Source organism: Paenibacillus oryzisoli, from assembly GCF_050467285.1.
Classification (GTDB): Bacteria; Bacillota; Bacilli; order Paenibacillales; family NBRC-103111; genus Paenibacillus_E; species Paenibacillus_E oryzisoli_A.
This window is the reverse complement of record NZ_JBCMUN010000009.1, coordinates 173015-403700: the sequence shown is the minus strand read 5'-3', so window position 1 is coordinate 403700 and position 230686 is coordinate 173015. Positions and strand designations below refer to the sequence as shown.

The following is a 230686-nucleotide window of genomic DNA, read 5'->3' as shown; positions in this document are numbered from 1 at the left end:
GCAGACGTTTATGATTCCGGAAGAAAATATGCGTGTTCTTAAAACTGAATTATAGGCCAGGGTGAGTCTGAATGCTCCGAGGGCNNGGTGAAAGATGCCCCTGAGCGGGTGTTCAGACATGCCCCAACCGCCTCTGCACGCAGCCGTTTTTCCGATTCGATGGCTCGAGCAGGGGTTTTTCTTCATTAACTAAATCGCAGGAACGAGGCGCCGACATGATACTGAACGGCATTGACCGCATCGAACATTATGCCCATCTTTTTAAAGGAAAGCGGCTCGGTCTGATTACCGCACCGACGGGGCTGACGAAAGACTTTGTCTCTACGATTCAAGTGTTGCATGAACGATTCGAGCTGGCTGCCTTATTCTCGCCAGAGCACGGCGTGCGCGGCGATCAAGCGGCTGGAGCCCTTATTGATACGTATCTGGACCCGATCACAGGCGTTCCAGTATACAGTCTGTATCGTAAAGATTCCAAAAGGCTCACACCTGAAATGCTGGATGCTGTGGATATGATTGTGTACGATATTCAGGATGTCGGCACACGGTATTATACGTTTATTTATACGATGCTTTATGCAATTGAAGATTGCGCGAAGGCGGGCAAGCCGTTCGTCGTGCTCGACCGGGTCAATCCGCTGGACGGCATCACGGTAGAGGGCAATGTGTTAAAAGAAGGGTTTCAATCGTTTGTCGGCAACTATCCGCTTGCGGTACGCTACGGCCTGACGGCAGGAGAGTTGGCTGTGATGGCGAACGACCAAATGAAGTGGGGCTGCGACCTGCACATTGTGCCTTGTGAAGGATGGTCCCGCAGCATGCGGTTTCCGGAAACCGGGCGCGAGTGGATCATGCCGTCTTTGGGCTTGCCAAGATATGAAACAGCGCTTATGTATCCGGGGACGTGCGTGTTTGAAGGCACGAACATGTCGGAAGGGCGCGGCACGACGGTGCCGTTTGAAGCGATTGGCGCACCGTACATCGACGGACAACGGCTGGCTGATGAGATGAACACGAAGAAACTGCCAGGCGTCTGGTTCCGACCGGTTCATTTTAAACCGACGACGTCGAAGCATCTCGCTGAAAATTGCAGCGGCGTTCAGATTCACGTTCTTGACAAGCAGGCGGTTCGGCCGTTTGAAACGGGCGTGACACTGTTGTATACGATCAAGAACAACTATGAGGCGTTTGAATTCCTGCCGCCACTCAGGGAAGGTTCACGGCCGTTCATCGATTTGCTGTGCGGTGACAATGTGTATCGCAATGAAGAAGTTGGCCTGGCGGAGCTGTTGGAGAAGTTTCAAGCGGAGAGCACGGCGTTTGCGACGATGAAGGCAGCGTATCATTTATATAAGTAAGACGAGGGCAGGAAAGAGGGGGTAGCGTGAAACGATTTGTAGCGGGATTGGATGGCGGAGGCACGAAAACGGCTGTGAAAATTGCGGATGAGAACGGACTGCTCGTCCACACATTTATCTCCGGAGCCATTAATTACAATGGGCAGGATGAGGAAAGCATTAGGCGCAGCTTTCAGGATATTTTCTCCGGGATTGCGGAAGTATGCGGCGGGCTGGACAATTGCAAACAGGTTGTGATTGGCGCAGCGGGGGTCAGCAATCCTACCGTCAGCGCGCGCTTGGAAGCGAATGCTAGAGCTTGCGGGTATGAAGGCGGGCTGCTCATTACCGGCGATCAGGAAACCGCGCTTTGCGGGGCGCATGACAGCGAAGTCGGGATCATTGTGATTGCAGGAACAGGGTCGATCTGTTTCGGTAAAAATAAAGCGGGCGAATCGGTGCGCTCCGGCGGCTACGGACACCTCATCGACGATGAGGGCAGCGGGTATGCCATCGGACGCGATCTGCTGTCTGCGACGGTCCAGGCTCATGACGGACGAATTCCGGAAACGGTCATCTCCGGCATGGTGTACGAGCAGCTTGGGCTCGCCACCGTTCAAGAGATTGTCGGTTTCGTCTATAGCAAGTCCACGAATAAAAAGGATATTGCGGCGCTTGCCCCGATTTTGAGTAAAGCATGTGAGTTGGGAGATTCGGCTGCGCGGGCGATTGCGGCCAAACATGCGGCGGCACTCGCGTCCATGGCTGTGCCGGTGATCGAGAAGCTGTCCATGCAAACGGGAAGCTTGGCAATGGCTGGCAGCGTGCTGATCAATAATGGGGATATTCGCCGGGCTTTTGCCGAGATTTTGAAGGAACGGTATCCTGAGCTTTCTTGTATCGAAGCGAAAAAAGATGCGGCCAGCGGCGCTGTCCGGATGGCGCTTAACCGGCTGGAAGCCGCGCAAGCATAACGAGTGGAAAGGGGAGCTATACGGCATGAAAAAACTAGAAGAAATGACGCTCCGGGAAAAAATCGGTCAAATGCTGCTCTGCGGCTTTGAAGGCACGGCGTCTACGGATCGTGTGAAGGAGCTCATTCAAGAGCACCATGTGGGCGGCGTCATTTATTTTGCGCGCAATGTGGAGACGACCGAGCAAGTCGCTGCGCTGTCGAACGAGGTGCAGCAGCTGGCAGCAGCGTCGGACACGTGGCCGCTTTGGGTATCGATCGATCAAGAAGGCGGCATGGTCGCGAGGATTACCGAAGGCGTCGCTTTGATGCCAGGGCAGATGGCGCTAGCCGCGGGCGCGCTGGGTGAACAGGAAGGCGATCAAGAGCTGAACCATGAAGCTGCCTATGCGTCGGCTTACATCTCGGGCCGAGAGCTGCGGGCGCTGGGCATCAATCTGAACTTTGCACCAGTGCTGGATGTGAATAATAATTCGCAGAATCCCGTCATCGGTGTCCGTTCGTTCGGAGAATCGGCGGAACTTGTCGCAGATTTCGGCGTGCGCGCGGTGCAAGGGTATCAGGATGCGAACGTCGTCGCGACGGCGAAGCATTTTCCGGGGCATGGCGATACAAGCGTAGACTCGCATCTGGATTTGCCGACAATTGCGCACGACCAGGCGCGGATTCGTTCGCTCGAGCTAGTCCCATTCGTCAAAGCGATCGAACATGGCGTTGATGCGATCATGTCGTCGCATATTTATTTTCCGGCGTTTGAGCCGGAGAAGCGTCCGGCGACGCTGTCGAAAGCGGTGCTCACCGGCTTGCTGCGGGAAGAGCTCGGTTACGACGGCGTGATCATGACGGATTGCATGGAAATGAACGCCATCGCCGTCCATTACGGCACGGTCGCCGCGAGCGTCATGGCGATCGAAGCCGGGGCTGACCTGGTCCTGATCAGCCACCGCATGGATTTGCAGCTCGGCGCGATCGACGCGATCGAGCAGGCGGTAAGGGACGGGCGCATCAGCGAAGCTCGCCTCGATGCGTCGGTGGCGCGGCTGTTGGCGCTGAAGACGCGCCGCGGCTTGGTGGGGGCGCAGCCAGCGAGCGCTGCGTCCGAGTCTGTGGCGACCGAAGCGCATCACGCGGTCGCCCAGCGTCTCAGCGAAGCTTCCATTACGCTCGTCAAGGACGAGCAGGGGTTGCTTCCGCTGAGACGCGCACGGACGCTCGCGATCACCGTCGCGGCGGCCGTATCGTCCGGCGTCGACGAAGCGTACGCCGCGTCGAGCCTGGGCGCGGTGCTGGTAGCGCACGGCCTCGAGGTTGTCGACCGCGTGCTGCCGCTGGCCGCGGTCGCGGATGAGCACACGGCGGTATTGGCGGAAGCCGCCGCCGCGGATGTGGCGCAGATCGTTATCGGGACGTACAACGCAAGGTTCCATGCGCCGCAAGGCGAGCTGCTGCGCGCCCTGCAAGCGCTCGGCAAGCCGCTCGTCGTCGTCGCGCTGCGCGTGCCGTACGACCTGCTTGAGCTGCCTGCGGACGCGTCGACGTTCGTCGCGGCCTACGAGAGCCGGCCGCTTGCGCTGCAAAGCACGGCTCGCTGCCTGCTCGGTGAGCTGCCAATGAAGGGCCGGCTACCGGTGACCTTAAGCGACGCATATCCAGCCGGCTGGCGCTGGGAGGGGAATGCGTAATGCTTCATCAACTGTTGGAGCAAAAAAGTTTGGTTGTCGCCGGCCTCATGTCCGGCACCTCACTCGACGGCATCGATGTCGCCATCGTGCGCATTGACGGCTGCGGCATGAATGCGAAGGTGCAGCCTTTGCATTTTGAAAGCTTCTCCTACGACGAGGAGCTGCGAGAGAAGTTGAAGGCGCTGTGCTCCGTCGAGCATTCGGACGTCGCGCAGGTGTGCGGCATGAACGTCGTCATGGCGGAGAAGTTTGCCGAGGCGGTCCTGCGGACGGCGAAGCTCGCCGGGATGAAGATGGAGGAGATCGATCTGATCTCCTCGCATGGGCAAACCGTGTGGCATATCCCGGTCGCGGATGCCGCGCATGCGTACTTGCCGAAATCGACGCTGCAGATCGGCGATTTGTCCGTGCTTGCCAAACGGACGGGCCGCCCCGTTGTCGGCGATTTCCGAACCGCCGATATGGCGGTCGGCGGGCAGGGGGCGCCGCTTGCTCCTTACGGCGACCTGATCTTGTTCCGGGATGCGGTGAAGGGCCGCATCCTGCAAAACATCGGCGGGATCGGCAACTGCACCGCGATCCCGGCCATGGGCGATACAGCTCGCGTGGAAGACGCCGAACTGATTGCTTTTGACACCGGACCAGGGAACATGGTCCTTGATCAAGTCGTGCACGAGCTGTCCGGTGGACAGCTCGCGTACGATGCCGACGGCGCATGGGCGGCGCGCGGTGAGGTGCAGGCGAATGTGCTTGAGCAGATGCTCGCACATCCGTACTTCGCCCAGCTCCCGCCCAAGACCACGGGGCGGGAGCTGTTCGGCAAAGCCTACACGCTGGTGTGGCTCGCAAGCGTGCAGGCGCAAGGCCTGTCGCCCGACGACATCGTCGCGACAGCCACGGCGTTCACCGCGCATTCGATTGCGCGCGCGTATGAGGCTTTCATCCTTCCGCGGATGGAGATCGCGGAAGTGATCGTGAGCGGCGGCGGCGCGCGCAACCGCACGCTGCTCGCCATGCTGCAGGCGCTGCTGCCGCAGCAGGCGATCACTACGTCCGATGCGTTCGGCATTTCCGGCGACGCAAAGGAAGCAATCCTGTTCGCGTTGCTCGGCAACGACTGGATACACGGCGTGCCGAACAACCTGCCATCGGCCACCGGGGCCGACCGGCCGACGATCATGGGTAAACTGGCGCTGCCGTAAACGGGGGCCAGCATTAAAAGCTTGTACCGTCTTAGAAGACGGTGCAAGCTTTTTTACTTTCAAACAATGGCTCGAACCCTCCAGAAGAGCGGGTGGATAGCCGAGAGCATAAGGAGGTGCCTTCCCACATTCTTTTCCAAAATTTGCTTCAAGGCGTATAATAAGAAGATCACTACAGTGTATTTTCATTGTCGCTTAGGAGGTAAACCAGTGTGCTTACTCTGTTATTAACCGTTCTGCTTGTCATTGTCGTTCTTCCGCCGCTCGTTTTTTTCGGATATATGTATGTGCTGTCCAAACAGCCGAAACATTCGATTATCCGTTCTCACCCGTTTCTCGGGTGGGTGCGCTACTTGCTGGAGAAGTTGGGGCCGGAGTTCCGCCAGTACTGGTTCGATCATGATACGGAAGGTAGGCCGTTCTCGCGGGCGGATTTTGTGGGGCTCGTGTATGCGGCCAAGTATCGGACGGATCTGATCTCGTTTGGAGGGAGACGTGACTATGAAAAGCCGGGGTTTTACTTGTCGAACAGCATGTTCCCCAAGTTAACGAGCGAGCTCCGCGTAGATAACGCCTCCATGCTGGCAGGGAAAAAATACGTCATTACGGACGAGGGGCTTTTTACCCGACAGGAAAAATTCATCGATGACCAGGTCAAACCTTGGCTGCTGCTGGACGAGGATGCGATCATCGTTGGGGAGGCGTGCAAGCATCCTTGGCGGCTGAAAGGCATGTTCGGCGCTTCGGCCACATCGTTCGGCGCCGTTGGCGAGAACTACATTCAATCGACCGGGCACGGAGCCAGAATGGCGGGCGGTTCGTGGATCAACACCGGCGAAGGCGGTGTCGCGGAGGAGCATTTGGCGACTGGCGCCGATATTGTTTCCCAAATCGGGCCAGGACTGTTTGGCTTCCGGGATGACATCGGGCAGTTCTCGATCGAAGCGTTTCGCGCTAAGGCGCTGATTCCGAACATTAAAGCGTTCGAGCTCAAATTTCATCAGGGCGCCAAAATTCGCGGCGGCCATTTGGAAGGCTCAAAGGTGACGGAGAAGGTGGCGGCGACCCGGCTTGTGCCGATCGGCAAAACGGTCAACTCGCCCAACCGGTTCGAATTTCTGACGAATCCCGAGGAAGCGCTTCGCTTCATCCGCATGCTGCAGGAGGAAGGCGGGAAGCCGGTGGGCGTGAAAATCGTCGTCGGCGATCCCAAGCGGTTAGAGCCCTTGTTCCAGGCGATGGTGGATCTCGACATCGTACCGGATTTCATCACAGTTGACGGTTCGGAGGGCGGTTCAGGCGCGACCTTTAAGGCGATGGCCGATGGCATGGGCCTGCCGCTCTACGCAGCCTTAATCATTTTGGACGATACGGCTCGCAAATACGGCGTTCGCGAGAAAATGAAAATTTTCGCTTCCGGGAAACTGATCACGCCGGATAAGGTGGCGATCGCGCTGGCGCTTGGAGCCGATTGCGTCAACTCCGCCCGCGGCTTCATGATGGCGAACGGCTGTATTATGGCGTTGCAGTGCCATACCGGCAAATGCCCGACAGGCATCACCACGACGGACGCCAAGTATCAGGCGGCATTGGCTCCGGAGGAGAAACAGTGGCGGGTGATGAACTATATTTTGCAGCTGAGAGAAGGGCTGTTCTCTCTGGCGGCGGCATGCGGACTGGGAAGTCCGCGGAGGTTGACGCGCGAGCATGTCGTCTTTACGAACAGCAATGGGCAGACGCAGCGCATCATCGATTTGTTTCCTTATCCTGAAACGTAAGTGAAAAGCCGCTGACATGCGGCTTTTTTCTGCATTCTGCAAGAGTCAGGCGTATTTACAAGGCATTGAAGGTATTTCCAGACGGAAATCGAATAATTAGTTGTCATACGAATTTTATAAATAGAGAAAAAGAGCGAGCAAGGATCGGCTCATCGCTTTTTGGGAAGGAATCTTATGCTATTTGAAACCGGCAATCAAATCCCGAACGAATACTGGTCGATTTTCGAAAAATCTCCGGGCGGCGTTTCATTGGCCACTGACCCATATTGTACGAAGATCTTTCACAACGCCAAAGCTTCATCGATGCTGCGCATATCTTCGGGCGGCAATTTCTCGCATTCGGCTAGCGAGCCTCCGAACGTGAAAGTGTATCGGGAAGGCATCGAGCTCGAGCCAGAAGAGATGCCGATGCAACGCTCCGGATCCCAGCAGGTAGAAGTACGCGAGGAAGTGTTGGAATTTGTATGGGAAGACGACCATCGGTTGATTTCCGTCTGGAATGCAAGTCCGATTCGTAATCAAAGGGGTGACGTATGCGGTGTCGTCGCAGCTTCTGAGGATATTACCAAGTATGTCCTGAGGGAACGACAAGTGCGTACGGACAAAACTATTTTAGAGAAGATTATAGATGAAAAGGTGGAAGAGTACGCCCAGCTGCGCAACGAAATAGCACGGCTCGATCGGCTTAGTCTTGTCGCCCAAATGGCGGCAAGCATCAGTCATGAGGTCCGCAATCCGATCACGACTGTGCGGGGCTTCCTGCAGTTGATGCAGCAGAGCAAATCGCCAAACCACCATAACTATTATGACCTCATCATCGGTGAACTGGATCGGGCGAATGAGATTATCGGCAATTTTTTGTCGCTGGCCAAGCATCACAACCCGCACGAAGGCGAAGAGCAGGATTTGCTGGCTACGTTTCAAGCGGTCATGCCCATTTTGGAAGCGGATGCACTGATGATGGGGAAGCGAATCAAGTTTATCCCATCCCAAGTGTCTCGGCTGAGCTTCAATGCGAATGAAATTCAACAAGTCTTGATCAATCTGGTGAGAAACAGCTTGGAAGCTTCGGAGAAAGGCGCATGCGTGACGATTGCCTTGTTTGAGCGTGGAGCGCAGCTTGGTTTTTCTGTAAAAGATGAAGGAAAGGGGATTCCTCCGCACATTCTTGAACAGTTGGGGACACCGTTTTTGACGACGAAAGAGAACGGAACAGGCCTGGGACTGTCGATCTGCTTCGACATTGCTAGGCGTCATGACGCCGAAATCAAGATCCAAAGCGGCGAGCGAGGGTCTACGTTTCATTTTACTTTTTACAAATCGGACAAACCTTGAAACCAAATTTTTCGCCAGGCGTATAGAATGGGATGAAAGTGACAAGACTTTCAATCAATTCTCATACCTGGAGGGTTCAGACACAATGCTGAAGAAAGTAATTACGCTCATCATGGCAAGTATGCTGGTGTTCTCGGTAACGGTGCCGACGATCGTTTCCGCGAAAACGTCGTACAAAGCGCCTAAGAAGAGCTACACGCCAAGCAATCAGCAGAAAGCAACGACAAGCAACACGACGAAAACCGAGACTAACACGAATACCGCGACGAAGACAACCACAGGGGCGACAACAGCGACGAAGAAGCCAGGATTTTTCAGCGGCGGTTTGATGAAAGGTCTCCTGATCGGCGGTATCGCCGGCATGCTGTTCGGCGGTCTGTTCGGGGGCATGGGCTTCCTGGGCAACATCCTGGGACTGATGGTCAATGTTCTGGCGATTATTGTGATTATCATGCTCATTATGCGCATTGTGGCGTACTTTAAGCAGAAGCGCAAACCGAAGCATAATCAGGAGTGGAACTAACGATGCGTTTATCGGAGCAGGACATCGTGAACGCGCTGTGCCTTCATATGGCGCAGCGAAAAGGGCTGAAGCCGACGGACGTGGATGTTGAATTGATGTGGGACGAGGATCTCGGTTTCTCCGCAGAAGTTCATGCCCAAAGCCGCAGTCAAATTTTGACCCAGTCCAATATGTTCGAGGCGATCGTGCAATACTTATACAATGAGTTTCAATTGCGTGTGTTCTGGGATCAGATCCGCTTATCGCTGGAAGAGGAGATCGTCGCAGACATCGCCGTTTAACACTGCTACACTTCAGAGAACCGTTTTCCTACAGGAAAGCGGTTTTTATTTTTTTGTAAATCTGCTCGTTTCTCATGGACTTCTCATGTTCATCGGGTAAACTGCTAATAGTAAGAACTTCGTCAACAAGAACAAGTGCAGAATGAGGTGTGTCCGTTGCAACTATGGGAGAAAGAGCGAAAATGGGTATGGCTGAGTCTCATCCTGACCTTACTGTTAATTGGTTATGGCGCGTGGACGATCTTTCACGACCCATCTGTATCGTGGCAAGATCGCCATTTTAAATCGGTGTTGAAAAATTATGGATCACAGGCCAGAATTTTGTTGTTCGTCGTAATCGGCTATTATATAGGAAAGACGATATTGCAGCGAGGATACGCCAAACGATGGAGCGGCATGAATAAAGGAGTGGGGATCGTTACGCGGTGGCTTCGAAAACTGCATACACCCATTGCTGTTCTTGCGATAGGCGTTATTTTTCTGCATATAACCGCGGCGATCTTATACGGAATGAAATGGGATTTTTCAAATATAACCGGCCTTCTGGCTGCTGTCTCTTTGCTGCCTGTCCCTATCGCGGGCATACTCCGCTACCGCAAGTTGGATCGTAGATGGCATATGCGGTCCGGTCTGGTTTTTACAGCACTTTTTCTTATTCATGCCTTTTTGTAAAAGAAATCCTGCCGAGCGATCCTGATCAGTGATCGGAAAGGAGATAGAATGAAACGCATACTGCTCATTGAAGATGAGAAGAACTTGGTTCGCTTCATTCAACTTGAATTGGAGCATGAAGCTTTTGCCGTGAAGGCCGCTTATGACGGCAAGTCCGGCCTGACGCTCGCGCTGCAAGAGGACTGGGATCTCATCCTGCTCGATATTATGCTGCCGGAGCTGAACGGGCTCGAGGTGTGCAAACGGATTCGGGCGGTCAAGAAGACGCCGATTGTTATGCTCACGGCCAGGGATAACGTGACTGATCGCGTGTCCGGTTTGGATAGCGGGGCGGATGATTACATCCCGAAGCCGTTTGCGATTGAAGAGCTGCTCGCGCGCATTCGAGCGGTATTCAGGCGCATCGAGCTGGAAAACGATGCGGGGCATGCGCAGCTTGCTTTTGGGCATATCAGAGTCGACTTGGATGCCAGGCTCGTTTACCGGGGAGAGGAGCTTGTCGATTTGACGAAAAGGGAGTTCGATCTGCTCGTGATGTTTATGCAAAATCATCATCTGGTACTCACACGCGATATGCTGCTGGATCAAGTCTGGGGCTTCGATTCCATCGTTGAAACGAATGTTGTGGACGTCTATGTCCGCTACTTACGCAATAAACTGGATGTGCCCGGTGAGGCGAGCTGCATCCAGACGGTTCGCGGCATTGGCTATGCGATGCGATGAAGAAAAGGATGCTGACATGGATCAGACAACTTCCAATTAAATGGAAACTAATGCTAGGGGCGGCACTTTTGATTTTCCTATTGTTCGCTACTTACAATTTTGCGCAGTATCATGTGCTCAAGCAGTTGATGATGAAGCAGGAAGAGGACAAGATTCAAGTGGGGATGATGCAGCTCCAGGATTTTCTTCAAAATAAGTCTGCGAGCGATCTTCAACTGCCAGATAGCCGCACTTTTATTGAGAAGCTAACCGGCAAAAATCAATTCACGCGCATTCTTGACGAGAACGGCAAAACGCTGCTGACGATCGCCAATCATTTTAATCCGGAATGGGTGGCGCCGCGGCGAGCGGATGCCCCTCAGCTATATGACACGACGTTTCACGATTTTCATTTGCTTGTCTATCGGAGTCCGCTGAACACAGCCAGTTTCCATGGCACGTTGGAGCTCGGCAGCAACCTGGAAACGTTCGATCATTTCAGCGAGCGGCTGCTCTGGGTCATGCTGATTGGGGGCGTTCTCGCCGTCTTTATCAGCGTGCTCAGCGGGCTGGCTATTGCCAGGACGTTCATGCGTCCGATTCGGGCACTGGCGTCCACGATCCGCAGCGTGAAGAAGAAAGGGCTGACCGAGCGGGTCGACAATATTCAAAATGGGGATGAACTGTCGGGACTCGCGATGATGTTCAACGATTTGATGGGGCAGCTTGAAATTTCGTTCAAGCAGCAAAAGCAGTTTGTCGAGGATGCTTCCCACGAATTGCGAACGCCGATCACGATTCTGGAGGGGCATCTCTCGCTGCTCAATCGATGGGGCAAGTCGGACCCGGCTGTCCTGGATGAATCGCTGGAAGCTTCGCTTTACGAGGTCAGACGTTTGAAAAAGCTCGTCCAGGAGCTGTTAACCCTAACGAAAGCGGAATCGGATCAATATCCCGTCGTCGCTGAACCGATTCTGGCGGTGCCTTCCGTTCGCGAGACGGTGAAGCGCTTCGAGATTCTGAATCCGGACTTTCAATTTATCGATCATCTGTCCACGGTTGAAGATGTCCAACTGCTTGTCAGTCCGATGCACCTGGAACAGATTCTGATGATTGTACTGGATAATGCTGTGAAATATTCCATCAGCCGGAAAACGATTGAGATCGAAGGCGTTCGCTTGAAAAGAACGGTTCAAATTCGCGTGCGAGATCATGGTATCGGCATTCCGGCTGCCGATTTGCCGCATATTTTCGACCGGTTCTACAGGGTGGATAAAGCGCGCAATCAACAAATCGGCGGCACTGGACTAGGTCTCGCAATCGCCAAACAGCTCGTACAGCACTATCAGGGGACGATTGCCATAGAAAGTGAGGAAGGCAAAGGGAGCTGCGTGGAGCTGAATTTTCCGCTGGCCCTTGCTGCTTGGACCGATATACCTATGCGATGAAAGGTGGAATCCCAGTGATGAATGCGAACCCGCGTATATTGATTCTTACAGCCAGCTACGGCAACGGGCATCTTCAGGCGTCCAAGGCGCTGTATCAACAATTTCTCAGCCAAGGGATCGAGCATGTCAGAGTCGTGAATCTGATGAAAGAGGGGCATCCATTTATCCATCTGCTGACGACCAAACTCATAGATACAAGCTTGAAAAGTTCGCGGTTTGGACTTGATTACTATGGATGGTGCTATTATCTGACGCGGGAGAAAAAACAGACGGCGCTGTTTCAGAAATCGATGATCTATTTGGGGCAAAAAAAGCTGCGAGAGCTCATCGAACAGGAACGGCCCGATGTCGTTATTAATACGTTTCCGTTCGGCGCTGCGCCGGAAATTTGCCGTTCCATGGGGATTCAGAACGTGACGATTCTGACTGATTACGCGTTGCATGCGAGCTGGCTTCACGCCAATGTCGATACGTACTATGTGGCGACAGAGGAGCTGAAGCGTCAGCTTGTGTTTCGCGGCGTGAGCCGAGAGCGGGTCAAGGTCAGCGGCATTCCGATTCGCCAGGAATTTGCGCAGAGCAAGCAGGGGCAGGGGGCGGACTCCCCAGCTCGCAAAATGCTGATCATGGCGGCAGATGCCGGTGTGAACAGCTATATGGAAGAGCTGCTGCTGGAACTTTCCGTTATTCCGGGCTGTGAATTGAACGTCGTTTGCGGGTATAATCATAAGCTGCAAAAGCGCCTTGCCGAGCAGTTTTCCGAGCATCCGCGTATCACTGTTCATGGATATGTGGAGACGATGCAGCGGATGATGGCGGAAGCGTGCTGCATCTTGACCAAGGCAGGCGGGCTTACACTAACGGAAGCGTTGGTGTCCAAATTGCCGATTTTCGTCTATAAGCCTCACGCCGGTCAGGAAAAGGAGAATGCCAGATATTTGGTGAGCCGCGGCGTCGCTTCGATTTCCAATTCGCAGGAAGAGCTTGTCGGAAACATCACTTATTACTTCGCGCATCCGGAAATAGCGAGCGACGTGCAGGAGCGTATGGAGGCGCTGCAGCGGAGTCATGCATCGCTTCATATTGTGAGCGACATCTTGTACCGCTGTGTACAGAAAGGGATGTCGATATCCATCTAAAGACGGGAGGATGCAGCCGCTATGGAGTTCACCCTGCTCAGTTTTCATCATGTCAAAACCGTATCGATCTGGATCTTGATCGGTTTGTGCGGCTATTCATTCATCCCGACGGTCATTGTCCGTGTATTCGGGGGAAAGTCATTCTATAAAAGTAACCGCTCGATGGGCATCGCGCTAACGTTTGATGACGGGCCAGATCCGGCATATACACCGCAGCTGCTGGATTTGCTGCGCAAATACCGGATCCAAGCTGCATTCTTCGTGCTCGGGTCGAAAGCGGAGCAGCACCCGGAATTAATTAAACGCATGCAGGACGAGGGGCATTTAATCGGTATTCATAATTATCGTCATTGGTCGAATGCACTGCTGACACCGAAAAAAGTCAGGAAGCAGCTGCAGGATACGGAAAATGTCATTGTCGGGATTACCGGCAGTAAACCGATTCATTACAGGCCGCCATGGGGCGTGATTAATGTGTTTGACTTCCTGCTTGCGCGCAAATATCAATTTGTGCTATGGACGCTGATGGTGAAAGACTGGCGCTGCAGCGGCGGAAAAGAACGCATCAAGCGCAAGCTGCTTGCGGGGCTCAAGCATAACGATATCATCGTGCTGCACGACAGCGGTCAAACGCTGGGCGCCAATCGGTTTGCGCCGCGCTATATGCTGGAAGCGTTGGAGGAATTTTTGGCGGAGTGCAAGCGGAAGGAGCTTGTTTTCCTGCGTGTGGATGACAAAATTCGTTTGGAAGCGAAGCAGGCCGAGTACGTGCAGCACCGCTCACAGAACATAGAGATGTAAGGGAATATGTCTGGTTATAAGACGACCGTCTGGCGAAGAGGCCCGGCGGTTTTAATTTTGTAAGATGGAATTTACAAATTTATTAGTATATATGTTTTTACAATCAAATAAACTTTTGCTTGCAACTTATTTTAAATAAGTTATAATGAGAAATGTAACAAATAATATTACAGAATGAGAGAGTGAGATCATGGCAACTGTTCTTTATATTACGGCAAATCCGAACGACCACCAAGCTTCCTTCAGCATGGCTGTTGGCAAAGAGTTCATTGACGCTTATCGCCAAGCTAACCCTGGCGACGAAATTATTCATCTTGATCTGTTCAAAGAAAACGTACCGCAAATCGACGGCGATGTGCTTAACGGTTGGAACAAACTGCGCTCCGGCGCCGCGTTTGACACGCTGACAGCCGATGAGCAAGCAAAGATTGCCCGTCTTGCGCAAATTGTTGACCAATATGTCGCGGCTGACAAATACGTGTACGTCTCTCCAATGTGGAACTTCTCCTTCCCGCCAGTGCTGAAAGCTTACATCGATGCGATTTGCGCGGTAGGCAAAACATTCAAATACACAGAGCAAGGCCCTGTCGGCTTGCTGAACGACAAAAAAGCGCTGCACATCCAAGCGTCCGGCGGCGTTTACTCGGAAGGCCCGGCTGCAGGCTTCGAAAACGGCCACAGCTATCTGGCGAAAATTATGCAATTCACCGGCGTTCCTAGCTTCGAAGGCATCTTCGTTGAAGGCATGGCGGCTGCACCTGGTGAAGCGGAAACGATTAAAGCGAATGCGATCGTGAAAGCGAAGGAAGCGGCGGCACGCTTCTAAAATAAAAAAGGGAAGAGCTGTGATTCACAGCTCTTTTTTCTGTTTTTCCGGGGGACGGTACCTTGCATTTTCATTGCGATTTCGCTAAGCTTAAGTTGGATGCGCTTACATGATAAGTCAGAAGAATAGGAACATCGGCATTCAAAACCTTATTGGAGGTGAATCCATGTCCGAGCAGGATCGACCTTGGTTTTACGATGGTTCCGGAAGTCTCGTATTCGAGAAGGGGGGCGCGGCAAATACACATGCCGAGCCGCTGAAAGAGCTGAGCAAGAAGGAAGAGTGGCGGAAATTTGTATGCGGCAATCCTTATGAAGGGCTTGATACTCGCCGGGTGTAATATATAAAACACATCGAAAATCGTGTATTCCGATAAAACACATCGGATTATATGATTTTTTTGTTGACGGCAGCAACGTGGGATGGTACGCTATGCATAAGTTCAAACCGAACGCAATTGAATCTTGGGTGACCACCGTTTCAACGGAGACACTTTTTCTCAATCTGAGAAGAGTGTCTCTTTTTTTATTACAAGAAGGAGTTGAGTTATTTGACTGAAGTGCTGCTTACGATCCAGCAATTAAACAAGACGTTTACGTCAAGTAAAGGTGCTGTGCAGGCACTACACGATGTTCAGCTGAATGTGAAAGAAGGAGAGTTCATTACAGTCATTGGCCCCAGCGGATGCGGCAAAAGCACCCTGTTAAAAATTATCGCCGGACTGGATGCTCAGTACACGGGTGTGGTTCAGCTTGGCGGCGAACCGATTAAAGCGCCGGGTATTGACAAAGGTTTTATTTTTCAAGAGCCGCGCTTGTTTCCCTGGCTGACGGTTGAGAAAAACATCGCGGCGGATTTATCGCTCAAACAGGCCGATGTGCGCCGGAAAGTCGACGAGCTGATTGCGCTCGTGCGTCTGGAAGGTTTCCAGAAGGCTTATCCGCGCGAGCTGTCGGGCGGTATGGCCCAACGGGTGGCCATTGCCAGGGCGCTGCTTCGCAGTCCGAAGGTACTGCTGCTTGACGAGCCTTTCGGCGCGCTTGACGCTTTTACCCGCACGCATATGCAGGAAGTGCTGATCGACATTTGGCAGAAAAATAAAACGACGATGATTTTCGTCACGCATGATATTGATGAGGCGATTTATCTCGGCAACCGGGTTGTCATTCTCAGGCCTCGGCCCGGCGCGATCCGTAATATCGTACCGATCGATCTGCCGTTCCCGCGGAAGAAATCAACGACCTCTTTTCAAGAGTTGCGGCTTAAGGTACTTAACGAATTCGAGAAAATCGAGGAGCTTGAATTGGTGGACAGTTCAGGCATTTAAACGAACAGAGAGGGGACGTATACGATGATTACTCCGCAAATTAAGCCGGTCGGGTCAGAAACCGTGCTGGCTAATCGGCCGCGTTGGAGCGGCAGCAGCAGTATCGTTCGCCAGCGTATCCAGCGAATTGGACTCGGCGCTTTGGTACCGGCTGTCGCCCTTGCCGCTTGGCAGATCCTCGGGGATCAAGGCGTTATTTCATCGCTGTTATTTCCGACGCCTTCCAGGATTGTGCAAGCGGGCATTCGCTTGGTGGAGACCGGCGAGCTATGGGGACACATGAAGATCAGCATTGTGCGCGCCTTGATTGGGTTCGCGCTGGGAGGCGCGCTCGGACTGGCTTTTGGCGCACTGGTCGGCCTGTTCCGGCAAACGGAACGAGCGCTTGACCCGACCGTTCAGATGCTGCGGATGGTTCCGCATTTGGCCATTGCTCCGCTCTTTATTCTGTGGTTCGGGATTGGAGAGACGGCGAAAATTTTACTGATTGCCAAGGGCGCTTTTTTTCCGCTGTACATTAATACCTTTCTTGGCATTCGCGGTGTGGACAACAAGCTGTTCGATGTCGCCAAAGTGCTTGGCTTCAGCCGCTGGAAGCAGGCGACTCGGCTTACGATTCCCGCGGCGCTGCCGAATATTTTGCTCGGCGTTCGCATCTCGCTGGGTGTATCGTGGCTGGGCCTTGTCGTAGCGGAGCTGATGGGAGCTACCTCGGGGATCGGCTATATGATGTCCGATGCGCGGCAGTTTTCGAAAACGCCGATCGTATTTGTCGGCATTTTCATCTTCGCTCTGTTCGGCATTGTGGCCGATAGTGCTGTGCGGTATCTCGAACGGAGATGGCTGCGTTGGAAGGACAGTTTCAAGGGGTAGTAACATGAACGCAATTCGGAGACAAAGGAGGCATCTACCATGAGCAATTCAGCAAAAGTTATTCAACAAACCGCTCCCGCGCTTCGTTCGTCCGAGGCGTCGGAGGGGAAAAGCGTCTATCGTTTGCGACGTTTAAAAGAAAAAGCAAACGATGCAGCCGTCGGCGCAATTTTGCCGGCTTTTATACTGATCGTTTGGCAAGCTGCGGGCGATTTAGGCTGGATTTCAACGGGATTTCTGCCGACACCGCTGCGCATCCTCGAGCAATTTCAGTCGCTGCTGGCTTCCGGTGAGCTGACCACGAATTTGGCTGTTTCGCTGAAGCGAGCGTTCATCGGGTTTCTGATCGGCGGTTCGATCGGGCTGGTCTTCGGCTTTTTTGTCGGTTTTATCCAGAAGCTGGAATCGCTGCTCGATCCTTCGTTTCAAATGCTGCGGATGATTCCGCATCTGGCGATTGCGCCGCTCATTATTTTGTGGCTCGGATTCGGCGAAGCGTCGAAAATCTGCATTATCGCGACGGGTTCTTTCTTTCCGATGTACTTATACACGTTTTTGGGGATTCGCGGCGTCGATCAGAAGCTGTTTGAAGTTGCGCAGGTGCTGAGCTTCAGCAAAACGAAGCAGATTTTCCGGCTCATTTTACCTGCTTCGCTTCCGAGCGTTCTGCTGGGTTTGCGGCTCTCTGTCGCGATTTCCTGGCTGGGCCTGGTCGTTGCAGAGCTGATTGGCTCTCAACAGGGCATTGGCTTTCTGATTAATTACGGCAAACAAAATTCAAACGCCGAGCTTATTTTTGTAGGGGTTATTTTATTCGCCGTGATTGGAAAAGCGATTGATTCCTTTGTGCGGTGGCTGGAGAAATCGTGGCTGAGCTGGCGAGACAGCTATCAAGGGTAGTGGACATCCAAGATGAGGGGGATACGTGAAGATGAGTGAGAATCGTGTGAAAAAGGTGAAAGCAGATGTACTCGTCATCGGAGGCGGTCCCGCCGGGGCGTGGGCGGCGTGGAGCGCCGCACAGCAAGGAGCCAAGGTGATCCTGGCCGATAAAGGCTATTTAGGCTCCAGCGGCGCAACCGCTCCTGGGGGCACCAACCTGCTCTATTTGCCGCCGGACCCCGAGCTGCGGGAAAAAGCGGTGCAGCAGCGCTATCAAGAGAGCGGCTATTTGGCGGAGCCGGCCTGGATCCATCGCGTGCTGGATCAGGTCTACGAAAGCTTGCTGCTGGTCGAAAGCTGGGGCTATCCGTTCCGGCGGGACGAGAATGGCGTGCCGCTGCGCGATCATTTGCAAGGGCCGGAATACATGAAAATCATGCGCCGCCAAGTCAGCCGTGCTGGGGTTACGATCCTCGATCAGTCGCCGGCGCTTGAGCTGCTGGGCGATGAACACGGCGTTGGCGGCGCGCGGGGGATTAACCGGCTGACCGGCGAGGATTGGGAAGTGCAGGCGAATGCCGTCGTCCTGGCGACGGGCGGCTGCGCTTTTCTGAGCAAAGGGCTCGGCTGCAATGTGCTGACCGGCGACGGCTATCTCATGGCGGCCGAACTTGGCGCCGAGCTGTCCGGCATGGAGTTCACGCGCCAGTACGCGCCAAGCGCGGCATTCGGTACCGTGACGAGAGGCCGCTTGCTGAATTGGGCCACGTATACGGCTGAGGACGGCACGGTGCTGCAAGGCGGCGGCCCGCGCGCCGGCGATTTTCTGCCGAATATGCTCAGCAAGGGGCCGGTGTATGCGGTTTTGAACCATGCGGATACGGAAGAAAAGCAGCAAATCCTGCGAAAATCGCATGCGATTTTCTTCTTGCCCTTGGATCGAGCTGGCATCAATCCGTTCAAGGAACGGTTCCCGTTGACGCTGCGCTACGAGGGAACCGTCCGGGGCACAGGCGGCATCCGCCTCACCGACGACAGCTGCGCGTCCTCGGTGCCGGGCCTTTATGCCGCCGGCGATGCGGCCACCCGTGAACGTGTCACGGGGGCGAAGTCGGGCGGAGGCGCGTTCAACGCCTCCTGGGCGATCTGCTCCGGCACGTGGGCGGGCGCCGGAGCGGCGAAGCATGCGCTGGCGCTGGGGCGCAGCGCGGCCGGGCGCAACCCGCAGCCCGCGGGGCGCTATGGCGTCGCGGGCATGGCGTCAGCGGCGGCTGCACTGGACGCAGCCGCCTTGGTTGAGGCGGTCCAGCGGGAGGTGTTTCCGCTGGACATCAATTATTTCCGCAGCGAGCCTGTGCTGCGGGAGTCGCTGGCGCGCCTGGATGCGCTGTGGAGCGGCATCCAGGGCGCCGCAGCTCCGCCCACGGTGCAGGGGCGGGTGCGGGCCAGAGAAGCGGCCGCGATGCTCGCGACGGCACGCTGGATGTACGCCGCCGCGCTGGCGCGCAAGGAGTCGCGCGGGCTTCACCGTTTCCTGGAGTATCCGGAAACGGATCCGCTGCAGCAGCATCGGCTGACGGTCTCTGGCTTCGACCATATTCAAGTCCGGCCAGAGGCGCTTCCGCGCCAGGAGGTGACTGTACGATGATCGAAGTGGTAAGCGCAGAGCGCTGCGTATCTTGCAATCAGTGCGTCCGGGTATGCCCGACGAACGTGTTCGATAAGGGCGCGGACGGCATCCCGGTGATCGCCCGTCAGGACGATTGCCAAACGTGCTATATTTGCGAGGTCTACTGCCCAGTAGACGCGCTGTATGTTGCGCCGTTTGCCGATCCGCTGGAGGCGCCGCCATCTGAGAAGGAGCTGGCGGACGGCGGCGTGTTAGGCAGCTGGCGGGAGATCATCGGCTGGGGCAAGGGGCGTACAACACTGGCGGAGCTGGATACGACGCCGTTTATTGACCGGATTTTACCGAAGCGCGGGTCATGAATTGAAGTTTTTGGAACAACTTCAGTACCGGGAGGAACGAAGAAACGTGACCCCATGGCTGGAAAGTTGGTTGAACAAGCGCGCCTATAGACGAAGAGGAAGCTGGAGGCATTAGGATCGGAAGGAGCAGGCATCAAGCCTGCAAAAAAGCAGGAATTTCCCTCTTTCCCTTCCAGTTTCGATGAAATTCCTGCGAGAAAGCAGGCATTTATGGCGATGCCCCTCTTTTGGGGCGAGTTTCAGTTAAAAAACTGCCTATTCGCAGGCATTTTGAGAGAAAGGCTATTCTTGTGATGAAAGCCTGCCTTTATGCAGGAATTAGCTCAAACTCTTCGATCACTGCCTAAGCAGCCAACCATGCCATTGCAGGACACCACAAACGTATGGAATTTACGCGCGTGACCACTCGCAGGGGCTGTTTCTGGAGTCATTATTGAATTTGTCTATTGACGTTATAGAAAATTAGCGATATGATGCGTATATTCCGATTAAACACCTAGGTATTAACGGAAAAGAGAATAAGGCATAAGCAAGTGAAGCCAACCGTACACACGGAGGCATTCCTGACGACAGGGATGCCTCTTTTTGTTGTACCAATTCGAGGGAGGTTATGGGAGATGGCAAAAGTATGGGAAGACAGTGAACTGCGATTGACGGCTGACGTCCTGGTGATTGGCGGGGGACCGGCCGGCACTTGGGCGGCTTTAACGGCTGCAGCGCAAGGGGCCAAGGTGATCTTGGCGGATAAGGGCTATTGCGGAACAAGCGGGGCTACGGCTCCATCAGGCACTGGCGTCTGGTATATCAAGCCGGATGAGAAGCTGAGGGAAGAAGCGAGATTAAGCCGGTTTCAGCTTGGCGGACAGCTGGCCGAAACCCGTTGGATGAACCGTGTGCTGGACCGGACGTACGAGAACATGAACAAGCTTGGCGCGTGGGGCTATCCGTTTCCGAAGGACGATCTCGGCGAGCCTTACAAGCGGGGCCTCCAGGGACCTGAGTATATGAAGCTGATGCGCAAGCTTGTGCAAAAGGCCGGCGTTCAAATTCTGGACCACAGCCCGGTGCTTGAGCTGCTTGCCGATGAGCACGGTGTCGGCGGTGCGACTGGCGTGCGGACGCAAACCGGCCAAACCTGGACAGTGAAGGCAGGAGCCGTCGTCATTGCAACCGGCGGCTGCGCGTTCCTCAGCAAAGCGCTGGGCACGAACGTATTGACCGGCGACGGGTACTTGTTGGCGGCGGAAGCCGGCGCGGATTTCTCCGGCATGGAATTTTCGAATGCCTATGCGATCTGCCCGACGTTCTCCTCAGTTACCAAAACGGCGTATTATCGGTACGCGTCTTTCTACTACGAGGACGGTACGATTGTCGAGGGCGCAGGCTCGCAGCGCGGACGCTCTATCATCGCGCGGAATTTGCAGCAAGGCCGGCAGGTGTACGCTTCGCTGGATCAAGCGCCGAACGATATTCAGCCACTGCTGCGTGTGAACCAGACGAATTTCTTCCTGCCATTTGACCGGTTGGGCATCAACCCATTCAAAGACAAATTCCCGGTTACGCTGCGGCTGGAAGGTACGGTCCGGGGTACGGGCGGCATTCGCATCGTCGACGAGCATTGCGCGACCGCAGTGCCAGGCTTGTACGCAGCGGGTGACGCTGCAACGCGCGAGCTGATCTGCGGCGGCTTCACCGGCGGCGGCAGCCACAATGCCGCCTGGGCGATGTCGTCCGGCTCGTTTGCCGGAGAAGGGGCGGCCCAGTACGCCAAGACGCTTGGCGAAAAACAAGCGAGCCGCGAGTTGAACCGCGTGTCGACAACAGCTTTTGCGGGTGCGGATGCAAGTGCTTCGACAGCCCGCTCACTCCAAGCGACTCGCGCGGTTCAGGCGGAGGTACAGCCGTATGACCGCAATTTGTTCCGGACGCAGGAGGGGCTCAATGATTCTTTAACCAGGCTTGATCACCTCTGGTCGGATTTGCGTGATCGCGTGACAACCCGCGATATTGAAGGGGTTCGCCACCGGGAAGCGATGGCCATGGCGGCAACGGCAAGATGGATGTACAATACCGCGCTTGAGCGGACGGAGACGCGGGGCATGCATAAACGCGACGATTTCCCGCAATTGGATGCGTCGCAGCATTATCGATTGATCACCGGAGGTCTGGATCAGATCTGGACACGACAACAAGAGGTTAACAAGGAGGTCGTTACTTTATGATTGAGCTGGTCAGCGCTGCGAAATGTGTGGAGTGCAACTTATGCGTGTCCGTCTGCCCGACGAACGTATTCGATAAAGGAGAGGATGGCATCCCCGTTATTGCGAGACAAAGCGATTGCCAGACTTGCTTTATGTGCGAATTGTATTGCCCGGCGGATGCGCTGTATGTAGCACCGGATGCCGAGAAGCCGACGGTGATTCAGGAAGAACTGTTGGACGAACAAGGGCTGATTGGCGGTTATCGCGAGAAGGTCGGCTGGGGACGCGGGCGCAGGCCTGTGGCCGAGCATCCCTATATGTACGAATTGGCAAAGAGATCTGCGGTTGGCTCATAAGCTGTCGCTGGACAAGGAGAGGAGCATACTTTCATTATGATTTGGAGCAAACGTAAATCCGGCAGCGGACGATTCCGTACCGTACAATTAGTCGTACTTATGGGCTTGCTGACAGCCTTTGCTTCTGCTTGCGGCAATGGATCGGCAAGCTCGCAGCCAGCAGCAGGGAAAGCCGAGGAAACGGCAGCAGCCGCCAATAAACCGCCGAGCGTGCTCAATTACGGCTATATCGGCACGAACAAGCTGAATTTTCCAGGCGGGGCGGAAGGCTGGGGTTTTTATAAAGGCATTATTCAAGAGGAGTTGAAGAAATACGGCATTACGGAAGTGAAGCTCACGGCGTTCCCGAATGGTCCGGATCAGAGCGAATCGCTGATCAGCGGCAGGCTTGATCTCGGCAGTCTGGGGGATACCCCGGCGCTGCTGGCGCGCTCCACGGGCGCGAAGACGCGGGCGATTACGCAAGGTGCAACGGAAAGCATCGGCTACTTAATCGGCAAAAAAGGCGGCCCAACGTCCATAGCCGATCTGAAAGGCAAGACCGTTGCCATTCAAAAAGGCTCCTTTATGCACCGCTATATTGCAGGGCTCGTGAAAGAGCAAAATGTGCCGGATGTGAAATTTATCCATATGCTTCGCGCGGACGGTGAAGCGGCCTTATCCCGTGGCGAGGTCGATGCCATGACGAACAGCGCGATTTTTGCACTCAAACAAATCGAGCAGGGCTATCCTCTGATTGACGATGCCACGAAGCATCCGAATCTCATCGGAACGAGTATTACAGTGGTGTCGGAGGATTACTTGAAGAAATTCCCGGGATTCCAGAAGGTGTGGAACGAAGCAAGACTTAAAGCCTATAAGGATTTGGTATCCAAGCCGGATGAATACTATCAATTTTTATCGCAATTAAATGGATTTACTCCTGAGCTTAACAAGAAAGTGTCTCCGATTTCCACTATTAAAGACGTGAATTTTACGGACGACGGCGTGAAACTGTTGGAAGGAACGAAGCAATTTTTGGTGGATGAGAAGCTTGCGGAGAAAGATTTTGACCTGAACCAATGGATTTTAAAATAACGCGAGGCTGATCCGCGGTGAGAAAGGACGCTTTTCAATGACAACGGCACAAAATGGACGATTGAATGAAGACTTGCTTCAAGAAGTACAAGAGCACCGTAATGCGGAATATCCCGTACATCCGATTTTTCTAAACCGCTGGTCGTCCCGCGCATTTGCGGACAAAGAGGTATCGCCGGAGACGCTGAACACGATTCTGGAGGCCGCGCGTTGGGCGCCGTCTTCGAGCAATTTGCAGCCTTGGCGCTTTGTCGTAGCAAAGACGGAAGCGGAGAAGGAGCAGTTCCAAAGGTTTATCAAACCGAACAACCGTCAATGGACGGATCATGCGCCAGTGCTTCTTCTGCTGCTGTCGCATAAGCTTCGACAGGATGGCGAACAGAACGGGGCGCATGCCTTCGATACGGGTGCAGCCTGGGCATCCATCGCATTTCAGGCTCATTTGTTAGGACTGGCGACACGTGCGGTCGGCGGCTATGAACGCGACAAAGCACGCGAAGTGTTGAATATTCCTGACGAATACGAGCTGCACGCCGTCATCGCGCTTGGGTATCGCGGTTCGTGCGACACGCTCCCTGAAAGCTTGCGGGAACGCGAGCTGCCGAACGGTCGCCGCCCGCTAAGCGAAAGCCTATTTAATTAAATAGATTCGGATCTAAACCGCTAAAATTAATCGACAATTTTAGCGGTTTTTTGTATACGCGTCCTAGGTCTAATGCTACAATGAACGTAACGGAAAAACTTAGAATCGTTGGTTGCTGAAGCCAGTAGGGGGCTTATTTGTGAGTGAACACGCATCCGCGCAGCGGAGTACGAAAGGCCAGGCACCGCCCGTATTGCAGACAAGCACGACCGAAACGGCGACAACAGGCACGCTCGATGCGCGCCAAATGTCTTCCGCTCGAATTATGCAAATGCAAAGGACAATGGGCAATCGGGCTGTCCAACATATGATCCAGCGGATGGGCACTGGCTCGCCGGTTATTCAGCGGGCGGGCGGCTCCTCGTCGACAGCTTCTCCTCAGCAAGGAAGCGCGCCTGTGAAAACGCCGGCGGAGCAGCGCAAGGAAAGCATGGATGCTGAGCGCGATACGAAGGTGACGCCGCTCGTGAATACGTCTTTTGCCGATATTCGGACAAAGCTCGAAGCGGCTCTGAAAACATACCTTACATCGGACTCCAAAGCTGCAACGATCCGGCAAGGTGTTAAAGACAAGGTCATCGCTGAAATCGAGGCGAGTATGGGAGCCACCGGTACTGCGGAGCAGCGCGCGGATGCGATGAAATTCGCCAAGGAAGGCTCAGAGGGCATTATGCAGGCGAAGTTGACTTCCTATGCAGGGGAAGTGACGGTTAGCCAGTTTGCCGATGAGAAAAAGAGGGATCTGACAGCCGAAGCGAATAAAGCTTATGATTTGGTCACGCCGAGCTTGAACGAGGCCGCATTCGCCAAGCAGAAGACGAAAGCAGCGAAGGACGCGGAGAAGTTGCTAGCTACGCGCTCCAAAATCTTGATCGCAAACGCGCTGGCCACTTCGAAAACGGCGATCGCAACCAAGTTTGCATCGACAGCTTCCGGCGGCGGCGGGGGCTTTGATCGCATCGATGTGAGCACGACCGGGACCGATGAGTTAACGAAGCGTATCGGCCTCGAGAACGAGTTGGTTGACAAAACCGTGGTGAAAACGGAGAAGGATGCAACGGGCAACGATCGTAACGTTTACGATATGGAAAATATTTACCGAACAGCGCTGCATCAACCGATGAAGCAGGCGGTGCTGCTCAAGCTTGGGGTGGGACGCGGTGAGTTCAGACGGAGCAAGGAATTGAATAAGTTCCGCGACGATCTCAAGAAAGCTGCGCGTGAGAAAGTAAATCAGCAGATTGATGCGGAGATTACACGGTCGCAGAATGCGTCAACTTCCGGTGGTGGATCAGGCGGTACGTCAGCTCCGAGCCCAGCATTTACCGCTGCGATGAATGCTCCGATGAAAGCTGAATATATGAAGATGGCGACGAAAGCGATCGCTTATAAAGATTCCAAGCAGCTTGTTGACGATGTCATGGCGGCTGAGGCGGATACGATCATTGAGGCGCTGACGCCGAAGAATGATACGATCACAGCGCTCACGAACATTGGGAAAAGCGCAGCTTACGAGGTCGCGAGAAAATCCGGCTCTACACGGGAGCAAATTCGTGCGGCCAGCGTGAAAGCCGCCACGGCCCAGGCCGAGAAGCTGCTCAAGGAGAAGAAGGATCTTGCCGTCCTGGAAGCCAGAAAAGTGACGAAAGGGACGAAGGCGGTCGGAACGACTGCCGCTACAAGTGCGGATCCCGCCAAGACGCGTCAGGTCATCGCCGATATTCAGAATGATGACAAAACGAAGAAAATGGCCAAAGCGGTCATTAAGAAGTCCGTCGAAGCGCCGGATCTCAACAGCGGTTTTGCCAAAATCGGTAAGCTGATCGATCTTTCTACGCCGAATCCAGGGGATTCTTCCTCGCTGGAGTTTGAACTGAAAATTCCGGTTGCTTCTGCGGCTGGCGGCGGCCATGCGTATTTCTTATTCGGCTTTGGCGGCGAAGCGGAGCGCGAGGTCGAAGACTTAACGGTCAATTCGCAGCTTACTTTCGGCGCTGGGTTTACAACGTTCGGATTTGATGCGAATGCTCGGTTTGGGTTGTTTTTGGAAGGAAAAGGAAAAGATACGGATAGTGTCATGAATTTAATGTCGTACGGTCTGTATCGGGAAATGGCGACGATCAGTTCGGCGGCGGCGGGCCACTTCTGGGGCAGCGGCGGCCGATCGGGCGATTCGAAGCTTGTCGAGGCCGAGAAATGGGCGATGATGGTCGAAGAGCAGCATTTGGTGGACGAATCGGAAATCAACGTCGGCGGCCTCGCCAAGCTGGCGATGGAAGCGAACGTCGGCGTCGCCGAATTCTCGGCGGAAGTGGCGTTCAAGCGGCTTAGCAAGTACAATAGGGAAATTATTGAGAAAAAAGGCAAAGATGCAACCGGGACTCGTATGCTGACTGCAACCGAACGGCTGGCAAACGGGAAGAGCGCCATTGGCAAAGGCGAGCTGAATACGACGGTCGAAGCGGGCACCGAAATCGAGATTGGCTTCGGCAAGGACAAAGTCGCATTCGGTCTGGAAGGGTCGATCACGAAGACCCGGAATGACGCAGGTGAATGGATATTGAAAGAACTGGGCCTCGAGCTTTCTGCGACGATTCCTTCCCAATTCGGGGAAGAAGGCGGCGATTTCACGAATTATGTGTCCAAAATCGTGACAGCCGCCATCGGCGGCGGCAAAAACTTGACGGCGCTGCTCAAGAAAGCGTTCAGCAGCGAGGTTGAAGCGGACAAAGGCAAGCGCGCGACGGGAACGGTGCTGGATGCGGGCAGCGACGCACTGTTCACCGGCAACTATTTTGACGATATTGGTACTAGCTTTGCCGAGAAAATTCAAGGCGACGAGACGGTGAATGACACAATGCGTTCCTGGCTGCCAGGACAAGACGACAGCGCTTCGGAGATTGAAGTAGTGAATAAAATCGGCCTCTCTAATGCGTTGAAGCTGGGTGTAGCCTTCAAGAAGGAATATGAAGGCTGGGATCAGCCGGGTAATTGGGAGATTTCGATTGATGCCAGCCAAGTAAAATCGCTGGAAGTTGATGCAGAAATCGTGAAAGTGGCGGTTGAGAAAGCAAAGCGTCTCGGCAAGCTGGAGTTTGCCAAAGGGAAGACGATGAAGTATGAAGGCCTCGGTTTTGCAGGCGGCGGCCAGGTTCGGCCGGCTCCGACGACGACGCCATAGCGTGAACTGACAATAAGAACGGGAGGCCGAATGGGATGGCAGATGCACAAACAGGAGGAGGGCCTGAGCAATCGAGGCTCGAATTGGAACACCCGATTGCTTTCCTAACCTTAACCGGAGCGAATCTGGAGTCCGAGTTGACCCAGGTTGCGCTCTCCGCTGCCGGCGATGAGACTGTGTGCCGTCTCAGGCTGAGGGTTAGCTGGGACGTTTATCAAGATATCGTGAGGGACGCGTGGATGGGGCTGCACGCTTCTTCGCAACAGCAGGATCAGGAAGCGGCGCTGGAGGCCGGGCGTGATGTGGAGCTCCGGGTGGTGCTACGGCACACGATGCTGGCAACCGCACTGCGCTGCGGTACGGAGGCCGAGCATGTGCTGCAGGCGCTGCTGGAGGACAGTCCCTCGGGGCAGCGGCTCCGGTGCAGTGAATGCTGGCTGATCACCGAGGTGCTTCAGCAGCTTGAGGTGCCGGCAGAACTGGCCGGCGGTACGTTGAAAAAAGGCTACCGCACGCAGTGGGCGTCGGGGGAGCAGGTGCTGCCCTTTGCAGCTAAGCCGTCCCTCCATGAAACGGTGGAGTCGTTTATGGCGCAAGTGGATCTTGATTTTGACTGGGTGGATGACGATATTGGCCGCTGCATGTACAGCGGGAGAAACGGCAGCTGGGCCGTTCTTGTCCGTACGGATGAGGCGCAGCAGCTGTGCCTCGTGTATTCCGTTTATCCTGTCAGCGTACCGGAAGCGCAAAAGGCGGAGCTGGCTGTGTATCTAAACGAGGAGAATTACGATCTTGTTGTCGGCAACTTCGAGCTGGATCCGTCCGACGGGGAACTGCGTTATCGCACGAGCCTTGATGTGGAGCAGGCAGCGTTGACACCGGCCTTGTTCCAGCGATTGTTTGCGACGAACGTGGCGATGATGGATTATTATTTTCAGGAATTGGCGGAGCGGCTGGGAGAGGCGTAATCTCGGACGTCGCAGCTGACATTGAGGGGAATAGGCTGAAGGGAAAAGGATGATTCCTGCGAAAAGGCAGGAATTTTTCATCATAATAGCGATTTTCGCAAAATGCCTGCGTTAAAGCAGTTTTTTGGGCAAACTCACTCCAAAAGAGGGGGACTTACCCAAAATGCCTGTTTTATTGCAGGCATTTGTCGTATCCGGAAGGGAGAGAGGGAAAAGCCTGCTTTATTGCAGGCTTGATGCCCAATCCGACCAACTAATGAATCTGTCGAAATCGATCCGGTGTCAAGCCGACACGCTTGCGAAAGCTCGCGGTGAAATGGCTGAGATCGCGAAACCCGACGCGTCCGGCGACAAGTCGGATCGGCTGCTCTCTGTCGCTCAGAAGTAGTTCCTTGGCTTTCCGTAACCGCAGCATGATGAGGTAGGCATATGGCGACAAACCGAACGCATGCTGAAACAGGGTGTTCAAGTGGCGTGGAGTCACTTGCAGCATAGCGGCCATCTCGCGGATACCCGTATCCGGATTGGCGTAACGCTCCTCCAGCCAATCTATCAGCGGCTGAAGCTGCAGCATGTGATGGCTGACGGAGGTGCGGTTGTTGCGCTGGGCGTACTTTTTAATAGCAATTAAAAAGTGAAAAAGATCCGCCGAGCGATCATACTCCGTATATCCGGCCCGTTCTTCTATCAGCGGTGCGAGCAGGCGGTTGACCGCATGATACAGCGGACTTTCGTCTTCCCAGTTGTACATCGCTGACTCTTGCATGTCGAGCGTGCTGAGGATGGGCTGCGCGCAGTTGCCGCCAAATGTGACATATTGCGTGCACCACGGCTCGGTCACCGCGGCATATGTGTGGGCGACGCCGGGCAGCAGCAGGACGCCGGTGCCGCGCGGTAAGCGGAAGCGGCTGCCGCCGAGTTCGATTTCGCCTTCGCCGGAGAACGTGTGCAGCCAGTGATAGTACGGATAGCCTTCCGGCCGAACTCGCTGTTCTTGATCTTCATGATGACCGATGCTTTCGAGGAATAACGGATAGGGCTGGGCGAGCGACGGCGAAAATATGAATCTTGTATGCTGCATCAACAATCGTCCTGTTCCATTTTTTTATATCGTGATGAATTTATCTTATATATTAACATACTCGCGGATTTTCTATAATGGATTTATTCTTATAGAAATCTAACTAACGAGGTGTATCGAACGATGATTCATACGAAACTGCCCAAAATCTGGTACGGAGGCGACTACAATCCGGAGCAATGGGATTCCGCCGTCATGGAGGAAGATCTGCGCATGTTCAAGCTTGCCGGCATTGATGTCGCGACTATCAACGTTTTCTCCTGGGCGCTGTCGCAGCCGGATGAAGATACGTATCAGTTTGAATGGCTGGATGACGTTATCGAAAAGCTCCACGCGAACGGTACCTACGTCTGTTTGGCGACGAGTACGGGGGCACATCCAGCTTGGATGGCTAGAAAATATCCCGATGTGCTGCGCGTAGACTTTGAAGGCCGCAAGCGGAAGTTCGGCGCCCGTCACAATTCTTGCCCGAATAGCCCGACGTACCGGAAGTACGCCGAACGCATCGCGGATCGTTTAGCCGAGCGCTACAAGGATCACCCGGCGGTTTTGATCTGGCACGTGTCCAACGAATATGGCGGCTATTGCTACTGCGATAACTGTGCGGCTGCGTTCCGGACATGGCTTCAGGCGCGCTATGCTACGCTGGACGAAGTCAACCGGGTGTGGAATACGAAATTTTGGGGACATACGTTCTACGATTGGGAAGAGATCGTGCCGCCGAACGCGCTTTCGGAAGAACCTGGGGAGAATCGCACCTTTTTCCAAGGCATTTCGCTGGATTACCGCCGTTTTATGTCGGACAGTCTGCTCGACTGCTATAAGCTGGAGTACAACGCACTTAAGCGCCACACGCCGTATTTGCCGGTTACGACGAACATGATGGGGCTCTATAAGCCGCTTAACTATTTCAAATGGGCACCTTATCTCGATGTCATCTCCTGGGACAATTATCCTGCATTGGACACGCCGACTAGCCTGACAGCCATGTGCCACGATCTGATGAGAGGGCTGAAAGCCGGTCAGCCGTTCATGCTGATGGAGCAGACCCCAAGCCAACAAAACTGGCAAAAATACAACTCGTTAAAACGCCCCGGCGTTATGCGGCTGTGGAGCTATCAAGCTGTCGCCCGCGGCGCGGATACTGTGATGTTCTTCCAATTGCGGCGCTCGATCGGCGCCTGTGAGAAGTATCATGGCGCGGTCATCGAGCATGTCGGACATGAGCATACGCGAGTATTTCGGGAGTGCGCACAAGTGGGACGGGAGCTCGAGAAGTTGTCCGATCTCCTTCTCGATACGAGGGTAGCTGCACGTGCCGCCATTGTGTTCGATTGGGAAAATTGGTGGGCGATTGAGCTTTCCAGCGGACCGACCGTTGCTCTGAAATATGTGAATGAAGTGCACAAGTATTATGATGCTTTATTCCAGCAAGGCATTGCGGCCGATCTGATCGCACCGGATCACGATGTAAGCGGATATGACATCGTCATCGCACCTGTGATGTATATGGTGAAAGAAGGCTTTGCTGAGAAAGTGGAAGCGTTTGTTCAAAACGGGGGAACGTTCCTGACAACGTTCTTTAGCGGGATTGTCGACGAGAACGATTTGGTCACGCTTGGCGGTTACCCAGGCAAGCTCCGCAAGCTGCTCGGCATTTGGGTTGAAGAGATTGATGCTTTATTCCCGGATCAAAGCAATCAGATTCAGCTTACGCAGCCGTTCGGTGGGTTGCAAGGGTCATACGAATGCGGACTCTTATGCGATTTGCTTCATGCCGAAGGGGCGGAAGTGAAGGCAGTCTATGGCAGTGACTTCTATCAAGGGATGCCGGCCTTGACGGTCAACCGCTTCGGATCAGGACAAGCCTGGTATGTCGCCTCCAGTCCGGAGCCGGCGTTTTTGCAGGAACTACTAGGAGAGTTGTGTCGGGAGAAAGGGATTACGGCGCCTGTTTCGCCTGTTGAAGGGGTAGAAGTGACGGTACGTCATGCGGCAGACGGGGAGGCATTCATCTTCTTGTTGAACCACAATAATCACGAAGCGGCGGTTGCTCTGGATGCCCTTGCGGGAACGGATTTGTTGACAGACGAGCGGTTGGAAGGGGAAGTAAAGCTTGCGCCAAAAGGCGTGATTATCATGAAGAAGGAACGCCTTTCTTGATAGTTAATGGCATTAATTAATGGGGTTAATAAAATTCTCCCGTGAGATTTGGCGTTGTCAGCCGCGGGAGAATTTTTTATTTAACCACATTAATTAGTGGTCTGCATTTTTACATGCGCACCTCTGTACAGCACGGTGATTGCCGCTGCTATAAGGATCATTCCCATCATCGCGGGTGCAGCACGACCAAGGGATACGTAGATTTGCCCGCCAATGATGGGCCCGATCATTCTGGCTAAAGCCTGGATCGATTGGCTGCCTCCTTGAATCCGTCCTTGTTCACTGGCGTCGACAGATTTGGAGAGCATACCATTGAAGGAAGGTCCAAAGATCGAATCGCCAAAGCCGAATATAAACATGCCGACGATAAACAGCGGATAGAAGGAGAGTAGAGCGGACAGCGCAATAAGACTGTAGCCGATCATCTCAGAAGTCATGCCAAGAATGGCGATCTGCTTATCGCTCCATTTTAGCAAAAGCTTGGGCATGATGAAGCCTTGTGAAAGGATGTCCTGGACGCCCATAATTGAAAACATAAGACCGATAAGCGCAGGCTTCCAGCTGAAAGTATCCAAGGTAAATTGAGAGAAAACGGCCTGCAACGACCCGTTGGGAATCCAGAGCAAGAATGCGGAGATCAACAGCCTGTTCAGGTTTTTCATGGAAAGTAAGTTGGCCAGCTGGGTAAATGGATTCAGTCTTCCAGAGGTAATTTTTTTCAATCGAGCCTGCCTGCTAAGGCTTTCCGGCATATAGAAGAGGCCAAAAACAACATTCACTAACGTGATAATTGCGCCAAAGTACATGGGGGCCGCATAACCAAACTTGGCAAGCAGTCCGCCCAGCGTTGGGCCAATGACGGTGCCTGCGCCGACCACTGCAATTACCCATCCAAAGTATTTGGTTCGCTGATGCGGCGGAATGATGTCTGCAAAATATGCGAAGATCGTGCTGATGCTCCCGCCTGTTATCCCTTCAATGATCCGTCCGACAAATAGGACCCACAGCGCTCCGCCAAGTCCAAAAACGAAGTACCCGATTGCGGAACCCAATAGGCAGATTAACAGCAGGGGACGACGGCCATATCTGTCGCTTAAAGCGCCAAGAACGGGGGCCGCAAAAAACACGCAGAAGGCATAAACAGAAGTCAACAGGGTGACCATAATAGCTTGGTCTCCCGGATTGCTTATATAAGGCTGCACTAAGAATGGGACGACAGGCGCGATGATGCTGAAGCCTATTCCGCATAGAAACACAGACATCAGGCCGAATAGTAAAGCCTTTTTATCTATGGTTTGTTCGGTGGTTTGTCCTATGTGTGATTTAGATTTGAACACGTATAATCTCCCCACGTAAGATGATAATTTTGATTCCTAGGAAACATAATCATCGTATCATCATTTTGTTTCCTGGTCAACAAAATAAGGGAGACAAAAAAGGCAGCCTGTTCTTTCATAGAACTTGGCTGCCTTTCGTTTCATTCTATACTTCGAAGTTATTCAGACTGCATATCTGCATCCTGTTTCTTGATTTCTGCATCCAAATGCCGGCTATATGTTTCCATGAAGGTAAGCATAAGATCAAATTGTTCATCGGTTACCTGCTCAAACACGGTTTTATCCCGTTCTCGAAATTCACTGTGCAATTCCTCATGGATATTGAAAATGACTTTCCCTTGCGCTGTAAGCCGATAATAGATTTCCTTTAGATTATCCGGCTTCTGGTAGCTTTCGATCAAGCCTTTGTCAATGAGCTTCTTCGTTATTTTACTGATGGCGCTTCTCGTCATATAAAAAGCTTCCGCAAGTTTGGTCACATTGGAATCTGCATGTTTTTCAATGTATTCGATGCAATGCACTTCAGAGGGCGTATGCCCCTTCAGACTTTCTTCCATCTTCGACTTATTGAGCCAAACCATCTTGTTAAATAAGTCCCTGAAATGCATAATGACTTGATCTTCCTTGTTCATGGTCTGTCCCCCCGCCGTTGGTGCACGAACCTTATCCTACTAACTTTACGTCTCAAAACGCTATTTGTCTACCTGAGGGCCCTTTGGCACGATACTGTCGTTATTATAAGGCAACAGCTGAATCCAACCTTGGCCGACAAAGGAATCGATTTTGTACCAGCGTGTACCGTTCGGCGCCGTCCATGCGCCAAGAGGGTGGATCATCTGCGGGCCGACTTGACCGTTATTCAGCGGCAGGCGCGTATTTGGAAAACGATAGATGCTCGTGGAAGGCCCATTCAATTGGATGGAAGCTGTATCATCTACCGTATTTTCAGGTTCGGCATACGTGGGACTGAACCAGCCTTGGGTTTGCCCGTTTTGGACATGGAACCATTCTTCTTTCTCACCGATGCCAACCTCATTGGAGGTTTTCTCGATCACTTGAAGCTCTCCCGCGGGAAGCACAGCGGAGATTTCGGTGTCTGCATCGGGCTCCGTAAATAACGGACTCGGCGCTGAACGTTTAAGCAGCTGATTGTCCGCCTCGATCGGCATGCCGGCTGCAAACGACCATTTCGGCCCATTGTCTGTTTCAAATTGGTACATATTGATCAGTACGGAGCGGAATTGCGCTGTCTGATGTACGAATAGTTGGGACAAGTACCCGTCGTAATTGAGTGTGATATAATCGACATTCGGCGAATCGTTATAGAACACGCCTTGGTAATAGACGTTGCGATCCAGCGGCTGCAAGCGGCCAATTTGGCTTAGCCGCAAGTGAATCCATTGATCGCCGAGCCATGTCGTGTGAATCTTGATCCAGTGCTGGGGGTTGTAGCTATCCTCGGTTTGCCGGAACCAATTTTTCTCCGCATCTACGATCGTCACTTCCTGCGGGGATAAAGCGGCCGTTGGTCCGCCTGCCTCGGAAGCTTTGCCGTATAACGGGGTTTCCTCCATTAATTGAATGGTAGACGGCGGCGGCACTTCAATTTGCCAGGGAGCGGTTTTGATCCAGCGCTCGCCAATGTCCGTATGGATTTTCCACCAGTTGCCGGTCGTAGCCCAGTGAACTTCCGCTTCGATGACCTCGACATTCTGGGGAGCGAAAGAGCCTTGGGGTTTATTAAGTAGGGCGTTGGGAATGGCGTAGTACGGGGTATTCTCGAGCAGCGTCAGCTGTTTCGGAATAAACACACCGTCAGCCGGCTCAGTTGGCGTATCGGCATATTCGTAGGCCCGGCCATCCGAGGCCAGCAGCGTGAGCTGAATACTCGCGGCGGTCAGGGCAAGCAGTACAACCTTTTTCCACATAGCGCTTACTCCTTTTTCATGGATTGTAAAAACGTTCCTTATCTTTGACGAGCAAACCCGGAAGAAGTTGTGAAGAAGCTTCAAATAAGCAGGAAAATAGGAATGCGTGGTTGAAATGATGGAAAATCTAACAAAATATTCGCACTGTAGCTGGTGTATTGGGGGAAAGCCAAGTTGGAAGTATTTATTATCGTCCTAGTTCTGTTGGTGGTGATCGGCGTCTCGAACGTCATTTATCGCTTCGTGCCGTTCGTGCCGGTACCTCTCATTCAGATCGTGCTAGGCGCCTGCGTTACTGTGATTCCTATGGGAATTCATTTGCCGCTTGAGCCGGAATTGTTCTTTATCCTATTCATCGCCCCGCTGCTGTATAACGACGGGAAGCATACACCGCGGGAGGAGCTGTGGCGGCTTCGTGCGCCGATTCTGGTGTTGGCCGTCGGGCTCGTGTTCGCAACGGTGTTCGTGGTCGGCTACACGATTCATTGGATGATCCCCGCGATTACGCTGCCCGCGGCGTTTGGGCTTGCGGCGATTTTATCGCCAACCGACGCCGTTGCCGTGAGTGCGCTGGCCGGCCGGATTCATCTGCCGAAAAGCCTAATGCGCCTCTTGGAAGGCGAAGCGCTGATGAACGACGCGTCGGGTCTGGTCGCGTTCAAATTCGCCATCGCCGCGGCGGTGACCGGCGTGTTCTCGCTGCACAAGGCGGCGCTCAGCTTCCTTGTCATTGCCATCGGCGGCTTGCTCGTCGGGGCGCTGCTCGCTTTTATCATCATCGGCATTCGTCAACTTCTGCGCCGCGCTGGGCTGGAGGACGAAACGATGCATATGCTGCTGCAATTGCTTACACCGTTCTTGCTGTACCTGATCGCCGAAGAAATCGGTGTCTCGGGCATCTTGGCCGCCGTGGCAGGCGGCATCGTGCATGCGATCGAGAGCGAGCGGCTGGAACGCGACATGCCGAAGCTGAAGTCGGTGTCGACGAATACATGGTCGGTCATTTTGTTTATTTTGAACGGACTCGTCTTTGTCATCTTGGGGACGCAAATTCCAGATGTGACGTCTGTGATTTTTGAAGATCCCGGATTTAACAATGTCGTGGTCTTGGGCTATGCCGTTGTGATCTTCGCGCTGCTGCTCGTGCTTCGCTTCGTCTGGACGCTGCTCTTTACGCGAGGCTGGCGAATCTTCGGCGCATCCAAGAAGGAAGATGCGGACTTCAAGGTGCTCGCCATGACGACGATTTCCGGCGTCCGCGGCGCAGTTACCTTGGCGGGTGCTTTCTCGATCCCATTGTTTCTGCAAAGCGGGGAGTTGTTCCCGCAGCGGGATCTGATTATTTTTCTCGCCGCATGCGTCATTCTGTTGTCGCTGCTAACCGCCAGCATCGTACTGCCGTTGATCGCGAAAAAGCGCGTGCCGGAGGGCAGTGCAGAGAAGGCGAAAGCGGAGCAGGAATGGCAAATTAAAGTGATGAGGGCTGCGATTCGCGAGCTTCAGCAGGAGACGAACGAAGAGAATGAAGCGGCTGTCGCCTCAGTCATTGGCGAGTATCAGCGCATGATTCAGCAGCTTGAGATTAAGGGAGTACCGTTCAAGCACACGGGCAAAATAAATCAGGAAGAACTGGCCGTTCGCATTGAGGCGCTGGCGATTGAGCGAAACTACGTCAAAGAGCGTCTTGAGAAAGGGGCTATCACGGAAAAGCATGCCGAGTTCTATAACAAGATGCTGGATCAGCTCGAATTAATTCTGGCGAACCGTCTTCATCTGTGGGTGATGTTGTTCAAACGGATGAAAGGGCGACTAAAGGAAGTATTGACAGGATCTGCGAATTCCTGGCGTCTGGCGTTCACGGAACAGGACGTCAACGCGATCAGAGGGTTGAAGCTTGAATGCGGACAAGCCGTCATTGAGCAAATGGGGCCGCTCTGTACGAAAGACAAAATGAACGATCCCACCGAATGGGTCGTTGCACACTATCAGCAGGTTGTGAACAGAATAAAAAAGACTTCCATTCAACGCAAAATCAAAGAGCCGGCGTATGATGAGACGCGCAAGGAGCTGCATTGGCTGGCGGTTCAAGCCGAGCGCTACGAGGTGCAGAATTTGTACGAGCAGGGCAAAATCGACCGCGGACAAGCCTCCGAACTGCGCCGCATCATTCGAGATCGCGAGGCGTCGATGTATGAGCAGGATGAATTGGGTTGATCAATTGATATCGCTATATAATGCCATTGAAGAGAAAACCGCGACGAATCGCGGTTTTCTGCATGGTGGGCATCAAAACGCGCAGGATAAGGCTGCGAATGAAGCGGAAAAATGAAGTGAGGAGTAGTTGCCTGATTTCTCGCATTGTGATACACTCTACCTGACGACCGTTCGGAAGGATGATGAACATGACAGCAACCCGGATTAAAGACGTTGCTCTTAAATATTTTGCCAACCATGGCTATGAAGGTGCTTCGCTCGCGGATATTGCCGAGGAGGTCGGCATCAAGAAGCAGTCGATCTATACGCATTTTAAAGGGAAAGACGAGTTGTTTCTGGTGCTGCTGCATGATGCGATAGCCAAAGAGCTTGGCTTTGTGACGAGTTATATGGACCGCCACAAGGCGAGTTCGATTGAGGCTTTGCTGTACGGTTTTTTAAGTGAGTACCAGGCTTGCTATGAAAATAACGATAATACCAAGTTTTACCTGCGCACGGCCTATTTTCCGCCGACTCACTTGTATGAAGAGATCGTTAAAGAAGGCTATCGTTACTTGGATACGGTCGAGGAGCTGCTTGTGACGGTATTGGATCAAGCGAAAGCGTGCGGCAGCATTCATGCCGGGATCAGCAGTGAAACGGCGGCAGCCGCATTCCTCTCCGTGCTAGACGGTTTGTTTGTCGAGTTGCTGTTCGGCGGGTCCGAGCGTGCGAAAAAAAGATTGGAAGCCTCATGGCTCGTCTATTGGCGGGGCATTAGGCAGTAAAACAGCAGGAGGCCTACATCATGAATCGGAATTGGATGTTTATTTTTATTGGCGCTTTTTTTGAAGTTGCGTGGGTGAGCGGGCTGAAGCACGCGGACAGCACGCTAACGTGGGTCGGAACAGTCATTGCGATGTACGTGTCGTTCCACCTCGTCATCAGCGCGTCGACCAGGCTCCCGGTGGGCACGGTGTACGCGGTATTCACGGGACTAGGTACCGCAGGGACCGTTCTGGTGGAGATGCTGGTGTTCGGCGAGCCGTTTTCTTTGCTGAAAATGCTGCTGATTGCGCTCCTCCTGTCCGGTGTGTTCGGTTTGAAAGTGTTGTCGAAAGAGAAGAGCCCGAAAGGAGCTGCTGCGTAATGGGCTGGGTATTTCTGATGTTTGCCGGGATGTTCGAGGTGGTCGGCGTCGTCGGCATGAACCAGATTAATAAATCGAAAAATTGGCGATCGTTCGCCATCTTTATCGTCGGGATTGTGATGAGCTTCGGGTTGCTGAGCCAGGCTATGAAAAGCTTGCCCATGGGCACGTCCTACGCGATCTGGACCGGGATCGGTACGGTCGGCGGCGCGTTGGCCGGAATGCTGTTCTACGGTGAATCCCGCGACTGGAAGCGGCTGATGTTCATGGCGATGGTGCTGGGGGCGGCTGTTGGTTTAAAATTAATTGCTTAAAGATGAAAACCGCAGCTTCTGCGGTTTTTTTGATTTCAGTCATCATTCTCCTGACGATAGTCATCGTTCTCCTCTGGGCGCAGCTGTTCGCATGTGATATGTTCAGGACTACTCGGTTAAATAGGGGGAATCTGAGGATGTCTGAACAAGAGAGCTGGGTCGCGGAAGCCCGCGGAATCTGGTATCGTCCGGTGGAGAAGAACCGGGAGGAAGTCAGCCGCACGCTGGATCGCGTTCAAGCGATGGGGGCCAACGAGCTGTACCTCGAGACCTGGTTCTGGGGGTACACGATCTACCCCAGTGCCGTCCAGGCCGCTCGGGGCTTTGAGCCTCAGCATCCCGCATTCCACGGGTGGGACCCGCTGGAAGCGTTCGTAGCGGAGGCAGGGAGACGCGGCATCGCCGTGCATGCCTGGCTGGACGGGTTCATGGTGGGCGTCGATCCGGCGGGAGGCCCCGTCCTGCGCGTGTATCCGGAATGGGCGGCGCATACGCGCAAACAGGCCGGATCGGCGACGCCGCAGCCACAGCCGGAGACGGGATTTTTTTGGCTGGATGTGACGAACAGCGATGTGAGCGATCATTTCCTCTCGGTGATCCGGGAGATGGCGACGAATTACCGGATTGCGGGGATTAATCTGGATTTTATGCGTCTGCCGTTCGCTGACGCTCCCGAAGATCGCTATTGTTACAGCAATGCGGCACGCAGCGCTTTTGAGCGGGAATACGGGACTGATCCGCTGGAGATTGTCCCGAATGAAGATGAGCCCCTATGGCAGTTGTGGATGGCTTGGATCGCGCGAAGGGAAGACGATTTGATTGCCAAGCTGTATGAAGAAGTGAAGCGTCTTCGGCAGGAGCTCGTCATCTCCGCTGCGCCGGAGCCGGGCATTGAGTCGGATCTCATCGCGAATTGGTCGCAGCATGTCGATATTGTCATTCCACAGGCGTATCATGACCGCTCGGATCGCGTGCGCGAAACGGTTGAGCTGTACCGCAAGCTTCTGCCTCCAAGCAATCTGGTGTATAGCGGCATTTATCCGATGTATGTCGGGCTGGACGTCCCGGAGACGATTGAGCAGGTGCTGGCTGCGCGCGAACGGAGCGAGGGAACGGTGATGTTCGCCCTCGGGCAGGCGACGGATGAGGCGATTCGGGCTTTGCGCCAAGGGCCTTGGCGAACGCCGGCCATTTCGACCGGTCTGTTTCCGCTTCAGGCTGTACAAGCGATCGTTCTGGATGTAAAACTAAAGATAGAGGAGATTTACGTACCGCGTCAGTGGGTCCATGCAGGCACAGCACTGGAAATGAGCCGGCAGCTCGACGTCCTGTTGAGCGGGCTGAAGAGCGAATCGGAGCCTGTGGCCGTCACAGAGCTGGAAGCCCGTGTGGCTGATCTAACTGCCTATCTTCAGGAGCAATCGGAGAGGGAGGCCATTCATTCGGTGGTTTTCAGCCAATTAAGGAGCAGCACCGAGCGTATGCATCAGCTTTTGCAATATGCGCGAATGAAATTACGGATGTAACGCGAAGCGGAGGAGTGGCAGCATGAATTTATTGATCGTCGAGGATGAGGTGCGTCTGCGCAACGCGATTGCGAACAATATTCCCTGGGAGCAGCACGGCATTGAGGTGGTCGGTCAAGCAGGCAGCGGGACGGAAGCGCTTCGTCTCATCGACCTGAAAAAGCCGGAGATTCTGCTGCTGGATCTGCAAATGCCGGAAATGGACGGCCTGACGCTGGCCAAACATCTGAGGGCGTCCGATCCGCTGCTGAAAATGATTATTTTGAGCGGGCACGATGATTTTCGATATGCCCAGGAGGCGCTGGCGCTTGGCGTCATGAAATATTTGCTGAAGCCAGCCGGTGACGCGGAAATATTGGATGCCGTGCTGGATGCGGCGGCGCGCGTGCACAGCGAACTGGAGCAGCGGCATAACGAAGGCGAGCTGCGGATGAAATGGAAGCAGCATTTGCCGCAGCTGGTCAATGAATTTTTGCAGGGCTGGCTGAACGGTCGGTTCGAGCTTTGGGAAATTGAACAGAAGGGCCGCGATTTGCAGCTGGAGATGACAGTCGATGCGATCTACGTTGTGGCTGTCGTGGATATGGACCCGATCCCGGAGGAGGAGACGCGGTTCCGTGCCAGTGATATGTCGCTGCTGCAGTTCTCGCTGAGCAGTATTGTCCGGGAAGCGCTTGTTGGTGTTCCTTGCTGGGTGGCGACCCCGGATACGGGCAGCACGGTTGTCATTTACCAGCTAGCGGGTGAAGCGGATGCGCACATCGGTTTGCAGCGGGTCCATGCTTTGACGGAGAAGCTGCTGTTCACGGTCAAAAGCTGCCTCAAGCTGACCGCAAGCGCGGGCATCAGCGGCATGACCGGCGGCCTGGCGGAGATAAACAAGCTGTATGTGCAAGCTGAGCGGGCGCTTCAGAACCGGATCGTGCTCGGGCACGATTTGGCGATTCCGTATCGGGAGGAGCAGGGCAGCGCGCCGACGTTGACGCTCCAGCCGAACCACGAGAAAGCGCTGGAAATCGCGTTGGAAACCGGTGATCGCGAGAAGGCGGAGGAGACGCTGAAAGCGATGTGGGACACGGGAACGGGGCTGGCGGATACGGTGGAGGACATTCGCGAGCATATTTTGTATTGGGTCTCCCTGATGATTGGCCTCATTCAGAAGCAAGGGTGGCCGGTGCGCGAGGTGGCGGGCGACGATTATGTGATCTTTTTTAACCATACCGAGCTGGTGTCCAAAGAGCAAATTTACAGCTGGCTGCAGCGCTTGACCAGAGCCTACCTGACGTATGCTGGCGAACGGCGGAAATCGACGAGTCACGGGATGATCAAAACCATTCTAACGCTCGTCGACGCCGAGATCGATCAAGAGATGACGCTGCACGCGGTGGCGGATCGGCTGTATGTCAATTCGTCCTATCTGAGCCGGTTGTTCAAACAAGAGACCGGCAAAGCGTTTTCCACTTACGTGCTGGAGCGAAAGATGGAGCGCGCCAAAGCGATTTTGCAGGAGGGATCGCGGGTAACGGATGCGGCGGCCTGTGTCGGGTATCGGGACGTCAGCTATTTTACGCGGGTGTTCCGCAAATATTGGGGCGTGACGCCGGGGGAGGTACGGAATTAGGTTCAGTCAAATAAGCCTTGTGGCAATCTTAAGAAAGTCCGGCTATCCGCAGCTGGGCTTTTTTTGCATGCTGGGAAGGTAATCCCGAAGCTGCAAACTTTCGTTTTATCCCGAGAAGTTATCAAAGTACCAAAACAAGTAATATTCCTCTAATTCGCAAAAAAACGCCGGATGATACACTAATTTCAGAAACATAGTACGAAGGAGGAGGCACCTTGAGAGAAACGACACCATTGGAACAACCGATCCCCACCCCCGGTAAAAATGTTCGAAAGACATATGTGAAGCAGCTCTGGATCGATGTCAGGAAAGATTGGGATTTGTACCTGGCACTCATTCCCGGCATCGCCTTTCTGCTGCTGTTCAAGTACACGCCGATGTACGGCATCATTATTGCGTTCAAGGATTTTAACATTTTTGACGGAATGGCGGCCAGCCCGTGGGTTGGGATGAAGCATTTCGACAAGCTCTTTTCGTCGGACAGCTTCCTGCAAGTTTTTCAGAACACCTTGTTTATCTCCGTGTATAAAATCATGTTCCTGTTCCCGCTGCCGATCATCATCGCGATTCTGTTGAACGAATTGAAAAATGTCGCGTTCAAGCGCAGCGTGCAGACGGTCGTGTACCTGCCTCACTTTCTCTCCTGGGTTATCGTCAGCGGGTTGTTCATCGATCTGCTCTCGACCAATGGAGGCATCGTCAATAAAATCATCGTCGCACTCGGCGGCGAGCCAATCCGCTTTTTCCTCGACAGCAGCATTTTCCGATCCGTGCTGATTTCCACGGCAGGCTGGAAGGAGACCGGTTGGAATACAATCATTTATCTGGCTGCACTCGCCAACATCGATCCCGGATTGTACGAAGCGGCCAAAATCGATGGCGCGAATAAATGGAAGCAAATTGTACATATTACGCTGCCAGGCCTCATTCCCATCATTCTGCTCATGTTCATCCTTCGCTTAGGCTATGTGCTGGAGGCGGGTACCGAACAAATTCTTGTCATGTACAACCCCAGCGTGTATAACGTCGCCGACGTCATCGGTACGTATGTGTACCGGATCGGGCTTGGTGAGCAGGATTACAGCTTCTCGACGGCGGTCGGCGTTTTTGAGTCGGTAGTCGCGTTCATCTTGATATTGACGGGCAATGGGCTGGCTCGAAAGTTTTTCGGCCGGGGGCTGTGGTAAGTAGAGCGGTTAGGAGGGGCATCTATGCGTGATTCACAGGGCGTTCATTCGTCGGGAGTAAGAAGATCCCGCGCAATCCGGGTCTCGACCGGCGAAAGAATATTCACGATTATCAATCATCTGATTTTTATTGGGCTTGGGTTGTCGACGATTTTTCCGTTTATTAATCTGATCGCCAAGTCGCTCAGCAGTGAGGCGGCGGTCGTCTCCGGCATGGTGACGGTGTTTCCGATCGATATGCAATTCGGGACATACAAGTATGTGGCCAGCAACGATCTGTTTCTGCACGCGTTCTTCGTCTCCGTCACCGTGACGGTCGTCGGTTCTCTGTTGGCACTCGCCATGACGACATTGGCAGCGTATCCGCTATCCAAGCCTAGGCTGCGGGGGCGGAAGTTTTTTATCCTGGTATATCTGTTCACGATGCTGTTCAGCGGAGGCTTGATCCCGACTTATCTGCTCATGCACAAGCTGCATTTGATTAATACGATGCCGGTGCTGATTCTGCCATTTCTGATCAATGTCTACAACATGCTGATTGTCAAAAACTACTTTGAAAGTCTGCCCGAAAGCTTGGAAGAATCGGCGAAAATGGACGGTGCCAGCAATCTGACGATTCTGTTCCGCATCATGCTGCCGCTCTCCATGCCCGTGCTCGCTACGATTGGGCTGTTTTATGCCGTGACGTTCTGGAACGACTATTTCACTTCGCTCATCTACATCAATTCGGCGGATTTGAAGCCGCTGCAGCTGTATTTGAAAGAGTTGTTCGTGACGTCGACCGATACGTTCATGCGCACGAATGTCGATGCATCTCTGAATGTATCTCCGCAGTCGATTCAAGCGGCTTCGATCATTTTGGCGACCATTCCGATCATCGTGGTGTACCCGTTTTTGCAAAAATACTTCGTGAAAGGCGTGCTGGTCGGCTCGGTTAAGGGCTGATGCGGCTGCAAGTATTCTTGAGAGGTGGTGGTGAGCAAGATCAACAACGGCTGACATAATCGCGGTTCTATACGGAAACAGATTCACATTCACACAAGGGAAAAAAGGGAGGCTCATCCATGGTCAAAAAAATGTTAACGCTATTAACGATTACATCCTTGGCTGCGACAATCTCGGCTTGCGGCAGCTCCACTTCCAGCTCCGGTTCGACGCCTGACACATCTGCAGCGCCAAGCACGTCGGCTGCCCCTACAGCATCTGTCGATCCGAACAAACCAAAGCCGGAATTCAAGGCGCTGCTGCAGTATGGGCGTTTTGATCCGAATGCCGAGGTGGTGGCGAAGTTTCTGAATGAGAAAACCGGCTACAAAGTGACCTACGATATGCTGCCGGTCGAGAACCCGGACGACAAGTTGAACCTGCTCATGGCGAACAAGGAAAAATATTCGTTCATGCTGCTCAGCTCCACACAATATTCCAAACTAGCCGCTTCCGGCGCACTTGAGCCGATTGACGAGCTCGTCAACAAATATGGCACGAATATGAAAAACGTGATTTCGCAGACATCATGGAATGGCGCCAAACTGAACGGCAAAATTTACGGCATCCCGCAAACGGGTTCTGGTTCCATCGTCAACACCTCGTTGATTGTTCGCCAAGACTGGATGGATGAACTGGGACTCAAAGCACCGACAACGCGCGATGAGCTGTACACGGTGCTCAAAACGCTTAAGGAAAAGAAAAACGTCATCGGTCTCTCCGGCGGGAAAAGCCCGCTTGTCCCGGAAATTTTGCCGACATTCGGCATCACGATGGTGCAGGGCACAGCGACAACCGGCTGGCAGGATGTGAACGGCAAGCTGGTTAATGCCGTGGAAAATCCAAATATGAAGAAGTATTTGGAGTTCATGAAGAAGCTGTACACCGAGAAGCTGATCGATCAGGAATGGTCGCTGAATCAGTCAAACAAAGTGATTGAAAACTTTACAAGCGGTAAAGCGGCGATTATATCTAATGGGTATTTCAATGCGCCAACCGTTCAAAACGCTCTGCTGAAAAATACGCCTAACGCGAAAATCGCGGCGTTTCCTTACTTGAAAGGGGATGATGGCAAAGTTCAAGTCATGGGCACCGCCGGCATCTCCTTCTACGTGGGCATTCCGAAATGGGCAGACAACAAGGAAGACATTATTAAATATCTGGATCTCAAACTGGATAAAGATATTTTCAAGGAAGCGGCCATCGGAAAAGAGGGTGTTCATCACAAATTCGAAAACGGCAATTACTTCCCGATTCTGCCGAAGTTCAATGACGAATACAATAATGCATCTTCCTTCTTGACCGGTGTGGACGAGAAGAACTATCCGATCTACTGGCAAGCCCGCGTTCGCAAAGATCCGATTTTGACCGATGCATTCACGAAAAACCAGGAAGCGGCTAAAGGCAACATTGTGATCGATCCGCTGTCTTTTGCACCGCCGCTTGAGGCGATTGGCAAATATAATCTGAAGCTGCAAAAGCTGATGGAAGACACGTTCTTGAAGTTCATCACCGGCTCGGAGCCGCTGGAGAACTACGATAAATTCGTTGCGCAATGGAAATCCGAAGGCGGCGACGAAATGACGAAAGCGGCCAATGAGTGGTACGCAGCGAACAAGAAGTAAGTTGAACTGGCCCCTGCGGCGATGCCGTGGGGGTTTTAAATTCTCAGAGGGAGTGGAGCAGACATGAAAAAGATCGGTTTCATTGATTATTTCCTGGATGAATGGCATGCGGAGAAATATCCAGCGTGGATCGAGCAAGCGTCGGAGGGACGCATGGGCGTCGCTTATGCCTATGGCATGGCGGATGTCGAAGGGAAATTGAGCAATCGCGAGTGGTGCGCGAAAAAGGGGATTGCCCTGCTGGATGCGATTGAGCAGGTCGTAGAGCAGAGCGACTACTTGGTGGTGTTGTCGCCGGATCATGCGCAGTATCACGAGGAGCTGTCCCGGCTTGCACTGCAGTCTGGCAAGCCGACGTACATTGATAAAACATTCGCACCGGATCGGGCAGCCGCTCTCCGGATGCTGGAGCTGGCCGACATGCACGGCACGCCGATGTATTCGACGTCGGCACTGCGCTTTGCAGCGGAGTATGCGCCGGTGGAGCGACAAGGGATCGAGGCGATTTGCAGTCTCGGCCCAGGCAAGTTCGAGAACTACGCGATCCACCAGGTGGAGCCGATCGTCGCGTTAATGGGCACGGAGGCGAAGCAGGTAATGTGGACGGGCACGGCAGGGGCGCCGTCGCTCCTGATCGGCTTCAGCGACGGCCGGCAAGCCACGATCAACCTGTACGGCTGGGAAAGCCCGTTCAGCATGGCGCTCAGCTATGCGAACGGCGCCTCGAAATACGTGAAGATCGAGTCGAACTTTTTCGGCGCGTTTATCGAGCAGTTGGTCGCGTTCTTCGAGTCGGGCGTATCGCCGGTTCCGCCAGCGGAAACGATTGCCATTGCCTCGATTTTGGAGGCAGGCGAGAGGGCGGCGAGAACGCCGTATCAGTGGATCGCGCTGCCGTAGCGTAGTGGCATGGATGCGGGGACTGAAATGTGGCTAGCACGAGAGCAATATGCACTTCGAGAGTGCTTATTATTCGAATTTCTGCGTTCAGCAGTTCGATAAGCCCTCCAAGAGTGCTTATTGCACGTAAAACACGGCGCAGTGGGTCAATTCGGCAGTAATAAGCACTTCGCGGGTGCTTATTCCCCAAAATTCGCTGCTCGGCGGCGCAATAAGATCTCCACGAGTGCTTATTGAAATTCGTGCGGCTCATCAAAATAGGTTAAACCGATCTTACAGGTTTGGGGTAAACGTGAAGTTTGACAGAAAAAAAACCGGTTCCATCCCATTGGGGAAGGAACCGGTTTTTTCTTATCGAAAAGTTCATGCCAAGACTGACTCCAGAAAGGGGCGCTGAGGGGCGCTGCCGACTAATTATTCTTCGAAGTCTGACTCATTGAGGCTGTCGATGTCGACATTCTTATGATCATTTTTCTCTTTCACATTGGGAAACACCAGAACTTTAAACGAATCCCGCTTGCCTTTATACGTGGCGGTGATCGTAGTCAGCCCTGGCTTCAGCGCGTTCAGCGTGCCGTCAGGCGCGACGGTAACCGCTTTGTCCCGAGAGGAGTCAAAGGTTACACCTTGCGTGAGAAGCGCCTTCGTTCCATCGGAGTAGGTTACGCTGAGCTTCGGCTTGTAGGTGTCGCCTTTTACCATGAGGTGGATCACATCTTCAAAAGCAATGCGGATCACGTTCACGACGGTGACGGTGGATTTCGTAACCTGCCCGTTATAAACGGCTGTAATTTCCGTTGTGCCGGCTTGCTTCGCCGTAATCGTGCCGTCGGCTGCAATGGAAGCTGCGGCGGGGTTGCTCGATGTAAACGAAGCGCCCGTGACCACGCTGCTGGTGCCATCCGAATAGACGGCGGTCGTAACGACTTGCTGCTGATCCCCAGCAATGATTCTGTAAGCGGAAGCGTCCAGTGTAAGCCCTGTCACCGTAGGCGCCGTCCGGGTGATGGTGAAGGTTTTCTCGTTTGTTTTGAAGCCGTCGACGTAGACGGCCATCTGCACGGTGTTGGCGCCGACGGTGAGCGGTACGCTGCTCTCGAAATCGCCGTTGCTGGCGACGACAGCCGGTACGCCGTTCAACCGCGCCTCAGCCGTGCCCGGCCCGAGCACTTCGACGTTGCCTTTGATGTTCACAGTGGCGAGAGGCGTCGTCGTCTGATCATAAGGGAGATATCCGCTCATCACCGCAGAGCGGACGATGTCGCCAGCTTTGTACGTGCTTGCAACAAGCTGCCGTCTGGTCCGTACGCCGGATGCATCCAGCGCCGAAATGACAAAGCCGCCTTGCGGAATGAGACTGTTGTTCGGCGATAGATTCGTCCAGTTCCAGGTAAGCGCCTGCTGTTGGTTCACGACCTTGGTCACTTTGCCGGTGCTGTCGACGATCGCTTCCACACCGTAGGTGCTTGTTGCCGTCGATTGACCGAAGCTGTCTGTATAGACGTTAAGGTTATTCTCGTTGCGGGAGATGTTGTACTGATCGGCTTCAAGGAAGGAGGACGGATTGCCCGGTACGCTGACGCCGACTTGATAATCTTTCACATACGGCACATCATGCAGCGAAGCGCTGACGACGGACCAGTTTACTTGCGATAAGTCAAAAAGCATAAGGCCATTCGAATGCGTTAAGCCGCTTTGGAACACCGTGCGCTGCAAGGCCGGTTCTTGAATATTGGCCAGCGCGATGCTTGCATACATCGGAATTTCACCGTTCGTCACGATGTTGCCGAGTGTGATGTAGTGTTCGATTTCTTTTTGCGTCGTCTGGTAGGTGCCGATCATTAGGAAATCGAGATTGCCCGCGTACCCGGTTTGGGCGTACGTGTCGGTATACAAGGAGCTGTCCGGCAAGTTCAGGCGGCTATCGTAGTGGAAATTCGGGCTGCCCCAATGCACGCCGTTCAGGTAATACGATTCAAACCAGGAGCCGACATAGGCCGATGCCGCTACTTTATGGCCCTTTAGCGCTGTGTAGCGATTGGTGAGGGCACGGACGTCGTCGGTGAATGTTGTGATCGTCTGCGAGCGGAATTCCCACCAGTCGTTGATGAGTGGTCCCGGTGTGCGCACATTGTTGACGTATTTGAAAACATCGTCAGGCCACGTTGTCAGCTGTTTGCCACGGGCGGCAAGGAACGTTTCAAACTTTGCGCGTGCTAAAGAGGAGAAATCGGCAGTCTCGTTGTCGTACCGCGTACGGTCGAGCACGATGCCGTCAACGTCGTAGTTCTTGATCACTTCCTCGATGTTCATGAGCTCGAAAGCGCGCACATCGTCGTTGGCCGGGTTCACGAAGTCGACGAGCGCTTTGCCGGATTTGTAATAATTACTCTCGCGCAGTCTCAAAATTTGGCCGTTATCCTCCGGACGGAATACTTGTTCTTCCCAGTCCAGATGCTGATTCAGCAGCCCATACTCGTTGTGGGCAGGGGAGCCTTCGGCAAAGACGTTAAAAGCCGCATGGATTTTAATGCCTAATTGATGGCCGTAACGAACGAACTCCTCAAGCATATCCAGGTCCGGATTCGCACCCGCACGTGTTGGTGCCGTCATCTCCGAGATATGAGGGCGGTGCGTCAAATCGTTTTTCTTATAGTTGGCGAAGCCTTCCACACCCTTGACATCCAGGGCAATCGCCGTCACGCCGGCTGCTTTGGCTTTCGTCAGCATATCGAGAATATTTTGCGGCGTTTGCAGCTTGAAAATATTCGTGCCCTGATCGACCCAGAGGACGACTTCTTTTGGCGTGTTCGACGGCTTTTTATAAAACACAATCAGCGACTTGCGATCGTTCTCCGTGCCGTTCTTGGAGGCGATGACGTCGAGATAGTTGACGCCTTCCGTCAGTGCAATATCGCTTTGGAACTGCCCGTTCGCTTGCAGCGGTACAGACGTTTGATTAACATGGATTGCGTAGACAGCACCTGTCTCCATGTTGTCCAGCTTGCCGCTGACGAGCACCTTCGGTTCGGTGACCGTTACCCAGTCGTCGTTGTTCAGTTTGAGGCGGGCTTTCAGCCCTTGGCCGCTCATCAACTCGGTGACGGGGATGACTTCGCCGTTTTTGCGGAGCTTGATCGCATCGCCGACTTTGAAGTTTTTCGCCAGATACTGCTTGAACGTTTTATTCGCCCAGCTGTCGTCGTTCGCCACCAGAATAAATCCGCCTGGCGGAAAAGCAAGCGTCGTAGGTCCCGTCCATACCGGCACTCCGCCGTTCACGGAAGGGTTGATCACACGGGTAACATGGTTCGTGCTGTCGACGACAACGCCGACGGACGTCTGGCCGACCGTAATTTGCGTTGCGAATTCCGGTGTAAACAAAGCGACATAATCGGTAATGCCGGTAACGTCCTGATCGACATAATTGATGGGCTTGCGTGGACCTTCGATATCGATGGTGATGTCGATGGGGGCAGCTTCAACTTCAATAAGATCGGTCGGGCTCGTTGCAGCCGAGGCCGGGAAAGACCAGGCCGCAGCGAGCATAGAGAGCAGAATAAGCATAATCAGCGATTTCGACGTTTTCAACGGGTTTCACTATCCTTTCAGAAATGTGATCGGGGTAGTTACGTACCATCTCAATTGAAGTAAGTCGTAGATGCTGGAGCACTAAGCTGACGCTCTGGATGTTTAGAAGCGAATTTCTTCACCTTTTTCACTGGATTCGTAGACACCGCATAAAATTTTCATCATTTCTACGCCGTCCTGCACAGGGGACAACGTTTCCTTGCTGCCTTGGCACACTTCGATGAAATAGTTGATCTCATCTTGGAAGCCGGCAACGAAGTCGAAGGAGAGGTTATTGATTTGCGGCGTCAGATTCAGAATCGTGTCGTATTTCTCTGTGATGATGGAGAGCTGAGGCTCCAACTCGGCGCCACCTTTTTCACCGTACAGCTTCACGGTGAGCTCATCTTCCTTGGCATGCAGCGTAAAGCTGACGTCTACCAGAATGGAAGCGCCGTTCTCAAAACGGATGAGCGCATTCGCCATATCCTCGACCGTATTGTGTGAAGCGTCGTAGTCGGCGGCCTTGTAAAAGGCGAGGTTTTTCACGTTCGCGCGATTGCCGAGCTTCTTGTAGGTGTTGCCGGAGATGGATTTGACCTTTGGTCGGCCCATCAGATACCAGCAAAGGTCAATCACGTGTACGCCGACATCGATCAGCGGACCGCCGCCGGAGCGCTCAATGTCCGAGAACCAGCCGCCAGGGTTGCCGAGACGGCGAATGCAGGAAGCCTTCGCATAATAAATCTCGCCAAGCTCGTTATTGTCGAGGAAAGACTTGATAATGCGCGTGTTCGACGCATACCGGCGGACGAAGCCGACTTGCAGCGTTTTGCCGGAGCGTTTGACCGCTTCTTCGACAGCGAGCGCTTCGCTCACCGTTTTGCAGAGCGGTTTTTCAGTCAGGACGTTTTTCCCGGCTTCGAGCGCTGCGATGGAAATGGGCGCGTGGCTGTTGTTCCACGTACAGATGCTCACAGCGTCAATCGCAGGATCGGCAAGCAATTCTTCATAGTTCGTAAAGACGTGGGGGATGTTGTACTTTTCTGCCTTGGCGCGGGCACGTTCCTCGTTGAGGTCGCAAATCGCATAGAGCTCAGCATTTGGATTGTTCTGATAGGCGCGCAAATGCATTTCGGAAATGGAGCCTGCGCCGATGACGGCAATACGTTGTGTTGACATGTTTAATGCACCTCTTTATATGAAAGTTAGGGTTTAAACCGGATGAACGGACGGCCAAGCCAGCTCAATGCCATAGCTGACAAGCATCCGCTGGAATTCGCTGAGCTCGGATTCATTGGCCCGCAGCTCGCGCGGGGTGAGCCCTTGATCGATGCAGCGGCTGGCGAGGAAGCCTGCGGCTTCGCCGATGTTCCACTCGACCGGATGCAGCCGGTAGCAGCCGTTAGTGATATGGGTGACGCCAAGATTTTTGCAGGCGGGCAGGAGATTGTTCATGCGAACCGGAATCAAGCTGCCGAGCGGAATTTGGAATGGCAGGGACGAAATGTCCAAATAATGCCGATTGCCTGTGCTTGGATGCAGATCGATGCGGTAGCAGCCGATGCCGACAGAATCAGGGAACGTCTCTGCCTTACCATCAGGCCGGCACGCGGTGCTGACGTGCTGCTCGAGCACGGTAAACTCCGCCTTGATCCGGCGGGATTCACGTATGTACGGATACATGGCAAGCCCGTCTTCCGTGCCGACGATGTCCTTGCGCAGCCGCAGCCCCGGATAGCCAAAGCCGCCGTCCGGACGCGGCGCTTCCGTCTGCAGCCAGTAGAGCAGAGAGAGGCTGAGCTGCTTCGCATCCCAGAGATGACGCTCGCGGTCTTCTGGGGAAACATCGATGACAGAGCCGAGCCAGTAGTCATTCTGCGGCCAATTGACCAACGTAATGCTGCCGGGATAGAAGCCATCTTCGAAATTGGAGCGGTCAATGATGCGCCGGTAATAGAAGAGGGAGTACTTCTCTGTGCCCTCGAAAAGCTCATAGGAGACCGGCTCGAGCGTCATCGGGCGCACGCCGGTCCAGCTCAGCAGCCGGTCCGGCCAGAAATCGGCCTTGTACTGCCGCCAGAAGTCATAGCGCTCCGGGCGCGGGATCGTATGATCTTCGCCTTCCAGGTAGTCCATGGCGAAGCAATACGTAAAGCCTTGCATGTCCTGCGGCTCGGCGCCAGCTTCCAAGGCGCTCGGCTCGCCGGTCTGCGCCTTCGATTCCGCGCCGGTCACATATTCGGCGCCGGCGAGCGGGAGCACGTCACCGCATTCCGTGGCGTCGAGGACATAGGCGGCCGTCAGCGTAACGAGCGAATCGTTCGCCAAATTGCGAACGGTCACCGCACGTACGCGATCGCCGTCCACGTCAGCCGACTCGATACGGTGGCGGGTCAGGATCTGCAGGCGGCCGCTGCCCACATAGGGCGCGAGCATCTCTTGCAGCACAGCAAGCGCGGCGCGCGGCTCATGGCATAGGCGAGAGACGCCGCCATTGCCCGGATTCAGGCGCACATTGGCGCGTGCCTCGGCGGTCAGGGGATAGTGGCGCCGGTAATAATCGCGCACGCCGTCACGGAACTGGCGGTACATTCGCGTGCAGCCGAATTGTTCGATCCACGGGTGCTCATCCGGCGGCACGGCCTGGCTCGTTAATTGACCGCCGATCCAATCGGTCTCCTCCGTCATGATGACTTTTTTGCCGGCTCTGGCGGCGGCAAGTGCAGCGGCGCAGCCGCCGACGCCTCCGCCGATCACGACAATATCTGCTTCGTGTTCTAGCTTGTGGGAGTGACCATCTGTATATGGCAACGAAAACTCCCTCCTTTTTCCATAGTTTCCTGCCGCTTTCGCAGGCTATCCCTATTGTATTACTAGCAGGAATCCTGCCACATCGGAGGACGATGACTTCTTTTGGTACTTTAATAACCAGTCCGCTGCGAAAAAAAGGGATTGGCTGCCGAGAGTCGAACTCAGCATAGGAGGTGGTTGGAGGATGAAAAAGAAGACAGCGGCGCTCATGCTCATCACAGCAAGCACATTAACAGCCGGCTGCAGTTCCCATCCGTTAGGGCTAAGCGATGACACCGCGGCGGAGACAGCAAACAACAACGGCATTCGGATCGTCGTCAATTCGTTAGGCATGACCTTCCCGGAAGGCATGGATGAGAACCATAATCCTTATCTGAGTTATATCGAAAAAAACACCGGCGTCAAAGTGAATGTCACTCTGCCTCCGCTGAACGGATACGATGAGAAGCTCAATGTCATCATGGCCTCGGGCGACCCGCCGGATTTGCTCAATACGTCCGACCCTTCATGGTTTATTCATTTCGTCAACCAGAAGGCGCTGACGCCACTGAATGCTTACATTGACAAGTATGGCCCGAATCTGAAAGCCAGAATCCCCAAGGAAGCTTGGGATAACGTCACGGTTGACGGGAATATTTATGCCATACCGAGCCTGAACGAAGTGAAAGGGACGGAAATCGTCTACGCCCGCAAGGACTGGCTGGATAAGCTGGGTCTCAAGCCGCCCAAGACGATCGACGAATTTACGGCGGTCATGCGTGCGTTTGCCGAACAGGATCCTGATGGCGACGGGCAAAAGGATACGTACGGCCTTTCAATCCTCGAGAGGTTGCGGCGGACATCGCCGTTTCTCGGCGCCTTCGGCGTCCAGATGAACGGCTGGTATGAGCGGGACGGCAAGCTGGTGTATGCCGGCATTTTGCCTGAGATGAAGGACGCGCTTCTGTACCTGCGAGGTCTGTATAATGAGGGCATTCTGGACCCGGAATTTCCTTTAAATAAAATCGACGTGCTCGGCGACAAAATCGCCAGCGGACACGTCGGCCTCTATTCCGCCGCCTGGTCGGACACGCGTTCGCACATTGCGGCCAGCATGAAGAACGACCCGAAAGCGGAGTGGATTCCGTTAGATTTTCCGGTCGGACCCAGCGGCAAACACGGCGTCTATCGCACGTCGGTCGTGCGCTCCTACAACGTCGTTCCGGTGAAAAGTCAGCAGGCGGAGGCGGTTGTGAAATTTTTGGATTTCATCGCCGGTCCGGGTCAGATCTCGTTAAAGCTTGGCTTCGAAAATGAGATTTGGACGCGCGTAAACGGCAAGCTTTCGATTAATTTTGCCGAGCATACGAAACATGGCTATCGCGGCATTTACGGCGCGCTGGAGGATATGGCCGATCCCGGCGTGACGAAAGACCGGCTGGAAGGGCTCGGCGAACAGTTCCGGCTTTACGACAACGTGCAGCGGATTGCTGGCAATTTGATGGAAGACAAGTTCACGGGGCCGCCGACGCCGGCGATGGGCAAGCACCAGGTTAAGCTGAACAAGCTCCAGGAGGATACGTTCACCCGAATTATTGCGGGACTGAGTCCGATTGAGGAATTCGATGTCTTTGTGAAAAAGTGGAAGGAAGCCGGCGGCGATGAAATTACCGGTGAAGTCAACGAATGGTGGCGGGAACAACGATGAGAGAACTTTTGCCCAAAATTCGCAAACTGCTGGTCGGTTATATCCAGATTCGGCTTACCTGGTACTTCTTGTTGATTCTGCTTCCGCTCGCAGGCTTCAGTCTGTTTGCCATCGCCAAATCTCAGACGATTCTGGAAGTGCAGACGGGGGAACGAACGCAGGGCGCGCTGCATACGATGACCGACTATCTCGATCAGACGCTGCAAAATATGGAGCAGCTCTCCTCGCTGATCGCTTTTGATACAAACGTGAACGCCACGCTGCAAGGTGTCGGCCAGGAACCGAAGAAACAGGACTTCGTCTATTTCGCGCAGGTGATGGATCAGATTACGAGCATGACGACGGTTAATTTGATCGTCGACCAAATCACGATCATCCATATGCCGTCGCGGACGGTCATTTCCACCAAATTCGGCGGCGGCAAGCTGCCGGACGGCGCCGAGAAGCAGGAATGGTATCAGCGGTTGATGGAGGCGAGCGGGGGAACGATTTTTTTCACGCCGCAAGCGGGAGAATCTTACTTTGATGCGGACAGCGTGCATTTGATTCGTACGATGGACCCGTATAATCGGACACTTATGAATCCGAATCTGCTGATTATCTCGGTGAAAAAGAGTGCGCTTATCGAACAGGCGAAGCCGCTGCTGCCCTCCAGGAATGCCAACATTACGTTGTTCGACAGCGCCGGCAAAACGATTGCCGGAACTAGCGGCACAGACCGCAGCCCTGACTGGAACGAAGAAGATACGATCAAAACGGTTCGGCAGGCTCCGCCTAAGGATCCCGAAATGGTCACAATCAGCGTCAAATCGAAGCTGTCGGGCTGGTCGCTCAAGATGGAGCAGCCGCTGTGGGAAATTCGGCAGCATACCGACGCCTTGAAAGTGTTCTCCTACGGGATTCTGATCGTTAGTCTGGTGCTTGCGCTGTGGATTTCGTGGATCGTCTACCGGGGCATCTCGGCTCCTTTACGTAAGCTGGCCTATGGTATGAAGCAGCTGCGCACGGGGAACTTCACGATTCAGCTGGTGGACTCCCGGGTGGATGAGCTGGGGTATGTCATCGAGTCGTTCAACCGGATGGCAGAAAACCAGAAGACGCTCATTCGCGATCATTATGAGAAGCAGCTTCTGCTATCCAAAATGGAACTCAAATTTTTGCAATCGCAGATCAATCCGCATTTTCTTTACAACACGCTCGATTCGATCTACTGGACGGCCAAAAATTACGACGCCGATGAGATCAGCGAGATGGTGCTGAATTTATCGAAATTTTTCCGATTGAGCTTGAATAAAGGCAATGAAACCTTCACGGTCAAAGAGACGATTGAGCATTTGCAATATTACATTAAAGTGCAGCAGCTGCGGTTTTTGGATCATTTTACTGTGCGGTATGAGATTTCAGAGGAGAGTTCGCCTTATCATGTGCTCAAGCTTCTGCTGCAGCCGCTCGTCGAAAACGCTGTTCTGCATGGACTGGAGAAGCAGAGCGAAGGCGGAGAACTCGTGATTTGCGCTCGTGTTGAGGACAGGGAGCTCGTGCTCGAAGTAAGCGACAACGGAGTTGGCGTCAGCTCGGAGCGGCTTGCGTATATCCGCGGCAAACTGGATGAAGCGGCATGCCTGGCCGACGAAGGAAGGCCCACGGACTGGAAGAAGGAAAAAGACCTGTTCGGTCTGCGCAATGTCGTCATGCGGATGAAGATGTACTACGGGTCCGAGTCGTCGTTTCATTTTGAACGGGGTGAGGAAGGCGGTACGCGCATTACGCTTCGGCTGCCGCTCGAGAGGTGCGGGAACGCACTGGAGGAGAGGTTGGAGGACGTCAACATGAAAATTTAATACTCCGCTTACATTTTGTAAATCTCTGGTTAATACGTTTCCCTTATGATTAAGAAAAAAAGCGCAAGGGAGCCGTAACTATGAATCGATTTCAGAAGCAAGAAGTGGAAAGAATGACCGAGTTTCGCATATGCGACAGTGAATCCGTGCAGTACAAGCTTCTCCACCAAATTCGCACCGGTGCGATGAGCACAAGAGATTTGGACAAGCTTCAAGCGCAATGCACGAAAGAGCTGCACCAACTCCGTTCAGAACTGGATCTGCTGCTGGAGGAATTGCGAGAAATCGTGCGTCAATCGGGCCGATATCCAAAGAGAGAACGCAGCGTTGCCTGAGGGCAGTCGGTGCGTTTTTTTCTTTAGAGGGGCATGAAACAATTCACCACTTCCTTCCTGGCACGTGTATAATAGTTTTTAGACTAAAAGGAGTTGAGGCAGCCATGTCAAGCGTAGAGCTTACGAACATGTGCATGATCTATGATCGCGCGACCGATCGCGTGCTGGTGCAGGAACGGGTGAAGTCGTGGAAGGGCGTTGCGTTCCCAGGCGGGCACATCGAGGACGGCGAAAGCATAATAGATTCTACCATTCGAGAAATTAAGGAAGAAACGGGGCTGACCGTTTCCAATCTGGAATTATGCGGCGTTATCTACTGGTATGACGAAGCAACGAAAGATAAATATTTCGTGTTCAGCTATCGCACTGAGGTATTCTCCGGCGAGCTTTTGGCGGAAACCGATGAGGGCAAGCTGTATTGGGTCAGCAAGGAAGAGTTGGCGTCGCTGCCGTTTGCCAAAGGGTTTGAGGAACGACTGCCGATGTTTTTGGATAAGGCATTCTCGGAAGGATATATCGTAACGGGTCCAGACGGCCGGTCTGAAATCAAGTGGCAATAAGCCAAACATTGGACGGAAGGGGAATACTGCGTGATCAAAGCGTTTATTTTCGATATGGACGGTGTCATCATCGATAGTGAGCCGCTGCATTTTGAGGTTGATCAATGGGTGATGGAGCAGATAGGGGTTCAGATTACCCATAGCGAGCTGGAAGAATACGTCGGCATGACGAATCCTGCCATGTGGTCTCGATTGATTGCCAAGTATAGCTTGCGTGATTCCGCCCAGGACTTGATCAAGCTTCAAATGCAGACCAAGTTGGCCAGACTCCGTGCATCCGATGAACAACCGATTGAAGGGATTCCCGAGCTGCTGTCATTTCTGAAAGCGAATCAAATCGCCATTGGCTTGGCTTCTTCGTCCCCGAGAGTGTTTATTGAGGCAGTTTTGGACAAGTTCAGCTTAACGCCATTTTTCCACTACATACTTAGCGGGGAAGAAGTTCCGCAGGGCAAGCCGGCACCGGATATTTATATCCAAACCGCTGAAATGCTGGGTGTAGACGCAGCCGATTGCATGGTGCTTGAAGATTCGAGGAACGGCATACTTGCGGCCAAAACAGCAGGGATGTCCTGCATCGGATACAGAAATCCGAATTCAGGTGACCAGGATTTGACGCGTGCGGACTTCATTGTGGATCGGATTTCCGATATCAAGCAGTATCTGCTATCTATTCTTTCCATTCGTGAGCGTTAATATGTTGGCGATAAGGTTCGCGGCAGCCGATGTCTCCGTTTTGGATTAAATGGCATGCATGTCGTTCCTCCTTTGGTGAATGCTATGTTTGTATGACACTTTTAAGGAGGAATCGTTCACATGGGGAACAAAACCGTAAAGGACATTATGAGTAAAGACTGTGTAACAGTCACTTTGCAGGATAACATTTATGAAATTGCGGTTAAAATGAAGGAGCACGACATCGGCTTTGTCGCCGTCGTAGACGGCAAGAAGCTGATCGGTGTCGTAACGGACCGAGATCTGGTTGTCCGCGGCTACGCGGAGAAGCACTCCGGCTCGACAGCGGTTGAACAGGTGATTTCCAAAGATGTGGCGACGATTTCGCCGGATACCTCCATCGACGAAGCGGCCAAAATCATGGCCAAAGATCAAATTCGCCGCCTGCCCGTCGTGCAAAATGGCGAGTTGGTAGGCATTGTCGCGATCGGCGACCTTGCTGTACGAGGCAGCTTTGAGGATGAAGCGGGCGAGGCGCTCAGCAAAATTTCGTCCGACAGAACCCCGGTGGGCGTCAGCTAGACAGCATAAACCTGATAAGAAAGCCTGGCGAGCATTCGCCAGGCTTTCTTATCGATTAGGGTACGAAGACAATCCGCTGCCCGTCGACTGGCATGTTCCATGCTTCCTCGACGCGGGAAAGCGGCATCGGGAGCGCTTTGACGCTCAGCTTCCCGGCGGTAATGGCCTCGACAAGTGCGGGAAGCTCGGCGACATAGCCCGCTGTCGTCACCGAGCCTTGGCCGCTGCCGACAAGCTGAAAATTCGCAGAACGAAGCGCTGCCGATGGGACTGAGGCGATTGGGCCCGCGACGGAGCCGATTTGGATCCAAGTGAGCGCGCGGCTCCGATCCAAGCGTTTGGTTAGCAGCGGGACCATCGACAGCTCGGCAGGCTTGCCCCAGAGATAGTCGATGACGACGTCGACTTCTGCTGCGGCTTCGCCAAGTCGATCCGCCGCTTCTTGCGGATCGCCGGCAAGGGAGACGACGGTGTCAGCGCCAAGGGCAGGGAGCATGTTCAGCCGCTCGGGATCGCGGCCAGCGCCGATGACTTCGCTGGCACCAAATAATTTAGCGATTTGCACCGCCATTTGTCCGGAGTTTCCGGTTGCCCCAAGCACTAGGACCTTCTGTTCGGGCTGGAAGGAAATGCGATGGCGAAGCGCGACCCACGACGACATGGCCGAATTCATGCCGGCCGCGATGAGCACGGGATCTGCATAATCAGGCAGCACGACACTGCGGCGCAGGTCGATGACCGTTTGCTCGGCCAACGCCCCATAAAGCGTATCAGGAACGACGAAATACACCAGCCGACCGTCCGGCAGCCTTCCGACGCCGTCGATGCCGGGGATTAACGGCAATTGCTTCCTACTCGTGTAGTGGCTGCCGCTTGCCTGCGCTTTAACGTAGTTGTGCAGTCCTGCAGCAAGCACCTCAACAACCTGTTCATGAGGGCCTGCGGGAATCGGCGGATCGTAAGTTTCATAACGGGGAACCTGATCAAAAGCACGAACGACAGCTGCAAGCATCGTGGAAAGCCTCCTTATGCGCCTTGGCGCATGCATTTAGTTTGTGATACAAACAATATTAGTTTGTTTCACGTACAAAGTCAATGGCATTTGTGATACAATGAGAGCAGGCTAACCAATACTAGCGAAAACCGGAGTGAATGCGTTTGAGTATGGAGGAAACTTTCAGGAACGAGGAACTTACCATTGTTGACAGCTTGGTACAGCTTTCTTTTCAAGTCCAGGCTGTACTTGCCAGGGCGGGAGCCGAACATGATTTGTCGATCATTCAAATTCGGCTGCTTGGCATTTTGCGTGATCGGGAGCCCAGTATGCAGCAGCTTGCCCAGCATCTCCGCCTCGATAAATCCAGCATTACCGGGCTGATCGATCGGGCAGAGCGGCGCGGGTTGGTCGAGCGCGTGGCTTCGCCGCATGACCGGCGCGGATTTCTTGTCAAAGTGACGGCAGAAGGCTGGCGGCTTATTGACACCGTTGGCGGGGAGATCGTGAGGCAGATCGAGGACATGGCGCAAGTGCTCCCGGAGGAAGAACGTCTGCAGTTTGCTAAGATGGCCGCCAAAATGCTAGCTTACTCAGGGCAACAATCGCCAGACGCAAAGATTACATAGAAGGGAGCGCATGCAAATGAAAATTCGCTGTGCTATTTTGGACGATTATCAGCAAGTGGCGCTTCAGTCGGCGGATTGGAGCCGCATCTCGGACCGGGTAGAGGTCACGAGTATCGATCGGCATTTTGATAATACCGAGGAACTGATTGAACGGATCGCCGAGTGCGAGATTGTCGTGATTATGAGAGAGCGGACACCGTTCCGTGCTGAACTGTTGACCCGGCTGCCGCGCCTCAAGTTGCTAGTCACCACAGGCATGCGCAATGCTTCCATCGATCTGACTGCAGCCGCGGCGCAAGGTGTGACGGTATGTGGAACGGGCGGAGCGGGAAATGCAACCGCCGAACTGACGTGGGCGCTCATGTTGGCGCTCGCTCGCAACATCGTGCCGGAGCACAATGCGATTCGCAGCGGCGGATGGCAGAGCACGGTCGGCTCGGATTTGTACGGCAAGACACTCGGCGTACTGGGGCTTGGCAAGCTGGGCAGCAAAATCGCCAAATTCGGGCAAGTGTTTGGCATGAATGTTATCGCCTGGAGCCAGAACTTGACGCAAGAGCGGGCGGATGAAGCAGGTGTGAAACTGGCTTCATCCAAAGAGGAGCTGCTGGCGAGCAGCGATTATGTATCGATTCATCTTGTACTGAGCGATAGGACAAGAGGCTTGATTGGGGCTGCTGATCTCAAGCAAATGAAGCCAACCGCCTACCTGGTCAATACGTCCAGGGGACCGATCGTTGACAGCACCGCGCTCGCCACAGCTTTGCAGGAAGGCTGGATCGCCGGCGCCGCTGTCGACGTGTTCGAGACGGAACCGCTGCCGCAGGACGATCCGTACCGGTCGCTGCCGAACCTGCTGACGACCCCGCATATCGGCTACGTGTCCAAGGCGAATTACGAAGCTTTTTACCGGGACGCGGTGGCAGATATTGAAGCTTATTTGGCCGGCGCGCCGGTGCGTGTGCTCGGATAAATTCAAAAAGGAAGGGCCCGGAAATCTCAGGGCTCTTCCTTTTTTACATTAATGCATCCTTGCATCCAGCCGCTTAAGCAGCACGACGGCTTCGGCTCTCGTTGTCGATGCCTGAGGGAGGAATGCGTTGCCAGCCTGTCCTTGCACAAGCTGCGCTTGAGCTGCGGAGGCGATCCACGCTCGGGCCCAGCCGGCGATTTGCGCGTCATCCGAGAAGGATGTGCCCGTGGTGACGGCTGACAAGCCGGCTGCTTTAGCAATCATGACGGCTGCTTCTGCGCGCGTAATGTTCACGTTTGGACGGAAGGTGCGGTCATCGTAGCCGCTTAAGATACCTGCCTGTGCAGCAGAAGCGATCGCGGTCACCGCCCAATCCGGGATGCTGTCCGCATCCTCGAACGGCAAAGCCAGCGCTGCGGGCAGGTGAAGCACTTTGCTCAGCATGACGGCGAACTCAGCACGCGTGACCGCTTGGTCCGGCAGGAAAGCACCGCTCGGATAGCCGTTCACCCAGCCCAGTGAGGCACTGCTTTGGATATCTTTTTCGGCCCAGTGGCCGGCAATATCGTTGAAAGATGGCTGCGGGATCCCCGGATTCTCCGTCACCGGCAAGACAGCAAATAACGTAAAGTGATCGGTTTCACCGGCGATCGTGGTGTCTGTTGATTTGCCTGGAAGCCGCTTCCACATCTTGACGGTTTCATCATAGTAGTACACGGCTGCGTCAACGCTGGTGCTGCTGCGCGTTAGCGTTAGTGTGAGGGGAGAGGCGAACTTCCCGTCCACATCTTTAGTCAGACGGAATGCATCGCTCAACAGCACTTGATCGGCGCCGAGCAGTTTTTGCGCATCGTCGGTGGCATTTTGAATGGAAATGGTCATCGCTTGCGTGACCGCACCTGCCGGTATGTGCAAGGTCAGACTGCCAAAGTTCAGCGTATAGGCTTGCCCGGGAACCACGGCGAATTGACCGGCTGGGAGCACAGGAGCCGAAGGCGTATAGGGACCGGTATCGGAGTCCGAAGTCGAGTTCGCATCAATCGTTGTGATTTCGATGGAAGCCACTTGTTCATTGCCAACGGTGTCCTTTGCGTACACGGTGATCTTGCCATTTTGCATGACTGGAATTCGATTGGAGGGAGGTACGTCCGTCCCGAATGTCGGATCCGCAAAGCTTCCAGTCGTCAGCTCCCCTGGCGCCCAGCGCAAATCGGCGATTGAATTCCCGGAGACCTCTTCATTTGCTGCAGCTGCTACAGTAATCTCAACCGTCGTCGGGCTTCCGGTTTTCGGCGTATAATCCAGTTCAATGGTTGGCAAGCCGTTTACAATGGTCGAGATTGTGATCGTTTCCACGTGTTGGTTACCCGCCGAATCTTCGGCATAGACGGTATACGTTCCGTTGGCCGACACCTGGAATTCGCCCGCGTTCACAATCGTTCCTCCACTTGCAAAATAGGAGGTAGTCTGAGCACCGACAGCCCACTTCAGTGAACTAATCGCGCTGCCGGTTCCGTCTGCCGTGACTTGGATGGTCAGCGGCCCGTTCGTAGGCGCTGTGGTCGATGGCGACAAACTGATCGCAGGGAGAACACCGTCAACCAGCACGCCGCTAAGGGAAGGCACGCCGGCAAGTGCCAGCGGCACAGCGTCGCCGACGGATGTGACAGTAGCTGGCGTGTCAGCTGTAAGGGCGCTGTCAAGGGCAATTCCGTCCGTATCAAGGTCGCCCGCTTGTATCGTGTAGGTGAACGTCAATTGGGTTGGCTGACCTATCGGATGTCCCGTATAGACAGCGGCAATATCAGAACTGTTCAAGTGAAACGGAAGTTTCGGCGTACCGGTAACGTCGATTGGATGATTGAACGTTACTGTAAAGTTGAGTGCCTGGCCGAGGCGGTAGGTTCCGTTCGGTGGAATTTGCACCGATTGAATTTGCGGTGTCGGCACAGTGAGCGTCAGAAAATACGAACCTTGCGACAGACCGTCCGGTGAAGTGACAAGCACACTGATCGGATTATTTCCCAAATGAAGATTCAAGCTGGCGGAGGCGACGCCGTTCACCGTCACAGTCGATCCAGCGGCAGCCGGCGTCGCAGTGATAACAGCCGTTGTCACCGGTGTGCTTACGGTTGCATTGTAGGTACCTGTATGCGCATCAAAACTACCGAGCGTATGTGTCGCACCTGGTGTGCTTAAGGTCAAACCCGCTAGCGTTACCTGAGCAAAGCTCGCTTGCGGCAGCGGATACCCCGTGCCTTCAATCATATCCCAGTGTTGTCCGCTGCCAATAAGCCATCCGTCGGATGCGTAGGTAGATTTGGTCTGAAGTGCGTTGGTCGTCTTCCCGGTGCCCCCGCCTATGGAGCTTGATTGCTGGCTGGTCTCCGTGTCCCAGAAAGATTGGATGACCGTTCCAGCACTCGCTTCAGCGACGAGACCGCCAGCGATTCCTGAAGGTGAAGCGGACACAAAAGCAGCCGAGTATGCTTTCGTAATCTTGGCCGAGCCGCTTTGACTGCCGACCAGTCCAGCCACCTTGTCGTTGCCGTAAACGGCGCCATGAACGGCTGCGTAGCTGACATCCGTATTGACGGACGTACCGATCAGACCGCCAACGGAATTGCGACCAGTCACGTTCACGTTCGTTACGGCCAGATCGGTAACTTGCGCACCGTCAGTTTTTCCGAAAAGACCGACTTCGTCCTCCAATGGCCGATTCACTTTCAGATTTGCAATGGAATGCTGATTGCCGTTCAATACGCCCGTGAAAGGCGCAGCGCTGCTTCCAATGGGCTGCCAGCCGCTGCCGGCGGCATAACCGGATAAATCGAGATCCGCTTCCAATTGGTAGACATCGCCAAAGCCGTAACCCAAAGCCGCGTTGCCGATGTCGGCAAGTTGGGCCGCCGTCGCAATACGGTGGGGATACATCGCCGTGCCCGCATCACGCGTGACGTTTAGCGTATACTCGGCCGTTAATCCAGCCGCGGAGGTCACCTTAATCGTGATGAGGTTGATTCCGGGATTTAGCGCGACTGTCTCTGAGTAGGTGTTGCCGTTAATGGAAACAGTGGACGTTCCTTGCTTTGCGACACCTGCAATATTAACGTGATCGACTTGGCTCACCACTTGCGCGTTATAGATGCCATAATCACTGGAGAAGGCGCGATCAAGGGGGATGGGGGAGCTGTCGGAAGTATTGGCGACCGACAATGCGTCTAAGGCGATGCTGTCATATTGGCTGGCGCTTAGAGGGGGAGTGCTGCCTTCCACCATGTGCCACGTATTGTCAAAATCCCAACCTTCAAAAGTTGTCTTGCGCTTCATATCCGCAGCAGGATGGCCAAGGCCTCCGCCAGTTGACGTCGAGTGTCCGCTTGTTTCCGTATCCCAATGGGCATTGCTTATATTAGGTGGGCCCTCAATTTTTCCTAGGAGTCCGCCTGAAATTGTGCTGCCATAGACAGCCGCATTCGCGTAGACATTGTGAATACGTCCCCCTAAACCGGTAAAGGACGCATAGCCTGCGATGCCGCCAAAATCATCAGCATCCGGCGCATCTCCGGTTACGCTTCCCGACACATAGCTGTCGCTAATGCCTGACGAGTCACTGCTGCCGACCAAACCTCCTACAGTTTGATGACCTGTGATGGTTCCCGATACCGATGAACCCGAAAGTTGGGATTCGGTGAAATCGCCGACAAGTCCTCCGACATACCGGAATCCACGAACGTTCACATTCATTAAATGCACATTTGTAATGCTGGCGTTTTTCGTTAGTGCAAACAAACCGACGTGGTTATCATCTGGCCGATCGATGTTCAAATTCGAAATCGTGTGTCCTTGGCCGTCGAATTTACCGGTGAAAGGGGAGGTATTGTACACGCCAATCGGGAACCAGTTCGTGGTATACGTCGAAAGATCGATGTCCTGGGTCAGTCTAAAATTGTCAGTGAGATGATTGCGAATGTCATTTAGCTCCGCAGGCGTGCTCACATCAATCCACGTTTCAGCCGCAGCAACTTCCTGCACAACTGCAAATGAGGGGGCCAGCGTCATCGTCAGCAGCAGGAGCGCTGCCATGAGCGAGACGCGCTTCTTTTTCAAATTGTTTCACTCCTTCGCTATCGTATTCAAAAAAAACGCAAACTTATATACATTATCCCTTTGTTCGGAAAATCCTTTATTTTCCTCTAGAAAGTGTGTCCGTACATAAAAAGAAAGGAAAAGTCCGTCAACTGGGCTCTTCCTTTCTTATTCCTTTAAACATATTGGTTCGTTAAGCGAATGATCTCAGCGAGGTTCACCTTCTTGCCGGTTTTCTCGTTAAATAACTGGCCGCCTTGAATGCGGTCAACAAACAGCACGCCGTCCAAATGATCGATCTCATGCTGCATGCATCGCGCCAGATGGTCTTCTCCTTCCATGACGATGCTTTTACCCGCACGATTGAGGAATTTGATTTTTACATGCTTGGCGCGCTTTACATAGCCTGAATAACCTGGGAACGACAAGCACGCTTCTGGGCCGATCTGTTCGCCGTGCGATTCCAATATTTCCGGATTAATAAGCTCAATAAGGCCCTCGCCGCAATCCATGACGACGGCTCGCCGCAATATCCCGATTTGAGGAGCGGCCAGTCCGGCTCTGCCTTCGGCGGCGTAAAGCGTGTCGCCCAGATCATTTAACAATTTGATAATTCTCGGGGTAATCTCCTCGACAGGCTTGGCTTGCTTGCGAAGAATGGATTCTCCGAAAGGAACGATGGTTTTCTCTGCCACAGTCCTCATCACCTCCAACTAAACTTATGCGCCTTCAATCTGCGAGGGCGTATGCACCCATAATTCACCAGGTGTACAGGCCAGCGCTGTACATAAAGCGTCCAGCGTGTCTGCTTTCATCTGCTTCGGCTGTTCCTTGAGCAGCGCGCTGATGGAAGGGGCGGACAATTCATAGCCTGCTTTCTCTTTTAACAGTCGCGCTAAAGCCGCTCCTGTCCAAATGCCGCGTTCTGCCATAATTTTGCGCAGCATCCAAACTAGCATCGTGATCACCCACCATTCGTAAATGATTAAATGGTCCAAAAATTAAGTGCTACCTAATATATTTAAGTAATACCTAATATAACAGATGAACTACGCTAATGGAATAGGCGACCAGGATGAATGATGGAAATTGTTTGAGAAGATTGAGTCGTTAACGGTTACCCTGGAGCCTATTTGGCACCAAACGTCACCTTTCCAAGGCTAACGGTTACAGCGAGACTGTCGATTAATTGTTTGTACTTTGGGAGTCTGCGAGAGAACACAAAATGTATACGAAAAATCATATATAATGTGCTGCATTCACATGAAATCAATCAATTCTATTCGAAATATCANNGATTTTGAATATGTATTCGAAAATTCATACACATTCTCTACGCGTGTCCGTTCACGGATAAAACTGTCCACAATTAATCGAAAGTCTCACAGCGGCGGCTATTTGGGCCAAATCGGCCAGATATCTCTGTTTTTTAGCAAATAAGCACTGCAGCAACCGCTACACATCTTCACCAACTCACTCATCCGAATACAACAAGTCAGAAGCGCTGCCGCCCCGTTCCATTAATGGACATGCGCGCCCGTTTGGCATTCGTCGCATTCAGGGAGACATCGATGGGCAAAAGGCTACTACTTCCTTCAGCGGGTACCCGAAGCCACTGGTACGGAGTGAGTTTCCGGTCTCGCCAAGTACAAAAATGACCATTTTATAAAAAAACGTCATTCTCCGATCGGCGCCCCCACAGGATAGAATTTCACCATTGCTGTAGAAATGAGACATTGAGTTTCTTTTCGCAGCCGTGTTACGGTGGTATCACCCTTTAGAAAGCGTTTCCAAACTAATCAAAGGATGTGACCAGCATCAAACCGGAACGATTGATTTATACGTTTGTCAGTTATGCCGCAGCATTTCAAGGCAGAGGCGTGCCGGTGGAAGGCATCCATCGGATAGCCGAACTGGCTCATCGACACCAGATCCCGGTGACGTGGATCGTGGACAGTGAGACCACGGCGCATGTTCAAGCTTCGATTCGAACTTGGCATGAACAATTCGGCGATAGCGTCATTCTGGCTTGCCCTGCTTATGAAGACGAAGCGAAGCTAAGCAATCGCCTTGCCAGTGAATGGGCGATCGTGGAGGAGGCCTTTCCATGGCTGACAACGAAAGTTCTAGCCACAGGTTTTATCACAAACGAACTTATTCAAGTGATGGAATCGCAGGATTTTCAAGGGTTATGGGGATACTGCTGGCAGCAATCGTGGTGGGACGGAATTTCCCATCGCGGCGTTCCCTGGGGGTTCTGGTATATCGATCCCGCAGGGTATAAACGGCCGCAAGGCAGCCGAATCGTCGCGGTCGAGTGGACAGCGCGGGATCTCAACTTAGCGCTGCATACCGATGACGCGGTCTATTATTCAACAGACCCGAACGACGTGCTGCGGGCAGGTCTCTGCACAGGCGACAATATCGCTTATTGGCAAAAGCTGTTCGACGAGTATCTGAGCAACACGCAGAACAACGAATGGGTGTTCTTCACGCAGCAGCAGGAGTCGCATGAGATGGATGCTTCCCCGGCATTCCTGGTGTGCTCGGAAGCGGATATTAAGGAAAGCGAGCGGATGCTGGAGCATTTCTGGGCGTACATCGCGGCGTATCCGATTCGCAAAATGAATCTGCCGGACGCCATCGCTCTCTATCGCGGCCAGTATCGGCAGACTGCACCTTCCTACATGCTAACGGAAGACTGCGAAATTCGGCCGGAGCTGAATGCGTATACGATGCTGCGGGGCGGGATTCCGCAAGGTCCGTGGCCAGAGACGTTCCTGTATTACGATACGGAATGTCAGCTTGCTTTTATCAAGGGCAAAAGCCGTCCGCATCTCCTGCGCAATTATACGATGCAGAGCGGTATGGAAGGGGATTTTACTGACGCGATCCCGGAAATTTTTGTACATACATTTGAGAAAAGCGAGGCGAGGATCGAAATTGACTATGTGATTGAAACGGACCGCTGTCTCCCTTTCGGTTTGGTGTTTTGGGACGACTTAAGCGGGTATCGCATTCAATCCTGTAAGGAGGTGATCGAAGCCGTCATCATCGAGGACAAATGCGCGTTTATCCGATTCAATCTGAAAGGAGAAAGCAAGTCCGTACACATCATTCTCGAAAAAACGGAGGAAGCTGAATGTTGAATTCCGAACAGGTTCGTTTCTTGAATGTGAAGTGGCTTTGCCTTGCCGTCTTGCTGGTGCTCGTATCGCTTGTGACGTTCCAGCGAAGTGCCAAAGCGGCGGGTCCGTATGAGGTCGGGGCGTTCTATTTTGACAACTGGAATCCGCAATTAAATCCATCCGCCATCTCCAATTACAAAAAGATTTACGGCAGCTCCGCCAATCAGTGGAGCGGGGTCACGGACATGCTCACAGTGCCGGGTTTATGGGGCTTCGGGCCGCTGCCGAACCGGGAACCGCTGCAGGGTTGGTATGACGATCGGAACCAGAGCGTTGTCGATCAGCAGATTTTGCAGGCGGCGAGCCGCGGGCTTGACCATTTCGCCTTCTACTATTACTGGAGCGAAGCAGGGGGCGGGGAACGGCCCGGGCAGCAGTCGATTTACAATTTTATCAACTCGCCTTACAAGGATTTAATGAAGTTTTATATGTATTTCATCGCCGATGGACAGTGGCCCGCGAGCGACTGGAATACGTATATGGTGCCGAAATTAGTGTCGATGATGCAGGATCCTTCCTATAAAAAAACGCCGGACGGCAGGCCGATTGTTGGCTTTTACGGCAATTTTGCCGCCCGATTGGGCGGGGCGACGCAGTGGCAGACAGCGCTGCAAAGCTTACGGACCGCGGCTCAGAACGCCGGCTTACCGAATCCGCTGCTGCTGGACGCCGCGTATCGGACGCTGCAGCCTTCGATTACTGCGGGCATGGATGGCTTTCTGCCGCTGAATTTAGCAGGGATCGGCCTCGATTCGCATCAGTACGTGCCGGAGGATTATGCCACTTCGTATCCGCCGGCGTGGAACGATTTTGTGTATGCGACGTATCCGCCTGGCAGCGGCTATGAGAATTATGAGAACTATTTGCTGATTCCGGGCGGCATCAGCGGCTACGATCCGCGGCCTTGGGGCAAAGGGCACGACAACTACGTCTACGCCGACCCCAGTCCGCTGAAATTCCGGGCGCAATTGACGAATATTAAAAATTACCTGGACTCGCATCCCGGTTCCATGAATATCTCGACCATCTACGCCTGGAACGAGAATGCGGAAGGCGGCGTTATTGAGCCGACCACACTGCATGGCTTCGGCAATCTGAACGCCATTCAGGAAGTGTTCGGGCTCAGCAACAGCGCTTATAAAGCGAAGGTGAGCAGTTTGGGGCTGACCGATCTCGATCCGAATCTGCGCATCGAGATTGCGCCGGAGTACGATACGGTGACCGATGGTCAAACTGTCAAAATCAAAGGCAAAGTAACGAACCATTACGCAAGCAGCATTACCTCGGGCTCGCTTACGCTCAATACGGGCGGCTGGTCGATCGCTTCCTCCACCGGAACGAACCTGACCGGGTTGGCGGCGAACGCCTCGCAAAACTTCGAGTTTCAAGTAACAGTCGGTGCTGAAACGAAATGGATCAAGCACGGATTAACGGCAACGGCTGCTTTCGTCGTCGGAGGCACGAACCAAAACATCTCCGAATCCACCTTTGTCGTCAAGGCAGAAAAGGTGAACGGTGTTATCGAGCCGATCGATCAAGCAGTGTTCGGCGGGGATACGTTCAATCTGATCGCCGATCTCCGTAACTATTCACTCACTGCGCAAAGCGGCAGCTATTCGATTCAGGCGCCTGCAGGCTGGTACGTGTCCGGCAACGGGGAGAGCACGTATTCACTGTCCGCCTACACCGGCGGGGTGCATACGAACCGCAAAACGTCCAAAACGTTCCAGGTCACCGTACCGGATGACACGCCGGCTGGCGTCTATACGTTGAGAATCCGCTATGCCACCGATGGCGGCACATCTGAATCGTCGACGACGGTGCGGGTCGGTAATTACCTCAGCAACGGCAGCTTTGAACTGAATTCGAATGACCCCTTGAAGCCGGATGCCTGGCCGACAAGCGGCAGCATGACACTAAGCCTGTCCACGGATGCCGTGGATGGCACGAAGTCCGCCAAGCTGGTCAGCACGGGATATGGCGCGAACATTCATCAGGAATGGTTTAAGCCAGATCCAACGAAGAGCTATCTCGTCGAAGCCTGGGTGAAAGTGACTTCCGGCAAATTACGCATTTCCGAAGATGAGGCGGATGCGAGCTTTGGTTTCCTCGGCACGAATGCGTACGTCGATGCCAGCGGCTCCACATGGACGAAATATTCGTTCAAATTCAAGCCGCGTCCTAATGCTGCCAACATGAGCATTCGGCTGACGGCTTGGGATACCGGGACAACGACGGCCTACGTCGATAAGGTCGTGTTCAAGCCGGACCCTGACGGCACGATGCTGCAGAACAGCTCTGTTGAGCTTGATGCGGATGCGAATGGGCTCGCCGACCAGTGGGTGAAGTACGGAACACCTACGCTAACGATTGACAGCACAACGTTTGCCGATGGGGCCAAATCGCAGCGGATTGTAGGCACCGGCTACAGCCAAGGCATTGCGCAAGAATGGCTCAGCGTCGATCCGAATCAAAATTATGCGGTGGAATTCTGGGCGAAGGTGGATAGCGGCGCGCTGGCCGTCATTGACGGCGAGGCTAAGTCGGACAGTACCTGGATCGGCGAAAATACGACGTACCAAATTACCGCTGCGGCAAACGGCGGTGTCTGGAAGAAGTATTCGTATGAATTTACGCCGAACACGGCGGCGGCCAAAACGAGCCTGCGGTTGTTTACTTGGGCCAGCGGCGCATCGGATATCCACGTCGATGGCATTACACTGAAGAAAGCGCCTGTCAATTTGGCGCGCAATTATGATTTCGAGTCCAACACCGTCGTCAGCGGTGTGCCGGATCGATGGCTGTCGATGGGCAGCCCGACGCTCTCTAGAGTCACGGATGCAGCGAACGGCGCATACAGCACGCGTATCGTTGCCACAGGCTACAGCAACGGTATCAAGCAGGAGTGGATCGATATGACAGATACCGAGCCCTATCTGATCGAAGCTTGGGTGAAAGTCGCCTCCGGCGCGCTCGCCATTCAAGATGGCGAGGCAACGGGCAGCTTTGCCTGGCTGGGTGAGAATCTGAATGCCGTTGCCACGAACGGCGCATGGACGAAATACAGCTATGTGGTGACGCCGAAGCCGGGCGCGCGAAGAATGAGCATCCGCTTCGTCTCCTGGAGCAGCGGCAGCACGGATGCGTTGGTCGACCACGTGGTCGTCCGTCCGGCTCGCGGAGCCAACCTGCTTGTGAATCCCGGATTCGAGCAGGATGTGAATGCGGATGGCACCGCCGATGTCTGGACGAAGTCCGGCACGGCCACGTTGACGCGAAGCACAGATAAAGCGGCCGGTACGTACTCACAGGAGATCGCAAGCACAGGCACCGGAAATGGACTTCAGCAGCAGTGGATGAATGTCTCGCCGAACACGACGTACCAACTCACCGTAAACACGAAGGTGACCGCCGGATCGCTGAATGTGGCGGTTGGCGAAGCCACTTCCGCATCGGCACTGATCAGCCAAACGACAGTAGAGACGATTGCGGTCAGTGGCTGGCAGACGAAAACGTATTCGATCACGACCGGTGCAACGACGGCCCAACTTTCGATTCGCTTTCTAGGCGGAGCGGCAGGCAGCAATGACGCGCTGGTGGATGAAGTCAATCTGCAAAAGAAAGAGTAGTTAGTCTCAGAACAAGAATCGGTTGCCCGCCTCTTGCTTGGCAGCAGGGGGCGGCAAGTTCTTGCAAGCAGTTGAGAAAGAAAGGAGCTTCCCATGCGATTCCGACAGGTTCACTTGGATTTTCATACATCTGAAGCTATTCCCGAGATAGGCCGACAGTTCTCCAAAGAGCAATTTCAAGCGATGCTGCGGCTCGGTCATGTCGATTCCATCACGGTTTTTGCCAAGTGCCATCATGGCTGGGCATACCATGAAACCCACGTCAATGAACGGCATCCCGGACTGACGTTTGATTTACTGGGGGAGATGATCGAGGCTGCGCATGAGATCGATGTCTTGACGCCGATGTATGTATCGGCGGGACTGGATGAGCGCTTGGCGGAAGCCCATCCGGAATGGCTCGTTCGGGATGCCACGGGCCGAAGTGTCACGAGGCAGGAGTATTTAAAGCCTTTTTACCGGCTGCTTTGCATGAATTCACCGTATTTGGACGTCTTAGTTGCGCAAATTGAGGAAGTCGTGGCGAATTACGACGGGGACGGTTTATTCCTGGACATTGTTGGCGTCAAGGAATGCTACTGCCATCTGTGCATCACTGACCTGCGCCGGGCCGGGAAAGATCCGCGCGACCTCGAAGCGGTGCGGGAGCTGGGCGAGGGGGTGTACGCCAATTACACGCGGCGCGTGAACGAAGCTGTGCACCGGATCAAGCCGCACCTGCCAATTTTCCATAACGGTGGACATATCCGGCGAGGGAGACGCGACTTCATGGCGATGAACACGCATCTGGAACTGGAATCACTGCCGACGGGTGGGTATGGTTATGACCATTTTCCGATCTCGGCAAGGTATGTTCAGGGCCTAAACGTCGATTTCCTGGGCATGACAGGTAAATTTCATACCCATTGGGGCGAGTTTGGCGGCTACAAGCATCCGAACGCTCTGCTCTACGAAACGGCGGTATGCTTGGCGAATGGCGCACGCTGCTCCGTCGGCGACCAACTGCATCCGCAAGGGCAGTTAGATGAAGCGACATACGCACTCATCGGCCAAGCCTACGCGCAAGTAGATCTGAAGGAGCCCTGGTGCCGGGACACCATCAACGTTGCCGACATCGGCGTCCTCTCCTTGGAAGCCGCATCCTCGATGGATACGGGCTTTCACAGCAACCCTTCTGACCTCGGTGTTGTACGTATTTTACAAGAGTGTCACTATCTCTACGATTTCTTGGATCTGGCGTCCGATTTCACGCCGTATCGTGTGTTGATTTTGCCGGATAATGTAGCCATTACGGAGAGTTTGCAAACCAAGCTGGACGCTTACCTCCAGCAAGGCGGGAAGGTGCTCGCCACCGGACGATCCGGCCTCCGCGAAGGGGGGGACGATTTTGCGCTGGATCTCGGTGTTCGCTGGGCAGCGGTTAATCCGTACCAACCGGCCTATATCAAGCCAGCTTTTCCCTTGCAGACCCAGAGGCAATCAGCCTTTGTGTTCTATGCCCAGGCACAAATCGTCACACGAACCGGCGGCCAATCCTGGGGCCACATTGAAAATCCTTACTTTAATCGCGATTTATTTACGTATTGCTCGCATCAGCATTTTCCAAGCGACCAGCAAGCAGCGGCGCCTGGTATCGTAGAAAGCGAAAAGGGCATGTACATCTGCTGGCCGATCTTCGAAGAATATGCGACGGTCGGCAGCTACATCCAGAGGGAGATCGTGCAATTCGCGCTAAACCGGCTGCTGCCGAATTCAACCCTTGAGACGAATCTGCCCTCGCAAGGCATCGTAACGCTGCAGAAGCAAATCCCCCACAATTGCAGCATCGTGCATCTGCTGTACGGCTCGCCGGTCCGCAGGGGGAGAGGCATCGAAGTGATTGAGGATCTCCCGACGATGCCGAACGTTCAGCTCACGGTCCAGTGCACGCAGAAGCCAGCTTCTGTCTATCTTGCACCGCAAATGACCGTCATGCCATTCCATTACGAGGACGGCAAAGTCACCTGTACGGTCCCTGAGCTCACATGCCATCAGATGGTCGTGATCCAACATTAACATAGTCGAGGTGAGAGAAGTATGAACGCATTTCACGGGTTAGATCTGGGGCTCGGCAGCTTAACACGCATCTCCAATGCGGTCACAAGATCGATCAGCGCCGAGAATCCGACTGGGGAAAAAGGGAAGGGCGGCATGGCGACGGAAGGTACCGGAGCCTCATGCGCAAGAGAGCTGGGCCAGGGCTGGAAAGTATCCCCCTCGGTCGACGTCCCGCCAGGCAGCATGCTCACGCTGGCTGACGTTCAAGGCCCCGGCGCCATCCAGCACATCTGGATGACATGCCATCCCAAGGGCTGGCGCAATCTCATCCTGCGCATGCACTGGGATGACGAAGCGCAGCCTTCGGTGGAGGTTCCCCTCGGCGATTTCTTCTGCAACGGCTGGTGCGAGCGCAGCAATGTAAGCTCGCTGCCGGTAGCCGTTAATCCGGCCGGCGGCTTCAACAGCTACTGGGTCATGCCGTTTCGCCAAAAGGCCCGCATCACGGTAGAGAATCGTTCGCTGGAGCCGATTACGTTATTTTATCAGTTCACGTATACCTTAACGGAAATTCCCGAGAATGCCGCGTATTTCCACGCGCAGTGGCGCCGCAGCAACCCGCTGCCCTACAAGACGGTGCACACCATTCTCGACGGCGTCTCCGGCGCCGGTCATTATGTCGGCACCTATCTCGCCTGGCAAGTCAACAACACCGGTTGGTGGGGAGAAGGGGAGATCAAATTCTATCTCGACGGCGACGAGGAGTTCCCGACCATTTGCGGGACCGGGACGGAGGACTATTTTGGCGGCGCCTGGAATTTCGAGCATCCAACGGGGCAATACGGGATCTATTCGACGCCGTTTCTCGGGATGCATCAGGTCATCAAGCCGGACGGTTTGTACCGAAGCCAGATGAGATTCGGCATGTACCGCTGGCATATCCTCGACCCGATTCGCTTCCAGCAGGATCTCAAAGTGACGATCCAGGCGTTAGGCTGGCGCTCGGAAGGCAGGTACTTGCCGCTTCAGGACGATATCGCTTCAGTCGCGTTCTGGTATCAGACGAAGCCGCATCAACCGTTCCCGGTGCTGCCAGGCAAGGATGAGCTCGAGGTCATCTAACCTTAAAAAACGACCACTTTATAAGAAATCGCCATTTTAAACGAAACCGAATATCTGTGTTGATTTCCGCCATCTCAATAGAAATGAGTCATTGAGAAAGTCCTCCTAGCCATGTATTGTGGGGGACGTGGAGTAAGAAAGCGTTTTCCAAATGAAAAGGGAAAGGAGTGGTGCACGTTGCTGAGGCGCTATTATGCCAACCGTTATTTTTTTCTCATGCTGCTGCCCGTGATCGTGTACTTTGCGGTGTTTCATTACACCCCGATCTACGGTGTGCTTATGGCCTTTCAAGATTACAAGATTCTGAAAGGCATCTCCGGCAGCACCTTTGTCGGCTTTAAATATTTTCGCGAACTGTTCTCCGGTCTCTACTTTGTTCCCGTGCTGAAGAACACGCTGATCATCAATGCCTACAAGCTTATCTTCGGTTTCCCGGCGCCCATCGTGCTCGCGCTGCTCATTAATGAAGTCATGAGACCGGCCTTTAAGAAGCTCGTGCAGACGATCAGTTATTTGCCTTATTTTCTGTCGTGGATCGTGCTGTCCGGCATTTTTATCGAGATTTTGTCGCCGAGCCGGGGGATGATCAACATTATGCTGATGCAGCTGGGGTTCAAGCCGATCTTCTTTCTGGCCAGCACGGATTGGTTCCGAACGGTGCTCGTCTCCACCGAAATCTGGAAGGGCATCGGGTTCTCCGCCATCATCTATTTGGCCGCTATCGCCGGCATCAATCCCGATATGTATGAAGCAGGGGACGTGGACGGCATCTCCCGCTTGCAAAAGATTTGGTACATCACCCTGCCCTCGATTTCACCGGTCATCGTCATCATGATCATTTTGACGTCGGGGTCGATCATCAATGACGATTTCGATCAAATTTTTAACCTGCTGAATCCGAACGTCTCCAGCGTTGGCGAAGTGATCTCTACGTATACGTACGTCGAGGGGATTTCCAAAATGAATTACAGCTACGCCGCAGCAGTCGGACTGTTCAAAAACGTCGTCGCCCTCATCATGGTGATTACGGCGAACTTTATCGCCCGCAAATTCAGCGACCACACGATTTTTTAGAAAGGAGGATGCCCCTTGAAGTCACGACGCTTATCGGATCGCATCTTTAGCTTCGTTGTTTATTTACTATTAATTGGCCTGTGCGTATCGATCCTTCTGCCCGTTATGCAGGTCGTGACGATTTCGATGAGTCCGGTCGAGGTCATCAACCGATACGGCTTTCATATTATCCCGACAAAATTTGATTGGAGCGGCTACCAGCAAGTTTTTCATAAAAAAATGATCTGGATTTCCTATTGGAACACGATTGTTCGAACTTTGCTGGGAACGGCGCTCACTATTGTACTGACGTTTCTTGGCGCGTATCCGCTGTCGAAGAAGCAGCTGCCGCACCGTCCGTTCTGGACCGGTATCATCGTTTTCACGATGTTTTTCTCGGGAGGACTGATTCCCAGCTACATTCTGATCAAAAATCTCGGACTCATGAATTCCGTCTGGGCCCTGGTGCTGCCGGGGGCTGTCAGCGCTTTCCTGCTTCTGCTTGTGCGCAATTTCATTATTGCTTTGCCCGAGAGCTTGGAAGAATCCGCGAAAATCGACGGAGCGAACGATCTGTATATTCTTTGGAAAATCGTCGTTCCTTTGTCGATGCCGGTTCTGGCAACCGTCGCTTTATATACGGCCATCGGCCATTGGAATGCTTGGTTTGATTCCTTACTCTATATCCAGAACGAGAAGAAACAAGTGCTTCAGCTCATTTTACGCAAAATTATTATTGACGGCACCGCCGATCCGTCCATGACGGGCGTCACCGAAATGATGAACCAGCCGACGAATACGCAGGCGATTAAGATGGCAACCCTGGTCGTTTCCATCATTCCAATCATTTGCGTCTACCCTTTTTTGCAAAAATATTTCGTCAAAGGGACCTTGCTGGGCTCTGTGAAAGGTTAGTCCTCGGAAATTTCCGAGTTAACGCATATAATAAACTTAAGGAGGAGTTCACATGTCACTCAAAAAGAAGAGATACGTGGCAGGGATGGTCGCACTTTCGGTATTCACGATTCTGGGGGCGGCTTGTTCGAAAGACGATGCGAAGGAGGCTGCCGCCACCGAAGCGGCGAAGTCCACAGCAGCGGCAACAGACGCAGCGAAAAAAGCGGAGGCGCCTGTCACCATCGACTGGCTCGCGTACAACTCGTACGGTGAACCTGACCCGCAAACCGACCTCTTCAAGATGGTCGAGCAAAAGTTCAACGCCAAATTCAATGTCTGGTACGTCGACAGCCAGAAATGGAAAGATCAACTGAACGTCAAATTTGCCGCAGGCGAAATGCCGGATGTGCTGCAAATCCGCGATCAAATTCCGAAATACGTCGATAACGGCATCCTGGCTCCGATTCCGGAAGATACAATCCGCAAATTGGCGCCGACCTATGCAGCGACGATTGACAAATATGATAAAAACCTGTGGAACTCGGTGAAATACAATGGCAAACTGTACGGCTTGCCGAGCATCAATCTTAGCGGGGATTATCCGACCGTTGTGCTGTGGCGTCAAGATTGGCTCGACAACGTAGGGATTACGAAGATACCGGAGACGCTCGATGAGTTTGAAGCGGCGCTGCTAAAATTCCGCAATAACGATCCGGATAAGAACGGGAAGAAGGATACCTACGGGCTTTCCAATTTCTCCATTCCGTTCGTTCTCGGCGCCTACGGCTACCCGGGCTATAACGCGAACTATATTATCAAAGACGGCAAAGTGACATTCGCCGCCACTCAGCCGGAAATGAAGGAAGCGCTTACGCTGCTGAATAAATGGTACAAAGAAGAATTAATCGATCCCGAGTTCTTGACCGGCGAGAATACAGGCGGTTACTGGGCGGATTCCCAGGCGTTCTATAACAACCGCATCGGCTTGACGGGGAACGGCATGTTCTATCAATGGCGCAACGAGTTGTTCGGCGGCGACGATAAAGGCGGCAGCCAATATCAGAATTTCCTGAAATCGCAGCCTAACGGTAAAATCGTATTCGGCAAGCCGCCCGTCGGGCCAACCGGCAAATCGGGTACGCCGGCATGGGGCGTTAACAGCACGGCTGTCGGCATTTCCACCAAGGCGGCGAAAGATCCGCGCAAGGTCGAAACCGTTTTGAAAATGCTCGAAACTTCCTTTACGGACTATGACTACTATTTAACAGTGCTCCGAGGCAAAGAAGGTCAGGATTGGAAGAAAGTTGATGCAAGCGGTAAAGTACAAATTCTGAATCAAGCGGCCAGCACAGCGGATATTTCCAAGCAAGGCATTCAAGTATTTAACATCATGAACAATCCGGATTTTGACAAGAAAGCGGACTCCGATCTGTACCGTTTTGCCGATTCCAAGAAAACAACAGGCTATCCGCCAGTCATCGTGCCGGCCGTCGACAGTTACTCCCAGCATGTGGGCGACTTGTATAAGCTCGCTACCGAAACGTACTACAAAATTATTCTTGGCGAGCTCCCGGTTTCCAGCTTCGACGATTTCGTTGCGAAATTTAAAGCGAACGGCGGCGACCAGATCGAGAAGGATGTGAATGCCGAGTATCAGAAAATGCTGGGCAAATAACCAGGCAATGCTGTTATAATCAAGGGTACAACAGTTTCCAACATCAAGGAGGACGAGAATGCAACGACCAAATTGGAAGAGCACACCTTTTTTTACACGCATGCTTGTTTTTAATTTGATGCTCATTCTCGTCCTCGGCATTATCCCGCTTGTTGTTCTCTTTCAATATGTAATGTCGGCCTATAACCAGGAACTGAAGAACTTTAACTTTCAAGCGGTCAAGCAGATTCGAAGTACGATCGACGAACAGTTTCTGAAGCCGACCGTTCAGATTGCGAACCGCAATCTAACGGAAACGACATCCGGCGAGCCGCCGTTGTTCTATCCGATGACGCATAATATCCGCAATGAATATTCAAGTCTTACGAATATCGTGACGATCCTTTCCTCGATTGAAGGGGAGCTTACGTTTGCCAATTCGGTAGATATGTATTACCGCAATAACAATGTGTTTTTTTACGGCACCAAGTTCTTCTGCTTTCTGAGTGAGTCGGACTGCAAGCTGGGCTTCCGCAGCGAATGGCTTAGGGAGTTTCAGCAAACGGAAACGCAGATCGGCTGGTATACGATTGAGGCCGAGGACAATGAAGATCATGAGAAGCTGATCAGTTACGTCCGCAGCTATCCTTATTTCGCGACACTGGAGAACCGCAAAGCGGTGTTTGCCATCAATTTGAAGGAAAGCGCCATCCGCAAAAAATTGACTCAATCGCTGGATCAAGTGAAGGGCCTTACCTTTATCCTCGATGATCAAGGACATTTGGTCTCCAGCAACGGCAGCGGGGAGGAAGAGCAAGCGTTTCTCGCCCTGAGGGAACATTGGAGCCAGATGACGGAGGAGAAGCCGATTCTGAATACCGAGTGGAACGGTAAAGAGGCCGTGGCCGCCCTGACGAAATCGGAGATCAACAAATGGCGTTATGTCACGATCGTCGAGAAAAGTGTGTTTTATAAAAGAGCCACCGATTTGCGTAATTTTATGTATGTGCTGGGCGGCGCGCTGCTCGCGATCGGCATTTTGCTTGTCTATATGCTGACTAAAAAAGCGCATCAACCCATCGGCCATGCCTTGATGGCATATTCGATGCAGATTCACGACCTGCACGATCAATTATCCAAAAACGAACCCGTCATCAAGTATCACTACATTATGAACTTGCTGACGGGAACCGGTGAACCGGACCTAGATCGGCCAGTCTCCGATATGCAGCGGTTTCTGGATGTGCAGCTGCTTGAAGAGCATTTCGTCTGCTTCAATGTGAAGCCGATGGACGGCCTGGACGGCAACAGCCGGCACGATGTGGCTGCCGCCTACCGCATTATCGAGCGCCTGGAGCAGCCGCACGACCCGGCCTATCGCATTTGGGCGATTGTCTCGGAGGATCGGCATATTTACGGCATTGTTAATAGCTCTGTTATTGCATCGGAGCGCTTGGAACCAAATCTGCTCGAACAGATTCGCCAGGCGACCGACCAGATGTACTGTCTATGTATGGGCAGCTCTTACAAGGTGGCGGAGACGCCGCTGTCGGTCTCGCATCGGGAAGCTTGCGAAGCGGCGAGGTATGCGTATTTTTATCCTGACCGGGCTGTGCTTCGCTATGCAGATCTGCATACGGCTTCGCGCAAAGCCAGTGACGGGACGCTTAAAGCACTGGACGATTTGGCTGACGCGCTGCGCGCTGCGGATCAGGCCAAAGTGCAGCAGACGCTGCAGTTGATTCTCCAGGATACGCTGTCGGAAACCTATACGGAGGAATACGGTCAAAATGTTTTGACTGAGCTTGTTTTTACGATCCGAAAAACGTTGAAATCGATGGGCATCAGCCTCACGGAGCTGTTTGGCTACGACATTCGCGATCATGCGAAAAGCTTTCCGAACATCAAGTTGTTCTCCACATGGTTGGATCAAGTCGTGACGACCTCGCTTCAATATATAGAAGAGAAACGACGCAGTCCTGACCAAGATTTGGATATTCGTGTCAAGACGTTTATTGAAGAGCATCTGTTCGGCGAGCTGAGCCTGGATATTGTAGCCGAGCATATCGGCGTTACCCCGAACTACTTAAGCAGACTGTTCAAGCAGAGCGCCGGCGTCACGTTTATTGAATATGTCACGAGGCGCAAGCTGGAGACTGCAGCCAAACTGCTTAGCGAGAACAACCATTCGGTCAATGAGATCGCAGCGATGCTGGGCTATCAGTCCACGAATCATTTTATACGCATTTTTAAGGAAAAATATGGCCAGACGCCAAAGCAGTATCAGAAATTGGAGGCCTAGGAGTGGTTGTCGATGATTGCATTTCATCAGCTGAGAGAAGCGATTCTGGCTGTTATGCACAGGCCAACTAACTTGGCTGGCGGGGAGCTGTCCCCGGATAGATGCCGCATGCTGCTAGAGGCGCCTCATCTTGCTTCGTTGATAAAGGAAATCAAAGCGGAAGCGGAGCGGGATAGGCGAGAGCCGGTTCCGTCACTAAGCTTCGCGATCTTTCAACGCTTTAGCGCAACGGGAAATCGGAAAGAGTTCGAGAAGCTGTATTTTGAACGGCGGGGCCGCTTGCTTGCCCTGACCTTGGCGACGGTGCTGGAAGCCGATAATCGCCGATATACGGAGACGCTGGAGAATTTGGTGTGGGACATTTGCGACGAGTATGCCTGGGCACTGCCTGCCCATCTCCCCGATACGATGGAGGGAGTGGTCACCTCACAAGTTCCGATTCATCAAACAGTGGATTTGTTTGCTGCGGAAACCGCCCATGCGTTAGCGGAGATGCTGTATCTGGTCGGTGATCGCTTGAACCCGTGGGTCGCTTATCGCGTGCGGGAGGAGATTGAACATCGGGTCTTTCAGCCTGTGTTCGAACGGTCTACGTCGTTCGGCTGGCTGTCTTGGCGCAATAATTGGTCCGCTGTATGCGGCGGGGCTGTTGGTATGGCGGCTTTGCTTCTGATCGATGACCGCGAACGGTTAGCCGGCATGCAGGACCGCGTGGGACGCGCGATGGACAGCTTTCTTTCCGGCTATGGCGAAGATGGCTGCTGTCCGGAAGGCGTCGGCTACTGGAATTACGGCTTCGGGTACTTTGTCTATTGGGCTGAAATGCTGTACGCGTATACAGGCGGCTCGATCGATGTTTTGCAGGGGGAGAAGATCCGAAAGATCGCTCGATTCCCCGGCATTGTGGCTTTATCGGAGCATGCCTGCATTAATTACTCGGACTGCGACGCGACGTATCAACCGCATACGGGGCTCTTCAGTCGATTATGCAATCGGCTTCATCTGGCGCCTCCGGAAATGACGAGCGTTCCGTCCTTCCACGCCGATCACTGCTACCGCTGGCCTCATCAGGTAAGGAATGTGCTGTGGACGGATCCGGGCTTGCTGCATGCCGCTGTGGAGGAGGGGAACTTTTACTTTCCCGATACAAGCTGGCTGATCTCGAAGCGGCAAACTCCGCAGGGCTTGATCGCATTCTCGGCCAAGGGCGGAAACAATTACGAGCCGCATAATCATAATGACCTCGGTCATTTCATCCTCCATGTGGGTGGAGAAACGCTGCTCGCCGATTTGGGCGGCGGGGAGTATACGCGCGAATATTTTGGCGAGGCGAGGTACCGGCATCTGCACAACGGTTCGGCAGGCCATTCGGTGCCAGTCGTGAACGGCTGCGAACAAGCGGAAGGCGCAGCATATAGCGCTGTGGTAAAGCGCTGCGAAACGAGCAGCGATGACGTTCTGTTTGACCTGGATTTGACTCGTGCGTATAAGCCGGAGACGGGGCTTCAGCAGTTCACCAGAACATTTGAGTGGGGATGCACGGTGGAAGACGCTTCCGGACATTTAGTGTTAACGGATCATTTTACTTTTGGCGATGAGGTGGAACCTTCCGAACGGAATGTGACGGAACATTTCATCAGCTATCATAAGCCTGTTGTCCACAGCGGGAAAGCGACCTGGACGGGGCGCAAGGGGAGTGTGACGCTGGCTTTTGATGCAGCAGGCTTTGCAGCCGAAGTCGAAGAGATTGCGACGAAGATGCATAGCGGATTGCCGGTAACGGTGTACCGATTGCGGCTGCACGCACCTCAAGTACCGAGCGAGTATCGCTGTCGGTTTGTGTTCACCTGCCGTTTGAATAGGAGGTAGGCGGGGGCCGAGAGCAACGTTTGAATAACGATGAATGAAAGCGCTGTCATTTAAGCGAATGTGTCTAGCGCAAATGAAAGGGAGATTGAGCATGAGCATTGTGGATCAAGAAGGAATCATGAAACGATTGGAAGCCAAAGTCGATCGGATGATGGCGCAATTAGGGAGTCGATGCCCGCATTATGCTCGGCAAGACGGTAAATATGACGATACGTCGACGGATTTTTGGACTTCCGGCTTTTGGCCGGGCATTCTCTGGATACTCCATGATCTGACCGACAAAGCGCATTACAAGGAAGCCGCGTGGCGCTGGGACGAAGAGCTGGAAACGTGGTTTGTGCGGCCGACCGACCAACTAAACCACGATGTCGGCTTTCAATTTCTGCCGACGGCGGTCATCAAGTATCTCATTACCGGCGATGAAGACGCCAAACGCCGGGGACTGGCCGCAGCCAACTTCCTGGCGGGCCGCTTTAATCCCGTCGGGCAATTCATCCGCGCCTGGAACGGTGATCGGCATCAATGGTCGATCATCGATGCAATGATGAACATATCGCTTTTGTTTTGGGCCAGCGAAGAGACTGGCGACCGCAGGTACGCGCATATTGCCTCCATGCACGCGATAACAACGATGAAACACGGCATACGCGAGGACGGTTCGTCGAATCATATCATTTCATTCCACCCGGAGACTGGTGAATTCGTGGAAGCCATGGGCGGCCAAGGCTTAGCGCCTGATTCGACCTGGAGCCGCGGCAACGCTTGGGCGCTGTACGGCTTTGCGAATACGTATCGCTATACGCGCAATCCTGTCTTTTTGGATACGGCCAAGCGTGTCGCTCATTACTTTATTGCGGCGCTGCCGGAAGATCATGTCCCTTACTGGGACTTCCGCCTGCCTTCGCTGGAAGGTATGTCGAGGGACAGCTCCGCAGCCGCGATCGCCGCTTCCGGCTTGCTTGAAATCGCCGAGCTTGTGCCAGTCGGGGAGCAGCGGCTCTATCGGGACGCGGCCGAGCGCATCCTGCAATCGTTGACCGAACAGTATGCAACCTGGGATCAGCCCGAGCATGAAGCGATCCTGCGTCATGCGACAGGAAGCGGCACCGCGCTCATCGACGTGTCCCTCATTTACGGAGATTACTATTATGTTGAAGCTATTGCCAAATTGTGCGGCTGGCAGCATCGCATTTATTAAGATTATAATAGAATGGATAAAGTTTCCGAGAGGAGCTGGAACAATGACGACCAAGCATCGTCTGGCAGAGCGGTTAACGCCGCTTTTGAAAACATTTTTGGAGAAAGGCCCCGCGGGCTGCGCTTGTATAGTAGTGCACAAGGGAGATATCCTTTATCAGGAAACCCTGGGCTATGCCGATGTGGAATCCAAGAAAGAAATTGCGGCCGACACGATCTATCGCATTTATTCCATGACCAAAGTTGTTACTTGCGTTGCTGCGCTCAAGCTTTACGAAAAGGGACTTTTTCTTTTGAACGATCCGCTAGGGGACTATTTAACCGAGTTTCAATCGCCGCAAGTTTACAGCTACAATGAGCTGGGCGCGAAAACGACCGCTTCGGCCGTGCGTCCGATACGAATTAAGGATTTATTCACAATGACCTCCGGTTTGACGTATGGCGGGGACAATACGGAGACGGAACGGCAAACGCGTGCCATCATGGAAAACGCGGCGGAAACCAAGGATACGCGAACAGCTGTGAAGGCACTTGCAACGGTACCTCTAGCGTTTGAACCAGGTACGCGATGGAAGTACGGCTTGAGTCATGATGTGCTTGCCGCATTGATTGAAGCGCTTTCCGGGCAAACGTTCGGGGAATATGTGCAGAAGGAAATTTTTGATCCGCTCGGGATGAAAGATACATCCTTCCGCTTAAAGGAAGACATGCGGGATCGTCTTTGCACGATGTATAATCGTTCAGCAGACGGTATCATGACCCCTACAAGCCGCTTGGATACGTGTTACCAACCGGATTGCAAACTGGAGAGCGGTGGAGCGGGGCTTCTCTCTACAATCGGAGATTACAGCTTTTTTGCTCAAATGCTCTCGAACGGCGGCAAGTGGAACGGTACGCAAATTCTCAGCCCGAAAACGATCCAGCTGATGTCCGCAAACCATCTGAACCCACAGCAGCTTCGGGACTTTGATTGGCAGCAAATGAGTGGTTACGGCTATGGATTGGGTGTGCGGGTTTTGCTGGATCCTGCAGCCGGCGGAAATAATGGTTCCATCGGCGAATTCGGCTGGGCGGGCATGGCCGGCTCTTATGTATTGATCGATCCGAAGGAAGAGCTTACGATTGTCTATATGCAGCAATTGCTGCCAAGCCAGGAGCCGTTCATTCATCCGCGAATCCGGTCCGTCGTGTATGGGGCGCTGGCTTAAATCAATATCTTCGACGACAGATCGCAGTGGCATTCAAACGAGGTCCCCCTGTTACGGGGGACTTTTTTTATGCGTGAATATGGTAAAATGGAGGTCATAACTCAACTAGGGGGAAACGAAGTGGCGCGTGTCTTATTTATCAATGCAGGCTCCGAAGGACATATCAATCCAACAATTGGTGTTGTGCAAGAGCTCGTTTCGCGCGGAGAAGAGGTTGTGTACTTTTGTATTGAGGCGTTTCGCGAGCGCTTGGAGCAGGCGGGGGCTTTCGTCCGGACTTTTGACGATCAGAAATTCATCAAAGCGTTTATCTCAGGCGGCAGAAATTATGTGCTTGAAAGAGTCAACGGTCTTTTGCTCACGGCTGACATTGTGATCCCGAGCGTCCTTGAACAGATCGAAGGTGAGCATTTTGATTATATCATTCATGATGCCATGTTTGGCTGCGGATGGTTGCTGGCTCAAATCCTGAAGCTTCCTGCCATTAATTCTTGTACGTCGTTTGCACAGACGGAGGCATCCTTCGATCAGATGCTGGCATCGTTTTATACACAGGTTCCAGCAGACATCGTCAAACCGATTACCGATACTTTTTACAGCTTGACGACCATGGTAAAAGAGAAATACGATGTGGAGATTCGCTCTCCGTACGAGGTGTTTTGCAATCCTGCGCCGTTTACCATCGTGTATACGACAAAAGCTTTTCAACCGGATGGCGAGACATTCGACGCTTCCTATCACTTTGTAGGTCCATCTCTCTCGCCGCGCTTGGCGGCAGGAGCTTTCGACTTTACGGCCATTGAAGGAAAACACCCTATTTACATTTCACTCGGGACCGTCTTTAACTATGCCCTTGATTTTTATAAGCTTTGTTTCGAGGCCTTTGGGAACACGGATCATACGGTTGTCATGTCCATCGGCAATAAAATTCGCCTTGCTGATGTAGGGGACATTCCCGAGAACTTCATCGTCCATCATTATGTTCCGCAAATTGATGTCCTGCATGACGCCAAATTATTTATTACGCATGGCGGCATGAACAGCACTCATGAAGGCCTCAATTACGGTGTTCCGCTTCTTGTCCTCCCGCAAAGTGCGGACCAGCCGGTGATTGCGCAGCAAGTCGCCGATCTTGGCGCAGGTATCGTCTTACAGATGAACGGCTTAACCGCGAATCAACTCCGCGAAGCTGCAGACTATGTGCTGGGCCGGGCCAGTTTCGAGCAAGCCGCCTCCAGGCTGCAAGCGTCCTTTCAACAATCAGGCGGTGCCCGTCAAGCCGTTGATGAAATTTTCGAGTTTTGTAAATCAGACAAATAAAGCGAGGGCGCCCGGCATGAAGAAAGAAACCGGATTTAACGAAATTATTAGAAAGGTTCGCAAAGATTTATTCGGGAAAGGTCCGGAACGCATCCATACGACTTTTGTAAACAATATGGCCATCACCATTTTACATGGCAATCTGACGCCTACCGAAAAGTTTTTGGCCCTTGAAGAAGAGGGCAGGAATATGGTACATGCCGCCCGGACGAAAATGGTGCAGAAAGTGTACCCGACGCATTTTAAAAAGGATTTGGAAGCTTATATGAATTCGAAACTTCTCCATCTTTTTTCGGATATTAACGTTGAAGATGACATTGCGATGTCCGTATTCCTTTTCGAAGATAAAATATCGAATTAAAACTCAAATCATTTGACGAGCCCCTGATTATCCTGTATGTTCGAATAGAGTTACCTATCAAGTAAGATCAATCAGGAGGAATCACGCATGGATAGGGCCTATATCATTAAAATCAACGAATATTTGCAGATTGATCCATATAATTTGGATTTGATTCTCCGATGCTTTGACGAGATTCAGAACTCGGAGTTTTTGAAAGAGCAGCTGGCCATTGCGCGGCATCAAATTTTTGTAGAGAACCTTCATGATTTATCCGATGAAGTGAAAGCCAATGTGGCGAGTCACTTGCAAGGAGCCAACTTTTTCCCGCTGATCGTACTGTTGGACAGATTCGATGACGTTCTCGCGTTTTACAAGAAACATCAGCTGCCAAGGGAGATCCTGGTTCATACGTTCCTCGACGTGAACTTGTGGATTCGCGGGTATAAAGATCGGAACCACAAAGATGGATTTGAAGAGCTTCGCTGGTTGAAAATCCATTTCAAAAATGAAATTTTCAGAGTAGGGCGTTTGCAATTTATTTATAAGAGAAATTATTTGAAAGCTCGCGTGTATACGCATAAATTAACCGGTGAAACGGTCATTATCCCGAATGATTTCTCGGAATTTGACGAGGAAGGGTTTGCCGCTTCATCCGGCACAGCGCAGTTTACGGCCCACGTAAAGGAAACAGACGAGGCCATCCTTTCAAATTGCGTGCTGCAAGACGGTGTGATGATCAAGCAAGATGTGACGATTGCCAAATCGGATTACGAACTCTTTTTGGATGAAAACGATTATGTTCTGGATGTACATATACCGGGCTACGAACCGTTGGACGTGGAGAAATGCAAGGAGTCGTTCGAACAGGCTTTGACGTTCTATCAAACCTATTTCAGCGATTATACGTACAAGGCTTTCATCTGCGATTCATGGCTGCTCGCCCCGCAATTCAAAGAAATGTTGAGTGCCGACAGCAATATCAATAAATTTGCTTCCCTGTTTACACTCGTCACCGGGGCCGTAAGAAGTACATCTTTCTTGTTCTTTGTATTCAGAACGACGGACCCTGATTTGGAGAAATTGCCGCGAAAAAGCAGCCTCCAAGAATCGGTGTATCAGTATCTCAAGAATAACAAAAGTCTATCTGTCATGAATGGATATATTCCGATCCGCCCATCCAAATAGACGGCCAAATATTCCTTGACTTCCGCAAAACGACCTGTTAGCATGAACATGTAATCGCGAGATAAGCGCTTACATAATGCCATTAACTGAATACGATGTGACGGTTGGAGTCCATGAGATCACCCGAACAATGTGATGCGCTCGCTTGCGAGCCTGTCCCTTTGTTCGGGTTTTTATTTTGTTCACATGGACGCTTCCGGCATAGGAGGGAGGCGCCGGCTCGGCTGAAAGGCCAGCAGCAAGGAACGTATTGAATCAAGATGAACATCTTTGCATGACAAAGGAGGAATCGATATGGTTCAAATTCCAGCATTGCGCAGCTTTAGGAGAAAACAATTGCAATGGCTCGCATCCGTTTCCCTTGCGCTTCTCCTGTTTCTGATCGCAGCTTTGCCTGCATTGGCGGCAACGCCTGAGAAGACGGTGAATGCATCTGCAACGCTCGCCTACAACCTCAAAGGGCTCAATCACAACGTCGCCGTTCAGAAAGCGTACATTGCCTCCACATATGTGTACGTCACCCAGCGATCTGGGGGAACGTGCTATCTGTCGAGATTGCTGATCAACGGGAGCGATGCAACCTATGTTGACGAGATGAAGATCACCAATGCCGGCCATTGCCAAACGCTCGATATGTACACGTACAATGGCGTCAATTATTTTTATTTTAGCTCAAAAGCGGATGACACAACGCCCTATTACTGGTCTCTTCAAGTGGCAAGGCTTCAATACTCGGCTGGTGCGACCTATGATTATACAGATCTACATAGGTTCACCTACCTGAACTATGCGAACAAGACCGGCACAAGCTTAGGGAAGACATACCGTGTCGATGGCGGCGGCAACAGTGACTATACCATTTTCCGTGTACAGACCGAAGAGGGCACGGTTACCTGGTCCATTTACGATACGGTTGCTTTGAACCAACTGCTTGACAGTAACGAGCTGGTTCAGCTGAACAGTACAGCGGCCAAAAGCGCATGTGTCTACACCTTCACACAGTCCGGCACCGATATTATCAGGCCGAACAGTTCGTTCCAAGGGCTCGATATGCTCAGCAGTACGAAAATCTACACGTCCGGCGGTGCGGAAGGCGATACGCCGCAGATTGCCAAAATGTCCAACACGGGAGCTTATAAAACCCTTGTCAGTATTACGAATGTTGGGACACATGAGATTGAAGGCGTTCAGACTAAAAACAGTAACGTTTACTTTACCATTGTGACAGACCCCGAGAATAAAACGAATACGCAAAAGATTTATTATGTACCGGACAGCGTGTTTGAATAAAGAGGATAAAAGATAAGCTTGTCTCTGAACGTGGCTGGCTTTACAATAAGGAGATCATAAAGCCAGACATCAAGGAGAACACAAGGAAATGTTAGATCGAAGTGTTATGTTGAAATTATGGGGCGTCTCCTTACTCTGGGGAGGCAACTATGTGGCGAGCGCATATATGCTGCGCGATTTCTCGCCGATTTTTCTTTCTTTTGCGCGATTGGTTGTGATGTCGCTCTTTCTTATTACGGTAGCGGTAATCAATAAGTCGATGAGATGGCCTAAGAAACGAGAGTGGGGCCTGCTGTTGATGGCCGGCATTACCGGCACACTGATCAACCAGTTGTTTTATTTTACCGGTCTGAAGGAGTCGACCGCAGGCAACGCGGCATTAATTATTGCCCTGGCGCCGATCGCGACGACACTCCTTTCACGGATCTTCCTCAAGGAGATCATTACGGGGCAGAAGCTGGTCGGTGCGATCGTGGCGCTTATCGGCGTCATCTGTATTGTGCTGTACGGCGGCAAAAAGTTGGGCATTTCCCACGGCGACGTCTACTTGCTTGCCGCAATGCTCGGCATGTCGATCAGTCTGCTGTTCATTCGGAAGCTGACAGCGGCGATGACATCGTACGAGGTGACCATCTACTCTACCGTAATTGGCACCTTGCTCATGTCGCCAGCCGTCGCGGTTGAAGCGCTGAATGGCGATCTGCATGCCAGTCATCGGCTGTTCACATGGGTGCTCCTCATCTGTGTGGCTGTCATCGGTCAGGGACTTGCCGGCTTCTGGTGGAATCAAGGTATCGCCGTCGCCGGGGCATCCATGAGCGCCATGTTTATGAACATTCCGCCTTTCATTGCCATTATCGTCAGCCATTTTGTACTTGGCGACCCGATCCTGCTGGCGCAGCTTGGCGGGGGTATTCTAATCCTTGCAGGCGTTGCGATTACCAATATGAAGCGGCGGCTGCCGCATGAACCGAAAGCTGGGCTCGATGTCAAGGGCGCTTGATGCAAGGGAAGCACAAGGCAAGCGGATCGGCACTGCATAGACAGCGATGTCTATGCAGTTTTTTTGTTTTTTGAATGGTTTGGAATCGTCCTTGAACACGCGCAACCTTTCCGCTCAATCTTGCGTTCAACATGATGGATAGTCATTTATCATGACGGGAGATGCGTGCTGAACATGAAAAAGAAACGAATGCTTGTGATAACGCTGGCACTAGGCGTAGGAACGTTAGGCTGGGGCGAACGCCCTTCCTTTGCCATGTCGACGGATGCGAACACGGTAAAAGCCAATACGATTACAATTTTTGAAGACACACCATTGCTCGGCGATGACGGGACTACGGTCGGAATACTTGGCCCCCAAACAGTTGAGATCCTTAAGACAAGCAAAAGAAGAGTAGGGCATGGGGAAGGATATGTTGTCCCGATTTATCAGATCTCTTCATGGCTTGGCAACGTGTGGATAATGCCATTCAATGCAGCCCTGGGGGAGCCTGCTGCTGCACAATCAAATCTGGAATTAATCGGAGTGGAGCCATTATATTACGATCCGGGGCTTACAAAGCCAACCTGGATTCAATTAGCTCCACAAACCGTCAAAGTGAAGTCAACATGGGGGAACCGTTATTTAATTGATACACCGAACGGCGACAGGTGGATCGCTCCGCGATACGAAGCTCTATATGGCGTAAAGGAAGTGAAGTTAGAGGTACAGCTCCAAAGTGAGACGAAATTGCTTCGTTCACCTTCGGGTCTAGAAACGGGCGCTTCGTTGAGTCCTCAAAAAGTAAATGTAAATGAGGTATGGCAGGACTGGTATCGCGTCGATTCGTGGCTCGGGCCCGTCTGGTTCAAGCTTTCTTCGTCGGATACGATTATCAAGCAGTCATAATAACGACGGTATACGCCTGCACGCACATGAATGCTATAATGGCAATAGAATAAGCAAATTTTAACACTTTCGGAAGGATGTTAAGCATGAGCGAATCGAATCAGGCGTATATCGTCATCTCGGGTGCGCGGGAGAACAATCTCAAGAACGTTTCCCTACGCATTCCCAAGCGAAAGATCACGATCTTCACCGGGGTATCCGGATCCGGCAAATCATCGATCGTCTTCGATACGATCGCCGCAGAATCCACCCGATTGCTGAATGAGAATTTCAGTATGTTCGTCCGCAATTTCCTGCCTCGCTATCCGCAGCCGGATACGGACGCGATTGAGAACTTGAGCATGGCCGTCATTGTTGATCAGAAGCGGCTGGGCGGCGGTTCCCATTCCACGATGGGGACGATTACCGATATTTCTCCGATTCTCCGACTTCTCTTTTCCCGCGTAGGTCAGCCTGCGATCGGCGGTGCCAACATGTTCTCATTTAACGATCCGCAGGGGATGTGTCCTGAATGCAGCGGGCTCGGCCGCAGGCTGGGCGTCGACATGAGCAAGGCGGTGGACAAGTCCAAGTCGTTGAATGAAGGCGCGATTATGCTGCCGGATTATGCCGTGAGCAGCTTCGATTGGACAATGATTGTGCAGTCGGGTTCCTTCGATCCCGATAAGAAGCTGAGCAATTATTCGGATGAGGAACTGGAGCAGCTGCTGTATGGCAAGGCGAGGAAAGTAGAGGTGGAATTCGCCGGGAAGCCCATCAATATAACGGTGGAAGGCATCATCGAGAAGTTCACGAACAAATATATCAAGCGGGATGTGAAGACGATGTCGGAGCGCACGCAGCGAGCTGTTGCCCCGTACATCACCGAAGGGCCTTGCTCCAGCTGCCGCGGGGCAAGACTTAGCAGGGCTGCGCTCAATTGCAGGATCCAGGGACGCAACATTGCGGAGCTGTCCTCCATGGAGGTCGGCGAGCTCATCCGCGTCGTACGGGAAATTGACGACCCGATCGCAGCGCCGATTGTGAAGGCACTGACAGAGCGGCTGCAGCATCTGGTAGATATCGGTCTTGACTATTTGACGCTGGACCGTGAGACGGATACGTTGTCAGGGGGCGAGTCGCAGCGCGTCAAGATGGTGAAACACCTGAGCGGCAGTCTGGTGGATGTCACTTACATTTTCGATGAGCCCAGCGTTGGCCTCCACCCCCGCGATGTACACCGGTTGAATGAATTGCTGCAAAAGCTGCGCGACAAGGGCAATACCGTCATTGTCGTCGAGCATGATCCCGATGTGATCAAGGTGGCGGATCATATCGTGGATGTCGGACCTTACGCCGGCAGCCGCGGCGGTACGATCGTGTACGAGGGAAGCTTCCAAGGTTTGCTGGAGGCGGGAACACTGACTGGCACTCATATGAAGCGGCCGCTTCAGCTGAAGCCTGATTGCAGACAGCCATCTGGCAAGCTGTCCATCAAGGATGCCCAGCTTCATAATCTGCGGAACGTGAGTGTCGATATTCCGACCGGGGTGCTGACCGTCGTAACAGGCGTCGCCGGCTCTGGCAAAAGTACGCTGATTAACGAAGTGTTCCTCAGCCAGCATGCAGATGCAATCGTCATTGATCAATCCGCGATAGGCGTATCTACTCGCTCGAATCCCGCAACCTACACGGGCATTATGGATGATGTGCGCAAGGCGTTTGCTGCCGCGAATAAGGTAAGCCCGGGCTTGTTCAGCTTCAACTCCAAGGGAGCTTGCGACAACTGCCAGGGACTTGGTGTTGTCTATGCCGACCTTGCTTTCCTCGACAGCGTAAAGCTGCCATGCGAAGTATGCGGAGGCAGACGGTTCAAGGAAGAGGTGCTCGCGTACAAGCTGAACGGCAAGTCGATTGCCGAAGTGTTGGAGATGACGGTGGAGCAGGCGTTGGAATTTTTTGAGCTGAAAGAGGTTGTACGCAAGCTCCAGGCGATGAGCGATGTGGGGTTGAACTATATTACACTCGGCCAGCCGCTCAGCACACTCTCTGGCGGGGAATGTCAGCGCATTAAGCTGGCCAGCGAGCTGCACAAGAAGGGCAGCATCTACGTGATGGACGAGCCGACGACCGGTCTGCATATGTCCGACATCGGTCATCTTCTTGAAATCATGAACCGCCTTGTGGATGCCGGCAACACGGTGATCGTCATTGAGCACAACCTTGAGGTGATCAGCCACGCGGATTGGATCATCGATATGGGACCGGACGGAGGCAGCAAGGGCGGGCAAGTCGTTTTCGAGGGCACACCTTCGCAGATCATTCATGCAGAGCTTTCGATCACAGGGAAATATTTGAGGTAATGACAGAGAGGAGTTCAGGATGACAGCGAGTAAAACGAGCCCTAAGGTTGATGGCTTTCTAAACAAAGCCAAAACCTGGAAGGTCGAATACGAGAAGCTGCGGAGCATCGTGCTTGACTGCGAGTTGACCGAAGACTTCAAATGGATGCATCCTTGTTACACATTCGAGAATAAAAACATTGTGCTCATCCATGGATTTAAAGAATACTGCGCGCTTTTGTTCCACAAAGGCGCCTTGCTGCGCGATCCCCACGGCATTCTGATTCAGCAAACAGAGAATGTGCAGGCGGCGCGCCAAATCCGGTTTACCAACGTGCAGGAAATCATCGCGATGGAGCCTATTTTGAAAGATTATATTCATGAAGCGATTGAAGTTGAAAAAGCCGGTCTGGAAGTGAATTTCAAAAAGAGTACAGAATTCACGGTATCGGAAGAGTTTCAACAGAAGCTGGATGAAATGCCTGCCTTGAAGACTGCTTTTGAAGCATTGACGCCAGGCCGGCAGAGAGCGTATCTGCTGTATTTCGCTGAACCCAAGCAATCGAAAACCCGCGTGTCAAGAGTTGAAAAATATATGCAGCACATTCTCGAGGGGAAAGGACTGCAGGATTAGTTTCATTGAGGATGCTTGACTACCCGCAGCCCACACCTAGTGAAAGGATGTGGGCTGCGCTATGCTGACGTCTATGCAAGTGATTTTTCATATAAAATGACATCGAAGCCGTCAATAACTGCCGGACCCTTTTGCTGATAACCGTTTTTGGCAAATAGGCTTTGGGCGCCGAACTGATTGTTGAGCGTATCCAGAATGAGATGACTGATGCCAAGTTCTTTGGCTTTCCCTTCTAAGCTCGTTAGAATTTGCTGGCCATAGCCTTTCTTTTGATAGCTTGGATGTACGCGAAGCCGCTTAATCTCCGCTCTGCCCCCTTCAAGAAGCTTTAATCCTCCCATCGCAAGGATGACGCCTTGATTGTCCATGCCAACGAGGAATTCTCCGCCTTGCTTCAAATACTGTTCAGGGATGTGGAGGATGTCGTGATAATGTTGGTGGGTGGGCTCGACATTCGCTTCGGCAATGACGAGTAGATGAATTCTCCATAAATCATCCGTATCCAGTGTAGAGTATCGACGAATTGTAATCATAAGAATCCCTCCATATTCTGAATGCTCAATCAGATTTACTTTCTATATGTAATATAATTTAACATTAAAAAGAAAACAAATAACGATTTCTTATGGATTTCTAAATAATTATATATAAGTAGATCGTATTACGATATAAACTCTTAGAAATTCATTGATATATGTCATTTAATATATCATGTTGCGTCAAGTGTTTTGAATGGAGGTGCTTAGTCTGTGACGCGAGGAGGCAATTGGAACGTCCTTGCTATCCTAATGTCCGACCTGCTTGGCTGCCTTCCGGTAATCGAGCGGATTTGTTTTGGCGATTTCCTTGAAAACACGCCCGAAATGGCCGATGTTCTCGTAACCGACGCGTTCGGCGATCAGAGTAACCTTCCAGTCGGTCTCCCGGAGCAGTCGCTGCGCTTCATTAATCCGAATGCTGTTGACATATTCGACAAAGGAGAAACCGGTAACGCGCTTGAACATGCGGCTGAGATGATAGGGGGAGATGTAATGCTGCTTGGCGACGAATTCCAAGGATAGAGGCTCGCTGAAGCTGCCGTTGATGTCGGCGACGATGTCGGCGATTTTTTTATGGGCAGGGCTCTCGTGTTCGAAGTCGGTGCCGCTTCCGCGGTTCAACCGGCGTGCGCACCAGATGAGCAGTCTGGCCAACTGCGCTTGCATTGCCGTGTCGGAACCTGGCTGCGGATCGCTCGCTTCCTTCAGCATCTCAAATAACTGCGATTGTACCCATTCCCGATCTTGAGGGGGGACGGTGATCAGCCTGATTTTCATCCGGAACGGCTCATATAGCAGCGGCTGGTTGAAATGGCGCAGGAAGCCGTCGGCGAAATTAATCAGCACACGCTCGTGATTGGGAAGACGCGTATCGCCCGTTTTGTGAAGCTCGTATTTATCGATGAAAACAAGGTCGCCTTCGCGAATTCGGTAAGTTAAATCTTTTATAAAATAGGTCCGTTCCCCTTTGATCAGGTAATAGATCTCATATTGTTCGTGAAAGTGATATTTTTGCATCGTGTAGAAGCCGTTCCGTTGATGATGGTGGATGAACATATCTTTCCGCATACGATCGCCCCTTCCTTTTCCTAACTATAGCACGATCCTCTTTACAAGTGCGCAAGAAATGCGAAGAAACTGCCATACATTCGCAAATATTCAGCAGAAAGGGGGCATTTATTGCGTTACAATGAAAGCGTTACATCAAGTGAAAAGGAGAAGAGGCCATGAGGAAGAAAAAGTATGCACTGGTCGGTACCGGCGGACGAGCCGAATTTTTCTATGGAGCTCTCGCTAGCGGATTTCGCGATCGTACCGAGCTTGTCGCCTTCTGCGACATCAACGCTGTCCGATTATCGTATGCGAATCGGCTGCTTAGAGAGAAATACGCCCATCCTGAAATCCCTGTCTACGGCGTGGACGAATTCGATACGATGGTAGAGAAGGAGAAGCCCGACACCATTATCGTCACGACCATTGACAGAGCGCATCACACGTATATTATTCGTGCCATGGAGCTTGGCTGCGATGTCATCAGCGAGAAGCCGATGACCGTTGACGAGGCCAAGTGCCAGGAAATCCTCGATGCCGTGAAGCGGACCGGGCGCAGCCTGCGGGTCACCTTTAACTACCGCTATGCGCCGCATAACTCGCGAGTGAGGGAGCTCATACAGGATGGCGTGATCGGCGATGTGCATTCGGTTCATTTCGAATGGCTGCTCAGCACAGAGCATGGCGCCGATTACTTCCGCCGCTGGCACAGGGATAAACGCAACAGCGGAGGGCTGCTCGTCCACAAGTCGACGCATCATTTCGATCTGGTCAATTTCTGGCTGGGCACCCGCCCGCAATCGGTATTTGCCCTAGGCGGTTTGATGTTCTACGGTCGCGAAAATGCAGAACGCAGGGGCGTCACGCAGTTTTACCAACGGGCGCACGGCAGTGAAGCGGCGAAGAACGACCCGTTCGCGCTTCATCTGGAGAGTAACGCTCATTTGAAGTCGCTGTATCTGGATGCGGAGGTCGCAGACGGCTACCAGCGGGACCAAAGCGTCTTTGGCGATGGGATTAGTATCGAAGATACGCTGGGCGTCCTGGTCCGTTACGAGAATCAGGCGATACTCACGTATTCGCTTAACGCCTATCAGCCGTGGGAAGGATTTCAAGTCGTCTTTAACGGCAGTAAAGGGCGAATGGAGTTGAAGGTGGTGGAACGCTCCTATATCAACTCGGCAGGGGAGAAGGAAGACGAAGGTGCACTTTCCTACAAGCAGTTGACCGTTCAGCCCATGTTCCAGAAGGCGTATGAGGTCGAGATTGAGGAAAGCAGCGGTGGTCATGGCGGTGGAGATCCGATTCTGTTAAATGATCTGTTCGGAGAACCGGAGCCTGATCGCTTGAACCGTGCTGCTTCCCATGTCGACGGAGCCTTATCGATCTTGACGGGAATCGCCGGCAATGTCTCCCTGCGAACCGGAAGCCAAATCGGCATCAAGGATTTAGTTAAATTTTAACTTTTTTCTGGCATTGTATTCCTATTTACGAACACGTGTAATATACTTAGAGAAAGAATAGACATGTGTAGGTTGAAAGGAAGCCGCAATCCATGAAAGTAACCATTAAGGATATTGCTCGTGCAGCCGGCGTGAGCCATCCCACCGTATCGAAGGCGCTCAACGGCTCACCGGGCGTCAGTCATGCCGTGCGTCAAAGAATTCTCAGTATTGCCGAACAGATGAACTATATTCCGAATCAAGCTGCGAGAAGATTGGCCGACAAGCAAACCCAGACCATCGGGCTGTTGTGGCCGAAGTCGGAAGCGCTGTTCTTTCATCATCTCAGCCTGCAGATTCAGCAGGAAGCTGCAAGACGGGGGCTTGACGTGATGATTTCGCTAGCCGATCCGCCACGAGGATTGCGGGCATTTAATGAGCATTTTGTCGATCGGATTATTTTCTGGAGTCCCCCGGGGTGGCAGCCGGACCTGCCCTTCATCCAGCAGAAGGAGCTTTTTCACGGACGCATGTTGCTGATGGGCGGCGGCGCGCTTAAGGGCACGCACCGGATCAGCGTGGACCGCAGCGGGGCGATGTATGAAGCCGTGTGCTATCTGGCGGCGAATGGGCACCGCAGAATCACCTTCATCGGAGACTCGCACGAGAAGCAGCTAGGCTTTACCAAAGGCATCCTGGAACAGCGGATGGAATACCATGAGCATTACGTGATTGCCGTGAAAGAGGGGGAATCGTTTCCCGAACAGCGGGTTGCGGCACTGCTGGATAGTCCGAATAGACCGACGGCATTCATTGTCGATAACCAATCCTTTGCCTTCGGACTGCTCAAGCTGTTCAGAGACCGGGAGCTTCGGATGCCGGACGATTATTCGTTAATCGTCTATGACGAAATTCCGGAGATGCAGCGGTTGGAGATCCCCGTTACGACGGTCGGCCCGCCGATCGGAAAGCTGGCTGCGCTTGCTTTGAGCATCATCGCCGGCAAAGAGCCGCAAGGGCAGGACGACATGGCGAACATTGAGATCAAATGCGAGCTCCATGTGCGCAAGTCAACGGGACGCCTTTAAGCACGCGTAATTACGAACACGTGTAACACGATCAAGATTACCTTATTTCATTCGACCAATCACAAGGGAGGTTCTTGTATGAAAAGGTTCAAACTTGTTTCCACCATCGTTTTGATCGCTTTTTCCGCTGCCGCCTGTTCCTCGAAAACGGCAACGGATGCCCCTTCGTCCAACCCATCTAACCCATCTAGCCCGACTGCTGCGACAGCGGCCCCCGCGAAAGAAGTCACACTTAGAATCGGCTTGCCCGGCAGCTATGATATCACAAGCAAAAAAATCATCGACGGCTTCCAGGCGAAATATCCCAATATCAAGCTGCAGATTGAAGAAGCGCCCTGGGCTGATTTTACAACGAAAATCGTAACGAATATCGCCGGTAATAACGCCCCAGACATCTGGCTCCAAGAGAATGCCGTGATTATCGGTTACGGGATGCGGGGAGTTGCCGAAAATCTCGAGCCTTACATCAAGCGGGATTTGAAGACGGAGGATTATATCGAATCCTTGCTGTCCGCCAAAACGCCGGACGGCAAAATTTACGGCATTCCGCACGGCGTCAATCCGAACGCGCTTGTCTATAACAAGAAAATTTTCCAGCAGAACAATGTTCCTTTCCCCACAGACAACTGGACCTATCAAGATATGCTCGATGCCGCTAAAAAGCTGACGAAGGACACGGACGGCGACGGAAAGATCGATGTCTATGGTTTCCAAACGGCGAGTTCGATTGCGCAAGGGTGGTTCCCTTGGATCAAATCGACCGGAGGCTCTGCACTTGATGCGGGACTGACGAAGGCCACCTTTACCGACCCCAAAACCATCGAAGGATTGACGCGCTGGGCCGACACGATTCAGAAGGATAAAATCAGCCCGTCTCGCGAGATGCAGACGAACCAGAACTATTTTCAAAATGAAAAAACAGCGATGACGTTCCTGCAGTATTCTGGTCAGGTCAACTTAAACAAAAACAAGCCCGATCTCGACTGGGACGTCGTTAAGGTTCCTATTGGCTTTGACGGCAAGCGATTCGTGCCAACGGTCGTCAATCAATGGCTGATTTACTCCAAGGCGAAGCCGGAAGCCAAGGAAGCTGCTTGGACATTCCTCAAATATTATTTAAGCGACGAAGCGCAAACATTCTTATCTGAAAGCGGGGCCAGCTTACCTGTGAAGAAAACGGTGCTGGCAGCGCTCGAGAAGTCGACCAGCAAACCGGCTAATAAGCAAGCTTTTACAAAAGGCGTTGAAGAAGCCGGAGGCACGCTGGATGAGAATCCGTCCTGGAATCAGTGGCGTGCAGCGGCAACTCCGATTTTGAATGACATCCTTGACGGAAAGAAATCACCGGCGGATGGCGCGAAGGAAATTCAGCAAAAAGTGCAGTCTGTTTTGGACGAGAATAAATAAGCACGGACCATCGGTGGTCCGATCGAATGAGGTGTTTCGATGCGCAAACAAGGCTGGTGGGGCTTCGGCTTCACCCTTCCTTTTCTCCTGCAGTTGGCCGTCTTCTTCCTGTTTCCGTTTATCTTCTCGTTCTACCTGACGTTCACGAAATGGGACCTGTTCAACGCGCCGCATTGGATCGGACTGAAGAATTGGTCGTCAATGGTGCAGAACGACGTATTTTGGTTATCCCTGCGTAACGTGTTCTACTTTGCTCTGTTATTCGTGCCGGGCCAGACCTTAGTCGCCTTAATACTGGCATATATGCTCAATCTGCAGATTCGCGGAAAAACCATTTTTCGAATGATCTACTTCTTGCCGGTCATTACGCCGTGGGTCGCCGGAGGCTTGGTATGGCTCTGGATTTATAATAACGAATTCGGGATTCTGAATTGGGTGCTGGAATCGCTAGGAATGGACAGAGTGAATTGGATTCGCAGCGAAAAATGGTGGCTTGTGATCGGTTCGATCGCGATCGTGAATATTTGGAAGGGAGCCGGCTCTTCCATGGTCCTGCTGCTTGCGGGGATGCAAAACATTTCCAAAGATATTATGGAAGCCGCCCGAATCGACGGCGCCAACGGCTGGAAATATTTCACGAAAATTACGATACCGATCGTATCTCCCATGGTGTATATGGTCATGATTCTGTCGACGATAACAGCGTTCCACGCATTCGACGTGTTTCTGGTCATGCTGGGCGAGAAGGGCGACATTAACTCGATCCACGACAGGAATATGGTGCCGAACATTCTCATCTACCGGGATGCGTTCCTGAACGCGAAGATGGGCGCCGCATCCGCATGGGCCTGGGGATTATTCGCAATCATTCTGATCGTCACGTTATTCCAGAAAAAAATGGAGAAAAGGTGGGTCCACTATGAATAAACCGTCCGTTGGTCTACAGTGGACCGCTTATGTCGTCTTGATTGGCGGCATGCTGTTTATGTTAGTGCCGTTTCTGCAGATGATCTCCACCTCACTCATGAAGCCGGGCGATGAACTGACGCTGCCGCCGAAATTATGGCCTAATCCGATCGAGTGGAACAATTACTACAAGGTTTGGGTTGAGGTGAACTTCGTTCGATATACGATGAACAGCGTGCTCGTCACTGTGCTGGATATGGTAGGGATGGTCGCCTCATGCGCTTTGGTCGCATATGGGCTTGCCTTCTTTGAATTCAAAGGGCGCAGCCTTATCATTCTGGCGATGCTGGGAACGATGATGCTGCCATCGCAAGTGACGATGATTCCGACCTACTTTATCTGGAAAGAATTTGGCCTGCTGAATACCTTATATCCGCTTTATTTGCGCAGCTTTTTGGGCGGCGCCTTCGGCATCTTTCTGATGCACCAGTTTTTCAAAACGCTGCCGAGAGAGCTGTACGATGCGGCTTGGGTGGACGGCGCAAATCCCTGGACCATCTTTTACAAAATCTATTTGCCGCTGACCAAACCTGCCTTATCGGCTCTGGCCGTGTTTACCTTCATCAGTTCGTGGAACAGTACCCTGGAGCCGCTTATTTATTTACAGGACAAAAAGCTGTATACGCTGCCGCTCGGACTTTTGTTCCTGCGCAATGAAGTGGATAACAAGACGACGATGATTATGGCCGGCTCTGTGATTACACTGTTTCCGGTTTTGATTGTGTTTCTCTTCGCCCAGAAGCAGTTCGTGCAAGGCGTCGCGTCAGCGGGACTAAAAGGATAAGTGAAAGGAGGCTATGAAAATGAAAGCTGACTTACGGACATCCAGCAGGACGACGATGCCCGATATATGGGGAGAGGGCGCGCTGTTTGCCTTTTCCGGTCTTGACGGGGAAACCGACACACAGTCGCAATTCGTCGCTTCCGCAGGGGCGGAGGGTTACGATTTGCTGATTCACACGCCGACCCGCCGGCTGCTGAAGCTTCGGCCAGCCGATCTCGGCAACGTGCGGATTGCCACAGGGGATGTGCTTCTTGCCGATACGACCAGGGGCGAGATGTTGATGACGTATGCAGCCTGGCATACGCTGATCGGTCATCTGCCCGAGGATAGCGAAGCGTCCGTGGAATTCGTGGACGATGGCGCAGCTCATACGGCCGAGCTGATTGTGCGGATTGAGCCTTGCTCCGACGGAAGCAGGCTGACGATCACGGAGGATTGCATAAATGGGGATGTCATCGCGTTGCTGATCGCTGCGGATGAGCGATCCTGGGCGTTGGCCTATGGGACGCATGAAGCTGAAGCGACGGATCGTGTCATCAGCGCCAGCAAGCTTGATCGACAGCAGGTGATGGAGGATCGGCTTTCCGTTTACGACGAGCTGCCAGAGCTAAGCGATCCAGCTAGAGCCAGATTGTTAAAAAAATGCTTGAGCGTCATGAAAGTGAACACGTTGTCTGCCGAAGGATCAATCGGCCAGTTGTGGTCGACGCCGGATCGGGTACCGCACAGAGCGATGTGGTTATGGGATTCCGTCTTTCATTCCTTTGCTATGAACCGGATAGACCCCACTAGCGCTTGGCTATTCCTTCGGAGCGTGCTTGAGACCCAGCGCAGCGACGGCATGATTCCGCATATGAGCAAAGTTGACGGCACGATTTCTCCTATTACCCAGCCGCCGATTCTGGCTTGGGGCGTTTGGGAGAATTATCGCTATACGCAGCAGCGGGCCGATTTGGCGTATGCGCTGCCCCGTCTGGAGCGATATATGACGTGGGTACTGGCGCACCGGGACAGCAATCAGAACGGACTTCTGGAGTGGATGATCGAGGGCAACCCGCTCTGTCGGTCCGGCGAATCCGGGATGGATAATTCTCCGCGCTTCGATGAGGCGGCGCTGCTGGATGCCGTAGACTTCTCCTCCTACGCAGCCGCCGATATGACGTACATGTCCCTAATTGCGGATGAGCTGGGAGACAAGGAGCGCTCGTTGCGGTGGTCCCGGCAATCGACTGCTATGTCGGCAGCGATTCATCATCAACTATGGGATGAGGAAGACGGGTTTTATTATGATCTTGCTATGGATGGAAGCCGATCGAAGGTGAAAGCGGTAAGCGGTTTCATGCCAATGCTGCTGGAAAGTATGACGGCAGCGAGGACGGAGCGGCTGCTCGCGCTGCTGCACGATCCGCAGCATTTTGGCACGCCGCTGCCTGTTCCTAGCACAGCCGTCTCCGAGTCTGCTTTCTCCACGGATATGTGGCGCGGACCGGTGTGGATCAGCACAAATTACCTGGTGATTACAGGTCTGCGCAAGCAGGGGAAGGAGATGGAAGCGAACAAGCTGGCGGAGAGAACCATATCTGCCGTGCAGGGCTGGTATGAGCGCTATGGCGTGATCTTTGAATATTTCGATGCCGAAGACAAGACGCCGCCGACTGCCTGCTGCCGGAAGGGGCAGCCCTTGGAGCATTACAATGTTCGCCGGAAGATCGACACGATCCGTGATTTTCACTGGTCGGCCGCATTGGTCGCCTGTTTGCTCCTGGATTTTCAATCAGCTATGAATCGCACCGCGTATATCCGCAATTCTACCATGTAGGAGGGATAATGATGAGGGATTCTGAGCTCCATGATGACAAGTTTCATGAGTTGGATAGGCAGCAGCAGCTTGAAAAGAACGTGCAAGATGATGAAAACGGCCAGTCCCGTACGATGACTCGCAGAAATTTGCTCGCTGTGTTGGGCGCAGCGGGACTAACGGCAGCAGCCGGCGGGACGCTCATGAGCTTCATGGGCGTACCTGCAGCAGCGGCAGGAAAATCGGTGAACGCCAATGTATACGGACATCAAGGGCTTACTCTGTTGACGGCAAGCGACCCAGGCTGGGTCAATGTGCTGGACTACGGTGCCGCCGGTGATGGGACGACGGATGACACCGCCGCTTTTCAAACTGCTGCTGCCGCCGGTAAGCCGATAATCGTGCCTAGGACGGCGTCTTTTTATAAACTGACCGGCTCCGTGTCATTGACGGACTCCATCATCGGAATTGGCATGCCGGAGCTTCGTATGGACGCTCCCGACGGAACTGATCTGAAACGCATGCTGCTGATTCAGGGCTACCAAGGTGGCGGGCTGCATGTAACAGGGTTGAACTTGAACGGCGGGTATACGACCGGCACAGCGAATGAGCAGTCACATTTGGTCAGAATCGCCAATTCAGTCAATGTCTTTATTCATCATAATGTTCTGCATGCTCCTTATGGGGATTGCGTTTACGTGGGTTCTGACTATCTAGCACCCAGCGAGAATGTGCATATCCTCGACAATGTGCTCAGTAATCCAAGGCGATGTGCAGTTGCGGTCGTTTCCGGGCGAAAAGTCTGGATTGAAGGCAATGTGATCAAGGATCCGTTCCCGTATGTGGCCACGATTGATTTGGAACCGAATAGCTCTTCGACGGGTTCGGATCTCGTGGAAGATATCTGGATTACGAACAATGAGTTTTACAGCGAAATTTATTTCATTAATTCCTACAATCCGAATACCGCTTATTCCAATAAACGGATCACCATTGCCGGTAATAAAGGGAAAGCAAGATATTTCTTCCGCTGCAATAGCGCCCCGGCCATCACTGAGCAGGTGACGTTGAAGGGGAATGAATTTTACGGGTCTGTCTCCGATGCCCGCATGATCCAATGCACCAATGTTACGAAAGGGCTCGAAATCAGCGAGAACCGCGATTATGCAACAGGTGCCGCAGGCTGGAATATTGCGAACACGGAAGCCCCGGTCATCACCGGCAACCGGGTCGAATCGTCGCGCGCCATTGCCGTATCGTTTACCAACTGTTCGTCCGTCCAATTCACAAATAACTTGATTAAGGATATCAATTCTTCCAACGGGGCGGTTCGGTTTGCAGGGCCGCAGGCGACGGGCCGTCATCTCATCGCGGGCAACCATCTGGTCAATATCGGCAGCGTCGGCTTCTGGTTCGGAGGTGTGGTTACGGAGACGCTATTCCACGGCAATGTGACCGAATGTGCTGGAAAATGCGTGCAAATCGATACGGCGGCTGCAGGCTCGGACCTTCGCATTACCACTTCCAACGTCTTCGCAGGCGCAGGAACGCCCGTGTTCGGAGGCGCGAATCTCAAGGCGTGGATGTCACCTGAAATTCAGACGAAGGATGCTTTCATAGGATGGGCGGCAGCTTTGCCTGTCGCGGGCACATGGAAACGCGGCACTATCCTGTGGAACGTTCAGCCTTCTGCACTGTCTCCGGTCGGTTGGGTATGCGTTGCTGATGGAACGCCAGGTACATGGGAGCCGATTGGATCGGCGGGAGCGCTCAACGCATCGTCATTGAAATTGAAATCTCCAAATGGCAGCCTATTTAACGTGGCTGTAACCGATGCTGGTCAATTAACCGTCACGCCGGCTTAAGAAACAGGAGCGAAATCAACATATTTCTGGGAGGGTTTAGGGTATGCGAAACCAACAGACGAATCCGAAGGATGAATTTGCAGAAGTATCCGACAAAGACCTAGCAGGATCAGGCGTGAAGATTAACCGCAGAAAGCTGCTTGCTTCTCTTGGAGCGGCGGGGGTAACCTTCGTCACAGGAAGCCTGCTGAGCTCGAAATTCCAAGGTGTAGCGGAAGCGAAGTCCGTGACAGAAAACGTGTACGGTTTACAGGGCGATAAATTAAAGCTGCCTGATTTGCTCAATCTGGATTTGTGCATATCCGTGTCGATAAACGAGCTGCGAACCACCGCAGATCTGTTCCCGGAAGCGGGTTATTTCGTCAAGGATGCAGGAAAAGAAGGCTGGTTTCTGCTCGACAGCGCAGATACAACTTCGCCGGATAACGCAGGAACGGTCATCTTGACGACACAGAGTCGTCGATTCAAACGGGTATACGGCGAAACTGTTGTATTGTCTTGGTTCGGCGCTGTCGGAGACGGTACGGCTGCAGAAACACAAGCACTGCAAAATGCGTTAAATGCCGCTGCCGGCAAGCGGCTGTATATCCCGAAGCAGCGAGGCCTCTATTATTTGTCCGGACAATTGTCTGTGCCGAGCAACATTGTTATCGAATTCGAGCCCGGCACGATCATTCAAGCCATTGACACCTTAAATAAAAAGTCACCTTACGAGCGGCTAATTCGTATTAAAAATGTGAAACAGGTCCGCATCATCGGCAACGGAGCTACCCTCCAGATGAACAAAGCTGCCTATAGTTCAGGAGAACAAGCGCATATTTTCGATATCAGCGGATCGGAAAACGTCGTCATCGAAGGCATTCATGCGAATGACAGCGGCGGGGACGGTTTTTATATCGGCAATTATGAAGCGACGCAGCCCCTCTGCAAGGATATTGTGCTCAGGCAGTGCACAGCGAACAACAACCGCAGACAAGGACTTTCCGTTATTAGCGTCGACGGTTTGCTGGTCGAGAGCTGCAGATTTACGAATACGACGGGCACCGCTCCAAAAAGCGGCGTCGATATTGAGCCAAACAACAATTCAGGCCAAGACGTTCTGAAAAAAATCCGGTTCGTCGATTGCGTAGCCGAGGGCAATGTCGGGAGAGGCTTTCTCGTGACTCTTCACCGGATGACGGCCGCGAATGAGCGGATCGACATTACCTTCGAGCGCTGCCGCACGAAAGGCAATTCCTTTGGCAGCTCGGTCAATTACGGCGGAGAAGGTTCGCAAGCCGTCAAGGGAGAGGTCACGTTTATCGATTGCATAGCGGAAAATGAACAGTACGCCGGGTTTTCGGTCTTATCCAACTCCCCGGAAAGTGTGAAAGTGATCTACGTGCGCTGCAAGGCGGTCAATTGCAATACGGTGAATGCGCCGGTTGATCCGTACGGTTACGGCTCGTCATTTATTGTAACGACGGTGCCGCAGTTCCCACGATCAGCCATCGGCAACGTCGAATTTGTAGAATGTGCTTCGATCGATGAGCGGTCAGTCCCCTTGATCGCACGAGGATTTTCGGTGAAAAAAAATAGCGCAGAAGCGATTCGAAACATCCGATTTGTGAATTGTACGGCGAGAGGAGGGACGCAGCGTTTGCTGTATGTAGATCCGGCCGCAGACCTGGTGTTCGCAGACCTGTCCCCGCAGCCCGAGCTGCCTTTGGCGTCTGCTGCAGCGATTGATCCGGGTGCCAACGGGCATCTGATCACGAATACAGGCGCTTTCGGCGCTTTAGCCTACGCGCTGCCGACGTCCAGGAAGGGACAGCAATTCACGGTTGCGGTCGAAGCGCCGTACTCGGTTAAGCTGACGCCGCAGAGCGGCTCGTCAATCAGGACGCCTGCCGGTCTCAAGGCAGAACTCGTATCCGCGAATCTTGGTGATTCGATCACCTTAAAAGGGCGATCGGATGGAAACTGGGATATCGCTTGGTTTGTCGGTGGATGGTTTTGATGCTGCTAGGCAGCGCGAAGGTTGGCATCATTCAGCAAGAGATAGAGACCATGCGAGAAGGAGATAAGTAAAAGATGGCTGATTTCAGTAAGTTAATGTATTACGCACCGCAAGCCCCGGCAGATGTACCCGAGCATATCGAAGCGGACCTTTGCATCTACGGTGCTACGCCTGCCGGAATCGCCGCCGCCGTTCAAGCAAGCCGGATGGGGCTCCGTTCTGTCATTGCAGAATTCGGCACGCATATTGGCGGGATGACCGCGAGCGGGCTGGGCAGGACAGATGCAGGAAGCAAGGAGGCCATCGGCGGCATTTCCCGTGAATTTTACCGGACACTCGGCAGGCATTACGGAAGCGATGAGCCGGACGGAGCCGCCTGGGCCTTTGAGCCGCATATCGCAGAGACGATTTTTCAAGAATGGTTAGAACGTGCGCAAACGCCTGTTTATTACAATCAGCATTTGGAATCGGTCGATATGAAGAACGGCCGCATCATCCACATGCGAATGGAAAACGGCAATACCTTTGCAGCCTCCATATTCATTGACGCTACGTACGAAGGAGATCTGCTGGCACAGGCAGGCGTGTCCTATCATGTAGGCCGTGAGTCAAACGCAGTTTATAAGGAGACATTAAACGGCATCCATTTCGGGCATCCGAAGCATAATTTTTATGCCTGGATTGATCCATACCGCATCGAAGGGAAGCCGGACAGCGGATTGCTTCCAGGCATCAGCGATGAAGCACCGGGCTTTCAGGGGCAGGGCGACCGCAGCGTACAGGCTTACAATTTCCGAATTTGCTTGACGAATGTTCCGGACAATCGAATCGCTTTTCCTGAACCGCCGAATTACAACCCCGACCGGTTCAAACTGCTGTCCCGCTATATACGTGCCGGGGTATGGGACGCTATGCAGTTGAACAAGATCATGCCGAGAGGCAAGTCCGACCTGAACAACCGAGGCGCCATCTCCACCGATCATATCGGCGCCAACTACAACTGGTCGGAGGGGAGTTATGCCGTACGTGAAGCGATCTTTCAGGATCATGTGAACTACAATCTGGGCATGCTCTATTTTCTCGCCAATGATGAGTCGCTTCCGGCCAAAGTCCGTGCGGACGCGCGGCAATGGGGACTGCCTGCCGACGAGTTCGTCCAGACCGGCGGTTGGCCGCACCAGCTCTATATCCGTGAAGGGCGCCGAATGATCGCCGACGTCGTGATGACCGAGCATCACTGCCGGAAGTATGCCGTGGCGCAGGACTCCGTCGGTCTGGCCACGTACACGATGGATTCCCATAACTGCCGAAGAATTGTGCTCGACGGTCGATGCATCAATGAAGGCAATGTGGAAATCAGCCCGACCGGTCCTTATCCGATTTCCTATCGCGCGATCGTCCCCAAGGGGGAGGAATGTACGAATCTGATCGTGCCGGTTTGTTTGTCCTCCTCGCACATCGCGTATGGTTCGATCCGTATGGAGCCCGTCTTCATGATTCTAGGGCAATCTGCGGCGACAGCCGCAGCGCTTGCCTTGGAAGCCGGCTGCGCTGTGCAGGAGATCGACTACTTCAAACTCCGCGAACGACTTGTGTTGGACGGTCAGGTGCTGCACGCCTAGCTCTACGTCACGAGCAAGCTGCCTGACGCTTGATCATCGTCAGACTTTTCATGCTGGAAGAAGGAGGCGGTTATCATAACTCAACCGCTCGATATTGCCGAGCTGGAGACGCCAGCTGTGCTGATCGATTTGGATGTGCTTGAACGAAATTTGAAGAAGACGGCGGAGCTGGCCCAGGGTGCCGGCGTAAAGCTGAGGCCGCACTTCAAAACACACAAAAGCGTATGGATTGCACGCAAACAGATCGCATACGGCGCTTGCGGCTTGACGGTCGCCAAGCTTGGTGAAGCAGAAGTGCTTGCCGATGCCGGATTCATGGATCTATTGATTGCCTTTCCGCTTGTCGGCGAAGCCAAGCTCGGCAGGCTGCGGGCGTTGATCGAGCGCGGAATCAAGGTGACCGTATCCACGGATGACGTGGCCGTCGCTGCCGGTATCTCCCAAGTCGGCGAATCCCTGAATAGCCGACTTCCGCTGTATGTCGATGTGAATACCGGCTTGAACCGCTGCGGGAGAGAGCCGGGCGAGGAGACTGCGGCTTTGGTCCGGCACATCGCAGCGATGCGTGGTGTCAAGGTGCGCGGCCTGATGACCCATGCCGGGCATGCCTACGGCGCTAAACAGCTGAGCGAGCTTCGGAAAGTGGCTGCCGACGAGGTTAAGGGCCTTGCCCAAACGAAAGCGCTTCTTGAACAGTCAGGCATTCCGATCCCTGAAATAAGTGTAGGATCAACGCCGACCTCCAAGTTTATCGCGAAGCAAACGGGCGCGACGGAGACAAGGCCGGGCGCTTACGTTTTCGGCGATATTTCCCAGCTGGAAATCGGTTCCATCTCCGTGGATGAGCTCGCGATGAGTATCTTAGCCACCGTTGTCAGCACGCCTCGACCCGGCACTGTCATCATCGACGCCGGTTCCAAAACGTTCAGCACCGACGTCAATCCGCATCGTCCAGGATATGGCTTTTTGAAAAGCAATCCATCTGTCTACATCGAACGCCTTAGCGAAGAGCACGGCATCGTCAAGGTTCCCGAAGGTGTGCGTTATGAGATCGGCGAGCTTTTGGAATTCATTCCCAATCATTGCTGCACCGTTACGAATTTGCACGATAGTTTGCACGGCATACGCAATGGGAAAGTTGAGATGATGATTACCGTCGATGCACGCGGGCGTATTCAATAACTTTTTTGCAGAGAGGCTGGTTTCTATGTCGAAAGCGATTCACGTTTCTCAAGCTCCGCAATTCCCGCTTCCTTTCTCTCACGCCGTTCAGGCTGGAGATTTCGTCTACGTATCCGGTCAGGTTGGCGTGGATCCTGCTACCCGTGAGGTAGCCGCACCGACGATTGAAGCGCAAACCCGCCAGTGTCTGAGGAATATCGAAATCATCTTGGAGCAGGTGGGCCTTACATTGGATCATGTTATAAAATCGAACGCTTACGTCAGTAAAACGGAGGACTTTCCCGCCTATAACCGAACCTATGCCGAAGTATTCCGGCAGCCTTATCCCGCAAGAACAACCGCGCCGGTCGATCTAGGCGCCTATCTGGTCGAAATCGACGTCATTGCCTACGCTCCGCGTAAAAGAACGCAAGATTAAATCGATCGCATGGGAGGGAGATGCGGCATGGAACGCGATCAATGGTCGGAAGCGATCCGCCGATGGGTGGAAGCGCATCGGGAGGAGGCTGTCGAGCTGGCAGCTTCACTCGTCCGAATACCGAGCGTCAATCACCCGCCGCATGGGGATGAAGTGGATATGCAGCGTTTTGTGGCCCAATGGCTGCAAGAGGCCGGGGCTTCTGTCGATATGTACCTGCTTGACGATGTCCCCGGCTTGAAGGAGCATCCCGCTTATATGGCTGGTAGGGAGTATAAGAACCGCCCCAATGTATCAGGGAGCTTTTGGGACGGAGAAGGACCATCGCTGCTTTTTTCCGGGCATGCGGATACAGTGTATGAAGGCCATGAGGCGTGGACATACCCGCCTTTTGGCGGTGAAGTGCATGACGGCTATCTGTACGGCCGTGGCGCTTACGATATGAAGGGCGGCATGGCGGCCGCGATGATGGCGGTGAAATGTTTGCTCTCACTGAACGCTCCGATTGCGGGGATGGTGCATATCGAAAGCGTCGTCGATGAAGAACACGGGGGCGCGAACGGTTCGCTAGCCGGAAGACTGCGGGGACTGGAAGCCGATATGGCGATCATTCCTGAGCCGTCCAATATGCGGATATACACGGCCCATCTAGGCGGAGGCATTTGGAAGGCGACTTTCGAGGGCAAAAGCGGGATCGGCTTCTCGGGCGAGGAGCTCGTGAGCGCTCTGGATGCAGCGGTAGAGTTCGCCGCCATGCTGAAAGCATTTCGCGAATACCGCTGCGGCAGAATGGCCGTTCATCCTTTATGGGAGGGCAAGCGAAAGCCCGAGGTCACGCTGCTCAGCCTGCACGCTGGCGATGGGAGCCGAGAGTTGCAAGAGAAGCTTCCCGCAACGGGCGAGCTGAATTTCTGGATTGAAAGCTATCCCGACGTGTCCGGCGAGGAAGTTTTGGCTGAATTGTGGGCGTATTTCGATGCGCAATTGCTTCATTATCCCACACTTGCCCAATGCCGCCCGCAGATCAAGCCGTTGATTCGCTATTTAAGCGGCAGTGAAATGCGCAGGGATAGCCGCACAGAGGACTTTCTGCGGATCGCCGCCAGTACCGGTGAGCGGGTGCTTGATGCTCCCGCCGCCCCGCCGCAGGGGTCACCGTTCGCCTGTGACGGCTTTATGTTTAATTTATACAGCCATACGCCTGCTTTAATCTTAGGTCCGAGCGGAGCGAATGCCCACGCAGCGGATGAATGCCTCGACCTCGAATCCTACCATCGGTTAATTCGCTGGTATGCGGAAATCATGATGGACTGGTGCGGGATGACTCCCGTGAAAGGATGAGTGGAATGAAAATTGCAGTAATCGGCCTCTTTCATGAAACGAATACTTTTGCACCTGGCCTAACCGAGTTAGAGGCGTTCCGCGCTGAATGGGTGCTCGGCAACGAAGCTTTTCTTAGGCGATACAGGGGCACGCGCACTTCGATGGGCGGCGCCATCGATGCGATTGACGGTGAGGACATAGAGCTCGCCTGCGGCTTATACACCGGAGCAACGCCAAACGGGATGGTTGCAGCGGAAGCGGCTGAGCACCTGATCGCTGCGGTCGCAGGTTCGGTGGACACGACGTCGGACGGAGTGCTGGTTATTTTGCATGGCGCGATGGCCGCAGTGGGTTTTCCGGATGTGGAAGGTGAATTATTGCAGCGGGTGAGAGTCCGGATCGGTCCGGAGAAGCCCATTGCCGCCACGCTAGATCTGCATGCGAACATCAGCCGGGATATGGCACGCTTCGCGAATCTTCTTGTGGGCTTCGATACGTATCCGCACATCGATGCGTACGAGCGAGCGGTTGAAGCAGCCCTGCTGCTGTGCCAGACGATTAAAGGCCATATCACTCCTACGCTTGCGCTCGCTAAGCCTGGCATGCTGATTGTTCCTCAAAAGATGCTGACGCAGGAGGAAGGGCCGATGAAAGCGCTGATGGAACGCGCATTTGCCATGGAGTTAGAGCCGAAAGTGCTGAATGTCACCGTGGCAGGCGGATTCCCCTACAGCGATGTGCCGGAGGCAGGGGTAGCCTTCGTCGTGACAACCGATCACGATCCTGCATTAGCGAAGCGTTATGCCGATGAGCTGAAACAAATGGCCTGGGCATACAGAGAATTGTTCGCTTATGCGGATTTGCCAGTGGAGGCGGCGGTGGCGCAAGCGATGGCGATCGCGGAAGGTCCGGTCATCCTGGTGGAAGGCTCGGATAATGTCGGGGGCGGAGCACCCGCAGATGCCACGCATACGCTGGTTCATTTGACCCATCCTCCGAAAAGGACTCTTATCGTCATGCGCGATGAAGAAGCCGCTGCAGCAGCGCACACTCTCGGGGTTGGCGCCGTTTACGATGGCAATATCGGTGGCCGAAGCGATCGCCTGCACGGCGAACCCGTTCCCATACAGGGCATCGTTCGGACGCTGTTCGATGGCAAGTATACGCATGTCGGTCCGTATATGACCGGTCAACGGGCGGATATGGGAAAGACGGCGATCATCGAGGCCGGTTTGCTTACCGTCGTTGTCACGGAGAAGCGTACTCCCCCTTGGGACCCGGGCCATATCCTTTCGGTGGGGCTGCGAGCCGAAGATTATCACATCATTGTCGTCAAATCGGCCGTTGCCTGGAAGACGGCCTTCGGCACGATAGCCAAAGCTGTCGTCTCTATCGATACGCCAGGCTGCTGCAGCGCCAATCTATCCCATTTTGAGTATCAACATCTCCATCGTCCTATCTTTCCATTGGATTCATCCACCTAGGGAGGTACATCTTATGTTCACCTTTGAACGTTCCAAAATCAGCTATGAGAGAGCGAAGCAGCATCTTGCCGGGGGCGTCGCCAGCTCGCTTCGCGCTTCGATGAAGCCGTTTCCTTTATATGTAGATTCGGCCAAAGGCTCCCGCCTGCAGGATGTCGACTATCATACCTACATCGACTATTTACTTGCTTATGGACCGCTTATTCTCGGGCATGCGCATGACGGACTAACGGAGTCCATTTTGTCTTCGATGCGCAAAGGGTATACGTATGGCCTGCAGCACGAGGGCGAGATCGAGCTTGCGGACCTGCTGGTGGACGTGCTTCCCTGCGCGGACAAGGTCGCCTTCAGCGGTTCCGGCACCGAAGCGGTCATGCTGGCGCTGCGACTCGCCCGTGCCCATACGGGGAAAAGCAAGGTCGTCCGCTTCCATGGACACTATCACGGCTGGTCTGATGGGATTTTCACCTCCTTCCCGGGAGCGGGATTAAGCGTTGCAGATGGTGATGGAGAAGCTGCTGCCGTTTCTCCAGGGACGGGCGGGCAGAGCGCCAACAGCCTGGACGATATCATTCTGCTTCCATGGAACGATCCTGACGTTTTGGAATCAACGCTTCGGAGCCGGTCCGGCGAGATTGCCGCCGTGATTTCAGAACCGGTGATGTGCAATTCAGGCTGTCTTCAGCCCAAACCCGGTTATCTGGAAGCGATTCGACAGTTGACGAAAGAGCTGGGAATCGTCTTTATTTTGGATGAAGTCATTACGGGTTTCCGGTTAGGGCTCGGCGGTGCGCATGGCCGGTTCGGCATTAAGCCGGATCTGGTTACCATCGGCAAAGCGATGGGCGGCGGCATTGCGATCAGCGCAGTTGCCGGCTCCAGCGAGCTGATGAAGCTGATCGACACTTCGGCGGTCAATCATTTGGGCACATTGAACGGGAACGGTGTCGCCATGACCGCTGCGCTGACGACCATCCGAGAGCTGGCCCGGCAGGACGGGGCGGCCTTCCAACGGATGGAGGAGCTGTTTGCCACCTTATCGGATGGTATTCGCGGGCTGCTAAACAAGCATGGGATTCCAGGCGTGGTCAACCTATGCGGTCCGGTTTTTCATATGATGTTTATCGATGAACCCGAGGTTACAGATTTTGACACGTTCAATAAGCGAGATGCGGGCAAGTATGCCCGTTTTGCCGAACTCATGCTCAGCGAGGGCGTGCTGCTCCGGCCGAACGGCTTATGGTATATTTCTACGGCCCATAGCTTGCCGGATATTGAAGAAACATTGCTTGCCGTGGATCGGGCTTTAAGCCGACTGGATTAAGTGGAGGGAGCAGGTACATGCGGCTCAAACATAAAGTCGCCTTAGTGACAGGGGGAGCGCAAGGCATCGGCCGTGCCATCTCCCTGCGTTTTGCCCGGGAAGGCGCGAAGGTGATGCTCGCAGACGTCGATCCGAAGGCGCTGGAGAAAGTCAGTGAGTTGATGCGCGCAGAAGGTGCAGAGGTGCTGGGGGTTGTTGCCGACGTTCAACAAAAATCCGAGGTTGACGCCATGATCGAGAAAGCGATCGCCCGATGGGGCGGGCTCGATATTGTTGTCAATAGCGCAGGCATTTGCAGGCCGGCGCCTTTTCTTGAGATGACAGAGGCAGATTGGGAGCTTCATCTGAGCGTGAATCTGAAGGGCGCCTTCCTCGTTTCGCAACGTGCGGCGAGGGAGATGGTGCGGCAGGGAACAGGGGGATCTATCATTCAGATGTCCAGTGTGAACGGCCTCGCTGCTGAATCGTATCAAGCTCACTATAACGCTTCCAAAGGCGGCCTGAATCTGCTCACGATGTCCATGGCGCTGGAGCTGGCGGAGCATGGCATCCGCGTCAATGCGCTGTGCCCTGGATTTATCGAAACGCGGCTGACAAAGCCATTGATTGACAATCCGCAGTTGATAGAGGCGTACGTGAAAACGATTCCCCTGCAAAAGGTTGGCCAGCCCGAAGATATCGCCGATGCCGCGTTGTTCATGGCGAGTGACGAGTCCCGTTACATGACGGGACATTGCATGGTGATCGACGGCGGGCAGATTATTAAATTGTCCTAGCTTTTCCGCTCAAAACGAGATAGCGGAACTACACGACGCTAATTCAAGTAAGATCATACATGTCAACCAAGAAGCGGAGCGAGGCGACCTTATTCGTGTTCCGAGCCGACCATTTCGCTTAAAATGATGTAAATAACGGCTGCTCATTCCCTTACCGACAAAAATAAGTCGTATTTTTGAAAATAGCGTCATTACGTTCCGCTTCCTAAGGATGAACGCGTGAGCGCTTTCGGAAGAGATCTCTTGTCGTTACTTTAGTACCTTTAACGGCTCAAAATTCGGATAGACATAAGGTGAGCTGGGGGCCGTGATTTTCTCGACTCTGCTCGCCTGAATCTTGAACAAATCGTTCCCTTTGTAAGTAACATTTTGGATCGTGCCCGTTACTTTCACCCACATATCCTTGGGGAACGTGCTGGCGGTAGGGAAGTCGATCATAACGCCGTACGGCGTGGCATCGGCCGAGCAGCAGGAGACGGCGAACCGGCCGACGACAAATTGGCTGTCGGTCATTTGGTCTTCGCGGTAGACGAAGCCGGTTAATTCGATTTTTTTGCCAATAAAGTTATCTTTGTACAAGTCAATCGACGACAGAATTTCCATATAGATGTCCGGATTGACGGTAATCATATCTTTTTTGTACAAAATCATTCCGATCTTGGAAAAGTCCTCTTCCCACTCATTATCGGCTTTAAACATCGCTTGAAGATCCGCATCGGAAGGTGCGGTTTTTGGCGTTGCAAGATTTGCATCCGAGGCTGGACCTTGGCTGGCGGCAGATGGGCTTGCTGATGGTGCGGCCGTTGGCGCAGTGGTTACCGGCGTTGGCGCAGCGCTCGGTGCGCTTAACGAACCGGCATTATTCACCGTAGGCTCCGCGGTTTTCTTCATTAAGGAGGCTGGAGCAGATAGGTTCATCCCCTTGGACGCGGCCATTGCACTGCTTAGCGCCGTATCCGGCAGCAGAAACCCGACAAGCAGCGGCAGGAGCAGAAGTCCGTACGCAATCGTGTTCCGGAAGACGGAGGGGGAAATCTCCTGCTCACAGTCACAGGTCACCGGCCTTCCCCAATAGGCGCGAAGCGCTAAATAGCCTTGAAAGCAGGCAATCACGTAGAGAAGCACAGAAGCGAGCTTCACGTAGATCATCATCCGCGGCGCGATGTAATACTGGAGCGCATCCGATTTGGACAAGAGGACAATATAGCTGGAGAAGGCGAGCAGAATGAGTGTACGAAAGAAATAATGATAGCTGAGGCTGCGTGCGGTTAACATCTTATTTTCCCCCTAAATGAATTGGTTTTTACATGAGACGTTCTAAGAGCAAGGAGCAGCCGAGTACGGTTACAATAATGAGGCAGGATAGCATGAGCACGAATCTGGACTTGAAGACGGATAGCAGCATCAAGGTGCTTTTGAAATCCAGCATAGGGCCAAATACCAAGAAGGTGAGCAGTGAACCTGTCGTGAACGAGTTCTGGAATGAGGATGCCACGAAAGCATCTGACGTCGAGCAAAGCGAGAGAATATAAGCGAAACCCATCATGAACACATGCGAGCTGAGCGGTCCCTGGCCAATCGCCAGCAGGCTTTCCCGCTGCATAAAGACTTGAATCAAGGCAGTAAGCAGGGCGCCGAATACGAGATATTTTCCCATTTCAAAAAATTCATCCGACGCATGGGCAAAAAGCGTATTCACTTTCCTCCCCAATCCCCCACCTGAATGATCGTGATTCCCTGCACTGCTCGCTTCGAGGAAGCCCGAGCGGCTGTTTCGGAGTTGATTCCCCCGAATAAAACGGTACAGAAGAAGGCCGACAATGACGGAGACAGCCAAAGCCAGTCCGATTCTGGCGTAGGCGATGGCAGGATGATTGCGAAACGCCATGAAAGTGGCCGCGAACACAATCGGATTAATAATCGGCCCCGAGATAATAAACACAACGGCGACATAGACAGGCATTCCTTTGGAAATGAGCTTTCGCACAACTGGAATCATGCCGCATTCGCACATGGGAAACAGGAGGCCAAGAAGACAGGCAAAGCCAATGGCGAGAAGCGGATGCTTGGGCGTAAACCGGCGAATAGTCTGTTCGGAAACAAAGGTCTGGATCAGCGAAGAGAGCAGGACGCCTAGTAAAATAAACGGAAGCGCTTCAAGTAAAATACTAATAAAGACGGTTTTAAACGTTTGTAACTGTTCGGTTTGGGTCAACGGGGTCAGCGAGAAATCTTGACGAAAGGCGATCAGGATGACCAAAGTGCAACAAACGGCAATAAGGAAGATTAGACTGAGTCTGAAAAAGGTTGAAGGCATTGGCGGTAAGGCTCCTTAGTCGTTGTTATAGGCTCAGTGGTATGGCCTCGCGGAATGGCTGTCGATCAACTGCTGCCAATTTCGCTCGGCGAGTGCTTCGTCCAGATCCAGGCCGATCAGAACCAGATAGGGCCGATCCTGCCAGGCGGAGGGCTGCCAATTCATCCTTTTGCCGGCATATTGCATTAAAAAAGGCTTGCGATCCGGCCCTATGTATAGGTGGCCCTTGCTCCTGAGCAAGGAAGCGCCGAAGCTTGCCAGAAACTGCTCCAGCTTCCGCTGTTGAAACAGGACTTCTTCCTCCACGGATAAGAAGACGGTTTGGATGCGGGTGAACGAAGGCGGAGCAGGATCGTGTCTCTTCTCTCGCCGGACGATGGCTAGCCCGCGTCGCTGAATGGAATTTTGAACGACAGGCGCATCATCCTGCATAGCTTGCTCACGCAGCGAGTGAAAGAGGGGGCCCATATCAAACTCGCTTTGTACAGCGCGCAGGATGGGGGAGCGCGCATTATGTTTGCGGACGGTTTTCTCGATCGTGCTGAGTTGTTTGTCTGTCACCAGATCAATCTTATTGAGAATGATGAGGTCTGCAACCTCAATTTGCCGGCGCAACGTATGTACGAGCTCTTTGTCCGAGGCAAAGATGCTGTTATATTCGAGCACATGCTCCGCATCCAGCACCGTCAGGATGGTATGCAATTTGACGCGCAGGAGAAGCTCACGCTCCGTCAGCGCATCGACAATTTCCTCGGGATTTGCAACACCGGTCAGCTCAATAAAAATGACATCCGGTTTCTGCGCCAGAAGCTGAAGAAGCGATGCGCTGATGTCGCTCTTTTTGCTGCAGCAGATGCAGCCATCCAGCAATTTGGCCAAATGAAGATCAGGCGTCGACGCTTGAAGCAGGTAGCCGTCCACATCTTGCTTGCCGATTTCGTTCATCAGAACACCAGGCCGCAGCTCGTATCGGCTGGCGTCACATAGCATGCGTAAGAGGAGGGTGGATTTACCGCTGCCCAGAAAGCCGCTTAAGAGGATCACAGGAACTTTTTTCAACATGTTTTCTCTCCTTCAAATTAGTCTTATGTAAATATTACGAATTATAAATGTAATTATTACGAATTAAATTGTATAATAATCCTCCTGAACCTGCAAGAATTACAAAAAAGCTGAGGGGGATTAAAAGTAAATTTTACGATTAGGTTGACAGAGCGAATAGAAAAAGTTATAGTACATTTTGTAAATCGTAAAATTTACACTTAGGAGTGAAGATCCCTTGCTTATTGCCTCTTTACATGACGTCGAATTCGGCTATCGGGACGTTCCTTGCATTCAACAGGCCAGTCTAGAAATTCAGTCTGGGGAGTTTGTGGCCGTAACCGGGCCTAACGGCGCGGCAAAATCCACACTGCTTAAGCTCATGCTGGGGCTGCTCAAACCGTGGCAAGGCGAGGTGTTTCTCTCCAGCCTCAATGAGCGAGGAGAGCGGTTAAGCGTCAGCTATGTGTCCCAACAGCTCGCAGGCTTTAACAGCGGGTTTCCGAGTACGGTCTATGAATTTGTCCGTTCGGGGCGCTATAGAACCGGATCTTGGCTACGAAGGCTGTGTAAAGCCGATGATGAGGTGACGGAGCAAGCCATCCGGCAGGTTGGCCTGTGGGAACTTCGGAAACGCCGAATCGGCGAGCTCTCCGGCGGGCAGAAGCAGCGCCTGTGTCTGGCAAGAGCGCTTGTGCAAGACCCTGATCTGCTTGTGCTGGATGAACCTACGACAGGGATGGATGCCGGCAACCGGGGCGGATTTTATGCCTTAATGGTCGATCAGATCAAAAACCACGGGCGAACCGTTGTGATGGTCACGCACCATCTGACGGAAGCCGCACCGCATCTGGATCGGATCATTGAGCTGCAACGAAAGGAGGATGGCGGATGGAAATGCTGCACTACGACTTCATGCAGCGGGCATTTTGTGCCGGTGGGCTAATCGGCATCATCGCCTCTGTGCTCGGCGTTTATCTGAGCTTGCGCCGGCAAGCGCTGATGGCCGACATGTTATCGCACGTCTCGCTGGCCGGCGTTTCAGCCGGGGCCTATCTTCATGTCAATCCGTCGATAACCGGATTTGTGGTCGCCACGCTCGGCGCGATTGCCGTGGAATATGTGAGAAGATCCTATAAGTCCTACAGCGAGATTGCCGTCGCCATCATTATGGTCGGCGGACTGTCTACGGCTGTGATCTTGATGAGCATGAATCAAAGTATTAATAAAGGATTCTCCGCTTATTTATTTGGATCGGTGGTTGCGGTTAATAGCACGGAATTGTGGCTGATGACCGGCGTCGCCGTGATCGGCGGGCTCTTCTTTTATCTATTCCGGCGTCCGCTGTATCAGATTACCTTTGATGAAGATACGGCCAAGACAAGCGGCCTTTCTGTGGGCTGGATTTCTCTCGGATTCAGCGTACTGACCGGGATGATCGTATCGGCCGCGATGCCAATCGTAGGCGTGCTGCTGGTTTCCGCTTTAATCGTGTTGCCAGCCGCGTTGGCGATCCGTATTGGCACAACGTTTGCTTCAACGCTTTTCCTAGCCATGGGCATCTCCCTGCTTGGCGTTTTTTCCGGGCTTACGGCCTCTTACCACTTGAGTACGCCGCCCGGAGGCACGATTGCCTTTCTTCTGTTCCTCGTCCTGGCAGTTGGCCTTGGCATCAAGAAAGGCGTCCTAACGTGGAGCAAGGCGCAGCAGAAAAAGAATACCCCGTTGGAAGAAGCTACATTTAGTCAACCTAGCCCTCGTTCACAACCATTATAAGGAGGATGATGTATGGAAATGAAAAAAACATGGTTACCCCAAACAATAGCGTTTGCTGCACTCACAACCGGGATTTTATCGGGATGCTCAGCTAGCCCGGCTTCCAGCGATGGAAAGCTGAATGTTGTGACCACCTTTTATCCGATGTATGAATTTACCAAGCAGGTTGCCGGGGAGCATGCCAATGTGATCGCGTTGATTCCGGCGGGCGCAGAGCCGCATGACTGGGAGCCAAGCGCCAAGGATATGAAAAAGATCAAAGAAGCGAACGTTTTCGTCTACAACGGGATTGTGGAAGGTTGGGTTGACAAGGCGCTGCAAAGTGCAGGGAATGATCAGAGGGTCGTGGTTGAGGCTTCCAATGGTATTACGTTAATGGAAGGTCTGCCGGAGGAAGAAGAGGAAGAAGGCCACAAGGACGAAGCGGCTCACAAAGAAGCGGAAGGCGGCAAAGTGCTGGATCCGCACGTTTGGCTGGACCCTGTCTTGGCACAGAAAGAAGTCGATACGATCGCAGCGGGATTAGCGCAAGCAGATCCGGCGCATAAAGACGATTATCGTAAAAATGCTGACGCTTATATTGCGAAGCTGCAAGCGCTGGACACTTCCTTCCGAACAAGCCTTGCCAGCGTGAAGCACAAAGAATTTATTACCCAGCACGCCGCTTTCGGTTATTTAGCGAAGGAATATGGGTTAACGCAAGTGCCTATCGCGGGCTTATCCCCGGAGGAAGAGCCGGCTCCTGATAAAATGGCCGACATTATCCAATTTGCCAAGCAGAATCAGGTGAAAACGATCTTTTTCGAGACGTTAGTCGATCCTAAGGTGGCTACAACGATCGCCAAGGAGATCAATGCGAAGACCGATGTGCTGAATCCGATTGAAGGGTTAACGGACAAGGAGATGAAGAACAATCTCGACTACTTGGCGGTGATGACCAGCAATCTGGAAGCTTTAAAGAAAGCTTTAAATGAATAGATAGAACGTCAAGCAAACCACGGGTTTGCTTTCTTCTCGAAGTTAGATCGTAATATTTACTATAAAAAGGAGAATTCATGAATGTCAGATACTAAACTGCCTGTCACCGTCTTAAGCGGATACCTTGGCGCTGGAAAAACAACACTGTTAAATCATATCCTCCACAACCGGGACGGCTTGAAAGTGGCCGTGATCGTCAATGACCTTAGCTCTGTCAATATGGATGCGGATTGGATTCGGGAAGGCGGCGGCTTGTCCCATACGAACGAGAGTCTGGTCGAAATGTCGAACGGATGCATCTGCTGCACGCTGCGGGAAGATCTTCTGAAAGAAGTCGAACGAATTGCAAAACAGAATAAATTCGATTATATCCTGATTGAATCGACAGGCGTAGGGGAGCCGCTGCCTGTTGCGCAAACGTTCAGTTATCGCGATGAAGAACAAGGCATCGATCTCACGCAATGGTGCAGGCTCGACACGATGGTGACGGTCGTCGACGCCTATCGGTTCTGGACGGACTATTCTTCCGGAGAGACGCTGCTGGACCGGAGTCAGGCGGTCGGCGAAGATGACACGAGGGAAGTCGTGGATCTGCTCATTGATCAAATTGAGTTCTGCGATGTGCTGATTCTTAACAAGTGTGACATGCTGGAGAAAGAGGAGCTTGCGGAGCTGGAGAGGGTGCTGCGGACACTGCAGCCAACGGCCAAATTTATCCGCTCCGTTCACGGCAACGTGGCGCCTTCGGAGATTCTGAACACGGGGTTGTTCGATTTTGATGAGGCCAGCACATCCGCAGGATGGATGAAGGAGATGGAAAAAGACGTGCATACACCGGAAACGGAAGAATACGGTATTTCCTCCTTCGTCTATGAACGGACTCGTCCTTTCGAGCCGGCCAGGCTGCTCCAGTGGATGGAAGATTGGCCCGCTGAAATCGTGAGATCCAAAGGCATCATGTGGTTGGCGACACGTCACGAACATGCGCAGAACCTCAGTCAAGCGGGGCCTTCCATTCGCTTTGGCCCTGCGGGGTATTGGGTCGCCGCGCTGCCGGAATCGGAGCGAGACAGCGTGCTGCAAGAGGAAGCGGATCTTATTAAGCATTGGGATGAAACCTACGGGGACCGGATGAATAAAGTCGTGTTTATCGGCGTCGACATGGATCGAACGGCGATTGAGTTGACGCTGGATGCCTGCTTGCTGACGGATGAGGAGATGGCAGGGGATTGGCATCTTTTTCACGATAGCTTGCCTAATTCGATCATGGAGCTGGAAGAGGCTTGCCCGCTGCCGCAATAGGCCCGCAGGTGTGCTCAATTTTGTGACAAGGGAGGTGAATGCGTTGCGAGTTGTCATTACATTAGCTTGTACAGAAACCGGAGATCGGAATTACACAACGACAAAAAACAAGAGAAACAACCCTGAGCGCCTGGAGCTCAAGAAATACTGCCCTCGCCTCAAACGGGTGACGCTTCACCGCGAAACTAGATAAAACAGAATCTCCAACTTGATTCCATTGATGGAATGAACGGCAATCATGAAGCGGAAGGAGCCTTGATGCATGAAGACGCATGCAGCCGATCCCGAGAATCACGCGGCGAGCTTGATGTTACAGTTAAGTAAATTTACCGAGCATCGCCTGCGTTTGACGGAACAACGGAAAGCGATGATTGAACTGGTTCTGCATTCCCACAAGCCTTTGACGGCTTTGGATATGCATCATATTTTGGAGCAGCGCTTTCCTGGTCTCAGTTACGCAACGGTGTATCAAAATATTAAGCTGTTTATCGAGCTGCAGATTTTCGAATCCTTCATTCTTGTCGATGAGGTCAGATTCCGGATCTGCACAGACCAGGAACATCCCAGGTACCATCTGATTTGTATGGATTGCGAGAAGACCGTTTCCCTGGATGTGAATACAGAACGCATGCGCCTTCCGATCAAAAGCAAGAACTTCCAGCCGATCAGCTATAAATTCGATGTGTACGGCTATTGTACAGATTGCCGTGCGCTTCATCCCTAAAACGAAATCCGGAGAAGGTTGACACAGATTTGTTTCGGGATGGCGGCGGTCCGGAGAGGAAAGATTAGCGCATTGAAGCGGGGCTGATTGAGCTGGTGGCATCTTCGTGGTAACTTCGTTCCTATTAGCACAGCCGTTCATTCTTTCTTATAAAAGTCAGGGAGGTTCACCCGATGCTGCAGTCAGTACCTATTCATATTTTTTCTGGATTTCTTGGCAGCGGTAAGACGACCTTGCTCAAGAAAACTTTGGATTATTATACGGAATCCGGCAAGAAGCCTGTTGTCATTATGAATGAAATTGGGGAAATCAATCTCGATGGCATGATCATCGGAGAAGAAGTGCCGATGGCAGAAATGCTGAGCGGCTGCATCTGCTGCACGATTCGCGGTGATCTCAGTATGGCGATAAAAAATTTGTACACGGAACATCAACCCGATGTAATTTTCATTGAATCCACAGGGATCGCGAATCCGATGGAGATTATGGAAGGCGTCACGGACGCTTCTCTGCTCATGCCGGTGGTGTTAAAGTCGATCGTTACCGTCGTGGATGCACCGCATCTGTTGAGTTTAAGCCAGAAGCCGCGCCGCAAAACGTCGGCCTTAATGAAGGAACAAATTCGCTGTGCCTCGCTTGTTATTTTGAATAAAGCGGATAAGGTATCGACTGAGGAACTGGACGAGCTGGATCGACTGATCCGGGCGTGGAACCCTTTTGCACTTATTGAAATCACGGTCTACTGCCAGCTGGACTTGCAAATACTGGAATCGCTGAATGACCTGCCTGCGGGGCGAACTGTAGAGGAAAAATGCAAGGCGGCATGCGGCAGCGAACAGGGGCAGGCTTGCGATCACCGTCATGCCGCCCCAGATGACAAGGCACACCACCATCACCATACGCATGATCACGTCATTGCATATACGCATTATTTTAACCGGCCGATTGATCTGGATAAGTTCGAGGAAGTCATTCGCAGCCTGCCACAGCAAGTGTATCGCGCCAAAGGCATTGTGCAAACAACAGACGGAGAGTCCACCATGCACCATTTGTTTCAGTACGCCTATCGGGAGCTCGAATTCATGAATCTCCGCATCAAGCCCAAAGTCGCGGTGCAAAACGTAGCGGTCTTCATCGGTGAGAATTTTTCCAAAGATGACGTGATCCAAGCTTTAGATAAAATATGAGCAAATAAGGGAGGTCGCACGTAGAGACCTCCCTATTGAAGTTGCAGCGCAATGCATCTAGAGAACTGCTCGTAGAACCATCCCTCATCCAGATCCCGGCCAATAGGATTACTACAAATTGTACTAGAAAGGAGAACCTGAATGCTCTGGTATGAACAAAGCTTCGGCGTTGATTATTTAACCGTATATAATCACCGAAATGGGGAGCAGGCAGCGAGGGAAGTGGCGCAAATGCTGAAATGGTTAAGGCTTCCACAGCAAGCTAAGGTTCTTGATTTATGCTGCGGGATGGGAAGGCATTCGCTCAATTTGGCTGCACTCGGTTTCGATGTGACAGGTCTAGACTTATCTGAGGCACTCTTAAAAGAAGCTAGAGCAAGCGACACCTTCTCACAAGTACATTGGATACATGGAGATATGCGCTGCATCCCGTCAACTTCGCTGACCTTTGATGCTGTTGTCAATTTATTTACGTCATTTGGGTACTTTGAGCAAGATGAGGAGAATCGCAAGGTACTTTTAGAAATGGATAGAGTGTTGAAGCCGCGTACCAAATGGATTATTGATTACTTGAATCCGGATGTGGTAGTTTCCGGATTGGTTCCCCTTTCTGAGCGGAAGTCAAATGGTCTTATGATTCATGAAACACGATTGGTGGAAGGCGGTATGGTGAAGAAAAAAATTGCTGTATACGAAGAGGAAAGCGCACCCCGTCATTACATTGAAAAAGTGAAATTATACACGCTGGCGGATTTTCAACGAATGCTTCGGGGGACGTCTCTGGTCATTGATCAGGTCTTTGGCGATTATACCGGTTCTACGTATGTTACATCAGTATCCCCGCGTATGATTCTGGTTGGTAACAAATTGTAAAACTTAAAACAAGCTTCAGAGCATCTCAAGATGGGTTGGCTCGAAACCATTGGATGAAGAGAATCCGTCCCGGATGCATAGAATCTCAAATATGGCTAAAAATACATGGAAAGAAATGAATGGAAAACAAAAACCTGAAATGACTATGGCTTACAGATGGGAGGCAAATGGGGATGGCGATTTGGAGTTGGTATAAGCTGCGGTCAAGACAAGGAGCCCGAAGTCAACAGCCTCAGATGGCCCCCCGAAAGGTACCGCCTGCTCATCAATTATTAGAAGCAAATGAAGAGGCAAGTATTAACACCCAACTTGAAGAAACGTTGGCATTTGTTCAGAAAATACTTGGTGAAAGTGACGATTTCATTATACGGCGAATGTGCATGTTTGACGATCAACCGGCTGTCGTGATGTATTTCCCTGATTTGATTGATAAACAGTATGTGAATGATCACATTTTAAAGCCTTTGATGTTAACGTCCTTGCACGATTATACGAAAGCAGTAAGCCGCTCGATGAAGGCGTTTCTTTTGGACGATATCCTGTATGCCTGTGAAGGAAGAACGGAAACACAGCTGCATGAAATTATTCAAGCCATTGTAGAAGGAAATACAGTTCTCCTAGTTGACGGAGTCGCAGATGCGTTTATTTTTAGTACACGCCATGTAGAAAAGCGGTCGATCACACAGCCGGAAACGGAACAAGTCATTCGCGGAGCCCGGGAAGGCTTTATCGAAATGTTGGGTACCAATTTGGCTTTGCTTCGCTATCGCCTTCCTACGCCGGAATTAAAGGTAAAAACGATTCGGATCGGTCGAATCACCAAATCCAAGGTGGCGCTTTGCTATATTGACGGCGTTGTCAATCCAGCTCTCGTAGAGGAAGTATTCCGACGTCTATCCTTAATTGATATTGATGGCGTCCTGGATGCCGGGTATTTGGAACAGTTTATCGAGGACAACCATTTATCCCCATTTCCACAAATTCAGAACACGGAACGACCGGATAAAGCGGTCGCCAATCTTCTGGAGGGCAGGGTTGTCCTGCTCGTAGACGGATCCCCGTTTGCGCTCATCTTGCCTACGGTGTTCAGTCAATTTTACCAAACGGTCGAGGACTACTCCGAAAGGTATCTTCTCGTCAGTTTCATCCGGTTGGCACGTTTTGTTGCGTTGATTTTCTCGCTGATTTTCCCATCATTATATGTGGCCTTGATTTCATTCAATCCCGAGCTTATCCCTACCGAGTTTGCCGTAGCCGTAGCAGGGGGAAGAGCAGGCGTACCTTTTCCTTCCGTCATCGAAGTTTTGATTATGGAGATCTCCATGGAAGTACTGAGGGAAGCGACACTTCGGCTGCCGCAGCAAGTCGGCGGGGCACTCTCCATTGTTGGCGTACTTGTCGTTGGACAGGCAGCGGTCGCAGCAGGATTTATTTCACCGATCACGGTCGTTATCATCGCCTTAACGACGATCGGTTCTTTCGCCACACCAGCGTACAATGCGGCCCTTGCACTCAGGTTGCTGCGCTTCCCACTTGTGATTTTATCAGGCATATTCGGCTTATATGGGGTGATGATTGGATTAATTCTGATCGCCAACCATATGCTGTCCTTAAAATCATTCGGAATTCCTTACTTGAGTCCGGTAGTCCCAGGGAATTTTCAAGGGATGAAGGATACGTTAGTACGGCTGCCGCTGTGGTTCATGCCCAAGAGACCCTCATTATTACAACCCCCGAATGACACTCGGCTTGGGGATGTAACACAAGACAGCATTAAAAATGTGCCAATCAACACATTAGATCCCTCGAAAGCCAGAACTTCAAGGAGGCATGGAACGGATGGAACATCCTCGCCAGATCACAGTCATTCAAGCGGCGATCATACTGATTAGCACAATTATTGGCGTGGGGGTACTCGCCCTCTCGCTATTTGCAGTCCGAGCTGCGGATTCCGGAGCTCCACTCGTAACCTTGATGGGTTTTCTCTTAGGGCTATCAGGCCTTTGGCTTTTAACGAAGCTTGGTATGCGTTTTCCAACGCAATCCATTATTGAATACAGCGAGGAATTAATTGGTAAATGGGTGGCACGCGGATTTAGTGTTTTGATTATCATGTTTTTTTGCTTGCTCACTGCGTTGGCTTCACGTGAATTTGGAGAAGTTGTTGTTACTTCTGTACTAACCAAAACACCGCTTGAGGTCACGGTCATCGTCATGCTGCTGCTTGCGGCAATTTCCTCTCGCGTAGATATAACGACCTTTACGTATTTTCACCATTTTTATTTCCCCATCATCGTATTCCCGGGGCTCTTAATTGTCGTGCTTTCCCTGAAGAATGCACACTTAATCAACCTCCTACCCCTGTGGGGCAATGAACACAGCGGCTTGTCCGGCGGGATTCTCACCATGGCGGCCTTATTTCAAGGCTCATTTATCATGACCATCGTAATCCCTTCCATGCGCCGGCCCGAAAGAGCCATGATTGCGGGGTATGTGGGGATGGCTATAGCAGGAGCGTTGTATATCCTCATCGTGATTGCGACGGTTGGTGTATTCGGAGCAGAGGAAATAAAGAAATTAGTTTGGCCTACTTTAGAATTAGCCAAGACGACTTCACTGCCCGCCAATATCCTGGAGCGTTTAGACGGTGCATTTCTTGCTGTGTGGGTTACCGCGGTATTTACGACGTTGTTGTCCACTTATTATGTAGCTATATATTTTTCTACACAGCTGTTGCGACTCCGAGACCATAAAATGTTCGCTTTTTTTCTAATTCCTTTTATCTATGTAACGGCAATGCTTTCACAAAATTTGATGCAGATGTATGAAATTATCCAAATTGTCGGTCGTTGCGGGTTAGTCTTCACTATAGCGTATCCATTTGTTTTATTTGTTGTAGCCATGATTCGGAAGAAAAAAGGCCGGGGTGATCAGCTTGTGGCAAAATCTGATTAAACAGATTCTTGTTTGCGTGTTGATTGTTCCTATACTTACAGGCTGCTGGGATCGCCTGGAGATCGAAGATCGGGCCGTCGTTCTGGCGATTGGCATTGATAATGCGAAACCGGAGGATGAGAAGGAAAGCGGCAATTCTACGCATATTCTCAAGCCGGATACCGCGAGTAGTAAGGGACTCATCCGCATCACTGTTCAAATTGCTGTCCCTGGCCGTATTCCGTTAGGGACTGGGGATGGCTCCGGCGGACCTGCCGGGGCAAAACCGGTTTGGGTGCTATCCAGCGTCGGTTACACCGTAGAGGATGCTTTAACGAATCTTCAACAGCAGCTTGCAGATAAGTTGTTTTTTGGTCATTTACGGGTCATTGTCATCTCGGAAGACGTCGCAAAAAAAGGAATTGAGAATGAAAACGACTTCTTTCGCAGGCAACCGCAGGTCAGAAGAACCGTTTGGATGGTCGTTAGTAAAGGCAGTGCGGCTGATATCATGAAAGCCACACCGCAGTTGGAGCGCGTTCCGACGTTATATTTACTTGCCACCTTAGAACATGCCAGAGAGATGGGGAAGCTTCCCAACATTTTTATGGGCGTCTTTTTCAGTGCCAGTTCGGCCAAAGGGCAGGAAGGGATGCTTCCTTATTTGGAATTAAAGAAGGCATCCAACATTGAAATTGTCGGGACGGCTTATTTTAAGAACGATATCATGGTCGGCACCACAACAGCCTTGCAAATCGGCCATTATATGGCGATCAAACAAATCAACCCAGGGGGGTATAAGGTTCTGTTGGAAATGCCAGACTCCAACACGATGGTAATCTTCAAATCTACACATCGGAAGGCAAAAATAACAACAACCATCCAAAACGGCAAAGTACATACCAACATAAAATGTCAAATCGAGGGTGATTTAGCCGAAAAATCGAATGAGAATGTACTCATTACAAAGGAAAATTTAAAGAAATTGGAGGAAAAAATTCAATCAGACGGAACGATCGGTTTTAAAAAATTCGTCCAGCAGACGCAGAAGAGCGGCAGCGATATATTCGGTTTCGGTGAATATGTGCGCGCGACACAGCCTACCTACTGGAACAAGGAAGTTAAAACGAAGGAAGCGTGGGAGGAGCAATATAAGGAAATGACCCTTGATATCACAGTAGAGATTAAAATTAGACGAATTGGAACGAAAACCAATTAAGGAGGATCCGGCCAATGATTACCTTTAATAATTACACCATTTTACTGCTCCTGATCACGGGGCTGCTTATTCTGGTTTTCGATGTGAAAAATTATGCGAAAGCCAATATGCTCAAAGAGAAAAAAGGAGCTGTCATTGCCGGATGTTTGAATATCTCCTTGGGCGTAATTTCGTTCCTTGGTTACATGGCGTATGAGAAGTGGTTTTGGAAATAAATCGATTCGGTGCCAAAAGTTTTATTTGCTGTATCGCAACCATGTTTACGAAATTAGCGTCAAATAAATAAAAAGATTGAGGAGCACAGATCTTTTTATGAAAAGGGGAATGCTGATGAAACGATGGACGTTCTCGTTCCTATCCTCGTTGCTGCTGGCGTATAGCATGTTAGCAGGGTTTTCTGTTACAGCGATAGCAGAGCAAGAGACACCCATTACAGAGGCTTACTACAATAATGTTGTGCTAACTGGCGAAGAGCAATTGTACGAAGAACCTCTCAATAAAGGCAAAAGTCTAGGAACCGTATCGCCTCAAACGGTGCGGGCGATTTATAGCGCAAATGGGGATTACCTCATTGAAACGTGGCTTGGTAACAAATGGATTCATCCCACCCATCCCGTATACGAGCATGCGCATGTCTATTATGGGCCGGTTGGGGTATCGATTTCCACGACGACGCCGATGTTTGCCTTGCCGGATGAAGAGGGAGCGGTTATGGGATGGCTGTCGCCTCAGGAGTTATTAAGTTCACTTAGTGTAAACGATGAATGGTACTATGTGGATTCATGGCAGGGGCCGCGCTGGGTGAATATCAACCTGGGTTATCCGAAGGATCTAAAAACAGAGGCAACTAAGCTTAAACTAACTCTAGATACACCGGTATATGAGCATCCAGATCATCGTGCAAGAGTGCTTGGCACTTTATCCCCACAAACGGTCGACGTATTTGAACGTGGGAGCGGCTGGCAGCATATTCACAGCCAGTGGCTGGGAGACGCATGGATTTACGCGGCGGACGCTGAACTAGATCCGGCATTATATGAAGCTCCGGCCCACGTAGAAGCAAAACCAATTTCTTCGAAATGGACTGAACATAAGTATGAGTTTGGAGCAGGATGGCGCGGCTCTCCGTTTGCAACGGAAGTTTATGTCAGCAGCGGCGTCATGAATCAACCTTTCGGTTTGATTGGGGCCGGAGATCCTATTGATATTTCATTCAAAGTAGCCAATGTAAGCGAGGATGATCTTACCCTCGTTGAAAGATCACCTTTTGAAATTCAGATTTGGCAAATGGATCGTACGGTTCCGAATGGAGCCGGTACGCTTGTATGGTCCGGCAAACTTCCTGTCATCAATGAATTCTTCCCCAAAGTGGGAGAGGAAGTTTACAGTCAGGAGTTGTCGTTTACATGGGATCAGAAAGACGCGAATGGGAAGCAGGTTCCCTTTGGCGATTACCAGGTGATCTTAAAGAAACCTACCGTGATTCCCTATAAGAAAGCAAATTCAGACGTTCATCTTGAACAAAAGGAAGAAGGTCACATGCGATCGCGTATGCCGTTTACGATTGCAGCTCCATAATCCTTGGTTATGAACGAGGTTTGCTCACAGGATGAAAAAACGGTAACATAAAGAAATGGCGGTCAGAGAGTTCATCTCGTGCCCGCCATTTTTCTTTTATGGCCGCCTTCTTCGGCAGTCTAAAAACAGGGGAGGTTCAAACGATGGCAAAGGCAAAGATCCCCAAGCGACCAACTCGCGATGAGTTTGTATTAGAGGAGCTTGGAAATCAAATAACGGAAGCATACAACGAGAAATCACAAGTGGAATTAACGATCTGGGCTTGGGAAAAACCGCTGCGGGGGGAAATTGTTCACTTGGATTCAAGGACAGGCAAAGTTCATGTTCAAAAGGCAGCCGAACTAATAAAAGTCCCCTTTATGGACATTATGGCACTAAATTACCCGCGGGATTAATATAGGCCGGCTCATTCCTATTGGAATGGGCTGGCCTTTTTGTCATGCTCGCATTTGGCATGATATGTGTGATTATGGGGATATTATCATAAAATGGAATCGAAATAAGAGGGAAATCATTTATGATGCGAAACGTCAAAATATCCGTTAACCAATTTGCCGTCATTGTGATGATTTTTACGATTGGTACAACCATTCTGGTCATCCCGTCAGGCCTTGCAGCGGCGGCCAAGCAAGATGCGTGGATAGGCGCGCTGCTGGGCGTTTGTCTGAATGTGGGAATCGTCTGCTTATACAACAAAGTGGGCAGTTGTTTCCCGAATATGACATTAACGGCCTATAACGAGCAATTGTTTGGCAAATGGCTGGGGAAGCTGTTTTCGTTGGGATTTATTTTTTTCTCCTTTGTCGGAGCCACGACGGTCTTGTTTTATATGGGTAATTTCGTTACGACCCAAGTGATGCCCGATACACCGATTCAAGCGATCAATGTGCTGTTTGCTCTTGTCGTCGTCATGGGGGTGCGGCTGGGTCTCGAAACGATCGCCCGTGCGGCAGAGATTTTTTTTCCATGGATCATCATTCTATTTACAGTGTTAGTGGCGTGTCTGCTGCCGGAGGTACAGGCCGAGAAACTTCAGCCTGTGTTCTCTTCTGGAGTAGGCGGGTTGGTGAAAGCGGCTTTGGAAGTCGCAGGTACCTCCTCACTGCCTTTTATCGTCCTATTCATGATCTTTCCCGTTCATGTCAACCAAGATCCCAAAGCCAAGAAAGCCTACCTGCTTGCTACTATTTTCGGAGGACTATGCTTCACTGTGATCACGTTCCTGTGTGTAGCAGTGTTAGGCGCCACATTGACCGAAAGACTTATGTATCCGAGCTATGTGCTTGCCAAGGAGATAAATATCGGCAACTTCTTCGAACGTGTGGAAATTCTTATCGCAGGGATCTGGTTTCTAACCGTATACTTCAAAACAACCTTTTACTTCTACGGCTTCGTAGTGGGGCTGGCCCAGCTATTAAAAATCGAAGATTATCGGCCCCTGACGATGCCGCTGGGCATGATTCTGGTTGTGTATTCGCTGGTTGTATATCCGAACGTTGCGTATATGTCCAAATTCGACTCCGAACCGTTCATCCCGTATGCGCTGACTGCCGGAGGGCTATATCCGCTGCTCATTCTGATCACCGCGCGCATTCGGAAGAAGACGGTCCGGGTGAAAGGTTGAAAAGGAGGAGGAAACTATGGTTTTCTTCAAAAGGCTATTTCAGCACAGCAGCTACCACGCTGTGGAAGCAAGTCTGCATCCGCCCGATCCGACGAAGCCGCTTGATTCGCTTACAGATTCCATTGTTCTCAATTTCGAAAGGGTTAGGGACACCTTCGGCAACAGCGGTGATATCGTGATGCAGACGATTCACTGGGATGCGGAAGAGCCGGTTGACCTCGGTTTTATCTACATTCAAGGGCTCGTTAGCGGGGCGTTGATTCAAAACTTGCTGGTGGAACAGCTGAAAACGGATTCGGCCGGCTTCACGCTGAACACGATCCGCAATGCCATCAGCACGCTAGGTCAAGCGCGTGAAATTTCCGACTTCGAAGCGTTGTTTCAGTCCATTTTAACCGGACAAACGATTATTCTAGTGAATGGCTTCGCGCTAGGGTTGGCGGCGCAAACCCAAGGCGGGGAGCACCGCACTGTGGAAGAACCGACAACGCAATCCGTCGTTCGAGGACCGCGGGAAGGCTTCACGGAGCAGATCAGCACGAACACGGCGCTGATCAGGCGCAAAATCAAAGATCCGAATCTATGGATGGAGCCGATGACTGTCGGCCGAGTGAGCCGTACGGAAGTCGCTATGATGTACATGAACGGCATTGCCAACGAGAAGCTGGTCACGGAAGCGAGGATGCGGCTTCAGCGGATCGACATCGACGCCATTTTCGAAAGCGGCAATATCGAAGAGCTGATTCAGGACGATTCCTACTCGCCTTTCCCGACGTTATACAACACGGAACGCCCGGATGTCGTTGCCGCGGGCCTAATGGAAGGCCGGGTCGCCATTCTTGTCGACGGTACGCCTTTTGTTCTGATGGCGCCGGCGTTGTTCATCCAATTTTATCAATCGGCTGAAGATTATTACCAGCGCGCAGACTTTGCGACATTGCTGAGACTCCTTCGGTATGTTTGCATATTCATCTCGCTGCTTGCTCCGTCGCTCTATATCGGCATCACGACCTTTCATCAAGAGCTTTTACCAGCTTCCTTGCTGATCAGTCTTGCCGCGCAGCGCGAAGGAATTCCTTTCCCGGCGTTTATCGAAGCGGTCGTCATGGAAGTCACCTTCGAGATTCTTCGCGAGGCTGGCGTGCGATTACCGAAAACCGTCGGACAAGCCGTTTCCATCGTTGGCGCCCTGGTTATCGGCCAAGCAGCGGTTGAAGCAGGGCTTGTATCTCCCGCGATGGTGATTATCGTAGCCATCACGGCGATCGCCAACTTCGCCATCCCTTCCTTCAATATGGGCATCTCGCTCCGGATTTTGAGGTTTCTGCTAATGTTATTTGCCGCGTCTTTCGGTTTGTTCGGTGTAACGGTCGGACTTATCGCCATCGTGCTGCATCTGTGCAGTCTAAGGTCGTTCGGCGTTCCGTATATGTCGCCGATGGCTCCTTTTATTATGAGTGATCAGAAAGATACGATCTTTCGGTTCCCTTTGTGGGCGTTAGTCACAAGACCAAGACTTCTCAGTCAGAAAAACATCACCCGGGAGGACAACGCTCCCTCGAACAAGCAGAAAACTTGAGCTTACAGAAAGGAGCCGCGGCAATGCGCAAGCAAGTCATGCTGTTCACCGTTTGTTTCATGATGATGATCGTCCTGTCAGGCTGCTGGAGCCGGCATGAATTGAATGATCTGGCCATCGCCGTCGGTATGGGGTTTGACAAAAAAGAGGACGGTATCCAAGTTACGGTGCAAATTGTCAATCCTGGCGAAGTCGCTTCCAAGCGGGGGGCACCGGGCTTTACGACGCCTGTAAGCTCCTTCAAGACAACGTCAAGAACCATCTTCGAGGCGCTGAGGAAATTAACGACTCAAAGTCCGCGCAAAATTTATTCGTCCCATCTTCGGGTTCTTGTGATTAGTGAAGAACTGGCTAGAGACGGCATCATGCCGATCCTGGACGGGATCTCGCGGAATCACGAAATGCGAGCAGACTTTTATATTATGGTGGCCAGAGAGGCGACCGCTGAGAACGTTTTGAATACGTTAACCTCTATTGAGAAAATTCCCGCCAATAAGTTGTTCTCGACCTTGGAAATGTCGGCCAAAGTATGGGCGCCAACCGTAGAGGTCAGACTCGCTAAGCTGATTAACGATCTGCAAACGGAAGGCAAAGATCCTGTCTTATCGGGGGTCGTGATTAAAGGGGATCCGAGCAAAGGCGTTAAGAAAAGCAATGTAAGCCGAATTGCTGCAGCAACGGTTTTGGAGAATTCGGGACTTGCCGTTTTCAAGAATGATAAACTGATCGGCTGGCTGAACGAGAGAGAAAGTAAGGGCTACAACTACGTGATCGATAATGTCGTAAGAACGGCAGGGGAGATTTCTTGTCCATCTGGAGGTGTTATCGCGATTGAAGTGGTACGAACGAAAACGAAGATGAGGGGCGTTGTGGTCAATAATGAACCGCGAATCTTGCTCGACGTCTTTCTGGATGAGAATGTGGGGGAGGTTCAATGCAAAATCGATCTTATGGAACCGCAAACGATCGCTGAGTTGGAGCAAATTGCGGAGCGCGAGGTGAACAATATCATCGAGTCTGTTCTCCAAAAAGCCAGAACGTTTAAAGTAGACATTTTCGGATTCGGCGATGCGATTTATCGTGCCAATCCCAAATATTGGAATGAGCATCATCAAAGCTGGCAAGAGCAATTTTTCAATTTGCCGGTCGATGTGCATACAAAGGTCAAAATTCGCCGCGTCGGCACCGTGACTGATCCCTTGGTCCAACGGGCAAAGGAATGATGGAACATGTGGACAATTGCAGCGATACTCGCCGCTTCTACGCTGATTGGCATGGTCGAAATTCCGGCACTCTGGAAGAAAAAACAGCGCAAGGATTTCATGGTCTTCTGCTTTTTGCTGCTGCTCGGTTCCTTGCTGGGCATCGCACAGAGCTTACGGTGGAAGCTGCCCAATCCGTTGGATCTCATTTCTTTCGTTTTTCAACCGATCAGCAAAATCTTGTTCAGTTGGATTGCGTGATATCCAAATAAAAACGTACAGTTCCATAATAGAGAAAAGTGCGGATCGTACACTTTTCTCTATTTGCATTCCTGTTAATATTTGATGTATGGCCCCACACGTCAATGAGTTAGTATGGATAGTTCGAAAAAGTATATTTTTTTACATTGATTGTTGCTAGAAAAGTTCGACATTGTTACGTTATTTGCGATTTACGGTTAGTCTGAGCGGGTGCTATTCTGTGACTATGTTAGGAGGAATAACGATGAAGAAGTTAAGAAATAACACCGCTTTACTGATGATGACATTGCCTGGTCTGCTGTTACTGATCGCTTTTCATTATTTGCCAATTGGCGGAATATTGATCGCTTTCAAAGATTTCAGCTATTCGGGAGGTACTTTTTTAAAAAATTTCGAGAACAGCCCGTGGGTCGGTTTAAAAAATTTCGAATTTTTTATCAACACGCCCGATGCTTACATCATCACACGGAACACCATTCTGTATAATCTCGTTTTTATCGTACTCGGGACCGCTGTGGCCGTAGCTCTCGCTATTGCATTGAAAGAACTGAGAAACCAACGATCGGCCAAAGTATACCAGACCTTCATCTTGCTGCCATATTTCCTGTCATGGATTGCGGTAAGCTACTTGTTTTTCGGTTTCCTTAGCGCCGACAAAGGGCTTATCAACAATTTGATCATGGAGCCTTTGGGGTTTCATCCCATAGAGTGGTACAGCGTCAAGGCTTACTGGCCTTACATTTTAATTTTTGCTAATTTATGGAAATATGCAGGTTACAACTGTATTGTGTATTTGGCCACAATTACAGGTATTGATCCGGATTATTACGAAGCTGCGTCGCTCGATGGTGCTACCAAATGGCAGCAAATACGCCATATTACGATTCCGTCCATTTCAACGGTCATTACACTTTTGGTGTTGCTCGGTATTGGACGCATGTTTTTCGCTGACTTTGGCTTGTTCTATCAGGTACCGCTCAATTCCGGGGCCGTTTTCGAAGTCACAAATGTCATTGACACTTACGTATTCCGCGCTTTAATGAACAGCGGCGATATTGGAATGTCCGCGGCTGCGAGCACATTTCAGGCGTTCGTAGGGTTCATTCTCGTGTTGTTGTCCAATTTTATCGTGAGAAAAATCGATAAAGAGAAGGCCATTTTCTAAGCCAATGCTTACGGTGCCAGTTTTTCCGGCGAAAACCTTTTAGGGGGAAACGAATGAAATCCATACAGAATATCAACGCCATTTCGGTGAAGGCTAATGCTGTCATCCATTTCATATTTATTTTACTTAGTTTCGTTTGCATTATCCCGCTTCTGCTGGTTGCCGTTGTGTCCATTTCAGCTGAAAGCAGCGTATCCTTAAACGGATATCGGTTTATTCCGGATCAATTCTCCTTCGAGGCCTATCAGTACTTATGGCAGCAAGGGCGGGTGATCGCGAATGCGTACGGGGTCACTATCTTTGTTGCTGTCGTAGGCACGCTGTCTAGTCTGCTCATCATCTCGTTATTCGCCTATCCGTTATCGCGAAAAGATTTTGCCTACCGGAAACTGTTCACTTTTCTGGTTGTGATAACTTTATTATTCCACGGCGGAATTGTTCCTTGGTATATGGTGACGACACAAATCCTTCATTTAAAAAACAATATATGGGCGCTCATCATTCCTTATTTGTTTAACGGCTGGTATGTCATGATCATGAGAACGTATTTCATGACAACGATTCCGGAAGCCATCATTGAATCTGCCAAAATCGATGGGGCGAGTGAATACCGAATCTTCTTTTCCATTATTCTGAGGCTTTCTCTTCCAGGTTTGGCGACCGTCGGATTGTTCAGCGCCATCGTATATTGGAACGACTGGTGGCTGCCGCTCATGCTGATCAATGACGACAAAATATTGAATATGCAGTATTTGATGTACAAGGCGCAAAGTGTGGCGGATTTTCTATCCTCCTCGAACGCTCTGAACTATGGTGCCGCGACTTCAGTCTCCCCGCCTTCGTTAACGATGCGAATGGCGCTAGCTGTGATCGGAATCGGTCCCATTGTACTGGCCTATCCGTTCTTCCAAAAGTATTTTGTCCACGGTTTAACCATTGGCGCTGTGAAAGGCTAGTCCCAGGAAACTGGTTAGCATATATCTATCCAAATTTGGGGAGGTTTTCGTAAATGTTAAAGGGGCATAAAGTGATGCTGTTCTCGGTGTCAGCGATGCTGCTGATGTCCGTGGTTACAGCAGGCTGCAGCAGTTCAAGCAAGCAAGGAAGCGAAACAAGCACGTCAAGTACGAGCGTAGATGCAGGGAAGAAAGAGCTTGCTCCGTATCAAATCGATTGGTATATTATCGGGCCGGGTCCACAACCGGACGGTGAACTGGTAGAGGCCGAAATTAATAAAATTACACAGCCTAAAATTAACGCTACGGTTAAAATGCACATTATACCGTTTGCTGACTATGATGCCAAAATGACTGCGCTTCTCGCGACTGGTGAGAAGGTCGACCTGATGTTCACCTCCAACGGAAATATGAACTACAATACGCTTGTCGGCAAAGGAGGCTTAGTGGACATCACGGACAAACTTGATCAACTTGCTCCAGACGCAAAGAAACTTTTGTCCGATGGATTTTTGCAAGCGAGCACGATCAAAGGACGCAATTACACGATGGCTGCGATCAAAGAGAAGGGCGCGTGGCTCGGCTTTCTAGCTAATAAACCAATGATAGAAAAATATAAAATCGATATTAACCAAATCAACAGCTTAGAAGATATGGAGCCGGCGCTCAAAACGATTAAAGATAACGAACCCGGCGCTATCCCGCTGCTTGCCATTGGCGCAAGCCGTATACCGAATTACGTCAATCGAAACCTATGGAACGTCTCGCCGGTCCAATCGATTGTGTTGAAAAAAGATGCGAGTGGCTATACGCTTGAATTAGATGAGCCGGAATATATGAAAACGCTTAAGACTTTGAATAAATTCTACCAAGCGGGCTATATTTCGAAGGATGCCCCCGTCATGAAAGCAACAAACGCCGATCGTGCCAAGTCCGGTTTCATCTTCGGCCAACTGAAGCCGTATGTGGATGTGCAGGTTTCGAACGCATATGGAGCGCCATTCACTTACCACAACTTCGGAAAGCCAATTACAACGACGAATGACCTGGTAGGCTCCATGATGGGCATTCCGACAAACTCCAAAGATGTGGATCGGGTGCTGATGTTCTACAATATGATGTATACCGATAAGCAGTTGATCAATTTGGTAGGCCGTGGCATTGAAGGCAAGCATTATGTCAAAGTGGGAGAAAATCGGATCGAATATGCACCGGCGACGGAAGCCGGAAAGAAATCCGGCTACAATCCGGCTGAGACTTGGGCGTACGGGAATCAGTTTCTGACTTATCTGATGCCAGGCGAACCAGACGACATTTGGGATCAATTCAAAAAATTCAACAGCGACTCCGAAATTATGCCCGATTTGGGATTCAACTTCGACAGCAACGCTTTAAAAACAGAGGTTGGCGCTATTAAAAACGTCGAAAACGAGTTCCGTCCGATTTTGGAAACCGGTTCTGTCGATCCGGAAGTTACGGTTCCTAAATTCAAGGAAAAATTAAAAGCAGCAGGTATTGATAAAGTGCTTGAAGAAATGAATAAACAATACGCGGAATGGAAAGCCGCAAACAAGAAATAATTGTGTTGATGACCAATAGGAGTCCGGCCAATTGTCTGTCCGGGCTCCACTTCATAAGGATGGGGGAAATAATGAAACTGTCCAAACGTATGCCGGAAAGCCGTTATTTCTCCAGCTTGTTCGTGTACTCTTCAACCTTGACAGCTGTCATCGTACTTGCCGTTTCTTACATTTTATATGTCAACTTCGTCAATATCGAACAGAAGAAAATCTTTTCCTTCTCCGAAGAATCGCTGTCGCAAATTAGCTCAACGGCAGATTCCATGCAGGAGAATGTAAAAATGACGATTTCCCAGATTTTGAACGATCGAGAAATATACAAAGTTTTTTATCAGTCCGACACGGATCCCATAGAGACGAAAACGATTACGGATCGGATCAATTTAATCGGATCCTTGCCGTTCCTCCAATCCGTATATGTGTATAGCAATAAGCTGGATTTGTATTATACGGGCACAGCCGGCTCACAGAAAAGCGCCTATTTCCCTGACCAGGGGATCGTCGACATCCTAAAAACGTATAAACCCGAAATGAATCTGAAACCGATTACACGGACCATTAAAAATGCAGGGAATGACGGCAACATCGATTATAACGTTTATACATACATCTATTACGATCCGTCGTTTGACGGGAGCATCATTCTTAATATTACCGACTCCTGGATGAAAAAGGCGATCGCCACGATCGACAAAAGTCAGAGCGGCGGCATCATTATACTAGACTCGGCAGGTGTATTAGTCAGCAGTATCTATAATGATCAAATTCTCAGCGATTTATCATCGCAGGAATTCGTCCAAGACATTCTTCATTCCCGTGAAGAGTCGGGCCATTTTATCGGGAATGTGGACGGGGTCAAATCTCTGGTTACGTACGCTTCTTCCGATGCGCTTGACTGGAAATTCGTTAGATATACGCCATATGGTGTTGCGTTTAAAGAAGTGGATAAGATGAGGACTCGAACACTTCTGCTATGCTTGCTGCTTATCTTGGTAGGGCTCTCGCTCTCCTATGTGACTTCGCGAAGATTAAATCGTCCCGTTGCCGATATGCTGAAAAAGATGGGTGTGCAGGACCGAACCATAAGGGAAAACTCTTATAAAGCCAAGCAGGATTTCTTAAGACAGTTGATGATGGAAGACGGTTCCTTTCCGCCGAACATCCTAGTGAAGCGGTTTGCGGAGCACAGTATCAAGCTGAATTTACATGATGAAATTCAAGTTCTTATTTTGAAAATTGATCGTTACAAGGCGTTTTGCCGACAATACGAATTCAAGGATCGAAGCTTACTCCGATTTGGCATCATGAACATCGCCTCAGAAATTTTTTCTGAATATGCCCCATGCGAAGCCGTCGACTCTGGCGACGATCACACGGTCATCCTTTTTCACGGTCGCAACGTAGAGGAGCTTGATAATCGGATCGTTCGGATTCAGCAGGAAATCAAGGAATATCTCAAATTATCCGTCACCGCAGCGGTGAGCCTGCTGGGAACGGATGCATCCGAATGCCGCAGTTGTTATATGGACGCTCTCGAAACTTCCCGGTATAGGGTCTTTTCTGGATGGGAAGCTCATTTATTTGCGGAGCAAACGGCTGAACAACAGAAGCGTCCCTATCGGTATCCGATTCAAAAGGAAGAGCTGCTTACTGATGCGCTGATGCTTGGCAAAATGGACGAAGTAAAAAACCTCTGTTCCATGATTTTGGAATCAACGGTGGACCATTCGTACAAAGACTTGAATTTAACCGTGTTTCGGCTGTTTTTTGCCGTCAATATGGTGGTGGATACATTGGAGAAAGCTTCCGGTTTCAGCTATGCCATTCAGTTCAACGAAATGTTCGCGCATTTGGCTGAGATGGAACGATTGAGCGATATAAGCGATAGTTTCTTGGATATATTCCGGCAAATCGAGGAGAAGCTCGGAGAAAAGAAAAGTGCGAAGTACGAAGAATTGATCCGTAAAATTAATACCATCATTGAGAACGATTATATGAAGCAAGAGTTAGGTTTGGACAGTATAGCGGATGTTTTGAATATGTCTCCCGTTTATCTTGGCAGATTAATCAAAAAACAAACGTCCAAATCCATTACGGATTATATTAACGAAATAAGAATTGGGAAAGCGGCAGAACTGCTCAGCGCTACGGATCGATTGATTTCTGAAATCTCGATCGATACGGGATTTGCCAGCACAAGCTATTTCGGGAGGGTGTTCAAAAAAATCAACGGGATCACTCCGAACGAATATAGGCAAAAATGGAGAGGCGAAACAGGACACGTATAAGCAGCTGTAGAATGGAGGACGCATATAGGATGACTAAGGAAGCAAAGACAGGCGGCGAAATGGTCAAGACGGCACTTGTGACGGGGGGCAGCCGGGGGATCGGTCGCGGGATCGCTCTGATTCTGGCGGAGTGCGGCTATGATTTAGCGATCAGTCATTGGAACGATGAAGAGAATGCTAAAGTAACGGCAGCTATGATCCAACGTAGTTTCGGACGTCGTTGCGAGGTGTTTGAGGGGAACCTGGAGGCAGAAAAGGAGCCCGGGAGGCTGGCTGAGGACGTTATTCGTGCTTTTGGACGTATCGATGTCTTGGTCAACAATGCCGGGATTACCATTTTCGGATCGATAGAACATATAGACATAGCCCAAACGAATCGACTGCTTCATCTTGATTTCCGCGCTCCGCTGTTGCTTATGCAAGCATTCAGCAAACACATGATTGAACAAGGCGTCCGAGGTAGTATCGTCAATATTACTTCCGTGCGTGCAGAGCGGGCGTATCCGGGCGATGCCATTTACGGCGGTGTCAAAGCCGCTTTGGCGAGAGCAACGGCATCGATTGCGCTGGATCTTTCCGCCCATGGGATTCGCGTAAATTGCGTCGCCCCAGGAGCGATTAAAGCCAACGATACAGGGGCGGAGAATTTCAATCTGATCAACCCCGGAGTACCGCTTAACCGTTCGGGGACACCAGAGGATATCGGCAGGGCTGTCGCTTGGCTGGTATCGGACGCAGCCTCCTACATTACCGGTACGACGCTGCGGGTCGATGGTGGGCTCATTCTGCCCGGAACGCCGCATTAAATAAACAATTCATGGGAGATGAAACGAGGATGTCAGAATTAAAAATCCGCGACATTCGTGCGATCTTAACCGCACCGGACGGCATTAATCTTGTTGTCGTCAAAATTGAAACGACCGAACCTGGCTTGTATGGCATCGGCTGCGCGACCTTCACACAGCGACATTTGACCGTTGCGAACACGGTTGAGCAGTATATGAAGCCGTTTCTTGTTGGGAAAGATCCACGGCGAATTGAGGACATTTGGCAAACTGCGATGGTCAGCTCCTATTGGCGCAATGGACCGGTGTTGAATAACGCCATATCTGGTATCGACATGGCGCTTTGGGACATTAAGGGCAAGCTTGCGAACATGCCCGTATACGATCTGCTTGGCGGCAAATGCCGCGAAGCGGCAGCTGTCTACCGTCATGCCGATGGACGTGACCCGCAGGAGGTGGAAGATTGTGTGCGTAAATACATAGATCAAGGATATCGTTACCTGCGCTGCCAGATGGGCGGGTATGGCGGACGAGACCACACGCTTCACTCGCCGGAGAATGCTCTCGCTGGCGCATACTTTGACCCGGATGCATATGCGCGCAGCGTGCCCCGCCTGTTCGAGCATTTGCGCAGCCGGCTCGGCGGCGAGATCGAGTTGCTCCATGACATCCACGAGCGTCTCGCGCCGATCGAGGCCGTTCGTCTTGCGAAGCAGCTCGAGCCGTACCGACTCTTCTTCCTGGAAGATGCGCTGCCGCCCGAGCAGCTCGAATGGTTCGAGACCATTCGGAGCCAATGCGCCACGCCGCTTGCGATGGGGGAGCTATTTGTACACTCCGCCGAATGGATGCCGCTGATTACCCGGCGCTTGATCGATTTCATCCGTTGCCATATCAGCGCAATTGGTGGCCTGACTCCGGCGGAGAAGCTGGCGACGCTTTGCGAAGCATTCGGTGTGAGAACCGCCTGGCACGGACCAGGGGATCTTTCGCCGGTCGGTGCGGCAGCCAACATTCACCTCGATCTGAGCAGTCCGAATTTCGGCATTCAGGAATGGAGCGAATATTCGGAGAAAGCAAGAGAAGTGTTTCCAGGCTGTCCAGAGGTTCGGAACGGTTATGTTTACGTCAGCGATAAGCCTGGGCTCGGCGTCGATTTGGACGAAAGCAAAGCAGCGCTGTATCCGTGCCATAACAAGCTGCCGGCATGGACCCTGGCGCGGATTCCCGACGGAACGGCCATTCGGCCGTAGCTAGTATACGAGGAGAGAGCTAACTGATGATAGAAATGAAGCCACTCTATGTCTGCGCACACATGGAAATCGACAGTTTTCCGTCCTTTGACGATGAGCTATGGGAGCGATTGTCGTCCATAAATCTTCGTGATACGGTATCCGGCGGCAAGCCGAGGCTGTCGACTACGGTCGAGTCATTTTGGAATCGGGAACGCGCAGCCATTTATTTTCGGTTTTCTTGCGAAGATGATCATCTTGTATCTACGATGACGAATCACGATGATTCGATCTATGAAGAAGATGTTGTTGAGGTGTTTATCTGCGAGACTGGGGATTTGGCATGGTACAAGGAATTCGAGGTTAGCCCGACAAACGTGAAGTTTGACGCCATCATTCACAACGATCCTTTACATCCTCCGATTCAAGTAGGGAGAGATTGGCACGCGGATGGCTGGAAGACCGCGACCCGATACGTACACGGACGATATATGTCGATCTGGGAAATTCCATTCTGCAATTTCACGGGCGGCATCCCCTCTGCCGGAGATGTATGGAGAATGAACTGTTACCGAATCGACCGGGGGAACGGCCATCCGGATGAATATACGGCGTGGTCGCCGACCGAAATTCTTCAGTTCCATACTCCGAATAAATTCGGGTATTTACAGTTTGCATAATATTTACGCAACAAAATGGAGCAGGTTGCCAGCGGCAGCCGCTCCATTTTGATTTGAACGAACTGGGACGGGAGTCATGTTAGCAGATTACTTTACTGTATACCGGAGAAGCCTTTGTCGAAGCATTTTGCCGCTCTTTCAATTAGAAACTTTTCTCAATTTTTCGCGTAAAAGGTAATGGTCGTATTTATTTTCCAAAAAACGGATATGAGGAGTGTATGGATTGAAAAAAATGAAACGAACGCTGAACACAATTGGCAAGTCCATGCTTTTAACCATTGTAGGAGCCAGTATGCTTGCTTCAGGCGCACTTGCCGCGGATGCCGGCACGGCGACTGCAATCACATCAGTTTCAGCCGCCTCAGCGTTAAATCCTGCTGATGCCAAAATCTCAAAAGATCAAGCCGTCGAAAGGACAAGAGAGCTGTTCCCTACTTTAAAAGACGCGAATGTACAATCTGTTGAATTCGGCGATCCGTATACATACCCTCCACGGAATGAAAAGATTTGGACCATTCAGTGGGAAATAAAAACTGAAAATGGGGGGACGGGTTTCAACAGTAGAATAGATGCCCTGAATGGCGACTTACTGCAAATGTATCTTCCCAGCCTCCATGATCCGAAAGGCGTCAGCCATTTTCCGCCCAAACTGACGAGAGGAGAAGCCGAGCAGCTTGCTAAAGCCTTTATTGTAAAAGCTGCCCCTTCGATCAAATCAGAAAGCTTGCAACTAGACGAAGATAATGCACAGTTTAATGGGCAGACTTCTTTGTTTGGACCTGTTCGCTATGCATTCAGTTATCATCTTATTGTTCAGGGTGTGAAATTAAATGATAGCGGAATTCAGGTCACGTTGGACGACGAAGGAAACGTCTTACAATACAACAAAGCGATTCAGATGAGCAGTTTACCCTCTACACAGCCCAAGATAACGGAGGAACAAGCAACCGCATTGGCCAAGGAGCACCAGGACGCAGAATTACAATACATCCCGATACGCAAAGCGGGCAATAAAATCCAAGCCTGGTGGTTGGGCTATGTGCCTAGTCTGCTGCCTATTGATGCACAGACGGGAGAATTTGTCGCATCAGACATGGCAGTCAATCATCAAGGGACAACTTATGGGGCTGTTCCTCGAAAAGAGAACGCCTTTACTCCGGTTCCAGCAAACGGTGAGTTGACAGCCGAACAAGCGGCACAAATTGTAGAGGAAGCTTTCCCTAAATTAAAAGAAAAGAAGCTGCTGCAAAAATCCCTCAGCGACGGTTGGATGGGAGATCAGCATAAAGTTTGGTCGTTAAATTGGGGAAATGATGATGCAAGAATGGGGCCTTTTGGCATGCTTAGAGCTAACGTAGACGCTCAAACCGGCGTTATCATCAGTTACTCTACAGATATCTACAGCACTTTCCCACCTGGTGCTGCAAGCCCAGCGTCAACGGAAGCTTCCATCACGAAAGAAGCCGCCCTACAGCGCGCGGAAGAACTGATTAATCTTACTTATCCCAATGCCAGCGAAGAGTTAAAACGGGTCGATACCGGCAACAGTCAGGAGCTTTCGTCTAAAGTGCAAAATTATTCCTTTACATTCCAACGATTTTATAAAGGAATCGCAGTCAATGGGGATAATGTTAATGTAACACTCGACTTACAAGGCAATGTGAGCAACTACTATGCGAGCAGGAATGTTCTGGATGACCAAGTGATGGGGGCTATCCAACTGAACTTATCTAAACAGCAAGCGTTATCCAAAATTTGGGAATCAACAAAACTAGAATTGCAATTGAGTTCTTTTGGCGGGTACACGCCCGGCACTACCTATGAGCAGCCAGTAGCAAAATTAGTGTACAATCCATCTTTGACAAACGGCAACTTGTTCGCCAAAGCCTTGGATGCTACTGACGGCACTTGGAAACCTGTATGGTCAGATCTGACAGCATCCTCATCGTCTTCCGTGGAGCCAACGGATATTGATGGCCACTGGGCACAAAGCGAACTTGAGACCATGATCCAATATCAAGTCCTCGCTGCGGATAGTTCCGGGAAATTAAACCCAGACCAACCCATTACGTATGGAGATTGGTTGACCATGATGGCAACAGCTTTGACACCTCAATACAAAAATTATTACAGTGGCAACCGAAGCGATAAACCGCTCTTTGCCGATATCACGGAAAGCAGTCCCTACTTTGATGCCGTCCGCATATTCATCCAGCAAAAATGGCTCGAAGCGTATGCGAATGGGAAATTAAACGCCGAGCAAGCGTTAACCCGTGAAGCCTTAGCCTCCTCGTTGATTCATATTCTTAAATACAATAAACTGTCGAGCTTGTTGGCTCCGAAATGGAATGAACTTTCTTTCACCGACAGCGATGCGATTACGAACAAATCCGATGTTGCCTTAGCAGTTGAACTGGGCCTTATGGAAGGGACCGACAGTGCATTTGAGCCATTAGCGAAAGTAAGCAAAGCTCAGGCTGCGGTTGTCATGATGCGATTAGTCCATCTGCAAGGCAAATTGGATCAAGTCATCGGTCAATAGCGTCAAGCGCATCAAAAAAGGGATGACCCAAGATGGTCATCTCTTTTTGTTGTGAATGTGAAAATCCAGTAAGATGCCTTTCTATCTGTATAAACTTCATGTACACTTATGGGTAGAAAGCACCTTACTTATGGAGAAGAAAGGGAAGGTTAGAATCTGATGAACATGAGCGGCAATACGGTTCTGATTACAGGCGGGTCATCTGGTATTGGCTTTGAATTTGCAAGTCAACTGTTGAAGCTGGGGAATACCGTGATTATCACGGGGCGGGATCAAGCGAGACTGGATGCGGCTAAGAAAAAGCTGCCTACGGTACATACGTTTCAGAGTGATGCGGGAGACCCTCAAGCGATTACGGATTTGTATGCGGCGGTGGTGAAACAATTTCCCAAACTCAATGTCTTGATCAATAACGCAGGGGTTATGCGAAGAATCAATCTTCATACAGCGAGTAACGACCTGGCGGATTTGAATAGCGAGATCGTAACGAACCTCAGTGGTCCGATCTGGATGGTGCAGCAATTTTTATCGCATCTAAAAGCGCAAGAGTCGGCTGCGATCATCAACGTTTCATCCGGCCTTGCGTTCGTGCCTCTTCCGATTTCGCCCATTTATTGCGCAGCGAAGGCCGGCATGCATTCCTATACGCTTTCGCTCAGAGCACAGCTGAAAAACACCAAGGTCAAAGTATTCGAGCTGGCTCCGCCGTTGACAGAAACGCCACTGGTGGATACATTCGATTCGGCAGATATGGCAGGCTCAAAGGCGATGCCCGTATCTGACATGGTGAGTTTTGCCATCAAAAGCATGAAGAGTGACCATTACGAAATCCGGCCCGGGCAGAGCAACGCTTTAAAAATGATGAGCCGGATCGCGCCGAATTTTATTTTTAGCCAGCTCAGTAAATCAGTGGATCGAATGTTGGGCCAGGCCAAACAGTAAGTCAAGTCAACCTATCCGAAGGCCGAGGGAAGAACATGCAACTCATCGACAAAACCAAAGTCCAGCTATTGATTGAAAGCCTTATCGATCAAGACTTATACATCCATCTTGAGATGACGACGGGAGCTTACGCCGCGCATCTGGATCATACGAAACATCCAGCCGCGACCTTCATTTCAAACGCTGTTATTCGTTATACGCACGGTTCGATTTCCGGGGACGGACCTTATCGCGTAGGCTTGAAAACCGGGCAAGGCTGGGTGTATTCCGAGGGACTTACCCACTATGAAGAGACAGAGTCCGAAAGGCTTATCCTTGCGGGGCACGATACGGCGGGGAAACTCATTGTGGCTTTACAGTTAGGCCGAGAGCCGTTCTAGCGTAAAGGGGGATTTGAACAAATATGGAACGACATATCCTAGTTGTGCTTCCGCATCCGGACGATGAAGCATTCAGCGCGTCCGGAACGCTTGCTATGCACCTTAAGCAAGGAACAGAAGTTACTTACGCTTGTTTGACTTTAGGAGAAATGGGCCGCAACATGGGGATCCCACCTTTTGCCAACCGTGTTACATTACCCGCTATACGTAAGCAGGAACTGGAAACCTCTTGCCGTGCCATCGGCATCCGGGATCTCAGAATGCTCGGATTTCACGATAAGATGATCGAGTTCGAGAATAAAGCGCAGTTAGATGGAAGCATCGAAGCACTTCTAAAAGAGTTGAATCCTTCGTTAGTCATCACGTTCCATCCGACGCTAAGCGTTCATCCTGATCATAACGCATGCGGGGCAGCGGTTATCCGAACGATTGGTAGAATACCGGCCGACCGAAGGCCAATCGTGCATTGCATGGCGTTCGCTAACAACCACGAACAAGAGATCGGTAAACCTGACATTATTAATGATGTTAAGGATTTTCTTGAACAGAAGATGGCGTCGATTCAAGCCCATAAGTCCCAGTTCCAAGCCGCCGAATTGTTAGGCAGCAAGCAATTATCCGATCTGGAAATCCAGACGCGCTTCGGGACAGAACGATTTTGGACATATCGATTCAAATGAGGAATCAGAGGAAATAAGGATCTGCCGGGAATTACAGCTAATTTATGTATGGAGAAGCTGAGGCTTTAATAGCCTCAGCTTTCTTGTCGTTGTATGTCTATATGAATGATTGATTGTTTCTGAACTCCCGAGAGGATTGATTATACTGAGAGCCAACTTGATAATTTGGTGTCATTTGCGTTTGGGCATTGGAAAGTTGGTTGCATAAATTCGAAATTTGTTGCAGCTGTTGAATCGCTGTTTGATGTCCTTGAAGTGCCGTTTGAATAATTTGAGCCGCTTGCTGCTCACGTTGAGCAAGCTGCTCAAGTTGTGCAGCATTCGCTTGTTCTTGTCTCATTAAATTTTGATATTGCATGGATGCTTGCTGTGTTTGTTGTGTTAATTGCTGAACTAGACTTTCACACTGAGACACAATTTGTTGAGGGGACGATCCGTAATAATTTTGCTGCATAGGGTCAAGACCTCCTTTGAATTTAAAAGCCTTTGCTAGTATTCTGACATTTCTATATCCTTATGCAACATAACTAAAACATGCCAGTTGCTTGAATGTTCAGAATCCGTTCAAAGCTCGTTGATATACTTATCAGGAAATATTAAATCGTATATCAACATGAGGGGCTGACGAAATGGGAAAGCGTTCGTTGATAGGAAAGTTATTGCTTTGTATGACAGTCTTGCTACTAATTGTTCCTGTGTTCACGCCTGAAATTGGACGGGCAGCCACCGTTACGTATGGCACCACCAAACTGGCAGGTACGGGAACTGCGGGATATGGCGGGGACGGAGGAGCGGCAACGGCGGCAAAATTGAACGGCCCTTCAGGGATTTGGCGTGACATGGACAGCGGGGTGATGTATATCGCGGATACCCAAAATCACCGAATTCGCAAAATTGCGGCTAATGGTAATATCAGTACGATCGCGGGTACGGGAACATCCGGTTTCTCCGGCGACGGAGGCGACGCCACTTCGGCCAAGCTGAATCAGCCGACCGATGTCATAATGGATGGCGACGGAAACCTGTATATCGCAGACAGTTACAATCAGCGAATCCGTAAGGTGAGTGCAGACGGGAAAATCAGTACAGTCGCAGGCACGGGGCACGCAGGCTATAACAGTGATGGAATAGCTGCCACAGCGGCCGAGTTAAACCACCCTTACGGTGTTGCATTGGATAAAGACGGAAATTTGTTGATTGCGGATACCTCAAACTCGCGAGTCCGTCAAGTGATCAACAACACGGGCATCATCAGCACCATTGTCGGCACAGGCGTTGACGGGAATTCTGGAGACGGCGGAGCGGCGACTGCCGCTCAAATCAGTCAGCCCCTGCAACTGGCAGTGGATGTTGATGGGACGCTGTACCTTGTGGATGGCAGTAACCAGAATGCCCGCAAAGTGGATTCGGATGGTAAGATAAGCACACTCAAAGGAAAAAATCCTATATTTCCAAACATGCAAGCGCAAAACCTGCAACTTAGCTATCCACAAGGAATAGCTGTAGACGGGAAAGGGAATGTGTACGTCCCAGATTCGCTTAATCTTGCTGTCCGAAAACTTGCCAGCGACGGATTCGTTTACGACATTCAAACGGACAACAAGTACGTGCATGGATTGAAAGTCGACGGCAATGGCACGATTTATTCTGCGGATATGAATAACAATGGGATTTATCAAATGACGATTCTGTCACAAGATGCCGGATTGACCAGCGTGGCAGGCCAGACGGACATGGCACCAGCAGGCGGCAGTGGCGGTAACGCAGGCAATGCAGTGACTTGGTCCGTGAGCGTTCCGAATAGCATATCTACCATTGGCGTAGCAGATGTCGTTCCGGCAACAGCCGCCAAAGCCAAATTGTATAGGGACAATGTCTTCTCGTCCGAGGTGACGGGAAGTGGAACAATCTCCCTGAACGAAGGCGGGGCAACAGCATTCTATGTGAAGGTAACGGCGGAGGATGCCATTACCGTAAAGTACTACGAGGTAACGATCAACCGGGCTTCCGCGATTAGCAACGACGCCGGTCTGACCAGCGTGGCGAACAAAACGGACAGTGCGCCCGGAGGCGGGACCGGCATGACGGCAGAGAGCGCGATAGCATGGACGCTCCATGTGCCCGACAGCCAGTCCACTGTGGGACTGGCGGATGTTGTTCCAGCCGCCAACGCTACCTTCAAGCTATATACGGACGAAAGTTTAACTAACGAAGTGACGGGCATGGACGTAATCCCGTTGGCATCGGGAGAAACGACAACGATGTATATCGTCGTGACAGCGCAAGATACGACGACAGTGAAATACTATGCGGTGGCCGTGCACCGCGCAGCTCCGCCTAGCACGAACGCTGGCATGATTAGTCTTGCCGGCAAGACGGATACCGCGCCCGGCGGCGACAGCGGTGGGACGACGAACAGTACGGTCGCGTGGTCCGTATACGTGCCCTACGGAAAATTGGCCATAGGCCGGGCAGACATCGTGGTTGAAACCGGCGCGACCTTCCAGCTTTATTCGGATAGCAGCTTCACCGAAGAGGTAAGCGGGGGCGCAGTGATTCCCTTGACTGAAGCTGGAGAAACCGTCGTCTATGTGAAAGTAACGGCGGAAGATGCGGTTACGGTGAAGTATTATGCAGCTACGATTACCCGAGCCGCAGCGCCCAGCAGCGACGCGGGTCTGACGAGCGTGGCGGGCAAGACGGACACCGCAGCTGCAGGCGGCAATGGAGGTACGCCAGCGGACTCCGTGACGTGGTCGGTCTATGTCGCCAACGACAAATCGTCCTTAAACCAGGCGGATATTGTGCCAGCCGCCGGGGCAACCTTCAAACTGTCTACGGACGATAGCTTCTCTTCTGAAGTGACGGGAACCGAAACGATTCCGCTAACGGCTGGCGGGACGAAAGTGATCTATCTGGCTGTAACCGCAGAGAACGAAACAGCAGTTAAATATTACAAGGTGAGCGTAACACGCGCTCCTGACTCCGATTCAAATCCCAATACAGGAGCGGGGGGACCGCCACCTGCAGAACCCCAAGGCGTTGAAGTCTATGTGAACGGTAAGGCAGAAAAGATCGGGACCTTAACTACAACGAAGGTCAATGATCGGACAGTAGCCACCTTGGCGCTGGATCAGCAGAAAATCTCCGATAAGCTCGCTGCGGAAGGCAGCAACGCCCTAGTAACCTTAGTCCTGAACAAGGAATCCGATGTAGCTATTGCCAAATTAACCAGCGAAAACATTGGAAAGCTGAGGGAATATGGAGCGACGCTGGAGATGAAAACGGCGAAGTCCACCTACAAACTTCCGTCCAGTGAGTTGGATTTGACCAAACTGGCAGCCGAATTCGGAATCGGTTCAGACCTTCAGCATGCAGAGGTGCAAATCGAGATTGCGGACAGCGGAGCGGATAAGGTTAAGCTGGCTGAGGATGCGGCACGGGCAGGAGATTTCACGCTCGTCGTACAGCCAGTGGGTTTTACGGTTAAGGTGACGCATCTGGGAAAGTCTTATGAGATTTCACGCTATTCCACCTATGTGGAAAGAACCATCGCCCTGCCAGACGATATTGATGCTAGCAAGATCACAACAGGTCTCGTCATTGAACCGGATGGTACAATACGGCACGTTCCCACTAAGATTGAAAAGATCGATGGTATCTATTATGCAAAAATCAACAGCCTGACAAACAGCAGCTACTCGGTTGTCTGGCATCCTCTGACATTCGCGGACATGGCACAGCATTGGGCGAAAGATGCGGTGAATGACATGGGCTCTCGTTTCGTCATTCAAGGCGTAGATGACAAGACTTTCCTGCCGAACTCAGACATCACGCGAGTAGAGTTTGCAGCGATCATCCTACGAGGACTGGGATTGAAGCTTGACGATAGCGGTACCACCTTCAGTGATGTTCCAGCTGGTGCCTGGTATGAAAGTGCCATTCGCACAGCTAATGCCTACGGCTTGATTGAGGGCTTCGAGGACGGCACTTTCCGCCCGAACGACAAGATCACACGCGAACAAGCCATGGCGATCATCGCTAAAGCCATGAAAATCAGCGGTTTGAAGGACAAGCTGCCGAAACAGGACGCTAGTGCGTTGCTCAGCCAATTTGCGGACGCAGATACAGTAGCCGCGTGGGCCAAGGAGAGCGTGTCCGATACGCTGCTTGCGGGCATTGTAACCGGTAGGGATGGCAGGATATTGGCTCCTCAAGCCTTTGTTACCCGCGCCGAAGTCGCCTTGATGGTCAAGAGTTTGCTTGCGAAGTCTGAATTGATTTAAATTGTTGCTTGAAGAAGCTGTCCCGGGTGCCAAGTTTCCTGGCTCTGGGACAGCTTCTTTATCATTCTTTCTTATAGAAAAAGCGAGAAAGCAAAACGCCAATTCCTCCAAGTCCAATGAAGAGTACAGCTTTGATGACGACGGAAACAGTGGGGAGGTCGAAAAAGATGGCCTTCATTAGAGTTAAAAACAATAAGGCTAGACCGGCAAGCCGGACTTGTTTGATCCCTTTTGTCAGACCATAGGCTAAAACGGCGATCGCATAGCCCACCCAAGCAGATGAAATGAGTAAGTGCTGCGTATTTTTGCTTACTTTAATCGTTAAAGCAGTCGTTACATCGGTGATAAAGAATAAGAGTAACACGCCTAGTCCGTAGTAAAGCAGTTTCTTGATTGCTTGGGTTTGTTCTCCAATAGGGTACCGCTTTAAAAGTACTATAATGCCTGCTAAGGTAATCAGCAAAACAATCCAAGTAAACGTATTCGTTGAAGCGAGAGATGTCATCCCTTTTGCCAGCTGGGTTAATCCAACTAGACAGCTTAAAAGGTAAATGAGCAGGCCATTAATCTTCTGAAATACCGATCGAATGACAAGTCCAAGAGCAAGAGCGACAAAGCCTTCAACCATAAAAAGACCAATCGCCACATCGCTTTTAACAACATTCATCGTAAAGAAAAGTAAGGCATACGAAGCAATTGCAAGGGAGAAGGGCAGTGTCTCTCGAGCATCCTTTTTCCAGAAGTAAACAGATAACCCACTATAGATAAGCGAAAAAGCTAACAAGATTGCATTAATTTCTGAGGAATCCAAGTCAAGCTTAAACCAGAGTGCTGTCAGGACGAAGCTGGCTGCCAAGATACGTAATTGATGGCTCAGAATTCCTTGTCTAAGCAAGACCGCACCTAATAGCATGACATGTTGGATCAGTACGCCATAGGCCAGCCATCGTTCAGTTGAAGCCGCGCCTACGTTATAAATCAAAAAGGCCGGATGCATCAAAACAAATGACGTGTAGAACAAAATGACGAAGCGCTGTTTCATTGCAAATAGCATAAAGCTGACATACAGCAGGACTTCATACGCTACGAAGTAAGCAGTTGAAGAATTCTCGCTGTTCACTAAGAATGGCGTGAGAACACCAGCAATACTTGCTATAACGCCTAAAGCTTGTGATTTGTATCGATAGGAGAACCACAGGCCCAGCGCCGTCCAAAGGACGTTGAGCATAAAAGCTAGCGGCGTATTGATAATGTCATACAAGTAGTTAGCCGCGAAAGTCGTTAACATGAAAATGCCAATAGAACCTCCCAAAAGAACTTGGGATAATAAAGGTCGTTTGTGCTTGTATTGTCGTCTGCCGAGATAAATGAAAGCACCGCCTGCAAGTAGGCCGAGGATACATCTCATTTTTTCTGTGATAAAACCGCCGTCAACCGCAGCTTTAAATCCCCAGATCAGACCGATTAAAAGAACGAACATGAACACGCGGGGGAGCCATACCCTTGCAATGAGATGCTCCCAATCGGTTTCTTTTTTCTCGCTAACGCTTGTTGTCTCCCGACGTGGGGTGATCTCCCCGACCCTTGGGTGAGAGTTTGCAGCGGTATCTATCCTTTTGGACGGTCTGTTCGTTTTTAATTCGTTTACTTCCTTTTCCAGTTCCGCAATTCGCATTTCTAAATGATCTAGACGCTCGTCATGATTCAAGGGGCAACGCTCCCTTCCTAATTTTGGGTTTATCACGATGTTGTTACAAATTATACAAGGCAAAAGCCGGATTAAGGAAGTACTAGTTTTATGTAGTACTGCGATTGGAGGAAGAGCGCCCTTCCCATTTCTCAATAGGAATGAAATAATAGAAAGAGAAGCAAAGACAACCCGTCGGAAACAAGGAGAAAGATACCATGACCAAGAAGACAATCGGCTTGTTCGCGCATGTGGATGCAGGCAAAACCACATTCGCCGAGCAGCTGCTGTACCATACGCAGAGCATTCGGGAAAAGGGAAGAGTTGACCATAAGGATGCATTCCTCGACAGCCACGACATTGAACGGCAGCGGGGCATTACGGTGTTCGCCGACCAGGCTGTCCTCTCGTATAAAGGGGCGACCTATTATTTGATCGATACGCCAGGACACGTCGATTTCTCGCCGGAGATGGAGCGGGCCTTGCGGGTGATGGATTACGCAATTCTCATCATCAGCGCAGTGGAGGGCGTCCAAGGGCATACCGAGACGGTCTGGGAGCTGCTTCATAAGCACCGCATCCCAACGTTCTTTTTTATTAACAAGACGGACCGAAGCGGAGCGAATACCGCTGAAGTGCTTCTTGACATTCGGAAGCAGTTGACGGGCGATGTGTGCGAGATCACTGGTCTCCTGACAGATGGATCCATCGGGGAGGCACTGCTGGAAAGCATGGCGGAGCGGGACGAGCGGCTGCTGGAGGTGTTCATGACGAACACGGGGGATCAGGCGTTCTGGCTTCAGGAGCTGCAAGCGATGATTCGCGGCCGAGAGCTGTTTCCGTGCGCTTGGGGTGCAGCACTTCAAGATGAAGGCGTGCTTGAGTTCTTTGATCAATTGCATCGACTAACGACGACGGATTACAAGGCGCGGGCGGAAGCTTCTTTCGGAGGACACGTGTATAAAATTCGTCACGATGGAAGCGGGACTAGGCTGACTTTTATGAAGGCACAAAGCGGCAAGCTGAAGGTGAGGGACGAACTCCAATATCACGTTGGGGGCGAGCCAATCAGTGAGAAGATTACACGGCTGTTCCTCGTTAGTGGGACGAAAATGCAGCCAGTCGATCAGGTTGCGGCGGGTGATCTGTTTGCGGTAACTGGTCTTTCCGCTGCCGAGGCCGGCCAGGGGCTGGGCGACTGCAGCGGTAAGCTGGATTACGACATGGTGCCGACGCTGAAGTCCAAGGTGATATTCGCCGCAACGCTGGGCGTGAAGGATGTGTTGAGAGCGTTCCGGATCCTGAACGCGGAGGATCCGTCTTTGAATGTTGTCTGGGAAGAAAGCTTGCAGCAAATCCACATTAATGTCATGGGCCTTATTCAACTGGAGGTGCTGGAGCAGCTGGTGAAAGAGCGTTTCAATCTCGACATCGCCTTCGGTAGTCCGGAGATTTTATATAAGGAAACGATTCGATCCGCTGTAACCGGCTACGGGCACTTTGAACCGCTCCGGCACTATGCCGAAGTGCATTTGCGTTTGGAGCCCGGGGAGCGAGGCAGCGGCTTTACATTCCAGAGCATCTGCCATCTCGAGGATTTAAGTCAAGGCAACCAAAATCTGATCAAGATGCATCTCTTCGAACGAGATCACCATGGTCTCTTAACAGGTATGCCGATTACCGACCTTACTATTACACTTTTGAGGGGCCGTGCTCATAACGAGCATACGCATGGCGGCGATTTCCGGGAAGCGACGTTTCGTGCGCTTAGGCAAGGGCTGGAGAAGAGTGACAATGTGCTCTTGGAGCCTTATTACGAAGTGAAGATCAAAGTCGAGCTGGACGATTTGGGCAGGGTGCTGTCCGATATGCAGAAGGCTCACGGCCGGTTCGATCCACCGCAAACGATGGACACGCATGCCGTCATTACAGGCAGGGTACCGGTCGCGACGTTTATGAATTATAGTACGGAGCTCGCTTCTTTTACGCATGGGCGGGGCAGCCTGCATATGACGTTCGGCGGCTACGATCTATGTCATAATACGGAAGAAGTGATCGAGCGAATCGGCTACAGGAAGGACGCGGACCCGCTCTACACCTCGTCTTCGATCTTTTGCGCCAAAGGGAGCGGGTATTCGGTGGCGTGGGATGAGGCCGAGGCGAAAATGCATTTATTATAAAATGGATGAATCGTCTGCATCGCCGCGTGTAACGCGGCTTTTTTTGTTGGAGCTAACGAAAAACTGTTTAGGGGAGCTGACAGTCTAATATAAGAAGGGACGTGGTAGGGGAGTGTCTACAGAAGAACAGGTAATTGCGGCTCAACGCGGTGACCATGAAGCATTTCACCATTTGATCAGCTCAAAAAAGGCGAAGCTTTACTCCATCGCTTTTGCATATCTTAAAGACGAAACGGATGCGCTAGAGGTCATTCAGGAAATGACATACCGGGCTTATACCCAGCTTTCAAAATTAAAAGAGCCCAAATATTTTCAGACATGGTTAACACGCATCCTGATCCGAATCTGCATTGATGAGCAAAAAAGAAAGCGTAAAGTCATGCCGTTATTTCAGCTGCCTGAGCAGCTTGCGACAGATCTGAAACTGGACGATAAAATTCTTCTCGAGGTGGCTGTTGATTTACTTCCACCTAAACTACGACACATAATCATCCTAAAATATTACGAGGATATGACACTGTCTGAAATCGCTAACCTGTTGGAAAAGCCGGAAGGCACAGTGAAAACATGGTTGAACAAAGCCTTAATTGAACTTCGGATCGCATTGAGAAAGGGGAGTGAACATGTACAACACATCTGAGCAAGAAACAGCTGCCGAACTTTCTGATCGTATTGAGATGGCCATTGTGGCTGGTATTCAACAGGGACAAAATGAGATCAATCGTCGGAGAAAACAATTCAGAAGAAGAATTGGCGCTGCGATTGCCATCGTTCTATTATTCCTTTCCTGCATTTTTACAATTAAGGTCTCTCCTGTATTTGCCTCTATGATTCGAGATATCCCGGGACTTGAAAAGTTCGTTGATCTGATCAACAGCTCTTATGATAAAGGAATAAAGCTGGCTGTGAACAATGAATTTATCCAACCTATAGGCATATCGGAGGAACAGGATGGAATGAAGTTCACGGTTCAAGGCGTCATCGCGGATGACGCTCGGTTAGTTGTATTCTACGAAATTCAATTGTCTGACAAGCATGAACACGTTCAGCTTAATCGTGCTAGTCTGCAGGACAGTACAGGCAAACTCATGCAGGCCTCAGTCAGTTTCAATTACCCAGAAGAAGCGAAGCAAGCGAGTAAGAAAACGGGGATTCAACGCGGAACAGCAGATTTTCAACTGTCTCCGGGATCTTCGCTTACGGATGAGTTGGTGCTGCAAGTGACGCTTACAAAGTCAGAATCTCCCAATTCATCAAAAGACGGCACGGATTTCGACGTTAGATTTCCGATTGATCGAACACAGTTTGTTGGACTTCAACATGCGTACACGCTGGGGCAGTCCATCCAGGTCGAAGGGCAAAGTATCACTTTTACCAAAGCAGTCATTACCCCCTTGCAAGTTTCATTATATTTAGACTATGACGAGACCAATTCAAAACAGATTTTCGGACCAGGCGATATACGACTGGTAGATGATAAAGGCATCGTATGGGCCAATACTTCCGCGAGTTTGGTGAAAGATCATCCGGTTTATCATTTTGAAAGTCCGTATTTTAATTCACCTAAGTCTCTGACAATCGTGGGAAGTTGGTTTCGTGCACTTGACAAAAATCAGATGTCGATCGTCATCGATACGGAGACAGAGCAACTGCTCCAAGCACCTGACAAGAAACTTCGTTTGTATGCGATGACGAAAAGCGATAGTTACATGAAACTTGATTTTGTCCTAAACGGTCTCGATAGTGCCGACAGGATGATGTATTCACTAGCTGATGGCGAATTCCGCGATGCGGCAGGCAACCTCTATAAGGAGCCCGATCTTCATGAAATTACACGCGGGTATGTGGATGGATCAAAACCAGGTGAGCAACATGCTTTCTACTATATAGCGAATCAATCCTATAAGCAGCCGCTGACACTAACTCTAAACGATTATCCATCCTATATTCGGCAGCCATATCAAATTCGTATTAAGTGAGCTGAGTATTGTCCGTAAATGTCCGGCGACAACATATAGGTGCTTTCACATCCCCGTCATTCGTGAAAAAAACAGGGAAGGTATTCGTCCTTTTCTGTAGAATTGGTTGATGTGAAAGCTACTATTATTCTACATTCGGAGGCCCAAATGAACGAATTTTTAAAGGGGCATACAGTTGAACTTCAGTTATTTGACAGCTTAAAGCCAGAGTTAACATCGTTCTGTTATCGAATGTTAGGATCGATCGATGACGCAGACGATGCCGTTCAAGAGACCTTTATTCGCGCCTGGGAAAATTGGAACTCATTTAGGCAGGAGTCCTCTTATAAAACGTGGGTTTATCGCATTGCATCCAACTTATGTCTGGACAAGCTAAGACAAGCGAAACGCCGCACTCGTCCCGTTGACTTTTCCGATCAAGCGACATCTATTATCGTCCCCAGCGAAACGTTGCCTGACTCGTCCTGGGTCTGGCCTACCCCCGCCTTATCGGACAATCCGGAAGATATCCTCATTCGCAAGGATACGCTTCAATTGTGTTTTATTACGCTCTTGCAAGCCTTGCCTCCGCGTCAACGTGCTGTTCTCCTTTTGAAGGATGTATTCGAGTGGCCCTCTAAGCAGATTGCAGAAACGTTGAGCATGTCACCGGCAGCCGTTAACAGCGCTTTGCAAAGGGCCAGGGAGACGATGGAGCGTTCAAAACATCATTCTGAAGAATATCGTTTAATGAATTTCGAGCCTGATCAAGAATTGCTCTCACGATATGTGGAAGCGTTTGAACAATTTGATATCCATGCACTTGTCGCCTTGTTTCATGAAGAAGGCCAAATGTCCATGCCGCCTTTCCCAATGTGGATATGCGGTAAGGAGGATTTGTTCCAGTTTTTTACACTTACGCGTTGGCATTGCGACGGATCACGGTTTTTGCCGACTACGGTGAATGGCGGTTATCCTGCTCTCGCTCAATATATGCCGAGCAGCGACAAAACCTGCTTGGTCCCCTGGGGTATTCACGTCCTTGTCATGAAAGACAAGAAGATCTTCCACATCCAAAATTTCATTAACACAAAATTATTTTCCCGATTTGGACTTCCTGAACATTTAGACCGATGAATCTTGCAATCGAATTCCGTCTAAAGCGGCTGCCCATACTTTTCTTAGTACTGGGCTGCCGCTGTTTCTGCCTTTTAAGAATAAATTCTTCTACTCCTCCGACTCCAGACTTTCGTGAGGGACAGGGCTGCGAAGTAGCCAAGCAATGAGATACCGATGGAACCGAGGGTGTTCCACAGCATTCCAAGGTCAAAGCCATCCAGGTACCAGATCGCCCACTGCCCGAAAAGGACCATGCCAATCATAGAGAAAGTGACTCTCACATAGGGGCGAATATCCAAATAGAACCCGATGCTGCCGGAGATTGAGTAAAAGTTGAGCAGCGTGATGAGTACAATGCTCAAGCCGAGCGCAAAAGCAATGCCTACAATGCCAAAATGGCTGCCGAGTGTGTAGATCGCTGCAATCTTGAACACCGTGGTAATGATGTAATTCCATAGAGTGGCATTTGCGCGGCCGAGTCCCAGCAGTATGGCATATAGCGGCGCATCGAAGTAATGCAGGAAAAACATCGGAGCCAAAATCTTCAGCAGCAAGCCGGCTTCGGGTGCGGCATAGATGAGGGTGGTCAGCGGTGTGGACCAAACGTACAGGATGACGGTAGCCGGCGCCCCGATAAAAAGGCCCAAGCGCAAAGCCTGTTCCATTCTTTCATGCATCAACAGACTGTTCTTGTTGGCAGCTGCTTCGCTGATGGCTGGAATGAGAGCGGTGGAAAGGGATTGAGTGATGAAGCTGGGCATGAAGAGAAGTGGGAAAGCATATCCGGCGATCATGCCAAACTGTTTGGTGGCCATTGCTGTACCGATGCCTGCAGCTGCCAAGCTTGTCGTAATGAGCAGTGGCTGGAAGGCGCCGTAGAGCGAGTGGACCACGCCATTGCCGGTAGTCGGCAAGCCAATCCGAAGCAGCTCCGCGAGGGTCGATTTGCCATTCCGAAGATGGGCAGCCCATGTCTCGCCCGGCAGTTTGACTTCACCGCGCATCTTGTAACTGGCAAGAAGAAACAGCAGACTGCTGATCTCACTGACCACTGAGGCGGCCATAGCACCAGCGGCGGCATAGTGAACGCCATAGGGCAGCAAGATGTGTACTAAGGCGAGTACGCATGCAATCTGCACGGTGTTCTCCAATACATCCGATGCGGCGATGGTGTGCATCCGCTGCTTCCCCCGGTAATACCCCTTCAGAACCGCTGAGACAGCAACGATCGGCGCAATGGGTGTAATTGCGAGCATGGCGTAATAAGCACGTTGATCGCTGAGCAGGATGGATGCGATCCATTCCGAGCCGAGCAGGGAGAGGGTCGTCAGTGTGACACTCAGGAAGCCGGTGATGAACAAGGAGACGTGTAGAATCTGTCTCACCTTGGCCCGATCTCCACGAGCATCAGCCTCAGCGACAAGTTTGGAGATTGCGACCGGCAGGCCTAGCTCTGTAATCGTGATGACCAGCGGAACTAGGGGATGCGCCATCATCAACAGGCCGATTCCATCCGCACCCAGCACCCTGGCTACGAACATCCCGCTAATGAAGCCGAGGATGCGGTTAATAAATGCGGAAACGGATAAGAATAACGTACCTCTCATGAATGTTTGTGACGGTTGTGACATTGGGCATCATGTCCTCCTGTTGATCAAATACTTCCATTGTATTTCATCAATCGGAAAAAAATGTGAACATGCTGATATCGTAAGCCCAAATGCCTCCGATTTGCTCATACTTCTTTAACATGCTCAAGTTATAATCATGGGTAAAGCTCAAGGGCTATGTCAAACGAAGTGGAGCGTGGCCGCAATGTCCAAAAATTACAGAGTGCATAAAGATCAATTTCAAAATATCAAGAACAGTGAACAATTAATTGACCATTTAAATAAAAGATATGAAGAGTTTGAGTTAGTTCAAAAAATATCCAACGTAGGATATTGGGAATATGACTTTCAAAAGGACACGACTACATGGTCTAATCAACTATTTGTTATACATGGAATAGAAGATGACTTTTCTATGAGTTTAGACCAATTTTTTACACTGATACATCCGGATGACCGTGCACGAACATTCGAAAGGTTTAACGCAGCTCTTGATGAAAAAGCGGGATACGAAATTGAATTTAGAATCGTCCATCCTAATGGGGAAATACGGAACGTGGTTCAAGTTACCGAGTTTTTAGTAAATGAGCAGAATGAGTTAACCCGAATCATTGGTTTCGTTCAGGATACGACTGTGCAGAAGAAGCTTCAGCTCAGCTTGGTAAGGGAAGAGCAGAACTATAAATCCCTCTTTGAGAATAATCCTGAATTGGTATTTTCGTTTGATCTTCAAGGGAATTTTTTGTCTTGTAACCCTGCTTTTTTAGAAACGTTTGGCTTGAGTGAAGAAGAGATTTTACATGAGAATTATCAAGCATTGGTGGGACCAGATTCTAGCGAACTGACAAATCATTTCTTTATGGAAACGATACGGACCCGCATTCCACAGTATTACGAAACGACAGGTATACATAAAGACGGGTCCATTCTTGATTTTAACGTGACCAATATCCCCATCATCATTCATAATGAATTAGTAGGGGTTTACGGAATAGCTAAAAATATTACTGCTCAAAAAGAAATGGAACGTTCATTAATAGATGCAGAGACAAAATATCGCAGTTTGGTTGAACAGTCAATCGTTGGGGTGTTTATTGCCGTGGAGGGAACCTTCATCTATTCGAATCCACACTTAAATAAGATGATGGGATATGATACGATAACAGGTCTTAAGGTTCTGAGCCTTATACACCCTGAAGATCAACAAAAAGTGATCGATGAGATATCATGCTTGGCTGAAGGTGAATCCATACAAAATTTTTGCCATAGAGGCATTAAACAGGATAAATCTATCGTAATCCTTGAGGTTCATTATAAGAAAGTTCTTCATCAGGGCAAGTCGGCAACAATGGGTACCGTTCTAGATGTAACAAAACGAAAGCAAACAGAGGAGTTAAATCAATTTTTAGCGTATCATGATTATTTGACAACACTTCCTAATCGGAGAAAATTCGAGGAACAATTGGAACAATGCTTGATTAATAGTCGAATTAACAACAAAATGGTCGTTGTCATGTTAATCGATTTGGATCGGTTTAAATATGTCAATGATACACTCGGTCATTCCATTGGTGATGTATTACTAAAGCACTTTGCCCGGAGACTGCAGGAATGTTTACGGGTAGGTCAAACTGTGTATCGTCTTGGTGGCGACGAGTTTTGCATCGTTTTATCTGAAGTGAACCATCATAATGAAATTAGTCGCCTTACGGACAAGCTGACTCAGCTAACTAAAGAAGATTTTATTATAGAAGGTTATGAACTTCATGTCACAATCAGTATAGGCATCAGTATGTCGCCTGAAGATGGAAGTACAGTAGTGACTTTATTCAAAAATGCGGATACGGCCTTATATGTGGCCAAATCTCAAGGGCGAGACCAGATTCAATATTACTCCGCCGCTTTAAATTTACAATCCTTCAAGCATTTTAATTTAAGTAACGATCTTCGAAAAGCCCTGGACAAGAAGGAATTTTTCATCATGTACATGCCTCGAGTCGATACGCAAACAACGGAAATTGTTGGGGTGGAAGCTTTAATTAGATGGAAGCATCCTGAATGGGGCCTGATTTCTCCAGCTGAGTTCATACCGATTGCTGAGGAAACGGGACTCATTGTTCCAATAGGCGAGTGGGTACTACGTGAAGCTTGCAGGGAAAATAAACGATGGCAAGATCAAGGCTTTACACCCATTACAACTTCGGTCAACTTTTCCGTGAAACAATTAATCAAGCCCAACATTTTGGAAACTATTGATAACGTTATAGCTGAAACGGGTATAGCCGCGGGAAAGTTGGAAATTGAGATTACGGAAAGTTCATTCATCAGTAATGAAATCGAAGTGACTCAACTACTGACCGAATTGAAAAAAAGGAATATTAAAGTCTCCTTAGACGACTTTGGAACCGGATATTCTTCTTTGTATCTATTGAAGCAGCTTACCTTGGATACACTGAAAATAGACAAATCTTTTGTAGAGGAGATCCTTACGGATTCAGTGAATCGAAGCATCATTCAATGCATGTTGACTTTAGCTAAAGAGCTGCATATGAACGTTGTGGCTGAGGGTGTAGAGACCGCTGAGCAATACACGCTGTTGAAGGAGCTGCAATGCGATGAGATTCAAGGCTACTATTTCAGCCGTCCTCTGCATGTTGAGGTAGTTACCAAGCTGTTGAGAGATAATAACATTACAACAATAGCATCACATGAAACATCGAGTGCCGGCCATGATACGGGATTGGAAGAGGACAAGAACACATACGCATAGGAAGCCGCGGATTACGCGGTTTTTTTATTATGGATGCAACGGCCATTTGAATCAGTTAAAATATAACTGCAATCGAGGGATACCATAAATCGACATAATCTGATAGAATACGTTGTGCAGGCATATATCGGTAAATCAACTTTTATCGAGGAGAATGCCTATTAAAAAAGTCACGGTTTTACTGCTTGCAATCGCATTGTTCATGTCTTTTTCGCTTATTTCGTAAGATATAACTTACGATAAATTGAAGTGGGAAGCCCATCTCAAGGTGCTTCAGACGATGTACTGCGATGAATACGGGAATTACGTTTATCACACGTTGCCTACGTTCATGCAGTACGAGAGCAACTGTGCGACCAATCAGCGCCGCGCATACTACTAGGGGGATCGAGAAGCATGAGCAACGTATTTTTGATTTTGGTATTGGTAAGCATCGTGGGTATTTGTAGTCCAACATTATTGAGTAAAGTCATTCAAAAGAAAATTAAGCGCCGTTATTACGTCTTATCAGTTATCGTATTTTTTGTAGCATTTGGATTGACTAGCGACCGTGAAGAAGCTAAGCCGACCACATTCGCAACAACAGCATCCAAGCCGACTACAACGCCTGCAGTCGCTACTACTGCGCCAACAACAGCACCGACAGTGGCACAGACCGTCGCTCCAACGCCTACACCTACGCCGGCTCCACCGAAGAACAAACCTTCGATGAGCAAAGCTGAGTTCGATCAGATTCAGAACGGTATGACATACGCTCAAGTAACCGAAATCATCGGAGGCCCAGGAGAGATCATGTCCGAAGTCGGCGAGAAGGGTAGCGAGTTTTACACAGTCATGTATATGTATGATGGTGAGGGGTCGCTAGGCGCCAATGCGAATTTAATGTTCCAAGGGGGTAAACTGAACTCTAAAGCGCAGTTTGGGCTTAAATAGCATCTCTCGCAGAATATAGAATTAATACCTAGGATGGGAAGTTAGGCTTTGTGCCGTTCATTATTGATGCTTAAAAACCAGGGAGTAGGCCGCGTGATCGGTTCCTACTCCCTGTATTTGTGCTAAAGTAAGTATAAAGCGACCGACATTAGTTATTAAGAACTATATCCGAAAGCGATTTGTAGGTTTTATTCCCTAAACAAGCAGGATTTTGTAAGAAAATGTTGAAATTATGCAATAGGCTATTGTCCTGGACCTGTGTCTCCAGACTATTTTGTAAGATAAATGGCACGCACTTGCATGAACAGGCATCTCTTTACAGAATGGAAAAGTTAGGAGTCGGATAAGCGTTGAGTAAGCACAGTTTGTTTTATTATCAAGCATGTCGTCATCATCTTTCGGATTTGGACATTAGAAAGGCGAAGGATGAATGGCGGCGCAGTTACTACATATGCCTGTATGCGCTGTTAAAAAATCAGGTTCCGGACGATCCCTGCTTCCTAGAGGCGATGAGCTGGTATGCCGTTTTGCTGGGAATTCCACAGGATGAACAGGATTCCATTCAAGCCAATATTCAGAGCAGTAATGCGATCGATAAAAAGCAGCTCAAGAACATCGGCAGAAGCTATATTCAATTTGCCAATCTCTTGCCGCAGATCAGGACTTACAAGTATTTGTTCTTCGCCAATGTGCTCATGCTTTTACCGGATCCGAAGCCATTTCTGCAAAGCGCTGCAGGACTACAGACAGTGAAAGAGCTGAGGCTTCAGAAGAAAACGGTCGAGAACATTACGGAGTTCGTCACCGCGATTCGCGAAGGACGGTTCGATGCGCAGAAAGAATGGCTGAGTAAAAAAAGCTATCGCAGCCTTCGGGCGTTCCTGCAGCAGCAGCAGGATATCCGCGCCGCCGACCAGCGGAGATTCCGGCGGATCGCCTTGGTTGCACCGATGAGCGCGGGGAAATCCTCTTTCATTAACGCCCTTGTGGGCGAGGAGCTGCTGCCTGTCAGGAATGAAGCCTGCACGGCTAAAATTACGGAAATTTCCCACAATCCTTCGCTCGACCGCTTTATCGGGATCGTGGAAGGAACAGGGAATCCGCTTGCGGCCTGCCTGACCAGGTCCAGGGTGGACGAATGGAACCGGTGCGCAGAGGGCAAGGTTGTTCGCATTGAAGGGAACCTGGGTTTGGGAACGGACGACACTTCCGTGACTCTGATCGATACGCCCGGACCGAACAGCTCGACGTACGAAGAGCATGAGAAGATCACGTTTGATTTCCTTGAACAAGGACATTTCGACGCCGTCTTGTATCTGATTAATGCTACGCAGGTTGCGACGAATGACGATAAGCAATTGCTCCAAGGCGTGCTGCGCAAACTGGGAACGGGTAAGAAGATTATTTTTATCGTCAACAAGGCCGATCAGATTGACATCGATAGCAACGAGAGTCTGGGAGGGCTGCTCGATACGGTATTCCGATACTTGCAAAATGTCGGCGTAGAGAAGCCTACGGTCATTCCTTCATCCGCATACGCAGCGCATTTGCTTCAATCCGTGATGAATAAGAAGCCGATGACCCGCAAGGAAAAGTCGGACGTGGATTGGATATACGCCACCTTCGCAGATCACAGGTACGATTTGAACACTTATACGCTTCACGCCGACGATTTGCTTACTGAAGCGGTATCTGAAGCTGCGGGGAAGAGCAGCATTGCGCCTGAATTGAAAAACAGCAGTCCTGACGATATTTCAATCGCCTTCCACCGCACCGGCATTCCGCTCGTCAGAAGGCTGTTTCAGTCGCTTTAAATTTTTGATGTTGACCAGGAGGTTTATGAATGACAGAAATCTATATCCACTACAACCCTTTCAAGCTGGAAACCGAAATTCTGATAGACAACCAGCCTCTTAAAGATCACAGCAATTTAAGCAGATACAGAAATGAGAGACTGCAGCTTTGGGTAGATCAGGCGATTCCTATGTTGGTTGAAGAATTGAACGAAGATCAATTATCGATTCGTTTCTACGGAACGACGCACGATTTCGAGGATATGAAAGCAATGTGCGAGCTTTACAACCGGAAAGAGAATGCGAGCGTCCGAATCGAGCACTTGAAGGCAAAGGAAACCTACGATAAGTTCCAGGAGCTGTCGGAGCTTGTCGAATACATGCAACAAGGCCCGTTTGAAGATCTCAGGACGGAGCGGGTGAAACGCAACTTTGAAAGCGCGTTGAATTCAGAATTTGAGATAAGCGTGATCGCAACGATGAGCTCGGGCAAGTCCACGTTGATCAACGCGATGCTCGGCAAAGAAGTCATGCCTTTTAAAAACGAGGCCTGCACGGCGAAGATCGTGAATATTAAAGATATGGAGAATATCGACGTGGAACGCGCAAGATGCGTGGATGAGGACGGCAATGAAATCGTGCCGATGCTGCCGGTCGATCCTGACAGGATGGCTTCGTACAATGAGGATGAGCGAATAGCGCGTATTTATATGGAGGCCGAGCTTCCGGAAATCAAATCTCATCAGATTAACTTGGTTCTTGTGGACACGCCAGGGCCGAACAACTCCGCCAGCCAGAAGCATCAGGACTACACCTTCGGCGTGTTGAAGGATGAAGACAAGCCTATGATTCTGTACGTCCTCAATGCTACGCAGCTGCAGACGGATGACGATAACCAGCTTCTGTCCGTTGTCGCCGATCAGATGAAGGTGGGTGGCAAACAGTCCAAGGACCGCTTCATTTTCGCTGTGAATAAGGTGGACGCTTTCGATCCCGAGAAGGGCGAGGACGTGGAGTCAATGCTGCAGAATGTGACCAATTACTTGAAGAAACACGACATTGAAGAACCGAATATTTACCCTATTTCATCGGAAATGGCCAAGCTGATCCGCATGGAGAAGAACGGAAAGCCGTTGACGCGGACTCAGCGCAATAAGCTGAACGGTCACAATTTGTTTACTGAGGAACCGAGTATGCATATGACGCAGTACACGCCTCTGAGTAAGCAGCGGAAGGACGAGTTGAACACGTGCATCCGGCAAGCGCAGGCGAAGGGCGATACGCTGCTGGAGGCACTCTATCATTCGGGTCTGCCGGCCATCGAATCGGCCATTAACGAATATTTGGAGAAATATGCGGTCACTTCGAAAATTACGAATGCCGTCAATTCCTTCCGCAAAATATTGGAAAAGCAGCAAATGATGCAGAACCTACATCAAAAAATGCTGCAAGACGAACAAAAACGGGCAGACATCCATCACGAGATGGAACGGATCGAACGAGACATTACCGAAGGACAGAAGGCAAAGGCGTTCAAATCGCGTATTCAAAATCTAGATTTCAACGAACAAGCGCACATCGAAGCGATCGATAGAAAGATTGAAACTAAATTCATTACGCTGGCTCAAAAGTTCAGCGATGAGAAAATTACCGCAACGAAAGCCGGAGCGATCATCCGCAAGCTGACCGGAGAAATTGAGGCTTTACAGAGCGATATCATGACGGACTTGGAGAAAATGGTAAAACGCTCGATGAAGCAGCAGGCCGAGTCGTACCTGGAAGAATACAAGACATACGTCAAGAACATCGTGAGAGACGCCAATTCGACGAAACTGCAGTGGAGCGACGTTAGTTTCATGGTTTCCGATCTGCCGGATGCTGACGAACTGCTGGAACGGCATACATTTAACGAAGACGTGAAGGTCGGCGAGAAATGGGTCGAGAATACTTCGAAGAAATGGTACAAGCCTTGGACGTGGGGGCAGTCTAAAGGCCACTACAAGGATGTTTATGAAAATCAGCAGTTCGTCAATGTAAATGAGCTTAGAGGATCTTTTATTCAACCGCTTCGCAGCAGTTTGTCTGAAAATATGAACGCTGCATTAAAGCATGTGGCAGCTGAAAAAAACAAACTGAAAGCATTCTTTATCGCCGAGATTGAAAAATTGGAAAAACTTCTGCTGGATAAAGTGCAGGAGGTCAAACGCCTTTCCTCGGATGCAGCGCTTCTGGAGCAGCAGATCCTCGAAAATGAGGAGAAAAAGCAGTGGCTCGACCAATTCGTCCGGAAGCTTGACGCTATATTGGATATTTAAAACGAAAAGGGGGATCGCAAGGATGACAAAATCAGTGGATCGATTCATAGTGGAAGCCGTAAACGGAGGCGATCTGGGGCAAATCCGCATCACCCTAAGCTCGCTGATGATTGCTTCCCCGGGAGCCGAACAGGAGATTCGCGCAGCAGTCGCTTATATTGAGGCCAGCGTAACCAAGCTGTGGGACGAGCATGACGGAAGGGAGTTCGCGCCCGAGGAACAGTGGAACAACGATTATTTGGGGCTTCTTCACTCCCAATTCAAGTTCAACTTCTCCCGCGAGCGTTTTGAGAAGATGCTGGCAGTCGGTAAAAAGCTGCATGCGAAGAACACGTACACGGCTCCACGCGTATCGAGCGCGCCGGCCGAGCCCCGGGCGACGCGGGAGACTGAGCGCAGAGAGCCGCTGCGTAAGCCCGAAGCGAGTCCGCGAGTCCATACGCGGCCTTCGGTCAGCGTACGCCCTTCGGCGAGAGGAGCGGCAGGATGGAGCAGCTCAGGAAAAAAGTCGCTGGGGAGGTCGACGGGCTGGGAACGCTGGCTCGGGGTCCTCTTGATCGTGGCCGCGATTATTTTGGTAGTGGCCAAGTGCGCGAGCGACAATTAGACGCAGCGGCATCTTTCGCAGAGAAGCAGCAGGAACAGAACCTGCAGTTGTATAAACGGGAACAGCGATTACATCAGAAGAAAGGTGCAGTGCCGAATGAACCCGATGCATGAACTAGACGTCCGCGAGGAGAACGAGCTCGACCAGGCGCTTATGCGGTCGCAGGAGTTTGTTGAGAAAAATTATTTGAGCCGTTTATCCGACTATGAAATTATCCCTGTTCCTGAGCAGATCAGCCAGCTGACGGCCCGGGATCATTTTCGCATTTTCCATGTGAACAAGCTTGTATACGACAAGAACGAAAATCTTCTAGACAAGCTGACCTCCGTGTACAGTGCAATCGGCGATATGGGCAGCAGCATTCTGCTTCTGCTGCACAGCGACGGGGCGCAGACGAATCTGTACGTGGGCGTCAAAGCGACCCACCCCAAGTCGCATGCGTCTTCGGCGAAAGAAGCGCTGGAGAAGAGCTTCGAAGGGCATTTCCCCGGAAGCGAGCTGCTGCCGTTAAGAAATCAGCAGTTGGAGACGATGCTCGAGCAGATGGTGAAAACGCCGGACAGCCGCAATCATAAGGTGATCAGCTCGGTATCAGGCATCCCTTCACTGAAGGATGAGGATAAAACAAAGTTTGTGCAAGGACTGGAGAAGTTCATCGACGCGATGAAGGGCGAAGCGTATTCCGCTTTCTTCATTGCGGACCCGGTGTCGCACAGGGATTTGCTCAACATTCGGCAGGGGTATGAAACATTATACTCGGCGATGCTTCCCTTCGCCAAATCGACCGTGACGCTTTCCGCCAATGACACCCAGAGCGTCACGGAAGGCATCAGTAAAGGGATGACTCACACGATTAACGAGAGCCTGGCGCAAACGCAGAGCCATACGAGCGGAACAGCGGTTACGAATTCCGAGTCGCTGAATAAGTCCACTTCCGCCAATGGCGGGTTCAGCTTCATTTTGTCCGCGGGCAGAACACATTCGACCAGCCGCAGCAACAGCAGCTCCGAGGCTGTGAACAGCTCGTCTTCGGAAGGCTCGAGCAGCACTAGAGGCACATCGGATGCGGAGTCCTCCACCGAGAATCTTTCCGATACCGTGACGACAGGCAGAGGCCGCACGCTCCAATTGCAAATGGAGAACAAGGCGCTGGGAGGCTTGCTGGAGAAGATCGATCAGCAGTTGGAGCGAATGAAAAGTTCGGAAGATTTCGGCATGTGGAACTGCGCTTGCTATTTCTTATCGGACAATATTCAGACGTCCAAAGTGGCGGCAAGCACGTATAAAGGCATTATGCGCGGCGAGCAGTCGGCTATCGAGAATTCCTACATAAATACATGGGATTACGCAGATACGCGTTCCGTAGAGGAATTAGCGGGATATTTGAAAAAATTGAGCCATCCATATTTCAATATTGAAGCTAATGTCGGACTTTCGTTGCCTCATGTAACGCCGGGTTCCATGCTTAGCGGGAAAGAATTGGCCATCCAGCTGGGACTGCCGCGCAAGTCCGTCAGCGGACTGCCGGTGTTGGAAACGGCTGAATTCGGCCGGGATGTCATCACCCACGACACCGGGGCTGGGGAGCGGGCGACCCTTCCACTGGGTCAAATCTTTCATATGGGCCGGATGGAAAGCACGCCTGTCCGCATTGACGTGAACAGCTTGACGATGCACACCTTCGTTACAGGCTCCACGGGATCGGGCAAATCCAACACAATTTACGCACTCTTGTCGGAGCTGTACCAGAAGAAAATTCCGTTCCTTGTCATTGAACCGGCCAAAGGGGAGTATAAAGAAGTCTTCGGCGGGCGGGACGATGTCCACGTATTCGGGACAAACCCTGCGGTGACGCCAATCTTTAAACTGAATCCGTTCCGCTTCCCCGAGCAGATTCACGTATTGGAGCATATTGACCGATTAGTCGATATTTTCAATGCCTGTTGGCCTCTGTACGCGGCAATGCCCGCGATATTGAAAGATGCGATTGAGCAGACATACGAGGATATCGGTTGGGATTTGGAACTGTCCGAAAATATGCTGCATCCGGACAGATATCCGTCAGTTCAAGATCTGCTGCGCGTGCTGCCCAAAGTAATCGAGGACTCCGCCTATGCCGCCGAGCTGAAAAGCAATTATACCGGCGCCTTGGTCACAAGGGTGAAATCGCTCAGCAACGGGCTGATCGGCAAGCTGTTCTCGGATCAGGAGACCGATAACGGGCAGTTGTTCACCGGCAACTGCATCATTGATTTGAGCCGCATCGGTTCGGCCGAGACGAAGTCTCTGCTCATGGGCATCCTGTTCATGCGTCTGCAAGAGGACCGCATGTCGAAGCCGCTGGCGATGAATAGCGAGCTGAGGCACGTCACCGTGCTGGAGGAGGCGCACCATCTGCTGCGCCGCACCTCGATGGAGCAGTCATCCGAAGGGTCTAACGTGAGAGGCAAATCGATCGAAATGATCACGAACGCGATCGCTGAGATGAGAACGTTCGGAGAGGGCTTCATTATCGCCGACCAAGCGCCGAATATGCTAGACAATTCCGTCATTCGAAATACGAATACAAAAATCATTTTGCGCTTGCCTGACGGTTCGGACCGCGAGGAAGTTGGCAGAGCTGCGGCGCTGAATGAGGATCAGATGAACGAGATTCCGAAGCTGAAAACCGGCGTCGCGGTGGTCTACCAGAACAATTGGCTGCAGCCGGTGCTGTGCCAAATCCAGGAGTTCGACCGTTCTTTGGCGAAAAGCTATCACTATAGCGCCGATCCGCATGCGGAGCTGGCGAAGGAACGGCAAATGAAAGGGAATCTCCTTATGCTGCTGCTCAGCCAGCGGGTAAGCGAGGGTCGCAGAGTCGATCTGCAGCAGATCGATCCGGAGCCGCTGCTGGGTTGGCTTCACCAAAGCGGTATGGATGAGAAAGCCAGATGGCAGCTGGAGAACAATATCCGGCATTATCGGGACGCAGGAGAAATGGAGCTTTGGCGAGAAGAAAGGTTCGATGACCTGTCCAAGATCGTGTATCACTTATCAGGTGGGGCTAAAGCGATCAAAGCGATTCGCGAGGCGAAAGATCTCAGACACTGCAGCGAGCTGATGTGCCATTTCTTGCGCCGCTACGCGAATTTGCAGCAAATCGTGGAATATGAGCAGGCGGTGGTGCAGTGCTTGTTCTATGAAAAGTCCAGGCAGGACGAAGGCTTCAAAGATTTTTACTTTGCGTGGGTTGAACACGAGAGGAAGGAAAGCGGTGCTTGGCTATGATCAATGCTTTTATCGATGCCGTGCAGGAGGCTGCAAAGGAAACAAAGGATAAGGGCGGCTCCGATGTCCCTTATTTCGCAGAAGGTGTGAAGCCGGAAACCGTGAAGGATTATGAAACGGCGAACAAGCCCTTTCATCAGGTTTCTGAGCAAGGTTCAATTGAGAAAATCAAGACGATACTGGAAGATATGGAAGGCAAGCGCAACGATGTCGGCGTGTTGTATGAAAGAAGCACCGTAGAACTGCCGGACCGCACCATTGAAGGGGTATTCCCGGTATTCGAGCCTGTTGCGGAGGCGACGCTGCCCGTAGACCAGTACTTGTCCTCCAACGTCCGCCAGTTCCGGACATGCAATCTAGAAGTAGCGGCGCAAATCGAGCGGAATCCCGAGTTGGCGAAGAAATTTACCCCCGAGCAATTAGAGCAATTGAAAATGGGCGAGACCCCGGACGGGTACACCTGGCATCATCATGAACAGCCGGGCAAAATGCAGCTCGTAGATACGCAAGTCCATTTGGCTTCGAAGCATACAGGCGGCCGTTCCCTGTGGGGCGGCGGATATTAGGAAAGGGAGTGCACCGACGGATGGAATGGTTATTTTGTAAAGCATTAAAGGACCCTGAAGCGATTGAACAAGCTGAGAAGGCGTTTAACGTCGTATTTCCAAGCGATTTCAAGGCGCATGTGTTAACCTATAATGGGGGGAGACCCCGGCCTAATTGCTTTGATCTGGGACATGCGAAGGAGCTTGCGGTCAAGACACTGCTCTCCTTTAACAAAGACGATGTAGAAACGATCTATGGTGCCTATCAGGGGCTCTTGAGGGAAACCTCACAGCCTGTCGTCCCTTTCATGAGCGATCCGGCGGGGAACTATATTTGTTTCGCTTTTCAAGGCGAATCCGATCCCGCCGTTGTGTTCTGGGATCATGAACAAGCAGGTTCGGAGCGTGACCTCACTTTCATTTGCGAGTCGTTTACCGCGTTTGTGAACCGCCTGTATGCGATCGACTGAAGAGGCTGAAAAATCAATCTGAAAGTTTCAAGCGAGAATGACATCTGATCCGCGTATTTACAGACAAATACGCGGACACACCTGCGATTGTGCTTTGGCGATGCTTAAGAAGATTCCTAATAGGATTGGAGGTAATTATGGGAGTAGCGAAAGCACTAGAGAAAGTAAAGAATAAGGCGAGAGAGATAAAACGAAATGTTTTCGTTCTATTCTTGGCCTATAAGGATCCAAGAGTCCCGTGGTATGCCAAGTTGGTTACGGCTTTAGTGGTCGCCTATGCTTTCAGTCCGATTGATTTAATACCGGATTTTATCCCCGTTTTGGGTTATCTCGACGATTTAATCATCATTCCATTAGGAATTACGCTCGCTCTCAGATTGATTCCACAGCCTATCATTGAAGAGTGTAGGCATAAAGCGGAGGAAATCAGGAAGAATGGAAAGCCGAAAAACTGGGTGACGGGTGCATTCTTCATTTTAATCTGGATCGTACTAGCAATTTGGCTTGGAAGTATCTGCTATAAACTTTTCACATAGGGTTACTGCTTTGCGGGTGGTTTAGTATTAACTGTTAATGATCACGCCACCGTTAACATGAAGGAATTGACCTGAGACATAAGAGGAATCTTCCGATGCTAAATAGACATAGGACGGAGCGACTTCGTATGGCTGACCTGCGCGCTTCAATGGTGTTTTAGCTCCCCAATTCGCAACTTGGTCTGCCGGGAAAGATGCAGGGATTAGCGGCGTCCAAATCGTTCCAGGCACGACGCCATTGACGCGGATTCCTTTGCTGTGCAGCGATTTGGAAAGAGAACGTGTGAATGCGACGATGGCGCCTTTAGTGGCGGAATAATCCATCAACTGTTCGTTGCCTTCATACGCTGTCAAAGAAGCTGCATTTATGATCGTGCTACCGGACTTCATATGTGGCAATGCTGCCTTACTTAAATAAAAAATAGAGAAAAAGTTTGTTCGAAACGTTCGCTCCATCTGTTCAGATGAAATATTCGCCAGATCCTCTTGCACATGCTGCTCCGCGGCATTATTGACTAATATATCCAGCTTACCAAAATGCTCAACGGTCTGAGCGACCACCTGATTACAAAACGATTCGTCCCCGATATCACCCGCCATCGTTAAACAGTTTCGACCTTTCTGCTCAACGATCATCTTCGTTTCCTTCGCGTCCTCATGCTCATCCAAATACACGATAGTGACATGCGCACCTTCTTTAGCGAAAGCAATCGCAATTGCTCTGCCTTGTCCGCTGTCACCTCCAGTGATAATCGCCACTTTGTCCTTAAGTTTGCCGCTGCCAATATAGTTAGGGTTATCGAAGACAGGTCTTGGATTCATCTCTGATTCGATGCCAGGCTGCCGATTCTGATGTTGTGCCGGATAGGGGGGAGAAGGGGTACGAGTTAATGTCATCTGTATGAGCTCCTTTATTTAATTTGAAAATCTGGGTATGGGACGCGCGCAGTTGTCACTTCAAGCAATAGCGGATGGCTGATGCTTCGGATTTGCGACAAAGCATCTTCCAACTGCTCGGGAGTCGTAATTCGTCTTGCATGCCAGCCGCAAGCTTCAGCGATCTCCGCGAAATTAGGATTCGTGATCTCTGTTCCTTTCAAGCGGAGCCCTTGTTCAACCATTTTATCCTTCTCCATCTGCAAGCTGTCGTTACGGAAAACGATGATGCAAATGGCTAATCCATATCGTGCCGCGGTCAACAAGTCGGCCATGACCATGCCAAGTCCACCGTCGCCAGTGATGCACACAACCTGCTTGTCAGGCCAGCAAAGCTTTGCTGCCATAGCTGCGGGTAAACCGAAACCCATGGTCCGAAAATGATTGGAGAGTAAGACTTGTTGAAGGCGTGCACGAAAATTACGTAGAAACCATAAGGTAGAATCCCCTTCGTCGAGTGCAATAACAGCATCATCATCAATGGCATGCTCGATTGCTCTTATGATGCGAGATGGATGGAGAGGCACCTCATTAGTGCTTGTTTCTCTTTCAACCTGCCTGAGCCAGGTTTCCTTGTTAATCTGAATCTGTTGTTTCCATGAAGGGCTGGCGTTATAACCTTTCAAGCGATCAATGAACTGCGAGATAACGATGGAGCGCGATCCCACAATCGCAACATCCGCTGGACGTGTGATACCAAGAAGCTCTGGGTGTGAGGCTACTCGGATCACCCGGGCAGCTAGCGGGACACTCGATTCGGGCCACCAATCGGATTCCAGGACGAGTACTGTATCGGCTTGCATGAACAACTCATCAAGGTACGGATTGCCGCCTTCCCCAAGGCCGTTCAACAGCAGGGGATAATCATCTTGCATAATGCCGATCACGCCATAGCTCAGTGCAATGCCGCAACCCCACAATTCCGCCAGTCTTGCAAGCAATTCCCTTTCATGTCGAAACCCGCCACCTAGGAGAATCATAGGTCTTGCGGCAGAACGCATCAACTCGACCGCTTGCTCCAACGAGGCTGTGTCAGGATGTATTTCAGTCTTTCCTGGTGGTCGTTTGGGTATAATTGTCGTGTTCAGCTGGAACACATCGGAAGGGATGGACAAGTGGGATACTGTGTGATTCGTGAGTGATTGATGCATGGCTTCTGTCAATCCTTCCATAGCTGCATCGGGATGCGTGACCAATTGGCTGTATCCGGAAATCGCCTGCATCAATTGCTGCTGATTGATAAGTTGTTTGTAGGGTGTCCCTATCTTGGAAAGGGGCGCTTGTCCGGTAATCGCGAGAACCTTGACTTTGTCCATATAGGCATCACCAAGACCGACCATCAAATTCGCCAATCCTGGTCCTGTCTGCGCGATGCATACAGCGAGACCGCCTGTCAACTTGGCTTCAGCGGAAGCCATTAGCGCCGCAACCGATTCATGCTTGACTTGGATGAAGGTGATTTGCTCTTGCTTCGCAATTGTGTCCATGAATCCAAAAATGGCATCCCCCGTAACGCCATAGATCCGTTTCACACCCCAGAGTCGCAGCTGTTCAAGGACGGCTTCAGCGACGGTAAAGCCAGACATATCATCCGCTCCTTCAATTTACTTGGATACTTATTCATAACTGCTTCCGTCCCACAGATAATAGGAGAGCAGTTCTTGATCAATTTCTAATCCGATTCCAGCTCCGTAGGGTAGCGTGATTTCGCTGTTTGATGGTTGAATAGGGATCAGCTGAGTAAACGGATTATCCATCACATCCCATTCAACAGGCTCAATGGTCTCCGGTTTCATTTTGCTGAAAGGTTCCAAACATGCTTGTGCGAACAGGGCATAGAGGCGAGTCAATGCCCCATCGTATGTGTGTGGTGTTGCACGAATACCGAAAGCACGGGCCATGCTTAAAGTCTCCCTGTACTCATCGATTCCAGCTACATGCAGCGGATCTGGCGTAATGTAATCGACTGAGCGCTGTGTAAGCAAAGGGATATAATCCGCAAAAGATTCAATATTCTCTCCGCCAGCGAGTGGAACTGGCAAGCGCTGCCTAAGCATCCCATATTCGGCGGCATACTTGATCTGCAACGGTTCTTCTAGCCATAAAAAACCTGACTGCTTCTCCATAATTGACCGCCATAGAGATGCTGCAGCCAGGTCATAGCTCTGATTCGCATCGAGCGCCAAAAACATATGATCAGATAAAGCATCCTGAATAGCGTTGATATGACGGATATCCTCTTGGAATGATTTCCCGCCGATTTTGACTTTGAATGCATTGAACCCTGAAGCGGCAGCTTTCTTCACAGCTAGAACGGATTGTTTCTGCCAATCATGCTCCTCGGAATAGGACTGAAATGAAGCGTATATCGGTACATTATCGCGGTATCGTCCACCCCATAAATCGGTTATATGTACACCCGCATAAGAAGCTGTTATTTCGGCAAGCGCCATACTCACTGCAGAAGCGGACCGGGAATGAATCTTTTTTACGGTCTGGGCTAGCTTACGTCTATCCGCGACAGGCTTCCCGATCAGAAAAGGGATAATCCTCTCGCGAAAGGTAATTTGCAGTGTACCCAGGGAATCAACACACTCGCCCCATCCGCATTCGCCAGAGTCCGCTTCGATTTTGATCAAATAACTGGCTCGAAATCTTTTCATACCGTTAGCATCGCCATAGGGCTTTGGGAGACGATACAAGAGCGGAAACGTATCTACTTTTCGAATCTTCAATCTAAACGGCGCCTCCCACAACGTAATGCCATTAGTATGTCAGTGATCTTGCCAATTATGTAGGATACTGGATAATTTTCATCATCAAAGGGGACGATAGCAGCATGTAAAATTTTATTGAAATGAGGATGGAGCATGAATTGGGATCATTGGTCGCTGGATAGAGTGTTAATATTGTTCGTCAGCCTGGCCTTTCTCTTAATCGGCATTCAGGTGACGCTGTTCCACTACCGCCAAAACTTCCATAATAAGGCGATGTGGATGCCTGTTATCGGTTCCCCGATATTTTTTATCGTGGGGGTTATTTTCGTCTGGTATAACGTTTCTTGGCTGCATACGACGTTTATTGTGTTGATGTGGATTGGCGCCGTCGCAGGTCTCATCGGCTTATATTTCCACATTCGCGGGGTAGGGATTCGGGTTGGCGGCTTTGCGCTGCGTAATTTCATGATTGGACCACCTGTTGTACTACCACTCGTGTTTACATCAATCGCCGTTCTCGGCCTCATCTCTGCCTATTGGGAGGGGATGTAACCCATGGCGCTGAAAACTCACTATCCTTCATTTAATGTCATGGATGAAGAAGACGAATGGGACGATCATACGCAGTTCATCGTAAATAACCGAATATCGGCATCCCCGCTCCATCAGACACTAAGCGATCATGAAGCGGATATGCTCTCTGTCATTTGTGCTATTCTCATGAATGATAATAAGCCTGCTGTGATTAGGTACGTGCTCCATCATATCGACCATACCCTTCAATCCTCTCCAGGTGAAGGGCAGCGCAAGGTTGGCGTTCCAGAAGAGAAGACCCTGATTCGCCAAGGCTTAAATTCCATGGATCAGTGTGCAAGAGATTTGAATGCGACATCCTTCCTGAAGCTTAGTCCCGAAGACCAACGTAAGCTTATTGAGGCTATAAGCATGGGAACCGCAACGCCTCATACTGCCTGGGAAAACGTTCCACAGCAGCCGTTCTTTCAGAAACTGATGAATATGACGATCGAATCCTATTGTTCGCATCCAGAAGTGTGGTCAGAAATTGGATATGCCGGTCCCGCGTATCCGCGGGGATACGTACGAACGCAGATAGGGATACTCGATCCGTGGGAGGCGAAGACGGAGGAATGAACAGAAAATACGCGAATGAAGAAGTCGATGCGGTAATCGTCGGTGCTGGAGCGGCGGGAGGTGTATTGGCCAAAGAACTCAGCGAAGCCGGCATGCGCGTAGTCGTTTTAGATGCAGGCCCTTTTCGGGATCCGCAGAAGGATTTCGCGAGTGACGAGCTCAAAATGCAGTCTCTCGGCTGGCAGGATACACGAATTGTAGACGGCCATGATCCGCTTACGATGGGACATAATAACTCGGGCCGTGGAATTGGAGGAGGGACGGTGCATTTTACCGGTGTCTTCCTCCGGTTTCACGATGTCGACTTCAAAGGAAAGACGATAGAGGGTACAGGGGAAGATTGGCCCATAGCCTATGACGATCTAGAGCCTTACTATAATCGGATTGAGAAAGAAATTGCCGTTTCCGGACCGAAGCACTTTCCCTGGGGTAACTATCACGGGCCATATCCGTATCCTGAGAGAGAGCCGCTAAGCCCAAACGCATATTTGTTCATGAACGGCTGCGATAAGCTCGGTATTCAGTCCTCCGTGGCCCCGCTTGCCATTTTGTCAGCCCCATTCGAAGGTCGGCCGCCTTGCATCAATCGGGGATTTTGCAATCAAGGCTGTATGCCGAATGCCAAATTCAGCACCTTGATCGTTCATATTCCAAAAGCAATCCAAGCCGGTGCGGAAGTATTGCCCGACTGCATGGTTACACAAGTCATTATGGGCAGCGATGGAAGGGCAAAAGGTGTGAATTTCGTTCATGATGGCATCGAGTACAAGCAGATGGCAAAGCTTGTTATACTCAGTGCATACGTTGTGGAAACACCAAGACTTTTATTGAATTCCGCAACATCCGCATATCCTGACGGACTCGCGAACAGCAGCGGAATGGTCGGAAGATCCATCATGGTCCACAGCAGCAACGACGTTTATGCCCGGTTTGATAAGGAAGTCCGGTTGTATAAGGGAACGCCAGTGCTCGCAACAACGCAGGACTTTTATCGGACCGATCCGAAACGTCCCTTCGTCAGAGGCTACACGCTACATGCACACGGAGCAAGACCGGTTGAATTTGCGAAAGGCATTTCGAAAACGCAGAGCGGTCCCATATGGGGAGAGCAGTTCCGTCAAGCTCTTCTGAATTATAATTATTATGGTCGTGTGACTTTAGTCGGTGAGGTGTTACCGAATGCAGATAATCGTGTATCTCTAGACAATGAGAGGGACGAATACGGTCTTCCGCGAGCGAAGGTGACCTTTAGTTATGGGGATAATGATAAGAAACTGATCGACCACGCCGTCCAGACGATGCGCTCCATTCTGGAGGCTGAGGGCGGTAAGCCGGAATTCGTCGTTCCGGATACAGCACATATGATGGGAGGCTGCCGGATGGGGAATGATCCCTCAACTTCAGTGGTCAACTCCTACGGACAGACCCATGATATCGAAAATTTATTCATCTGTGACGCAAGCACATTCGTGACTTCTGGCGGAGGGAATCCCACCAACACAGTGATGTCGCTCGCGCTGCGAACAGCGGATTATATCATCGAGAAAGCAAGAAAAAGAGAACTGCAGGCAAGCCGGGCTTAACCGGTCGGCCTGCAGTTTTTTGTTAGCATTTCGTATGCGTACCGGTCAGCCTTCTCTTCGAAAGTAAGGTCTCTATACGAGGATGAAGCTTTTGAGGCTAAATCTCTATTCTCTGCAATCGCCCATTTCAGTCCTTCAAGATCTCGTTTTTCAATATATGGCATCATTTCAAGCAGATGAGCGGCTTCGTGATAGAAAATAAAATACGGAAGGAGCGTTTCTTTGATCGAATACTGGTTAAGAACCTGCTTCTCATTAGCACTTAAATATCCATCGTATGGAATTTGTATCATGATTTTCGCGGAGCGAAGACGGCGATCGACAATGATGCTCCCTCCGTAAAACTGTCCCCAGTACACGACACTGGAACAATCCATTAGAGGATTCAATTCAGAACGAATATAGTGTAAATGTTTCTCAATACGCCGGTTCCATACACGAAGCTTAAGACGTCTTAATTTCCATTTGGAAAAGAACTGTTGCAACTCTATCACCTCTATTTCACTTTACTAGTTCAATAGACAGCATTCAACAGGTGAAAGTTGGAGGTGGTGTGCTAAGAATAATGTTAAATTGTATGGGTAATATTAACATAAGTTCTATCATTCCTAATTGCACGGGAGATTTGGTGAAATCTAAAGGGAGGCCGATTATTCATGGATTTATCCTGGCATTTAGTCTGGAAGTGTATATTTGTTGTGTTAACAGGTATCATTTTACTGCGCTTATCTGGCAGAAAATCAATCGCGCAAATGAATGTAGCTTCGACTGTCATTATGATCTCCATTGGTGAGCTGCTTGCTCAAGGAGTTATCGAGAAGACGATATGGCGGGCCATTGTCGCTGTCGCTTTGTTTCTGGTGGTTTTGGTCATACTCGAACTTTTAGAAATTAAATTTGGCAAGCTGCAAAAGTTGATCACGGGAGAGGCAGTCGTCGTCATTAGTGAGGGCCAACTGGATATGCAAATGTTAAGGAAGCTTCGCATTACCGTTACTCAACTTGAGATGAGGCTTCGCCAACTTGGTATCACCAACATAGCAGATATTAAGAGAGGAGTTATTGAAATGAACGGTGAGCTAGGCTATGAACTTCAAGAATCTGCAAAGCCAATAACCAAGTCTGATCTGGATGCATTTCTAAGTCGGATCGTTGAAGAGAACACCAAGCATTAAAAGATGTAAAAACAACAGAGGGCTGTAGAGTTATCTAGTAAATCTTCCGTGATTTCGTGCTAATCGCAATGCTCTTCGATACATTTTCTTATTTTTAAGCTGATTGAAGATAAAGGGATCAGGCGCTGTATTGACTTCGATAATCCACGGCTTAAACTTCGTATCAATACCAATATCGACGCCAATTTCTTTGAAACCGGGATGTTGTCTTTGGAATTGCTTAGCGATTCGCAGTCCGAGTAGTTTTAATTTATTTATATAAGATTGGGTATTCGTTGGACTTAAGTAGGCACCGATCAGTAGTTCAAGTGCTTTGGGTTTACCGCTATTGTGGTAGTTAGTCACAATTTTCTTCGGATGTGCGACTCGACCGATATAGCCCGTAACTTCCCACTCATCTTTCATATTTTTTTGGACCATAACTCGAACATCGAAAATCCGATTCTGATTCGTCAATAGCTGAATACCTTTCTGAATTAAGTAGGCTCGATTTAGTTTCGAGTTGCTCAAAGATTGAAACATAGTGTTGTATGTTCCAAATCTCCGCTTCACTTTATCTACTTTGTAAATAAAGGCACCACTTCCGGTCCGCTCCACACGGATCACGCCTTGCCCAGAGGTTCCTCGAACAGGCTTGACATAAACCATCCTGTGCTTCTTCAGCATCATGAACAGATTGGCTGAATTCAATAATTTTGTCTCTGGGACATAGGCGCTAACTTCCTTGCTGCGAAGTAAGATTTTTGTCTTGAGCCACTTACTGCTCACCGTGCGTGAACTTCGTATTTTTATCATCAGTTGCACCTCATCTTCCGTAGTGGGAGGCATAAATGCTTGTTAAGTGTAGCACTGTTTTTTTAGCTAAATTTCCGCAGCACATCATGCCGCGCTTGTTAAGCGAGCCGCTTAGCTTGGTTTTATTATGGGTAATCTGATAGATGCTGTGCTCCACAGATCCACCAACAGCAGGTGGGACCGGAATTTGTTCGGGAGCGATAATTAAAATACGCAAAATATATAACCTGCCTTTCTTATTTTCGAGCATTCAACTGCATCGTATTCGGAAAGAACAAAGTATTCTTGGAGATTAGTCTAAATAGGGAAAAAAAGCTGTCCCAAACGTCATCAAATGACGACTTGGGGACAGCTATCTTCATGCTACATCGCGATTTCTTCTTGCGGTTTCGCCATCGCCAGTCAGCTCAACTCGCTCCAGCGTGCGATATCCGGAATGATGGTAGCGATTGCTGCTAAATTTTTTTGAATATTAAATCAAACCTTGTGGCTTGTTCATTTATGCTCGCCTTCGTTTGGATGCTAACCATTCCACGCAAACACCAAGTGAAGTTAGTAAAGTCATCAGCAGGACAACCCATCCTAAGAAAGGAACGTTGATAGCTGCTACAATCAGCATAGCCCCAATCATTACTTTAAACCAATCTGGCTTATAGGATGTGGAGCGGAATTGCTCACCAATACGATGACTCATTACTGTCAGTCCTACAAAAAAGGTCACGATAAGTAACAGAATGATTAAAATCAAAATCGGAATACCGATAATCGTAATGAGCAATAGTGAACTAATTGCTATAAGAACCATGCCGCACAAAAAACCCATATACAGCAACCGGCCCCATGAAATTTGAGAAAAGCGGTCAATGAAAGCTTGTGCTTTTTTCTTTCCTATCAAGCTAATTAGCGCAGGGAGGAGGACAAGCAGTAAGGCCGCCCCCAGCTGTACAACCCATAATCCGATAATAAGCCCTCCGCTGAGCAGCAAGCTATTCTGTGTTTGGCCATCTAAAGAAAGATTGTACACATCGTCGCGAAAAACAGCTCCTGGAGCCTGATCTACTTTCCCACCAACAACGACAATCATACCATCTATTTTCGCGGTATTTTCCGCATGTAGATCACCATTAATTACAACAATGATGCCTTTAACATGCCCTTGAATTTCAGCATCTCCGCCAATAACATATACATCATCAACGGCTTGGCCAGCAGGTACCACCGTACGTTGATGTTCGAAAATACTAGCCGCAGAAGCTTGAGTCGGAATTATGAGCAGACATAGCAGAAGGATGCAGCTTAATACATAGGCACCTCTCTTCATCAAGTGGTCACCCCCTCTCCAGTGACGTGATCTGCAGCGCCCTTTGAAGTGAATAAATGGATGCAATTAAAACCAATACAGATAAAGCGATAACTGTAAAATAGACAAGGGGAACACTCGACATAAAGTGTGTTGCCATATATAAGATGGCTACGAATAATCTCGCGAAGCCATGGATGAACTTCAAAAACATGGCAACTGTCGTTATTCCGATTACACATACAAGCATAATCGCGATTAACGGAAATGCTAGCCAACGCTCACCGCTGGTGCGCTGTTGATTTTTCTCAATTGTCTGCATGATGATTTCCTCAAATGCAGGAGGGGCTTGTTTAGATTGAAAGATGTTGTGCACGTTAACTTGAAGAGCCAACCATTCGTCTAAAAGCGCTTGGCAAGACTCGCAACTTTCGAGATGCGTTTCGACGGCCTGCTTCTCTTCTGCACTTAACTCATCATCCAAATAGGCTGACAACTGATCTTCAGGGTGATGAATCATGAAAGTTCCTCCTTTCTCAATTCTTTACGCAATGCCGTTCGCGCCGCGAATAGACGTGATTTGACAGTTCCAAGAGGTATGTTGGTTATCTGTGCAATCTCTTCATAACGGTACCCCTGTACATCATGCAGTAGAATGACCTCGCGATGCTCCAGAGAAAGTTGAGCAAGTGCTTCTTCGATTGAAAGCCTCTCTGATGGATCTAATGGACCTCTATCTATCATTGAATCATTCGCATCCTCACGGTAGTCATGCTCCCTAATCCGTTTTTTCAATCGATTCTTAGCAAGGTTTGACACAATTTGAAACAACCAAGCGGAAAAGGCAAATTCACTTTCAAGACCTGACAAAGAATAATATGCCTTAACAAAGGCTTCTTGTGCAACATCTTCTGCATCCTGTCGATCGTTTAGCATACCTAGGGCATAACGGTAGACAGGATCTTTGAAATCCCTGACGAGTTGGGCATACGCTTCCTTTTCTCCGTGTTTAGCGCGGCGAATTATTTGATGTAACTCCTCGTCCACTCGTCTTCAACCCCTACAATAAAGATAAGTTCATAGGATCTCCTTGGCCGAAGCTCTAAGCTTTATGCGCAGTTTGATTCTTTTTACCTTGCATCCATTCGTAAATAATTGGGATAACAATAAAGCTGTTTAATGTCGAAGTAATCATCCCGCCGATCACAACAATACCAAGCACCTGAGAAATGACAGTGTCCGTATTGTGCGTCAAAGCCAGCGGAATGATCGTTAACACTGTTGTACCAGCAGTCATGAAGATCGGTCTTACCCGCGACAAGCTACCAGAGAGAACTGCGTCGCGTAAAGGCATTCCCTCTTTACGGTTTCGTTCAATTTTATCAATGAGTACAATCCCATTGGTTACGACAATGCCGGTAAGCATTAGAACACCGATTAATGCGGCAAGATTCCACTGCCCTTGGATAGCGTAAAGGGCAATCACAACACCAGATAATGCGAGTGGAATACTAATCAACACAGCGAGAGGCGCTTTCCAGCCTTTAAACACGAAGCTTGTAATCATCAGGACGAGCAGAATGGATACAACAACTGCGATTGTCATTTCGATAATCATTTGTTTAATTTGCGTCGTGATACCGCCCGTAGAGTAGGATACACCACTTGGAAACTGAGTCCCAGCTAAAGCCACATCCACCGCTTTTGAAACTTGACTCATATTTGACGACGTAATCTGCGCTGTTACAATCGAGACAGGTTTGCCATCCTGCTCCACGATGGAAGAAGGTGCACTACTTGCTTTGATGGAGGCAACTTGATCCAGACGAACTGTCTGATTATCCTTACCCGTCAATGTTTCCGCCGATAGAGCATCAAGTACCTGCTGAGTCGAGTACACAGGCATTCCTGTATCAGCATTGACTCCTTGAGCAATTGGATCCAGGTACACATCCACAGGAATACTGCCGTTACCAGTAGAAACTGGAAGATCAAAGTCTTTTCCTTTAGAAAGATAACGAGCCAGTATTTTATTAATGTCCGAAGGTTGAATGCCTGCAGCCTTCACTTTCGCTTGATCGATCTGAACATCGAATTTAGGAATCCCATTCGTCAAATCCGTTTTACCGGCAACCGCAAGACCCGAAATATCGGCAAGCTTCGTGCGAAGAAGTTGGGCGGATTGATCCAATGTTTGTTGATCAGATCCGGATAGCATGATAGTAATCAGGGAGTCATCGCCTGCAAGGCTCTGATTTGTAACCGTAATAGTCGATTGTTTAGCGAGTGTTGAGAGTTCAGATTGTAAATCTGTAATCGCCGTATCCACCGATTTCTTGTCTTTAAGCACCACCGAGAGATTGGCAACATTCGGTTGCTGAATGTAACCGCCACCCTGGTCAAATACATCATCTGCAGTTGGTGTGAAAGAGGATCCGAAAGTTGCCGAATAGGAACTGACTTTAGGATCCTGATGAAGGACTGCTTCGACCTCTTTTACTTTACTATCGACGACAGAGAGTGCTGCACCTTTGGGCAGTTCAACCTGTATGGCAACTTGCCCACTAGCAGAGCTAGGTAACAAGCTAAAGGGCAGGCGTGTTGCAAAAATAGCTGCAATTATAAACAGAATTAGCGATACACTAATAACCGTCTTCTTACGGGCAAGCGCCGCGGTCAGCATTGGTTTCATTAAAGGCTCAAGTGTAACTGCTTTGCCTTTAGGCATTTTCCAGCCCATGAATGCAAACGTTGGGATAACCACCATGGCAACAAGAAACGATACGATAAGCGCAATGACAACGGACCATGCAAAACCAGCATACGATGCGCCAATAATGCCGCCGACTAAGGCAATCGGTACGTAAACGGCAACTGTTGTTGCCGTCGAAGCAAAAATTGCAGGCAGCATCTCAATTACTGCAGAAGCAAGCACAGGAAGAATTGCTTTTCCTTTGTTCTCCTGTACCCTATTATACATGTTGTCTAGAATTACGATTGCGTCATCTACAATACGTCCCATTGCGACAATTAGACCCGATACAGTCAAAATGTTTAGTGTAACTCCCATGGATTTCAGAACTGCTGTTGTAGCCAACAATGAGATTGGCAACGAAATAGCAATTAACAGTGTAGAGCGAACATTACGGAAGAAAAACAAGACGCACAGCATCGAGAAAAGACAGCCAAGTAAACCCTCACGAACAAGCCCCATCAGTGAATCATTGAGATCTTGTGCCCGATCGGTGAGTAACTGCATATCTACCTCATGGTTTTGAATAGCAGGAATCGCATCTACGCGTGCTTTCACCTGTTTCGCCACATCTGTAATCGTAGCTGAAGGCGTTTTTAAAACATTAATTTGTACACTTGCTTTGCCGTTCGTACGAGAGACGGTCTTTACATCCGTCAGCGATGGGGACACGGTTGCTACATCGTGAAGCGAAACCGTAAGATTATCTTTATTTTTGATATGAATAAGATTCAGATCTTGCTCGCTTAGTTCCCAACCATCAATTTTAATTGGGAAAGAAGACTTCACATTGGCTACATTTCCTTGCAATGTTGGAATAGCTACTGCGATCGACTTGTTAAAATCGTCAAGCGTAACGCCTTTGGCCGTTAGATCCTTCATCCGCACAAGGACAACATAACCTTTATTCGCGCCTCCGACTGTCTGCACATCTGATACACCTGGCACAGATTTAATTTGATTGACAATTTCAGATTGTGTCGTGGATTGCAAAGTTAGATCGTCAATGTTTTTACTTGCTGAGCTCAAACTGTAGCTCAGAACCGGGAAGGTGCTTGATGTCAGTCGAGTCACAGCCGGCTTGCTGATGCCATCAGGAAGCGCAGCTTCGTTAAGCGCCTGCTTAATAGCGTTCTCGGCTTGATCCATGTTGTAATCCATTGGATAGGCCAGATTCAATAGCACGCCGCCGTCATAGGAGGTTTCTTGTATACTCGTCAAACCGTTCGTTTTGCGTATAGCTTCCTCCAACGGTGTTGTAATATCTCGCTTTATCTGATCAGCTTGATAGGATGATGCTCGCAGTGAAACCATCAAAGTCGTGTTATTAATGCCCGGCAGATAGTCGCGTTGCATTTGAAACGCTGAAACTCCGCCCCATGCCAGAATTAGCACGACACAGATCATTATGATAGCAGAGCGCTGCATGATTGCTTCGATTATTCTTTTCATTTTTTAATCTCCTCTCGTTTTATAATTGAAAGGACAACAGAGAAGTTCAAAATGTTCATTTAGCAATCAAAAAAAATTTGATGACAAAGTTCACTTAAAATGGCTGTGTTTTATATAGGGACACATTAATCATTCCTATCCTTGTGTAATAGTTCTGCCAAGACTTCGAAATTTTCGAAGAATCTCTAACAGCATTACATTCAAGCTAACCCAAACTCCGCCAAATACATAACCGGCGACGACGTCACTTGGATATTGGGCCGAAAAATAAATTCGACTAATACCAATCATCAGGCAAACGGAAACAACACCAATAATAATTGAAGTCTTAACGTAAGAGGATTTGTAGTAGCGTAATAAGTAAAATGCCATAAATCCACATATCGTAAACGAAATAAGGGTCTCTTCGCTTGGAAAAGTATTCACTAGCTGTACGTCTGCCGCAACGGGCCCAGGTCGATGGAAAAGCAAACGCATCGTTTCATCGATGAATTCTCCGCCTACAACTACCCATACAAGAAAAGTGAGATCAAGCAAACGCTCTTTGCTATGAATCACAATCCAAACGGCTGTGAAGGCAATTACCGGACCATATAGGTAAATCGTCCCCAGCTTTGTAAAGGCATGCATCCATGCATTCCATTCTGGATAGAAAATTGCCCCAACCAAAAAAGCAGCGATCTCGTCGAATTGCCCAAATTCATGGGCTAGAAAATCCTGAATCATGCCGATCATCAATGAGAAAAATAAAACGAAGCCACCGAAAGCTGCCAAAAGCAGAAATCTTACTTTACCAAATGAATTAAAGTGACGTACCCCTTGTGTCAGTAGGGTCATAATAGTTGTAACAACTTGTTGTTTGTGCTTGCGGTATATATAAATAATAGCGGTTAACAAGACCGATGCGATACCAAAGATGATCATGTACCTATTAACGGACGCATGATACTGCTCCCATTTGGGACCAAGGACCTTACCCAAAGATATGAATAAGCTGGCCCAGAAAATAGCGCCAGTATAGGCAAATCGTGCATATCTTCGGAATGGCATGCGTGTAACGCCGCAAAAATACCCGGTGATATGCCGGACTCCTGGTATGAAGTAAGCCACGAAGAGCAGCTTATCGCCATATTTTTCAAACCAATGGGTCAATTTATTCAATCGTTCTTCCGTAAAATGAATCACTTTTCCGTGACGCACAATAAATGGCCTTCCAAGCCGAAATCCAATCCAATACGAGAGTGTCACTCCAATTAAAACGCCTACGCTGGCAGATGCTATGCTGAAAAACCAGTTTAATTTTTGTTCATATACAAAGAGGCCAATGTAGCCCATCATCATCTCACCGGGAAGAGGTAATGCTAACATTTCAAGGAGTAGGAAAAGAAGGATTAACCAATACCCATAGTGTTCTAATAAATTTGTCAAAAGTTCCATAAGTTCTATCTCCCCTGTACTTCATAAATGACATTGAAACGGCATTCCCGAATTTTGGAAATCAATTTATTATTTCCTACAACCGGATTGATAATACGACACAGTTTGAAACAAGTGTTTCTATTCTCATAACTAAAAAGACAATAGGTATAATAAATTTGTTCATCTACATAAAAATATTTAATATTTCCAAACCAATGACTATGGGGATGAGGAAAGGAAGGATTCTACGTGGCACGAAGCAAAGAATTCGACATGAACCTGGTTCTGCATAAAGCGATGGAAGTGTTCGGTCATTATGGGTCATTGCTCAAATTATTCGCTATTGCCGACAGATAAATAACTCGCAGTTTCAACTAATGGGTAGACACCGTGATCAATTCATTAAGATTGAATATGTTGTTTTGTAAGAATCCATTTGGAACGAGGATGAGTCAGCATGAAACAAAGGATCGGCATTCTTTTAGATCGCGCTACTTTCAACGGAATTCCTTGGCAAAAGACTGGTTATGAAAGTCTACACATGTACAACAAAGCGGCGAATGAACTTATGTTAAAGCCCTTTTATATGACATTGAACAATATTAGGAGAAAGACAGCAATTGGATACACTTATAATGGACATCGGTATAGACTTGAAAGACTAAGAATACCTAGCGTAACGCATAACCGAGATATTACGCTTTCAAAGCTGTATAAATCTAAGCTTTACCAATTATCTAAATCCACGGTTTTATTTAACCGGGTCAATAGGTTTAGTAAGCATCGCATCCATCGTATTCTACTAACAAATCCTGAGCTTAAAAAGCTTCTACCACATACAGTTAAATATTCAAAATTGAATTTAGAAAGTTTCATGATTAAATTCTCTTCATTATTCATCAAGCCAACAAACGGTAGTGTCGGTAATGGAATTATACAGATATCTAAGAGTAGTAATGGATCGTGGAGAATAAATCTAAAGAAAGGAAAACCACTCTACAAATCAAAGACGCGAACGCAGGCATTCCTCAGCAATTTTATTGGAAATAAGAAATACATTATCCAAGAAGCCATACCACTCGCCTTATATAAAACGAGACCATACGACTTGCGTGTTTCAGTTCAAAGAGGAGCGGATGGGAACTGGAAGTTGACAGGTATTGTAGGGAAGGTCGCAGCAAAAGGTCGTCATGTAACGAATGTTGCAAAAGGAGGAAAAGTGAGGCGCTGCGAAGAGCTTTTCCAGGAAAGTGGATTTTCAGTCGTAGAGGTAAAAGAAACTATTCGGAAAACAGCCTTACAAATAGCTCAATTTTTAGGTGAGAAGATTCCTCATTTGGCGGACATTGGACTTGATATGGGGATAGATAAGGATGGGGAATTGAAGTTTATTGAAATGAATGCCAGGGATCAACGAATTACCTTTAAAAAGGCAAAATTAAATCACATATTTTATAAAACGTATCTAACGCCACTTCAATATGGAAAGTATCTCATTGAAAGAAGGAATAAAATATTCTCATGAATTTCTAATTACTAAAAAAGACTTTGTCTATTACGACGACAAAGTCTTTTTCTTGTTGAAAATCTATCTTCAGTAAATCCTAAGGAAACTCTCATGATCAATTCAGACAGTGGGTGCATACTGAATCTATTCAATTAGAATATACGGGTACCATGAAAAACGGCGCTCAGTAGGAGGAATTTACATGAAACAATCCAAATGGTTTAAATGGCAGGTTGGTCTTATTGCTTCGGCAGCTGCTGCTTTTCTTTTCCATGAAGTTAAAGCTAGTCCATCGTTTGACCAAGCGACGTTAGCTGTTAATAGCAGTACCGCAGATAAAAAGATCTCAACTGTGGACACATCTCAAGATTATATGGATCGTTGGGCTAATCAAATATCGTCTGGCAATGATGATGCAACAGGAACCTCCAGTTCTACCAGTTCAAGCTCAAGAAATAGCCAAAGTCAAGCAACAAACAGCAAGAGTAGTAGTTCAGAAACGTTCTCCCACTCAAAGACAGGAAGATCATAATGGTTGATCTAATAGCCTTGTAGAAACGAGTGATACATGATGAAAACCATACTAGACAAACAAAGACATATACCGAGCCCCTATGAAATTCGTTTCCGTGCTATGAATACGTGGATCGAATTTAAGTTTTATGCTGCGGAAAGCCAGGCAGAGGAATACATTGTTCTCGTGAAAAACTGGTTTGAAACCATCGAACATCGGTTCACCAGATTTCAGGCGGATAGCGAGTTGAGCTACTTAAACCGACTGAGCGGTGAGACTTGCATCGTATCAGATCCCATGTTAGAGGTGTTGCAACTCGCAGAGCTGTACCGTATTAAGACGAACGACACGTTTAATCCCTTTGTATTGAAGGCATTAATAAGGGCGGGCTACAGTAAATCGTACGAAGCTCTACCGAGAAACAGTCTTGAAACGAATTTGATCGGTGAGAGCTGCCAGAACCCTTTTTTTCCATTAGCACTTAATGTCAGGATGAAATCTGTACAACTGCCGTCAGATACACATTTAGACTTGGGTGGTATTGTCAAGAGCTGGGCAGTCAAACGCATCGCTACTTTCCTCCACGACAAGCACTGTGTAGAAAGAGGGCTTATCAATGCGGGAGGCGATCTTCTTGCATGGAGTACGGAAGCAGAGAAGCAGTGGATGATAGGTGTTGAAGATCCGTGGAACCCTGAAAAAGAGCTTGGTTATATAGCTTGTAACGAGTTAGCAGTCGCTACATCCAGTACATTAGGCAGACGGTGGGAGAACCAACATGGCGTTCAGCATCATCTCATTGATCCGCGCACAATGCGTCCAAGTGAGAGCGATATTGTGCAATGTACGATCATCGGCAAAGATCCAATTGAATGTGAAATTTGGTCAAAGACCCTATGCATTCTAGGCCTAGAGGAAGGAACTAAATTGTTTTTAGAACGCGCTCCGGGAAATGAAGCACTTGTATTCACAAAGGACCGGAAAAGTCATTTCTACGGGAAACAAGCGTCTATGGGAACTATTTGGAAGTCAATTGATATTGATGAATATCATTATTTAATCTGATGAACTGGACAGGGGGAGCCGCGATGTTACAAACAATCATTAACTTGCCAATGTGGCAATTCATTCGCTCATTTGGTATCGTATCCTATTTATTTCTCACAATTGGAATTTGTCTCGGAATCTCTTACAGTATGCCAATCCTGCCTGGTACTTGGAAAAAGCATATGTATAAGCTTCATAACTTTTTTACTCTCGCAGGCACAGGAATCGGCTTATTACACGGGATTATCACAGTGATCGATACCTATATGCCCTATACATGGAGTGAAGTTTTGATTCCTTTTACATCAAAATCCCATCCGGTATTGAATGGGTTTGGAACCTTATCGGGATACCTCATGCTTCTCGTAATTTTCACTACAGACCTTCGTAATAAGCTGAAAAAGTCCGTATGGTTTGTTCTTCATCTTATGGCTTATCCAGCATTTTTCATGGCCTTTATTCACGGTTATTACTTGGGAACGGACACCAACCATCCAGCGGTTCATACCATGTATCTAGTTACAATCGCTGCAGTACTTAGTGTTTCTGTGCTTCGCGGATTCGTCCGCGGTAAAGTAAGTTCTCCTAAATCATCCATGATTCAGAATCAAAGATAAAACAACTCGGTGCGCGTGATTATGATCGACGCACTGTTTTTTTGCGATTTGATAACTACTCTCATATAGATTATTCTTTTTCTGTTAAAATAATTCTATAAACTAAATTGGCATGAGGTGTTGGGCTTGAAGTTATTGATCGTAGAAGATGATCTCGACTTACTAAAAGCGATCCTAGAGATATTTGAAAACGAGTCATTTGAAACTACAGGAGTTTCAACGGGAGATGAAGGTTACTTCCTTGCGGAGCAAGGAGGTTATGATCTCATTATCTTGGATGTTATGTTGCCCGTTCTAAACGGACTTGAAATTGTCAAGCGGTTAAGAAAGCAGCAAGTGTTAACGCCAGTGATCATGCTAACTGCAAAAGACAGTGTAGAAGATTGTGTTAGCGGATTGGATGCAGGTGCTGATGATTATGTAACCAAACCATTTTCGACTTCTATTCTACTAGCACGAGCTAGAGCGGCATTAAGACGACGAGGTAGCGGTGATTTGGATGGCAACTTGACGTGTGGGTCAATTGTCCTCGTAGTTAGTCTCAGAGATGCTTTCGTAGACGAGCAATCTTTGAAATTAACACCAAAGGAATATGAACTCTTTGAATTTTTTCTTCGAAATAAGGATCAAATTTTGTCAAGGGATCAGATTTTTGAGCGGATATGGGGATTCGATTCAGATTCTGCTTCATCCGCCGTTGATGTTTATGTTCATCATTTGCGCAAGAAGCTTGCTCCGTATGGAGGAGACCTCTTTTTAAAGACCATTCGCGGCGTAGGTTATTTGCTAAAAGGAGAGCCTCATGTTCAGTAAAACGCGGCGCCAATTAGTTTTATTAAATTCGGTAGTGTTGATGCTTTTCTTAGTTATTTTCGGCATTATCCTATATGTGCATATGGAGTATCGATTGTTGCATCAAGCGGATGAAGCAATCTCGAATACGGTAAAAGCCATGCAACTAAGCTCCATTGATCAAATGCTCCAGACGGATCATCCTGAGCCTGATGCTGATCGAAATACATCTTATTTGTTCTGGGATGAAAATGGCCATCTCCTCAATGCATATCCAAAGCATATGTTCTCTGAAAAGGAAGCGGTGGATCTCAAGAACAGAAGTCAGGATGGTTCTTTGCATGGTGTGACCGTGGGGAAAAGAACTTATCGTATGCTAGGATTTAACAATGTTAGGTCTGATGAGCTATCTGGATCAATCCCACACGTCTCGTATGTTGTAGTCCTTAGAAGCTTAGAAGATGCCAACAGAATGCTTCAAACCCTTCGAACTGACCTTTTAATCGGTTGTTCTATTGGGATTCTTTTCTCGATTCTCATGGGGTTTTATTTGGCAGGTCGCTCACTCATTCCGATTCGCAGGTCATGGGATAAGCAACAGCAATTTGTCGCGGATGCATCTCACGAGCTGCGTACGCCAATTGCCGTGATTCAGACTCGGTCTGAGCTTATGTTCAAACATCCACAGCATACGGTTGAAGAAGAAAGTAAGAATATAGCCCTTATTCTGAAGGAGAGCAAACGGTTGGGGCATCTTGTGGAAGATTTGTTGACGTTGGCTAGAACCGACTCGAATCAAATGCAAATTCATAAAACGGAGGTGCCTGTGCATCAACTTCTTCAGGAGATCACAGAACAATTCACGCTATTGGCAGAAACGAAGTTTGTTCATATTCATTCTAGCATTGAACCATGTATAATATGGGGGGACGAGCAACGTCTTCGACAACTATTTATTATTTTATTGGATAATGCGTTAAAATTCACACCACCTGAAGGATTAATTGAAATCAGTTGCCATAACGTATCCAATTCCATTCGGATTGTAATTAAGGATAGTGGAAGCGGAATCAGTGAAGAGGACCTGCCGAGAATTTTTGAACGTTTTTATCGAGGAGATAAGAGTCGCAGTCGTTCTGAAGGTGGAACTGGTCTAGGACTTTCAATTGCTGAATGGATTGTAGCGGCTCACAAAGGAACAATTGGTGTTCACTCTCAAATAGCTATGGGAACTGAATTTCTTATTGTATTACCCAAAAAACAATAAACTACTCCCGTACGCCATACATTTTAAGAAAATTTAAATGTTAACCTCCTATAATCATCATACAGATGATCTCTGTGATAGGAGGTTTTTTCATGGCAAAAATGGATACAAAATGGGTCTTGTTATGTACAACAGCGATAGGAGCAATATACGCAGCTGGATATTATTCCACCGAAACGCAAGGGAATTTACAAGCTCCTTCAACTGTAAATCAAAATCATGTGGAGAGTACAAGCGACATTCAAATCAAAAGTAAATATAAAAATGGGACTTTCTATGGAACGGGATCCAATCGTCGAGGGGAGATTCAAGTTGCAGTAACCTTGAAGAACGATAAGATCATCGATGTGGAGATAAGCAACTTTGGCATGCATTATTCGGAAAGAGATGTCGTTGATTTACCGCAAGAGGTCGTCCATCTCCAAAGTGCACAAGTTACAAATGTATCAGGAGCAACCTACAGTACACAAGCATTTAAAGATGCCGTGCAAAATGCACTTGCGCAGGCGCTTAACAGTTAGTGGTGGAAATATGGTGAAGAAAACGAAGTTATTTATGGATACCGTCGTTGATATACAGGTCGTTAGTGATAAGTCTCAAAATGAAATAGCTGAAACCGCTATTGATCGAGCGTTTGATGCATTTCGAAAAATGGAGCAAGCCTGCAGCCGCTTTAGCCGAGACAGTGAAGTTATGCAGGCGACGAAAGAGATTCAGACGGCTGTAAAGATTAGTCCCTATTTATTTGAGCCACTAAAATTTGCATTAGAGCTAGCCAAAGTTACGAATGGCTTGTTCGATCCAACGATAGGTAAAGCGATGGAGGATTACGGTTTCAATCAACATTATTTATCAGCGGAGATTGTGGATAGCGTTGCAACAAGTTCTGTCACTTATCAAGACATCACACTCGACGATGAACAGCGCACAGTATACGTCAATAAACCTCTGGTTATCGATTTAGGAGCCGTTGCCAAGGGATTTGCAATTGATTTAGCAGCAAATGAATTGAAAGAGTTCGCAGGATTTATTGTGAACGCAGGCGGAGACCTTTTTGCCGGGGGATTAGATGAAAGAGGGGAAAAGTGGAAGATCGGGATTCAACATCCAATATATAAAGATCAATTTATAGAAGTGGTTGAAGTATCAAATGAGGCTGTATGTACGACGGGTAGTTATGAGCGTAGAAGTCCTCTATATCCTGATATCCATCACATCATTACCCCGAATAGCAAACGTTCCCCTGCTGAATGGGTTAGCAGCAGTGTTATCGCTAGATACGCATTGATGGCCGATGCATTTTCTACAGCAGTATTTTTAATGGATAAGATACAAGGAAAAGCATTATTAGAACAAGTGAATCTAAAAGGGATTCTAATAGATCAAAAATTGCAATTGAATCGAATAGGGGGAGACTAAGTGTCCAGTAATCCATGGCTCCGAACTCCGAAAAGATACGTCATGATCATCTTGATAGCCTTTCTTTGTATAGCCGCTGTTTATTCATTGAATTTCAGAGGAATTTTAAATATTGTCATTGCAGTTGGTTTTTCCTTCACCGCTGACTACTTATATTCTATTGTAGATAAAAAGAAAAAGAAAAGGGTTTTTCCTGATGGTGCAATCATAACCGGATTGATTATCGCATTGATTTTGAGCACAAGCACTTCGTGGTATATTGTATCAGCGACAGCCCTTATCGCAATTACATCCAAATACTTGCTTACGTATAAGATGAAACCCATATTTAATCCAGCTGCTTTTGGATTACTAGCCTCAATTCTTTTATTTCAAACAGGACAAAGCTGGTGGGGCGCTTTTGGGGATCTTCCTGCTTGGACAACCATCTTGCTATTAATCGGTGGATATATAACTGTGAACCGTGTGAATAAATTCCCTATGGTCTTTTCTTATCTTGGCACCACTTTTTTGCTTCTTTTGGTAATGGGATTCCTTCATATTGGAGATGCTAGTGATGCTTTACGCTCGCCATTTATAAATGCAACCCTATTCTTTGCGCTCTTCATGCTCACGGATCCGCCAACAACACCTGCGAAAGACAAAGATCAATACATTTTTGGCCTCATATGCTCAGTAATCGGAGTAGTCATATATGGCATTTTCGGCGGCTTGATGTATTTATTTATCGGATTGCTTGTTGGAAATCTATTTTATGTGTTAAGACGAAAAGCAGCTCCTCTTAAAGCAACCAGTAAAAGTAGTTAGGACAAAAGTTTTGAAACAATGAAGTTTAGACATCTATGGAAATATTCGTATTCTGATGGAGGCAAACATATTGAATAGAATGGAAAAAGAAGTTCGAAGGTCTAGACGGGAATGGATACCTAAAAAAGAGCAAATCGGGGTAATCATAGCGCTTGTAGTCGCCGTTTTATTCTTATTTTGGCAGCTAAAAGGGTTAGTACAAACTCCTACTGCAACAATTCATAGTAAACATTTTGAGCATACATTTAAAGATTTCGGTTCTTATGCAAGAGTTGCTTTATTTGTTGTATTAGCTTATTACGTTCTTCTATTTGTTATAAGACAGCGTATATGGGGCAATTTAAGTAATGTGAAAAAATGGCTTTCCGCTTTACTGCGACTTGCTCGGAGGCTACACACACCTCTAGCGATCATCGCAATAGCATTTATCGTTCTGCATGCAGTTGCTGTTTTTATGTATGGTTTTAAGTTAGATTTTAATAATATTAGCGGGTTACTTGCCTTGCTCGTACTTCTTCCGGTTCCAGTCTCAGGTTTGCTCAGGTATCAAAGACTTGATCGGAAGTGGCATTTAAGATCAGGACTTGCGTTTGCTGTTCTCTTTTTAATACATGCCTTTTTATAAAATCAAAGAGAAGAACAGAACCCGGTGCATTACATGCACCGGGTTGACTTTGTTCATGCTACATTGCTATTTCTTCTTGCGGTTTCTCGTTAGACGGCGAGGACCAGCTTTTGCTGCGACTGCCGTCCAGCATCATCCCGGTGCCCATCGCTGTGCACTCTAGCGGATGATCGGCAATATGTACCGCAACACCAGTTTCCATACGGATGCGCTCGTCGATTCCTTCAATTAAGGCACCGCCGCCGCAGAGCAAGATACCTTGCTCAATGACATCGCCCGCCAGCTCAGGGGGAACTCGCTCCAGCGTCGCTCGAATCGCTTCAATCAGGGTTTCCAAGAAATCATTGATAACTGTGAAAATCTCACTCGACTTGAGGCGGATGGATCGCGGCAAGCCGTCAACCAAATCCCGTCCGCGAATGTCCAGCGTTCGCACTACGCTTGAATCGGTTGCTGTTCCGATTTCCATCTTAATGTGCTCCGCGGTGCGTTCCCCGATTTCCAGATTATAGGTTCGTTTCACGTAATCGCGAATATCCCGATCAATTGACAAACCGGCACGATTAATCGTGTGGCTGGCAACAACGCCTCCCAATGATAGAATCGCAACTTGCGAAGTGCCTCCACCGATATCAAGCACCAAGTGTCCGATCGGCTCGTCCAGGCGAAGACCCGCGCCAAGGGCAGCAGCGATCGGTTCCTCAACCGCAATCGCTTTTCGAGCTCCTTTATGGACAATGGTTTCTTCAATTGCCCGTTTTTGAACATTGGTGATGCCGCACGGCACCGATATGTAAATCTGAGAGCTTCGTAAAAAAGAGGGTCTGCCTTGAATTTTTTTAATAAAATATTGCAGCATGACACTCGTCCTATCAAAATTGGCGATAACACCATTTTGCAGTGGGTACGTAATATCTACATATTCCGGAGAACGGCCGATCATGGCTTGCGCCTCAAAGCCTGCAGCGAGCAATTCTGACGTCCCTTGGTGGAAGGCGATTACGGAAGGCTCATTAAGCACAATTCCTTTGCCTCGTTCGTAAATGACGGTGTTTGATGTGCCCAAATCGATGCCAAAAAACTTATCAAACTGTTTAAACATAGTTCATTTCCTCCTTTATTGTAAGAAAGGGTCCGGCATGGAGGCGGAAGACGGGTCCCCATAGTATTCTTCGGGTACACCTGTTTTCAGGGGGCTGTAGAAATAAAGAAGCATACATTAGTGTCGCAGCTAAGCGTCACCAACGTATGCTTCTACGCCATTTTAAGACTAGACTACCAGTGCATTACAAAACGAGTGGTATCTTTTTTTGCAAGTTCTTCTCCCATTTGCACTTCCATTAACTGAAGAGGAGTAACTGCCTTAATCCCATGTTTGATTCCAATTGGAATCTGTAAAGCTTCGCCGGCTTGAAGCTTGTGAAGCCTATCCTCTATGAGGATTTCCGCACTTCCTGACAAAATGGTCACGATTTCTTGGCATTTGTGATGTTGATGATAGCTTGTATTGTTTCCTTGTGTAAGCGTCACTTTCTTAATCATAATCTCCATGCCATCTTCATTTTTCCAATAATCGATGACTCGAATGGAACCCCATCTTTTCTCTTCATACATGGGCATCTGAGTTGTTGAGCCAAGTATTTCCTTGATTCGATCAGCTTTATCCTTATTGGAGATTAGAATTCCGTCAGAGTTAGCAGCTACAATAAGATCTGGAACGCCTATTATTTCAATAGGATAAGGAAGTTCGTTGATTAGATGGGAATTACCAGCATCGTCAGCTATTCGTCCTGAGCCGATCACTTGATCCTCGAAACGACTGCTGAGCGATGCCCAACTCCCCAGATCACTCCAGAAACCTTCAAAGTCCATGACAACAATTGGCTGTGTATGCTCGACGACTTCTCGATCGAAGCTTAGAACTGCAAGTTCTTCGTATTTAGCGAGCCATGGTTCAACTTGGGTAGGATATCCATTGTTTTTCAAATAAGTAAGCATGAACTTTAAGGGAAATGCAAAAATACCGCAATTCCACAAAGCGTGTTGCTCAAGTAAACGACTGGCTGTTTGAACATTAGGTTTTTCAATAAACTGACTGACGAAAGCATACTCAGGATGCGCCTTCGGTAGAATTGGAACAATATAACCAAACTGATCAGAGGGGGTATTAGGTTTCGTTCCCAGGAGGGCGAGGTCTGCATGAGATCGAGATAGAACTTCGGGAAATTGGTGGAGGAGACGAAAAAAAGCGGTATCTACGTAGGTGTCTACGGGAAGAATGCAAACCGTTTCTTCTGGATCCATCTGTATGTTTTCATTAAGATAACTGACAGCTAATGCGACAGCAGTGAATGTTCCTCGTTTATAAGGTTCCGCAATAATTGGAATGTGTTCTCCTACATAGGTACGTGTTATTTCCACTTGAGTGTGATGAGTGACTATATAGGTGGATTGCAACAGTCCGACCTCTTCCAGTTGTCTGCATATCCGCTCCATCATGGATTCGATGACCCCATCTTCGGATTTCAAAAGCTTAAGAAATACCTTGGAGCGTATCTCATTGGATAATGGCCATAGCCTTTTTCCAGAGCCCCCGCACAATAGTACAATACGCAAGTTACATACTCCTCCTCGGGGAACCTCACCCTATTTCTTAGATCTAATTACGGTGAATCTTCTTGATGGTTTTAACGTAACCTTTCCGTTTGTGAAAAGAAATAGACCTATATTGTTTTTTCAAGGCAGACATTTTGAGCGGAGATACATAGGGACCGCTCATATTCAAGCTCTTATTCAATGCAGGTCTTAAGATCATCTTCTCAGGCCTTGTTGAATAAAGAAAATTGCCATATGTCTCAAATTCCGAGAAGGCAAATTGCTTGGAAGTATTCATGCTTTTGATAATTGCTGAATACCAGCTTCTGTTATGTCTAAGCTCAATTTCTTGCTTCAACTGTTTAATTTTCGATTTTTCAAATAACATGTAGTGAGTCACGAAAGACAAGCGAGACGAGCGGCTTTTTCCCATTAATTTTTTATACGTATGGAAGTATTCGCCTTGACTCCAGTTTCTACAGTAAAACACCGTCTTGTTCCCTATTTTAAAGACGTGCGGTCGGATGAGTATCGTGTCAGCATCAATGACCAAATAGTACTTTGAACTGCCTAATGTATCGCCGTTCATTTTTAGCAGCTGTTGATAAAGCCATCCAGACCGATTCCATGTTTTTCCTTGATAATGAATATTTTTCTTCGTTATAGGCAGCACGGTATCTTCGTGAACGAATCTACACTTCTTTCGTGAACAAAGATCAAGCATACGCCCGGTCCGCGGAGCCACGATAATGATTTCTCGGATTGGGTGCTTCACAAATTTTCTAACGGCATCAATAACATGGGGAAGGGTACCTAAATCTTTCTCAATCGCGGGGATTATCACGTCAATGGGGGTTGTCATTCTCTCATCTCTCCATAATCAAATTGTCTGATTTATGATATGTAGCGATAAAGAAATGGGGTGGGTAAATTGACGTGGAATCCATGTATTTAACAATATTAATAATTTTCTTATAGCAGAAATGAGGGCGCTCATCTTATTAATTCTCATGTGCTTCTCATCTTCACCTTGTAAAGTACATGTGAATGCTCGTTTAGGAGCATTCACATTAACGAAAAGGATGATGAGGATGAGCTTCACTGAGGTAGACTATCGTGTGTTTCAACTGATTAACGATTTAGGAAATAACATTTCCATATTAAATCCACTCATGAAGATCCTGGCTTCAAAAGCAGAGTATGTATTTTATGTCGGTGTTGTTGTGTACTGGTTTACAAGACAAGAAAAGCATCGTCGTATGGTTGCACAATCATTATTATCCGCATCCATCGCGTTAGCAGTCAGCGGTGTATTGGGTGTTTTTTTCTATAGAGATCGCCCCTTTGTTACACATTCTGTTTTGCAATTGATTCCACATCCAGCGAATGCTTCATTCCCAAGTGATCATGCAACCGCAGCCTTTGTTATCGCCGCATCAATATGGATCTTCCGAAGGAAAGCTGGTTATGTATGGCTCATTCTAGCTGCGTGTATTGCTTTCTCGAGAATTTGGACTGGCGTACACTATCCATCTGATGTCATCGGTGGTGCAGGGATTGGCATCATAACCGCTATACTTGTAAATCAGTTATTCTTACGTTCTACAAAGGCGCTGAAATATTTGAACTTGTTTATTCACGGATATGAAGTCGTCGAATCGAAAGTCTGGCGCAGGAAAACAAGTCCATGAAAGCATCTGCTTCAAACAGAGATCGTCACTCCAAAGCAGTCTCCCGCGTCGAGTTCGGAAGTAGCACGGTAATGCGGGCTTACCAAGAGATGGAACGGGAGGGGTTGACGGAGGCATTGGACGAAAACGAGAAGGTGTGGAATCTCTCGAAGGGGATGCGAGCTAGCAAGACGGTCCGGTCAAAAAAGGAAAAGTAGCAGTATCTGACTTAGCACAATTATTCAAGAAGATGGGCTTGAATCTAAAGTATTAGCTACTCTAATAAGGAGATTTGCTACCTGTTCCATTTCGCTTACCTGAAACTCTTATTGCTGGTGCCATCATAAAGTTTATCCAAAATATAGATTTGCAACCATGTTCCCAAAATCCATGTAGTAGAAAACACACCAAACCCCCACCAATACTTAAAGACGTTTAAATTAAATATATATAACAGATAATGTTGCAAGAAGAGAAAACCTGATACAATAATATACCACCACCACTTAGGCTTTAAAAAATATGTGGTCATTGCAGTAATTCCCTGTAAAAATGTTAAACCGGCATACATCGAAGCTGCATTGGCGGAAGGGGTCGAAAACCAATTGGCTGTTAACGTCTGAACTCCAAACAAATACATGAACCAGCCAGGTGATGTGAACCAATTTATACCCAATAATCCAAACAAAATATAAATAAAATTCAAAACTCGGCCGTTTCCTTTTAGGCTTTTCATATATATTAATTTTGTTAAACCAAAAAGAATGATAAGACCAACAAATGTCATCCATGTCCGGTACCAATTATGACTATAAATACCTAAAAATAAAAACAACTCTTCTACTAGGCAGTATAGAATGGTACTAATTACATACCAATAAAACTTTAGATTACGAGCTGCTAGCAAAATAGCTGTTGCTGATACAGACACCTGTGAAAAATAATTACCAATAATCGATTCATTGTGCCAATAATATTCAGCATGAGGAAGCTTAAAATGTTGCCATGATTCTGGTAAAATCTTTGGGTAGTATGAATAAGACTTAAAGTCAGCCATGATAATGATTTCACACATAACAGTTGCTCCCACAATACTAATAAACAAACCCAATAAAATCTTTTTTCTTTTGTTGTTAATTATCCCAAAAGTTAGTTCAATAATAGAGACAATTCCTAAAATTATATACCAAATTGTATTGGTCCAGAAATATTTCATTCTATGCTCCTTCTTTTGATCACAATATCAACTTAATAGTATAGTATTCAACAAAAAAATACATTTCATACTGAAATGAGCATTTTTCATAAACCTGAGCCCCTGTTTCGCCCTTCCACATCATCGGAAGTGGTATTCCATAAGGATGATATTTATGACGCTTCAGCAAATGTTATCCAAGAACATAGTCCTAGGAATAAATTACTTTCATTAATGCCGCGTAAATCGCGGTTTTTTTTATTTTATAGGATCAAGTTCTTGTCAAAACCTAATGACAAGAACTTGATCCCATTCCCGACAGAATCATATTCAAGCGTTATTTGTGAAATTCAGGATTGACAATCTGAGAAAATAGAAATATTCTAACAGTACACTAGTTCACTAGTGTACTGTTTTGCGGTGCAGAGGAGGGTAGGACCGTGCAGCTTAATTTTAACAGCCCGAAACCGATTTACTTGCAGATGGTCGATGAGGTCAAGAAAGCGCTAGCCAGAGGCGAGCTAAAGCCTGGGGACAAAATTCCATCTCACAAGGAACAAGCGCAACTTTTACAAGTGAATCCGAACACGGTAATGCGGGCTTACCAAGAGATGGAACGAGAAGGATTGACGGAGACATTGCGAGGACAGGGTACTTTTATCAAGAATGATCCTGCAATCTTGCAATCAATTCGTTCCGAAATGGCGCAAGCCGCGGTTCAGCAATTTATTGAAGACATGCGCGGTCTGGGCATTGAGCCGGAAGAAATGGCGCATATGCTCCGTGATACGTTAAACAAGGAGGGATAAATCGTGTCCAATTCAGAGAATCCGTATATGATCGAATTGAAGGCTATACATAAGAAATATTTATTAAAACAAGCCGTAAGAGGGATTGATCTTCAGATCCGAAAGGGCACGATTGTTGGCTTGCTGGGGCCAAATGGCAGCGGCAAATCAACCTTGCTCAAGATGCTGGCCGGTTTAATTTATCCGACTTCAGGCAGCATTCTCATAGGCGGCAGAAAGCCTGATGTGCACAATAAGCAGCATGTGGCATACTTACCTGAAATTGACCATCTCTACGGGTGGATGACGGTGAAGGAAACATTGCGTTTTATCGCTGGATTTTATACCGATTGGGAGGAAGAGAAGGCAGTAGCATTGCTTCTTAAGATGGAGTTGGACGAAAACCAGAAGGTTCGAAATCTCTCGAAGGGGATGCGAGCTAGGTTAAAGCTGATCGCTGCTTTGTCTCGTAAGGTTCCGCTTGTGCTGCTAGACGAGCCGTTCTCCGGCATTGATCCTTCGTCACGGGCAAAAATCATTCGTTCCATTATTAGCGAGTTCCAGTCCGAGGAGCAGACGATCGTACTGTCTACCCATTCGGTGAATGAATCGGAACCGATGTTTGACGATGTCATTTTTCTACAGAATGGCCAGATTACGATATTTGACTCCACTGAAAATTTGCGCGCGACATACGGTTGTTCGTTAGAAAACATATGGGAGAAGGTGTACGGGTAGATGGCCGCTTGGAATCTATTTAGAAAAGAAGTAAAGAGTATACTCCCCCTATATGGCATTTTTGCGGTGGCAGTTCTACTTATGCATCTGATTGTTCTCTTTAAAAGTGCCGTCATCGACATGGATGTCACCATGGTGCTAGCACTCATGATGCCCTATCTATTTCTAGCTGCGATAGCTTTGGGTACGGGCTACTATCAACTCTATACGGAGTGGAAATCGAACTCCATTTATCTTCTCCTTTCGTTGCCGATTCGAGGGTGGAAGGTGCTGACAGTAAAGCTGGCGGCGGTTATGACGCTGCTTATTCTATCCTGTGTATGGATCGCGGCTAGCTATGCCATTCTGCTGCTCCGGACCCAGTGGGGAGAGTTAACCGTAAGCGAGGATTGGTCTTCGATTATGCCTAACCTGCTTACTATTGCGGGGAACTTCTTTTGGATGGGACTTCTAACCCTCCTGTTGCTGCTAATCTTGGTGCAGTTTACCTATCTATGCGGCCAGCTTGTCGCTAAATTTAAATGGATTGTGATGCTAATCGCATTTCTCGGTATCCTATGGCTAGTTCTGCGGATTAGCCCTTTGCTAGCTGCTCTTCTGGCTTGGATGCCAGAAATGGGGATTGGCGGACAGGCATCATCTGATGTGGTTTTCTTACACTCGGGTGCAATTATAGGAATTTCTCTGCTTTGCGTTGGTTTAACGGCGCTAAATGGGTTTATTTTTGAGAAAGAAGTGGAGGTGTGAGGATGTTTGTCAGCCAAAAAAGGAGTGTTCTTCTCGCCTCGGTTGCGTTTCTATTCTTGCTCTCCGTCTTTGATATTACGTTCTTCGAGGAAGACATCTTTGAACGCTTTGGTAAGCAATTTGTGAATGAACAAAAGATGAAAGAGATTAGCGGGGCTAATCGCGCCTTTACCGTAACCGCTCAGCTTCAATCGGAGATCGCGAAGAAAGACATCCAAGAAGTGCTGCTTGCGAGTCGTAGAGGCAAAGTAACGCTGATGCGTTCAGATTCCTCCAACATCCGGTTGGACTATACGATAACCGCAACAGGGGCGAATTCAGAGGCAGCTAATCGCCGACGAGAAGCGGTCAAAGTAGAAGAGAACATTCAGAATGGACAACTTTCCCTTATGACGAAGGCGAATGGCAAGTCTATCGATCCAGATTATGTATCCGTTGATTATGTGCTCTCTCTGCCTGATGGTATGAAAGCGGTGATTCAGAATGAAGATGGGACTGTACGAATCAGCGGCGTGAGTGGGAATGTGTCGGCTTCCTCCGTAAGCGGCCTTATGGAAATCGTGGATGTAAAGGGAGAGCTATCGGTGAAATCCACATACGGCACCCTTTATATCGCCGATATCACGGGCAATGTGGATCTAGTTAGCCGCTCTAGTAAAGTGAATATGGACCATACCCAAGGGAATTTGGTGTTGGATAACCAATCGAGTACTACGTATTTAACGGACATTACGGGTAAAGTTACTGGGAAAACGCAATATGGATCGGTTTATTTCCGGGAAATAAAGGGCTTCGTGGATGTGAATGGTCGCGGTACCGATATGCAATTCGATCATATGCAGGGAGATACCCAAATTGTGTCGAAAGCAGGCGGCAATATGACCTTCATTTTACCGAAGGATGAGGGGTATACGCTGGATGCTGCGGTAAGTGGGGGACGCATTCAGACACTGCTTCCGCTGCCCATTCAAAATGTGAAGGACAGCGAATATGAAACCCACATGAGCGGCATCGTGGGCAAAGGAACAAGAAAAGTAGACATCAGGATGAAGTCAGGCGACTTGATCGTTCAAGGCAAATAATGAACAAATGGGAAAAGGAGAAGACGTATGAGTAATGAGCCTATCGTAAGTCTGCGCGGTGTTACGAAGCGAATTGGCCGTACCAAAGTCATTGATAATTTGACTTTCGACGTGCCGAAAGGCGAAATATTCGGATTCCTGGGGCCTAACGGCGCTGGAAAGACGACAACCATCCGCATAATGGTTGGCTTAATGTCTATTACACAGGGTGAAATTGTAATTAAAGGAAAGAACATTTCAAATGAATTCGAGCAGGCTATTCGCCATGTTGGTGCCATTGTCGAGAACCCTGAGATGTACAAGTACTTGAGCGGTTATCACAACTTAGTTCATTATGCACGCATGGTGCCAGGGGTGACGAAGGAGCGGATCGACGAAGTCGTCAAGTTGGTAAGGCTGGAGAAGCGGATTCATGACAAAGTGAAGAAGTACTCGCTGGGTATGCGTCAGCGATTGGGTGTGGCGCAAGCGTTGCTCCACAGGCCGTCACTGCTCATTTTGGATGAGCCTACGAATGGTTTGGACCCTGCGGGGATTCGTGAACTCCGCGATTACTTGCGGTATTTGACGCGAACTGAAGGCATCACGGTGATCGTGTCCAGCCATTTGCTGAGCGAAATGGAGCTAATGTGTGACCGCGTGGCGATCCTTCAGCAGGGGAAACTTGTCGATGTGAAGACGATCCAAGATTTCATGCAAGAATCGAAGGATGGAACGCAAACGTATCTGATCGAAGCTTCGCCGTCTGAACGGGCTCATGCAGCTATCGCGGGGATGACTGGCATAAAAGAGGTGAAAGTCGTTCCGGAGGGTGTGGAACTCGTGACCGAGCGGGATTATATACCTGACATTCTAGCTCATCTCATGCGTCAGGATGTGCGCATCTTTGGGGTTCAAGTGGTTCGACAATCGCTGGAAGATCGGTTCTTGGAAATGACGGGAGGTGAACAAGTTGGTTAATTTAATTCTGAACGAAAATATGAAGCTATATCGGCGAGTACGTACATGGCTCATGGTCGCCATTATGATTGCAATTGTATTCCTTGGCAGTTTCATGGATTGGTATTACGATGATAAATCGGGAGAAACGGATGCATGGCGGAATCACGTGGTTGAGCAGAAACAGGAGCTCACCGAAAGGCTAAATGAGCCGAAACTGAGTGAGGAGAATCGAGCGTACATTCAAGAGAGATTAGCCATATTCGATTACCACCTGGAACATAATATTCACCCGGAAGGCGGGACGATGTGGAACGGTATTGATACTTCGGCGGAGTTAATTATCTTAATCACGTTGTTCACCGTCATCGTAGCGGGGGATAGCTTGGCTGGGGAATTCACGACGGGGACGATCAAGCTGCTGCTGATAAGGCCTGCGAACCGTACTAAAATTTTAGTATCGAAATATTTATCGATGATTATATTTGGTTTGCTCCTGCTCGTCATCCTATTTATCGTTTCCGTTCTATTGAACGGGCTGCTCTATCAGTTTGAGCACTGGAACATGCCGCTGGTAAGCATGAATGATGCTGGCATCATCGTTGAGAGTAATATGTTTGGGAACCTATGGAAGACATATCTGCTGAACTGCGTATCGACCGTCATTTTTGTCACGATGGCCTTCATGATCTCCACAGCTTTCCGCAGCAGCATTATGGCGATTGGCTTCTCGATCTTCGCTCTCTTCGCGGGCATGATCTTTATGGAGCTTCTGCAGCCTTACGCGTGGAGTAAATACGTGCTGTTCGCCAATATTGACTTATCGCAATATCTTAATGGACGTCCGTTTCAGCAGGGGATGACGATGAATTTTTCAATTCTCATGTTGAGCATTTATTTCATTCTATTCAATCTAACCGCGTGGCTTGTGTTTACGAAGAGAGACGTAGCTGCGTAACATTCTAGCATGCAATACGGGAAGGGCATAAGAATTAATGTTAATACTTCTTCAGATATAGTGGATGGAAAGTTGAGCTATAAAATTTGGATAACACCATACAGCGAGTAATTTAGAAATCAGTTGTTATAATTTGAATGTAAAAGCGGAGATCAAAAATCTCCGCTTTAAATTTGGCGACGATAGCATAACAAAAAAGGAGCAGACATCACTGTGCTGCTCCCTGTCTTAATACGAACTGAATTGGTTGCCTGTTGATTCGTGTCACAAAATTGAATTGGGTGAACTGTTCGGGATAAATCTGTTTTTGGTAGTTGTACCTGATACGGTATGAGTGTGCCCGTTTGCTTCTGTAAATACTATCGTGAAGCGGTGAAAGTGATTCGGACCGCCACCATGTGGACCAACACCGTTGATGGACAGGCCTGTTCGACCAGAGTACGTATGCCGATGTCCATTTTGCGTTGTAGTCACCCCGTGAAACGTGTGAAAGTGCGAACCGGGAACTAGCACGACGACGTCTGAAGAGTTCAGGAACAGATGTCGATGTCCCCGATTGGCAGACGTAACACCGGACATAATGTGGCGAACACGATTGACAGTTGGACTACTGCTACTCTTCAATCTGCTACACTTCAATGATCATCAACCACCTTCATATAAAGTAATACAGTAGCATATTTTGCGTTTGTAGAACTTGACACAGGCATTTGAAACAGTTTAATAGACCAAATCTAGTGAAAACGCATCCAAGTAAGTAGTGCGGCGGCGAAGGAAACTAACTTTACCACAAAACTATGAGAAGCGAATAATTTTTTGGTACAATAATACTAATCTAATAGCGTACACAAAGGAGATTAGTAAGTATGCCGCCGATTCTGAAAAGCTTTCTTAAACTGGCTCTCGTCATTATTGTAATTGTCATTGGATTTAAGGTGAATTGGCTCGTGGGGGTTGCTGCGATTGTGGCGATTCTAGGTTATTTTATTTATGCAAATCGATCTGGCTTCTATGCGCAGAGGGGCAATTTGGCCTATATGAAGGGTGATCGTGAGAAGGCGCTCATATGGATGGAAAAGGCATATGTCTCGAAAGCTTTTTTGCCGAAGCATCAGATTGGATATGGCTATTTGCTAATGAAGACAGGCGATCTTTCCAAGGCTGAGCAAATGTTCGATGAGGTTCTGCAATCCGCCAAAACAACGGAGATCCGTATGCAGGCGAAGCTCAATCTGGCAACGGTATATTGGCTGCAAGGTAAAAGAGACGAAGCTCTGCAAATTTTGCAAGAACAAGCGAACGAGGTTAACAATACGCTGGTATTTGGGAATTATGGGTATTTTCAAATTTTGCATGGAGACTTAGAAGCAGCGCTTGCCTACAATTTAGAGGCGTATAGTTATAACGATAGTGATCTAACTATTATGGATAATTTGGCGCAGAATTACTACATGCTTGGACGTCTTGAGGAAGCAGCGGAGATGTATGCCAAAGTGGTTGCAAAAACGCCTAAACACGCGGAGTCCTATTATTTCTACGCACAAACGCTTCAAAAGTTGGGTCGGACACAAGAGGCTCGTGAGCAGCTAGAAACAGCGAAGGAGAAGGAACTTGCGCTCGTGACTCCTTTAAGTAAGGAGGATATTCGTGCACTCGAGAGTCAATTGAGTAAAGCTGAGCCCATCACCCTATTGCCACTAAGATAAGCATGACATGATGAATAGGATGTAGCCTGCTCCCGCCATCTTGGTGGTAAGCAGGCTGTTGTTGTTGAGATCAGGATTATTCTTACTGTTGATGGACATTAATTCCCCGGAAACAAAAGAAGCAGTCGAAATTATGATGCGGAGTTATGCGTAACTTCCAGGGAATGTAAACGTCTAAATAAAGTAAGGAACGAGGAGGCAGACTTTTCATGGGAGGAACGAATGTATGGGATGCGGAGTGGGAGGTTAACGAAGAGCAGGCGCGGACGCTGATCGGCAGACAATTCCCTCAGCTGTCATCGAAGCAAGTGAAGCGACTGGGCTGGGGCTGGGACAATACGGTTTTTCTCATCGGTGACGAGTACGTGTTCCGGTTTCCAAGAAGAACGATTGCAGTTGGCTCGATTCGTATGGAAGGGAAGCTGCTACCGAAGCTGGAGGCATATATGACCATTCCCTATCCGAAACCGTTGTTCTATGGCGAAGCAAGTGACGAATACCCGGCACCATTTCTTGGCTATGCCTACTTGCCAGGAGATTTCCCCATCGGTTTGACGGAAGAACGCCGGGCTTTATCGGCAGAGACGCTGGCGAAATTTTTGCGGAGATTGCATGAGTTTCCGGTGCAGGCGGCGCTGAAGTGCGGAGTTCAGCAAGATCATCGAAGCTTGACGGACATAGCATCGCGCAAAGTGAAACTGGAGGGCTTTCTATCGAAGGTGGTTGAACACCTGTCGCCGGAGGAGTCCGGTGTGATCGAAGCGTATATTAGCAGGCTGCAAACGGACCGTGTCGAAGCGGTGAATGCACTGCTACATGGCGATCTTCATTTCAAAAATATGCTTGTGAATGAGAACGGGATCGTTTCCGGCATCATTGATTGGGGCGATCTGAGCGTAGGCCATCCGGCTTGCGATTTGAGCGTTGCTTACAGCTTTTTACCACCTTACGCTCGTGGCGAGTTTTTTGAAACTTACGGAGGAGCGGACGAAGAAACGAAGCTGCTGGCGCGGTTGATCGCGGTTTACATCCCCGTACTGATCTTGATGCAAGCGGTCGATGACGGGAATGAAGCGATTGCGGCAGAGGCGAAATCCAACATCATGCGAGCACTGTCGGATTAGGCTCATTATTTCGTTGCAGCTATGGGGCTATGGCTATCGGCACCATTTTGTCGTTTAAAGGCCGCGATAAGGTACGATTCGCCTTCTCTGATGCCGCTTTATGTTGAGGAACACGAAATTCAACAGAGTAAGTCGTTGCGCTAACGAGGAACGATAGTTCAACAATCAGGGAGTAGATCGCCGCGGCCGGCAGCTGCTCCCTTTTTCATTCAAGTAACGGGAGTGCGATACCAAGATATGGTAATAATATTAAAACTCACCCATTTGAGAGAAATTATGGGTGAGGTGAGTAAATGAAAAGAATATTGATGTTCATTCTAATTCTTTCCATTGGGATAATAGTATCCATTCAATCAGCAAATGCTTCTAAACCAAATATAACCATTGATGATGTAAAAGGGAAAATGCCTTTTGAAGTATTAGTTCCACAAATTTCGGATAAAGATTGGAAGCTAATTGTAAATCCGTATTCGAAGAATAGTGAAAATGACCCTCAGGTTCTCGGAATCCACTATGTAAAAAATGAGGATATAATGTTATCGATTCTTGAATCAAATTCACTCGTCGATGGAATTGGTGGTATAGAATCTGATGAGGCAATGATCGTCGACATTAATGGGAATAAAGGTTACTTCGCAAAATGGGCTTCTCCTGCGAAAGATCAAGAAGGTGGCAGTCTTGTGTGGATACAAGGTAACACCATTTGTAGAATGGTAGCGTTTAAATTAGATGAAGTTGAGATGATAAAATACGCCAAAAGTATGAGATCAATCAACCGATGATAATTCGGAAAAACTTCCAGTACATAGTTCTTTTAGTGAGCAAAGACAGCGGTAGCCGGCCAAAAGATAGGCTGCTTTTTCATTTAGCGGAATATTGAAATAATCGTGAAGGAAGAAAAAATCTGCGAAATTACACAACTTAGTATTTGATCAAGAAAAGATATTGCGATAAAATCAATTTTTTTTGATCAATATATTGACACCACTTTTTATTAGTGGTAAATTTAGGTTGCAAATTAAATCAAAAAAACTTGATTAAATGGACGGGAGGAATTACAATGAATTTGAACATTTACTCGATGGAAAGCGAGATGCTTCAGCGTAAAGAAGAAATCGAAAAAGCTGCAGCTGTTGCATGGCAAGAAAATTGTGGAAGGGATCAGATTCAATTATTCAAGACTATGATTTCAAAGTTTAAAGCTGTAGTTAATACTACTTCAACACATATACAAACTCAAGCAGTTTGCTGCGACTGCTGCTAAAGTATGAAGAAGGGTGGAGACCCAATGATTAAAGAAATACCACTTAAGCAAGTCAATGAGCCAAACGTATCCTTAAAAGAGTATGAGTCCAAATTTAAAGCACTTGCTGATGAAAAGCGATTGCAGATCATGTATGAGCTTACGCAACGTGGAAACACCTGCGTCTGCGACCTTACAGAGATCGTCGATATGCCACAGTCTAAACTCTCATATCATTTGAAAATTCTGTTGGATGCAGGAATGATTACGAAGGAAACGCGCGGCACCTGGAGCTATTACGAGATTAATCAAACAGAAGTAAGTAGAATCCTATCTGAGCAGTTGTGCTGCATTTTTAAACCTGCCCGGAATGATAGTAGCGATTGCTGCTAAATTTTTTTGAACTATAAATCAAAATTATTTGATTTATACTAGGAGTGAAAATGAAGAAGAGGTTACTTGCAGAATTTATTGGTACTTATTTTTTGGTCTTTGCCGGCCCAGGTGCAATCATTATTGACGACATCACTAAGAGCATTACGCATGTTGGGGTTGCCATGACCTTTGGATTGGTCGTTATGGCTCTCATATATACGTTTGGGCATATTTCAGGTGCTCATTTTAATCCCGCGGTAACAATCGGTTTTATGGTGCGTGGTGATATGACGGCACGAAATAGCCTATATTATATCGCCATACAGTTTACCGCAGCGACTGCCGCGAGTTACACACTTCGTTTGCTATTTGGCAATATTGCGAATCTAGGTGCAACGTTGCCAAATTCAACAGAAGGACAATCGTTTATTCTTGAGTTCATTCTAACGTATGTTCTAATGATGGTCATTTTAGGATCGGCCGTACACGGTAAAGCAGTCAAAAGCTTTGCTGGTATTGCAATTGGAGGTACAGTTGGACTCATGGCAATGTTTGCTGGTCCCATAAGCGGAGCCTCCATGAATCCAGCACGGTCGTTGGGACCGGCTATCATTTCAGGCGTAACGCAACATTTATGGGTGTATTTAGTGGCAACTGTTTTTGGTGCTATTGCTGCTTCACTGACATATAAACAATTACATGAATAGGAGAATTGATAGCAAATGGAAAAGAAACTGGTGTATTTTCTTTGTACAGGAAACTCCTGCAGAAGCCAAATGGCAGACGGGTTTCTGAAAGCGTTGGGTAGTGACAAATATGAAGTAAAAAGTGCAGGACTGGAAGCACATGGACTTAACCCTCGAGCAGTGCAAGTTATGGATGAGGCTGACGTTGATATTACAAATCACACATCAGATGTAATCGACCCTGAAATCCTTCAAGAAGCCGATTACATCATTACGCTTTGCGGCCATGCAAACGATAATTGCCCGGTCGTACGTAATGATAAAGCAGAGCGGTGGCACTGGGGATTTGAAGATCCGGCAAAAGCAACGGGTACAGAATTAGAAGTAATGGCTAAATTTCGTGAAGTTAGAGATTCCATTAAAAACCGTATAGCGCGGTTTGTGAAAGAGGGAAACTGACCATGATAAAAAGAATGCATGTAGCAGTAAACTGTAGTGATCTCCAGAAATCCCTGGATTTTTATAAAGCTTTTTTCGGAACAGAGCCGACTAAAATTAAAGAGAATTATGCCAAGTTTGAACTTGAAGATCCAGCGTTACACTTTTCTTTAAATGTTCGTTCATTTGAAAAAAATGGGGTTCTTAACCATTTGGGGTTTCAAGTGAATGATACTAAAGATGTACTAGCGATTGGAGAGAGGCTCCGCCAATCAGGTTTGCTTCTAATTGATGAAATGAACACAACATGTTGTTATGCCGTGCAAGACAAAGTTTGGGTTTATGATCCTGATGGGAATGCATGGGAAATCTTTTATACAAAAGAAGATTCGGAATTTGAAAGCGCAGGACCACGTGACGATATTTCACTTTGTTGTGTTCCAACTGAAACTACATCAGCAGCAACAGCTGAATCTTCATGCTGCACAACAGGTCCAACAGGTCCGACCACCATTAAATTAGAATCATTCAAGAATGAGAAAACTTGTTGCAATTAAAGAAGAGGTATATGGTGTATTGTCGGGAGACAAGAACATAGTAACATTAAATGCCGCATAAATTGCGGCTTTTTTGTTTTTTGTTTTAGGCTACATCAAGATGATGGATTGCTAATTAAATAAAGGATGGGTGACGGTTTAGATAAAAGTAAAGTTGATGAGATTTGTGCAGTATTATTCAAGTTAGCCATCGAGTGGGAAAATGATGATAAGATATCGAAAGAGGCAGTAGATTACTTTATTCATATAGATCCCGTTATAAATGCAACCTTGAGTCGATATCCGAGAAACAAGCAAGCAGAAATTTTAATAGTGCTTGATACAATAATGGACAAAGTGAGACATTGTTTATAATAACTACGTTACGCTAACGATGAACCATAGCTAAATAGACGAAAAAAACATGGCTGCCGGTGAATCCGTGGCTTTTTTAAGGGTGGAACTATGGAAAAAGATGTTACAATCAGAGCTATAAACAAAAATGAATTACCCAAGTTATTGGAGCTATATAAACATTTAAACAAAGATGACCGATTTAAATATGCACTATATGCTTGACACAAAATTGTTTTCATTAAAGAATTCGAAAAAGCTTGAGCAAACAAGCTTTTTTTATTTTATGTGGCAAGCCTTATTAAGCTAACGGACACGATAGCTGAATAAAGACACCGCGGCAGCCGTCCATGATGATCGGCTGCCTTTTCCACGATAACGGGAGGTTTGTTGAATTTGAAAGCGTATATATTTGTGTCGCCGAACACGACGACAGCAATAAAATAATAAAATAATGTCGGAGGACAAGAACATGTGCGCTTAGCCGAAATGGACAAGAACATATAGCCATACTCGAATTAAAAGCGGTTTTACGGATGGATGATGATGATGGATGGCCACCGATCATGCATCTCGGGTAAGTAGCTATAGCCGTATGTATAAAATACAAGAGAAAGCCACCCCGTGTGGTAGCGGCGGCTCTCGAACGATTATTGGAAGAGGCCTTTGCGTTTTAGCGTTAGAGAGAGAATATTTCAAAGAGACTTCTTTAATCCGTATCATAAGGGCAATACGGAGTTCCAATATAATGAGCAACTTAACTACTTTATTGTCTCAGTGCTTTGGAGAATTGCTATTAGCGGAATAAATCATAGTGTTCCTCAAGGCAGTAACGCTTATGAAAAACTTCAACAACTGAAGGAAGAGTGGCGTAACTTGCTCTATAGTAACGGTACAACTACGATTACTAGTTCGCAACATGTATACTTGGCTGACGATCTAGAGAAAGTATTTGTTAAAGCGAAAAAGGAGAAAAGGCGTTTGTATTCATATTTTATGCGCATTCTTGACATATGTGTACTTTCTGATGGTGATAACTTAATAATATACGCAAAGTTACCAGGCATTTTACTATTGTCTTACGTAGTTCTCTCGTGCATGACGGGTAGCAAAGCTGTGACGCAGATTATGTACAGAGAGTGATGGTCGACCGACTGGAAGCAAGAGATGAAATAATTTTGGGATTACTTGGCTTGCAAAAAGGCTCATCCGGGAGGCGCTCTTGTCAATATTGCCTGTCCAAAGAGATTACATATACAAAGCAAACGAGATTAGAATATACCCAGATCTTAAGAATGGAATATCGCCTGAAGAATTAAATATTGCCAGATGAAGGATTGTAGATCCCCTGAACAATTATAAATTTACAAGAACCCCCTAGGTTTGTAGACTTTAAATTAAATTCCACATAGAGAGGTGAGATCTTGAAAAGTGCAGTTTCAGTGCTTGTTAAACACAAGTACGTATATTTAATGCTGCTTCCGGTACTTGCATACTACTTTCTATTTCATTATGTTCCCATGGCTGGCGCAGTAATAGCTTTCAAGAATTATACTCCCGGTCGGGGGATTCTGGATAGTCCGTGGATAGGCTTAGCTAACTTTAGGGACTTTTTCCAAAGTGTGTATTTATGGCGGCTCGTAAGGAACACCTTAACCATTAATTTATATGAGCTGCTGATCGGGTTTCCCGCCCCCATTATCCTTGCGCTTATGCTCAATGAAGTCCGAGGTCGGATCTTCAAGCGGTCTGTACAGACGATCACCTATTTGCCACATTTCATTTCTGTGGTCGTTACAGTAGGCATTGTGCTGGACTTTTTTTCCTCGGATGGCATTATTAACGCACTGGTTACGGTTTTCGGTGGAAAGCCGGTCTCCTTCATGACAGAGCCTAATTTATTTTATTCCATCTTTGTCGGCTCTAACGTATGGCAGCAGTTGGGGTGGAGAAGCATCATCTATCTGGCTGCACTAAGTGCCATCAATCCAACTTTGTACGAAGCGGCGAACGTGGATGGGGCAGGCAGGTGGGCTAAATTAAAGCACATCACCTTGCCGGGTATTATGCCGATCATCGTCATCATGCTGATCCTGCAAATTGGCAATATGATGAGTGTGGGATTTGAGAAAGTCATGCTTATGTACAATCCGTCTATTTACGAAAAAGCAGATGTCATTTCCACTTTTGTATACCGCAAAGGATTGCAAGATATGAACTACAGCTACAGCACAGCGGTCGGTTTGTTCAATTCGGCAATCAACTTTATGTTGCTGATTCTGGCAAACACGATCAGCCGCAAAGTAAGTGAAAATAGCTTATGGTAGGAGGTGGCAGTTAAACGATGATTCCACGGCATGAATCTATTCCCAGTCGGATCTTTGACATGATCAATATGATACTGCTTCTATTGCTGGTGGTCGTGACGGCGTACCCATGCATGTACGTGTTATTTGCTTCCTTCTCTGACGGTGTACTGCTGAATGCCGGAAATAAACTTCTGTTCTGGCCCAGAGGCTTCCAGTTGGAATCGTATACCAGGGTATTTGTTAACCCCATGCTGTGGGTTGGCTATCGCAACACCCTTATTTACGTGGTGCTTGGCACCGCATTGAATTTGTTGCTTACTTGTTTTGCAGCCTACGGGTTGTCCCGTCCGTACTTGCCTGGCAGAAAAATTATGATGAAGCTCATCATCTTTACGATGTTTTTTTCGGGGGGAATGATTCCGTCCTATCTTCTCGTAATGAAATTAGGTCTGATCAACACGATTTTTGCAATGATCGTTCCCGGGGCAATCAGCACCTGGAATTTGATCATCCTGCGAACCGCATTTATGGCATTGCCTCCGAGCTTAGAGGAGTCCGCTAAGATGGATGGAGCTAATGATTTTCTGATATTGTTCCGCATTATCATTCCATTGACCTTGCCAGCTTTATCGGTAATTCTGTTGTATTATGCCGTTGGGCATTGGAATGCCTTCTTTGACGCTCTCATTTATCTTAGAAAACGGGAGATGTTCCCTATCCAACTGGTTTTGCGCGAAATTCTGATCCTGAACGACTCCTCTATGCTAGTAGGTGTAACAGATAGTGTGGACCGTATGCAGGAAACAATACCGCTTAAATACGCAACCATCATTATGTCATCGTTGCCGGTCCTGTTTCTATATCCGTTCATGCAGAAGTACTTTGTGCAAGGCATGATGATCGGCGCGATAAAGGAATAAAGGCGAACGTCCCCATGGGATGCCAAAAATACTTTCTTTCAGGAGGTCCGAATGAAAAAACTATTCCGTAAAAAATTGATTAAACGCTCCTTGCCCGTGCTGATGAGCTTGAGTGTTTTATCCGCTTGCACATCTCCTGCCCTAGAGAAATCTGCTGAAGACGCTCAGGGTGAATCGGCTAAAAACATGAAAACAATGAAGGTGTTTGCAGAGATGGGCCCATGGGCAGCACAATCCACCAAAAATTTCGGAGAAAATCTCGTGTTTCAGGAAATGGAGAAAAAAACCGGGGTAAAGGTTGACTGGGTTCATCCTCCGGCAGGCCAAGCCAAAGAGCAGTTTAACTTGATGATCGCCTCCAACGATTTGCCGGATGTTATCGTATACGATTGGTTTAGTGTACCTGGCGGGATGAAGAAATATGTGGATGATGGGGTAATCGTTGACTTAACACCTTATGTGAGCAAAAATGCACCGAATTTTACAAAATTAATGAACGAAAATCCGGAAGCCAAGAAGCAGAGCATGGACGATGCAAGCAAGTTTTATTGTATGCCTATGCTGCGCCTCAAGGATTCTCTTCGGGTAGTTAATGGACCTCAAGTCCGAATGGATTGGCTGGAGAAGCTGAATTTAAAGAAGCCAACGACAATTGACGACTGGTACAACATGCTTAAGGCCTTTAAGGCTCAAAACCCGAGCGGGTGGCCGATGACGGGACAGAAATTTGTAGGAAGCAACGGGATTGGCAATCTAGTCGAGGCCTGGGGAACATCCTATGATTTCTATGTGGACGGTGGCACGATCAAGTACGGACCGCTGAATCCCCAATTTAAAGACGCTCTGTCGTTTATCAATAAGCTGTTCAGCGAGGGACTCATCGATCCGGATTATATGCTTAACAACCGTGAGAAACAGGATGCAAAGGTGATCAGTGGGGCATCCGGGGCGCTATTTGGGGTGCAACCGAGCAATTTTATGAGAACCATGGTGGAATCCGGGCGTGACCTGAAGTTTCGGATAGATGGCGTTTCCTGGCCGATTGGCCCAGCGGGCAAACCTTACTCCCTTGACAGCTCGTACACCTATGAAGTGGTGTCGCCGTGCGCAGCCGTAACTAAGAATGCTAAATATCCGGAGGAAATTGTAGCTTGGCTGGATTATGCATACGGACAAGAAGGTAACTTATTGTTCAATCTGGGCTTAGAGAACATGACCTACACGATGAAAGACGGCAATGCAGAAAATACTGAGCTTATCACGAAAAATAAAGACGGGTTGTCCTCGTCGGCTGCCATGGGAAAATATACGATGGCCCTGAATGGGTGGGCGATGTCGCAGGATGTCCAATACCATCGGCAGCTCATGATGCCTTATGGTTATCCTGCAGCCGATAATTGGCGCACCGCTGACGTAAGCCTAGTTGTTCCTCGCCTGACCTTTACGGCAGAGGAAACCCAACAGGTGGCTCGCATTAAAACCGAAATTGATACGTATGCCCAGGAGATGTTCGATAAGTTTACGACGGGCAAAGAGCCTCTCGCCAACTATGATAAATTTACCCAACGTCTAGAGGATATGGGGATTGGTCAATTAACAAAGACCTACCAAGCTGCCTATGACCGTTATCAGCAACGGGGAAAATAGTCGAATAAGGGCAGTTGCCTTTCGAATAATGGAAGAGAAAGCGAGGTAAAGCAATGAATAAACGTTTATCCGAAAATCCATTATTGCCAAATCCGCTTATTGGGGACGCGGGAGATATGATTCTGACAGCGGAGCAGTGGCAAAAAAAGCGACATCCAGAAATTCTTGAGCAGTTCCGGCAGCATGTATATGGAAGAGCACCGCTAGGTAGCCCGCATAGCCTGCGCTTTGAATTGGTGGATCAGAGCAGCGGATGGATGGATGGAAAAGCATTAAGGAAAAAAGTAGATATTACATTTGATGGTCCTCGGGGAACGGGAATCATTCATCTTTATCTATTTACTCCTGTCAACGGGGGAGAAAAGGTTCCGGCTTTCCTGCTGATCTGCAATCGGGATAAGGAGAATATGGATCCAGAGCGCAAGGTGAAGAGCCCCTTTTGGCCAGCGGAAAACATCGTCTCGCGTGGGTATGCGGCGGCGGTGTTCCATGTAGAAGATGCGGATCCGGATTTCGATGACGGGTTTCACAACGGCGTGCACGGCATATTCGACCCACTAGGGATTCCTAGGCCCGTCGATGCTTGGGGAACGATAGCCGCATGGGCTTGGGGCGCAAGCAGGGTCATGGACTATTTCGAAACGGACCCGGATATCGATGAAGCACGGGTTGCTGTCGTTGGCCATTCCCGTGGTGGGAAAACGTCTCTTTGGTGCGGCGCGCAGGATGATCGTTTTGCGCTCGTCGTAAGCAACGACTCTGGTTGCACAGGGGCCGCCATTACCCGGGGGAAGAAGGGGGAAACCATTAAAGATATCAATCAGCGATTTCCTCACTGGTTTTGTGAAAATTACAAAGGCTACAACGGCAGAGACGAAGCATTGCCGATCGATCAACATATGCTGCTTGCCCTAATGGCTCCCCGGCTGCTCTATGTTTCAAGTGCGACAGAAGACACATGGGCTGATCCTGAATCGGAATTCCTTGCGTGTATTCATGCCGACCCGGTCTACAGGCTCTTCGGAGTACCAGGGCTCGAAGCAGATAGTTACCCGTCGCCGGAGTTTCCGCTGCATCAAGGTCGCATAGGGTATCATTTAAGGACGGGAAAGCATGATTTGACCCCGTACGACTGGAATTGTTTTATAGACTTTGCAGACCTCCATATGAAAGGGTAAACAGATAACATAGGTTATGATATAGTAAAAAGTAGAAAAGCATTGCTCCATAATATAATATAAGAAAGGGTGATCAGGGTGAGGGTTTGGAATTCCATCATCAGTTGGAAGAAAGGAAAGCTGTTCTTATGGTTTTTTATGTCCTATACCCTTATCCTCATCATCCCTATCGGCATCATTTCCTACATTGTTTTTGGAAAGCTTCTGGGCACCTTAGAAGAGGAGACAATTAAATCCAATATAACGATTATTAATCAAGCCCGCGACACCATCGATATGAATTTGAAGCAATTGGATCAGATTGCTTTTGAACTATCCAATAATACGAGTATCTACGAATTTACATCCAGTCGTGAGACGGACGTGGTGGAAGCGAATATCAAGTTGAAGAGTATTATTCGGGATATTAATATATCTAGCGCCAATGTGACCAAAAGCTTATCCGAAACGATTGTGATCTACTCCTTAAAAAATGACATTTTTGTATCCAACGCTACCAAGTATGAACCGGAATTTTTTTACGATACCTACATGAGAAACGTGAGCCTTCCTTATCCCGACTGGATTTCGCAGGTGAAGAGTGTCTCCGGGCGTCAGTTCTGGCCGTCTGTTAATACCGTGGGCGCAAGCAAGATGGGGCAAAAGATTATTACGTATTTGCAACCGCTTACTCAATACGGGATAAGCAATCATGCGATACTCATTTCTTTACTGCCGGAAGATAAGATATGGAATTTCTTCGGTAGGGGAGAGATGGATGCCAAGAGCTATCGGGCCATTCTTGATAAGGACAATAAGCTAATTTCTTCAGCTCCCGATTCTACTGAACCGGTTAAAGTCAACTACGCCGAAATTTTCCAAAGCGGACGAGATCACATGTTTTTCAAGTACAATGGAAAAAAATACATTGCGATCTCCACGGTTTCTCAGGTTTTTGGATGGAAATATGTAACCATCCTGCCTGTTATTGTGTTGATGGAAAAAATCTCCTATCTCAATATATTATTTTCCATAGCTCTATTGATCTGCATTTTACTGGGGCTCTCCTTGTCTTATGTGTTTTCCGTGCAAAACTACAAACCGATCAGCAGTACCCTTCAATGGATTATGATAAATCGGAAAGATCGGACCGTAAAACAAAGAGGCGAATATGAAACCATTCTCAGTAATATTCAAGGGATGCATACGGAAAATCATAGGCTGGAAGACCAGCTACACAAGCAACTTCCCGTATTAAAGGTACATTTCTTGCTTAGACTGATGAAGAATAACACGATAGATACGGGTGAATTGAACGAGCTCCTAGCGTTTTACACCATCAGCTTCCCTTACGCGTCTTATATGGTGGCGGTTGTAAGTATCGATGATTTCAGCGGGTTTGTTGGCAAGGAAACGGTGGCGGGTAAAAGCAGGGCGCGCTTTGTGGTTTGTAATGTCGGCGAGGACATGGTCAACTGGGCCGGACGCGGATTTGCCTTGGAGATCGAGGAAGATAAAGTGGCACTGCTAATCAATAGAGATGCCGATTCGGAAATTCCAGAGGACCATACCTTGGACGGTATGCTGCGAAAGCTGCGAGATTTCTTGAGCACTAAATTCAATATTGAGATCAGCATCGGCGTTGGGAACCGCTACTCCAACTTGGAAATGATTCATCAATCCTACAATGAAGCCATGATCGCTTTAAATGACGGGCTGATCCGAGGGAGAAGTGTAATTAATCATTTTGAACAAACCCGAAGGAATTCCAACCAATTCAATTATCCTCCGGAAAAGGAGAATCAATTGATCGTTTGCGTGAAGACAGGAGATTCTGCCGCGGTGGAAAGCCTGCTCACCCAGATTTATGTTATAAACTTCGTCGAGCGGAAACTTTCTACCGAGATGGTTAACTGTCTTCTTTACAGCATAGTGAGTACTTCCTTCCGAATATTGGAAGAGATTCAACTGGACTACCGGGATATTTTCGACGAAGAAACGGATGTTTTCCAGGAAATCAACCATAGTAAGGATGTTGAAGCTATTTTTACCAAGATCCAGTTGGTGTTCGGTAGGCTCTGCGGTCTAATCAATGCGAAAAAGGCCAAAGGCAACGTTCAAATGCGGGAAAGTCTCATCCAATACATGCTCGGCTACTACTCCGATAAAGAGCTATCTCTGGCGAAAACGGCCGATTACTTTAGTATGTCTCCTCCGTACCTCAGCACCTTCTTTAAACAGCAAACCGGTTATAATTTCACCGATTATTTGAACCGTCTGCGCATTCAACAGGCAAAAGAGCTGCTAGCGGACGAGAAGCATACCATTCAGGAGATCGCACACCGGATCGGCTATAATAGCGCCAATACATTTATAAGGATATTTAAAAAATATGAATCCGTCACTCCCGGACAATACAAGGAGAGTTGTCGCGTGGGTGTCGCCTCGGAAACCTCGGAAACTTTCAGTGCGGGTTAGGTTCAACCAATTGGGTCGAATAATTTAGATATTTTCAGGATGAATTGAATTAGCCCTTTGCGAATCCGCGAGGGGCTTTTTCTTCCGTTTTGTTTAAGGAGCGGGTTCTTTATTATTTATCCGCGTCCAATAAGCCGGCTTTCTTCTCAGCATCCCCGACCGGCTATCCCGGGGGGCTGGCGCCGACGATGAGAAAGGCCAGGGATGCAATGTTCGGCGGCGGCAGCGCGCTCTTTATGTAAATGGGCAGCAGTCATGCTGCAGGCGTTGAAACCGCCGCCGCTGACGCAGCGCGGCGTGTGTGATGGCGCCGGAGCTGGTTGAATAGGGAAAATACACTTTGAAGAGAGGCCGACCGATCACCCCGCGGATCTGGCACCGGATTGGGAATGACGGCCAAGAATTCAACTTTCAACGGCGGAGAGACGACCAGGGATCCAGGGATGCCCTGTAAGGCGATGGGAGTAGTAGCGGCGAAGCGTCGCCGGCTTGGAATAGGGACGACAGCAGGCGAGTTGCAACTGGTGTGCGTTGAACTACCGCAGACTTAGGCAGTGCGGCATTTCGGCGGGTGCCGGAAGCAGGATGGAGCTGGAAGTTCTGGCAACATTTAATAAATGAGAGATGACGGCCCGGTCGTGAGTAGGGTTACGGCAGCCCGCTTGGGTTAGCGGGCTCCGGCGCGACGGACGTTCCGGTAAAAACACTTTGATAGAGAGCGCTAACCGGACAGCCCGTGACAACCTTACGTTGTGGTCATTTTATTCATACCTGGTGAGATGTTTTATTCTTCTGCTCGCATATCTTCAAACTCCACACAGGTTTGCAAAGTCCCATCTTTTGAAAGAGTGATATGCAATGTAACTAATTGCGAATTGTCATATGTCATAATGGAAAGTGAGGTAGGTGTCGCCGATACACTAACAACTTCACGTCCTTCTGCGATCAACTCCGAAGCATTCAACTCGTTGTTAGTTACGGGAGTAAAACCTGTAGGGGGCATCGAGTACTATTTGGATAAATCTGAATGCAGCAAGTAGAAAAAAACAGATTCAACGAATGCAATGATAAACCAAGTGAGGAAAACAAAGAATTAAAGCGATATGTAGACCGGTACATTCAGAATTTTAGTTTTTAAACGATCGGTCGCTATATAGGCACTCCCAATGATCACCTTCGCCGGTCTCATTGGAGTGCTTTTTATTTTGAATGATGGCTGCATAATGGTTGCCGCGGCCAAACTTAACAGGACTTAACAGGAGGGAAGATCACAGTAATCACAAGTAAGGATATATGTTCTTGTCTTTTAAGGATATATGTTCTTGTCCTGTCGGATGACAAGAACATTGTCCGAATGAAGTCCGCGTTAACCGTGGACTTTTTTTAGTTATCGGATCAAGTTCTTGTCATTTTGCGATGACAAGAACTTGATCCGATTCCCGATTAGTGACAAGAACATTGTCCGATTGCCGACAACCAGTAGACTGAGTGAAGGTGGCACAAGAACTGCCAGCTTCTCAACTAACGGGCAGGAGAACGTGGTAGTACTTTCAGAAATAAAAAGGAAATTAATAGTATTCCACGAATAATTGTTTGATTGGTATTCAATAAACGCATTAAGCCTCTGCTACTTTTGCTCAATCGAACTATGGTTTACTTTAGGGGTGATACAATGGAAAAAGACTTAGTAAAAAATCTTGGAGATTTACTTTTACATGAAGATGACGGGTTACTTATTAAATTAAGAATGGGTGACGGTCTTGATAGAAGTAGAGTTGATGAGATTTGTGCAGTATTAGGTCAATTAGCTATCGAGTGGAAAAACGATGATAAGATATCGAGAGAGGCAGTTGATTACTTTATCCATATAGATCCTGTTATGAATGCAACCTTGAGTCTATATTCCGAGAAGCAGCAAGAAGAAATCTTATATGCGCTTGATACTATAATGAATAGTGTTAGACATTGTTTATAATAATTTCTATGTAACGGAGAACGATACTTCACTAATACGTCAGTTGAAACCACCATGCACTATCAGTCTTGAACTGGATGGTTTAAATGTAATTGATTCTAATCAATATGAGGATCTCTTGGGGGAGAACAATGGACTTTGACTTAATGAGTTTCCTGGGCAAACAGATTGATGAATTGATGGAGCCCGTTCTTGAACAGAACGCTGATTGGTATAAGCTCATGTATGAACTAAATCAATTTGCAAATAATCTTCGATTCCGTATGGCAATCAACCAAGATAACGTGGCAGAAGTAGTTTCTGCCGCTTTACTTATTAAAGCAACAAACACCTTCCAATCTGTAATATTATTGAGCAGAAAAGGGCTGGCGGCGGATTGCGGGACATTAACACGCTCATTAATGGAAACAGTAATTCCACTCAAGTTAATTTCCCAAAAACAGGGTTTTGCTTGGGACTTTGTTAGGTATGAGAAGCGTAAACGACAAAAATTAATAAACGTAATTCTCAAAGATAGCGATACATTTGGAGAAATAGCGAATCAAGTGAGTGAGGGAATAAGGGATAGTCTTAAAAAGGAGATTGAAGAAGAGGATATTCCTGAATTAAAGATCGAGGACCTAGCTAAAAAAGCGGGTATGACAACTTTTTATCAACTCGCCTATAGGCAACTCAGTGAGGATGCACACACGACTATATGGTCATTAAATAGATACTTAAATACTGACCAAGAAGGTAATGTAACTGAGTTAGATAATGGACCACAGATTTTTGGTGCGGCCGACTTCAGGACCGCAGCTTATTGTATTTTAATCGCGTTGGACAGTGTAAATGAGATTTTTAAACTTGAATCGGATTCAGAACTTAAGGGTTTTGAGACAAGGTTGCTTGCAATACAGTTGTGACCTAGCTCAATTGGGTAATCTAAACTCAATTACACGAGAATGACGGCAAAGTAAGTGTTTAAATAATAAGTCACTAAGCTATAGAGGAACGATAGTTCAACCGTAACAGGGAGCAGACCGCGCGGTGCTACTCCCTGTCTTATTCATAAGTATGGGGCAGGATAGTTATAGGTAAAAGGTGAATATTTCTAACTGTTTGGATACTATTTAAAGGGGGAAGCATTATGCTAAGTAAATTAGAGCAAGACATTATTACTACGGCAGAGAGCTTCGTAAATAATTTTTCTGATAAAGGAAATTTTGATTATAGTGTGCAAAGTCTACGAAAACTTGACGACATTCTAGAAGAATTAAGTGAGTATCAAATAGATGATGATGCATTAGATTCTGTTTCTTCTATGGCTGGAAGCTACATTTTTGAAGTGGCAAGAAGGAATTATGGTGGACAGTACATTTGGGTACAAGAACGAGATCAACCTGTGTTAGTTACTGGAGAGCCTGAATATTCAATTTCTATAGTTGCATTTGATAAAGTTAGAGGCAGAATTCGGAATGGTAAAGAAGATGATATACCATATTATTTCGATGGCTATATCGAGGCAGTTGAAAAAGGAAGGAATACAGGGTACATAGCCACAATTGTTTAAAGTAGCTTAGGGGATTCAACTAACGGGAAACGATAGCGTATTAAGCAGGGAGCAACTCGCCACGCGGCAGTTGCTCCCTAGTTTCGTTTAAAGCAACAGGAGGATTATACAACGTATTATCGAATCCTAACATTTACCGAATAGAGAAATTAAGTGGGTGAATGTGGTTGTCAGTTGAAAGAGATAAAATGCTAAACTCACTAAAAAACATCGTTATTCCCAGCTTGCTCGAGCGTGGATTCAAGGGTACATTTCCGCATTTTCGAAGAGTAACCGAAAAGAAGATAGACCACCTAACTTTTCAATTCGATAAGTATGGTGGTGGTTTTATCATCGAAGTAGCCGTTTGTCCTCCAGCGGGTCATATTCATCATCTGGGAGAAAAAATCCCGCCGAACAAAGTAACCCCTTATGATTTGAATCTTAAAAATAGAAAAAGGATTGGGGATAAAGACAATTGGTTTAGGTATGACAAATTAAACTTGTTCGGTAATATCTACGATAAAGTTGCATTCAAAGTGTTAAAAAATCTAAGTGAAGCTGATGAATATTGGGCCGTAACTGATTACCAACCGTAATTGGAGAACTATAGATTAGAGCTGCATAGACCACTGAATGGAGACGATACCATGCCAGACCACGTATATATAATAACTGGAGCTTCAAGTGGGCTCGGTGCCGAACTCTCAAAGCAACTATTACATGAAGATAACTATGTGCTGTGCTTATCTCGAACTGAAAATGACGATGTCAGAAGACAAGCCGCAGGACACAATTATAGTTTTCACTCCATTGATCTTAGTCATATGGAGGGCTTAAATGATATTATGCAGGACATTTTTGCAAAAATTGAGCTGAGTGATATTGAATCTATAACTCTCATCAATAATGCCGCTTCGGTATCCCCCATCAAGGATATACAGGATTGCACACAAGAAGAAATCATGGCAAATATACAACTGAACTTAACGACACCTATTATGCTTACATCAAACTTTATAAGGAGAACATCCGAATGGAATGTGAATCGAAGGATTGTAAGCATTTCTTCTGGATCGGCTCATTATCCAGCGCAGGGTATGAGTCTCTACTGTTCCACTAAATCAGCACTGAATATGTTTTCCCAATGTGTTGGACTTGAGCAAGAAAGAAGTACAAACGAAGTTCAAGTATTTGTAATTGATCCTGGAATGATGGATACAGCCATGCAAAAAATAGCACGGAATTCCGATTTCGAACTATCAGCATTCTTTTCAAAACAGAAATCAGAGGGCAACCTTTCCGACCCCGCAAATGTAGCAACAAAGATAATATCCATAATAAATTCCCCTTTAATAAAGAATGGCGATATTCATCGTGTGTAATAAACTAAACAGCGCTTAACTATTGTAGGAACGATAGTTCAGGAATTAAAAATGAGGCTGCCGCGAAATTGATCGGGTAGCCTCATTAAGCTATTGGGCTCTAACGGAGAACGTTAGTTCAACATTCAGGGAGCAGATCGCCGCGGCAGGAAACTGCTCCCTTTTTTCGTTGAACTAATGGGTAGGATAATGGGAATTTCTGGAGAGGAGATTATGGTATGTAGATGTGATAAATAGACGTATTTAGCCGGCAGATCAATGTGACTCGAGAGGGTATTCATGTATCAGTCCACACATAGGGAATTTTTCATAAATGGGAGAGAATTCGATGAGCGAACGTGTGCCGTGCCAAAACTCCGGTTGTTCAGCAACCATCCTTCCTACAACTGCTTTAAAGACAGGCGGGACTTGTATGCCATGCCATCAGAAAAAGCTTGCATTGGAGAAGGAGGCATATATCTTACAAAATCGGAAAGATGTTGATCGGTATAAAAGTATAATTGATCCAGTTGAGATTCTAAAAATCATGCATACACCTCGGAAATACAACCCGCTTGAGAGAGACCTTCCATACCATAAAAGCGCGCAGGAACTATATCATCAACTGACTAAAGGCGATCGCGAGCGATTGGAAACATACGCGATTTCGTTGATTGATCAAGGAGACTTTGACCAAGCCGAAACCATTCTGCTGTCACTGGTGTGTTTTACAGATGCCCAAATCGAAAGAGGATTAAATGCCCTCTATCACAAAGGCAAGTATTATCCTGGCATCCTCTATAAGAAAGCGTGGCCAGCTATTCGCGATGAATTAATAAATCTGGTGGAACGAGATCCAGCAAACCGTAATCATCTGTTGCTGGCCCTGGCTTGGATTGGTGATGAAGTGGTTGTACGATTGTTCGCGGAATGGAAGGAAAATCCCCCCGTATGGGCATCAAATCTTTATGTCCCTCCAGAGAATTATGCTCATGAAGCTGGTTGGGAATTGGATCAAGATAGTCAGAAACGGCTACTATTCCACCACGAGAGCTTTACTTTTGAAGTGTATGGGGAAAAGATTACTGGATCAGAGTCTGTAAAGGCAGCGGTAGTGGGCCTGCAACCGGATGACCAATGTTGTCCATGGTGTCATGGTAAACTAATGGTGTTGATTGATTTTAATTTAC

The 230686-nt window shown here is 49.5% G+C and carries 199 protein-coding genes (2 of these 199 cut by a window edge); 165 read left to right on the top strand and 34 right to left on the bottom strand.

Annotated features, from left to right (window positions below; translation table 11 throughout):
* The 27 genes from ABE504_RS17135 to ABE504_RS17005 form a co-directional block, all read left to right on the top strand.
* Positions 1-55, top strand: partial view of a PIG-L deacetylase family protein gene (locus tag ABE504_RS17135; RefSeq protein ID WP_430090910.1) — the 3' end only. Its footprint begins 653 nt before the window's first position; 55 of the gene's 708 nt are visible here — the last part of the coding sequence; its start codon lies beyond the left edge, outside the window; its stop codon occupies positions 53-55.
* Between the two features lie 160 nt (positions 56-215).
* The gene (locus tag ABE504_RS17130) at positions 216-1358 is read left to right on the top strand and encodes an exo-beta-N-acetylmuramidase NamZ family protein (protein WP_430090908.1); all 1143 of its coding nucleotides are present in this window, start codon (positions 216-218) and stop codon (positions 1356-1358) included.
* Positions 1359-1384: 26 nt separating this feature from the next.
* Complete coding sequence (locus tag ABE504_RS17125; RefSeq protein ID WP_430090906.1) at positions 1385-2311, top strand: N-acetylglucosamine kinase; 927 nt, start codon at positions 1385-1387, stop codon at positions 2309-2311.
* 25 nt (positions 2312-2336) lie between these two features.
* On the top strand, positions 2337-3992 hold the full coding sequence (gene nagZ / locus ABE504_RS17120) for a beta-N-acetylhexosaminidase (protein WP_430090905.1): 1656 nt from the start codon (positions 2337-2339) through the stop codon (positions 3990-3992).
* Positions 3992-5194: an anhydro-N-acetylmuramic acid kinase gene (locus ABE504_RS17115; RefSeq protein WP_430090903.1), complete on the top strand. Its 1203-nt coding sequence runs from the start codon at positions 3992-3994 to the stop codon at positions 5192-5194. Before nagZ ends, ABE504_RS17115 begins: the two co-directional genes overlap by 1 nt.
* 212 nt (positions 5195-5406) lie before the next feature.
* Positions 5407-6972, top strand: coding sequence for a glutamate synthase-related protein (locus tag ABE504_RS17110; RefSeq protein WP_430090901.1), 1566 nt, complete (start codon positions 5407-5409; stop codon positions 6970-6972).
* A gap of 174 nt (positions 6973-7146) precedes the next feature.
* Entirely contained in the window at positions 7147-8307 is a 1161-nt protein-coding gene (locus tag ABE504_RS17105; protein WP_430090899.1) for an ATP-binding protein, read from the top strand.
* An 85-nt stretch (positions 8308-8392) separates the two neighbouring features.
* Positions 8393-8830, top strand: a complete 438-nt coding sequence (locus ABE504_RS17100; RefSeq protein WP_430090898.1) for a hypothetical protein — start codon at positions 8393-8395, stop codon at positions 8828-8830.
* 2 nt (positions 8831-8832) lie between these two features.
* Entirely contained in the window at positions 8833-9111 is a 279-nt protein-coding gene (locus ABE504_RS17095) for a YxcD family protein (protein WP_430090896.1), read from the top strand.
* A gap of 156 nt (positions 9112-9267) precedes the next feature.
* A complete protein-coding gene (locus tag ABE504_RS17090) occupies positions 9268-9783 on the top strand; it encodes a hypothetical protein (protein ID WP_430090894.1) in 516 nt (171 codons plus the stop codon).
* Positions 9784-9831: 48 nt separating this feature from the next.
* Positions 9832-10506 (top strand): response regulator transcription factor, encoded by a 675-nt coding sequence (locus tag ABE504_RS17085; RefSeq protein WP_430090892.1) that lies wholly within the window; start codon positions 9832-9834, stop codon positions 10504-10506.
* A 68-nt stretch (positions 10507-10574) separates the two neighbouring features.
* Positions 10575-11933, top strand: coding sequence for a HAMP domain-containing sensor histidine kinase (locus ABE504_RS17080; protein ID WP_430090890.1), 1359 nt, complete (start codon positions 10575-10577; stop codon positions 11931-11933).
* A gap of 17 nt (positions 11934-11950) precedes the next feature.
* A complete protein-coding gene (locus tag ABE504_RS17075; RefSeq protein WP_430090889.1) occupies positions 11951-13072 on the top strand; it encodes an MGDG synthase family glycosyltransferase in 1122 nt (373 codons plus the stop codon).
* Positions 13073-13093: 21 nt separating this feature from the next.
* Positions 13094-13873 carry a polysaccharide deacetylase family protein gene (locus ABE504_RS17070; protein WP_430090887.1) on the top strand — a complete coding sequence of 260 codons (780 nt, stop codon included), beginning with the start codon at positions 13094-13096 and terminating at the stop codon, positions 13871-13873.
* 190 nt (positions 13874-14063) lie between these two features.
* Positions 14064-14699: an FMN-dependent NADH-azoreductase gene (locus ABE504_RS17065; RefSeq protein WP_430090885.1), complete on the top strand. Its 636-nt coding sequence runs from the start codon at positions 14064-14066 to the stop codon at positions 14697-14699.
* Positions 14700-14865: 166 nt separating this feature from the next.
* Positions 14866-15039: a hypothetical protein gene (locus ABE504_RS17060; protein ID WP_430090883.1), complete on the top strand. Its 174-nt coding sequence runs from the start codon at positions 14866-14868 to the stop codon at positions 15037-15039.
* Between the two features lie 210 nt (positions 15040-15249).
* Positions 15250-16026, top strand: coding sequence for an ABC transporter ATP-binding protein (locus ABE504_RS17055; RefSeq protein ID WP_430090881.1), 777 nt, complete (start codon positions 15250-15252; stop codon positions 16024-16026).
* A gap of 24 nt (positions 16027-16050) precedes the next feature.
* Positions 16051-16899 carry an ABC transporter permease gene (locus ABE504_RS17050; RefSeq protein ID WP_430090879.1) on the top strand — a complete coding sequence of 283 codons (849 nt, stop codon included), beginning with the start codon at positions 16051-16053 and terminating at the stop codon, positions 16897-16899.
* 39 nt (positions 16900-16938) lie between these two features.
* Entirely contained in the window at positions 16939-17799 is an 861-nt protein-coding gene (locus ABE504_RS17045) for an ABC transporter permease (protein WP_430090878.1), read from the top strand.
* Positions 17800-17830: 31 nt separating this feature from the next.
* The gene (locus ABE504_RS17040) at positions 17831-19429 is read left to right on the top strand and encodes an FAD-dependent oxidoreductase (RefSeq protein WP_430090876.1); all 1599 of its coding nucleotides are present in this window, start codon (positions 17831-17833) and stop codon (positions 19427-19429) included.
* Positions 19426-19770, top strand: coding sequence for a 4Fe-4S binding protein (locus ABE504_RS17035; protein WP_430090874.1), 345 nt, complete (start codon positions 19426-19428; stop codon positions 19768-19770). The genes ABE504_RS17040 and ABE504_RS17035 overlap by 4 nt, the downstream gene beginning before the upstream one ends.
* Before the next feature lie 617 nt (positions 19771-20387).
* A complete protein-coding gene (locus tag ABE504_RS17030) occupies positions 20388-21992 on the top strand; it encodes an FAD-dependent oxidoreductase (protein WP_430090872.1) in 1605 nt (534 codons plus the stop codon).
* Positions 21989-22327, top strand: a complete 339-nt coding sequence (locus tag ABE504_RS17025) for a 4Fe-4S dicluster domain-containing protein (protein WP_430090870.1) — start codon at positions 21989-21991, stop codon at positions 22325-22327. Before ABE504_RS17030 ends, ABE504_RS17025 begins: the two co-directional genes overlap by 4 nt.
* Before the next feature lie 36 nt (positions 22328-22363).
* Positions 22364-23404, top strand: coding sequence for an ABC transporter substrate-binding protein (locus tag ABE504_RS17020; RefSeq protein ID WP_430090869.1), 1041 nt, complete (start codon positions 22364-22366; stop codon positions 23402-23404).
* Positions 23405-23441: 37 nt separating this feature from the next.
* Positions 23442-24047: a nitroreductase family protein gene (locus ABE504_RS17015; protein WP_430090868.1), complete on the top strand. Its 606-nt coding sequence runs from the start codon at positions 23442-23444 to the stop codon at positions 24045-24047.
* 139 nt (positions 24048-24186) lie between these two features.
* Positions 24187-27228, top strand: a complete 3042-nt coding sequence (locus tag ABE504_RS17010) for a hypothetical protein (protein ID WP_430090867.1) — start codon at positions 24187-24189, stop codon at positions 27226-27228.
* Between the two features lie 35 nt (positions 27229-27263).
* Positions 27264-28196 (top strand): YbjN domain-containing protein, encoded by a 933-nt coding sequence (locus ABE504_RS17005; protein ID WP_430090865.1) that lies wholly within the window; start codon positions 27264-27266, stop codon positions 28194-28196.
* A gap of 253 nt (positions 28197-28449) precedes the next feature.
* On the opposite strand, the gene ABE504_RS17000 is transcribed toward ABE504_RS17005, so the two are convergent.
* Complete coding sequence (locus tag ABE504_RS17000) at positions 28450-29277, bottom strand: helix-turn-helix domain-containing protein (RefSeq protein ID WP_430090864.1); 828 nt, start codon at positions 29275-29277, stop codon at positions 28450-28452.
* 123 nt (positions 29278-29400) lie between these two features.
* On the opposite strand from ABE504_RS17000, the gene ABE504_RS16995 reads away from it, so the two are divergent.
* Positions 29401-31440 (top strand): beta-galactosidase, encoded by a 2040-nt coding sequence (locus tag ABE504_RS16995; RefSeq protein WP_430090862.1) that lies wholly within the window; start codon positions 29401-29403, stop codon positions 31438-31440.
* A gap of 89 nt (positions 31441-31529) precedes the next feature.
* Here ABE504_RS16995 and ABE504_RS16990 read toward each other — a convergent pair whose 3' ends face one another.
* From ABE504_RS16990 to ABE504_RS16980, 3 genes are all read right to left on the bottom strand, one after another.
* Positions 31530-32777, bottom strand: coding sequence for an MFS transporter (locus ABE504_RS16990; RefSeq protein ID WP_430090860.1), 1248 nt, complete (start codon positions 32775-32777; stop codon positions 31530-31532).
* A gap of 158 nt (positions 32778-32935) precedes the next feature.
* Positions 32936-33409: a MarR family transcriptional regulator gene (locus ABE504_RS16985; RefSeq protein ID WP_430090858.1), complete on the bottom strand. Its 474-nt coding sequence runs from the start codon at positions 33407-33409 to the stop codon at positions 32936-32938.
* Between the two features lie 60 nt (positions 33410-33469).
* Positions 33470-34705 (bottom strand): hypothetical protein, encoded by a 1236-nt coding sequence (locus ABE504_RS16980; protein WP_430090856.1) that lies wholly within the window; start codon positions 34703-34705, stop codon positions 33470-33472.
* Between the two features lie 174 nt (positions 34706-34879).
* Here ABE504_RS16980 and ABE504_RS16975 point away from each other — a divergent pair, with 174 nt between their 5' ends.
* The 10 genes from ABE504_RS16975 (at position 34880) to ABE504_RS16930 (ending at position 46205) form a co-directional block, all read left to right on the top strand.
* On the top strand, positions 34880-36919 hold the full coding sequence (locus ABE504_RS16975; protein ID WP_430090854.1) for a Na+/H+ antiporter: 2040 nt from the start codon (positions 34880-34882) through the stop codon (positions 36917-36919).
* A gap of 188 nt (positions 36920-37107) precedes the next feature.
* On the top strand, positions 37108-37686 hold the full coding sequence (locus tag ABE504_RS16970; protein WP_430090852.1) for a TetR/AcrR family transcriptional regulator: 579 nt from the start codon (positions 37108-37110) through the stop codon (positions 37684-37686).
* Positions 37687-37706: 20 nt separating this feature from the next.
* On the top strand, positions 37707-38048 hold the full coding sequence (locus ABE504_RS16965; RefSeq protein WP_430090851.1) for a DMT family transporter: 342 nt from the start codon (positions 37707-37709) through the stop codon (positions 38046-38048).
* Positions 38048-38362, top strand: coding sequence for a DMT family transporter (locus ABE504_RS16960; protein WP_430090849.1), 315 nt, complete (start codon positions 38048-38050; stop codon positions 38360-38362). Before ABE504_RS16965 ends, ABE504_RS16960 begins: the two co-directional genes overlap by 1 nt.
* 137 nt (positions 38363-38499) lie before the next feature.
* Positions 38500-39888, top strand: a complete 1389-nt coding sequence (locus ABE504_RS16955) for a glycoside hydrolase family 10 protein (RefSeq protein WP_430090847.1) — start codon at positions 38500-38502, stop codon at positions 39886-39888.
* 22 nt (positions 39889-39910) lie between these two features.
* Positions 39911-41509 carry a response regulator gene (locus ABE504_RS16950; protein ID WP_430090845.1) on the top strand — a complete coding sequence of 533 codons (1599 nt, stop codon included), beginning with the start codon at positions 39911-39913 and terminating at the stop codon, positions 41507-41509.
* Positions 41510-41754: 245 nt separating this feature from the next.
* Positions 41755-42696: an ABC transporter permease gene (locus ABE504_RS16945; RefSeq protein ID WP_430091370.1), complete on the top strand. Its 942-nt coding sequence runs from the start codon at positions 41755-41757 to the stop codon at positions 42694-42696.
* 24 nt (positions 42697-42720) lie between these two features.
* On the top strand, positions 42721-43641 hold the full coding sequence (locus ABE504_RS16940; RefSeq protein ID WP_430090843.1) for a carbohydrate ABC transporter permease: 921 nt from the start codon (positions 42721-42723) through the stop codon (positions 43639-43641).
* 119 nt (positions 43642-43760) lie between these two features.
* The gene (locus ABE504_RS16935) at positions 43761-45305 is read left to right on the top strand and encodes an extracellular solute-binding protein (protein WP_430090842.1); all 1545 of its coding nucleotides are present in this window, start codon (positions 43761-43763) and stop codon (positions 45303-45305) included.
* A 63-nt stretch (positions 45306-45368) separates the two neighbouring features.
* Positions 45369-46205 carry a hypothetical protein gene (locus ABE504_RS16930; RefSeq protein WP_430090841.1) on the top strand — a complete coding sequence of 279 codons (837 nt, stop codon included), beginning with the start codon at positions 45369-45371 and terminating at the stop codon, positions 46203-46205.
* A 414-nt stretch (positions 46206-46619) separates the two neighbouring features.
* On the opposite strand, the gene ABE504_RS16925 is transcribed toward ABE504_RS16930, so the two are convergent.
* The 3 genes from ABE504_RS16925 to ABE504_RS16915 form a co-directional block, all read right to left on the bottom strand.
* Positions 46620-49796: a hypothetical protein gene (locus ABE504_RS16925; protein ID WP_430090840.1), complete on the bottom strand. Its 3177-nt coding sequence runs from the start codon at positions 49794-49796 to the stop codon at positions 46620-46622.
* Between the two features lie 102 nt (positions 49797-49898).
* The gene (locus ABE504_RS16920) at positions 49899-50957 is read right to left on the bottom strand and encodes a Gfo/Idh/MocA family protein (RefSeq protein WP_430090837.1); all 1059 of its coding nucleotides are present in this window, start codon (positions 50955-50957) and stop codon (positions 49899-49901) included.
* Between the two features lie 33 nt (positions 50958-50990).
* On the bottom strand, positions 50991-52589 hold the full coding sequence (locus ABE504_RS16915; protein ID WP_430090834.1) for an FAD-dependent oxidoreductase: 1599 nt from the start codon (positions 52587-52589) through the stop codon (positions 50991-50993).
* Between the two features lie 184 nt (positions 52590-52773).
* Here ABE504_RS16915 and ABE504_RS16910 point away from each other — a divergent pair, with 184 nt between their 5' ends.
* The 6 genes from ABE504_RS16910 to ABE504_RS16885 all read left to right on the top strand — a co-directional run bounded on the left by ABE504_RS16910 (position 52774) and on the right by ABE504_RS16885 (position 58269).
* Positions 52774-54276: an extracellular solute-binding protein gene (locus ABE504_RS16910; protein WP_430090831.1), complete on the top strand. Its 1503-nt coding sequence runs from the start codon at positions 52774-52776 to the stop codon at positions 54274-54276.
* A complete protein-coding gene (locus tag ABE504_RS16905; protein WP_430090829.1) occupies positions 54273-56117 on the top strand; it encodes a cache domain-containing sensor histidine kinase in 1845 nt (614 codons plus the stop codon). Before ABE504_RS16910 ends, ABE504_RS16905 begins: the two co-directional genes overlap by 4 nt.
* An 80-nt stretch (positions 56118-56197) precedes the next feature.
* Positions 56198-56452 (top strand): hypothetical protein, encoded by a 255-nt coding sequence (locus tag ABE504_RS16900; RefSeq protein WP_430090826.1) that lies wholly within the window; start codon positions 56198-56200, stop codon positions 56450-56452.
* Between the two features lie 104 nt (positions 56453-56556).
* On the top strand, positions 56557-57012 hold the full coding sequence (locus ABE504_RS16895; RefSeq protein WP_430090823.1) for an 8-oxo-dGTP diphosphatase: 456 nt from the start codon (positions 56557-56559) through the stop codon (positions 57010-57012).
* A 30-nt stretch (positions 57013-57042) separates the two neighbouring features.
* A complete protein-coding gene (locus ABE504_RS16890; protein WP_430090821.1) occupies positions 57043-57708 on the top strand; it encodes an HAD family hydrolase in 666 nt (221 codons plus the stop codon).
* 120 nt (positions 57709-57828) lie between these two features.
* The gene (locus ABE504_RS16885) at positions 57829-58269 is read left to right on the top strand and encodes a CBS domain-containing protein (protein ID WP_430090818.1); all 441 of its coding nucleotides are present in this window, start codon (positions 57829-57831) and stop codon (positions 58267-58269) included.
* Positions 58270-58324: 55 nt separating this feature from the next.
* On the opposite strand, the gene ABE504_RS16880 is transcribed toward ABE504_RS16885, so the two are convergent.
* Positions 58325-59281 carry a zinc-binding dehydrogenase gene (locus ABE504_RS16880; RefSeq protein ID WP_430090816.1) on the bottom strand — a complete coding sequence of 319 codons (957 nt, stop codon included), beginning with the start codon at positions 59279-59281 and terminating at the stop codon, positions 58325-58327.
* A gap of 152 nt (positions 59282-59433) precedes the next feature.
* On the opposite strand from ABE504_RS16880, the gene ABE504_RS16875 reads away from it, so the two are divergent.
* Positions 59434-59892 (top strand): MarR family winged helix-turn-helix transcriptional regulator, encoded by a 459-nt coding sequence (locus tag ABE504_RS16875; protein WP_430091368.1) that lies wholly within the window; start codon positions 59434-59436, stop codon positions 59890-59892.
* 16 nt (positions 59893-59908) lie between these two features.
* Positions 59909-60865: a D-2-hydroxyacid dehydrogenase family protein gene (locus ABE504_RS16870; RefSeq protein WP_430090813.1), complete on the top strand. Its 957-nt coding sequence runs from the start codon at positions 59909-59911 to the stop codon at positions 60863-60865.
* A gap of 48 nt (positions 60866-60913) precedes the next feature.
* Here ABE504_RS16870 and ABE504_RS16865 read toward each other — a convergent pair whose 3' ends face one another.
* The 3 genes from ABE504_RS16865 to ABE504_RS16855 all read right to left on the bottom strand — a co-directional run bounded on the left by ABE504_RS16865 (position 60914) and on the right by ABE504_RS16855 (position 65913).
* On the bottom strand, positions 60914-64975 hold the full coding sequence (locus ABE504_RS16865; RefSeq protein WP_430090810.1) for an S-layer homology domain-containing protein: 4062 nt from the start codon (positions 64973-64975) through the stop codon (positions 60914-60916).
* A gap of 155 nt (positions 64976-65130) precedes the next feature.
* Complete coding sequence (gene def, locus ABE504_RS16860) at positions 65131-65649, bottom strand: peptide deformylase (protein ID WP_430090807.1); 519 nt, start codon at positions 65647-65649, stop codon at positions 65131-65133.
* A 24-nt stretch (positions 65650-65673) separates the two neighbouring features.
* A complete protein-coding gene (locus ABE504_RS16855; protein WP_430091367.1) occupies positions 65674-65913 on the bottom strand; it encodes a helix-turn-helix domain-containing protein in 240 nt (79 codons plus the stop codon).
* Positions 65914-66762: 849 nt separating this feature from the next.
* On the opposite strand from ABE504_RS16855, the gene ABE504_RS16850 reads away from it, so the two are divergent.
* The 19 genes from ABE504_RS16850 to ABE504_RS16760 all read left to right on the top strand — a co-directional run bounded on the left by ABE504_RS16850 (position 66763) and on the right by ABE504_RS16760 (position 94094).
* Positions 66763-68103 (top strand): hypothetical protein, encoded by a 1341-nt coding sequence (locus ABE504_RS16850; RefSeq protein WP_430090804.1) that lies wholly within the window; start codon positions 66763-66765, stop codon positions 68101-68103.
* Positions 68097-71771, top strand: a complete 3675-nt coding sequence (locus ABE504_RS16845) for a carbohydrate binding domain-containing protein (RefSeq protein ID WP_430090801.1) — start codon at positions 68097-68099, stop codon at positions 71769-71771. Before ABE504_RS16850 ends, ABE504_RS16845 begins: the two co-directional genes overlap by 7 nt.
* A gap of 93 nt (positions 71772-71864) precedes the next feature.
* Positions 71865-73826, top strand: coding sequence for a beta-galactosidase trimerization domain-containing protein (locus tag ABE504_RS16840; protein WP_430090799.1), 1962 nt, complete (start codon positions 71865-71867; stop codon positions 73824-73826).
* Positions 73827-73847: 21 nt separating this feature from the next.
* On the top strand, positions 73848-74930 hold the full coding sequence (locus tag ABE504_RS16835) for a glycoside hydrolase family 172 protein (RefSeq protein WP_430090796.1): 1083 nt from the start codon (positions 73848-73850) through the stop codon (positions 74928-74930).
* Between the two features lie 177 nt (positions 74931-75107).
* Positions 75108-76004 carry an ABC transporter permease gene (locus ABE504_RS16830; protein ID WP_430090793.1) on the top strand — a complete coding sequence of 299 codons (897 nt, stop codon included), beginning with the start codon at positions 75108-75110 and terminating at the stop codon, positions 76002-76004.
* Positions 76005-76019: 15 nt separating this feature from the next.
* On the top strand, positions 76020-76898 hold the full coding sequence (locus ABE504_RS16825; RefSeq protein WP_430090790.1) for a carbohydrate ABC transporter permease: 879 nt from the start codon (positions 76020-76022) through the stop codon (positions 76896-76898).
* Positions 76899-76950: 52 nt separating this feature from the next.
* Entirely contained in the window at positions 76951-78555 is a 1605-nt protein-coding gene (locus tag ABE504_RS16820) for an extracellular solute-binding protein (RefSeq protein WP_430090787.1), read from the top strand.
* A gap of 58 nt (positions 78556-78613) precedes the next feature.
* Complete coding sequence (locus ABE504_RS16815) at positions 78614-80836, top strand: AraC family transcriptional regulator (RefSeq protein ID WP_430090784.1); 2223 nt, start codon at positions 78614-78616, stop codon at positions 80834-80836.
* A gap of 12 nt (positions 80837-80848) precedes the next feature.
* Positions 80849-82705, top strand: coding sequence for a heparinase II/III domain-containing protein (locus tag ABE504_RS16810; RefSeq protein ID WP_430090781.1), 1857 nt, complete (start codon positions 80849-80851; stop codon positions 82703-82705).
* Between the two features lie 91 nt (positions 82706-82796).
* Positions 82797-83903, top strand: a complete 1107-nt coding sequence (locus tag ABE504_RS16805) for a glycoside hydrolase family 88 protein (protein WP_430090778.1) — start codon at positions 82797-82799, stop codon at positions 83901-83903.
* A gap of 43 nt (positions 83904-83946) precedes the next feature.
* Positions 83947-85110, top strand: a complete 1164-nt coding sequence (locus ABE504_RS16800; RefSeq protein ID WP_430090774.1) for a serine hydrolase domain-containing protein — start codon at positions 83947-83949, stop codon at positions 85108-85110.
* A gap of 120 nt (positions 85111-85230) precedes the next feature.
* Positions 85231-86430, top strand: a complete 1200-nt coding sequence (locus ABE504_RS16795; RefSeq protein ID WP_430090771.1) for a macrolide family glycosyltransferase — start codon at positions 85231-85233, stop codon at positions 86428-86430.
* 16 nt (positions 86431-86446) lie between these two features.
* On the top strand, positions 86447-86791 hold the full coding sequence (locus tag ABE504_RS16790; protein WP_430090768.1) for a DUF2294 domain-containing protein: 345 nt from the start codon (positions 86447-86449) through the stop codon (positions 86789-86791).
* Between the two features lie 87 nt (positions 86792-86878).
* Positions 86879-87958, top strand: coding sequence for an acyltransferase domain-containing protein (locus ABE504_RS16785; RefSeq protein WP_430090765.1), 1080 nt, complete (start codon positions 86879-86881; stop codon positions 87956-87958).
* A gap of 294 nt (positions 87959-88252) precedes the next feature.
* Positions 88253-89248, top strand: coding sequence for a hypothetical protein (locus ABE504_RS16780; protein ID WP_430090763.1), 996 nt, complete (start codon positions 88253-88255; stop codon positions 89246-89248).
* A gap of 88 nt (positions 89249-89336) precedes the next feature.
* Positions 89337-90251, top strand: a complete 915-nt coding sequence (locus ABE504_RS16775; RefSeq protein ID WP_430090760.1) for a DMT family transporter — start codon at positions 89337-89339, stop codon at positions 90249-90251.
* 174 nt (positions 90252-90425) lie between these two features.
* Positions 90426-91139, top strand: coding sequence for a hypothetical protein (locus ABE504_RS16770; RefSeq protein WP_430090758.1), 714 nt, complete (start codon positions 90426-90428; stop codon positions 91137-91139).
* Positions 91140-91225: 86 nt separating this feature from the next.
* Positions 91226-93481 (top strand): ATP-binding cassette domain-containing protein, encoded by a 2256-nt coding sequence (locus tag ABE504_RS16765; RefSeq protein WP_430090756.1) that lies wholly within the window; start codon positions 91226-91228, stop codon positions 93479-93481.
* Positions 93482-93500: 19 nt separating this feature from the next.
* On the top strand, positions 93501-94094 hold the full coding sequence (locus ABE504_RS16760) for a YdeI/OmpD-associated family protein (protein WP_430090754.1): 594 nt from the start codon (positions 93501-93503) through the stop codon (positions 94092-94094).
* 71 nt (positions 94095-94165) lie between these two features.
* On the opposite strand, the gene ABE504_RS16755 is transcribed toward ABE504_RS16760, so the two are convergent.
* Positions 94166-94627 carry a GNAT family N-acetyltransferase gene (locus tag ABE504_RS16755; RefSeq protein ID WP_430090751.1) on the bottom strand — a complete coding sequence of 154 codons (462 nt, stop codon included), beginning with the start codon at positions 94625-94627 and terminating at the stop codon, positions 94166-94168.
* 252 nt (positions 94628-94879) lie between these two features.
* Positions 94880-95701, bottom strand: coding sequence for an AraC family transcriptional regulator (locus ABE504_RS16750; RefSeq protein ID WP_430090749.1), 822 nt, complete (start codon positions 95699-95701; stop codon positions 94880-94882).
* Between the two features lie 158 nt (positions 95702-95859).
* Here ABE504_RS16750 and ABE504_RS16745 point away from each other — a divergent pair, with 158 nt between their 5' ends.
* From ABE504_RS16745 to ABE504_RS16675, 15 genes are all read left to right on the top strand, one after another.
* Positions 95860-97146: a Gfo/Idh/MocA family protein gene (locus ABE504_RS16745; RefSeq protein ID WP_430090746.1), complete on the top strand. Its 1287-nt coding sequence runs from the start codon at positions 95860-95862 to the stop codon at positions 97144-97146.
* 92 nt (positions 97147-97238) lie between these two features.
* Positions 97239-98213, top strand: a complete 975-nt coding sequence (locus ABE504_RS16740; RefSeq protein ID WP_430090744.1) for a LacI family DNA-binding transcriptional regulator — start codon at positions 97239-97241, stop codon at positions 98211-98213.
* A gap of 78 nt (positions 98214-98291) precedes the next feature.
* Positions 98292-99620 carry an ABC transporter substrate-binding protein gene (locus tag ABE504_RS16735; RefSeq protein ID WP_430090741.1) on the top strand — a complete coding sequence of 443 codons (1329 nt, stop codon included), beginning with the start codon at positions 98292-98294 and terminating at the stop codon, positions 99618-99620.
* Positions 99621-99659: 39 nt separating this feature from the next.
* The gene (locus tag ABE504_RS16730; RefSeq protein WP_430090737.1) at positions 99660-100547 is read left to right on the top strand and encodes a carbohydrate ABC transporter permease; all 888 of its coding nucleotides are present in this window, start codon (positions 99660-99662) and stop codon (positions 100545-100547) included.
* A complete protein-coding gene (locus ABE504_RS16725; RefSeq protein ID WP_430090734.1) occupies positions 100540-101370 on the top strand; it encodes a carbohydrate ABC transporter permease in 831 nt (276 codons plus the stop codon). Before ABE504_RS16730 ends, ABE504_RS16725 begins: the two co-directional genes overlap by 8 nt.
* Before the next feature lie 19 nt (positions 101371-101389).
* Complete coding sequence (locus ABE504_RS16720) at positions 101390-103189, top strand: amylo-alpha-1,6-glucosidase (protein ID WP_430090731.1); 1800 nt, start codon at positions 101390-101392, stop codon at positions 103187-103189.
* Between the two features lie 11 nt (positions 103190-103200).
* Positions 103201-105033, top strand: coding sequence for a right-handed parallel beta-helix repeat-containing protein (locus tag ABE504_RS16715; RefSeq protein WP_430090729.1), 1833 nt, complete (start codon positions 103201-103203; stop codon positions 105031-105033).
* Positions 105034-105076: 43 nt separating this feature from the next.
* Positions 105077-107032 carry a right-handed parallel beta-helix repeat-containing protein gene (locus ABE504_RS16710; protein ID WP_430090726.1) on the top strand — a complete coding sequence of 652 codons (1956 nt, stop codon included), beginning with the start codon at positions 105077-105079 and terminating at the stop codon, positions 107030-107032.
* A gap of 74 nt (positions 107033-107106) precedes the next feature.
* Positions 107107-108654 (top strand): FAD-dependent oxidoreductase, encoded by a 1548-nt coding sequence (locus ABE504_RS16705; protein WP_430090724.1) that lies wholly within the window; start codon positions 107107-107109, stop codon positions 108652-108654.
* Positions 108655-108771: 117 nt separating this feature from the next.
* Complete coding sequence (locus tag ABE504_RS16700; protein ID WP_430090722.1) at positions 108772-109836, top strand: alanine racemase; 1065 nt, start codon at positions 108772-108774, stop codon at positions 109834-109836.
* A 25-nt stretch (positions 109837-109861) separates the two neighbouring features.
* Positions 109862-110254: a RidA family protein gene (locus ABE504_RS16695; protein WP_430090719.1), complete on the top strand. Its 393-nt coding sequence runs from the start codon at positions 109862-109864 to the stop codon at positions 110252-110254.
* Between the two features lie 27 nt (positions 110255-110281).
* Entirely contained in the window at positions 110282-111595 is a 1314-nt protein-coding gene (locus ABE504_RS16690) for a M20 family metallopeptidase (RefSeq protein WP_430090716.1), read from the top strand.
* Between the two features lie 5 nt (positions 111596-111600).
* Positions 111601-113061 carry a M81 family metallopeptidase gene (locus ABE504_RS16685; RefSeq protein WP_430090713.1) on the top strand — a complete coding sequence of 487 codons (1461 nt, stop codon included), beginning with the start codon at positions 111601-111603 and terminating at the stop codon, positions 113059-113061.
* A gap of 13 nt (positions 113062-113074) precedes the next feature.
* Complete coding sequence (locus ABE504_RS16680) at positions 113075-114385, top strand: aspartate aminotransferase family protein (RefSeq protein ID WP_430090710.1); 1311 nt, start codon at positions 113075-113077, stop codon at positions 114383-114385.
* Positions 114386-114402: 17 nt separating this feature from the next.
* Positions 114403-115161 (top strand): SDR family NAD(P)-dependent oxidoreductase, encoded by a 759-nt coding sequence (locus tag ABE504_RS16675; protein ID WP_430090707.1) that lies wholly within the window; start codon positions 114403-114405, stop codon positions 115159-115161.
* A 249-nt stretch (positions 115162-115410) separates the two neighbouring features.
* Here the strand turns inward: ABE504_RS16675 and ABE504_RS16670 are convergent, their stop codons facing one another.
* Genes ABE504_RS16670 through ABE504_RS16660 form a run of 3 tightly spaced genes read right to left on the bottom strand, consistent with a single transcriptional unit; the run spans position 115411 to position 118540 of the window.
* Entirely contained in the window at positions 115411-116436 is a 1026-nt protein-coding gene (locus ABE504_RS16670) for a TIGR03943 family putative permease subunit (protein ID WP_430090704.1), read from the bottom strand.
* A 28-nt stretch (positions 116437-116464) separates the two neighbouring features.
* Positions 116465-117478: a permease gene (locus ABE504_RS16665; protein ID WP_430090701.1), complete on the bottom strand. Its 1014-nt coding sequence runs from the start codon at positions 117476-117478 to the stop codon at positions 116465-116467.
* Positions 117479-117511: 33 nt separating this feature from the next.
* Positions 117512-118540 carry a CobW family GTP-binding protein gene (locus tag ABE504_RS16660; protein ID WP_430090698.1) on the bottom strand — a complete coding sequence of 343 codons (1029 nt, stop codon included), beginning with the start codon at positions 118538-118540 and terminating at the stop codon, positions 117512-117514.
* Between the two features lie 217 nt (positions 118541-118757).
* Here ABE504_RS16660 and ABE504_RS16655 point away from each other — a divergent pair, with 217 nt between their 5' ends.
* The 29 genes from ABE504_RS16655 to bshB2 all read left to right on the top strand — a co-directional run bounded on the left by ABE504_RS16655 (position 118758) and on the right by bshB2 (position 148986).
* Positions 118758-119465, top strand: a complete 708-nt coding sequence (locus ABE504_RS16655; RefSeq protein WP_430090695.1) for a metal ABC transporter ATP-binding protein — start codon at positions 118758-118760, stop codon at positions 119463-119465.
* A complete protein-coding gene (locus ABE504_RS16650) occupies positions 119411-120295 on the top strand; it encodes a metal ABC transporter permease (protein WP_430090692.1) in 885 nt (294 codons plus the stop codon). Before ABE504_RS16655 ends, ABE504_RS16650 begins: the two co-directional genes overlap by 55 nt.
* Before the next feature lie 18 nt (positions 120296-120313).
* Positions 120314-121273, top strand: a complete 960-nt coding sequence (locus tag ABE504_RS16645) for a metal ABC transporter substrate-binding protein (protein WP_430091366.1) — start codon at positions 120314-120316, stop codon at positions 121271-121273.
* An 81-nt stretch (positions 121274-121354) separates the two neighbouring features.
* Positions 121355-122575: a GTP-binding protein gene (locus ABE504_RS16640; protein WP_430090689.1), complete on the top strand. Its 1221-nt coding sequence runs from the start codon at positions 121355-121357 to the stop codon at positions 122573-122575.
* A gap of 43 nt (positions 122576-122618) precedes the next feature.
* Positions 122619-122768 (top strand): 50S ribosomal protein L33, encoded by a 150-nt coding sequence (gene rpmG / locus ABE504_RS16635; protein ID WP_171683453.1) that lies wholly within the window; start codon positions 122619-122621, stop codon positions 122766-122768.
* Positions 122769-122837: 69 nt separating this feature from the next.
* The gene (locus ABE504_RS16630; RefSeq protein WP_430090686.1) at positions 122838-123299 is read left to right on the top strand and encodes a Fur family transcriptional regulator; all 462 of its coding nucleotides are present in this window, start codon (positions 122838-122840) and stop codon (positions 123297-123299) included.
* 173 nt (positions 123300-123472) lie between these two features.
* The gene (locus ABE504_RS16625; RefSeq protein WP_430090683.1) at positions 123473-124486 is read left to right on the top strand and encodes a CobW family GTP-binding protein; all 1014 of its coding nucleotides are present in this window, start codon (positions 123473-123475) and stop codon (positions 124484-124486) included.
* 141 nt (positions 124487-124627) lie between these two features.
* Positions 124628-125359: a class I SAM-dependent methyltransferase gene (locus tag ABE504_RS16620; RefSeq protein ID WP_430090681.1), complete on the top strand. Its 732-nt coding sequence runs from the start codon at positions 124628-124630 to the stop codon at positions 125357-125359.
* 173 nt (positions 125360-125532) lie between these two features.
* The gene (locus tag ABE504_RS16615; protein WP_430091364.1) at positions 125533-127251 is read left to right on the top strand and encodes a spore germination protein; all 1719 of its coding nucleotides are present in this window, start codon (positions 125533-125535) and stop codon (positions 127249-127251) included.
* Positions 127199-128314: a GerAB/ArcD/ProY family transporter gene (locus ABE504_RS16610; RefSeq protein ID WP_430090679.1), complete on the top strand. Its 1116-nt coding sequence runs from the start codon at positions 127199-127201 to the stop codon at positions 128312-128314. Before ABE504_RS16615 ends, ABE504_RS16610 begins: the two co-directional genes overlap by 53 nt.
* Positions 128295-129512 (top strand): Ger(x)C family spore germination protein, encoded by a 1218-nt coding sequence (locus ABE504_RS16605; RefSeq protein ID WP_430090677.1) that lies wholly within the window; start codon positions 128295-128297, stop codon positions 129510-129512. The genes ABE504_RS16610 and ABE504_RS16605 overlap by 20 nt, the downstream gene beginning before the upstream one ends.
* 14 nt (positions 129513-129526) lie before the next feature.
* A complete protein-coding gene (locus tag ABE504_RS16600; protein ID WP_430090675.1) occupies positions 129527-129727 on the top strand; it encodes a CLC_0170 family protein in 201 nt (66 codons plus the stop codon).
* Between the two features lie 115 nt (positions 129728-129842).
* A complete protein-coding gene (locus ABE504_RS16595) occupies positions 129843-131090 on the top strand; it encodes a hypothetical protein (protein ID WP_430090672.1) in 1248 nt (415 codons plus the stop codon).
* A gap of 143 nt (positions 131091-131233) precedes the next feature.
* Positions 131234-131485, top strand: coding sequence for a YolD-like family protein (locus ABE504_RS16590; protein ID WP_430090669.1), 252 nt, complete (start codon positions 131234-131236; stop codon positions 131483-131485).
* A gap of 122 nt (positions 131486-131607) precedes the next feature.
* Entirely contained in the window at positions 131608-132714 is a 1107-nt protein-coding gene (locus ABE504_RS16585) for a GerAB/ArcD/ProY family transporter (protein ID WP_430090666.1), read from the top strand.
* A 16-nt stretch (positions 132715-132730) separates the two neighbouring features.
* Positions 132731-134293 (top strand): spore germination protein, encoded by a 1563-nt coding sequence (locus ABE504_RS16580; protein WP_430090663.1) that lies wholly within the window; start codon positions 132731-132733, stop codon positions 134291-134293.
* Between the two features lie 23 nt (positions 134294-134316).
* Entirely contained in the window at positions 134317-135516 is a 1200-nt protein-coding gene (locus ABE504_RS16575) for a Ger(x)C family spore germination protein (RefSeq protein ID WP_430090660.1), read from the top strand.
* 6 nt (positions 135517-135522) lie between these two features.
* Positions 135523-135756, top strand: a complete 234-nt coding sequence (locus ABE504_RS16570) for a hypothetical protein (protein ID WP_430090658.1) — start codon at positions 135523-135525, stop codon at positions 135754-135756.
* Positions 135757-136000: 244 nt separating this feature from the next.
* Positions 136001-136921, top strand: a complete 921-nt coding sequence (locus ABE504_RS16565) for an ABC transporter permease (RefSeq protein WP_430090655.1) — start codon at positions 136001-136003, stop codon at positions 136919-136921.
* Between the two features lie 53 nt (positions 136922-136974).
* Complete coding sequence (locus tag ABE504_RS16560) at positions 136975-137877, top strand: carbohydrate ABC transporter permease (protein WP_430090652.1); 903 nt, start codon at positions 136975-136977, stop codon at positions 137875-137877.
* Between the two features lie 53 nt (positions 137878-137930).
* On the top strand, positions 137931-139457 hold the full coding sequence (locus ABE504_RS16555; protein ID WP_430090650.1) for an ABC transporter substrate-binding protein: 1527 nt from the start codon (positions 137931-137933) through the stop codon (positions 139455-139457).
* Between the two features lie 71 nt (positions 139458-139528).
* Complete coding sequence (locus tag ABE504_RS16550) at positions 139529-141745, top strand: AraC family transcriptional regulator (protein ID WP_430090647.1); 2217 nt, start codon at positions 139529-139531, stop codon at positions 141743-141745.
* Between the two features lie 29 nt (positions 141746-141774).
* On the top strand, positions 141775-142551 hold the full coding sequence (locus ABE504_RS16545) for an SDR family NAD(P)-dependent oxidoreductase (RefSeq protein WP_430090644.1): 777 nt from the start codon (positions 141775-141777) through the stop codon (positions 142549-142551).
* A gap of 29 nt (positions 142552-142580) precedes the next feature.
* The gene (locus tag ABE504_RS16540; RefSeq protein WP_430090641.1) at positions 142581-143783 is read left to right on the top strand and encodes an enolase C-terminal domain-like protein; all 1203 of its coding nucleotides are present in this window, start codon (positions 142581-142583) and stop codon (positions 143781-143783) included.
* Between the two features lie 26 nt (positions 143784-143809).
* Positions 143810-144442 (top strand): carbohydrate-binding family 9-like protein, encoded by a 633-nt coding sequence (locus ABE504_RS16535; protein WP_430090639.1) that lies wholly within the window; start codon positions 143810-143812, stop codon positions 144440-144442.
* A gap of 232 nt (positions 144443-144674) precedes the next feature.
* Complete coding sequence (locus ABE504_RS16530) at positions 144675-146984, top strand: YcdB/YcdC domain-containing protein (RefSeq protein WP_430091362.1); 2310 nt, start codon at positions 144675-144677, stop codon at positions 146982-146984.
* A gap of 159 nt (positions 146985-147143) precedes the next feature.
* Positions 147144-147926, top strand: coding sequence for an SDR family oxidoreductase (locus ABE504_RS16525; protein WP_430090636.1), 783 nt, complete (start codon positions 147144-147146; stop codon positions 147924-147926).
* 35 nt (positions 147927-147961) lie between these two features.
* Positions 147962-148306 carry a YojF family protein gene (locus tag ABE504_RS16520; RefSeq protein WP_430090634.1) on the top strand — a complete coding sequence of 115 codons (345 nt, stop codon included), beginning with the start codon at positions 147962-147964 and terminating at the stop codon, positions 148304-148306.
* A 23-nt stretch (positions 148307-148329) separates the two neighbouring features.
* The gene (gene bshB2 / locus ABE504_RS16515) at positions 148330-148986 is read left to right on the top strand and encodes a bacillithiol biosynthesis deacetylase BshB2 (protein WP_430090631.1); all 657 of its coding nucleotides are present in this window, start codon (positions 148330-148332) and stop codon (positions 148984-148986) included.
* Between the two features lie 97 nt (positions 148987-149083).
* On the opposite strand, the gene ABE504_RS16510 is transcribed toward bshB2, so the two are convergent.
* Positions 149084-149440 (bottom strand): hypothetical protein, encoded by a 357-nt coding sequence (locus ABE504_RS16510; RefSeq protein ID WP_430090629.1) that lies wholly within the window; start codon positions 149438-149440, stop codon positions 149084-149086.
* A 214-nt stretch (positions 149441-149654) separates the two neighbouring features.
* Between ABE504_RS16510 and ABE504_RS16505 the strand changes: the two genes are divergently transcribed.
* On the top strand, positions 149655-153272 hold the full coding sequence (locus ABE504_RS16505) for an S-layer homology domain-containing protein (protein ID WP_430090627.1): 3618 nt from the start codon (positions 149655-149657) through the stop codon (positions 153270-153272).
* A 61-nt stretch (positions 153273-153333) separates the two neighbouring features.
* On the opposite strand, the gene ABE504_RS16500 is transcribed toward ABE504_RS16505, so the two are convergent.
* Positions 153334-154980 carry a DUF2339 domain-containing protein gene (locus ABE504_RS16500; protein WP_430090625.1) on the bottom strand — a complete coding sequence of 549 codons (1647 nt, stop codon included), beginning with the start codon at positions 154978-154980 and terminating at the stop codon, positions 153334-153336.
* 197 nt (positions 154981-155177) lie between these two features.
* Here ABE504_RS16500 and ABE504_RS16495 point away from each other — a divergent pair, with 197 nt between their 5' ends.
* From ABE504_RS16495 to ABE504_RS16480, 4 genes are all read left to right on the top strand, one after another.
* Positions 155178-157139 carry a GTP-binding protein gene (locus ABE504_RS16495; protein ID WP_430090622.1) on the top strand — a complete coding sequence of 654 codons (1962 nt, stop codon included), beginning with the start codon at positions 155178-155180 and terminating at the stop codon, positions 157137-157139.
* A 112-nt stretch (positions 157140-157251) separates the two neighbouring features.
* Complete coding sequence (locus ABE504_RS16490; protein ID WP_430090620.1) at positions 157252-157779, top strand: sigma-70 family RNA polymerase sigma factor; 528 nt, start codon at positions 157252-157254, stop codon at positions 157777-157779.
* Positions 157763-159118: a DUF4179 domain-containing protein gene (locus tag ABE504_RS16485; RefSeq protein WP_430090618.1), complete on the top strand. Its 1356-nt coding sequence runs from the start codon at positions 157763-157765 to the stop codon at positions 159116-159118. The genes ABE504_RS16490 and ABE504_RS16485 overlap by 17 nt, the downstream gene beginning before the upstream one ends.
* Before the next feature lie 147 nt (positions 159119-159265).
* Complete coding sequence (locus ABE504_RS16480; protein WP_430090616.1) at positions 159266-160234, top strand: sigma-70 family RNA polymerase sigma factor; 969 nt, start codon at positions 159266-159268, stop codon at positions 160232-160234.
* A 74-nt stretch (positions 160235-160308) separates the two neighbouring features.
* Here the strand turns inward: ABE504_RS16480 and spoVB are convergent, their stop codons facing one another.
* Entirely contained in the window at positions 160309-161847 is a 1539-nt protein-coding gene (spoVB, locus tag ABE504_RS16475; RefSeq protein WP_430090613.1) for a stage V sporulation protein B, read from the bottom strand.
* A 184-nt stretch (positions 161848-162031) separates the two neighbouring features.
* On the opposite strand from spoVB, the gene ABE504_RS16470 reads away from it, so the two are divergent.
* From ABE504_RS16470 to ABE504_RS16430, 9 genes are all read left to right on the top strand, one after another.
* Complete coding sequence (locus ABE504_RS16470) at positions 162032-164596, top strand: EAL domain-containing protein (protein WP_430090610.1); 2565 nt, start codon at positions 162032-162034, stop codon at positions 164594-164596.
* A gap of 396 nt (positions 164597-164992) precedes the next feature.
* A complete protein-coding gene (locus tag ABE504_RS16465; protein WP_430090607.1) occupies positions 164993-165529 on the top strand; it encodes a DUF3862 domain-containing protein in 537 nt (178 codons plus the stop codon).
* Positions 165530-165879: 350 nt separating this feature from the next.
* Positions 165880-167343, top strand: a complete 1464-nt coding sequence (locus ABE504_RS16460) for a dynamin family protein (protein WP_430090604.1) — start codon at positions 165880-165882, stop codon at positions 167341-167343.
* A gap of 29 nt (positions 167344-167372) precedes the next feature.
* A complete protein-coding gene (locus ABE504_RS16455; RefSeq protein ID WP_430090601.1) occupies positions 167373-169637 on the top strand; it encodes a dynamin family protein in 2265 nt (754 codons plus the stop codon).
* Positions 169638-169659: 22 nt separating this feature from the next.
* Positions 169660-170244: a hypothetical protein gene (locus tag ABE504_RS16450; RefSeq protein WP_430090599.1), complete on the top strand. Its 585-nt coding sequence runs from the start codon at positions 169660-169662 to the stop codon at positions 170242-170244.
* Between the two features lie 96 nt (positions 170245-170340).
* Positions 170341-173514: a helicase HerA domain-containing protein gene (locus ABE504_RS16445; RefSeq protein ID WP_430090597.1), complete on the top strand. Its 3174-nt coding sequence runs from the start codon at positions 170341-170343 to the stop codon at positions 173512-173514.
* Positions 173511-174080 (top strand): HNH endonuclease, encoded by a 570-nt coding sequence (locus ABE504_RS16440; protein WP_430091360.1) that lies wholly within the window; start codon positions 173511-173513, stop codon positions 174078-174080. Before ABE504_RS16445 ends, ABE504_RS16440 begins: the two co-directional genes overlap by 4 nt.
* A 20-nt stretch (positions 174081-174100) precedes the next feature.
* Positions 174101-174529 (top strand): SMI1/KNR4 family protein, encoded by a 429-nt coding sequence (locus tag ABE504_RS16435; protein ID WP_430090594.1) that lies wholly within the window; start codon positions 174101-174103, stop codon positions 174527-174529.
* 137 nt (positions 174530-174666) lie between these two features.
* A complete protein-coding gene (locus ABE504_RS16430; protein ID WP_430090591.1) occupies positions 174667-175065 on the top strand; it encodes a YkvA family protein in 399 nt (132 codons plus the stop codon).
* A 27-nt stretch (positions 175066-175092) separates the two neighbouring features.
* Here ABE504_RS16430 and ABE504_RS16425 read toward each other — a convergent pair whose 3' ends face one another.
* From ABE504_RS16425 to ABE504_RS16415, 3 genes are read right to left on the bottom strand one after another with little or no spacing between them, the layout of a single operon-like run.
* A complete protein-coding gene (locus ABE504_RS16425) occupies positions 175093-175962 on the bottom strand; it encodes an SDR family oxidoreductase (RefSeq protein WP_430090588.1) in 870 nt (289 codons plus the stop codon).
* Positions 175963-175976: 14 nt separating this feature from the next.
* The gene (locus ABE504_RS16420) at positions 175977-177587 is read right to left on the bottom strand and encodes a thiamine pyrophosphate-binding protein (RefSeq protein WP_430090585.1); all 1611 of its coding nucleotides are present in this window, start codon (positions 177585-177587) and stop codon (positions 175977-175979) included.
* Positions 177588-177617: 30 nt separating this feature from the next.
* Positions 177618-178736: a mandelate racemase/muconate lactonizing enzyme family protein gene (locus tag ABE504_RS16415; protein ID WP_430090584.1), complete on the bottom strand. Its 1119-nt coding sequence runs from the start codon at positions 178734-178736 to the stop codon at positions 177618-177620.
* 135 nt (positions 178737-178871) lie between these two features.
* On the opposite strand from ABE504_RS16415, the gene ABE504_RS16410 reads away from it, so the two are divergent.
* The 3 genes from ABE504_RS16410 to ABE504_RS16400 are packed head-to-tail and all read left to right on the top strand — an operon-like array spanning position 178872 to position 181453.
* A complete protein-coding gene (locus ABE504_RS16410; protein WP_430090581.1) occupies positions 178872-179270 on the top strand; it encodes a hypothetical protein in 399 nt (132 codons plus the stop codon).
* A gap of 3 nt (positions 179271-179273) precedes the next feature.
* A complete protein-coding gene (locus tag ABE504_RS16405) occupies positions 179274-179870 on the top strand; it encodes a gluconate 2-dehydrogenase subunit 3 family protein (RefSeq protein WP_430090578.1) in 597 nt (198 codons plus the stop codon).
* Positions 179867-181453, top strand: coding sequence for a GMC family oxidoreductase (locus ABE504_RS16400; protein WP_430090575.1), 1587 nt, complete (start codon positions 179867-179869; stop codon positions 181451-181453). Before ABE504_RS16405 ends, ABE504_RS16400 begins: the two co-directional genes overlap by 4 nt.
* On the opposite strand, the gene ABE504_RS16395 is transcribed toward ABE504_RS16400, so the two are convergent.
* Positions 181450-181938: a hypothetical protein gene (locus tag ABE504_RS16395; RefSeq protein WP_430090573.1), complete on the bottom strand. Its 489-nt coding sequence runs from the start codon at positions 181936-181938 to the stop codon at positions 181450-181452. The genes ABE504_RS16400 and ABE504_RS16395 overlap by 4 nt on opposite strands.
* A gap of 171 nt (positions 181939-182109) precedes the next feature.
* On the opposite strand from ABE504_RS16395, the gene ABE504_RS16390 reads away from it, so the two are divergent.
* Positions 182110-182628: a DUF421 domain-containing protein gene (locus ABE504_RS16390; protein WP_430090570.1), complete on the top strand. Its 519-nt coding sequence runs from the start codon at positions 182110-182112 to the stop codon at positions 182626-182628.
* A gap of 30 nt (positions 182629-182658) precedes the next feature.
* On the opposite strand, the gene ABE504_RS16385 is transcribed toward ABE504_RS16390, so the two are convergent.
* Both ABE504_RS16385 and ABE504_RS16380 read right to left on the bottom strand, forming a co-directional pair.
* Positions 182659-183423 carry a YheC/YheD family protein gene (locus tag ABE504_RS16385; protein ID WP_430090568.1) on the bottom strand — a complete coding sequence of 255 codons (765 nt, stop codon included), beginning with the start codon at positions 183421-183423 and terminating at the stop codon, positions 182659-182661.
* A 10-nt stretch (positions 183424-183433) separates the two neighbouring features.
* On the bottom strand, positions 183434-183673 hold the full coding sequence (locus ABE504_RS16380) for a hypothetical protein (protein WP_430090566.1): 240 nt from the start codon (positions 183671-183673) through the stop codon (positions 183434-183436).
* Here ABE504_RS16380 and ABE504_RS16375 point away from each other — a divergent pair.
* Positions 183646-183882: a hypothetical protein gene (locus tag ABE504_RS16375; RefSeq protein WP_430091358.1), complete on the top strand. Its 237-nt coding sequence runs from the start codon at positions 183646-183648 to the stop codon at positions 183880-183882. The genes ABE504_RS16380 and ABE504_RS16375 overlap by 28 nt on opposite strands.
* 40 nt (positions 183883-183922) lie before the next feature.
* Here ABE504_RS16375 and ABE504_RS16370 read toward each other — a convergent pair whose 3' ends face one another.
* From ABE504_RS16370 to ABE504_RS16350, 5 genes are all read right to left on the bottom strand, one after another.
* Positions 183923-184744: a hypothetical protein gene (locus ABE504_RS16370; protein WP_430090563.1), complete on the bottom strand. Its 822-nt coding sequence runs from the start codon at positions 184742-184744 to the stop codon at positions 183923-183925.
* A 7-nt stretch (positions 184745-184751) separates the two neighbouring features.
* Positions 184752-185243: an anti-sigma factor family protein gene (locus ABE504_RS16365; protein WP_430090561.1), complete on the bottom strand. Its 492-nt coding sequence runs from the start codon at positions 185241-185243 to the stop codon at positions 184752-184754.
* Complete coding sequence (locus ABE504_RS16360) at positions 185240-185770, bottom strand: RNA polymerase sigma factor (RefSeq protein WP_430090558.1); 531 nt, start codon at positions 185768-185770, stop codon at positions 185240-185242. The genes ABE504_RS16365 and ABE504_RS16360 overlap by 4 nt, the downstream gene beginning before the upstream one ends.
* A 55-nt stretch (positions 185771-185825) precedes the next feature.
* Positions 185826-188927 carry an efflux RND transporter permease subunit gene (locus ABE504_RS16355; RefSeq protein WP_430090555.1) on the bottom strand — a complete coding sequence of 1034 codons (3102 nt, stop codon included), beginning with the start codon at positions 188925-188927 and terminating at the stop codon, positions 185826-185828.
* A 135-nt stretch (positions 188928-189062) separates the two neighbouring features.
* Positions 189063-190364: a bifunctional DedA family/phosphatase PAP2 family protein gene (locus ABE504_RS16350; RefSeq protein WP_430090553.1), complete on the bottom strand. Its 1302-nt coding sequence runs from the start codon at positions 190362-190364 to the stop codon at positions 189063-189065.
* Positions 190365-190803: 439 nt separating this feature from the next.
* Between ABE504_RS16350 and ABE504_RS16345 the strand changes: the two genes are divergently transcribed.
* The 10 genes from ABE504_RS16345 (at position 190804) to ABE504_RS16300 (ending at position 198941) form a co-directional block, all read left to right on the top strand.
* Entirely contained in the window at positions 190804-191871 is a 1068-nt protein-coding gene (locus ABE504_RS16345) for a YheC/YheD family protein (RefSeq protein WP_430090550.1), read from the top strand.
* Between the two features lie 184 nt (positions 191872-192055).
* A complete protein-coding gene (locus ABE504_RS16340) occupies positions 192056-192385 on the top strand; it encodes a hypothetical protein (RefSeq protein WP_430090547.1) in 330 nt (109 codons plus the stop codon).
* Between the two features lie 39 nt (positions 192386-192424).
* Positions 192425-193432: an FAD:protein FMN transferase gene (locus ABE504_RS16335; RefSeq protein WP_430090544.1), complete on the top strand. Its 1008-nt coding sequence runs from the start codon at positions 192425-192427 to the stop codon at positions 193430-193432.
* Between the two features lie 23 nt (positions 193433-193455).
* On the top strand, positions 193456-194031 hold the full coding sequence (locus tag ABE504_RS16330; protein ID WP_430090542.1) for a ferric reductase-like transmembrane domain-containing protein: 576 nt from the start codon (positions 193456-193458) through the stop codon (positions 194029-194031).
* A gap of 126 nt (positions 194032-194157) precedes the next feature.
* Positions 194158-194844: a response regulator transcription factor gene (locus ABE504_RS16325; RefSeq protein WP_430090540.1), complete on the top strand. Its 687-nt coding sequence runs from the start codon at positions 194158-194160 to the stop codon at positions 194842-194844.
* Complete coding sequence (locus tag ABE504_RS16320; protein ID WP_430090537.1) at positions 194834-196090, top strand: sensor histidine kinase; 1257 nt, start codon at positions 194834-194836, stop codon at positions 196088-196090. The genes ABE504_RS16325 and ABE504_RS16320 overlap by 11 nt, the downstream gene beginning before the upstream one ends.
* Before the next feature lie 92 nt (positions 196091-196182).
* A complete protein-coding gene (locus tag ABE504_RS16315) occupies positions 196183-196611 on the top strand; it encodes an FMN-binding protein (protein WP_430090535.1) in 429 nt (142 codons plus the stop codon).
* Between the two features lie 13 nt (positions 196612-196624).
* A complete protein-coding gene (locus ABE504_RS16310) occupies positions 196625-197509 on the top strand; it encodes an FAD:protein FMN transferase (protein WP_430090533.1) in 885 nt (294 codons plus the stop codon).
* Complete coding sequence (locus ABE504_RS16305) at positions 197510-198316, top strand: RnfABCDGE type electron transport complex subunit D (RefSeq protein ID WP_430090531.1); 807 nt, start codon at positions 197510-197512, stop codon at positions 198314-198316.
* A gap of 70 nt (positions 198317-198386) precedes the next feature.
* On the top strand, positions 198387-198941 hold the full coding sequence (locus ABE504_RS16300; protein WP_430090528.1) for a hypothetical protein: 555 nt from the start codon (positions 198387-198389) through the stop codon (positions 198939-198941).
* Positions 198942-198999: 58 nt separating this feature from the next.
* On the opposite strand, the gene ABE504_RS16295 is transcribed toward ABE504_RS16300, so the two are convergent.
* From ABE504_RS16295 to ABE504_RS16285, 3 genes are all read right to left on the bottom strand, one after another.
* Positions 199000-200043, bottom strand: a complete 1044-nt coding sequence (locus tag ABE504_RS16295) for a rod shape-determining protein (protein ID WP_430090525.1) — start codon at positions 200041-200043, stop codon at positions 199000-199002.
* Positions 200044-200216: 173 nt separating this feature from the next.
* Entirely contained in the window at positions 200217-201557 is a 1341-nt protein-coding gene (locus ABE504_RS16290) for a sugar phosphate nucleotidyltransferase (protein WP_430090523.1), read from the bottom strand.
* Positions 201558-201600: 43 nt separating this feature from the next.
* The gene (locus ABE504_RS16285; RefSeq protein ID WP_430090521.1) at positions 201601-202398 is read right to left on the bottom strand and encodes a DUF6492 family protein; all 798 of its coding nucleotides are present in this window, start codon (positions 202396-202398) and stop codon (positions 201601-201603) included.
* Between the two features lie 229 nt (positions 202399-202627).
* Between ABE504_RS16285 and ABE504_RS16280 the strand changes: the two genes are divergently transcribed.
* Positions 202628-203227, top strand: coding sequence for an undecaprenyl-diphosphatase (locus ABE504_RS16280; RefSeq protein ID WP_430090519.1), 600 nt, complete (start codon positions 202628-202630; stop codon positions 203225-203227).
* 292 nt (positions 203228-203519) lie between these two features.
* Here ABE504_RS16280 and ABE504_RS16275 read toward each other — a convergent pair whose 3' ends face one another.
* Positions 203520-204422, bottom strand: a complete 903-nt coding sequence (locus ABE504_RS16275; protein WP_430090517.1) for a hypothetical protein — start codon at positions 204420-204422, stop codon at positions 203520-203522.
* Between the two features lie 419 nt (positions 204423-204841).
* Here ABE504_RS16275 and ABE504_RS16270 point away from each other — a divergent pair, with 419 nt between their 5' ends.
* The 26 genes from ABE504_RS16270 to ABE504_RS16145 all read left to right on the top strand — a co-directional run.
* On the top strand, positions 204842-205210 hold the full coding sequence (locus tag ABE504_RS16270) for a GntR family transcriptional regulator (protein ID WP_430090515.1): 369 nt from the start codon (positions 204842-204844) through the stop codon (positions 205208-205210).
* Positions 205211-205213: 3 nt separating this feature from the next.
* The gene (locus ABE504_RS16265) at positions 205214-205927 is read left to right on the top strand and encodes an ABC transporter ATP-binding protein (protein ID WP_430090512.1); all 714 of its coding nucleotides are present in this window, start codon (positions 205214-205216) and stop codon (positions 205925-205927) included.
* On the top strand, positions 205928-206674 hold the full coding sequence (locus ABE504_RS16260; protein ID WP_430090509.1) for a hypothetical protein: 747 nt from the start codon (positions 205928-205930) through the stop codon (positions 206672-206674).
* 2 nt (positions 206675-206676) lie between these two features.
* Complete coding sequence (locus tag ABE504_RS16255; protein ID WP_430090507.1) at positions 206677-207756, top strand: hypothetical protein; 1080 nt, start codon at positions 206677-206679, stop codon at positions 207754-207756.
* 27 nt (positions 207757-207783) lie between these two features.
* On the top strand, positions 207784-208716 hold the full coding sequence (locus tag ABE504_RS16250; RefSeq protein ID WP_430090504.1) for an ATP-binding cassette domain-containing protein: 933 nt from the start codon (positions 207784-207786) through the stop codon (positions 208714-208716).
* Entirely contained in the window at positions 208709-209653 is a 945-nt protein-coding gene (locus tag ABE504_RS16245; protein WP_430090501.1) for an ABC transporter permease, read from the top strand. Before ABE504_RS16250 ends, ABE504_RS16245 begins: the two co-directional genes overlap by 8 nt.
* A gap of 947 nt (positions 209654-210600) precedes the next feature.
* Positions 210601-211359: a tetratricopeptide repeat protein gene (locus tag ABE504_RS16240; RefSeq protein WP_430090498.1), complete on the top strand. Its 759-nt coding sequence runs from the start codon at positions 210601-210603 to the stop codon at positions 211357-211359.
* A 209-nt stretch (positions 211360-211568) separates the two neighbouring features.
* Positions 211569-212483, top strand: a complete 915-nt coding sequence (locus tag ABE504_RS16235) for a phosphotransferase (protein ID WP_430090495.1) — start codon at positions 211569-211571, stop codon at positions 212481-212483.
* Between the two features lie 293 nt (positions 212484-212776).
* A complete protein-coding gene (locus ABE504_RS16230; RefSeq protein ID WP_430090493.1) occupies positions 212777-213265 on the top strand; it encodes a hypothetical protein in 489 nt (162 codons plus the stop codon).
* A 278-nt stretch (positions 213266-213543) separates the two neighbouring features.
* Positions 213544-213747, top strand: a complete 204-nt coding sequence (locus ABE504_RS16225; protein WP_430090490.1) for a hypothetical protein — start codon at positions 213544-213546, stop codon at positions 213745-213747.
* A 24-nt stretch (positions 213748-213771) separates the two neighbouring features.
* Complete coding sequence (locus ABE504_RS16220) at positions 213772-214119, top strand: ArsR/SmtB family transcription factor (protein ID WP_430090488.1); 348 nt, start codon at positions 213772-213774, stop codon at positions 214117-214119.
* Between the two features lie 50 nt (positions 214120-214169).
* A complete protein-coding gene (locus ABE504_RS16215) occupies positions 214170-214808 on the top strand; it encodes an MIP/aquaporin family protein (RefSeq protein ID WP_430090486.1) in 639 nt (212 codons plus the stop codon).
* 15 nt (positions 214809-214823) lie between these two features.
* Positions 214824-215246, top strand: a complete 423-nt coding sequence (arsC, locus tag ABE504_RS16210; protein WP_430090483.1) for an arsenate reductase (thioredoxin) — start codon at positions 214824-214826, stop codon at positions 215244-215246.
* Between the two features lie 5 nt (positions 215247-215251).
* Positions 215252-215782 carry an ArsI/CadI family heavy metal resistance metalloenzyme gene (locus ABE504_RS16205; RefSeq protein WP_430091356.1) on the top strand — a complete coding sequence of 177 codons (531 nt, stop codon included), beginning with the start codon at positions 215252-215254 and terminating at the stop codon, positions 215780-215782.
* A gap of 1955 nt (positions 215783-217737) precedes the next feature.
* Positions 217738-218442 (top strand): ABC transporter permease, encoded by a 705-nt coding sequence (locus ABE504_RS16200; RefSeq protein ID WP_430090480.1) that lies wholly within the window; start codon positions 217738-217740, stop codon positions 218440-218442.
* Positions 218443-218459: 17 nt separating this feature from the next.
* Positions 218460-219344, top strand: coding sequence for a carbohydrate ABC transporter permease (locus tag ABE504_RS16195; RefSeq protein ID WP_430090477.1), 885 nt, complete (start codon positions 218460-218462; stop codon positions 219342-219344).
* 51 nt (positions 219345-219395) lie between these two features.
* Positions 219396-220991 carry an extracellular solute-binding protein gene (locus ABE504_RS16190; RefSeq protein ID WP_430090474.1) on the top strand — a complete coding sequence of 532 codons (1596 nt, stop codon included), beginning with the start codon at positions 219396-219398 and terminating at the stop codon, positions 220989-220991.
* Between the two features lie 53 nt (positions 220992-221044).
* Entirely contained in the window at positions 221045-222169 is a 1125-nt protein-coding gene (locus ABE504_RS16185; protein WP_430090471.1) for a prolyl oligopeptidase family serine peptidase, read from the top strand.
* A gap of 78 nt (positions 222170-222247) precedes the next feature.
* Positions 222248-224626, top strand: a complete 2379-nt coding sequence (locus ABE504_RS16180) for a helix-turn-helix domain-containing protein (RefSeq protein WP_430090469.1) — start codon at positions 222248-222250, stop codon at positions 224624-224626.
* Positions 224627-224715: 89 nt separating this feature from the next.
* Complete coding sequence (locus tag ABE504_RS16175) at positions 224716-224868, top strand: hypothetical protein (protein WP_430090466.1); 153 nt, start codon at positions 224716-224718, stop codon at positions 224866-224868.
* 1430 nt (positions 224869-226298) lie between these two features.
* Positions 226299-226601 (top strand): hypothetical protein, encoded by a 303-nt coding sequence (locus ABE504_RS16170; protein ID WP_430090463.1) that lies wholly within the window; start codon positions 226299-226301, stop codon positions 226599-226601.
* A gap of 131 nt (positions 226602-226732) precedes the next feature.
* The gene (locus ABE504_RS16165) at positions 226733-227506 is read left to right on the top strand and encodes a DUF5677 domain-containing protein (protein WP_430090460.1); all 774 of its coding nucleotides are present in this window, start codon (positions 226733-226735) and stop codon (positions 227504-227506) included.
* Between the two features lie 224 nt (positions 227507-227730).
* Positions 227731-228153, top strand: a complete 423-nt coding sequence (locus tag ABE504_RS16160; protein ID WP_430090458.1) for a hypothetical protein — start codon at positions 227731-227733, stop codon at positions 228151-228153.
* Between the two features lie 167 nt (positions 228154-228320).
* Positions 228321-228731, top strand: a complete 411-nt coding sequence (locus ABE504_RS16155; protein WP_430090457.1) for a DUF4304 domain-containing protein — start codon at positions 228321-228323, stop codon at positions 228729-228731.
* 51 nt (positions 228732-228782) lie between these two features.
* The gene (locus ABE504_RS16150) at positions 228783-229517 is read left to right on the top strand and encodes an SDR family NAD(P)-dependent oxidoreductase (protein WP_430090456.1); all 735 of its coding nucleotides are present in this window, start codon (positions 228783-228785) and stop codon (positions 229515-229517) included.
* Between the two features lie 328 nt (positions 229518-229845).
* Positions 229846-230686, top strand: partial view of a DUF1963 domain-containing protein gene (locus ABE504_RS16145; RefSeq protein WP_430090454.1) — the 5' portion only. It continues 443 nt past the right edge of the window; the window shows 841 of its 1284 coding nt (coding positions 1-841); it begins with the start codon at positions 229846-229848; its stop codon lies off the right edge, out of view.

Excerpts from the sequence above, each read along its gene's own strand:
- ABE504_RS17130 (WP_430090908.1), top strand. The coding sequence starts at position 216 with ATGATACTGAACGGCATTGACCGCATCGAACATTATGCCCATCTTTTT.
- nagZ (WP_430090905.1), top strand. The coding sequence starts at position 2,337 with ATGAAAAAACTAGAAGAAATGACGCTCCGGGAAAAAATCGGTCAAATG.
- ABE504_RS17115 (WP_430090903.1), top strand. The coding sequence starts at position 3,992 with ATGCTTCATCAACTGTTGGAGCAAAAAAGTTTGGTTGTCGCCGGCCTC.
- ABE504_RS17105 (WP_430090899.1), top strand. The coding sequence starts at position 7,147 with ATGCTATTTGAAACCGGCAATCAAATCCCGAACGAATACTGGTCGATT.
- ABE504_RS17100 (WP_430090898.1), top strand. The coding sequence starts at position 8,393 with ATGCTGAAGAAAGTAATTACGCTCATCATGGCAAGTATGCTGGTGTTC.
- ABE504_RS17095 (WP_430090896.1), top strand. The coding sequence starts at position 8,833 with ATGCGTTTATCGGAGCAGGACATCGTGAACGCGCTGTGCCTTCATATG.
- ABE504_RS17085 (WP_430090892.1), top strand. The coding sequence starts at position 9,832 with ATGAAACGCATACTGCTCATTGAAGATGAGAAGAACTTGGTTCGCTTC.
- ABE504_RS17075 (WP_430090889.1), top strand. The coding sequence starts at position 11,951 with ATGAATGCGAACCCGCGTATATTGATTCTTACAGCCAGCTACGGCAAC.
- ABE504_RS17070 (WP_430090887.1), top strand. The coding sequence starts at position 13,094 with ATGGAGTTCACCCTGCTCAGTTTTCATCATGTCAAAACCGTATCGATC.
- ABE504_RS17065 (WP_430090885.1), top strand. The coding sequence starts at position 14,064 with ATGGCAACTGTTCTTTATATTACGGCAAATCCGAACGACCACCAAGCT.
- ABE504_RS17060 (WP_430090883.1), top strand. The coding sequence starts at position 14,866 with ATGTCCGAGCAGGATCGACCTTGGTTTTACGATGGTTCCGGAAGTCTC.
- ABE504_RS17050 (WP_430090879.1), top strand. The coding sequence starts at position 16,051 with ATGATTACTCCGCAAATTAAGCCGGTCGGGTCAGAAACCGTGCTGGCT.
- ABE504_RS17045 (WP_430090878.1), top strand. The coding sequence starts at position 16,939 with ATGAGCAATTCAGCAAAAGTTATTCAACAAACCGCTCCCGCGCTTCGT.
- ABE504_RS17040 (WP_430090876.1), top strand. The coding sequence starts at position 17,831 with ATGAGTGAGAATCGTGTGAAAAAGGTGAAAGCAGATGTACTCGTCATC.
- ABE504_RS17035 (WP_430090874.1), top strand. The coding sequence starts at position 19,426 with ATGATCGAAGTGGTAAGCGCAGAGCGCTGCGTATCTTGCAATCAGTGC.
- ABE504_RS17030 (WP_430090872.1), top strand. The coding sequence starts at position 20,388 with ATGGCAAAAGTATGGGAAGACAGTGAACTGCGATTGACGGCTGACGTC.
- ABE504_RS17025 (WP_430090870.1), top strand. The coding sequence starts at position 21,989 with ATGATTGAGCTGGTCAGCGCTGCGAAATGTGTGGAGTGCAACTTATGC.
- ABE504_RS17020 (WP_430090869.1), top strand. The coding sequence starts at position 22,364 with ATGATTTGGAGCAAACGTAAATCCGGCAGCGGACGATTCCGTACCGTA.
- ABE504_RS17015 (WP_430090868.1), top strand. The coding sequence starts at position 23,442 with ATGACAACGGCACAAAATGGACGATTGAATGAAGACTTGCTTCAAGAA.
- ABE504_RS17005 (WP_430090865.1), top strand. The coding sequence starts at position 27,264 with ATGGCAGATGCACAAACAGGAGGAGGGCCTGAGCAATCGAGGCTCGAA.
- ABE504_RS17000 (WP_430090864.1), bottom strand. The coding sequence starts at position 29,277 with ATGCAGCATACAAGATTCATATTTTCGCCGTCGCTCGCCCAGCCCTAT.
- ABE504_RS16995 (WP_430090862.1), top strand. The coding sequence starts at position 29,401 with ATGATTCATACGAAACTGCCCAAAATCTGGTACGGAGGCGACTACAAT.
- ABE504_RS16985 (WP_430090858.1), bottom strand. The coding sequence starts at position 33,409 with ATGAACAAGGAAGATCAAGTCATTATGCATTTCAGGGACTTATTTAAC.
- ABE504_RS16980 (WP_430090856.1), bottom strand. The coding sequence starts at position 34,705 with ATGTGGAAAAAGGTTGTACTGCTTGCCCTGACCGCCGCGAGTATTCAG.
- ABE504_RS16970 (WP_430090852.1), top strand. The coding sequence starts at position 37,108 with ATGACAGCAACCCGGATTAAAGACGTTGCTCTTAAATATTTTGCCAAC.
- ABE504_RS16965 (WP_430090851.1), top strand. The coding sequence starts at position 37,707 with ATGAATCGGAATTGGATGTTTATTTTTATTGGCGCTTTTTTTGAAGTT.
- ABE504_RS16960 (WP_430090849.1), top strand. The coding sequence starts at position 38,048 with ATGGGCTGGGTATTTCTGATGTTTGCCGGGATGTTCGAGGTGGTCGGC.
- ABE504_RS16955 (WP_430090847.1), top strand. The coding sequence starts at position 38,500 with ATGTCTGAACAAGAGAGCTGGGTCGCGGAAGCCCGCGGAATCTGGTAT.
- ABE504_RS16950 (WP_430090845.1), top strand. The coding sequence starts at position 39,911 with ATGAATTTATTGATCGTCGAGGATGAGGTGCGTCTGCGCAACGCGATT.
- ABE504_RS16940 (WP_430090843.1), top strand. The coding sequence starts at position 42,721 with ATGCGTGATTCACAGGGCGTTCATTCGTCGGGAGTAAGAAGATCCCGC.
- ABE504_RS16935 (WP_430090842.1), top strand. The coding sequence starts at position 43,761 with ATGGTCAAAAAAATGTTAACGCTATTAACGATTACATCCTTGGCTGCG.
- ABE504_RS16930 (WP_430090841.1), top strand. The coding sequence starts at position 45,369 with ATGAAAAAGATCGGTTTCATTGATTATTTCCTGGATGAATGGCATGCG.
- ABE504_RS16920 (WP_430090837.1), bottom strand. The coding sequence starts at position 50,957 with ATGTCAACACAACGTATTGCCGTCATCGGCGCAGGCTCCATTTCCGAA.
- ABE504_RS16910 (WP_430090831.1), top strand. The coding sequence starts at position 52,774 with ATGAAAAAGAAGACAGCGGCGCTCATGCTCATCACAGCAAGCACATTA.
- ABE504_RS16905 (WP_430090829.1), top strand. The coding sequence starts at position 54,273 with ATGAGAGAACTTTTGCCCAAAATTCGCAAACTGCTGGTCGGTTATATC.
- ABE504_RS16900 (WP_430090826.1), top strand. The coding sequence starts at position 56,198 with ATGAATCGATTTCAGAAGCAAGAAGTGGAAAGAATGACCGAGTTTCGC.
- ABE504_RS16895 (WP_430090823.1), top strand. The coding sequence starts at position 56,557 with ATGTCAAGCGTAGAGCTTACGAACATGTGCATGATCTATGATCGCGCG.
- ABE504_RS16885 (WP_430090818.1), top strand. The coding sequence starts at position 57,829 with ATGGGGAACAAAACCGTAAAGGACATTATGAGTAAAGACTGTGTAACA.
- ABE504_RS16880 (WP_430090816.1), bottom strand. The coding sequence starts at position 59,281 with ATGCTTGCAGCTGTCGTTCGTGCTTTTGATCAGGTTCCCCGTTATGAA.
- ABE504_RS16875 (WP_430091368.1), top strand. The coding sequence starts at position 59,434 with ATGGAGGAAACTTTCAGGAACGAGGAACTTACCATTGTTGACAGCTTG.
- ABE504_RS16870 (WP_430090813.1), top strand. The coding sequence starts at position 59,909 with ATGAAAATTCGCTGTGCTATTTTGGACGATTATCAGCAAGTGGCGCTT.
- ABE504_RS16855 (WP_430091367.1), bottom strand. The coding sequence starts at position 65,913 with ATGCTAGTTTGGATGCTGCGCAAAATTATGGCAGAACGCGGCATTTGG.
- ABE504_RS16845 (WP_430090801.1), top strand. The coding sequence starts at position 68,097 with ATGTTGAATTCCGAACAGGTTCGTTTCTTGAATGTGAAGTGGCTTTGC.
- ABE504_RS16840 (WP_430090799.1), top strand. The coding sequence starts at position 71,865 with ATGCGATTCCGACAGGTTCACTTGGATTTTCATACATCTGAAGCTATT.
- ABE504_RS16835 (WP_430090796.1), top strand. The coding sequence starts at position 73,848 with ATGAACGCATTTCACGGGTTAGATCTGGGGCTCGGCAGCTTAACACGC.
- ABE504_RS16820 (WP_430090787.1), top strand. The coding sequence starts at position 76,951 with ATGTCACTCAAAAAGAAGAGATACGTGGCAGGGATGGTCGCACTTTCG.
- ABE504_RS16815 (WP_430090784.1), top strand. The coding sequence starts at position 78,614 with ATGCAACGACCAAATTGGAAGAGCACACCTTTTTTTACACGCATGCTT.
- ABE504_RS16810 (WP_430090781.1), top strand. The coding sequence starts at position 80,849 with ATGATTGCATTTCATCAGCTGAGAGAAGCGATTCTGGCTGTTATGCAC.
- ABE504_RS16805 (WP_430090778.1), top strand. The coding sequence starts at position 82,797 with ATGAGCATTGTGGATCAAGAAGGAATCATGAAACGATTGGAAGCCAAA.
- ABE504_RS16800 (WP_430090774.1), top strand. The coding sequence starts at position 83,947 with ATGACGACCAAGCATCGTCTGGCAGAGCGGTTAACGCCGCTTTTGAAA.
- ABE504_RS16790 (WP_430090768.1), top strand. The coding sequence starts at position 86,447 with ATGAAGAAAGAAACCGGATTTAACGAAATTATTAGAAAGGTTCGCAAA.
- ABE504_RS16785 (WP_430090765.1), top strand. The coding sequence starts at position 86,879 with ATGGATAGGGCCTATATCATTAAAATCAACGAATATTTGCAGATTGAT.
- ABE504_RS16780 (WP_430090763.1), top strand. The coding sequence starts at position 88,253 with ATGGTTCAAATTCCAGCATTGCGCAGCTTTAGGAGAAAACAATTGCAA.
- ABE504_RS16775 (WP_430090760.1), top strand. The coding sequence starts at position 89,337 with ATGTTAGATCGAAGTGTTATGTTGAAATTATGGGGCGTCTCCTTACTC.
- ABE504_RS16770 (WP_430090758.1), top strand. The coding sequence starts at position 90,426 with ATGAAAAAGAAACGAATGCTTGTGATAACGCTGGCACTAGGCGTAGGA.
- ABE504_RS16765 (WP_430090756.1), top strand. The coding sequence starts at position 91,226 with ATGAGCGAATCGAATCAGGCGTATATCGTCATCTCGGGTGCGCGGGAG.
- ABE504_RS16760 (WP_430090754.1), top strand. The coding sequence starts at position 93,501 with ATGACAGCGAGTAAAACGAGCCCTAAGGTTGATGGCTTTCTAAACAAA.
- ABE504_RS16755 (WP_430090751.1), bottom strand. The coding sequence starts at position 94,627 with ATGATTACAATTCGTCGATACTCTACACTGGATACGGATGATTTATGG.
- ABE504_RS16750 (WP_430090749.1), bottom strand. The coding sequence starts at position 95,701 with ATGCGGAAAGATATGTTCATCCACCATCATCAACGGAACGGCTTCTAC.
- ABE504_RS16745 (WP_430090746.1), top strand. The coding sequence starts at position 95,860 with ATGAGGAAGAAAAAGTATGCACTGGTCGGTACCGGCGGACGAGCCGAA.
- ABE504_RS16740 (WP_430090744.1), top strand. The coding sequence starts at position 97,239 with ATGAAAGTAACCATTAAGGATATTGCTCGTGCAGCCGGCGTGAGCCAT.
- ABE504_RS16735 (WP_430090741.1), top strand. The coding sequence starts at position 98,292 with ATGAAAAGGTTCAAACTTGTTTCCACCATCGTTTTGATCGCTTTTTCC.
- ABE504_RS16730 (WP_430090737.1), top strand. The coding sequence starts at position 99,660 with ATGCGCAAACAAGGCTGGTGGGGCTTCGGCTTCACCCTTCCTTTTCTC.
- ABE504_RS16725 (WP_430090734.1), top strand. The coding sequence starts at position 100,540 with ATGAATAAACCGTCCGTTGGTCTACAGTGGACCGCTTATGTCGTCTTG.
- ABE504_RS16720 (WP_430090731.1), top strand. The coding sequence starts at position 101,390 with ATGAAAGCTGACTTACGGACATCCAGCAGGACGACGATGCCCGATATA.
- ABE504_RS16715 (WP_430090729.1), top strand. The coding sequence starts at position 103,201 with ATGAGGGATTCTGAGCTCCATGATGACAAGTTTCATGAGTTGGATAGG.
- ABE504_RS16710 (WP_430090726.1), top strand. The coding sequence starts at position 105,077 with ATGCGAAACCAACAGACGAATCCGAAGGATGAATTTGCAGAAGTATCC.
- ABE504_RS16705 (WP_430090724.1), top strand. The coding sequence starts at position 107,107 with ATGGCTGATTTCAGTAAGTTAATGTATTACGCACCGCAAGCCCCGGCA.
- ABE504_RS16695 (WP_430090719.1), top strand. The coding sequence starts at position 109,862 with ATGTCGAAAGCGATTCACGTTTCTCAAGCTCCGCAATTCCCGCTTCCT.
- ABE504_RS16690 (WP_430090716.1), top strand. The coding sequence starts at position 110,282 with ATGGAACGCGATCAATGGTCGGAAGCGATCCGCCGATGGGTGGAAGCG.
- ABE504_RS16685 (WP_430090713.1), top strand. The coding sequence starts at position 111,601 with ATGAAAATTGCAGTAATCGGCCTCTTTCATGAAACGAATACTTTTGCA.
- ABE504_RS16680 (WP_430090710.1), top strand. The coding sequence starts at position 113,075 with ATGTTCACCTTTGAACGTTCCAAAATCAGCTATGAGAGAGCGAAGCAG.
- ABE504_RS16675 (WP_430090707.1), top strand. The coding sequence starts at position 114,403 with ATGCGGCTCAAACATAAAGTCGCCTTAGTGACAGGGGGAGCGCAAGGC.
- ABE504_RS16670 (WP_430090704.1), bottom strand. The coding sequence starts at position 116,436 with ATGTTAACCGCACGCAGCCTCAGCTATCATTATTTCTTTCGTACACTC.
- ABE504_RS16665 (WP_430090701.1), bottom strand. The coding sequence starts at position 117,478 with ATGCCTTCAACCTTTTTCAGACTCAGTCTAATCTTCCTTATTGCCGTT.
- ABE504_RS16660 (WP_430090698.1), bottom strand. The coding sequence starts at position 118,540 with ATGTTGAAAAAAGTTCCTGTGATCCTCTTAAGCGGCTTTCTGGGCAGC.
- ABE504_RS16650 (WP_430090692.1), top strand. The coding sequence starts at position 119,411 with ATGGAAATGCTGCACTACGACTTCATGCAGCGGGCATTTTGTGCCGGT.
- ABE504_RS16645 (WP_430091366.1), top strand. The coding sequence starts at position 120,314 with ATGAAAAAAACATGGTTACCCCAAACAATAGCGTTTGCTGCACTCACA.
- ABE504_RS16640 (WP_430090689.1), top strand. The coding sequence starts at position 121,355 with ATGTCAGATACTAAACTGCCTGTCACCGTCTTAAGCGGATACCTTGGC.
- ABE504_RS16630 (WP_430090686.1), top strand. The coding sequence starts at position 122,838 with ATGAAGACGCATGCAGCCGATCCCGAGAATCACGCGGCGAGCTTGATG.
- ABE504_RS16625 (WP_430090683.1), top strand. The coding sequence starts at position 123,473 with ATGCTGCAGTCAGTACCTATTCATATTTTTTCTGGATTTCTTGGCAGC.
- ABE504_RS16620 (WP_430090681.1), top strand. The coding sequence starts at position 124,628 with ATGCTCTGGTATGAACAAAGCTTCGGCGTTGATTATTTAACCGTATAT.
- ABE504_RS16615 (WP_430091364.1), top strand. The coding sequence starts at position 125,533 with ATGGCGATTTGGAGTTGGTATAAGCTGCGGTCAAGACAAGGAGCCCGA.
- ABE504_RS16610 (WP_430090679.1), top strand. The coding sequence starts at position 127,199 with ATGGAACATCCTCGCCAGATCACAGTCATTCAAGCGGCGATCATACTG.
- ABE504_RS16600 (WP_430090675.1), top strand. The coding sequence starts at position 129,527 with ATGATTACCTTTAATAATTACACCATTTTACTGCTCCTGATCACGGGG.
- ABE504_RS16595 (WP_430090672.1), top strand. The coding sequence starts at position 129,843 with ATGAAACGATGGACGTTCTCGTTCCTATCCTCGTTGCTGCTGGCGTAT.
- ABE504_RS16590 (WP_430090669.1), top strand. The coding sequence starts at position 131,234 with ATGGCAAAGGCAAAGATCCCCAAGCGACCAACTCGCGATGAGTTTGTA.
- ABE504_RS16585 (WP_430090666.1), top strand. The coding sequence starts at position 131,608 with ATGATGCGAAACGTCAAAATATCCGTTAACCAATTTGCCGTCATTGTG.
- ABE504_RS16580 (WP_430090663.1), top strand. The coding sequence starts at position 132,731 with ATGGTTTTCTTCAAAAGGCTATTTCAGCACAGCAGCTACCACGCTGTG.
- ABE504_RS16575 (WP_430090660.1), top strand. The coding sequence starts at position 134,317 with ATGCGCAAGCAAGTCATGCTGTTCACCGTTTGTTTCATGATGATGATC.
- ABE504_RS16570 (WP_430090658.1), top strand. The coding sequence starts at position 135,523 with ATGTGGACAATTGCAGCGATACTCGCCGCTTCTACGCTGATTGGCATG.
- ABE504_RS16565 (WP_430090655.1), top strand. The coding sequence starts at position 136,001 with ATGAAGAAGTTAAGAAATAACACCGCTTTACTGATGATGACATTGCCT.
- ABE504_RS16560 (WP_430090652.1), top strand. The coding sequence starts at position 136,975 with ATGAAATCCATACAGAATATCAACGCCATTTCGGTGAAGGCTAATGCT.
- ABE504_RS16555 (WP_430090650.1), top strand. The coding sequence starts at position 137,931 with ATGTTAAAGGGGCATAAAGTGATGCTGTTCTCGGTGTCAGCGATGCTG.
- ABE504_RS16550 (WP_430090647.1), top strand. The coding sequence starts at position 139,529 with ATGAAACTGTCCAAACGTATGCCGGAAAGCCGTTATTTCTCCAGCTTG.
- ABE504_RS16545 (WP_430090644.1), top strand. The coding sequence starts at position 141,775 with ATGACTAAGGAAGCAAAGACAGGCGGCGAAATGGTCAAGACGGCACTT.
- ABE504_RS16540 (WP_430090641.1), top strand. The coding sequence starts at position 142,581 with ATGTCAGAATTAAAAATCCGCGACATTCGTGCGATCTTAACCGCACCG.
- ABE504_RS16535 (WP_430090639.1), top strand. The coding sequence starts at position 143,810 with ATGATAGAAATGAAGCCACTCTATGTCTGCGCACACATGGAAATCGAC.
- ABE504_RS16530 (WP_430091362.1), top strand. The coding sequence starts at position 144,675 with ATGAAACGAACGCTGAACACAATTGGCAAGTCCATGCTTTTAACCATT.
- ABE504_RS16525 (WP_430090636.1), top strand. The coding sequence starts at position 147,144 with ATGAACATGAGCGGCAATACGGTTCTGATTACAGGCGGGTCATCTGGT.
- ABE504_RS16520 (WP_430090634.1), top strand. The coding sequence starts at position 147,962 with ATGCAACTCATCGACAAAACCAAAGTCCAGCTATTGATTGAAAGCCTT.
- bshB2 (WP_430090631.1), top strand. The coding sequence starts at position 148,330 with ATGGAACGACATATCCTAGTTGTGCTTCCGCATCCGGACGATGAAGCA.
- ABE504_RS16510 (WP_430090629.1), bottom strand. The coding sequence starts at position 149,440 with ATGCAGCAAAATTATTACGGATCGTCCCCTCAACAAATTGTGTCTCAG.
- ABE504_RS16505 (WP_430090627.1), top strand. The coding sequence starts at position 149,655 with ATGACAGTCTTGCTACTAATTGTTCCTGTGTTCACGCCTGAAATTGGA.
- ABE504_RS16495 (WP_430090622.1), top strand. The coding sequence starts at position 155,178 with ATGACCAAGAAGACAATCGGCTTGTTCGCGCATGTGGATGCAGGCAAA.
- ABE504_RS16485 (WP_430090618.1), top strand. The coding sequence starts at position 157,763 with ATGTACAACACATCTGAGCAAGAAACAGCTGCCGAACTTTCTGATCGT.
- ABE504_RS16480 (WP_430090616.1), top strand. The coding sequence starts at position 159,266 with ATGAACGAATTTTTAAAGGGGCATACAGTTGAACTTCAGTTATTTGAC.
- spoVB (WP_430090613.1), bottom strand. The coding sequence starts at position 161,847 with ATGTCACAACCGTCACAAACATTCATGAGAGGTACGTTATTCTTATCC.
- ABE504_RS16470 (WP_430090610.1), top strand. The coding sequence starts at position 162,032 with ATGTCCAAAAATTACAGAGTGCATAAAGATCAATTTCAAAATATCAAG.
- ABE504_RS16465 (WP_430090607.1), top strand. The coding sequence starts at position 164,993 with ATGAGCAACGTATTTTTGATTTTGGTATTGGTAAGCATCGTGGGTATT.
- ABE504_RS16455 (WP_430090601.1), top strand. The coding sequence starts at position 167,373 with ATGACAGAAATCTATATCCACTACAACCCTTTCAAGCTGGAAACCGAA.
- ABE504_RS16450 (WP_430090599.1), top strand. The coding sequence starts at position 169,660 with ATGACAAAATCAGTGGATCGATTCATAGTGGAAGCCGTAAACGGAGGC.
- ABE504_RS16445 (WP_430090597.1), top strand. The coding sequence starts at position 170,341 with ATGAACCCGATGCATGAACTAGACGTCCGCGAGGAGAACGAGCTCGAC.
- ABE504_RS16440 (WP_430091360.1), top strand. The coding sequence starts at position 173,511 with ATGATCAATGCTTTTATCGATGCCGTGCAGGAGGCTGCAAAGGAAACA.
- ABE504_RS16435 (WP_430090594.1), top strand. The coding sequence starts at position 174,101 with ATGGAATGGTTATTTTGTAAAGCATTAAAGGACCCTGAAGCGATTGAA.
- ABE504_RS16430 (WP_430090591.1), top strand. The coding sequence starts at position 174,667 with ATGGGAGTAGCGAAAGCACTAGAGAAAGTAAAGAATAAGGCGAGAGAG.
- ABE504_RS16425 (WP_430090588.1), bottom strand. The coding sequence starts at position 175,962 with ATGACATTAACTCGTACCCCTTCTCCCCCCTATCCGGCACAACATCAG.
- ABE504_RS16420 (WP_430090585.1), bottom strand. The coding sequence starts at position 177,587 with ATGTCTGGCTTTACCGTCGCTGAAGCCGTCCTTGAACAGCTGCGACTC.
- ABE504_RS16410 (WP_430090581.1), top strand. The coding sequence starts at position 178,872 with ATGAATTGGGATCATTGGTCGCTGGATAGAGTGTTAATATTGTTCGTC.
- ABE504_RS16405 (WP_430090578.1), top strand. The coding sequence starts at position 179,274 with ATGGCGCTGAAAACTCACTATCCTTCATTTAATGTCATGGATGAAGAA.
- ABE504_RS16400 (WP_430090575.1), top strand. The coding sequence starts at position 179,867 with ATGAACAGAAAATACGCGAATGAAGAAGTCGATGCGGTAATCGTCGGT.
- ABE504_RS16390 (WP_430090570.1), top strand. The coding sequence starts at position 182,110 with ATGGATTTATCCTGGCATTTAGTCTGGAAGTGTATATTTGTTGTGTTA.
- ABE504_RS16385 (WP_430090568.1), bottom strand. The coding sequence starts at position 183,423 with ATGATAAAAATACGAAGTTCACGCACGGTGAGCAGTAAGTGGCTCAAG.
- ABE504_RS16380 (WP_430090566.1), bottom strand. The coding sequence starts at position 183,673 with ATGCTCGAAAATAAGAAAGGCAGGTTATATATTTTGCGTATTTTAATT.
- ABE504_RS16370 (WP_430090563.1), bottom strand. The coding sequence starts at position 184,744 with ATGAAGAGAGGTGCCTATGTATTAAGCTGCATCCTTCTGCTATGTCTG.
- ABE504_RS16365 (WP_430090561.1), bottom strand. The coding sequence starts at position 185,243 with ATGATTCATCACCCTGAAGATCAGTTGTCAGCCTATTTGGATGATGAG.
- ABE504_RS16355 (WP_430090555.1), bottom strand. The coding sequence starts at position 188,927 with ATGAAAAGAATAATCGAAGCAATCATGCAGCGCTCTGCTATCATAATG.
- ABE504_RS16350 (WP_430090553.1), bottom strand. The coding sequence starts at position 190,364 with ATGGAACTTTTGACAAATTTATTAGAACACTATGGGTATTGGTTAATC.
- ABE504_RS16345 (WP_430090550.1), top strand. The coding sequence starts at position 190,804 with ATGAAACAAAGGATCGGCATTCTTTTAGATCGCGCTACTTTCAACGGA.
- ABE504_RS16340 (WP_430090547.1), top strand. The coding sequence starts at position 192,056 with ATGAAACAATCCAAATGGTTTAAATGGCAGGTTGGTCTTATTGCTTCG.
- ABE504_RS16335 (WP_430090544.1), top strand. The coding sequence starts at position 192,425 with ATGAAAACCATACTAGACAAACAAAGACATATACCGAGCCCCTATGAA.
- ABE504_RS16330 (WP_430090542.1), top strand. The coding sequence starts at position 193,456 with ATGTTACAAACAATCATTAACTTGCCAATGTGGCAATTCATTCGCTCA.
- ABE504_RS16320 (WP_430090537.1), top strand. The coding sequence starts at position 194,834 with ATGTTCAGTAAAACGCGGCGCCAATTAGTTTTATTAAATTCGGTAGTG.
- ABE504_RS16315 (WP_430090535.1), top strand. The coding sequence starts at position 196,183 with ATGGCAAAAATGGATACAAAATGGGTCTTGTTATGTACAACAGCGATA.
- ABE504_RS16295 (WP_430090525.1), bottom strand. The coding sequence starts at position 200,043 with ATGTTTAAACAGTTTGATAAGTTTTTTGGCATCGATTTGGGCACATCA.
- ABE504_RS16285 (WP_430090521.1), bottom strand. The coding sequence starts at position 202,398 with ATGACAACCCCCATTGACGTGATAATCCCCGCGATTGAGAAAGATTTA.
- ABE504_RS16280 (WP_430090519.1), top strand. The coding sequence starts at position 202,628 with ATGAGCTTCACTGAGGTAGACTATCGTGTGTTTCAACTGATTAACGAT.
- ABE504_RS16275 (WP_430090517.1), bottom strand. The coding sequence starts at position 204,422 with ATGAAATATTTCTGGACCAATACAATTTGGTATATAATTTTAGGAATT.
- ABE504_RS16260 (WP_430090509.1), top strand. The coding sequence starts at position 205,928 with ATGGCCGCTTGGAATCTATTTAGAAAAGAAGTAAAGAGTATACTCCCC.
- ABE504_RS16255 (WP_430090507.1), top strand. The coding sequence starts at position 206,677 with ATGTTTGTCAGCCAAAAAAGGAGTGTTCTTCTCGCCTCGGTTGCGTTT.
- ABE504_RS16250 (WP_430090504.1), top strand. The coding sequence starts at position 207,784 with ATGAGTAATGAGCCTATCGTAAGTCTGCGCGGTGTTACGAAGCGAATT.
- ABE504_RS16235 (WP_430090495.1), top strand. The coding sequence starts at position 211,569 with ATGGGAGGAACGAATGTATGGGATGCGGAGTGGGAGGTTAACGAAGAG.
- ABE504_RS16230 (WP_430090493.1), top strand. The coding sequence starts at position 212,777 with ATGAAAAGAATATTGATGTTCATTCTAATTCTTTCCATTGGGATAATA.
- ABE504_RS16225 (WP_430090490.1), top strand. The coding sequence starts at position 213,544 with ATGAATTTGAACATTTACTCGATGGAAAGCGAGATGCTTCAGCGTAAA.
- ABE504_RS16220 (WP_430090488.1), top strand. The coding sequence starts at position 213,772 with ATGATTAAAGAAATACCACTTAAGCAAGTCAATGAGCCAAACGTATCC.
- ABE504_RS16215 (WP_430090486.1), top strand. The coding sequence starts at position 214,170 with ATGAAGAAGAGGTTACTTGCAGAATTTATTGGTACTTATTTTTTGGTC.
- arsC (WP_430090483.1), top strand. The coding sequence starts at position 214,824 with ATGGAAAAGAAACTGGTGTATTTTCTTTGTACAGGAAACTCCTGCAGA.
- ABE504_RS16195 (WP_430090477.1), top strand. The coding sequence starts at position 218,460 with ATGATTCCACGGCATGAATCTATTCCCAGTCGGATCTTTGACATGATC.
- ABE504_RS16190 (WP_430090474.1), top strand. The coding sequence starts at position 219,396 with ATGAAAAAACTATTCCGTAAAAAATTGATTAAACGCTCCTTGCCCGTG.
- ABE504_RS16185 (WP_430090471.1), top strand. The coding sequence starts at position 221,045 with ATGAATAAACGTTTATCCGAAAATCCATTATTGCCAAATCCGCTTATT.
- ABE504_RS16170 (WP_430090463.1), top strand. The coding sequence starts at position 226,299 with ATGGAAAAAGACTTAGTAAAAAATCTTGGAGATTTACTTTTACATGAA.
- ABE504_RS16165 (WP_430090460.1), top strand. The coding sequence starts at position 226,733 with ATGGACTTTGACTTAATGAGTTTCCTGGGCAAACAGATTGATGAATTG.
- ABE504_RS16160 (WP_430090458.1), top strand. The coding sequence starts at position 227,731 with ATGCTAAGTAAATTAGAGCAAGACATTATTACTACGGCAGAGAGCTTC.
- ABE504_RS16150 (WP_430090456.1), top strand. The coding sequence starts at position 228,783 with ATGCCAGACCACGTATATATAATAACTGGAGCTTCAAGTGGGCTCGGT.